The organism is Serratia sp. P2ACOL2, from assembly GCF_003691565.1.
GTDB lineage: Bacteria > Pseudomonadota > Gammaproteobacteria > Enterobacterales > Enterobacteriaceae > Serratia > Serratia liquefaciens.
Genome location: NZ_CP033162.1, coordinates 1,495,897 through 1,724,263, shown reverse-complemented (window position 1 = coordinate 1,724,263; position 228,367 = coordinate 1,495,897). Strand labels below are relative to the sequence as shown.

Annotated in this window: 224 protein-coding genes, 2 tRNA genes and 4 pseudogenes (2 of these 230 running past the window's edge); 70 read left to right on the top strand and 160 right to left on the bottom strand. The window is 54.3% G+C overall.

Annotated elements, in window-relative coordinates; genetic code table 11:
• Window positions 1-1,904, bottom strand: the 5' portion of a protein-coding gene (gene helD / locus EBA31_RS08245; protein WP_122078280.1) for a DNA helicase IV. It extends 151 nt beyond the left edge of the window; the window shows 1,904 of its 2,055 coding nt (coding positions 1-1,904); it begins with the start codon at window positions 1,902-1,904; its stop codon lies off the left edge, out of view.
• Window positions 1,905-2,070: 166 nt separating this feature from the next.
• On the opposite strand from helD, the gene EBA31_RS08240 reads away from it, so the two are divergent.
• Together EBA31_RS08240 and yccS are read left to right on the top strand one after the other, a co-directional pair.
• Window positions 2,071-2,523, top strand: coding sequence for a YccF domain-containing protein (locus EBA31_RS08240; protein ID WP_020826176.1), 453 nt, complete (start codon window positions 2,071-2,073; stop codon window positions 2,521-2,523).
• Between the two features lie 26 nt (window positions 2,524-2,549).
• Window positions 2,550-4,685 carry a YccS family putative transporter gene (gene yccS, locus EBA31_RS08235; protein WP_122078277.1) on the top strand — a complete coding sequence of 712 codons (2,136 nt, stop codon included), beginning with the start codon at window positions 2,550-2,552 and terminating at the stop codon, window positions 4,683-4,685.
• Here yccS and EBA31_RS08230 read toward each other — a convergent pair whose 3' ends face one another.
• A complete protein-coding gene (locus EBA31_RS08230) occupies window positions 4,686-5,345 on the bottom strand; it encodes a TfoX/Sxy family DNA transformation protein (protein WP_122078274.1) in 660 nt (219 codons plus the stop codon).
• 232 nt (window positions 5,346-5,577) lie between these two features.
• Between EBA31_RS08230 and sulA the strand changes: the two genes are divergently transcribed.
• Window positions 5,578-6,084 carry an SOS-induced cell division inhibitor SulA gene (gene sulA, locus EBA31_RS08225; protein ID WP_044549608.1) on the top strand — a complete coding sequence of 169 codons (507 nt, stop codon included), beginning with the start codon at window positions 5,578-5,580 and terminating at the stop codon, window positions 6,082-6,084.
• 358 nt (window positions 6,085-6,442) lie between these two features.
• Window positions 6,443-7,519 carry a porin OmpA gene (gene ompA, locus EBA31_RS08220; protein ID WP_020826172.1) on the top strand — a complete coding sequence of 359 codons (1,077 nt, stop codon included), beginning with the start codon at window positions 6,443-6,445 and terminating at the stop codon, window positions 7,517-7,519.
• A gap of 110 nt (window positions 7,520-7,629) precedes the next feature.
• On the opposite strand, the gene matP is transcribed toward ompA, so the two are convergent.
• Window positions 7,630-8,088: a macrodomain Ter protein MatP gene (gene matP / locus EBA31_RS08215; RefSeq protein ID WP_122080598.1), complete on the bottom strand. Its 459-nt coding sequence runs from the start codon at window positions 8,086-8,088 to the stop codon at window positions 7,630-7,632.
• 209 nt (window positions 8,089-8,297) lie between these two features.
• Between matP and EBA31_RS08210 the strand changes: the two genes are divergently transcribed.
• The 4 genes and pseudogenes from EBA31_RS08210 to fabF all read left to right on the top strand — a co-directional run bounded on the left by EBA31_RS08210 (window position 8,298) and on the right by fabF (window position 12,563).
• A complete protein-coding gene (locus tag EBA31_RS08210; RefSeq protein ID WP_170868509.1) occupies window positions 8,298-10,049 on the top strand; it encodes a Lon protease family protein in 1,752 nt (583 codons plus the stop codon).
• Window positions 10,050-10,117: 68 nt separating this feature from the next.
• Window positions 10,118-10,636 carry a bifunctional 3-hydroxydecanoyl-ACP dehydratase/trans-2-decenoyl-ACP isomerase gene (fabA, locus tag EBA31_RS08205; RefSeq protein WP_012006178.1) on the top strand — a complete coding sequence of 173 codons (519 nt, stop codon included), beginning with the start codon at window positions 10,118-10,120 and terminating at the stop codon, window positions 10,634-10,636.
• A gap of 129 nt (window positions 10,637-10,765) precedes the next feature.
• Window positions 10,766-11,296 (top strand): annotated as a pseudogene (locus EBA31_RS08200) (winged helix-turn-helix transcriptional regulator); the annotation flags it as partial.
• On the top strand, window positions 11,289-12,563 hold the full coding sequence (gene fabF / locus EBA31_RS08195) for a beta-ketoacyl-ACP synthase II (RefSeq protein ID WP_122078271.1): 1,275 nt from the start codon (window positions 11,289-11,291) through the stop codon (window positions 12,561-12,563). The pseudogene EBA31_RS08200 and the gene fabF, both read left to right, overlap by 8 nt.
• Before the next feature lie 64 nt (window positions 12,564-12,627).
• On the opposite strand, the gene rmf is transcribed toward fabF, so the two are convergent.
• The 6 genes from rmf to rlmKL all read right to left on the bottom strand — a co-directional run bounded on the left by rmf (window position 12,628) and on the right by rlmKL (window position 20,675).
• Window positions 12,628-12,798 carry a ribosome modulation factor gene (gene rmf, locus EBA31_RS08190; RefSeq protein ID WP_071827009.1) on the bottom strand — a complete coding sequence of 57 codons (171 nt, stop codon included), beginning with the start codon at window positions 12,796-12,798 and terminating at the stop codon, window positions 12,628-12,630.
• A gap of 271 nt (window positions 12,799-13,069) precedes the next feature.
• Entirely contained in the window at window positions 13,070-13,627 is a 558-nt protein-coding gene (gene pqiC / locus EBA31_RS08185; RefSeq protein ID WP_020826167.1) for a membrane integrity-associated transporter subunit PqiC, read from the bottom strand.
• Complete coding sequence (pqiB, locus tag EBA31_RS08180) at window positions 13,624-15,267, bottom strand: intermembrane transport protein PqiB (protein ID WP_116690804.1); 1,644 nt, start codon at window positions 15,265-15,267, stop codon at window positions 13,624-13,626. Before pqiB ends, pqiC begins: the two co-directional genes overlap by 4 nt.
• On the bottom strand, window positions 15,254-16,570 hold the full coding sequence (pqiA, locus tag EBA31_RS08175; protein ID WP_020826165.1) for a membrane integrity-associated transporter subunit PqiA: 1,317 nt from the start codon (window positions 16,568-16,570) through the stop codon (window positions 15,254-15,256). Before pqiA ends, pqiB begins: the two co-directional genes overlap by 14 nt.
• A gap of 74 nt (window positions 16,571-16,644) precedes the next feature.
• Window positions 16,645-18,549, bottom strand: a complete 1,905-nt coding sequence (locus tag EBA31_RS08170; protein ID WP_046373980.1) for an ABC transporter ATP-binding protein — start codon at window positions 18,547-18,549, stop codon at window positions 16,645-16,647.
• A 5-nt stretch (window positions 18,550-18,554) separates the two neighbouring features.
• A complete protein-coding gene (gene rlmKL, locus EBA31_RS08165; RefSeq protein ID WP_104410963.1) occupies window positions 18,555-20,675 on the bottom strand; it encodes a bifunctional 23S rRNA (guanine(2069)-N(7))-methyltransferase RlmK/23S rRNA (guanine(2445)-N(2))-methyltransferase RlmL in 2,121 nt (706 codons plus the stop codon).
• 103 nt (window positions 20,676-20,778) lie between these two features.
• On the opposite strand from rlmKL, the gene EBA31_RS08160 reads away from it, so the two are divergent.
• Window positions 20,779-21,882 (top strand): YcbX family protein, encoded by a 1,104-nt coding sequence (locus tag EBA31_RS08160; protein WP_020826162.1) that lies wholly within the window; start codon window positions 20,779-20,781, stop codon window positions 21,880-21,882.
• Window positions 21,883-21,888: 6 nt separating this feature from the next.
• Here EBA31_RS08160 and EBA31_RS08155 read toward each other — a convergent pair whose 3' ends face one another.
• Both EBA31_RS08155 and pyrD read right to left on the bottom strand, forming a co-directional pair.
• Window positions 21,889-22,437 carry a cell division protein ZapC gene (locus EBA31_RS08155; protein WP_020826161.1) on the bottom strand — a complete coding sequence of 183 codons (549 nt, stop codon included), beginning with the start codon at window positions 22,435-22,437 and terminating at the stop codon, window positions 21,889-21,891.
• A gap of 175 nt (window positions 22,438-22,612) precedes the next feature.
• Window positions 22,613-23,623, bottom strand: a complete 1,011-nt coding sequence (gene pyrD / locus EBA31_RS08150; RefSeq protein ID WP_122078269.1) for a quinone-dependent dihydroorotate dehydrogenase — start codon at window positions 23,621-23,623, stop codon at window positions 22,613-22,615.
• Window positions 23,624-23,882: 259 nt separating this feature from the next.
• Between pyrD and ssuE the strand changes: the two genes are divergently transcribed.
• Genes ssuE through ssuB form a run of 5 tightly spaced genes read left to right on the top strand, consistent with a single transcriptional unit; the run spans window position 23,883 to window position 28,197 of the window.
• On the top strand, window positions 23,883-24,461 hold the full coding sequence (gene ssuE / locus EBA31_RS08145) for an NADPH-dependent FMN reductase (protein ID WP_020826159.1): 579 nt from the start codon (window positions 23,883-23,885) through the stop codon (window positions 24,459-24,461).
• Window positions 24,462-24,487: 26 nt separating this feature from the next.
• Window positions 24,488-25,453, top strand: coding sequence for a sulfonate ABC transporter substrate-binding protein (locus EBA31_RS08140; RefSeq protein ID WP_020826158.1), 966 nt, complete (start codon window positions 24,488-24,490; stop codon window positions 25,451-25,453).
• 16 nt (window positions 25,454-25,469) lie between these two features.
• Window positions 25,470-26,618 (top strand): FMNH2-dependent alkanesulfonate monooxygenase, encoded by a 1,149-nt coding sequence (gene ssuD, locus EBA31_RS08135; RefSeq protein WP_020826157.1) that lies wholly within the window; start codon window positions 25,470-25,472, stop codon window positions 26,616-26,618.
• A gap of 11 nt (window positions 26,619-26,629) precedes the next feature.
• Window positions 26,630-27,424 (top strand): aliphatic sulfonate ABC transporter permease SsuC, encoded by a 795-nt coding sequence (gene ssuC / locus EBA31_RS08130; RefSeq protein WP_020826156.1) that lies wholly within the window; start codon window positions 26,630-26,632, stop codon window positions 27,422-27,424.
• A complete protein-coding gene (ssuB, locus tag EBA31_RS08125) occupies window positions 27,421-28,197 on the top strand; it encodes an aliphatic sulfonates ABC transporter ATP-binding protein (RefSeq protein ID WP_020826155.1) in 777 nt (258 codons plus the stop codon). Before ssuC ends, ssuB begins: the two co-directional genes overlap by 4 nt.
• Before the next feature lie 31 nt (window positions 28,198-28,228).
• Here ssuB and pepN read toward each other — a convergent pair whose 3' ends face one another.
• Window positions 28,229-30,844, bottom strand: coding sequence for an aminopeptidase N (pepN, locus tag EBA31_RS08120; protein WP_122078266.1), 2,616 nt, complete (start codon window positions 30,842-30,844; stop codon window positions 28,229-28,231).
• A gap of 447 nt (window positions 30,845-31,291) precedes the next feature.
• Here pepN and EBA31_RS08115 point away from each other — a divergent pair, with 447 nt between their 5' ends.
• The 5 genes from EBA31_RS08115 to EBA31_RS08095 all read left to right on the top strand — a co-directional run bounded on the left by EBA31_RS08115 (window position 31,292) and on the right by EBA31_RS08095 (window position 38,944).
• Window positions 31,292-32,992, top strand: coding sequence for a GGDEF domain-containing protein (locus EBA31_RS08115; protein WP_122078264.1), 1,701 nt, complete (start codon window positions 31,292-31,294; stop codon window positions 32,990-32,992).
• Between the two features lie 255 nt (window positions 32,993-33,247).
• Window positions 33,248-34,453: a nicotinate phosphoribosyltransferase gene (gene pncB / locus EBA31_RS08110; RefSeq protein WP_020826152.1), complete on the top strand. Its 1,206-nt coding sequence runs from the start codon at window positions 33,248-33,250 to the stop codon at window positions 34,451-34,453.
• Window positions 34,454-34,679: 226 nt separating this feature from the next.
• Window positions 34,680-36,080 (top strand): asparagine--tRNA ligase, encoded by a 1,401-nt coding sequence (gene asnS / locus EBA31_RS08105; RefSeq protein ID WP_020826151.1) that lies wholly within the window; start codon window positions 34,680-34,682, stop codon window positions 36,078-36,080.
• A 303-nt stretch (window positions 36,081-36,383) separates the two neighbouring features.
• Window positions 36,384-37,508: a porin OmpC gene (ompC, locus tag EBA31_RS08100; protein WP_044549566.1), complete on the top strand. Its 1,125-nt coding sequence runs from the start codon at window positions 36,384-36,386 to the stop codon at window positions 37,506-37,508.
• Between the two features lie 245 nt (window positions 37,509-37,753).
• A complete protein-coding gene (locus EBA31_RS08095; protein WP_122078261.1) occupies window positions 37,754-38,944 on the top strand; it encodes an amino acid aminotransferase in 1,191 nt (396 codons plus the stop codon).
• Window positions 38,945-39,014: 70 nt separating this feature from the next.
• On the opposite strand, the gene EBA31_RS08090 is transcribed toward EBA31_RS08095, so the two are convergent.
• The 7 genes from EBA31_RS08090 to cmoM all read right to left on the bottom strand — a co-directional run bounded on the left by EBA31_RS08090 (window position 39,015) and on the right by cmoM (window position 49,784).
• Window positions 39,015-39,662 (bottom strand): MBL fold metallo-hydrolase, encoded by a 648-nt coding sequence (locus EBA31_RS08090; protein ID WP_048761915.1) that lies wholly within the window; start codon window positions 39,660-39,662, stop codon window positions 39,015-39,017.
• Window positions 39,663-39,728: 66 nt separating this feature from the next.
• The gene (locus tag EBA31_RS08085) at window positions 39,729-40,277 is read right to left on the bottom strand and encodes a YcbK family protein (RefSeq protein WP_020826147.1); all 549 of its coding nucleotides are present in this window, start codon (window positions 40,275-40,277) and stop codon (window positions 39,729-39,731) included.
• A gap of 181 nt (window positions 40,278-40,458) precedes the next feature.
• Window positions 40,459-42,300, bottom strand: coding sequence for a L,D-transpeptidase (ldtD, locus tag EBA31_RS08080; RefSeq protein ID WP_122078259.1), 1,842 nt, complete (start codon window positions 42,298-42,300; stop codon window positions 40,459-40,461).
• Between the two features lie 222 nt (window positions 42,301-42,522).
• On the bottom strand, window positions 42,523-46,974 hold the full coding sequence (gene mukB / locus EBA31_RS08075) for a chromosome partition protein MukB (protein WP_020826145.1): 4,452 nt from the start codon (window positions 46,972-46,974) through the stop codon (window positions 42,523-42,525).
• Window positions 46,971-47,699, bottom strand: coding sequence for a chromosome partition protein MukE (gene mukE, locus EBA31_RS08070; RefSeq protein ID WP_041414390.1), 729 nt, complete (start codon window positions 47,697-47,699; stop codon window positions 46,971-46,973). Before mukE ends, mukB begins: the two co-directional genes overlap by 4 nt.
• Window positions 47,680-49,002, bottom strand: a complete 1,323-nt coding sequence (mukF, locus tag EBA31_RS08065) for a chromosome partition protein MukF (protein ID WP_020826143.1) — start codon at window positions 49,000-49,002, stop codon at window positions 47,680-47,682. The genes mukE and mukF overlap by 20 nt, the downstream gene beginning before the upstream one ends.
• Window positions 48,999-49,784 (bottom strand): tRNA uridine 5-oxyacetic acid(34) methyltransferase CmoM, encoded by a 786-nt coding sequence (gene cmoM / locus EBA31_RS08060; RefSeq protein ID WP_122078257.1) that lies wholly within the window; start codon window positions 49,782-49,784, stop codon window positions 48,999-49,001. The genes mukF and cmoM overlap by 4 nt, the downstream gene beginning before the upstream one ends.
• A gap of 151 nt (window positions 49,785-49,935) precedes the next feature.
• Between cmoM and elyC the strand changes: the two are divergent.
• A pseudogene (elyC, locus tag EBA31_RS08055) lies at window positions 49,936-50,708 on the top strand (envelope biogenesis factor ElyC).
• A 6-nt stretch (window positions 50,709-50,714) separates the two neighbouring features.
• Here elyC and EBA31_RS08050 read toward each other — a convergent pair.
• The 6 genes from EBA31_RS08050 to EBA31_RS08025 form a co-directional block, all read right to left on the bottom strand.
• Complete coding sequence (locus EBA31_RS08050) at window positions 50,715-51,611, bottom strand: YcbJ family phosphotransferase (RefSeq protein ID WP_122078254.1); 897 nt, start codon at window positions 51,609-51,611, stop codon at window positions 50,715-50,717.
• A gap of 149 nt (window positions 51,612-51,760) precedes the next feature.
• Entirely contained in the window at window positions 51,761-52,510 is a 750-nt protein-coding gene (gene kdsB, locus EBA31_RS08045) for a 3-deoxy-manno-octulosonate cytidylyltransferase (protein ID WP_020826139.1), read from the bottom strand.
• On the bottom strand, window positions 52,507-52,689 hold the full coding sequence (locus tag EBA31_RS08040) for a Trm112 family protein (RefSeq protein WP_006320791.1): 183 nt from the start codon (window positions 52,687-52,689) through the stop codon (window positions 52,507-52,509). Before EBA31_RS08040 ends, kdsB begins: the two co-directional genes overlap by 4 nt.
• A 290-nt stretch (window positions 52,690-52,979) precedes the next feature.
• Window positions 52,980-54,206 carry a winged helix-turn-helix domain-containing protein gene (locus EBA31_RS08035; RefSeq protein WP_122078251.1) on the bottom strand — a complete coding sequence of 409 codons (1,227 nt, stop codon included), beginning with the start codon at window positions 54,204-54,206 and terminating at the stop codon, window positions 52,980-52,982.
• A 109-nt stretch (window positions 54,207-54,315) separates the two neighbouring features.
• Complete coding sequence (locus tag EBA31_RS08030; RefSeq protein ID WP_006320799.1) at window positions 54,316-54,537, bottom strand: cold-shock protein; 222 nt, start codon at window positions 54,535-54,537, stop codon at window positions 54,316-54,318.
• A gap of 221 nt (window positions 54,538-54,758) precedes the next feature.
• A complete protein-coding gene (locus EBA31_RS08025) occupies window positions 54,759-54,968 on the bottom strand; it encodes a cold-shock protein (protein ID WP_020826136.1) in 210 nt (69 codons plus the stop codon).
• Window positions 54,969-55,495: 527 nt separating this feature from the next.
• On the opposite strand from EBA31_RS08025, the gene EBA31_RS08020 reads away from it, so the two are divergent.
• On the top strand, window positions 55,496-56,902 hold the full coding sequence (locus EBA31_RS08020; protein WP_122078248.1) for a VOC family protein: 1,407 nt from the start codon (window positions 55,496-55,498) through the stop codon (window positions 56,900-56,902).
• Between the two features lies 1 nt (window position 56,903).
• On the opposite strand, the gene lpxK is transcribed toward EBA31_RS08020, so the two are convergent.
• From lpxK to ansB, 10 genes are all read right to left on the bottom strand, one after another.
• Complete coding sequence (gene lpxK, locus EBA31_RS08015) at window positions 56,904-57,884, bottom strand: tetraacyldisaccharide 4'-kinase (protein ID WP_122078246.1); 981 nt, start codon at window positions 57,882-57,884, stop codon at window positions 56,904-56,906.
• The gene (msbA, locus tag EBA31_RS08010) at window positions 57,884-59,632 is read right to left on the bottom strand and encodes a lipid A ABC transporter ATP-binding protein/permease MsbA (protein WP_122078243.1); all 1,749 of its coding nucleotides are present in this window, start codon (window positions 59,630-59,632) and stop codon (window positions 57,884-57,886) included. The genes lpxK and msbA overlap by 1 nt, the downstream gene beginning before the upstream one ends.
• Window positions 59,633-59,667: 35 nt before the next feature.
• On the bottom strand, window positions 59,668-61,968 hold the full coding sequence (locus EBA31_RS08005) for a ComEC family protein (protein ID WP_162302930.1): 2,301 nt from the start codon (window positions 61,966-61,968) through the stop codon (window positions 59,668-59,670).
• A gap of 250 nt (window positions 61,969-62,218) precedes the next feature.
• The gene (gene ihfB, locus EBA31_RS08000; protein ID WP_004942652.1) at window positions 62,219-62,503 is read right to left on the bottom strand and encodes an integration host factor subunit beta; all 285 of its coding nucleotides are present in this window, start codon (window positions 62,501-62,503) and stop codon (window positions 62,219-62,221) included.
• 63 nt (window positions 62,504-62,566) lie between these two features.
• Window positions 62,567-64,240: a 30S ribosomal protein S1 gene (rpsA, locus tag EBA31_RS07995; RefSeq protein ID WP_020826130.1), complete on the bottom strand. Its 1,674-nt coding sequence runs from the start codon at window positions 64,238-64,240 to the stop codon at window positions 62,567-62,569.
• Between the two features lie 181 nt (window positions 64,241-64,421).
• Window positions 64,422-65,111 carry a (d)CMP kinase gene (gene cmk, locus EBA31_RS07990; RefSeq protein ID WP_020826129.1) on the bottom strand — a complete coding sequence of 230 codons (690 nt, stop codon included), beginning with the start codon at window positions 65,109-65,111 and terminating at the stop codon, window positions 64,422-64,424.
• A 277-nt stretch (window positions 65,112-65,388) separates the two neighbouring features.
• Window positions 65,389-66,675 (bottom strand): 3-phosphoshikimate 1-carboxyvinyltransferase, encoded by a 1,287-nt coding sequence (gene aroA / locus EBA31_RS07985; RefSeq protein WP_122078238.1) that lies wholly within the window; start codon window positions 66,673-66,675, stop codon window positions 65,389-65,391.
• A 113-nt stretch (window positions 66,676-66,788) separates the two neighbouring features.
• Entirely contained in the window at window positions 66,789-67,874 is a 1,086-nt protein-coding gene (gene serC / locus EBA31_RS07980; protein WP_020826127.1) for a 3-phosphoserine/phosphohydroxythreonine transaminase, read from the bottom strand.
• Window positions 67,875-67,975: 101 nt separating this feature from the next.
• Window positions 67,976-68,116, bottom strand: a complete 141-nt coding sequence (locus EBA31_RS26750; protein WP_162302872.1) for a hypothetical protein — start codon at window positions 68,114-68,116, stop codon at window positions 67,976-67,978.
• A gap of 40 nt (window positions 68,117-68,156) precedes the next feature.
• Window positions 68,157-69,203, bottom strand: a complete 1,047-nt coding sequence (gene ansB / locus EBA31_RS07975; RefSeq protein WP_046373997.1) for an L-asparaginase 2 — start codon at window positions 69,201-69,203, stop codon at window positions 68,157-68,159.
• A gap of 686 nt (window positions 69,204-69,889) precedes the next feature.
• Here ansB and EBA31_RS07970 point away from each other — a divergent pair.
• The gene (locus EBA31_RS07970) at window positions 69,890-70,243 is read left to right on the top strand and encodes a hypothetical protein (RefSeq protein ID WP_122078236.1); all 354 of its coding nucleotides are present in this window, start codon (window positions 69,890-69,892) and stop codon (window positions 70,241-70,243) included.
• A 780-nt stretch (window positions 70,244-71,023) separates the two neighbouring features.
• Here EBA31_RS07970 and EBA31_RS07965 read toward each other — a convergent pair.
• Entirely contained in the window at window positions 71,024-71,968 is a 945-nt protein-coding gene (locus EBA31_RS07965) for a DMT family transporter (RefSeq protein WP_122078234.1), read from the bottom strand.
• A gap of 116 nt (window positions 71,969-72,084) precedes the next feature.
• Here EBA31_RS07965 and EBA31_RS07960 point away from each other — a divergent pair, with 116 nt between their 5' ends.
• Window positions 72,085-72,546, top strand: coding sequence for an Lrp/AsnC family transcriptional regulator (locus EBA31_RS07960; protein ID WP_122078231.1), 462 nt, complete (start codon window positions 72,085-72,087; stop codon window positions 72,544-72,546).
• 86 nt (window positions 72,547-72,632) lie between these two features.
• Here EBA31_RS07960 and EBA31_RS07955 read toward each other — a convergent pair whose 3' ends face one another.
• The 24 genes from EBA31_RS07955 to EBA31_RS07840 all read right to left on the bottom strand — a co-directional run bounded on the left by EBA31_RS07955 (window position 72,633) and on the right by EBA31_RS07840 (window position 92,759).
• The gene (locus tag EBA31_RS07955) at window positions 72,633-73,754 is read right to left on the bottom strand and encodes a contractile injection system protein, VgrG/Pvc8 family (protein ID WP_122078228.1); all 1,122 of its coding nucleotides are present in this window, start codon (window positions 73,752-73,754) and stop codon (window positions 72,633-72,635) included.
• Between the two features lie 3 nt (window positions 73,755-73,757).
• On the bottom strand, window positions 73,758-73,967 hold the full coding sequence (locus tag EBA31_RS07950) for a tail protein X (RefSeq protein ID WP_369982328.1): 210 nt from the start codon (window positions 73,965-73,967) through the stop codon (window positions 73,758-73,760).
• Window positions 73,948-74,406, bottom strand: coding sequence for a phage tail protein (locus EBA31_RS07945; RefSeq protein ID WP_122078225.1), 459 nt, complete (start codon window positions 74,404-74,406; stop codon window positions 73,948-73,950). The genes EBA31_RS07950 and EBA31_RS07945 overlap by 20 nt, the downstream gene beginning before the upstream one ends.
• On the bottom strand, window positions 74,406-76,031 hold the full coding sequence (locus EBA31_RS07940) for a hypothetical protein (protein ID WP_122078223.1): 1,626 nt from the start codon (window positions 76,029-76,031) through the stop codon (window positions 74,406-74,408). The genes EBA31_RS07945 and EBA31_RS07940 overlap by 1 nt, the downstream gene beginning before the upstream one ends.
• Before the next feature lie 99 nt (window positions 76,032-76,130).
• Complete coding sequence (locus tag EBA31_RS07935) at window positions 76,131-76,430, bottom strand: phage tail assembly protein (protein ID WP_122078220.1); 300 nt, start codon at window positions 76,428-76,430, stop codon at window positions 76,131-76,133.
• Window positions 76,431-76,488: 58 nt separating this feature from the next.
• A complete protein-coding gene (locus EBA31_RS07930; RefSeq protein WP_017892548.1) occupies window positions 76,489-76,995 on the bottom strand; it encodes a phage major tail tube protein in 507 nt (168 codons plus the stop codon).
• Window positions 76,992-78,533, bottom strand: coding sequence for a phage tail sheath C-terminal domain-containing protein (locus EBA31_RS07925; protein ID WP_122078218.1), 1,542 nt, complete (start codon window positions 78,531-78,533; stop codon window positions 76,992-76,994). Before EBA31_RS07925 ends, EBA31_RS07930 begins: the two co-directional genes overlap by 4 nt.
• 52 nt (window positions 78,534-78,585) lie before the next feature.
• A complete protein-coding gene (locus EBA31_RS07920) occupies window positions 78,586-79,314 on the bottom strand; it encodes a tail fiber assembly protein (RefSeq protein ID WP_122078216.1) in 729 nt (242 codons plus the stop codon).
• Window positions 79,311-80,657 carry a phage tail protein gene (locus tag EBA31_RS07915; protein ID WP_122078213.1) on the bottom strand — a complete coding sequence of 449 codons (1,347 nt, stop codon included), beginning with the start codon at window positions 80,655-80,657 and terminating at the stop codon, window positions 79,311-79,313. The genes EBA31_RS07920 and EBA31_RS07915 overlap by 4 nt, the downstream gene beginning before the upstream one ends.
• The gene (locus tag EBA31_RS07910; RefSeq protein WP_122078211.1) at window positions 80,657-81,802 is read right to left on the bottom strand and encodes a phage tail protein I; all 1,146 of its coding nucleotides are present in this window, start codon (window positions 81,800-81,802) and stop codon (window positions 80,657-80,659) included. The genes EBA31_RS07915 and EBA31_RS07910 overlap by 1 nt, the downstream gene beginning before the upstream one ends.
• Window positions 81,792-82,706 carry a baseplate J/gp47 family protein gene (locus EBA31_RS07905; protein ID WP_122078208.1) on the bottom strand — a complete coding sequence of 305 codons (915 nt, stop codon included), beginning with the start codon at window positions 82,704-82,706 and terminating at the stop codon, window positions 81,792-81,794. The genes EBA31_RS07910 and EBA31_RS07905 overlap by 11 nt, the downstream gene beginning before the upstream one ends.
• Entirely contained in the window at window positions 82,681-83,040 is a 360-nt protein-coding gene (locus tag EBA31_RS07900; protein WP_122078206.1) for a GPW/gp25 family protein, read from the bottom strand. Before EBA31_RS07900 ends, EBA31_RS07905 begins: the two co-directional genes overlap by 26 nt.
• Before the next feature lie 32 nt (window positions 83,041-83,072).
• Entirely contained in the window at window positions 83,073-83,648 is a 576-nt protein-coding gene (locus EBA31_RS07895; RefSeq protein WP_238387499.1) for a phage baseplate assembly protein V, read from the bottom strand.
• Between the two features lie 37 nt (window positions 83,649-83,685).
• On the bottom strand, window positions 83,686-84,240 hold the full coding sequence (locus EBA31_RS07890; RefSeq protein WP_238387440.1) for a hypothetical protein: 555 nt from the start codon (window positions 84,238-84,240) through the stop codon (window positions 83,686-83,688).
• Between the two features lie 7 nt (window positions 84,241-84,247).
• On the bottom strand, window positions 84,248-84,910 hold the full coding sequence (locus EBA31_RS07885; RefSeq protein ID WP_122078200.1) for a hypothetical protein: 663 nt from the start codon (window positions 84,908-84,910) through the stop codon (window positions 84,248-84,250).
• A gap of 1 nt (window position 84,911) precedes the next feature.
• The gene (locus EBA31_RS07880; RefSeq protein WP_122078198.1) at window positions 84,912-85,280 is read right to left on the bottom strand and encodes a head-tail joining protein; all 369 of its coding nucleotides are present in this window, start codon (window positions 85,278-85,280) and stop codon (window positions 84,912-84,914) included.
• A gap of 9 nt (window positions 85,281-85,289) precedes the next feature.
• Window positions 85,290-85,700: a DNA-packaging protein FI gene (gpFI, locus tag EBA31_RS07875; RefSeq protein ID WP_122078196.1), complete on the bottom strand. Its 411-nt coding sequence runs from the start codon at window positions 85,698-85,700 to the stop codon at window positions 85,290-85,292.
• Between the two features lie 59 nt (window positions 85,701-85,759).
• Complete coding sequence (locus EBA31_RS07870) at window positions 85,760-86,788, bottom strand: major capsid protein (protein WP_122078194.1); 1,029 nt, start codon at window positions 86,786-86,788, stop codon at window positions 85,760-85,762.
• Window positions 86,789-86,854: 66 nt separating this feature from the next.
• Complete coding sequence (locus tag EBA31_RS07865; protein ID WP_122078191.1) at window positions 86,855-87,181, bottom strand: head decoration protein; 327 nt, start codon at window positions 87,179-87,181, stop codon at window positions 86,855-86,857.
• Entirely contained in the window at window positions 87,178-88,479 is a 1,302-nt protein-coding gene (locus EBA31_RS07860; protein WP_238387498.1) for a S49 family peptidase, read from the bottom strand. The genes EBA31_RS07865 and EBA31_RS07860 overlap by 4 nt, the downstream gene beginning before the upstream one ends.
• A gap of 19 nt (window positions 88,480-88,498) precedes the next feature.
• Window positions 88,499-90,100: a phage portal protein gene (locus tag EBA31_RS07855; protein ID WP_122078189.1), complete on the bottom strand. Its 1,602-nt coding sequence runs from the start codon at window positions 90,098-90,100 to the stop codon at window positions 88,499-88,501.
• Window positions 90,097-90,303, bottom strand: coding sequence for a phage head-tail joining protein (locus EBA31_RS07850; RefSeq protein ID WP_238387439.1), 207 nt, complete (start codon window positions 90,301-90,303; stop codon window positions 90,097-90,099). The genes EBA31_RS07855 and EBA31_RS07850 overlap by 4 nt, the downstream gene beginning before the upstream one ends.
• A gap of 1 nt (window position 90,304) precedes the next feature.
• Window positions 90,305-92,230 carry a phage terminase large subunit family protein gene (locus EBA31_RS07845; RefSeq protein ID WP_122078185.1) on the bottom strand — a complete coding sequence of 642 codons (1,926 nt, stop codon included), beginning with the start codon at window positions 92,228-92,230 and terminating at the stop codon, window positions 90,305-90,307.
• Entirely contained in the window at window positions 92,205-92,759 is a 555-nt protein-coding gene (locus EBA31_RS07840) for a terminase small subunit (RefSeq protein ID WP_122078183.1), read from the bottom strand. The genes EBA31_RS07845 and EBA31_RS07840 overlap by 26 nt, the downstream gene beginning before the upstream one ends.
• A 373-nt stretch (window positions 92,760-93,132) precedes the next feature.
• Between EBA31_RS07840 and EBA31_RS27240 the strand changes: the two genes are divergently transcribed.
• Complete coding sequence (locus EBA31_RS27240) at window positions 93,133-93,603, top strand: hypothetical protein (protein ID WP_122078181.1); 471 nt, start codon at window positions 93,133-93,135, stop codon at window positions 93,601-93,603.
• A gap of 381 nt (window positions 93,604-93,984) precedes the next feature.
• Here the strand turns inward: EBA31_RS27240 and EBA31_RS07830 are convergent, their stop codons facing one another.
• The 5 genes from EBA31_RS07830 to EBA31_RS07805 all read right to left on the bottom strand — a co-directional run bounded on the left by EBA31_RS07830 (window position 93,985) and on the right by EBA31_RS07805 (window position 96,723).
• On the bottom strand, window positions 93,985-94,686 hold the full coding sequence (locus tag EBA31_RS07830; protein WP_122078179.1) for a hypothetical protein: 702 nt from the start codon (window positions 94,684-94,686) through the stop codon (window positions 93,985-93,987).
• Window positions 94,687-95,129: 443 nt separating this feature from the next.
• Complete coding sequence (locus EBA31_RS07825; RefSeq protein ID WP_122078176.1) at window positions 95,130-95,384, bottom strand: hypothetical protein; 255 nt, start codon at window positions 95,382-95,384, stop codon at window positions 95,130-95,132.
• Window positions 95,385-95,601: 217 nt separating this feature from the next.
• Window positions 95,602-95,988 (bottom strand): DUF2570 family protein, encoded by a 387-nt coding sequence (locus EBA31_RS07815; RefSeq protein WP_122078172.1) that lies wholly within the window; start codon window positions 95,986-95,988, stop codon window positions 95,602-95,604.
• Window positions 95,985-96,377, bottom strand: coding sequence for a M15 family metallopeptidase (locus tag EBA31_RS07810; protein ID WP_122078170.1), 393 nt, complete (start codon window positions 96,375-96,377; stop codon window positions 95,985-95,987). The genes EBA31_RS07815 and EBA31_RS07810 overlap by 4 nt, the downstream gene beginning before the upstream one ends.
• Entirely contained in the window at window positions 96,367-96,723 is a 357-nt protein-coding gene (locus EBA31_RS07805) for a phage holin family protein (RefSeq protein ID WP_122078167.1), read from the bottom strand. Before EBA31_RS07805 ends, EBA31_RS07810 begins: the two co-directional genes overlap by 11 nt.
• Before the next feature lie 203 nt (window positions 96,724-96,926).
• Here EBA31_RS07805 and EBA31_RS27040 point away from each other — a divergent pair.
• Window positions 96,927-97,312 (top strand): annotated as a pseudogene (locus EBA31_RS27040) (helix-turn-helix domain-containing protein).
• Between the two features lie 944 nt (window positions 97,313-98,256).
• Here the strand turns inward: EBA31_RS27040 and EBA31_RS07795 are convergent.
• The 16 genes from EBA31_RS07795 to EBA31_RS26740 all read right to left on the bottom strand — a co-directional run bounded on the left by EBA31_RS07795 (window position 98,257) and on the right by EBA31_RS26740 (window position 106,334).
• Window positions 98,257-98,331 (bottom strand) — tRNA-Gly (locus EBA31_RS07795).
• A 1-nt stretch (window position 98,332) separates the two neighbouring features.
• A tRNA-Ile gene (locus tag EBA31_RS07790) sits at window positions 98,333-98,409 on the bottom strand.
• Window positions 98,410-98,734: 325 nt separating this feature from the next.
• Complete coding sequence (locus tag EBA31_RS07785; RefSeq protein ID WP_122078164.1) at window positions 98,735-99,517, bottom strand: antitermination protein; 783 nt, start codon at window positions 99,515-99,517, stop codon at window positions 98,735-98,737.
• A 101-nt stretch (window positions 99,518-99,618) separates the two neighbouring features.
• Window positions 99,619-100,539: a hypothetical protein gene (locus tag EBA31_RS07780; RefSeq protein WP_122078162.1), complete on the bottom strand. Its 921-nt coding sequence runs from the start codon at window positions 100,537-100,539 to the stop codon at window positions 99,619-99,621.
• A 56-nt stretch (window positions 100,540-100,595) separates the two neighbouring features.
• On the bottom strand, window positions 100,596-100,940 hold the full coding sequence (locus tag EBA31_RS07775) for a single-stranded DNA-binding protein (RefSeq protein WP_122078159.1): 345 nt from the start codon (window positions 100,938-100,940) through the stop codon (window positions 100,596-100,598).
• A complete protein-coding gene (locus EBA31_RS07770; RefSeq protein ID WP_122078156.1) occupies window positions 100,940-103,021 on the bottom strand; it encodes a DUF927 domain-containing protein in 2,082 nt (693 codons plus the stop codon). Before EBA31_RS07770 ends, EBA31_RS07775 begins: the two co-directional genes overlap by 1 nt.
• The gene (locus tag EBA31_RS07765; protein ID WP_122078153.1) at window positions 103,021-103,623 is read right to left on the bottom strand and encodes a hypothetical protein; all 603 of its coding nucleotides are present in this window, start codon (window positions 103,621-103,623) and stop codon (window positions 103,021-103,023) included. Before EBA31_RS07765 ends, EBA31_RS07770 begins: the two co-directional genes overlap by 1 nt.
• Window positions 103,623-103,991, bottom strand: coding sequence for a hypothetical protein (locus EBA31_RS07760; RefSeq protein WP_122078151.1), 369 nt, complete (start codon window positions 103,989-103,991; stop codon window positions 103,623-103,625). Before EBA31_RS07760 ends, EBA31_RS07765 begins: the two co-directional genes overlap by 1 nt.
• An 88-nt stretch (window positions 103,992-104,079) precedes the next feature.
• The gene (locus EBA31_RS07755) at window positions 104,080-104,385 is read right to left on the bottom strand and encodes a hypothetical protein (protein ID WP_122078149.1); all 306 of its coding nucleotides are present in this window, start codon (window positions 104,383-104,385) and stop codon (window positions 104,080-104,082) included.
• Window positions 104,382-105,170, bottom strand: coding sequence for an ORF6N domain-containing protein (locus tag EBA31_RS07750; RefSeq protein ID WP_122078147.1), 789 nt, complete (start codon window positions 105,168-105,170; stop codon window positions 104,382-104,384). The genes EBA31_RS07755 and EBA31_RS07750 overlap by 4 nt, the downstream gene beginning before the upstream one ends.
• Entirely contained in the window at window positions 105,163-105,396 is a 234-nt protein-coding gene (locus EBA31_RS07745) for a hypothetical protein (RefSeq protein ID WP_122078144.1), read from the bottom strand. Before EBA31_RS07745 ends, EBA31_RS07750 begins: the two co-directional genes overlap by 8 nt.
• Window positions 105,389-105,559, bottom strand: coding sequence for a hypothetical protein (locus EBA31_RS26900; RefSeq protein ID WP_202914194.1), 171 nt, complete (start codon window positions 105,557-105,559; stop codon window positions 105,389-105,391). The genes EBA31_RS07745 and EBA31_RS26900 overlap by 8 nt, the downstream gene beginning before the upstream one ends.
• On the bottom strand, window positions 105,552-105,695 hold the full coding sequence (locus EBA31_RS26745; RefSeq protein WP_162302871.1) for a hypothetical protein: 144 nt from the start codon (window positions 105,693-105,695) through the stop codon (window positions 105,552-105,554). The genes EBA31_RS26900 and EBA31_RS26745 overlap by 8 nt, the downstream gene beginning before the upstream one ends.
• A complete protein-coding gene (locus EBA31_RS07740; protein WP_122078142.1) occupies window positions 105,679-105,888 on the bottom strand; it encodes a hypothetical protein in 210 nt (69 codons plus the stop codon). The genes EBA31_RS26745 and EBA31_RS07740 overlap by 17 nt, the downstream gene beginning before the upstream one ends.
• Window positions 105,878-106,087, bottom strand: a complete 210-nt coding sequence (locus EBA31_RS07735) for a hypothetical protein (RefSeq protein ID WP_122078139.1) — start codon at window positions 106,085-106,087, stop codon at window positions 105,878-105,880. Before EBA31_RS07735 ends, EBA31_RS07740 begins: the two co-directional genes overlap by 11 nt.
• On the bottom strand, window positions 106,074-106,334 hold the full coding sequence (locus tag EBA31_RS26740; RefSeq protein WP_162302929.1) for a host cell division inhibitor Icd-like protein: 261 nt from the start codon (window positions 106,332-106,334) through the stop codon (window positions 106,074-106,076). The genes EBA31_RS07735 and EBA31_RS26740 overlap by 14 nt, the downstream gene beginning before the upstream one ends.
• 190 nt (window positions 106,335-106,524) lie before the next feature.
• Here EBA31_RS26740 and EBA31_RS27035 point away from each other — a divergent pair, with 190 nt between their 5' ends.
• Window positions 106,525-106,710 (top strand): YlcI/YnfO family protein, encoded by a 186-nt coding sequence (locus EBA31_RS27035; protein WP_238387437.1) that lies wholly within the window; start codon window positions 106,525-106,527, stop codon window positions 106,708-106,710.
• A gap of 157 nt (window positions 106,711-106,867) precedes the next feature.
• Here the strand turns inward: EBA31_RS27035 and EBA31_RS07725 are convergent, their stop codons facing one another.
• The 5 genes from EBA31_RS07725 to EBA31_RS07705 all read right to left on the bottom strand — a co-directional run bounded on the left by EBA31_RS07725 (window position 106,868) and on the right by EBA31_RS07705 (window position 110,395).
• Window positions 106,868-107,515, bottom strand: coding sequence for a BRO family protein (locus EBA31_RS07725; RefSeq protein ID WP_122078135.1), 648 nt, complete (start codon window positions 107,513-107,515; stop codon window positions 106,868-106,870).
• 13 nt (window positions 107,516-107,528) lie between these two features.
• Entirely contained in the window at window positions 107,529-107,813 is a 285-nt protein-coding gene (locus tag EBA31_RS07720) for an AlpA family transcriptional regulator (protein ID WP_122078133.1), read from the bottom strand.
• Window positions 107,814-107,940: 127 nt separating this feature from the next.
• Window positions 107,941-108,273, bottom strand: coding sequence for an AlpA family transcriptional regulator (locus EBA31_RS07715; protein WP_122078131.1), 333 nt, complete (start codon window positions 108,271-108,273; stop codon window positions 107,941-107,943).
• Between the two features lie 77 nt (window positions 108,274-108,350).
• On the bottom strand, window positions 108,351-109,172 hold the full coding sequence (locus EBA31_RS07710; protein ID WP_122078129.1) for a DUF6387 family protein: 822 nt from the start codon (window positions 109,170-109,172) through the stop codon (window positions 108,351-108,353).
• Window positions 109,169-110,395 carry a site-specific integrase gene (locus EBA31_RS07705; RefSeq protein WP_122078126.1) on the bottom strand — a complete coding sequence of 409 codons (1,227 nt, stop codon included), beginning with the start codon at window positions 110,393-110,395 and terminating at the stop codon, window positions 109,169-109,171. Before EBA31_RS07705 ends, EBA31_RS07710 begins: the two co-directional genes overlap by 4 nt.
• 398 nt (window positions 110,396-110,793) lie before the next feature.
• On the opposite strand from EBA31_RS07705, the gene ycaO reads away from it, so the two are divergent.
• The 4 genes from ycaO to pflA all read left to right on the top strand — a co-directional run bounded on the left by ycaO (window position 110,794) and on the right by pflA (window position 117,252).
• Window positions 110,794-112,557, top strand: coding sequence for a 30S ribosomal protein S12 methylthiotransferase accessory factor YcaO (gene ycaO, locus EBA31_RS07700; protein ID WP_122078124.1), 1,764 nt, complete (start codon window positions 110,794-110,796; stop codon window positions 112,555-112,557).
• Window positions 112,558-113,009: 452 nt separating this feature from the next.
• Complete coding sequence (gene focA, locus EBA31_RS07695; RefSeq protein ID WP_020826123.1) at window positions 113,010-113,870, top strand: formate transporter FocA; 861 nt, start codon at window positions 113,010-113,012, stop codon at window positions 113,868-113,870.
• Between the two features lie 54 nt (window positions 113,871-113,924).
• Window positions 113,925-116,207 carry a formate C-acetyltransferase gene (gene pflB, locus EBA31_RS07690; RefSeq protein ID WP_020826122.1) on the top strand — a complete coding sequence of 761 codons (2,283 nt, stop codon included), beginning with the start codon at window positions 113,925-113,927 and terminating at the stop codon, window positions 116,205-116,207.
• A 304-nt stretch (window positions 116,208-116,511) separates the two neighbouring features.
• Window positions 116,512-117,252, top strand: coding sequence for a pyruvate formate lyase 1-activating protein (gene pflA / locus EBA31_RS07685; RefSeq protein ID WP_020826121.1), 741 nt, complete (start codon window positions 116,512-116,514; stop codon window positions 117,250-117,252).
• Window positions 117,253-117,304: 52 nt separating this feature from the next.
• Here the strand turns inward: pflA and EBA31_RS07680 are convergent, their stop codons facing one another.
• The 10 genes from EBA31_RS07680 to lrp all read right to left on the bottom strand — a co-directional run bounded on the left by EBA31_RS07680 (window position 117,305) and on the right by lrp (window position 131,536).
• Window positions 117,305-118,450 carry an MFS transporter gene (locus tag EBA31_RS07680; protein ID WP_122078121.1) on the bottom strand — a complete coding sequence of 382 codons (1,146 nt, stop codon included), beginning with the start codon at window positions 118,448-118,450 and terminating at the stop codon, window positions 117,305-117,307.
• A 173-nt stretch (window positions 118,451-118,623) separates the two neighbouring features.
• Window positions 118,624-119,241: a Tat proofreading chaperone DmsD gene (gene dmsD / locus EBA31_RS07675; protein WP_116690817.1), complete on the bottom strand. Its 618-nt coding sequence runs from the start codon at window positions 119,239-119,241 to the stop codon at window positions 118,624-118,626.
• Window positions 119,242-119,293: 52 nt separating this feature from the next.
• Entirely contained in the window at window positions 119,294-120,154 is an 861-nt protein-coding gene (locus tag EBA31_RS07670; RefSeq protein ID WP_122078119.1) for a dimethyl sulfoxide reductase anchor subunit family protein, read from the bottom strand.
• 1 nt (window position 120,155) lies between these two features.
• Window positions 120,156-120,773, bottom strand: coding sequence for a DMSO/selenate family reductase complex B subunit (locus tag EBA31_RS07665; RefSeq protein WP_122078117.1), 618 nt, complete (start codon window positions 120,771-120,773; stop codon window positions 120,156-120,158).
• A gap of 137 nt (window positions 120,774-120,910) precedes the next feature.
• Window positions 120,911-123,364 (bottom strand): selenate/tellurate reductase subunit YnfE, encoded by a 2,454-nt coding sequence (ynfE, locus tag EBA31_RS07660; RefSeq protein WP_122078114.1) that lies wholly within the window; start codon window positions 123,362-123,364, stop codon window positions 120,911-120,913.
• 270 nt (window positions 123,365-123,634) lie between these two features.
• Entirely contained in the window at window positions 123,635-124,927 is a 1,293-nt protein-coding gene (serS, locus tag EBA31_RS07655; protein ID WP_122078112.1) for a serine--tRNA ligase, read from the bottom strand.
• Window positions 124,928-125,036: 109 nt separating this feature from the next.
• Window positions 125,037-126,380 (bottom strand): replication-associated recombination protein A, encoded by a 1,344-nt coding sequence (locus tag EBA31_RS07650; RefSeq protein WP_122078110.1) that lies wholly within the window; start codon window positions 126,378-126,380, stop codon window positions 125,037-125,039.
• A 7-nt stretch (window positions 126,381-126,387) separates the two neighbouring features.
• Entirely contained in the window at window positions 126,388-126,999 is a 612-nt protein-coding gene (gene lolA / locus EBA31_RS07645; RefSeq protein WP_020826114.1) for an outer membrane lipoprotein chaperone LolA, read from the bottom strand.
• Window positions 127,000-127,345: 346 nt separating this feature from the next.
• Window positions 127,346-130,921 carry a DNA translocase FtsK 4TM domain-containing protein gene (locus EBA31_RS07640; RefSeq protein ID WP_122078108.1) on the bottom strand — a complete coding sequence of 1,192 codons (3,576 nt, stop codon included), beginning with the start codon at window positions 130,919-130,921 and terminating at the stop codon, window positions 127,346-127,348.
• A gap of 120 nt (window positions 130,922-131,041) precedes the next feature.
• Window positions 131,042-131,536 (bottom strand): leucine-responsive transcriptional regulator Lrp, encoded by a 495-nt coding sequence (gene lrp, locus EBA31_RS07635; RefSeq protein ID WP_004928318.1) that lies wholly within the window; start codon window positions 131,534-131,536, stop codon window positions 131,042-131,044.
• Between the two features lie 660 nt (window positions 131,537-132,196).
• Here lrp and trxB point away from each other — a divergent pair.
• From trxB to infA, 7 genes are all read left to right on the top strand, one after another.
• On the top strand, window positions 132,197-133,168 hold the full coding sequence (trxB, locus tag EBA31_RS07630) for a thioredoxin-disulfide reductase (RefSeq protein ID WP_020826112.1): 972 nt from the start codon (window positions 132,197-132,199) through the stop codon (window positions 133,166-133,168).
• 80 nt (window positions 133,169-133,248) lie between these two features.
• Window positions 133,249-134,136: a LysR family transcriptional regulator gene (locus EBA31_RS07625; protein ID WP_122078106.1), complete on the top strand. Its 888-nt coding sequence runs from the start codon at window positions 133,249-133,251 to the stop codon at window positions 134,134-134,136.
• 98 nt (window positions 134,137-134,234) lie between these two features.
• Window positions 134,235-134,852: a glutathione transferase GstA gene (gene gstA, locus EBA31_RS07620; RefSeq protein ID WP_122078104.1), complete on the top strand. Its 618-nt coding sequence runs from the start codon at window positions 134,235-134,237 to the stop codon at window positions 134,850-134,852.
• A 176-nt stretch (window positions 134,853-135,028) separates the two neighbouring features.
• Entirely contained in the window at window positions 135,029-136,795 is a 1,767-nt protein-coding gene (gene cydD / locus EBA31_RS07615; protein ID WP_122080596.1) for a cysteine/glutathione ABC transporter permease/ATP-binding protein CydD, read from the top strand.
• A 2-nt stretch (window positions 136,796-136,797) separates the two neighbouring features.
• Window positions 136,798-138,534 carry a cysteine/glutathione ABC transporter ATP-binding protein/permease CydC gene (gene cydC, locus EBA31_RS07610; protein ID WP_122078102.1) on the top strand — a complete coding sequence of 579 codons (1,737 nt, stop codon included), beginning with the start codon at window positions 136,798-136,800 and terminating at the stop codon, window positions 138,532-138,534.
• 30 nt (window positions 138,535-138,564) lie between these two features.
• On the top strand, window positions 138,565-139,290 hold the full coding sequence (gene aat / locus EBA31_RS07605; RefSeq protein WP_122078100.1) for a leucyl/phenylalanyl-tRNA--protein transferase: 726 nt from the start codon (window positions 138,565-138,567) through the stop codon (window positions 139,288-139,290).
• A gap of 106 nt (window positions 139,291-139,396) precedes the next feature.
• Window positions 139,397-139,615, top strand: coding sequence for a translation initiation factor IF-1 (gene infA, locus EBA31_RS07600; RefSeq protein WP_002211347.1), 219 nt, complete (start codon window positions 139,397-139,399; stop codon window positions 139,613-139,615).
• Between the two features lie 202 nt (window positions 139,616-139,817).
• Here the strand turns inward: infA and clpA are convergent, their stop codons facing one another.
• Window positions 139,818-142,097, bottom strand: coding sequence for an ATP-dependent Clp protease ATP-binding subunit ClpA (clpA, locus tag EBA31_RS07595; protein WP_020826106.1), 2,280 nt, complete (start codon window positions 142,095-142,097; stop codon window positions 139,818-139,820).
• Between the two features lie 27 nt (window positions 142,098-142,124).
• Window positions 142,125-142,445 carry an ATP-dependent Clp protease adapter ClpS gene (gene clpS / locus EBA31_RS07590; RefSeq protein ID WP_020826105.1) on the bottom strand — a complete coding sequence of 107 codons (321 nt, stop codon included), beginning with the start codon at window positions 142,443-142,445 and terminating at the stop codon, window positions 142,125-142,127.
• A gap of 359 nt (window positions 142,446-142,804) precedes the next feature.
• On the opposite strand from clpS, the gene cspD reads away from it, so the two are divergent.
• A complete protein-coding gene (gene cspD, locus EBA31_RS07585) occupies window positions 142,805-143,026 on the top strand; it encodes a cold shock-like protein CspD (protein WP_004942590.1) in 222 nt (73 codons plus the stop codon).
• A gap of 79 nt (window positions 143,027-143,105) precedes the next feature.
• Here cspD and macB read toward each other — a convergent pair whose 3' ends face one another.
• Both macB and macA read right to left on the bottom strand, forming a co-directional pair.
• On the bottom strand, window positions 143,106-145,052 hold the full coding sequence (macB, locus tag EBA31_RS07580; RefSeq protein ID WP_122078097.1) for a macrolide ABC transporter ATP-binding protein/permease MacB: 1,947 nt from the start codon (window positions 145,050-145,052) through the stop codon (window positions 143,106-143,108).
• A complete protein-coding gene (gene macA / locus EBA31_RS07575) occupies window positions 145,052-146,167 on the bottom strand; it encodes a macrolide transporter subunit MacA (protein ID WP_232807774.1) in 1,116 nt (371 codons plus the stop codon). Before macA ends, macB begins: the two co-directional genes overlap by 1 nt.
• 192 nt (window positions 146,168-146,359) lie before the next feature.
• Here macA and EBA31_RS07570 point away from each other — a divergent pair, with 192 nt between their 5' ends.
• The gene (locus EBA31_RS07570; RefSeq protein WP_020826102.1) at window positions 146,360-147,328 is read left to right on the top strand and encodes a VirK/YbjX family protein; all 969 of its coding nucleotides are present in this window, start codon (window positions 146,360-146,362) and stop codon (window positions 147,326-147,328) included.
• On the opposite strand, the gene EBA31_RS07565 is transcribed toward EBA31_RS07570, so the two are convergent.
• Window positions 147,325-148,989 carry an ATP-dependent endonuclease gene (locus tag EBA31_RS07565; RefSeq protein WP_122078093.1) on the bottom strand — a complete coding sequence of 555 codons (1,665 nt, stop codon included), beginning with the start codon at window positions 148,987-148,989 and terminating at the stop codon, window positions 147,325-147,327. The two genes, EBA31_RS07570 and EBA31_RS07565, sit on opposite strands and share 4 nt — an antisense overlap.
• A gap of 191 nt (window positions 148,990-149,180) precedes the next feature.
• Here EBA31_RS07565 and EBA31_RS07560 point away from each other — a divergent pair, with 191 nt between their 5' ends.
• The 5 genes from EBA31_RS07560 (at window position 149,181) to ltaE (ending at window position 156,049) form a co-directional block, all read left to right on the top strand.
• A complete protein-coding gene (locus tag EBA31_RS07560) occupies window positions 149,181-150,077 on the top strand; it encodes a lysine exporter LysO family protein (protein WP_122078090.1) in 897 nt (298 codons plus the stop codon).
• A 174-nt stretch (window positions 150,078-150,251) separates the two neighbouring features.
• A complete protein-coding gene (hcp, locus tag EBA31_RS07555; RefSeq protein WP_116690829.1) occupies window positions 150,252-151,901 on the top strand; it encodes a hydroxylamine reductase in 1,650 nt (549 codons plus the stop codon).
• A gap of 51 nt (window positions 151,902-151,952) precedes the next feature.
• Entirely contained in the window at window positions 151,953-152,957 is a 1,005-nt protein-coding gene (gene hcr / locus EBA31_RS07550; RefSeq protein ID WP_122078088.1) for an NADH oxidoreductase, read from the top strand.
• Between the two features lie 180 nt (window positions 152,958-153,137).
• Window positions 153,138-154,859: a ubiquinone-dependent pyruvate dehydrogenase gene (gene poxB, locus EBA31_RS07545; protein ID WP_020826097.1), complete on the top strand. Its 1,722-nt coding sequence runs from the start codon at window positions 153,138-153,140 to the stop codon at window positions 154,857-154,859.
• Window positions 154,860-155,032: 173 nt separating this feature from the next.
• A complete protein-coding gene (gene ltaE / locus EBA31_RS07540) occupies window positions 155,033-156,049 on the top strand; it encodes a low-specificity L-threonine aldolase (protein ID WP_122078086.1) in 1,017 nt (338 codons plus the stop codon).
• Window positions 156,050-156,085: 36 nt separating this feature from the next.
• Here the strand turns inward: ltaE and EBA31_RS07535 are convergent, their stop codons facing one another.
• The gene (locus EBA31_RS07535; protein WP_122078084.1) at window positions 156,086-156,433 is read right to left on the bottom strand and encodes a DUF1294 domain-containing protein; all 348 of its coding nucleotides are present in this window, start codon (window positions 156,431-156,433) and stop codon (window positions 156,086-156,088) included.
• A 145-nt stretch (window positions 156,434-156,578) separates the two neighbouring features.
• Here EBA31_RS07535 and EBA31_RS07530 point away from each other — a divergent pair, with 145 nt between their 5' ends.
• Both EBA31_RS07530 and EBA31_RS07525 read left to right on the top strand, forming a co-directional pair.
• A complete protein-coding gene (locus tag EBA31_RS07530; RefSeq protein WP_122078082.1) occupies window positions 156,579-158,018 on the top strand; it encodes a DUF2867 domain-containing protein in 1,440 nt (479 codons plus the stop codon).
• A 157-nt stretch (window positions 158,019-158,175) separates the two neighbouring features.
• On the top strand, window positions 158,176-159,186 hold the full coding sequence (locus EBA31_RS07525; protein WP_020826093.1) for an NAD(P)-dependent oxidoreductase: 1,011 nt from the start codon (window positions 158,176-158,178) through the stop codon (window positions 159,184-159,186).
• Here EBA31_RS07525 and EBA31_RS07520 read toward each other — a convergent pair whose 3' ends face one another.
• Window positions 159,187-160,023 (bottom strand): N-acetylmuramoyl-L-alanine amidase, encoded by an 837-nt coding sequence (locus tag EBA31_RS07520; RefSeq protein WP_122078080.1) that lies wholly within the window; start codon window positions 160,021-160,023, stop codon window positions 159,187-159,189.
• A 189-nt stretch (window positions 160,024-160,212) separates the two neighbouring features.
• Between EBA31_RS07520 and EBA31_RS07515 the strand changes: the two genes are divergently transcribed.
• Window positions 160,213-161,730 (top strand): DUF3300 domain-containing protein, encoded by a 1,518-nt coding sequence (locus EBA31_RS07515; RefSeq protein WP_122078077.1) that lies wholly within the window; start codon window positions 160,213-160,215, stop codon window positions 161,728-161,730.
• A 38-nt stretch (window positions 161,731-161,768) separates the two neighbouring features.
• Here the strand turns inward: EBA31_RS07515 and EBA31_RS07510 are convergent, their stop codons facing one another.
• On the bottom strand, window positions 161,769-162,092 hold the full coding sequence (locus tag EBA31_RS07510; protein WP_020826090.1) for a heavy metal-binding domain-containing protein: 324 nt from the start codon (window positions 162,090-162,092) through the stop codon (window positions 161,769-161,771).
• A gap of 161 nt (window positions 162,093-162,253) precedes the next feature.
• On the opposite strand from EBA31_RS07510, the gene EBA31_RS07505 reads away from it, so the two are divergent.
• From EBA31_RS07505 to artJ (EBA31_RS07480), 6 genes are all read left to right on the top strand, one after another.
• Window positions 162,254-162,802 carry a lipoprotein gene (locus EBA31_RS07505; RefSeq protein WP_122078074.1) on the top strand — a complete coding sequence of 183 codons (549 nt, stop codon included), beginning with the start codon at window positions 162,254-162,256 and terminating at the stop codon, window positions 162,800-162,802.
• A gap of 262 nt (window positions 162,803-163,064) precedes the next feature.
• The gene (artP, locus tag EBA31_RS07500; RefSeq protein ID WP_020826088.1) at window positions 163,065-163,793 is read left to right on the top strand and encodes an arginine ABC transporter ATP-binding protein ArtP; all 729 of its coding nucleotides are present in this window, start codon (window positions 163,065-163,067) and stop codon (window positions 163,791-163,793) included.
• Between the two features lie 33 nt (window positions 163,794-163,826).
• On the top strand, window positions 163,827-164,558 hold the full coding sequence (artJ, locus tag EBA31_RS07495; protein WP_020826087.1) for an arginine ABC transporter substrate-binding protein: 732 nt from the start codon (window positions 163,827-163,829) through the stop codon (window positions 164,556-164,558).
• 9 nt (window positions 164,559-164,567) lie between these two features.
• Window positions 164,568-165,284 (top strand): arginine ABC transporter permease ArtQ, encoded by a 717-nt coding sequence (gene artQ, locus EBA31_RS07490; RefSeq protein ID WP_041414381.1) that lies wholly within the window; start codon window positions 164,568-164,570, stop codon window positions 165,282-165,284.
• A complete protein-coding gene (gene artM, locus EBA31_RS07485; RefSeq protein WP_020826085.1) occupies window positions 165,284-165,952 on the top strand; it encodes an arginine ABC transporter permease ArtM in 669 nt (222 codons plus the stop codon). Before artQ ends, artM begins: the two co-directional genes overlap by 1 nt.
• Window positions 165,953-166,159: 207 nt before the next feature.
• Window positions 166,160-166,894 carry an arginine ABC transporter substrate-binding protein gene (gene artJ / locus EBA31_RS07480; protein ID WP_115059312.1) on the top strand — a complete coding sequence of 245 codons (735 nt, stop codon included), beginning with the start codon at window positions 166,160-166,162 and terminating at the stop codon, window positions 166,892-166,894.
• Between the two features lie 63 nt (window positions 166,895-166,957).
• Here artJ (EBA31_RS07480) and rlmC read toward each other — a convergent pair whose 3' ends face one another.
• The 9 genes from rlmC to EBA31_RS07435 all read right to left on the bottom strand — a co-directional run bounded on the left by rlmC (window position 166,958) and on the right by EBA31_RS07435 (window position 175,383).
• The gene (gene rlmC, locus EBA31_RS07475; RefSeq protein WP_122078072.1) at window positions 166,958-168,085 is read right to left on the bottom strand and encodes a 23S rRNA (uracil(747)-C(5))-methyltransferase RlmC; all 1,128 of its coding nucleotides are present in this window, start codon (window positions 168,083-168,085) and stop codon (window positions 166,958-166,960) included.
• A gap of 68 nt (window positions 168,086-168,153) precedes the next feature.
• Window positions 168,154-168,633, bottom strand: coding sequence for a YbjO family protein (locus EBA31_RS07470; RefSeq protein ID WP_116691166.1), 480 nt, complete (start codon window positions 168,631-168,633; stop codon window positions 168,154-168,156).
• Window positions 168,634-168,855: 222 nt separating this feature from the next.
• Window positions 168,856-169,701 carry a putrescine ABC transporter permease PotI gene (potI, locus tag EBA31_RS07465; protein WP_020826081.1) on the bottom strand — a complete coding sequence of 282 codons (846 nt, stop codon included), beginning with the start codon at window positions 169,699-169,701 and terminating at the stop codon, window positions 168,856-168,858.
• Window positions 169,698-170,663, bottom strand: a complete 966-nt coding sequence (gene potH / locus EBA31_RS07460) for a putrescine ABC transporter permease PotH (protein WP_020826080.1) — start codon at window positions 170,661-170,663, stop codon at window positions 169,698-169,700. Before potH ends, potI begins: the two co-directional genes overlap by 4 nt.
• A gap of 25 nt (window positions 170,664-170,688) precedes the next feature.
• Window positions 170,689-171,822: a putrescine ABC transporter ATP-binding subunit PotG gene (gene potG / locus EBA31_RS07455; protein ID WP_020826079.1), complete on the bottom strand. Its 1,134-nt coding sequence runs from the start codon at window positions 171,820-171,822 to the stop codon at window positions 170,689-170,691.
• Between the two features lie 137 nt (window positions 171,823-171,959).
• Window positions 171,960-173,069, bottom strand: coding sequence for a spermidine/putrescine ABC transporter substrate-binding protein PotF (gene potF / locus EBA31_RS07450; protein WP_122078069.1), 1,110 nt, complete (start codon window positions 173,067-173,069; stop codon window positions 171,960-171,962).
• 408 nt (window positions 173,070-173,477) lie between these two features.
• Window positions 173,478-173,957 (bottom strand): YbjN domain-containing protein, encoded by a 480-nt coding sequence (locus tag EBA31_RS07445; protein ID WP_020826077.1) that lies wholly within the window; start codon window positions 173,955-173,957, stop codon window positions 173,478-173,480.
• Window positions 173,958-174,118: 161 nt separating this feature from the next.
• Window positions 174,119-175,021 (bottom strand): 30S ribosomal protein S6--L-glutamate ligase, encoded by a 903-nt coding sequence (gene rimK, locus EBA31_RS07440; protein ID WP_046374023.1) that lies wholly within the window; start codon window positions 175,019-175,021, stop codon window positions 174,119-174,121.
• A 56-nt stretch (window positions 175,022-175,077) separates the two neighbouring features.
• Window positions 175,078-175,383: a YbjC family protein gene (locus tag EBA31_RS07435; protein WP_020826075.1), complete on the bottom strand. Its 306-nt coding sequence runs from the start codon at window positions 175,381-175,383 to the stop codon at window positions 175,078-175,080.
• Between the two features lie 242 nt (window positions 175,384-175,625).
• On the opposite strand from EBA31_RS07435, the gene EBA31_RS07430 reads away from it, so the two are divergent.
• Window positions 175,626-175,889 carry a GrxA family glutaredoxin gene (locus EBA31_RS07430; RefSeq protein WP_012006074.1) on the top strand — a complete coding sequence of 88 codons (264 nt, stop codon included), beginning with the start codon at window positions 175,626-175,628 and terminating at the stop codon, window positions 175,887-175,889.
• A gap of 43 nt (window positions 175,890-175,932) precedes the next feature.
• Here the strand turns inward: EBA31_RS07430 and EBA31_RS07425 are convergent.
• Window positions 175,933-176,321, bottom strand: a pseudogene (locus EBA31_RS07425) (inner membrane protein YbjM).
• Between the two features lie 427 nt (window positions 176,322-176,748).
• Here EBA31_RS07425 and EBA31_RS07420 point away from each other — a divergent pair.
• On the top strand, window positions 176,749-178,437 hold the full coding sequence (locus tag EBA31_RS07420; protein ID WP_041414378.1) for an aspartate:alanine antiporter: 1,689 nt from the start codon (window positions 176,749-176,751) through the stop codon (window positions 178,435-178,437).
• A 294-nt stretch (window positions 178,438-178,731) separates the two neighbouring features.
• Here the strand turns inward: EBA31_RS07420 and EBA31_RS07415 are convergent, their stop codons facing one another.
• From EBA31_RS07415 to EBA31_RS07380, 8 genes are all read right to left on the bottom strand, one after another.
• Entirely contained in the window at window positions 178,732-178,950 is a 219-nt protein-coding gene (locus EBA31_RS07415; protein ID WP_072265518.1) for a DNA-binding transcriptional regulator, read from the bottom strand.
• 99 nt (window positions 178,951-179,049) lie between these two features.
• Window positions 179,050-180,198, bottom strand: a complete 1,149-nt coding sequence (locus tag EBA31_RS07410) for a phage late control D family protein (protein WP_122078067.1) — start codon at window positions 180,196-180,198, stop codon at window positions 179,050-179,052.
• A complete protein-coding gene (locus EBA31_RS07405) occupies window positions 180,195-180,680 on the bottom strand; it encodes a phage tail protein (RefSeq protein WP_015379102.1) in 486 nt (161 codons plus the stop codon). Before EBA31_RS07405 ends, EBA31_RS07410 begins: the two co-directional genes overlap by 4 nt.
• Before the next feature lie 4 nt (window positions 180,681-180,684).
• Window positions 180,685-183,531: a phage tail tape measure protein gene (locus EBA31_RS07400; protein WP_122078065.1), complete on the bottom strand. Its 2,847-nt coding sequence runs from the start codon at window positions 183,529-183,531 to the stop codon at window positions 180,685-180,687.
• The gene (locus EBA31_RS07395; protein ID WP_026142543.1) at window positions 183,524-183,646 is read right to left on the bottom strand and encodes a GpE family phage tail protein; all 123 of its coding nucleotides are present in this window, start codon (window positions 183,644-183,646) and stop codon (window positions 183,524-183,526) included. The genes EBA31_RS07400 and EBA31_RS07395 overlap by 8 nt, the downstream gene beginning before the upstream one ends.
• A 32-nt stretch (window positions 183,647-183,678) precedes the next feature.
• Window positions 183,679-183,960 carry a phage tail assembly protein gene (locus EBA31_RS07390; protein ID WP_046687834.1) on the bottom strand — a complete coding sequence of 94 codons (282 nt, stop codon included), beginning with the start codon at window positions 183,958-183,960 and terminating at the stop codon, window positions 183,679-183,681.
• 53 nt (window positions 183,961-184,013) lie between these two features.
• Entirely contained in the window at window positions 184,014-184,523 is a 510-nt protein-coding gene (locus EBA31_RS07385; RefSeq protein WP_023447563.1) for a phage major tail tube protein, read from the bottom strand.
• A 15-nt stretch (window positions 184,524-184,538) separates the two neighbouring features.
• On the bottom strand, window positions 184,539-185,708 hold the full coding sequence (locus tag EBA31_RS07380) for a phage tail sheath protein (protein ID WP_122078063.1): 1,170 nt from the start codon (window positions 185,706-185,708) through the stop codon (window positions 184,539-184,541).
• 728 nt (window positions 185,709-186,436) lie between these two features.
• Here EBA31_RS07380 and EBA31_RS07375 point away from each other — a divergent pair.
• Window positions 186,437-186,655, top strand: coding sequence for a biofilm development regulator YmgB/AriR family protein (locus EBA31_RS07375; protein ID WP_122078061.1), 219 nt, complete (start codon window positions 186,437-186,439; stop codon window positions 186,653-186,655).
• Window positions 186,656-186,823: 168 nt separating this feature from the next.
• Here EBA31_RS07375 and EBA31_RS07370 read toward each other — a convergent pair whose 3' ends face one another.
• From EBA31_RS07370 to EBA31_RS07345, 6 genes are read right to left on the bottom strand one after another with little or no spacing between them, the layout of a single operon-like run.
• Window positions 186,824-187,348 (bottom strand): tail fiber assembly protein, encoded by a 525-nt coding sequence (locus tag EBA31_RS07370; protein WP_122078059.1) that lies wholly within the window; start codon window positions 187,346-187,348, stop codon window positions 186,824-186,826.
• A gap of 1 nt (window position 187,349) precedes the next feature.
• The gene (locus tag EBA31_RS07365) at window positions 187,350-189,866 is read right to left on the bottom strand and encodes a phage tail protein (protein WP_238387436.1); all 2,517 of its coding nucleotides are present in this window, start codon (window positions 189,864-189,866) and stop codon (window positions 187,350-187,352) included.
• A gap of 9 nt (window positions 189,867-189,875) precedes the next feature.
• Window positions 189,876-190,409 (bottom strand): phage tail protein I, encoded by a 534-nt coding sequence (locus EBA31_RS07360; protein WP_015379109.1) that lies wholly within the window; start codon window positions 190,407-190,409, stop codon window positions 189,876-189,878.
• Window positions 190,402-191,310 (bottom strand): baseplate assembly protein, encoded by a 909-nt coding sequence (locus EBA31_RS07355; protein ID WP_122078054.1) that lies wholly within the window; start codon window positions 191,308-191,310, stop codon window positions 190,402-190,404. Before EBA31_RS07355 ends, EBA31_RS07360 begins: the two co-directional genes overlap by 8 nt.
• A gap of 4 nt (window positions 191,311-191,314) precedes the next feature.
• A complete protein-coding gene (locus EBA31_RS07350; protein WP_060457481.1) occupies window positions 191,315-191,665 on the bottom strand; it encodes a GPW/gp25 family protein in 351 nt (116 codons plus the stop codon).
• Entirely contained in the window at window positions 191,662-192,291 is a 630-nt protein-coding gene (locus EBA31_RS07345; protein ID WP_122078052.1) for a phage baseplate assembly protein V, read from the bottom strand. Before EBA31_RS07345 ends, EBA31_RS07350 begins: the two co-directional genes overlap by 4 nt.
• 114 nt (window positions 192,292-192,405) lie before the next feature.
• On the opposite strand from EBA31_RS07345, the gene EBA31_RS07340 reads away from it, so the two are divergent.
• The gene (locus tag EBA31_RS07340) at window positions 192,406-193,209 is read left to right on the top strand and encodes a hypothetical protein (protein WP_122078049.1); all 804 of its coding nucleotides are present in this window, start codon (window positions 192,406-192,408) and stop codon (window positions 193,207-193,209) included.
• Here the strand turns inward: EBA31_RS07340 and EBA31_RS07335 are convergent.
• From EBA31_RS07335 to EBA31_RS07290, 11 genes are all read right to left on the bottom strand, one after another.
• On the bottom strand, window positions 193,181-193,633 hold the full coding sequence (locus EBA31_RS07335) for a phage virion morphogenesis protein (RefSeq protein ID WP_122078047.1): 453 nt from the start codon (window positions 193,631-193,633) through the stop codon (window positions 193,181-193,183). The genes EBA31_RS07340 and EBA31_RS07335 overlap by 29 nt on opposite strands.
• The gene (locus tag EBA31_RS07330; RefSeq protein ID WP_122078044.1) at window positions 193,620-194,096 is read right to left on the bottom strand and encodes a phage tail protein; all 477 of its coding nucleotides are present in this window, start codon (window positions 194,094-194,096) and stop codon (window positions 193,620-193,622) included. Before EBA31_RS07330 ends, EBA31_RS07335 begins: the two co-directional genes overlap by 14 nt.
• Window positions 194,068-194,298, bottom strand: coding sequence for an Rz1-like lysis system protein LysC (gene lysC, locus EBA31_RS27030; protein WP_238387435.1), 231 nt, complete (start codon window positions 194,296-194,298; stop codon window positions 194,068-194,070). Before lysC ends, EBA31_RS07330 begins: the two co-directional genes overlap by 29 nt.
• Window positions 194,192-194,620 carry an Rz-like lysis system protein LysB gene (lysB, locus tag EBA31_RS07325; protein WP_122078042.1) on the bottom strand — a complete coding sequence of 143 codons (429 nt, stop codon included), beginning with the start codon at window positions 194,618-194,620 and terminating at the stop codon, window positions 194,192-194,194. Before lysB ends, lysC begins: the two co-directional genes overlap by 107 nt.
• Window positions 194,617-195,129: a lysozyme gene (locus EBA31_RS07320; protein ID WP_122078039.1), complete on the bottom strand. Its 513-nt coding sequence runs from the start codon at window positions 195,127-195,129 to the stop codon at window positions 194,617-194,619. The genes lysB and EBA31_RS07320 overlap by 4 nt, the downstream gene beginning before the upstream one ends.
• Window positions 195,113-195,322 carry an HP1 family phage holin gene (locus EBA31_RS07315; protein WP_031231709.1) on the bottom strand — a complete coding sequence of 70 codons (210 nt, stop codon included), beginning with the start codon at window positions 195,320-195,322 and terminating at the stop codon, window positions 195,113-195,115. Before EBA31_RS07315 ends, EBA31_RS07320 begins: the two co-directional genes overlap by 17 nt.
• Window positions 195,323-195,326: 4 nt before the next feature.
• On the bottom strand, window positions 195,327-195,530 hold the full coding sequence (locus EBA31_RS07310; protein ID WP_015379118.1) for a tail protein X: 204 nt from the start codon (window positions 195,528-195,530) through the stop codon (window positions 195,327-195,329).
• Entirely contained in the window at window positions 195,530-196,018 is a 489-nt protein-coding gene (locus EBA31_RS07305) for a head completion/stabilization protein (protein WP_023447568.1), read from the bottom strand. Before EBA31_RS07305 ends, EBA31_RS07310 begins: the two co-directional genes overlap by 1 nt.
• A gap of 93 nt (window positions 196,019-196,111) precedes the next feature.
• A complete protein-coding gene (locus tag EBA31_RS07300; protein ID WP_033649039.1) occupies window positions 196,112-196,771 on the bottom strand; it encodes a terminase endonuclease subunit in 660 nt (219 codons plus the stop codon).
• A gap of 2 nt (window positions 196,772-196,773) precedes the next feature.
• Window positions 196,774-197,958 (bottom strand): phage major capsid protein, P2 family, encoded by a 1,185-nt coding sequence (locus EBA31_RS07295; RefSeq protein ID WP_060453263.1) that lies wholly within the window; start codon window positions 197,956-197,958, stop codon window positions 196,774-196,776.
• A 42-nt stretch (window positions 197,959-198,000) separates the two neighbouring features.
• The gene (locus tag EBA31_RS07290) at window positions 198,001-198,816 is read right to left on the bottom strand and encodes a GPO family capsid scaffolding protein (RefSeq protein ID WP_122078038.1); all 816 of its coding nucleotides are present in this window, start codon (window positions 198,814-198,816) and stop codon (window positions 198,001-198,003) included.
• 142 nt (window positions 198,817-198,958) lie between these two features.
• On the opposite strand from EBA31_RS07290, the gene EBA31_RS07285 reads away from it, so the two are divergent.
• Together EBA31_RS07285 and EBA31_RS07280 are read left to right on the top strand one after the other, a co-directional pair.
• Entirely contained in the window at window positions 198,959-200,731 is a 1,773-nt protein-coding gene (locus EBA31_RS07285; protein WP_122078036.1) for a terminase ATPase subunit family protein, read from the top strand.
• The gene (locus EBA31_RS07280; RefSeq protein WP_122078033.1) at window positions 200,731-201,765 is read left to right on the top strand and encodes a phage portal protein; all 1,035 of its coding nucleotides are present in this window, start codon (window positions 200,731-200,733) and stop codon (window positions 201,763-201,765) included. Before EBA31_RS07285 ends, EBA31_RS07280 begins: the two co-directional genes overlap by 1 nt.
• Window positions 201,766-201,795: 30 nt before the next feature.
• Here EBA31_RS07280 and EBA31_RS07275 read toward each other — a convergent pair whose 3' ends face one another.
• The 15 genes from EBA31_RS07275 to EBA31_RS27025 all read right to left on the bottom strand — a co-directional run bounded on the left by EBA31_RS07275 (window position 201,796) and on the right by EBA31_RS27025 (window position 209,980).
• On the bottom strand, window positions 201,796-203,106 hold the full coding sequence (locus tag EBA31_RS07275) for a DUF3644 domain-containing protein (protein WP_122078031.1): 1,311 nt from the start codon (window positions 203,104-203,106) through the stop codon (window positions 201,796-201,798).
• A 165-nt stretch (window positions 203,107-203,271) separates the two neighbouring features.
• Entirely contained in the window at window positions 203,272-203,616 is a 345-nt protein-coding gene (locus EBA31_RS07270) for a type II toxin-antitoxin system HicB family antitoxin (RefSeq protein WP_233496209.1), read from the bottom strand.
• Window positions 203,613-203,867, bottom strand: coding sequence for a type II toxin-antitoxin system HicA family toxin (locus tag EBA31_RS07265; RefSeq protein WP_071605322.1), 255 nt, complete (start codon window positions 203,865-203,867; stop codon window positions 203,613-203,615). The genes EBA31_RS07270 and EBA31_RS07265 overlap by 4 nt, the downstream gene beginning before the upstream one ends.
• A 368-nt stretch (window positions 203,868-204,235) precedes the next feature.
• Window positions 204,236-204,433, bottom strand: coding sequence for a hypothetical protein (locus EBA31_RS07260; protein ID WP_162302870.1), 198 nt, complete (start codon window positions 204,431-204,433; stop codon window positions 204,236-204,238).
• 47 nt (window positions 204,434-204,480) lie between these two features.
• Window positions 204,481-204,663 carry a hypothetical protein gene (locus EBA31_RS07255; protein ID WP_102780101.1) on the bottom strand — a complete coding sequence of 61 codons (183 nt, stop codon included), beginning with the start codon at window positions 204,661-204,663 and terminating at the stop codon, window positions 204,481-204,483.
• Between the two features lie 80 nt (window positions 204,664-204,743).
• Window positions 204,744-206,960, bottom strand: a complete 2,217-nt coding sequence (locus EBA31_RS07250; RefSeq protein ID WP_122078026.1) for a replication endonuclease — start codon at window positions 206,958-206,960, stop codon at window positions 204,744-204,746.
• Window positions 206,957-207,472, bottom strand: a complete 516-nt coding sequence (locus tag EBA31_RS07245; protein ID WP_122078023.1) for a hypothetical protein — start codon at window positions 207,470-207,472, stop codon at window positions 206,957-206,959. The genes EBA31_RS07250 and EBA31_RS07245 overlap by 4 nt, the downstream gene beginning before the upstream one ends.
• Window positions 207,462-207,743 carry a DUF5405 family protein gene (locus EBA31_RS07240; protein WP_122078021.1) on the bottom strand — a complete coding sequence of 94 codons (282 nt, stop codon included), beginning with the start codon at window positions 207,741-207,743 and terminating at the stop codon, window positions 207,462-207,464. The genes EBA31_RS07245 and EBA31_RS07240 overlap by 11 nt, the downstream gene beginning before the upstream one ends.
• A 122-nt stretch (window positions 207,744-207,865) precedes the next feature.
• Entirely contained in the window at window positions 207,866-208,090 is a 225-nt protein-coding gene (locus EBA31_RS07235; RefSeq protein WP_122078018.1) for a TraR/DksA C4-type zinc finger protein, read from the bottom strand.
• A complete protein-coding gene (locus tag EBA31_RS07230) occupies window positions 208,090-208,401 on the bottom strand; it encodes a DUF5405 family protein (RefSeq protein WP_122078016.1) in 312 nt (103 codons plus the stop codon). The genes EBA31_RS07235 and EBA31_RS07230 overlap by 1 nt, the downstream gene beginning before the upstream one ends.
• Entirely contained in the window at window positions 208,401-208,643 is a 243-nt protein-coding gene (locus EBA31_RS07225) for a DUF2732 family protein (protein WP_122078013.1), read from the bottom strand. The genes EBA31_RS07230 and EBA31_RS07225 overlap by 1 nt, the downstream gene beginning before the upstream one ends.
• Before the next feature lie 63 nt (window positions 208,644-208,706).
• On the bottom strand, window positions 208,707-209,009 hold the full coding sequence (locus EBA31_RS07220) for a hypothetical protein (RefSeq protein WP_043148063.1): 303 nt from the start codon (window positions 209,007-209,009) through the stop codon (window positions 208,707-208,709).
• Window positions 209,010-209,020: 11 nt separating this feature from the next.
• Window positions 209,021-209,200, bottom strand: a complete 180-nt coding sequence (locus EBA31_RS07215; protein ID WP_072010285.1) for a phage filamentation protein Fil family protein — start codon at window positions 209,198-209,200, stop codon at window positions 209,021-209,023.
• Between the two features lie 10 nt (window positions 209,201-209,210).
• A complete protein-coding gene (locus tag EBA31_RS07210) occupies window positions 209,211-209,720 on the bottom strand; it encodes a phage regulatory CII family protein (RefSeq protein WP_122078010.1) in 510 nt (169 codons plus the stop codon).
• A gap of 29 nt (window positions 209,721-209,749) precedes the next feature.
• Window positions 209,750-209,980 carry a regulator gene (locus EBA31_RS27025; RefSeq protein WP_122078008.1) on the bottom strand — a complete coding sequence of 77 codons (231 nt, stop codon included), beginning with the start codon at window positions 209,978-209,980 and terminating at the stop codon, window positions 209,750-209,752.
• A 140-nt stretch (window positions 209,981-210,120) separates the two neighbouring features.
• Between EBA31_RS27025 and EBA31_RS07200 the strand changes: the two genes are divergently transcribed.
• The 3 genes from EBA31_RS07200 (at window position 210,121) to EBA31_RS07190 (ending at window position 212,821) form a co-directional block, all read left to right on the top strand.
• On the top strand, window positions 210,121-210,693 hold the full coding sequence (locus tag EBA31_RS07200; protein WP_122078005.1) for a phage repressor protein CI: 573 nt from the start codon (window positions 210,121-210,123) through the stop codon (window positions 210,691-210,693).
• A 30-nt stretch (window positions 210,694-210,723) separates the two neighbouring features.
• On the top strand, window positions 210,724-211,713 hold the full coding sequence (locus tag EBA31_RS07195) for a hypothetical protein (protein ID WP_122078002.1): 990 nt from the start codon (window positions 210,724-210,726) through the stop codon (window positions 211,711-211,713).
• 73 nt (window positions 211,714-211,786) lie between these two features.
• Window positions 211,787-212,821 carry a tyrosine-type recombinase/integrase gene (locus EBA31_RS07190; RefSeq protein WP_122077999.1) on the top strand — a complete coding sequence of 345 codons (1,035 nt, stop codon included), beginning with the start codon at window positions 211,787-211,789 and terminating at the stop codon, window positions 212,819-212,821.
• Window positions 212,822-213,035: 214 nt separating this feature from the next.
• Here EBA31_RS07190 and EBA31_RS07185 read toward each other — a convergent pair whose 3' ends face one another.
• The 3 genes from EBA31_RS07185 to EBA31_RS07175 all read right to left on the bottom strand — a co-directional run bounded on the left by EBA31_RS07185 (window position 213,036) and on the right by EBA31_RS07175 (window position 215,709).
• Window positions 213,036-214,004: a threonine/serine dehydratase gene (locus EBA31_RS07185; protein ID WP_122077997.1), complete on the bottom strand. Its 969-nt coding sequence runs from the start codon at window positions 214,002-214,004 to the stop codon at window positions 213,036-213,038.
• A gap of 203 nt (window positions 214,005-214,207) precedes the next feature.
• A complete protein-coding gene (gene eco, locus EBA31_RS07180; RefSeq protein WP_046374026.1) occupies window positions 214,208-214,720 on the bottom strand; it encodes a serine protease inhibitor ecotin in 513 nt (170 codons plus the stop codon).
• Window positions 214,721-214,860: 140 nt separating this feature from the next.
• Window positions 214,861-215,709: a 5'-methylthioadenosine/S-adenosylhomocysteine nucleosidase gene (locus EBA31_RS07175; RefSeq protein WP_122077995.1), complete on the bottom strand. Its 849-nt coding sequence runs from the start codon at window positions 215,707-215,709 to the stop codon at window positions 214,861-214,863.
• Between the two features lie 160 nt (window positions 215,710-215,869).
• On the opposite strand from EBA31_RS07175, the gene EBA31_RS07170 reads away from it, so the two are divergent.
• Both EBA31_RS07170 and ybjG read left to right on the top strand, forming a co-directional pair.
• Window positions 215,870-216,604, top strand: a complete 735-nt coding sequence (locus EBA31_RS07170; protein WP_046375060.1) for a phosphatase PAP2 family protein — start codon at window positions 215,870-215,872, stop codon at window positions 216,602-216,604.
• Between the two features lie 5 nt (window positions 216,605-216,609).
• The gene (gene ybjG / locus EBA31_RS07165) at window positions 216,610-217,215 is read left to right on the top strand and encodes an undecaprenyl-diphosphate phosphatase (protein WP_041415284.1); all 606 of its coding nucleotides are present in this window, start codon (window positions 216,610-216,612) and stop codon (window positions 217,213-217,215) included.
• Between the two features lie 34 nt (window positions 217,216-217,249).
• Here ybjG and EBA31_RS07160 read toward each other — a convergent pair whose 3' ends face one another.
• Window positions 217,250-218,089: a hypothetical protein gene (locus EBA31_RS07160; RefSeq protein ID WP_122077992.1), complete on the bottom strand. Its 840-nt coding sequence runs from the start codon at window positions 218,087-218,089 to the stop codon at window positions 217,250-217,252.
• 218 nt (window positions 218,090-218,307) lie between these two features.
• Here EBA31_RS07160 and deoC point away from each other — a divergent pair, with 218 nt between their 5' ends.
• The 4 genes from deoC (at window position 218,308) to EBA31_RS07140 (ending at window position 223,649) form a co-directional block, all read left to right on the top strand.
• The gene (deoC, locus tag EBA31_RS07155; protein WP_020826066.1) at window positions 218,308-218,988 is read left to right on the top strand and encodes a deoxyribose-phosphate aldolase; all 681 of its coding nucleotides are present in this window, start codon (window positions 218,308-218,310) and stop codon (window positions 218,986-218,988) included.
• A 141-nt stretch (window positions 218,989-219,129) separates the two neighbouring features.
• Window positions 219,130-219,894, top strand: a complete 765-nt coding sequence (deoR, locus tag EBA31_RS07150; protein WP_122077989.1) for a DNA-binding transcriptional repressor DeoR — start codon at window positions 219,130-219,132, stop codon at window positions 219,892-219,894.
• Window positions 219,895-220,895: 1,001 nt separating this feature from the next.
• Complete coding sequence (locus EBA31_RS07145) at window positions 220,896-222,191, top strand: HAAAP family serine/threonine permease (RefSeq protein WP_020826064.1); 1,296 nt, start codon at window positions 220,896-220,898, stop codon at window positions 222,189-222,191.
• Between the two features lie 90 nt (window positions 222,192-222,281).
• Complete coding sequence (locus EBA31_RS07140) at window positions 222,282-223,649, top strand: L-serine ammonia-lyase (protein WP_122077986.1); 1,368 nt, start codon at window positions 222,282-222,284, stop codon at window positions 223,647-223,649.
• A 68-nt stretch (window positions 223,650-223,717) separates the two neighbouring features.
• On the opposite strand, the gene EBA31_RS07135 is transcribed toward EBA31_RS07140, so the two are convergent.
• The gene (locus EBA31_RS07135) at window positions 223,718-224,923 is read right to left on the bottom strand and encodes a serine hydrolase (RefSeq protein WP_020826062.1); all 1,206 of its coding nucleotides are present in this window, start codon (window positions 224,921-224,923) and stop codon (window positions 223,718-223,720) included.
• A gap of 464 nt (window positions 224,924-225,387) precedes the next feature.
• Here EBA31_RS07135 and EBA31_RS07130 point away from each other — a divergent pair, with 464 nt between their 5' ends.
• Window positions 225,388-226,755, top strand: coding sequence for a cystathionine beta-synthase (locus EBA31_RS07130; RefSeq protein WP_122077983.1), 1,368 nt, complete (start codon window positions 225,388-225,390; stop codon window positions 226,753-226,755).
• Between the two features lie 14 nt (window positions 226,756-226,769).
• A complete protein-coding gene (locus tag EBA31_RS07125; RefSeq protein WP_046374031.1) occupies window positions 226,770-227,915 on the top strand; it encodes a PLP-dependent aspartate aminotransferase family protein in 1,146 nt (381 codons plus the stop codon).
• 69 nt (window positions 227,916-227,984) lie between these two features.
• Here the strand turns inward: EBA31_RS07125 and EBA31_RS07120 are convergent, their stop codons facing one another.
• Window positions 227,985-228,367, bottom strand: the final stretch of a protein-coding gene (locus EBA31_RS07120; protein WP_122077981.1) for an isopenicillin N synthase family oxygenase. Its footprint extends 637 nt past the window's final position; the window shows 383 of its 1,020 coding nt (coding positions 638-1,020); its start codon lies beyond the right edge, outside the window; the stop codon is at window positions 227,985-227,987.

Genomic DNA, 228,367 nt, shown 5'->3' with positions numbered 1-228,367 from the left:
TCCGGCTGCGGCAACAAAACATCCTCCAATACCGACTCACGCGCGACCGCCGGAAAACCGTCGCTGCCTTGGTGCAAACCGGCGATGATCACGTACTCCGCCTGCTGCCCTTTACTGGCGTGAATGGTCATAAACTCGAGGGTCAGTTTTGGCCAACGGGTCGCCGCTTTTGCCAGCGCCTGCGGTTTCAAATGGTGATAGCGTGCCAGCACCAGAATTCGCTCATCCGGCTTGGCATAACCGCTCAGCTTGTCCAACAGATTTTCAAGCTGCTCATTCGGTAATAAAATCACCGATTTCTTATTGCCCTTGCTCAGGCTGTTCAACGGTTTTTTCAGCTGATGCGGGTTCTGTTGCACAAAACGGTTCGCGATCTCGCCGATACGATCATTGAAACGGTAAGTGGTATCGAGCGCACACTGGGCACCTTCGCCAAAGTTCTCGGCAAAGGCGGTGGTCAACGTCAACTCGGCCCCGCTGAAGCGGTAAATGGCCTGCCAGTCGTCACCTACCGCAAACAGACAGGTTTGTTTATTTTGTTTACGCAACGCTGCCAGTAATTGCGCACGCTGGGGTGAAATGTCCTGGAACTCGTCCACCAGGATGTGTTTCCACGGGCTGACGAACCGACCTTTCTCCAAAATATTGACCGCCTGGTGGATCAGGCCTGAGAAGTCCACCGCCCCTTCCTCTTTCAACGCTCCTTTCCAGGCCTTGAGCAAAGGAGCCATTAAGCGAATGCGTTTTGAGAACAGGTCACGGACCTCTTCATCCGCCTGTTCGATCATTTCTGCCTGGCTACCGCCGTGCATGCGCATCAGGCCCAACCAGCGTTCGAGTCTGCCGGCCAACCGCTCCGCCAGGCGCTTGTCCTGCCAAAAATCGCCTTCGGGCACTTCCCATTCCAACTCTTCAATCAACCATTGGCGCCAGCCTTTAGCCTGGGCTTTTTTCTCTGCGCACTGCTGCTGCCAATGAGTAATCAGCAAAGCCCGGCGAGCCTTGCTGTCGGTTTCCAGCTTACTGATCGCCGGCACCTTGCGATTGCCCTGTTGGATAATCTGTAGTGCCAGTGCATGGAAGGTTTTGGCCTGGATAGCCACGCCGCCCAGCCGTTCCTGAATGCGTTCGTTCATCTCTTCCGCCGCCTGGCGACCGAATGCCAGCAGCAGTATTTGCCCGGGTTCGGCCTCCTGACGGCGCAATAGCCAGCCCGCGCGCGCCACCAATACCGAGGTTTTTCCGCTGCCTGCTCCGGCCAATACCAAGACCGAGTCTTCACCGTTAACTACGGCGCGACTTTGCGAGTCGTTCAGCGGTGAGCTTTCTATGCTCTGGAAGAAATCCTGGTGCGTCTCCAGCATCCGTTCGGTCCACTGCCGGTTACGCTGCTCCACGCTGTGCAACCCGTGCTGCAGCCATTGGCGGCAGAGTTGATAATCTTCCCGACAGTTGTCAAATTCCTCCAGCCGTGCAACCGGCATGGGCAAAGCACCGAAAGACTGGCGAATCTGTTGCTGCAACTTGCCCAGTTCGGATTTCTTAAACCACTTATCCTGCTGCTCAATTCGCTGAATATGTTCGACCTGTTGCTGCAAAACGCCGGCGCTGACCTCGCTCATCTCAGCGCTCCATTGCTGCCAGGCCTGCTGGAGGTAATGATAGAAACGCTGAGTTTCCTGCCATTCAGTCCCGTGCAGGCGCACCACTTTTTCATCCGGCAGCTCAAACTCCAGCTCGCCCCAGACGATGCCGCGCTTGCATCTAACCTGAATCAACTGATTGAAAGGAATAAGGTATTCATGCTTTTCACCGCTCACCTCGACCCCGGCGTGCAGCAACCGCACGCGGTTATAAGGATGCTGAGCCAGGTGTTTCCCCAGCGATGTCGCTTTAAGTTCCATATCTTCGCGCCATGACTATGTTGAGATTAAATAACGGATATCTGCCAGTTTACCTGCGATAAGCAGTGGCACTCTAGCGCTAAAAAAAGGGTAGAATAGATTTTGCGTTTTGATAGCAAACGCAACCGCATCGCGGTTTGGCCATCATTAGAGCAGAATGACGACTATGCGTACTGTACTGAATATTCTTAATTTTGTGTTGGGCGGTTTTGTCACTACCCTGGGCTGGCTGATCGCCACGGTATTTAGCGTGCTGTTGATCATCACCCTGCCACTGACTCGCTCCTGCTGGGAGATCACCAAGCTGTCGTTACTGCCGTTCGGTAATGAAGCTATTCACGTTAATGAGCTTTACCCGGAAAAAAGTAATGCGCTGCTTTCCGCCAGCGGCTCGCTGCTGAATATTGTCTGGCTGATCCTGTTCGGCTGGTGGCTCTGCCTGTCGCATATCGCCGCCGGTATTGTGCAGTGCGTAACTATTATTGGCATTCCGGTGGGCATTGCCAATTTCAAAATCGCCGCCATTGCCCTGTGGCCGGTTGGGCGTCGCGTGGTCTCAGTAGAAATGGCGCAACAGGCCAGAACTGAAAATGCCCGTCGTCAGTATCAGCAGCGTTAATTTTTTCTCCGCCCGAGGAGTTTTTTGTGCTCTCTTTTGCACCAGCAATACGCCGTTATGCCTACAACAGCAACCTGCTTTATGACCTGCGTATTTTTATTGCGCTGGCCGGCGCAGCCGCCGTCCCCTGGTGGCTCGGTATTCCGAAACTCACTATTCCCCTGACTCTGGGGGTGGTGGCGGCGGCGTTGACCGATTTGGACGACCGCCTGACCGGCAGACTACGCAACTTGCTGATTACGCTGGTGTGTTTCTTTGTTGCCTCCGCCTCCATTGAACTGCTGTTTCCCTACCCCTGGCTGTTCGCGCTTGGCCTGACGACCTCCACCTGCGGCTTTATTCTGTTAGGTGCTCTGGGACAACGTTACGCCACCATTGCATTTGGTGCCTTGCTGATCGCGGTTTACACCATGCTCGGCACTTCGATGTATGACGCCTGGTATCAACAGCCTATGCTGCTGATCATTGGTGCCCTGTGGTACAACCTGCTGACGCTGATAGGTCATCTGATCTTCCCTATCCGTCCTCTACAGGAAAATCTGGCGCGTTGTTACGACCAGTTGGCGAATTATCTGGACGCCAAAGCCAACCTGTTTGATCCCGATGCCGAACAGGATGCAGACCTGCCCTGGATGGATGTTGCCATGGCCAACAGCACGCTGGTGACTATCCTCAACCAAACCAAGGCTTCATTGCTGACGCGGTTAAAAGGCGATCGCGGCCAACGAGGCACCCGCCGCACACTGCATTACTACTTCGTTGCGCAGGACATCCATGAACGCGCCAGCTCCGCGCACGTTCAATACCAGGCGCTAAGCCGACAATTCCGTCATAGCGATATCCTGTTCCGCTTTCAGCGCTTGCTCAGCATGCAGGCTCGTGCCTGCCAGCAGTTGGCCCAGTCGATTTTGATGCGGCAAAAGTATCAGCATAACGTTCGCTTCGAACCGGCCTTTGGCCGCATTGATGAAGCTTTAGCGCGCGTTACCCTTACCCCGGAAAATCGCGAGTTGACCAAGGCGCTGTCGCACCTGTTGAAAAATTTTCGCGCGATTGACGCACAGCTGGCAAATATTGAATCCGAACAGGCATTGGCCAACGGCCAGGTGGAAGAGAACAGCCTGTCGGATGACCGGCTCACCGGCTGGAGCGATATTCGCTTGCGCATCAGCCGCCATCTGACGCCGCAATCGGCCTTGTTCCGCCATGCCATTCGCATGTCTGTGGTGCTGTGTATTGGTTATGCCTTTATTCAATTTACTGGGATGCAGCATGGCTATTGGATCCTGTTAACCAGCCTGTTTGTCTGCCAACCCAACTACAACGCCACTCGCCGCAGGCTGGCATTGAGGATAATCGGCACACTGGCAGGTATTCTTGTCGGGCTGCCAATCCTCTATTTTGTGCCCTCGGTGGAAGGCCAACTCGTGCTGATTGTGATTAGCGGCGTTTTGTTTTTTGCTTTTCGCACCGTGCAGTACGCACATGCCACCATGTTTATCACCCTGTTGGTATTGCTGTGCTTTAACCTGCTGGGCGAAGGTTTCGAAGTCGCCGCGCCGCGCGTTTACGACACGCTGCTGGGTTGCGCCATCGCTTGGGCCGCAGTCAGCTTTATCTGGCCTGACTGGAAGTTCCGGCAATTACCCACGGTGGTCAGTAAGACGCTGAACGCCAACTGCCGTTATCTGGATGCCATTTTGGTGCAATACCATCAGGGAAAAGACAACGGACTGTCCTACCGTATCGCTCGGCGGGATGCGCACAACAGTGACGCGGAGCTGGCATCGGTGATTTCAAATATGTCTGCCGATCCCAAAGCCAATAAAGACGTTCAGGATGCGGCCTTCCGTCTGCTGTGTTTGAACCACACCTTATTGAGTTATATCTCGGCGTTGGGGGCACACCGTGAACGCCTGAATAATCCTGCGACCCTGGATCTGCTGAATGATGCTGTCTGTTATGTCGATGGCGCCCTGCATCAAGAAGAGCAGGACAGTGGGCGCATCACTCAGGCGTTGGAAAGCCTGGCTGAACGAATTCAACACGCGGCGCCGGAACCGGAAAGCAAAGATCAATTGGTGTTGCAGCAGATTGGGCTGGTGATTGAGCTCTTGCCGGAACTCACGATGCTGAATGCGCAAATAGGTAAGTCGGCATAATCATTCAGGGCCTTTCATAAGGCCCTGGACTCTTGGGTTATGGCCGTGGCTAAGCAGCATCATGGTGCGGTCAAACCAGTGCGTCAGCTCGCTGCGTAATTCCGAAGGCAAAGCGGCGTGATGATAGCCGGCGATGGCCCCGCCTAATGAAAGCAGCACCCGCAACCCCAAATTTTTTTGCTGCTGCAGTAGCCGAAGATAACTGCGCTTGGCCCCGTTTAACCGCAAATCATAAACATTACGAATACCGGCTCGCCACAGCAAACGTTCCATATTGATGTCGATATTCGGTAAGGTTTTTAACCGACTCTGGTTGTCCGCTTTAATCTCTTGCTCCCGACGCGCTTCGCGAATGGCCTGCCAGGCTAACCCAACCAGTTCATCCCTATCACGCCACAAGGTCTCATCTACCCAGTAATAGCGCATAGTGATAGGCACACCGCGTTTGGAGTAAACCATATTGACCATACCGCGTGAGCGAAAGACCGATTCCAGCCCCTCCGTAGCGCGAAGATAAAGCTCTCCTTCAGCGATAACCGCGAACATGATGCCGTCGGCCAGTACCCCGTAGCCCCCGAACTGCGAGCGAGTAGTGATAGTGCCCAATGCGCAAAAACAGGCCTTGGCCTGTGCGATCCTTCCCGTTGATTTCCCTTTCATAACGTCCTCCTGGTGTGGGTTAGCGTTCTATCATTTCCCGTATCAATGAAATAAAACTAACGTGAACAAGTAATTAGAAAAATACGCACTATCCATGGGCATGCCAATCACAAAACTCTGCCGTATAAAAAATGATCGCAATTATGCGAGGTGCTACGAAGATTTGGGTTGATCTTACTGACAACTGGATGTACTGTATAAACATACAGTGACACTACGGGCGGGATACTTTATGCGTACTCAATCACTCTACAAAACCCATTTCAGCCACACCTCTTTTGCGGTGAACAATGCTGCAGAAAACACAGATGCCGGCAACAAAAATGGCCTTATCAGTGAACTTGTTTACAACGAGCATCAGCCCGCAGTGGCGCAATTGTTGCTGCCTTTGCTACAGCAGTTGGGCATGCAGTCGCGCTGGTTGTTATGGCTGACTCCACAGCAAAAGCTGAGTAAAAGGTGGCTACAGCAGTCCGGCCTGCCGGTTGGGAAAGTGGTGCAGCTGAGCCAAATCAGTCCGCTGGACACGGTCGAAGCGATGGAAAAAGCGTTACTGACGGGAAATTACAGTGTCGTACTCGGCTGGTTACCCGATCTTACGGAAGAAGATCGTCTAAAATTAAGACGCGCGGCAGAATTAGGTAACGCTTATGGCTTCATTATGCGTCCTCAACGTGACATAAACCCGATTCACGGACAGTGTTCCACCCTAAAAATTCACTCTTCTTTGTATCATTAAGTAAATTTAGGATTTTTCCCATCATTTTCATCGTTCTTCAAGGGAACCTTTATGGGATCAGGGGAAAAGCGAGTGCGGCTGCGGTTCCGCGGCCCAAAACGAAGGCTGAATTGCTCGTTTTTTTGCCGGTTAATGTTAGTAAATATGTACGATTCCGCGTTTTTTTTTAGAGCTTTATCACATCACACTTGTAACTTTCGCGCCACGTTGTAGACTTTACATCGCCAAGGTTGCTCTATAACGCCAGATAAACTGGCCGAGTAACAAACGAGGGCTCAAACCTTGGCGAAGGAATTTAACCAAGGGCTTAAAACAGCTTTAAAGCTCATTGCCTATTTGGATGATAACGAGGCGCAAAATGAAAAAGACAGCTATCGCATTAGCAGTGGCACTGGCTGGTTTCGCTACCGTAGCGCAAGCCGCCCCAAAAGATAATACCTGGTACACCGGTGCTAAACTGGGCTGGTCCCAGTACCATGACACTGGTTTCTACGGCAACGGTTACCAGAATGGTATCGGCAATGGTCCGACCCATAAAGATCAACTGGGTGCTGGCGCGTTCCTGGGTTACCAGGCGAACCAATACCTGGGCTTCGAGCTGGGCTATGACTGGCTTGGCCGTATGCCTTACAAAGGCAGCGTGAACAACGGTGCTTTCAAAGCACAGGGCGTTCAACTGGCAGCTAAACTGAGCTACCCAATCATCGACGATCTGGACATCTACACTCGTCTGGGTGGTATGGTATGGCGTGCTGATTCCAAAGCTAACTACGGCAATGGCACTCGTCTGAGCGACCACGACACTGGCGTTTCTCCGCTGGCTGCAGTGGGTGTTGAGTACGCACTGACCAAAAACTGGGCTACTCGCCTGGACTACCAATTCGTTAGCAACATCGGTGATGCAGGTACTGTCGGCGCACGTCCAGACAACACCATGCTGAGCCTGGGTGTTTCTTACCGTTTCGGTCAGGATGATGTTGTTGCTCCAGCACCAGCTCCGGCTCCAGCTCCAGTTGTTGAAACCAAGCGTTTCACTCTGAAGTCTGACGTGCTGTTCAACTTCAACAAATCCACTCTGAAAGCAGAAGGCCAACAGGCTCTGGACCAGCTGTACACTCAGCTGAGCTCCATGGATCCTAAAGATGGTTCTGTTGTAGTTCTGGGTTACACCGACGCCGTTGGTTCTGACCAGTACAACCAGAAACTGTCTGAAAAACGCGCTCAAAGCGTTGTTGACTACCTGGTATCTAAAGGTATTCCTTCAGACAAAATCTCTGCACGTGGTATGGGCGAAGCTGATTCCGTCACTGGTAACACCTGTGGCTACAAAGCTGGTCGTGCTACCAAAGCACAGATCGATTGCCTGGCACCAGATCGTCGCGTAGAGATCGAAGTTAAAGGTATCAAAGACGTTGTAACTCAGCCACAAGGCTAAGCTACCACTCTTAGTAAAAAACCCCGCTATGCGGGGTTTTTTTTCGCTCAAAATCAGCGGAACTGGCTACGTGCACCCTTTCACGGAATCACGGAATCACGGAACGGGACTTACTGTTCGTCTTTACCGAGAATGGCTTTTAAATCCTGTTTCAGCGATGACATCTGACTGGCATACTTCTCTTTACGTTCCGCATCTTCAATCAGCTGGACCACGGTTTCTGACAAAGTCACGCCGCGGCGACGAGCCAGGCCGGCCAAACGCTGCCAAACCAAAAACTCCAGATCGATAGATTTTTTACGCGTATGTTGGTGTTCTGCGTTAAAATGACGTTTACGCCGTGCGCGGATCGTCTGCTTCATCCGGTTATCCAGTTCCGGATTCATATGGTGGCTAATCCACGTCAGCACTTTTACCGGCTCATTTTCCAGCTTCAGCAGCTCTTCAATGGCTTCCTGAGCAAGGCTGTTTTCAATGTGGCGGGTAATAGCTTCCCCTTCCCGATGCTTCTTCACCAGGTACTTCCATTTCCAACCGCTCTCCAGATTTTCCAGTTGCTGATATTTCATCATGAGCTCTTCAGTGACCGCGTAACTTTAATTAAGCATAACAGCTTTACGCCGAATTTCCCCGGCAATTACCCCTCTTTTAGACTGTTTTTTGCACAGTCATCGCGCGATGTCAAACTCCCTGACACCAACTACGACTCTGCATGTATCAAGCTGTCGTTATTCTTGTATAATCGCCCTTTCCCTTTTTGACGATTGCATCTAACACTTTGACCAATAACCGACTTGAATGGCAATCACTGTTGCCGGACGTTACGCCTTATCAAGCGATATTTGATACCGCCGCGCAGTTGGCGCCCGTGTCCTTTGCTTCCATTCAGCCTCGGCTGGAAAATGCACTGACGCTGTTTTGCCATCCACAGTCGCCACCGCGTTTCATGCTGTTGAAAGCGCAGGAAACGCGTGAGTATCTGGCATTGATAGCCCAGGCAGTTGAGCAACTGCAACCGCAGAATACCGCGTTTAAGGGCAGTCACTATGTGATCCAGGGCAGCAAAGTCAGCGTTGAACCCGCAAGCCAGGGTGATGAAGCCTTTGCGGCCGGTGGCGCCTGTGTGTTTCAGGAGTGGATCGAGCCGGAGCAGCTGTTTGGCTGCGTCAGGATCCACAACAATGAAATCAGCTTGCAACCTGGTCTGGTGCATAAAGCCAACGGTGGCGTGCTGATCCTGTCGGCACGTTCCCTGCTGGCTCAGCCGTTACTGTGGCTGCGCTTGAAGCAAATGATCACCCAGCGCCAATTCCATTGGGTTTCCCCGGATGAAACGCGACCGCTGCCGATTGCCATTCCCCCGATGCCGTTGGAATTACGGCTAATCGTTGTGGGCGATCGCCACGGCCTGGCCGATTTCCATGATATCGAGCCGGAGCTGAGCGAGCAGGCGGTCTACGGCGAATACGAAGAAGATCTGCAACTCACCGAAATCGATGACATGGTGCAATGGTGTGGCTACGTCAATGCCCTTATCGACGAGAAGCAGTTACCACCGCTGGCCGCCGATGCCTGGTATCCGTTAATGGTTCAAGCCGTGCGTCACAGCGGCGATCAGGGCAATCTGCCGCTCTCCCCACTGTGGATCAGCCAACAACTTTCTGAAGCGGCGCTGTATGCCGAGGAAGAGAGCATCACCGCCAAAGCATTCGAAGCCGCATTGAATGCCCGCGAATGGCGTGAAAGCTACCTCGCAGAGCGGATGCAGGATGAAATTGAGCTGGGCCAAATCCTGATTGAAACCGAGGGGGAAGTCGTCGGCCAGATCAACGGCCTGTCGGTGTTGGAATATCCTGGCCACCCACGCAGCTTTGGCGAACCATCTCGCATCAGCTGTGTGGTGCATCTTGGCGATGGCGAATTTACCGACGTCGAGCGCAAAGCCGAACTTGGCGGTAATCTGCATGCTAAAGGCATGATGATTATGCAGGCGTTCCTGATTTCCGAACTGGAACTGGACCAGCCGCTGCCCTTCTCGGCTTCAATCGTGTTTGAGCAATCTTACGGCGAAGTGGATGGCGACAGCGCCTCACTGGCCGAGTTATGTGCGCTTATCAGTGCACTCTCGTCGCAGCCAATTACCCAGCAGATTGCGGTAACCGGCTCCGTCGACCAATTCGGCAATGTTCAGCCCATTGGCGGCGTCAACGAGAAGATCGAAGGCTTTTTCGAAGTTTGCCAACGTCGCGGTTTGACAGGCAAACAGGGCATCATCATGCCCGCTACCAACGTGCGCCACCTGTGTCTACGCCAGGACGTAGTCGATGCGGTGCGCGAGGGGCAATTCCATCTGTGGGCCGTCGACAGCGCCGCAGAGGCCTTGCCATTACTCACCGGTTATCCTTACTCTGATGAACAGCAACCTAATCTGTTGGCTGCGATTCAGGAACGGATTGCACAGGTGAATCCGCAGGAACGCCGGCGCTGGCCGTGGCCACTTCGTTGGCTCAACTGGTTCAACCACGGCTGATCGGACTTGTTCAGCGTACACGTGTAAGCTAATCTGCGCCCTTCATTAAAATAAGGTTTACTGAGAACATGGTAGAAAAACGCGACTCCTATACGAAAGAAGACCTCGAAGCATCCGGCCGTGGCGAGCTGTTTGGCGCCGGCGGCCCGCCGTTGCCGGCAGGTAATATGTTGATGATGGACCGCGTGGTCAAAATGACCGAAGACGGTGGTACCCACAACAAAGGCTATGTGGAAGCGGAACTGGATATCAATCCTGACCTATGGTTCTTCGGTTGCCACTTTATCGGCGATCCAGTGATGCCAGGCTGCCTGGGTCTGGATGCCATGTGGCAGTTGGTAGGCTTCTACCTCGGCTGGCTGGGTGGCGAAGGCAAAGGTCGTGCGCTGGGCGTGGGTGAAGTTAAATTCACCGGCCAGGTATTGCCGACCGCGAAGAAAGTCACCTACCGCATCAACTTCAAACGCGTGATCATCCGTAAGCTGATTATGGGTGTGGCTGATGGTGAAGTTCTGGTCGACGGCCAGGTGATTTACACCGCCAGCGATCTTAAAGTGGGCCTGTTCAAGGACACTGCTGCGTTCTAATCGCAGTCACGGCGGCCCTTCCCGGTCGCCGTTTTATTTCCCCGCCGCTATTATGCCCTGTGCTTTAAACCTCAGGTTCATGGCGGCTAAATAGTAACTACAATTATTGTAGTTACCAGGAGGTATGCCATGCAGAAAACCCGTTTTGACAACATGCCATGCCCAGTAGCCCGCTCACTGGACCGCGTGGGAGAATGGTGGAGCATCCTGATACTTCGCGATGCGTTCCATGGCCTATCGCGGTTTGATGAATTCCAGCAAAGCCTGGGGCTTTCGCCCACCATATTGACCCGCCGCCTGAGATACCTGGTGGAAAGCGGTATCCTGCATAAGCAGCGATATCAAACCCGGCCAGTACGGTATGAGTATCTGCTCACCGAACGCGGCAAAGATTTCTTCCCAGTGCTCGCGGCCCTGTTCCATTGGGGAAATACCCATTTGGCCGATGACGGCATTAGCGCGGAACTGGTCGACCGCCGTACCGGGCAGCCAATACGCGTAGAACTGATCGACAGCATTACCCGGCAGCCTATCGCGCTGCATAATATTACCTTAGCGCCAGGGCCGGCAGCGACCGACGGTATGCGCCAACGCGCGGCCCTGATGCAGCAGAACCTTTCTGCATTCCCCCCGAATCATCCAAGGAGTCACTATGAACAGTCGTCGTATAGTCATTACCGGCATGGGCGCCGTTTCGCCACTGGGATGCGGCGTAGAGGCTATCTGGCAGCGTCTGCTGAATGGCCAGTCCGGTATTCGCCCTCTCCCGGAAGAGATCGTTGCCGACCTGCAGGTTAAAATCGGCGGGCAGGTGCCTTCGTTGGAACAGGATGCCGAGGCAGGTTTTGACCCCGACAGCTCCGTAGCGCCAAAAGACCAAAAGAAAATGGACCGCTTTATTCTGCTGGCGATGGCGGCGGCCGATGAGGCCATTCGTCAGGCCGGCTGGACAGCGGATACGGAAGATAAGCAGGAACGCACCGCGACCGTGATTGCCTCCGGTATCGGTGGTTTTCCGGCGATTGCTCACGCGGTGCGCACCACCGACAGCCGGGGAGCCAAACGCCTTTCGCCATTTACCATTCCTTCGTTCCTGGTCAATCTGGCGGCCGGTCATGTGTCGATTAAGCACCAGTTCAAGGGCCCGATCGGCGCCCCCGTTACCGCTTGTGCAGCAGGCGTCCAGGCTATTGGCGACGCGGTACGCATGATTCGTAACGATGAGGCCGATATCGCGCTATGTGGCGGTACAGAAGCCGCAATCGACACCGTCAGCCTCGGGGGCTTTGCCGCAGCGCGCGCCATGTCCACGACATCACCTGAAGAGGCAGAAAAAGCCTCCCGGCCATTCGACAGTGCCCGCAACGGTTTTGTCATGGGGGAAGGTGCCGGCATGTTGGTTATTGAAACGCTGGAACATGCGCTGGCGCGTGGTGCCACACCACTGGCAGAAATTGTCGGCTACGGTACCAGTGCCGATGCCTACCACATGACCTCCGGTGCTGAAGACGGTGACGGCGCCTATCGCGCAATGAAAATTGCGCTGAAACAGGCCGGTGTCACACCGGAGCAAATTCAGCACCTGAATGCCCACGCGACCTCAACACCCGTCGGTGATTTGGGTGAGATCAACGCCATTAAACACCTGTTCGGTACCGGGGGCAGCATAGCCATCACTTCGACCAAATCTGCTACGGGACATTTACTCGGGGCTGCAGGCGGGCTAGAAACCATATTTACGGCGCTGGCACTGCGCGATCAGATCGCACCAGCCACGCTGAATCTGGATAATCCAGACCCGGCGGCCGAGGGATTGCATTTGGTGGCCAATAAAGCGCAACCAATGACCATCAACTACGCGCTGTCGAACGGCTTTGGCTTTGGCGGCGTGAATGCGAGTATCTTGCTGAAACGCTGGCAGGAATAAGACGGTTTAAACAAAAACCTCCGCCCGGAGCGGAGGTTATTCCTTTTTTTTGACAGAGAGCCGCTTAAGCGGTCACAGCCCTGTCTTCCATGGCTTCTCGCCAACCTCCCAGCCATTGAGACCGGGCGTCCACAGATGATTGGTAGGGACAATATTCCCTAGAACGCCCTAAGATACCTGCCTGATAACCTCGTGAATGCGCCCTTTCCAGACGATCGCGTTTCTGTCTCTTCATGCCTCGTTTCCCTCATATTTGGTCTGGTGGAAAGAAAACAATGGCTGCTTTTTGTGCAGCCACGTATAAGCAATAGCGCTAAATGAAGGGAAGATCAATGCGCAAAATTCACGCCAATGTCATATTTGTGAGCTACACACGCAGAATTGGCTAAGTGGCTGATATGCCGAGGAAGAGGTTAACTGATTGAAATCAAATAAAAATCCCTCCCGACGAAAAGTTTTAATATTTTTCATCGGAAGGGATTAGACCTTTTTAGTCCAAATTATGACTAAAAACGACCGGCCTGCGAGGCGATGGACTGCGCCTCTTGCTGCCAGCCTTGCGCCAGGGTACGAACTAACGCATCGTAACCATCCTCGCCCTGTTTCAGCTCCAGGCTGAATGGCCGTTTGGTCAGCTTGCCTTGATGACTCAGCACCCATTCGCCACGAATAATCGCCTTGCCATCAAAACGACCGTGGAAACCGCTGACCGTCACGTTCAACACATCCTGATCGCTGCTCATCGGCTGGGAGGAGACCACCCAGCCCGGCAATGCGCTGCTCAGGTTAGTGACCAGCGTTTGCTGCAGCTGCTGGTCGAGCGGGCTGGCCCACAGGTTATTCTGAGCAATAACGTACTGCACATCATTGGTTTGATAAACCACGCCGTTCTGCGCCAGATAATCCGCCACGGTGACGTGTTCCAACCACAGTTGGCGAGAAGTCTCACCGCCGCTCACCTGTGTCGGCACACCCAGCGCCGGCAGTTGGTAGTAGGTTTTCTGTGGTGTGCTGCTACAGGCGCTGAGTACCAGCGCCAGGGCTACAGGAATCCATTTCATCATTTATTGGCCTTCTTCGGCTGAGGATCGTTACTGCCCGCGGCTTCAAATACCAGCGCGTTGCTCTTTTCATTCAGGGTGCGCAGCACTGGCTGCAACTCACGCAGCACCTGATCGAGACGTTGCATATCGCCGACCATCTTGTTGTAGGCCGGTGAACCTGGCTGGAAGCCTTTCATGCTGCGATTCAGCTCCTGCAGCGTTTTTTGCATATCCTGCGGCAGTGCCTTCATCTCTTTACTGGCGATGATGTCGTTCAACGATTTCATGGTCTGTTGCGTCGACTTCATGGTTTTCTGACTTTCCGCCAGGGTCTTGGTCGCTTCGTTGATCATCGGATTCAATGGCATCGCGTTGATCTTATCCAAGGTCTGCATCAGTTTCTGTTGGATCTGCGCCAGACCGCCGCTGGTAGTCGGCATCAACGGATAACCAAACAGCTCACGCGGCCCTTTCCACGGTTTCTCCTGCGGATAGAAATCCAGATCGATGTACAGTGAACCGGTTAGCAGGTTGGCAGATTTGAGCGCAGCACGCATACCGCGAGATTCAGCATCTTTCAGATGGCCTTCAATATCGAAATTGCCGCCCAACTGTTTTTGGAAACGATCGGGTTCGATGCGGATCAGCACCGGGATCCGGTAATCGTTATCCAGACGCTGCATCATACCTTCTTTATAGAATGGCACTTGCGCCACGGTCCCCAAACGGATGCCGCGGAACTCAACTGGCGCACCCGGCTGCAGGCCACGGATCGAGTCGGAGAAGAACATCAGGTAATCTTTGTGTACGGTGTACAACGAATCCTGGATGCTGCGTTGGTTATCGAACAGCTGATATTCGGTTTTCTCTTTTACCTGCTCACCGCGATCCCAACCGTCCGGCACGTCAAAGCTGACGCCACCGCTGAACAGCGTAGCCAGGGATCCCATTTCTACCCGCATCCCCTGCGCAGACATGTCGAAGGCCACGCCGCTGTCTTTCCAGAAGCGAACGTTGCTGGTCACCAGTTGGTCGTAAGGTGCGGAGATGAACAGCTGATAACGCATGGCGCGCATTTTCGGATCAAAATAGCTGGTCTCTACCGAGCCGACACGGTAGCCGCGGAACAATACCGGATCGCCGGCATTCAACTGCCCCGATTTCTCACTGTCCAGTATGATGCGCAAACCTTTGGCGTCCGGAGAAGCCAACGGTGGTGCATCCAGCAGTTGATAATCGTTTTTCTCTTTACCTTTTTTGCCCGGCTGCAGCTCGATGTAAGCACCAGACAGCAACGTACCCAGACCGGAAATGCCTTCACGGCCAATCTGCGGTTTCACCACCCAGAAGGCGGTATCCTCGCGCAGCAATTTCTCCATGCCGGAGTTTAACCGAGCCTGCACCACCACCTTGCTCAGGTCATCGCTCAGGGTCACGGTTTCCACTACACCGACGTCAACGCTACGGCTGGTGATTTTGGTTTTACCCGCCTCCAAACCTTCAGCGGTTGTGGTGACCAGCGTCACCTGAGGCCCCTGGTGGCTGAAATGGTAAAACAGGATCCAGGCGCCGATCAGCGCAGTGACGATGGGGATAATCCACACCGGCGACCAGCGCTTGATCTTTTCAACGTCCGCGACGCTATGATTATTTTCCGTCACCTTGCGGCTCCTTTTTTATTGTTTCATTTACGCGATCCCAGGTCAGCCGGGGGTCAAACGTCATGGCAGCAAACATAGTGAGGATCACCACCATGGCGAACAGCAGTGCGCCAGTAGCAGGATAAATACTCATCAATTGTCCCATCCGTACCAATGCCGAAAGCACGGCAATCACAAACACGTCGATCATTGACCAGCGGCCAACGAATTCAACCACTTCATAAATCAGGTGCATCCGTTCGCTGTCAGCCCGGGGTTTATGCCTGCCGTTAGCATCCCAGCACAACCAGCCAATCGCCAACATTTTCAACGACGGCACCATGATGCTGGCGATGAAGATCACCATCGCCACCGGATAAGATCCCTCGCCCCACAGCAGGATCACCCCGGCCATGATGGTAGAGGTGATTTTGTTGCCCAGGGCTTCGGTAACCATAATAGGCAGCAGATTAGCCGGAATATACAGCATGATAGAGGTGACAAGCAGTGCCAATGTCCATTGCAAACTGTGGCGGCGACGGACATAACCTTTGGTGTGGCAGCGTGGGCAACGGGTCATCTCGGCCGGCAGAATCGCCGTACAGCATTGGCAAGAGCGCAGGCCCTGGCGCAACCCGATGTGCCCAACCTGCATTGGACGATCGAGCCGCGGTGCAGGTTCAATGTCATTCCATAACCAGCGGCGATCGACACATTGGAAGGCGCGCACCTGCAGCAGACAGAACAGGCAATAAGGCACAAAGCTGCTGCCGATACCGATATCGCCATAGGCCATCAGCTTGACGAAGCTGACCAACACCCCTGCGAGGAAAATCTCCACCATGCACCAGGTTTTAAACTGGAACAGCATCTTGGCCATCCACTCTTTCAGGCCAAGGGGGATACGCACTCGGGCACACAGCACAATGATCGCCACCATGCAGAACGCAGGGATCAACTGTACGAACACCATAAACAACGTGGCCATGCTGGCGTAGTCTTCCGCCACCATCACCTGCGGGATCTGGATCAGTTTGATTTCGTTACCGAGGCCGGCAACGCGCATATTGATAAACGGGAAAATATTCGCCAGCAGCAGCATGAACAATGCGCTGAGGGCATAGCCAATTGGCCGCTTGCGCGGTTCCTGCCAGCGGGAGCTGAGGGTCGTTTTACAACGCGGGCATACCGCTTTTGAACCATATGCCAGCGGCGGCAACGCCACCAACATGTCGCATTGTGGACACAGCATCAGATTGTCCTGTTGCTGTTTTGCGTGTGTTGCGTGACTGTGCTGCTCGTGATTCTCGTGGGAACACACCATAATCCTCCTTAACAACGTCGCTCACCGGTACGGCAATACCGTCCGCAGCAGCGCGCGGACGGTATTCTCAACGGTTAGCCGTTTTTCATCGCTTCCAACTCTTCCCAACGGGCGAAGGCTTCTTCCAACGCTCCTTCGGCGGCGGCCAGCGCCGTCAACACCTGTTGTGTTTCGCTGTGAGGGCGCGTGAAGAAATCAGCATCGCTCATTTGCGCCTGCAGTGCTTCAATTTCCGCTTCCAGCTGTTCAAGGCGTTGCGGCAACTGTTCCAGTTCGCGTAACAAGTTATAGCTCAGTTTAGCCGCCGGTTTCTTGGGCTGTTCAGCCTTTTTCTCCGCCGCCGGTTTATTCTGTTCAGCCGCGACCTGGCGAATAGGTTTTGCCGTTGCGCGCTGGTGGTGCGCATCGTAATAGCCGCCGACAAAGGTGCTGATCTCGCCGTTGCCTTCAAAGATCCAGCACTCGGTCACGGAGTTGTCGACGAATTGACGATCGTGGCTCACCAGCAGCACGGTGCCCTGATAGCCATCGATCAACTCTTCCAGCAGCTCCAGCGTTTCGACGTCAAGATCGTTGGTTGGTTCATCGAGAATCAATAAGTTGCTTGGCTTCAGGAACAGCTTGGCCAGCAACAGACGGTTACGCTCGCCTCCTGACAATGCTTTCACCGGCGTCATGGCGCGTTTCGGATGGAACAGGAAGTCCTGCAGATAGCCCAGTACGTGGCGGGAACGGCCATTGACCATCACCTCCTGCTTGCCTTCTGCCAGGTTGTCCATCACCGTACGTTCCGGATCCAGTTCGGCGCGGTGCTGGTCGAAGTAGGCCACTTCAAGCTTGGTGCCGCAATGTACGCGACCGCTGTCGGCCTTCAACTGGCCAAGCATCAGCTTCAGCAAGGTCGTCTTGCCGCAGCCGTTCGGACCGACCAGGGCAATCTTGTCGCCGCGCTGCACCTGAGCGGAGAAATTGCGCACCAGCACTTTGCCGCCGACCTGATAGTTGACGTCTTCCATCTCGAACACGATCTTGCCGGAGCGTACCGCTTCTTCAACCTGCATTTTGGCGGTGCCCATCACTTCACGACGTTCTGAACGCTCATTACGTAACGCCTTCAGCGCACGTACGCGGCCTTCGTTACGGGTACGACGCGCCTTGATGCCCTGACGGATCCACACTTCTTCCTGCGCCAGCTTGCGATCGAATTCGGCGTTTTGCAGCTCTTCTACGCGCAGCGCTTCTTCTTTGCTCAGCAGATACAGATCATAATTGCCCGGCCAGGACACCAGCTTGCCACGGTCGAGATCGACAATGCGCGTCGCCATGTTGCGGATAAAGGAACGGTCGTGGGAAATGAACACGATGCTGCCCTGGAACTCTTTCAGGAAGCCTTCCAGCCAGTCGATGGTGGTAATGTCCAGGTGGTTGGTCGGTTCGTCCAGCAGCAATACGCGTGGAGAGCTGACCAGCGCACGCCCCAGCGCCGCTTTACGCAGCCAACCGCCGGACAGCGAGGAAAGCTCCGCGTCCCCGTTCAGGCCCAGCTGCAGCAACACTTCGCTGATGCGGCTGTCGAGTTGCCAAAGCCCCTGGTGATCGAGGATTTCCATAATCTGCGCCATACGCGTCAGGTTTTTTTCGCTCGGATCGGTTTCCACCAGGTGCGAAATCGCGTGATAGGCCTTCAGGTGTTCCGCCTGCTCGGCCACGCCTTCGGCCACGAAATCGAATACTGTCCCGCCGATATTGCGCGGGGGATCCTGTTGCAGACGCGCAACGATCAGATCTTGCTCGTAAATCACCCGGCCATCGTCCAGCGGAATTTCTTTACCGAGGATCTTCAACAGCGTGGATTTACCTGCGCCGTTGCGCCCAACCAGACAAACGCGTTCGTTGTCTTCAATATGAATTTCGGTGTTATCTAAAAGCGGCGCATCGCTGAAGGACAGCCAGGCACCGGACATGCTGATTAACGACATAGTAATTATTTTCCTTCGCCGGCGTGGGTAACCAGCCAGCAGTTATGAATTTGACGGTTACGGGCAAAGTCCTGCGACTGCGTCTGGGCGGTAATTTCTTTCGCCTCCAGACCCAGGGCGCTCAGGCCGGCCATATCCATCTGGAAACCGCGCTTGTTGTTCGAGAACATGATGGTCCCGTTACGACGCAGTAACCGTTTCAAATCTTGCATCAGCACCAGGTGATCACGCTGAACGTCAAAAGTGTTCTCCATCCGCTTGGAGTTGGAGAAGGTCGGCGGATCGATAAAGATCACATCGAATTGTTCGTCGGCATTTTGCAGCCATGACAGGCAATCCGCATGGATCAATCTGTGCTGTTTGCCGGTCAGACCGTTAACGCGCAGGTTTTTCTCTGCCCATTCGAGATAGGTACGCGACATATCCACCGTGGTGGTACTGCGCGCACCACCCAATCCGGCGTGTACGCTGGCGGTGCCGGTATAGGCGAACAGGTTGAGGAAGTCTTTGCCCTTGCTCATCTCACCCAGCATACGGCGAGCAATGCGGTGGTCGAGGAACAGGCCGGTATCGAGATAGTCAGTCAGGTTAACCCACAGCTTGGCGTTAAACTCTTCCACCAGCAGGAACTCGCCCTTCTGTGCCAGTTTTTCATACTGGTTTTTGCCTTTCTGGCGCTCACGGGTTTTCAGGATCAGCTGATTGGACGGCAATTCCAGCACCGCCAGCGTGGCATTGATCACATCGAACAGACGTTGACGCGCTTTCTGCGCATCGATGGTTTTCGGCGGCGCATACTCTTGTACCACCACCTTGCTGCCGTAGCGGTCTACCGCCACGTTGTATTCCGGCAGGTCAGCATCATACAGGCGATAGCATTCAATGCCCTGCTGTTTGGCCCACTTGTCGAGCTTCTTCAGGTTCTTGCGCAGGCGGTTGGCAAAATCTTCCGCGACCTGAATGCCGCCGGAGCCCTGTGGGTTCTCCGCCAGTTGGTAATTTTTCTGCACGCAGTCCAGCGGGCCATTTTTGGCCTTGAACTGGCGTTCGGCACGCAGCTGCAGGCAGCTCAGCAGTTCCGGCGATGCGCTAAACAATGACAACTGCCAACCGCCGAATGCGCTCTTCATGATGCGGCCCAGCATATTATGCAAGGCGATCAGCGCCGGCTCACTTTCCAGACGCTCACCGTACGGCGGGTTGCACACTACGGTGCCCGTCGGGCCTTCCGGCAGTGGATTGGTCAGTTTGGCTACGTCGTTGACGTTAAAGGTAATCAGTTCGGCAACGCCTGCACGACGGGCATTGCCGCGCGCCATTTCAATCACCCGACGATCGATATCAGAACCGAAGAAACGTGAGGTGGTTTCTTGCAAGCCACGGCGTGCACGCACCTGTGCTTCGGTGATCACTTCGCGCCACAGATCGACGTTATGGCCATTCCAGGCGGTAAAGCCCCAATGTTGACGGTGCAGACCCGGAGCGCGATCGGAAGCTATCATCGCCGCCTCGATCAATAGCGTCCCCGAGCCACACATAGGATCAAGCATCGGAGTCCCCGGCTGCCAGCCGGAGCGTTGCACAATCGCCGCCGCCAGGCTCTCTTTCAGCGGTGCCTGGCCGGTCAGATCACGGTAACCACGTTGATGCAGGCCTTCACCGCTCAGATCGAGCGCTACGCTGGCCATATCGCGCTGCAGGAACACATTTACGCGAATATCCGGCTGCTGCTTCGCAACCGTCGGACGCTGGTCGAGTTTGCGAGTAAAGCTGTCGACGATGGCGTCCTTAACCTTCAGCGCACCATATTGGCTGTTGCGGATCTCTTCGTTCACGCCGCTGAAATGCACGGCGAAGGTTTTATCCACGCCGAAAATGTTGGTCCAGTCGATCGCCTGCACGCCCAGATACAGATCCAGATCGCTGTGCACGCGGAATTCATTCAGCGGCAGCAAAATACGTGAGGCCAGACGGCTCCACAGCAAGCTTTGGTACAGAAGACGATCGTCACCCTGAAAATGTACCCCACCCTGCACTACTTTACAGGCGTGAGCGCCCAGCGCTTCCAGTTCGCTTTTTAACAGTTCTTCCAGTCCACGCGCCGTGCTGGCAAACAGAGAGTTCATATCGTACTTATCACCAAAAAGAAAATTGTTGCGCATTATAGCTAATCCAGACCGCTTGTCATAAAGTTGCTCCCTTCTATTTAATAATCGCACGGGGATAAGGGTGATTACGCTTTCGAAAATTTACGTTCATCCGGTGAAATCGCTTCGTGGTTTGCAGCTTTCGCACGCGCAGGCTTCCAGCAGTGGATTGGCTTTCGACCGTACCTTTATGATCACCGAACCGGATGGCACCTTTATTACCGCGCGCCAATATCCGCAAATGGTGATGTTCACCCCGGCTCTGCTGCCCGATGGGCTATTCCTGACCGCGCCGGACGGAGAAAGCGCCGCCATCCGCTTCAGCGATTTCGCCCCTGAGGCGCAACCGACCGAAGTTTGGGGCAATCATTTCACCGCCCTGATTGCGCCGGCAGCGATTAACAGCTGGCTGAGCGGTTATTTCCAGCGTGAAGTGCAGCTGCGTTGGCTTGGCCCCGAGCTGACCCGCCGCGTGAAAAAACACCCGGAAATCCCCCTTTCTTTCGCCGACGGCTATCCTTATTTGCTGATCAACGAAGCCTCATTCAACGATTTGCAGCAGCGTTGCCCCGGCAGCATCAAGCTTGAGCAGTTCCGCCCCAATCTGGTGGTCACCGGCGCGAATGCCTGGGCCGAGGATGGTTGGCAGGTGATCCGCGTCGGTGACGTGATGTTTGATCTGGTCAAACCCTGTAGCCGCTGCGTGTTGACCACCGTCAGCACCGAACGTGGGCGCAAGCACCCAAGCGGCGAACCCCTGAGCACTCTGCAGAAATTCCGCACGGCTGATAACGGCGATATCGATTTTGGCCAGAATATGGTGGCGCGCAGCAGCGGTATTATCCGCGTCGGCGATAGAGTAGAAGTGTTATCCACCAAGCCACCACGCCCGTATGGCGCTGGAAAAGTGGTTGAGAGCGTGCAGGCACCGCAGGACAGTGAACATAGCGTCACTATCGAATACGCGGGAACGGTGTTTACCGGCAATAATCAGCAGATCTTACTGGAGCAGTTGGAACAGCAAGGGCTCCGCGTGCCTTATTCATGCCGTGCGGGAATTTGCGGAAGTTGTCGCATCACTTTGGTCAGTGGCGAAGTGGCGCCGCTGAAGAAAAGTGCGGTAGCCAACAATGGCACCATCCTTTGCTGCAGCTGTATTCCAAAAAGCGATTTGACGCTGGCGTAATCGCCGTTATACCGCCCTGTCGTAAGCCGGGGCGGAGGTTTCATCTTGCGCGCAGGGTTTAAGGCGATCGTGCATCACTTTGATGGCGTCACCCAGAACCATAGTGCGACCAGCGACGGAGAGTTGGTTTTGCGCCAGCAGGCACAGGCTGGCGTTATCACCGGCTTCCACCACCAGCAGACGCGCTTCAACGCCGCTCTCCATCACCTTCACCGCCGCTAATTCGCCATTTTTCGGCTGCAACGGGTAATGCTGCTGCGAGAAATGCCAGCTTTTCGGCATCAGCGGTTTCAGGAAGCGATAGGCCACCAGGGCATTTAATACCAGTTCGGCGCGTTGTTCATGGCTGAGCTTTATCTGTTTGCACTGCTCTTCATAATTAAAATAAAGCGCCGCGTCATCCACACAGAAAGAACACTCATCAAAGGCATCCGGGGTTAACATTTTGGCAGGAAAACGCGAGCGGAAGATCATCCCATTGGCTAAATCCAGCATTAGCCGATCGTGTTCGGCGTCAAAATACCAACGCCAATTATCGTCAGGTTTTATCTTCATGTCTTATCCTTCTCGCTGCCCATGCCACGCCGTATTTACCCTAAAAGGTGATTTTATCACCACTCAAGTCGCTTAAACATCGGATAATTCCGCGAACGATATTTATGCTAGTGGACAAAATATAGACGAGCCGGGGGAAGAAATAAACCCCCGGCTGAAAATGAAAGGAAAAATATTAGATGTAGTTAACGATATCTTTAATCAGGCGCGGACCTTTGAAGATAAATCCGGAATAAATTTGTACCAGCGAAGCACCGGCCGCCATTTTTTCCCGTGCGGCCATCAGGGAATCAATTCCGCCAACGCCGATAATCGGTAAACGCCCTTGCAGCTCTTGCGACAAACGACGGATCACTTCGGTGCTGCTCGCCTGCAGCGGACGACCACTCAGGCCCCCCATTTGTTCGCAATAATTCAGCCCCTGGATCAATTTACGATCCAGCGTGGTATTGGTCGCGATCACACCATCAATATTATGGCGCACCAAACTGTCGGCTATTTGGATCAATTCTTCTTCTGAAAGATCCGGCGCGATCTTTACCGCCATCGGCACATATTTGTGATGGCGCGCATGCAATTCCTGCTGCTTATTTTTAATGGCGGCCAAAAGATCGTCTAACGCTTCGCCGTACTGTAAGGATCGTAACCCCGGCGTATTGGGTGACGAAATGTTAATCGCGATATAACCGGCATACGGATAAACTTTATCCATACAGATCAGATAATCGTCTTTTCCTTGCTCGACCGGGGTATCTTTATTCTTACCGATATTAATCCCCAGAATACCGCCGAAATGGGATTTCTTAACGTTTTCAACCAGATTATCCACGCCCTGGTTATTAAAGCCCATTCGGTTGATCAGGCCTTCCGCTTCCACGATGCGGAACAGACGCGGTTTATCATTGCCCGACTGCGGGCGTGGCGTCACGGTGCCAACTTCGACAAAGCCAAAGCCCATGGCACCAAATGCGTCGATGCACTCGCCGTCTTTATCCAGGCCGGCGGCCAAACCCAAAGGATTTTTAAAAGAGAGCCCCATGCAGCTTACTGGCTTGGTCGGCACAGACTGGCGAATAACAAATTCTAACGGGGTGCCGGTGACGCGGCGGAGCTGATGAAAAGTCAATTCATGCGCACGCTCGGGATCGAGCTGGAACAACGCTTTTCTGATGAGGGGGTAGTACATGTACTCTCCTGATTTCCCGGTTGCAAACCGGGGGCGTATTATCCGGTATCCCTTGGCCAATTGGAATTGATTAAAAGCAAAAAAAGCGTTTTTAACGCAATCGTTTCCCCTGACGGGGAGCCAATGCCCCGCCAATCCGCATTTACGCATATCAAAATCAAAAAATGAGATTTAAGTAACCCGCCTCTTTGCTGATAGGTTTAAAACACTTCTCGACGATTTTTTAATTAAACCTAACTTTTAGTTATAAGGAGTGGTAATGCGCGTTATATCACTGTCCGGCAGCCCTCGCATCCCATCACGTTCAGCGGCCCTGCTTTCCTTGAGTAAGAATTGGTTGCAGCAGCAAGGCGTAGAAGTGATCTCCTACACCCTGCACGACTTTGACGCAGAAGACTTGCTGTACGCCAATTTCAATAGCCCGGCGATAAAAGCCTTTACCGAGCAACTGGCTTTGGCCGACGGCCTGTTGGTCTCTACGCCGGTGTATAAGGCCTCGTTTTCCGGTGCGCTGAAAACCCTGCTGGATCTGCTGCCTGAGCGAGCGCTTGACCATAAGGTGGTGTTACCCCTGGCTACCGGCGGTTCTATTGGTCATATGTTGGCAGTGGACTATGCCCTCAAACCGGTGTTGGCGGCATTGAAAGCTCAGGAAGTGCTGCACGGGGTGTTCGCCGACGACAGCCAGGTGGTGTTGAGCGGTGAAGATATCACGCTGTCCGACGGGCTGGCATCGCGGTTGGAAGAAGCTCTGGAAAGCTTCTACCTGGCACTCGGTCGCCGTAAACCGCCCCAGGCAAAACTCTCCCCGTCTCTGTTTGCGCGTCAAACCGCCTGACAGCACGCTCTATATAAGGAAAGAGAATGACGCGACTTTCATCACTTGGCCGTTGGCTTGGCACTGGCGCTTTGGCCGGCATCATCTCACTGGCGTGGATCAATTCCGCCAGCGCACAGGATCCGGCGCAGTTTCGTATCGGTTATCAAAAAGGATCGGTCAGTCTGGTATTGGCAAAATCCCACCGCCTGCTGGAACAGCGTTTCCCCACTACCAAAATCAGTTGGATCGAATTCCCTGCAGGCCCGCAGATGCTTGAGGCGTTGAACGTCGGCAGTATCGATCTGGGCAGCACCGGCGATATTCCGCCGATCTTTGCCCAGGCCGCCGGGGCGGATCTGCTGTATGTCGGCGTAGAGCCACCTAAACCCAAGGCGGAAGTGATCCTGGTGCCGGAAAATAGCCCGATCAAAACCGTCGCTGATTTGAAAGGCCACAAAGTCGCCTTCCAGAAAGGCTCCAGTTCCCACAACCTGCTGCTGCGTTCGCTGCAAAAAGCCGGACTGAAATTCACCGATATCCAACCGGTTTACCTGACGCCGGCAGATGCCCGCGCCGCATTCCAGCAGGGCAACGTCGATGCCTGGACCATTTGGGACCCGTACTATTCCGCAGCCTTGTTGCAGGGCGGCGTGCGGGTGCTGGGTGATGGCACCGATTTGAATCAAACCGGCTCCTTCTATCTGGCGGTGCGCACTTATACCGAAGCTAACGGGCCGTTTATTCAGCAGGTGCTCGATGAGTTGACCAAAGCGGATGCACTGACCCAAAGCGACCGGGCGCAAAGCGTCACGCTGCTGGCGAACGCCATGGGGCTGCCGGAAAAAGTGATCTCGTCTTATTTGGATCACCGCCCACCGACCGCCATCAAACCGCTGGACGCACGCACCATTGCCGCCCAGCAGCAAACCGCCGATCTGTTTTACGCCAACCGTCTGGTGCCCGTGAAGGTCGATATCTCGCAACGCATCTGGCGCCCGAGCGCACAATAATTTTGGAGAATAGACGATGAGCCTGAACGTATTCTGGTTTTTACCAACCCATGGCGACGGCCACTATCTCGGCAGCACCGAAGGCGCGCGCAGCGTCGATTACGGCTATTTGCAGCAAATTGCCCAAGCGGCCGATCGGCTGGGGTTCGGCGGCGTGTTGATCCCCACCGGCCGTTCTTGTGAAGACTCCTGGCTCGTGGCCGCCTCGCTGATCCCGGTCACTCAGCGGCTGAAGTTCCTGGTGGCTTTACGCCCCGGCATAATTTCGCCCACCCTGGCGGCTCGCCAGGCGGCGACGCTGGATCGTCTTTCCAATGGTCGAGCGTTGTTCAACCTGGTTACCGGCGGCGATCCCGAGGAGCTGGCGGCGGAAGGGCTGCATCTGAATCACGAAGAACGTTACGAGGCATCGGCAGAGTTCACCCACGTTTGGCGAAAGGTGCTGGAAGGGGAAACCGTCGATTTCGATGGCAAGCATATTCAGGTGAAGGGGGCAAAGCTGCTGTACCCGCCGGTGCAACAACCGCGTCCGCCGCTGTATTTCGGCGGATCCTCTGCCGCTGCGCAGGATCTGGCCGCCGAACAGGTTGAAATGTACCTCACCTGGGGAGAACCCCCGGCGCAGGTGAAAGAAAAAATTGCCGAGGTCCGCGCCAAAGCGGCGGCCAAAGGTCGCAAGGTGCGCTTCGGCATTCGCCTGCACGTGATCGTGCGTGAAACTACCGAAGAAGCCTGGCGTGCAGCAGACCGACTGATTGCCAATCTGGATGAAAAAACCATCGCCGATGCACAAAAGGCATTTGCCCGCTTTGACTCTGTAGGGCAACGACGCATGGCAGCCCTGCACGGCGGCAAAAAAGACAATCTGGAGATCAGCCCCAATCTGTGGGCCGGGGTGGGCTTGGTCCGTGGCGGGGCCGGTACTGCCCTGGTCGGCGACGGCCCGACGGTGGCGGCGCGCATGCAGGAATATGCCGATCTGGGCATCGATACCTTTATCCTGTCCGGCTACCCGCATCTGGAAGAAGCCTATCGCGTCGGCGAACTGCTGTTCCCCCATCTTGACCTGGTGGAAAACCAAATCCCCACGCAGCGCAAACCGGTCAAGGCCCAGGGAGAAGTGGTGGCCAATATCTATATTCCGCAAAAAGCGTCGCAAAGCTGAGGAGCCCCCTTATGGCTAAGGGTACACAACGCATATTGCACCGGCTGGCCCCCTGGGCATTGCCGGTAGCGCTGGTGGTTATCTGGCAAATCTCCGTCGAGGCGGGGTGGCTGTCGAACCGTATTCTGCCGGCACCGAGCGCGGTCGTCACCGCCTTCTGGACGCTAACCAAAAGCGGCGAGTTGTGGCAACACCTGACGATCAGCAGTTGGCGCGCACTGATCGGTTTTAGCATCGGCGGCAGCATTGGGCTGGTGCTGGGCTTTATCACCGGTCTGTCGCGTTGGGGCGAGCGCCTGTTGGACAGCTCCGTGCAGATGATCCGCAACGTGCCGCATCTGGCGCTGATCCCGCTGGTGATCCTGTGGTTCGGCATCGATGAATCCGCCAAGATTTTTCTGGTGGCGTTAGGCACGCTGTTCCCCATTTATTTGAATACCTATCACGGTATCAAGAATATCGATCACGGCCTGCTTGAAATGGCGCGCAGCTACGGCCTGAGCGGTTTCCAGCTCTTTGCTCAGGTGGTTTTGCCGGGCGCTCTGCCGTCGATTATGGTCGGCGTTCGTTTCGCGTTGGGCTTTATGTGGCTGACGCTGATCGTGGCCGAAACCATTTCCGCCAATTCGGGTATCGGTTATCTGGCGATGAACGCACGTGAATTCTTGCAGACCGACGTGGTGGTGGTGGCGATTGTGCTTTATGCCCTGCTCGGCAAGCTGGCGGACGTCAGCGCACAGTTGCTGGAACGCGTCTGGTTGCGCTGGCACCCGGCCTATCAACTGAAACAAGGAGAAGCGCTATGACGACTCCCGCTCGAATTCCCCAAGGGACGCCGGTCACGCTCGAGTCCATTGCCAAGCGCTACGGTAACCGCACCGTGCTGGACAATATTCAATTGCGCATCAGCGCGGGACAGTTTGTCGCCGTGGTCGGCCGCAGTGGCTGCGGTAAAAGCACGCTGCTGCGTCTAATGGCAGGACTGGAAAAAGCCACCAGCGGCGCCTTGCTGAGCGGGAATGCGCCCCTTGCCAGCGCCAGAGACGATACCCGCTTAATGTTTCAGGACGCCCGCCTGCTACCGTGGAAAAAGGTGATCGACAATGTGGGCCTTGGCCTGCGCGGTAACTGGCGTGCCGATGCGTTGCAAGCGCTGGAAGCCGTCGGGCTGGCCGACCGCGCCAACGAGTGGCCAGCGGCCTTGTCCGGAGGACAAAAACAACGAGTGGCTCTGGCACGTGCGCTGATCCACCGTCCACGCCTGTTGCTGTTGGACGAACCTTTGGGGGCGCTCGACGCCTTGACGCGGATTGAAATGCAGGGATTGATTGAAGGGTTGTGGCAACAGCACGGTTTCACCGTATTGCTGGTGACGCATGACGTCAGTGAAGCCATTGCGTTGGCGGATCGCGTCATTTTGATTGAGGAAGGCCGTATCGGCCTGGATCTGACCGTCGACCTGCCGCGCCCACGACGCAAAGGGTCAGTCAAACTGGCAGAGTTGGAGGCCGAGGTGCTGGACAGAGTATTGTCTCCGCCCTCCCCCTTAAGCCAGGCCACACGCCGCGCAGCAAATTAAAAAAGGGACGGCATGCCGTCCCTTCCTAGACTTACGCGTCGAGCGCCTTGGTGATTTTCTCGAACAGGTCGCCGGACAAATTCTCCAGCCCTTTCAACTGTTCAAGCGCTTTGCGCATTAATGCCTGACGTGAAGCATCGTAGCGTTTCAAGCGGATCAAAGGTTCGATCAGGCGAGCAGCAATCTGCGGGTTGCGCTGGTTCAAATCACTGAGGATTTCCACCAGGAACTGATAGCCACTGCCGTCCGCCGCATGGAACGCCGCCGGGTTGGCAGAAGCAAAGCCCCCAATCAATGAGCGTGTGCGGTTTGGATTGCTCAGGCTGAATGAACGGTGTTTCAGCAACCCACGCACTTTGGTCAGCACGTCCGCCGCCGGGCTGGTCGCCTGCAGCACAAACCACTTGTCCATCACCAGACCATCCTGGTGCCAGCGTTCGTCAAAGGCCGCCAACAGCGCGTCGCGGCAAGGCAATTGCGCCGCCACCGCAGCGGCCAGAGCCGCCAGCGAATCGGTCATATTATCCGCCTGGCGATACTGCTCCGTCACCAATCGGTCGGCCAGCGCTTCATCGCCAAAGGCCAGGTAACCCAGGCACACGTTGCGCAGCGCACGTTTCGCGATGTCAGCATGTTCAACCCGGTAGCCGTCGGTCTTGTTAGCGTGATAAACCGCCAGCCACTCATCGGCCATTTCCTTCGCCAGACAGCGGACGATCGCTTCGTGCACCACGGCGATCGCTTCAGGATCGATAGTGGCAAATAGCTCGGCAATTTCACTTTCTGAAGGCAACGTCAGGATCTGTGCAGCCAACGCCGGATCCAACTTCTCGTCCAACAATACGGCGCGGAACGCATCAACAACGTGCAGCGGCAGCGACAACGGCTGTTGTTGCTGATGTTTGGCCACGTTCAGTTTGATGTAGGTCGCCAGCAGGCTCTGTGCCGCATCCCAACGGGCAAACTCATTGCGAGCATGCTGCATCAGGAAGGTCAATTGCTGATCGCTGTACGGATAATCCAGTTTAACCGGTGCAGAGAACTCACGTAGCAGGGACGGTACCGGCTTGTGCGCCACGCCATCAAACACGAAGGTCTGTTCCGCTTCGGTGACGTTAAGCACGTTATTGATCGGCGAGCCGTTTCTCTGCAGGGCAATCACGTTACCTTGTGCATCGTACAGTTCAATATCCAACGGGATGTGCAGCGGCAGTTTTTCCGGCTGATCGGCGGTCGGCGCGGTTTTCTGGCTGACGTGCAGGCGGTACTGGTGGTGCTCGGCGTCATATTCGTCACGAACCGTCAGTAATGGCGTACCGGACTGGCTGTACCAGCGGCGGAACAGCGACAGGTCAACGTTGGACGCATCTTCCATCGCCTGAACGAAATCGTCACAGGTTGCCGCACTGCCATCATGACGCTCGAAATACAGCTGAATCCCCTTCTGGAACTGTTCTTCTCCCAGCAGCGTATGCATCATGCGGATCACTTCAGAACCTTTCTCGTACACCGTCAGGGTGTAAAAGTTGTTCATTTCAATCACTTTGTCCGGACGAATAGCATGCGCCATTGGGCTGGCATCTTCGGCGAACTGCGCACCGCGCATAACGCGCACATTATCGATACGGTTGACCGGACGTGAGCCCAAATCGGAGCTGAACTCCTGATCGCGGAATACCGTCAGCCCTTCCTTCAGGCTGAGCTGGAACCAGTCACGACAGGTCACGCGGTTGCCGGTCCAGTTGTGGAAATATTCGTGGCCGATCACCGCCTCGATATTCAGGTAATCCTTGTCGGTGGCGGTTTCGGCTTTCGCCAGCACGTATTTGGAGTTAAAAATATTTAACCCTTTGTTCTCCATCGCGCCCATATTGAAGAAGTCGACCGCGACGATCATATAAATGTCGAGATCGTACTCCAGGCCAAAACGGGTTTCGTCCCATTTCATCGAGTTCTTCAGCGAGGTCATTGCCCAATCGGCGCGATCCAGGTTGCCGCGGTCAACGAACAGCTCCAGCGCCACTTCGCGACCGGAACGGGTGGTAAAGCTGTCGCGCAGCACGTCGAAATCACCCGCCACCAGCGCAAACAGATAACAGGGTTTTGGGAAAGGATCTTGCCACTGCACCCAGTGACGCCCATCTTCCAGTTCGCCCTGCCCCACGCGGTTGCCGTTTGACAACAGGAACGGGTAACGCGCCTTGTCGGCCACGATGCGAGTGGTAAACCGCGCCAGCACGTCCGGGCGGTCGAGATAATAAGTAATGTGGCGGAAGCCTTCAGCTTCACATTGGGTACACAGCGCTTCGCCGGACAGATACAGTCCTTCCAGCGCGGTGTTTTTGGCCGGGTGGATATCATTGACAATAGTCATGGTAAATTGTGCTGGCAATTGCTCGATAACCAGTTTGTTATCCTGCAACTGATAGGCTGTCCACGGCTGACCGTCGATCTCAATACTCACCAGCGTCAGGTCTTCACCGTTCAGCACCAGCGCCGCATCGGCAGCGCCCTGGCGTTTGATTTTGCTGACGGCAGTGACGCGAGTGCTCTCTGCATCCAACTCAAAATTCAGGTCAATATCAGTGATGGTGTAATCTGGCGCGCGATAATCGTGGCGATACTTCGCCTGTGGCTGTTGTGTCATAAAAACCCTTTGACGTCTCAGTGAGTTACAGGTGCCAGGCTTTCATCATTCGCCTATTTCGCCGTCGGAAAAGAGCAGAAATTTCGATGAGCCTGATTGTAAATAAACTGTATCACAGCTACAAAAAAAACCCAGAGAGACCAGGCCACAGGAGCGGAGAAATCGGAGGTGGATCGTAATCCTGTCGAAGAATTGCCCACGCCATCAGGCTCCTTCACCTGATGCGGCATCAAAATCAGCATTAAATGCTAAAGATGCCCTGCGGAGTTGTACGTTTTCCAGATGAGAACATCGGCGTCAAAAGTGCGAACTTACCCTATCTCACGGGGCAGCCTTCCCTGCTCAACGGCACTTTGCAGGCAATCTTCCCTTATTGGGTATAGCCAAGACAGGCCGGGAGACTCAGTGATATAATTAGCGGATCGGGCTCAAGGACGCGTAGTGCATATGAAAGTAAAATATCTGATCTATTTTTTTACCTTTGCCCTGATGTCCTCATTTGCCCTGTTTATTTCCGATGAGTTGTCGGAAGCTGACACCGAGTATCGCGACAACCAACTCAATCTATACAAAATTACCCGAGCCAAAGAGATTTCAGAGGCTTTTCAGGCCACACTATTGGCACATCGCCTTAAACGTTTAAGCCTGATCGACCCACGTATCACTCCACATCAGTGGCAAGACGCCGATCGCGTAGCGCGGGAGAAAATCGCCCACTTTCGACCGCACATCGACAGCGAAATCTCGCAACGGCTCGGCATCAGGCAAAAAATTGCCGCGCTTTCCATGCTCAGTCTGATGGAACAATTGCTCAATAATGACAACCTGCAGCTTTCGCAGGTGACCGAAGCCAATGCCAATCTGTTCAATATCAATAGCGCTTACTATATTTCCCAGGCCAGTAAAAGTTACTACCGCTATAGCTACGATAACCGCATGGTCGATGGCGATTCATTTATGTTTCTTGAGGCAGTGCGATTAAATAACCGGCTGAACATGTCGGTGACCGAACTCATCGATCAGATTATTGACGTCAATACCAATCGACTGGCGCGCAAAGACGCTTATCTGAAAGCAATTCAGCTCACCGGCGTATTGAATTCGTTGAGTACTCGGCTGATTTTTATGAAACTTACCTATAACGACGTGAAAACTACTGCACTGGTGAATGAGATCCTGGGGCAGCTGTCAGCTCAGCAGATCAAGATCATTACCGAGGGATTATATACCGCCGTAAACACGCATACCGCCTACCCTACAGACGCTATTTATCCCTATGTTAAAAACCTGAGTGAGCTCTCACAACGGCTCTATCAGCGCAGTTTCGAAATGGAGACCGCCGCCTCGCAGAGCAAGATTTATGACAGCCAAACCGCCATTGACGGCATGATTTCGCTGGCGGGTCTGATTGCGCTATTTATCTTCCTGCCTACGCTGGTTTACTGTTCAAATATCAGCCGCTGGCTGACGAAAACGCATAATAATATTTTGCGCTTGTCCCACGGCGATATGAATATCGCTCGCAACGAAGTGTTCTACGGCCAGGAGTTGATAGCCATCAGCGACGCTATCAAACAGCTTAAACAGTACCAGTTGGAAAAGGTAACGCTGGAAAATGAGAAACACCTGCTGATTAAAGAGTTGGAAGCCTCCTCCTATCTCGATCCTCTCACCAATATCTATAACCGGCGCAAATTCTTCCTGGAGTGCGAATCGCTGGCTGCCGGCAGCTACCCACTCGCTTTTTGTCTGATCGACATTGATAATTTCAAAAGCCTCAATGACACCTACGGCCATCACGTAGGCGACCTGGTGCTGGTGGCATTTGGCAAGCTGCTGCAAAGCACCTTCCGCTCCAGCGACATTTTCTGTCGCTACGGTGGTGAAGAATTTGCCGTGATCCTCGGTAACTGTACGCTGGAAAATGCGCAGGAAGTGATGTCCAAGCTACGCGAGCGTACGCACCAGTTCAGCCTGACACTAACCGATGGGCAAAACGTCCGCTTCACCACCAGTTGCGGCATTGCCCAGGTCCGCGATATCCGCTTGTTGCCAGCAGCAATCAAACAGGCGGATGAAGCGCTCTATTTTTGCAAGAAAAACGGCAAAGACCGGATAGGCATTCACACCCAGAACGGTTTTATCTGAATTGTTGTTTAAAATAATTAACATTATAATTTTTATGACTAATTAGGCTAAGTCATTCACCTTACAGACTTATCTGACTTTTCTGTCGGCATCCTGATGGCAAGCAGAGATAAAGGCACGTTTAATCCTCGACCGGCTCCGATGAATTGTGGTGTGATGCAGCTTCAATAACAGGATAATCCGGGTATACTCCCCCCACTTTTTTATGATTATCCGGATTTGGACACGCGCCTGACGAGGATGCAGTAACGCGATATGACTCAATACGCCTCCCCGATTTTGACATCACTGCTTGATACTGATGCTTATAAGCTTCATATGCAGCAAGCAGTGTTCCATCGCTATCCTGCTATCAGCGTGGCGGCGGAATTCCGCTGCCGCGGTGACGAGCTGCTTGGCGAATATGCCGACGAGATCCGTGCCCAGATCGCACTGATGAGCCAATTGGCGCTAACAGACGCTGAGTTCAACTATCTTTCCGGGCTGCCTTTCTTCCGCGAGGATTACCTGAACTGGCTGCGCGAGTTTCGTTACGATCCGCAACAGGTCCAGATCGAAGATCATGCGGGCAAGTTGCACATCCGCATTGCCGGTCCCTGGCGTGAAGTGATCATGTGGGAAGTCCCACTGCTGGCAGTGATCAGTGAGGTGGTGCACCGTCACCGCTCCCCGGAAGTCACGCCTGAGATGGCCGTCGCTCATCTGCGCAGCAAACTCGAGCATTTTAAAGCCATGAGCGCTGACGTGGACATTTCTCGCTTCAAACTGATGGACTTTGGCACCCGCCGTCGTTTCTCGCAGAGTGTGCAGCAGGCGATTGTCAGCACCTTGAAAGACGAATTTCCTTATCTGGTCGGCACCAGCAACTACGATCTGGCCCACCAGCTTGCTCTGGCGCCCGTGGGTACTCAGGCTCATGAATGGTTCCAGGCGCATCAGCAAATCAGCCCGGTATTGGCCAACAGCCAACGTGCAGCTTTGCAAGCCTGGCTGGATGAATATCCGGACCAGCTCGGCATCGCGCTGACTGACTGCATCACCATGGACGCCTTCCTGCGTGATTTCGGTCCGCAGTTCGCCCAGCGTTATCAGGGCCTGCGCCATGATTCGGGTGATCCGTTCGAATGGGGCGAGAAAGCCATTGCGCATTATCAGAAGCTGGGCATCGACCCGATGAGCAAAACGCTGGTGTTCTCCGACAATCTGGATCTGGATAAGGCGATGGCGCTGTATCGCCGTTTCTACCAACGCGTCAATCTGGTGTTCGGCATAGGTACGCGTCTGACCTGCGATATCCCGGGGGTTAAACCGCTGAACATCGTGATCAAGCTGGTCGAATGCAAAGGCAAGCCGGTGGCTAAACTGTCCGACAGCCCGGGCAAGACCATCTGCCAGGATCAGGCCTTTGTGAAAGCGTTGCGCAAGGCCTTCGATTTACCGCTGGTGAAGAAAGCCAGCTAAGCCACACCGCCCTGCCAACGCGAAAAAGCCGGCTGAAGACCTCACGCCGGCTTTTTTCTTCTTTATAAGAGACTTCGCCGTGCTCCCTTTTCGCCCAGAGCCAAGAAATGTTGCTCCAATCCGGCGATTTCTGCTTGTGCTCTGCACCGCGGCAAGTAACATAGCAACATCCCCATATTCTTGGGTTGTAAGCTATTTCTAAACCAAATTATTAAGAGAGAAATCTATGAGCGTAGTGCCTGTAGTCGACGTACTGCAAGGCCGTGCTGCGGTTGACAGTGAAGTCACCGTGCGCGGTTGGGTGCGTACCCGGAGAGATTCTAAAGCTGGTATCTCCTTCCTGGCCGTCTATGACGGTTCCTGCTTTGATCCGTTACAGGCCGTCGTTAATAATTCTCTGCCGAATTATCAGGATGAAGTGTTACATCTGACCACCGGTTGCTCGATTGAAGTGACAGGTAAAGTGGTCGCCTCTCCAGGCGAAGGTCAGAGTTTCGAACTACAAGCGACTGAGATTAAAGTGGTCGGTTGGGTTGACGATCCGGACACGTACCCGATGGCGGCCAAACGCCACAGCATCGAATATCTGCGCGAAGTGGCGCACCTGCGCCCACGTACCAACCTGATCGGTGCCGTTGCCCGTGTTCGCCATACCCTGGCGCAGGCTATTCACCGCTTCTATCACGAGAATGGTTTCTTCTGGGTTTCCACCCCGCTGATCACCGCTTCCGATACCGAAGGCGCCGGCGAAATGTTCCGCGTTTCCACGCTGGATCTGGAAAACCTGCCACGTACCGATAAAGGCGCTGTCGATTTCAGCCAGGACTTTTTCGGTAAAGAAGCGTTCCTGACCGTTTCCGGCCAGTTGAACGGCGAAACCTACGCCTGTGCGTTGTCGAAAATTTACACCTTCGGCCCGACTTTCCGCGCCGAAAACTCCAACACCAGCCGTCACCTGGCCGAGTTTTGGATGATCGAACCGGAAGTCGCCTTTGCTGACCTCGAGGATATCGCGGAACTGGCAGAGAAAATGCTGAAGTATGTGTTCCAGGCCGTCTTGAACGAGCGTATGGATGACATGCAGTTCTTCGCAGAACGCGTAGACAAAGATGCGATTGACCGCCTGAAGCGTTTTGTTTCTTCCGACTTCGCTCAGGTTGATTACACCGAAGCGGTGGAAATTCTGATCGCCTCTGGCCAGACTTTCGAGAACCCGGTTTCCTGGGGTATCGATCTGTCTTCCGAGCATGAGCGTTATCTGGCCGAGAAACACTTCAAAGCGCCGGTGGTGGTGAAAAACTATCCGAAAGACATCAAAGCTTTCTATATGCGTATGAACGACGACGGCAAAACCGTTGCGGCGATGGACGTGTTGGCTCCGGGCATCGGCGAGATCATCGGCGGTGCTCAGCGTGAAGAACGTCTGGACGTGCTGGATCAGCGTCTGGATGCCATGGGCCTGAATAAAGAAGATTATTGGTGGTATCGTGACCTGCGTCGTTACGGCACCGTGCCACACGCCGGCTTCGGTTTAGGTTTTGAGCGTTTAATCGCCTATGTCACCGGTGTGCAAAACGTGCGCGACGTAATTCCGTTCCCTCGCACACCACGTAATGCAACCTTTTAATTAATCAGATAATACATTTTCTAATTAATTTAGTTACAAAACCAAGGCCAGCTTAGCTGGCCTTTCGCATTTTTTAATATTGACGAGCGTCACAAAGTTCCGTGAATATTACATTTAGTTACAAATACTTTCTTTTTGAAACCTCATTAGGACATTGGTAGCATTTTCGTTCTAGATTAACCTGCCCGTGAATGGAACACTGCGTGCAGACACAGGACGACACCAATCTATCAACAATAGTTCCAAAAGAATTATTGGCGGCAGTGGCAAAGGTGTCCGAATAACACCAATGAGGGTAATATAATGATGAAGCGCAATATTCTTGCAGTGGTAATCCCAGCTCTGTTAGCCGCTGGTGCAGCTAACGCTGCTGAAATCTACAACAAAGACGGCAACAAACTGGATCTGTACGGTAAAGTTGACGGTCTGCACTACTTCTCAGACGACAAAGGCAATGATGGCGATCAGACCTATGTTCGTTTCGGCTTCAAAGGTGAAACCCAGATTACTGACCAACTGACCGGTTACGGCCAGTGGGAATACAACGTTCAGGCTAACCACTCTGAATCTCAAGGCACCGAAGGCACCAAGACTCGTCTGGGCTTCGCTGGTCTGAAATTTGCTGACTACGGTTCATTCGATTACGGCCGTAACTACGGCGTACTGTACGACGTAGAAGGCTGGACAGATATGCTGCCAGAGTTCGGTGGCGATACTTATACCTACACCGACAACTTCATGACTGGCCGTACCAACGGCGTTGCGACTTACCGTAACAACAACTTCTTCGGTCTGGTTGACGGTCTGAACTTCGCTGTTCAGTACCAAGGTAAAAACCAGAACGACGGCCGTGACGTTAAGAAACAAAACGGCGACGGCTGGGGCCTGTCTTCTACTTATGACATCGGCGAAGGCATCAGCGTAGGTGCAGCATACGCTTCTTCCAACCGTACCGATGATCAAAAACTGCGTTCTAACGAACGTGGCGACAAAGCTGATGCATGGACCGTTGGCGCGAAATACGACGCTAACAACGTTTACCTGGCAGCTATGTACGCAGAAACTCGTAACATGACTCCATTCGGCGGCGGCAACTTCAGCTCAACCTGTAATGCTTCTACCGATTGCGGCGGCTTCGCCAGCAAAACTCAGAACTTCGAAGTGACTGCACAGTACCAGTTCGACTTCGGTCTGCGTCCAGAAGTGTCTTACCTGCAGTCTAAAGGTAAAAACCTGAACGTCCCAGGCGTGGGTTCTGACCAGGATCTGGTTAAATATGTTTCTGTTGGTACCACTTACTACTTCAACAAAAACATGTCTACCTACGTTGATTATAAAATCAACCTGCTGGACGACAACGAGTTCACCAAAGCTACTGGCACCGCTACCGATGATATCGTAGGTGTTGGTCTGGTTTACCAGTTCTAAGTTGTCTCACTTAACGGCGGTTCACCGTCGGCTAAGTTAAAAAACAGGGCTTCGGCCCTGTTTTTGTTTTTGCGCTACGCGTAAATTTTTATCCTGCCAATGTCCCCTTCTTCCTCATTTTTTATGCTGAATCTGCGCCCTTCACAAGATCGCTGTGTTTTTCTCGCAAACGGTTGGCAAAGCGCATAACTGGCGCTACCCTGATGCTTCTGTCTGCTTAACTCCGAGCCATGGAAGCACCTGACATGTTTGAAAAAATCACTGCTGCACCTGCCGATCCGATTCTGGGTCTGACCGACATTTTCCGCGCCGACGCGCGCCCGAACAAAATCAATTTGGGCATTGGCGTCTACAAAGACGAAACCGGCAAAACGCCGGTGCTGACCAGCGTGAAAAAAGCTGAGCAGTATCTGCTGGAAAATGAAGCCACCAAAAACTATCTCGGCATTGAGGGCATCCCCGCTTTCGCCAACTGCACGCAAGAGCTGCTGTTCGGCAAACAAAGTCCAATCATTGCCGACAAGCGTGCGCGCACCGCGCAAACGCCTGGTGGCACCGGCGGCCTGCGTGTGGCAGCTGACTTCATCGCCAACCAGACCAGCGCTAAACGCATCTGGATCAGCAACCCAAGCTGGCCGAACCATAAAAATGTGTTTGGCGCCGTCGGCCTGGAAGTGCTGGAATATGCCTACTACGATGCGGCCAATCATGCGCTGGACTTCGATGGCCTGCTGAACAGCCTGAAACAGGCTCAGGCAGGCGATGTGGTCCTGTTCCATGGTTGCTGCCATAACCCAACCGGCATTGACCCTACGCCTGAGCAGTGGGCTCAGTTAGCCGAGCTGTCTGTGGCTAACGGCTGGCTGCCGCTGTTCGACTTTGCTTATCAGGGCTTCGCGAAAGGTCTGGAAGAAGATGCGCAGGGCCTGCGTATTTTCGCCGCCAAGCATCAGGAACTGATCGTAGCCAGCTCGTACTCGAAGAATTTCGGCCTATACAACGAACGCGTCGGCGCCTGTACTCTGGTGGCTGCAGATGCGGATACCGCTGACCGCGCCTTCAGCCAGGTGAAAGCCGCCATTCGCGCCAACTACTCCAACCCGCCGTCCCACGGTGCTGCGGTGGTTGCGACCATCCTGGGTGATAATGCGCTGCGCGCCCTGTGGGAGCAGGAGCTGACCGATATGCGTCAACGTATTCACCGCATGCGTCAGCTGTTCGTGAATACTCTGCAGGAGAAAGGCGCAGAGCAGGACTTCAGCTTTATCATTAATCAGAACGGCATGTTCTCGTTCAGCGGATTGACCAAAGAACAGGTGCTGCGCCTGCGTGACGAATTTGGCGTTTACGCCGTTAACTCCGGCCGGGTTAACGTCGCAGGCATGACGCCAGACAATATGGCGCCTCTGTGCGAAGCCATCGTCGCCGTGCTGTAAAGGTTACGGTTTCAAATAAGCAAAAGGGGCGCTTAATGCGCCCCTTAGTTATTTCTGCCGGGAAATAACCTTACCAGATGGCCGGTTCTTCTCGCAGGAACGGATTGGTTTCACGCTCTTGACCGAAGGTAGACATCGGTCCGTGCCCCGGGATAAACGCCATGTCATCCCCCTGTGGCAGGAGCTTGGTGCGGATCGAGTTGATTAATGCCTGGTGATCGCCGCGTGGGAAGTCGCTGCGACCCACGCCACCGTTAAACAATACGTCACCCACCAGCGCCAACCGCGCCTGCTCATTAATAAACACGATATGGCCAGGAGTATGACCCGGGCAATGCAGCACCTTGAGCGTCATTTCACCCACCTGCACGCTGTCCCCTTCTTCCAGCCAGCGAGTTGGCGTCAGAGGCGCACACTCTTCCAGACCAAACATCCGGCTCTGTGCAGGCAAACCATCCAACCAGAAAGCATCTTCCTTGTCCGGACCGTAGATCGGTACCTGATAGTGTTCCGCCAGCTCAGCCGCTGCCCCTACGTGATCGAGATGGCCGTGCGTCAGCAGGATCTGCGTGACCGTCACGCCCTGCCTGGCAATTTCGGCCTTTAATTTCTCCGCTTCGCCGCCGGGATCGACCAACGCCGCCTGTTGGGTACTTTCACACCAGATCAGGCTGCAATTCTGACTAAAAGCGGTAACGGGAATAATTTGGTATTTCATAAGGCTCCAACGACAACAGCGCCATACCCTGACGGGCTGGCGCTACTCACTTATGGTGCACAGCGATTACCAGGTCCGCACCGGGCCGGTATCGATGTGTACAAAGTTGCTACGTGGGTAATATCCTACACCACCGGCGCTCATTTTTAACGCCGCTTTGCGGATATTGCTCAACTGGATGCCTTCGATATGGAAGTCCATCGCCTGGCCCTTGGTATGATAGCTGTGCTTGGCCACACCGCGGCTGCGCTCACGCAGCTCATTGTTGGTATCCAGGGAACGATAACCTGAAACCAGCTGTACCGGTTTGTTGGTGCCCAACAGACCCTGCAGGCGATAGAGGTGATCAAATAGACGAGGATCGATCGACTTGACTTTATTGGCTCGATAATCACGGAAGAGATGATTAAGACGAACTAATTCGTCTTTATTATATCCCTTGCCATCGAAGAATTCGGCTTTCAAGGATTCGCCCGTATGCATATTATTAACGACAAGAATACGCGGGCGCGAAGTAGAAAGACTGGCAAAGGCTTGCCCAGGGAGCAGCGCTATGCCCACAGCGGCGCTACCTAACGCCAGCCACTTACGGCGATGATGATCAATTTTGTCCATGTTTCTGTTAAACCCGGCAAGAATATCAAAATATATGCACAAAACAGCGCACTGCCTGAACCATAACCGCCCACACTGATTGAGTCAACCCGTGATATCCCGCGGTTTGCAGGCACTCACGGAATGAGTGCCTGCACCATGGCCCGATATTCTGACCGTTATTTATTTATAATTACTGCATTTATTGCATTAATTTTTCGGCCTGAGCCAAAATTTGTGCACCCGATCTCACCGTATCATCGTAATTGTAAATATCTGTACGGAATTGTGGCTTTCCATCATCAGAGACCCAGGCGGTTAAATAATACAATTTAACCGGAATATGCTGGCGGATATTTACGTAGGTGGTATTTCCCTGTTTTAGGGTGGAGGAAACACGGGTATTGTTCCAGCCCGCATCCTGCAACAGCATATTCGCCAAATCCGAAGCCTTGTTGACCCGCACGCAACCCGAGCTCAGGGCACGAATGTCTTTCTGGAACAGGTTATGGTTCGGCGTGTCGTGCAAATAGATGGCGTCCGAACTCGGCATGTTGAATTTAAAACGCCCCAGCGAGTTGGTCGCTCCCGGAGCCTGGCGGATCCGGTACGGGAAGTTACGGGCCGACACCATATTCCAGTCGATCATTGCCGGGTTGATCACCTCAGCATCGTTGCTCCAGCCGGAAAGCACGGTATAACCGTGTTTTTGGAAGTAGCTGCCGTCACGCATCGCCTTCGGCACAATGTCTTCGCGCACCAGCGTGGTCGGCACGTTCCACGGCGGGTTAACTACCACATTGTTCAGTGCACTGTTCATCAACGGCGTCTTGCGGCTGGGCCGCCCTACGATCACCCGTGACGAAAGTACCTCATTGCCGTTCAGGTAATAGGTCAACGAGTAGTTAGGAATGTTGACCATAATTCCGGTGTCAACGCGGCCGGGAAGAATGCGTAAACGCTGGATGTTCAGGGCCAGCAGCGAAGCTCGCATTTGTGGCGTTACGTTAAGCCATTCGCGGGTGCGTACGCCAATCACGCCATCAGCGCTCAACCCTTGCCATTTCTGGAAGCGTTTAACGCCCTCAACCAAATCGGCAGTATAGCGATTGTCCGTGACCGTGACCGGACTCTCCTGCTGCTGACTGAACGGCGATTGCGGTGACGGCGCCAAGTCTTTTACCGGCGCGGCGGCCGGGCTGACTACCGCACTCTGGGCCTCGCGATTTTTCTCTTCATCTACCGATAAGCCACCATCGTCTGGCTCATTGCGCGAACCGGTCAATACCGCAGGCGGCTCCTGCGCCTCTGCCGGCGCGGCAGAAGTGGTCAGCATACCGTTGCGCGCCAGGATCTCGCGCAAGGCAGGAATATCATCGCTCAGTTGATCGGGGCGCAAACTCGGGCCATTGGCCATCTGCGGCCATGGGCGTCCATCAGCCAGCATGTCGCGTAATGCCTGATGCATCTTGGCGTATTGCGGGTGCTGTGGTGCCAGCGAGTTGACATACGGCACCGTTTTACCCTGACGCACCGCCAACTGCCACTGGTTAATCACCGTATTCGGCGGCAAACCGAGCTTGTAGGGAATGTTGCTATACAGCCAGCTGTTGCCATTGGCGCCGATCGATGAAACGAACTGCAAATAGCCCAACATCGCATCAGACAGTACGATATCGCGGGCCACACCGGTAATGGCTGGATTGGTCAGCAATTTCACCCATTGGGTGAACTGCGGCTGAACGCCAGACATCGCCAACTCGGCCAACTGCTGCTGAAATTGCTGTACCGCTTCGCGATCCTGCCACATCAGTTGCATCCGGTTCGCTGCGTACAAAGGAGCAAGCGTTGAAAGATAATGTGGCGTAATGCCCGTCGGCAACGCTGCGAGCAATTCCGAACGACTTTGCGCAACTGACATGCCGGAAGACGCCACCGGGAATGCAGGAACGGTTGCCCATACGGGTAGCGACGACGCAAGACCACATGCCATTGCACAACTCAACGCCAAACGTCGTACCTTGTTTCCATTTCTAAGCAACATCCATTGCCCCCTGTATGCTCACAAAAAATACAACCAAGACAGCTTATTAGTTTCAGTATACGAACAGAAAAGCCATTTTGCCCTTTGGCACTAATGAATAACTGTAATTGATTAAGCTACCCGTTTAAAAGCGGATAAAAAAGCAGGACTATCATCCATGCGTACAAAAAAATAGCCACCCCAGGGCGGCTATTTTCAGATTATTAGCGGGCTTTTTTGCGCTTACGGCGTTTCAGCCGCGGTGACACCCAGTGCCGCAGGCGGTTCGTTAGCGAAACCGCGCAGCCCCACAACGTGTACGTGTTCATGGTTCTGGAACACCTTACGCACCAGCTTATACGTGGTCCCTTTTTCCGGGCTGATGTTTTCCGGTGCGGCGATGATCAGCTGCATTTCCAGGCGGTCGCACAGCTCAAACAGGGTCGCGATGGATTTGGCATCCAGTCGAGCCGCTTCATCGAGGAACAGCAGACGGCATGGGGAGATATCTTTACCGCGCAGGCGGCGAGATTCCTCTTCCCAACTCTGTACCACCATCACCAGAATCGACATCCCGGTACCGATCGCTTCACCGGTAGACAACGCGCCGCTCTCGGCACGCAACCAGCCGTCGGAGCCGCGGAATACTTCTACTTCCAGCTCGAGGTAGTTACGGTAATCCAGCAGCTCTTCACCGATGGTCTGCGGCGTGCGCTGGCCCATATCAATCTGCGGATTCAGGCGCTGGTACAGCTTGGCCAGCGCTTCTGAGAAGGTCAGGCGGTTGCTGTTAAACAGATCCTGATGCTGTTCCTGCTGCTCAGAGAGCACGTCCAACAGGGTCGCATGCGCTTCACGCACGTTGACGTTCAATCGCACGCTTTTCACCTGGCCGAAGGAAACCGCCTGCAAGCCCTGGTTGAGCATGCGGATACGGTTCTGTTCGCGCTGGATGGTTTTGCGAATGATGTTCGCCACGCTCTTGGAACTGATCGCCAGCTTCTGCTCACGGGCGGTCAGTTCTTCGGTCAGACGGCCCAGCTCGATTTCCATCTGCTCGATAGCCTCAACCGGGTCATCAGTACGAATGATGTCCTGACGAATACGCTCGCGCAAATGCTGGTACACCGCGATATAGAACTGGATCTTGCGTTCAGGACGCTTAGGATCTTCCGACAGACGCAGCACGTCGCGCAGATGTTCGTTATCCGATACCGCCAGACGCAGCGCACCGAGCGCCTTATCCGACATCGAGCGCAGTTCGTCGCCGTCCATATAGGCCAATTCGCGACGGTGCAGACGACGTTCAACCCCGTTGTCTTTCACCATGCGCATCACTGCGCACCAGCCCGCCTTGGCGGTCACCACCTGCTCACGCAACTGATGGTAATCACGCTCAAGCTTACGCAGTTTCTTCTGCAGACCGTCCATTTCCGCTTCGCAGAAGGTCAGCTGTTTTTCCAACTGGTTGCGGCGCGCGCGGTTGTTGCTCAGGCCGGCGTGCAGTTCATCACGACGTGCGCGGGCACGGGCTTCAGCATTGGCATCCGCCTGTACGCCAATGTCGACCAGCTCCTGGCTCAGTTCTTTCAGCATGTCGCGCTTGGCGTCATACGAGCTTTTCAGCGACGCCAACACTTGGCTGTACTGAGTAAACTGGGTCTGGTACTGACGTAACTGCTCGCGGGCACGGGTACGTTCCGCTTCCGCGTGTTCAAGACGTTGGCGCAGCTTGTCGTTCAAATCGTTGTTGGCGTTTTGCATACCGGCAGAGTCGGTATAACCGAAGTGCGCGCGGCGCTGCACCACTTCGATCAAGGCAAACGCCTGCTGTTTAGCCTGACGCTGTACGCTTTGCGCCTGAATGTAATCCTGCTGTAACTGCTCATGTTGCTGCGGATCGCTCTGCAGCACCGACAGCAACGGCTCCAGCTTGGTCAGGGAAACGCCGTGCTGCTGAATATGACGCGCGGCATCCTGCGCCTCTTCCAGCTCTTCACGGATTTCTTCTACGCGATCCTGCAGGGTTTCATCGTTTAACAATGAGACCAACGGCATCAGGCGGTTCAGCGCGGAGATGCCTTCTTTCGCCTGCTCATATTGCTGGCGTTGCTGCTGGTTCTGCGCTTCATGGTTGTTCAGCGCACGCTCTACTTCACCGCGACGGGATGTGAGGCTGCGGATTTCCGCTTCCGGATCGGCGTCAAACGCCACCGCCAGATGAGAGCCGATGAAGCGGCTGAAGGCCTGATGCGAACGCTGGGTCTTTTGCACGTCGAATGACAGCGTGGCGTAACGCTCGGCCAGCGTTTCACGCTCGGCGTGCAGCACTTCAAGGCGGTTTTCGCGGGCAGCGCGACCAAACAGCGGCACTTCCGGATAACGGGAGTAACGCCATTGACGATCGGCGGTTTTCACCAACACCGCGCGGTCCTGCTCTTCAACGGCGAACACGCTGTCATCGAATGACTGCGGATCCCCTTCGATCAGATAGAGATCTTCCGGGCAATCTTCCAACCCTTCCAGCATTTCGCGAACCAGCGACAGATCCGGCACCACGATCGCGTGACGCGACGGGCCATACAATGCGGAGAAGTAAGGCGCATCGTCGATAGTGACATCGTCGTAAATTTCGGAGAGCAGCACGCCGCCAAAACGTTCGGCCAGCGTAACCAGGCGTTGGTCTTCGGCCCCGCCCGGCTGGCTGAGACGTTCGATCTGCGCTTCAACCGCACGCTTGCTGGCAGCCACTTCGTCACGCTCAACGGTGGTTTCACGTTCGCGCTCCAGCAGTTGCTGCATGTACTCAGTCACCTGCTGGCTGCTTTCCAGCGGTTCGCCGCTCTGCTCGCTGAGCTGGCTCAGAGCATCCTGCGCCGCTAACCAGACAGGGGCGCGGGTGGTGAGCTCACGAATGCGTTGCTGAATTTGCTCCAGTTCCTGGCGCATTTCCATCCGACGTTCGCCGGCCTCGCTGACGCTTTGCGACAGCGACTCCAGACGCTCTTCCAGCTCTTGTTGCAGAGCATCGAGTTCATCCGGCTGATACTGCTGACCATGGCGCTTGCAGAATTCCTGCAGCAGGCGCTCGGCATCCTGCTGGGAGCGCAGACGTTGTTCCAGCTCGCTCAGGCGCATGCGCAATGGCTGTACGCGTTCGGCAAGGTGTTGTTGCGATGGCCAGTCGCGCAGCAATTCGCGCGCGCACTGCCAGGCTTCGCTGCGGCTGACCTGACCGGCGATTTTCCCCACCAGCTGATAAGCCTGTTCAAACTGACCGTGCGCGGCATCGGCCACGCTCAGTTTCTGCTCGAGCATCAGCAAGGCTTCCGTCGCCTCTTGCTCGCGCGCCTGGAAAGTATCCAGCCACTGTTCGGCATTTTCGGCGGTCAGCTCCGGCAGTTGGCACAGTGCTCGCGCACGTTCCAACGCCTGCAACGCTTGCTGATATTGAATGGCGCGGGTCTGCTGCACGTCCAGCGCCTGCTGGTAGTCGGCGAGTTGGCTTTTCAGCTCATCCACTTCCAGTTCGGCCGCCTCGGCGCGCGCTTCGTTTTCGGCCTGCTGTTCGCTGGCCTCCGCCACCACTTCGTTCTGTTCTTCCAGACGGTAGGTCAGTTCTTCCAGATCGCCTTCATAGCGCTCGATCTTTTCCTGCTGACGCATCGCCGTCTGCACCAGGTTAAGGTGATCGCTGGCGGCCTGATAATCCGTTTCCAGATCGGATTCTGCGCCACTCTGCTCCGCCAGTTCGCGCGCCATTTCCACATGGCGATACTGCTCAGCAGCCAGCTGTTTGCGGCTGCCCAACAGATCGCTGCGCAATGCCAGCGCGCCGTCCAGATGAATACGCCGCTCATTGGCATGGCGCATATAGTCCGCTGCCACGTAGGAGGTGGCTTCTGAAATCAGGTGTTTGAACAGATCGCGATCGCTTTGGGTCACGCGGATCGCTTCCAGCGTCATGCGGTTTTCACGCAGCGCCGCTTCCATGTCCTGGAAGGCCTTGCGCACACCGCTGTTTTCCGGCAACAGATAGTCGCGCAATGAGCGGGTGATGGCGCTGGAAATACCGCCGTACAGTGAAGCTTCGATCAGGCGATAGAACTTGCTGCGATCGGACGATGAACGCAAGCGTTTCGGGATCACGCCCAGATCGAACATTAGTGAGTGGTAGTCGGTGATGGAGTTGAATTGCTTGAACTGCACGCCTTCCATCTCTTCAACGCGCTCTTTCAACTCCTGCAGTGTCAGCACGCGCGCCTGGCGCTCGCCCACCGTTTGGGTCAAAAGTTCTGTCGGCTGTACTGCCGTTGGCAGGCCCTGGATGGTGAATGGCTTGATGTCCACTTTACGGTCACGACCGGCCACCTGTTGCAGGCGCACGCCCACCACGACACGCTGGTGGCGTGAGTTGATCACGTCGAGAGTGGAATAACACACCCCGGCACGCAGCTTACCGTGCAGGCCCTTGTCGCGCGAGCCGCTGGTGGCGCCGGCTTCGGTGGTGTTACGAAAGTGCAACAGCGTCAAGTCGGGGATAAGCGCAGTGACGAAAGCCGCCATGGTGGTGGATTTCCCTGCCCCGTTACCGCCGGACAGCGTGGTCACCAACTCATCGAGATCAAAGGTGCGGGCGAAGAAGCCGTTCCAGTTGACCAGCGTCAGCGAGCGAAATTTACCGCGTTCAATCATTCCTGTTCATCCTCTGCACTGTCCGGTGTGGTATCAAGCTGCGAATCTTCAGCATCGCTTTCATCAGTCAGCGACAGGCTGTTTTCAACCGGCATCGCTTCGCCGTCACGGATCATTCGTAACTGCGCTTCACGCGGATCGTCTCCGCTGCGCACATCGGCGCCAAAGCGGAACACCGCTTCAGTGATGCGGAACTTGCTGCTGTCATTGCCCATGAAGTAGATCATGCCCAGACGACGCAGGCGGTTCAGTGAAGTGCGCACTTTTTCGTGCAGCTTCTGGCGATCGAGATCCGAACCGGTAGAGCGCTGATTAACGAACTTCAGCAATTTGGTTTCGTCCGCCAGGCTCAGCAACTCGTCGTACAGCTCCTGATGGCTGAAGATCCCCTCATGCGCCAGACGCTCCGGGCTGAGGTAGAGATAGCACAGGATTTTCCCCACCATCATGTCCAGTTCGGATAAAACCGAACGCGGGATCAGGGTAGTGGACCGTGGACGCAGATAGAAGAACCCTTCTGGCGCGCGGATCAACTCCACGCTGTAGCGGGCGTAAAACTCTTCCAGTTCATCCTGGAAATCCATTAAAAAGGCGTGGTTGTCCAGCTCATCGATACCGATGTGACGACCTGCGCGCAGATGGCTGTCCAGCGCAGGGAACAGCGCGTTAGACAATGCCTTGGCCAGCTTGACTGGCATTACTTGTTCAATATTTGTCGATGACATGGGCCTGGACCTTGGCTCCGTAATCATTGATTGCCTGCCATTGTGCCGGCAACCCTGAAAAATCTGCTTCAGCCACACCAAGGCGCACTGCCTGGTCGACCACTATACGTGCCACATCGAAATGACGGGCACGCGGATATTGCGCCAGATAATCGCGCATCACCGCCCCTAAATTGAGCGGCATCTGTTGTTCCTGATAAATCTTCAACGCCTGTTCGATCATGGCCGCCAGTTGCTCGCGAATTTCGCTGAACTCCTCGAATTCCAGATCCGGCGGCAATTCCCCGGTCACTTCCTCGCTGCGCAAGGCCAGCTCTTCGTCACGCATATCCAGCAGGCGATCGGCGTTGGCATGGGTCAGTGTCCATGGATTGTCGAAATAGTTCTGCACCGACTGGCGCAAACGCTGGGCGAACACCCGGTTCTTGTCCATGTCGATCGCGGTACGGATAAATTTGTGCACGTGGCGGTCGTAGCCAATCCACAGGTCGATAGCCTGCTGGCCCCAACTGATGATGCGGTCGAGCTTGCTTTGCAAGTCGAACACCAGCTTATCGACGAAGCCCAGCTCCGCGCCACCCAGTGTAGCATCCTGAATGCGCAGCAGGTTGGCCTGCAGCTTGTCGCCTGCCGCCTCCAGAGTATCCTGCAGTTCACGCAGGGTGCCTGAGGTTTCGGACAGCAGCATCTCACAGCTGGAAATGGCTGCCCGCCAGTCCTGGTTCAGCAGCGCGGCGATATCATCTTTTACGCCCTGCTGCTGTTCATCCATCACCCGTTGGGTCATGTCGATGCTGTCGAAGATTTCCGCTACCGAATATTTCAGCGGGGCAAATACGTTGCGGTGCCAGTGGAAATCGTCACCGCCCTCTTCGGCGGCGTCGGCGGCGCGTTTCAGCTCCTGCGCCACGATCGACAGCTGCATCGACAGACGCAGCGTGGAGAATTCGCGCTGACGAATATAGTAATCGGTAATGCCGATCCCCAGCGGCGTCAAACGGTAAATTGCGTTACCGTCCGCCAGTTCGCTGGTGAAGCGGTTTAACAGGCGCTGGCGCACCATGTCGTTAATCGCATTGTTGGCGCGGACCGCCACCGTTTCATGCGTCTGTTCGAAACCCTTGCTGACATGGCGAAATGCATCAACCAGCTCACCTTCGCTCATCTCGCCGTCCAGCCGCTCGCCGTTCAATGTGGCGATAGCAAGCAAAAACGCGAGACGCTCCGTAGGGAGCGAAATAGAGAAATCATTTTTCCGTGCCCAGGCGACCAGTTCGGGTACTGTCTGGGAAAATTCACTCATAGTTCGTCCTTCAGGTTTGGTTTATGCGCCATGACGTGAATATAGCGCCCCAAACTCACGTACGGCTCCTGCCGGCAATAGTGCTGTTCAAGCGCCAGTAACTCTTCAAATTTTTGCGTCTGTAACTGCCTGCTTTGCAGGTAATCGTGGAACACCCGCACGCCGGTTTTCCCGCTGATGTGCATGCCCAATTGTTCCAGCCAGCCGTATACCTGTGGCGGACTATGTGGATATTGCGGTGACAACGAACGCTTTCTGCGTCTTCTGACCTCGGGGTTCACCAGTTGGAAATTACCCAACACCACGTTACGCATCAAGAGGCCATTGGCATTAAAGAACATCAATGACAGCGCGCCACCTGGCAGCAGGCAGTCGAACAACGCCCGCAGTGCCGCTTCAGGTTCGGCAATCCATTCAAGCACAGCATGAAACAATACCAGATCAACCGGCTGTTCCAAATGTTGGCCAATATCCTGTGCTGAACTTTGTATGAATTGCATGTTCTGGCTCACACCTTTCTGCTCAGCCAGTAATGCGGCGCGTTGGATCATCTCACCAGAAAGATCGCACAACAACACCTGATGTCCTAATTCTGCCAATTGGCAGGCCATATGGCCTTCGCCGCCGCCGGCATCCAGAATGCGCAGCGGCCGCTGCGGCAACTGGGCCAACAGCGTGGTCAGATCCTGCCAGACTACCGCCTGACGGATTTTCCCTTTGGTGGTGCCGTAAATATTACGCGCAAACTTTTCAGCAATATCGTCAAAATTGCGATCCTGCATGGACAACGGCTCCGCTGATCTTATTCTGTTGGGGGCAAAGCGCCAGCCCATTCAAACCTGCTATTTTGGCACAGACTGGCTTAGAATGAATCTTCTTGCGGCCTGAATGTGCCCGGATGTCGTTTTTTCGCCCAAAAGGACCTGATTTTTGATGCTGTTTAACCTGAAAAAGTTCATTGGCGCCATTTTAATGCCGTTACCTGCGCTGCTGCTGTTAATGGGACTGGCGCTGTTGCTGCTGTGGTTCACCCGTTGGCAAAAAAGCGGCAGGGTCATTTTGACGGTGAGCTGGCTGTTTTTACTGCTTTTCAGCCTGCAGCCGGTGGCCGACAGGCTGCTACGCCCAATCGAATCGGAGTATGTCACCTATCGCGGCACTGACCCGGTAAAGTATATCGTGGTGCTGGGGGGCGGCTATACCTTTAATCCCGATTGGGCCCCCAGTTCCAACCTGATCGGTAACAGCCTGCCACGCGTCACGGAAGGCGTGCGCCTGTATCTCGCGCATCCCGGCGCAAAAATGGTGTTCACCGGAGCCGGGGGGCCAATACTCTGAGTAACGCGGCGACGGCGGCGAAGGTAGCGGAAAGCCTGGGAGTGCCAGGCAGCGACATGGTGCTGTTGGATCGCCCGATGGATACCGAGCAAGAGGCGTTGCAGGTGTCGAAGCTGGTCGGGCAACAGCCCTTTATTCTGGTGACCTCGGCTAACCATTTGCCACGGGCGATGCGCTTCTTTGAAGCCAAGGGGCTGCACCCTATCCCGGCACCGGCCAACCAATTGGCCATCAGCTCACGTTTGAATATCTGGGATCGCGTGGTGCCATCGGCTATGTTCCTTGGCCACAGCGAACGCGCCTGGTATGAAACGCTCGGCAGCCTGTGGCAATGGCTTAAAGGGGCCGATGAGGTTTCTGTCGACTAAACAAGCTTAACCGGCAAGCCAGGGCAGCAGCTGTTTGGAAGCATAATCAAACGGTTGCCGATCCAGCTTGCCGGTATGAATCAACCGCCCCACCGCCTCCCACACCACATACAACCAGCGCCGCACCAGGAAAGATTCCGCCACCGGCGCACGTTGCAAATAATAAAACAGCAACTGACTGGGCATTCCTGCCTCACACAGCCTGAAAAGCTCATATTCCCGTGGCGCCCACAGCATCATTCCAGGGTTCAACATCGCCAGTAATTGATCGCTTTTGGGGTCTTTTAACATACTGCGTAGCGACAAGTTGCCGTGCACCAGCACGCAGGGATCGTCGAATCCGACAAAAAAATGGGTCAATGCTTCACGTGTGCGATACAGCACGCGACGGTCTGCCATCGTCAGCTGCGGCGAATTAAGGTTGCTGACCGTTGACCACAGCACTTCCACCCGCTGTTGATACCAGCAGAACCAGTCGTTTTCCTGAGTGCTGTCGACCGTGCCGACGCAGCCGTGGCTGTCGATGCGGTGCCAGGCTAATATGCCGTCGACCACCTGTTCCATCAACGAATTCCAGCGATCCGGTGTGCGCGTCGGCGCTTCTGCGGATACGCCCCGCAAACGTTCTATCAGCAAGATCTCTTTATAGGGTGATTGCTGGGTATAGACCACGCCATACACCGTCGGCAAACGAATATCGCCTTCGCGCGCCAGCATCGACAGCTTATAGGCCTCCTGCTGGGCAATCCCTTGGCAGACAAAGCTTTTCGCCATCAGCGGAATAGCGTACCCCTGTTGGTCGTACAGTGAATACATGTGTGCATAAGGCTGCTCGCTGACGCGTTCCAGTCGGCTGATAGACTCACCCAGCACAATACTCAGTTCAGCGCGTAACTGCTCCATAAGGAAATAGCCTCAAGAGATAGGAAGAGACGCAGCTATCATCGAACGCTAAGCAGATAAATTCTTCAACGCAGATCAACAAAATGGGGATATAAGAAGGGAAATGATAATGCCGCCGGTGCGCCGTGTGGCGCACCGGCGTTCAATGATCAGCTTTTCATGCTGTCACGGACACGCTGCAAGTCTTCCGGCGTATCAACCCCCACGCTCGGCATTGCCTTGGCAACCGCCACGTGGATTTTTTCGCCGTACCACAGCACCCGCAACTGCTCCAGCAGCTCAATTTGTTCCAGTTGGCTTGGTGCCCAGGTGACATAACGGCGCACAAAGCCGGCGCGATAGGCGTAAATGCCGATATGCCGCAACAGGCTGTCGCCGATGCTCTCTTTGGATTGGGCGAAACGTTCACGATCCCACGGAATGGTGGCGCGTGAAAAGTAGAGCGCATAGCCCTGCGCATCCATCACCACTTTGACCGCATTGGGGTTGAAAGCTTCTTCCGCACTGTCGATCGGCACTGCCAAGGTAGCCATACCAGCCTGGCTGCCCGCCAGGTTTTCAGCCACCTGCCGCACAATGACCGGAGGAATAAGAGGCTCATCACCCTGAACGTTAACGATGATTTCGTCATCATTAAAGCCATAATGCTCGATCACTTCAGCCAAACGTTCGGTGCCCGAATTGTGATCGGCCCGGGTCATGCAAACTTCACCACCGGCCGCTTTCACCGCTTCGGCGACGGCTGGGTGGTCGGTCGCCACAATAACGCGGCTGGCACCGGACTCGCGCGCACGTTCCATGACGTGCACCACCATCGGCTTACCGTGAATATCGGCCAGTGGTTTCCCAGGCAAACGGGTTGAAGCATAACGAGCTGGAATAATAGCAATGAAACTCATGCGTGTTTCTCATCCAATGACAGCGCCCGCGCCTCATTTTCCAGCAGAACCGGAATGCCATCACGCAGCGGGTAGGCCAGGCCATCCACTTTACACACCAGTTCCTGGTTTTCTTTGTTGAAATAGAGCTTGCCGTTGCAGACCGGACAGGCAACGATTTCGAGTAAACGGTGGTCCATGCATCCTCCAGGGTGGAGATCTTACGTAAGGAAAGTGGGTGAGGATAGCATAACGCTATGCGCCAGGTTAATCACCGGCTGCCTTGCTGTTGCGTTTTAATCTGCTGCAGGGATTGAACTGGCATTGGCGCAGGCGTAGAATTTTGTGATTCAGATCACAAAAAGATATTTCTCATGATCAAACGTATTCATAAGATCATCGCCATGTTTGCCAACTTCAGCAACTGAGGCCACCCCCTTGTAACGAGCGGCGCTGGAATTCGTTTTACCCACGCCGACAACGCCGTTCGTTATTCCACTTCCCAACCCTCGCGCCATTCGGTCGCCAGCGGTGCCGGAATATCACCCAAAATAACCTGATTTGCACCGTGCCATTTTGCACTGCGGGTGATGGCTTGCCGAATATCCTGCATACGCTGTTTGCCAAAACGAACTTTGGTTTGCGGATGAAAACTGATGATTTCAAAGATCCCCTGTCGACGATGCATTTTTGCATCAATGCGACCAATCAGTTCTCCACGTTGCAACACGGGAAGGGTGAAATAGCCATACTGCCGTTTTTCTTTTGGCGTGTAACACTCCAACCGGTAATCGAAATCGAACAACTCCAGGGCGCGGCGGCGATCCCAAACCACTGGATCGAAGGGAGAAAGCAGAGTGGTTACGCTTGATTTCAGCTTTCCTTGCTCCGCCAGGTGCAGTTCTGCGGCCAGCGAATGGTGTACGTAAAACTCCCCGTCCAATCCGTCGATCAACACCGGCAGCACTTCTCCCTGCTGCTGTAACCCGGCCAGGAGTGCCTTCGGCGCCACTCGCTTCAGTCGGTAGTAATCTGCCAGCCATTCAGCCTTGAATATCCCAAGGAAGCGACAGGTACGCTTCAGCATCTCATGCCGCGCATGATCGGCCGCCAATACGTGCCTGTTATCATCCCAATGGGGCATTAGCCTTTCAGTAAGATCATAAACGCGGTGGAAGTTGCGTCGCTCGGCCACCATAAGTTTGCCGGCGGTAAACAGGATCTCGAGATGCCGCTTTTCCGGCTTCCAATCCCACCAACCGCTGTTACCTTTCTTCTCGGCGCTAAAATCCGCCGAACGTACGGGGCCAGTGGCTTCAATATGTTGCAGCAGTGCATCAATTGCGGTGCGATGGTCCTGCATCCACTCTTCGGAATACTTCCAGCCCATACCCTGCGGCTGCAGCATACGATGTCGCAGCAGGCCAAAATCTTCAATGGGTAAAAAGCAGGCTTCATGTGCCCAGTACTCGAACACCTGTCTACCGGCCAGCGCCTGCTCCAGCCATTCGGGCTGATAATCACCCAAGCGGCTGAACAGCACCAAATAGGGGCTGCGCGCGACAACGCTGATGGTATCGATTTGCAGGAGGCCCATACGCTGAATGGCGGCAACCACATCGTCGGGCTTGGCTTTACGTTTTATCGGGGTTAACAACCCCTGTGCGGCAAGGTGGAGCGCACGGGCGGCAGTAAGAGAAATAACGGGGGTGTTCATCCTGATATCCGAAGTGATTGAGCAATCGCTTGATAATAGTGGATATCGGGGAATTTATCTTCGCCAGTGCTTGGGGTGGCGGCACCGGCACTGGCGAGGAAGGGATGGGTCAGAACGCGATAACGTCTGCCGCTGACAGCCCATGAGAGCTGCGATAGATCGAGAACTCAACGTTCTGACCTTCGTTCAATGATTTATTTTTAGTATTGGCGATAGAACGACGGCTTACATAAATTTCGTCGCTACCATCTACCGGTGAAATAAAACCATAGCCTGCGGCTTGATCAAACCATTTCACACGGCCCATTTGTAACACAGTATTTTTAAACATAACTTATATCCTTTTACTTGAGCATCCATAACAACGTCTTTTTTATTATTGTTGGACGCTACCAGCCCATCCTAAAGTTTTTCGTTACAAACCTCTCGTGAGCAAAAAATAAAAAACCCGCACTATGGCGGGCTTGTTGAACTTAATATCTTCCGCAATGAATCAGCATTAACGCATCATCATGGTTGTATTAAGATCGTTTTACGCTATTCCCTGTTTTCTTACAGAGCAACAACGTTGGCGGCAGCCGGCCCGCGCGGGCTGTCCTGGATGGTATACTCAACACGCTGGCCTTCAGCCAGGGTTTTGAAACCGTCGGTCGCGATTGCAGAGAAATGTACGAATACATCTTTTCCACCGTCGTTCTGTTCAATAAAACCAAAACCTTTGCTTTCGTTGAACCACTTCACCTGACCAGTCTTCTTAGACATTACACATTTACCTTTTAAATATATATACAAAACCTGCCATAAGGCAATTTAGGCCGTTTTTAGAAACATTACTTATGGGAGGTACTTAGAAGGTTCGTCTTTGAAGCGGAATCAGATGATAACGTTTTTGGAGGAACTGCTTAACTCTATACTCGAACATAAATAGGTCTGTATCACAGGCCGACTTGCATTTACTCATAAATCTATTCTTTGCACAAGAGGTTTATTGCCTTATTTTTATCATTACTTCGAATTTGTTTTTATGTCTATGATTGTGCATGAGTTAATTTATCTTTTTTTATGTAAAAATCTTGGCGTTATTGCCTTCTGGACGGCCAATGTTACCGCCCTGTGCTGTTCAAATGAGAGCTAACGCATAAAAATCTAATATGCTTGCTCAAGCTATAACAAAACCCAATCGACATGGCTAAACTTGAGGTGAAAACAAGGCAGATGGCCTTTCAGCCAGCACTTATGCCGTCAAAAAAATAATTTTTCAGATTATACTGAATCAAGGAGCTATGCGCATGACCGCCCAGCAGTTCGTCTCACCGAATGAAATCCGCGCCAGATTCTCCCACGCCATGTCAGAGATGTACCAAAAAGAGGTACCTCTGTACGGCGATTTGCTCGAACTGGTAGCGGAAACTAACAGACAGGTCCTGCGCGAAGATGCCGCATTGGCTCATCAATTACAAATTACCGGCGAAATCGAACGGCTGGCCATGGAGCGTCACGGCGCTATCCGGGTGGGAACTGAGCAAGAACTGGCGACCCTGCGGCGGCTATTTAACGTTATGGGCATGTTCCCGGTCGGTTATTACGATCTGGCCGTGGCAGGCGTTCCGGTCCACTCCACCGCATTTCGTGCGGTGCATGAAGACGCGCTGCAGATCAGCCCCTTTCGCGTGTTCACTTCGCTCTTGCGACTCGAGCTGATTGATAATCCGGAACTACGTCAACTGGCGCAACAACTGTTGGCACGTCGTAGAATATTTACCGAGCGCGCACTAGAGCTGATCGCCTTGCAGGAAGCCCAGGGTGGGTTGGACGAGAACCAGGCCGACGAATTTGTCGAGCAAGCGCTGGAAACCTTCCGTTGGCACAGCCGGGCGACGGTCAGCGCAGCCGAATATCAGCAGTTGCACGACCAACACCGTTTGATTGCTGACGTGGTCGCGTTCAAAGGCCCGCACATTAACCACCTGACGCCGCGCACCCTTAATATCGACCTGGTTCAACAGGCAATGCCTGGCCGAGGCATCACTCCCAAAGCGGTGATTGAAGGGCCACCGCCGCGTCGCCGCCCTATCCTGCTGCGCCAAACCAGCTTTAAAGCGCTGGAGGAAAACGTCGATTTCGTTGAGCATGACGGCAGCGCCGTTCACGGGCACCATACTGCCCGCTTCGGTGAAATAGAACAGCGCGGCGTTGCGTTGACGACGAAAGGCCGCGCACTCTACGATCGTCTGCTGCAGGCTACCAACGATGCACTGCAGGCACCACCCAACGAGAAAAACGCAGATCGCTACAATCAACTGCTGGCGCAAAATTTTCAGGCGTTTCCGGATGATTATGCCACCCTGCGAGAGCAGCAGTTGGCCTGGTTCCGCTATTTCCCGACCGAATGCGGGCTGGCAGCCAAAGACTCATTGGATCAGCACAGCACGCTGGAACAGTTGATTGCCAAGGAATATATCCGCTTCCAGCCATTAGTGTATGAAGATTTCTTGCCGGTCAGTGCCGCGGGTATTTTCCAGTCGAATCTCGGCGATACCAGCCATGCGCAATACAACGCAACGTCCAGCAAAGCGGCGTTTGAACTGGCTTTGGGAGCCGAGGTGATCGATGAGCTATCGCTGTATCAGCAAACACAGCAACGCTCGATAGACGCCTGCGCGCAAGCCTTGGGGCTGCACGCGCTAGCGGTTTGAATTATTGCTTCAGCAGGGCTTCGATGTTTTGCAGCAGTTGCTCAGCCTGCTCGGAGGGAAGTACCGCATCAACCGGTAAATACCACCAGTTAGGCTGGGCAAAGGCCCGGCATTTGACCGCATCTTTTTCAGTCATCAGCAGCGTTTGTCCAGGGGTTACCAGCGCCGCCAGCGGGTCATGTTGGTATTCCTGATGATCGGCAAACGCCACTTCTCTTTCAACATCCACACCCAGCTTTTCCAGCGTAGCGAAGAAGCGCGGCGGATGGCCAATGCCGGCCATCGCCACCACATGCGGCAATTCAACCGCGGGCCGGCGTTCGCCAGTGGCAACATTCACCGCTTCGCGCGCCTGCAATCGCATGGCAATTTCACCCGGTTGCGCCACGCCACCGTTGCTAATCAATGCATCAACGCTGTTCAAACGCGAAACGCGTTCGCGCATCGGGCCCGCAGGCAACCACCAACCGTTCCCGAAGCGGCGTACACCATCGATCACGACCAATTCAAAATCGCGCTGTAAGGCGTAATGCTGCAAACCGTCATCGGTAATCACGACATCAAGTCGGTGCTGCTTAAGCAGCGCCTGAACCGCTTCCGCACGGTTCGGCGAGATGGCAACCGGCGCGGCGGTACGTTGATATATCAGAACCGGCTCATCCCCGGCCTGCCGGGTAGTAGTACTCGCATTGAGTAACAGCGGATACGCCTCTGCTTTACCGCCATAACCGCGCGAAACGACACCCACCCGGTAGCCACGCTGCTGCAACTGCTCCACCAGCCAGATCACCATCGGGGTTTTGCCATTGCCGCCGGCGGTGAGATTTCCCACCACCACTACCGGTACCGGCGCACGCCAGCTTTTACGCAGGCCGCAACGGTAGCTAAGCCGAATCAGTCCGCTGACCAGGCCATACAGCCAGGACAGCGGTAACAACAGCAAATAAACCTGCGAACTTCCTGACCAGATGCGTTCGATCATTATTGACCAAACTGCATACGGTGCAGCTGGGCATAGGCGCCCTGCTTTTCGATCAATACGGTATGCTCGCCACGCTCGACGATACGGCCATCCTCAACCACCAGGATTTCATCGGCTTTCTCAATCGTCGACAGACGGTGCGCAATCACCAGCGAAGTGCGGTTTTTCTGCAATTCATCCAATGCGGCCTGAATAGCACGCTCTGATTCGGTGTCCAGTGCCGAGGTGGCTTCATCGAGGATCAGAATCGGGCAATCGCGCAGCAAGGCACGGGCGATGGCGATACGCTGGCGCTGACCGCCGGAAAGCATTACGCCATTCTCGCCAATTACCGTATCCAGACCATTTTCCATTTTCTCAATGAAATCCATGGCGTAAGCCATGCGCGCTGCCTTCTCTATCTCTTCGCGGGTATAGCGTTCCTCACGCGCGTAAGCGATGTTGTTGGCGATCGTGTCATTGAACAAATGCACATTTTGCGAAACCAAGGCTACCTGATCGCGCAACGATGCAAGCGTGTATTCGCGCAGATCGTGACCATCCATCAGGATCTCGCCTTCCTGAACGTCATAGAACCGGGTCAGCAAATTGGCGATGGTCGACTTGCCCGATCCTGAACGGCCCACCAACGCCACCGTTTTACCTTCTGAAATGCTCAGATTGATATCACGCAGCGCTGGGGTTTCTTTGCCTGGATAGTAAAAAGTAACATTGCGGAATTCGATGTCGCCTTTCGCACGCGTTACTTCGCGGGTACCGGTGTCTTTTTCCTGCTCCATGTCCAGAATCGAGAACAAGGTCTGGCACGCGGCCATCCCACGCTGGAACTGCGCGTTGACGTTAGTCAGTGACTTCAGCGGACGCATCAGAGCGATCATCGAAGAGAACACCACGGTGATGGTACCGGCAGTCAGGGTTTCCATCACGCTTGGGAAGCTGGCCGCGTACAGAACAAAAGCCAGAGCCAGTGAAGCGATCAACTGAATGATAGGGTCAGAGATAGAGGAAGCGGAAACTAACTTCATTCCCTGTTGACGCATGCGGTTGCTGACCGAGTTGAAGCGATCGGTTTCAACCTGCTGGCCACCAAAAATCAGAACTTCCTTGTGGCCCTTCAGCATCTGCTCGGCGCTGGTAGTCACCTGCCCCATGGTGTTCTGCATATTTTTACTGATATTACGGAAGCGCTTGGAAACGATGCGGATCGCAATAGAGACAATCGGGGCCAGGACGATCAGGATCACCGAAAGCTGCCAGCTGTAATAGAACATCATGGTGAACAGCGCGATGATCGACGCCCCTTCACGCACCACGGTCACCAGTGCACTGGACGAGGATGAAGCGACCTGCTCGGAATCATAAGTGATGCGAGACAGTAATGTACCGGTAGATTGTTGGTCGAAGAAGGACACCGGCATTCTCATCATGTGGCCAAACAGACGACGACGCATGTGCATCACCACCATGCCGGAAACCCATGAAATGCAATAGCTGGAAACAAAGCCCGTCGCCCCGCGCACCACCATCAGGCCAATAACGGCCAATGGCATCCACAGCAGGATAGTGCTTTCCGTTTTCCCAAAACCGTCATCCAATAAAGGTTTAAGCAAAGACAGCATAAAGGCGTCGCTGGCTGCGTTCATTACCAACGCAATGGCGGCCACGATCAGCCCGGTCTTAAAAGGTGTGATCATCGGCCAGAGGCGACGGAAAGTCTGCCAGGTGGAGAGATCTTTATCATTCATCATGCAAATACCAGCATCGGAAGAAATAGCGGCCCATTTTACTCATTATCACCCTCTACGCCAAACCGCTGATGGTACCAACGGGGCATTATTTGTTCACGAAAGCCTTTAATTTGCCAATCGTTGTCGAAAAAAAGTACGGATAACTGACCGGAGCGCGATGTATCGCGCCATATGATGCCATTTTCCCGATATCTGGCGACCACTTTAACCGCAGGTAATCGCCATTTATTGTAACGCGATGCGGAAGCTATTGCCGCTTCCGGCGCTACAGCACGTAAAAATGGCGGAGTGGATGACGTTTTACTGCCATGATGGGGAACCTGTAATATCGTCGCGCGCAACAAATGGCGCTGATGCCGTACCAGCTGTGCTTCCGACCTTTTCTCTGCATCACCGGTCAGCAACAGGCTGTATTTGCCATCATCGATACGGATGACGCACGAGTCGTCATTTCCCGCGGTCTTTACTGCTTTCGGTGGCCACAGCACCTGGAATTGCAGCGATTGCCATTGCCAACTTTCCCCCGCGACGCAGGGTAAGTGGCCAGCGCCAAGCCGCGGACTTCTCACCGTCGCCAGCGGGAATGCCTGCTGCAATTCCTCAAGACCACCGATATGGTCCAAATGATCGTGGCTAATGACGATTTGATCCACCGGCAGCCCACGCCAGTTAAGAAAGGGGACGATATTGCGCGTGGCCGCGCTGCCCGTCCCCCAACGGGGCCCAGTATCGTACAATATCGCGCGGCCATTCTTTTCAACCACCATGGCCAAGCCATGACCAATATCGAGCATATCTACGCGCCAGCGATATGACGGGGCTTTCTCCCGCCACAGCAGGCAGCACACTGCCAGCGTTACCAGCACCGAGACATAGCGCAGCCACCAACGAAAGCGCCAGAAAATCACCATCAACCAGCCCATAATGCTGATAACCAGCGATACTGCGCCAAGGTCAAGCCACCCGTTTTTCAGGTAGTGTAATGGGGTGAAAACCCACGCTAGCGTGAGGTCTGCTGCCCACCACAACCCGGTACTCAACGGAGGGAAAATCCCCAGTACCACGGCGAGAAGGATCAGCGGAACCGTCACCAGGGAAACCAAGGGTACGGCCCAAAGATTAGCCGGTATAGAGGTCATACTTAGGCCAAGAAACAAGCCTGCTTGCATCGGCACCAGCAACAATGTGATACCAAACTGGATATGCAGCCAACGCAGCGGAGCCCAATACCATCCCACGCGAAAACGGGGACTGAGGGGGACCCATTCAAACCAAAATATCAGGCACAACACCGCCGTCGCCGAGAGCCAAAAGCTGTCGGACAACACCGCCAGCGGATCGCAAATCAGTATCAAGCCGATACACCACAACCAAACTTGCCAAGAAGAACAATGAATGCCCCGTATGCGCAACAGCATCCAGAGCGTCAACGCCAGGCCGGTTCTTACCGCCGGTGGGTGCGCGCCAGCCAACCAGATATAACCTAGCGCCCCGAGCCAACTGGCAATCAGAGGGAAACGGTAGCCGATTCGGTGGGCAGGTAACCAAAACTGAATTACCCGCAGCAAAGACCAAATCAAAATGGCCACCATCGCCACATGCAGCCCTGAAATGGCCATCAGGTGAGCAATACCGGTTTTTAACATCAGCGAACGCAGTGAAGGCTCTAGTGCCCCGCGCTCACCAAAGGCCAAAGCCAGTAAAACGGCCTGATAACGAACCGTACCAATATTGCTTTCGGCATGGCGGATAATTCGCTGTCGCCAGCTACAGGCGGGATCCTGAAGTATGGCGCTCTTTACCTGTGCCGTTAATGGTTGACGCTGCGAGATAGCCCAACGTTGGCTGTCGAAGCCCCCTTCATTTAAATTGCCATGCATCGGTCGCAGGCGCAGTTGCATCTGCCAACGCTGTCCGGCGCACAAAGGTTGCTCTTTGGGTTGCCACAGTGTGGAAAACGCAATGGATGGCACCAACCACCTGCCATTAATCTGTTCTATATGCATTACCGTCTGCTTGCGTGCCGTAGCCGCAAGCGCAATGCTGCTAACTTCGACCACGGCATGCACTACAGGCCCCTGGCTCAGGCGGTTGATTTGGTCGACCAGGTTTCCGGCAGTGAATACCGCCCACAGAAAGCCTAAAACCCCCCATGCCATAAATCGGCATAGGGAGCCCCTGCACCACAGGTAACAACAGATGGGCAAAATGACGCATAGCATTATTCGTGCGTCAGGCAGATGCGGCATGAAAAGCAGGGGCAGAGTGCCGCAGATAATCGCGATGATCGCCAAATCCAGCGAGGTCTTGATAGGGTGTCTCCCGGTTTGGGGCAGCTATTCAAGCCGCCAACATCACGGGATTGTTCACATCAAGACCAGGTTCCACCAGCCATAATCTAAAGACGTGCGCGAGGCGCCGCACAATAACTGTGACCGTTACCTTCAGGGGCAACATGTTGCGACGTAGTAAGCAGAAAAGTGCAGAATCAACCGGTCAATCTCAGCGTTCAGGCCAAAAAAAACGGCGCCCTAGGGGCGCCGTTTTATATTTCAGTACAAGCAACAACTCTATGGAAGTCAGTGACTAACCATAGATATTGGCGCGGTCACGCAGCTCTTTGCCTGGCTTGAAGTGAGGAACGTACTTGCCGTCCAACTCAACTTTATCACCAGTTTTCGGGTTGCGACCCACACGCGGAGCACGGTAGTGAAGAGAAAAACTGCCGAATCCGCGGATCTCAATGCGTTCACCATCGGCTAACGTAGCAGCCATATGTTCTAGCATCTCTTTCACTGCATCCTCAACGGCTTTCGCCGGTACATGAGATTGCTGGCCAGCAAGTCTTTCAATAAGTTCAGACTTGGTCATAGTTCCTCCAAGCTTTGCAGCTAAACTACCGTATCGGGGCGATTAAAAAACCGCCCCCCGTCATTACTCGCCTTTAGCCGCTTTGAAAGCTTCAGCCATAGCGTTAGAGAAGTTGCTCTCTTCCTGTTTGTTGTTAACAGTAGCGATTGCGTCTTTCTCGTCAGCTTCGTCCTTAGCACGTACGGACAGGCTTACTACGCGGTTCTTACGGTCAACGCCGGTGAATTTAGCTTCAACGTCGTCACCCACATTCAGAACCAGAGTTGCATCTTCAATGCGGTCGCGAGAGGCTTCAGATGCACGCAGGTAACCTTCTACGCCGCCTGCTAATTCAACTGTAGCACCTTTGGCGTCAACTGCAGTGACTTTACCAGTAACAATAGTACCTTTCTTGTTCATAGACAGGTAGTTATTGAACGGGTCTTCAGCCAGTTGCTTCACGCCCAGGGAGATACGCTCGCGCTCTGCATCAACTTGCAGAACAACCGCTGCGATTTCGTCGCCTTTCTTGTATTCACGAACTGCTTCTTCACCTGCAACGTTCCAGGAGATGTCAGACAGGTGAACCAGGCCGTCGATGCCGCCGTCCAGGCCGATGAAGATACCGAAGTCAGTGATAGACTTGATTTTACCTTCAACGCGGTCGCCCTTGTTGTGGGTTTCTGCAAACTGCTGCCATGGGTTGTTTTTGCACTGCTTCAGACCCAGGGAGATACGACGACGCTCTTCATCGATGTCCAGAACCATAACTTCCACTACATCGCCCACGTTAACAACTTTGGACGGATGGATGTTTTTGTTGGTCCAATCCATTTCAGAAACGTGTACCAGGCCTTCAACGCCTTCTTCGATTTCTACGAAGCAGCCGTAATCAGTCAGGTTGGTTACACGACCAGTCAGCTTGGTGCCTTCTGGGTAACGTTTCGCGATAGCGACCCATGGATCTTCGCCCAGTTGCTTCAGGCCCAGGGAAACACGAGTACGCTCGCGGTCGAACTTCAGCACTTTAACAGTGATTTCGTCGCCAACGTTGACGATTTCGCTCGGATGCTTAACGCGTTTCCAAGCCATATCAGTGATGTGCAGCAGGCCGTCTACGCCGCCCAGATCAACGAATGCACCGTAGTCAGTGAGGTTCTTAACGATACCTTTAACTTCCATGCCTTCCTGCAGGTTTTCCAGCAGTTGATCACGTTCTGCGCTGTTCTCTGATTCGATAACCGCACGGCGAGAAACTACAACGTTGTTGCGTTTCTGGTCCAGCTTGATGACTTTGAACTCAAGCTCTTTGCCTTCCAGGTGCAGAGTGTCACGTACTGGACGCACGTCGACCAGGGAACCTGGCAGGAACGCACGAATACCGTTCAGCTCTACAGTGAAGCCACCCTTAACTTTGCCGTTGATAACACCGACGACAGTTTCAGCTTCTTCGTAAGCTTTTTCCAGCGTGATCCAAGCTTCGTGACGCTTAGCTTTCTCACGGGACAGCAGAGTTTCACCGAAGCCATCTTCAACAGCGTCCAGCGCAACATCAACTTCGTCGCCTACCTGGATTTCCAGCTCGCCCTGTGCGTTTTTGAATTGCTCAGCCGGGATGGCAGACTCAGATTTCAGACCGGCGTCAACCAGTACTACGTCTTTGTCGATAGCAACTACAACGCCACGAACGATGGAACCCGGACGGGTTTCGATTGTTTTCAGGGATTCTTCAAAGAGTTGAGCGAAAGATTCAGTCATGTTTAATCTTCAGGGTTCTATAGTTTAACGTCCATTTAGCATCCCGCCGAATGGGGTTGTTTCACATACCCCGCCATTGGCTCCATGCCGACAGGGTTTAGGTTACAGGGGTAAAATTTTACCCGATATAGTTCGATACTGCCATGACAAATATGACAAAAAGCCAATAACGCCGCCGCGCTTACTGCTGAGGCAACGCTAAAACTTCATGTGCATATGTCAGCGCACGCTGGATGACTTCGTCGATCGACATGCTGGTTGAATCCAGCACGAGGGCGTCGGAGGCCGGCACCAGTGGCGCGATAGGCCGATTACGGTCACGGTCATCCCGTTCCTTTATCTCGGCTAAAAGACGTTCAAAGTTAACATTAAAGCCCTTTTCCTGCAACTGTAGCATGCGGCGGTGCGCACGCTCTTCAGAACTGGCATCCAGGAAAATTTTTACCGGCGCATCGGGGAATACCACGGTGCCCATGTCGCGTCCATCGGCAATCAGGCCCGGGGCCTCGCGGAATGCACGCTGGCGCCGCAACAAGGCTTCACGCACGCGCGGAAAAGCCGCTGCCTGCGAAGCGGTATTGCCGACGGTTTCAGTGCGGATCTCATTGCTGACATCCTCACCTTCCAAAATCACCTGCAGTTTGCCACCTTCGGCAACAAAGCGAACATCGAGATGTGCGGCCAGGGGAACCAGCGCCTCCTCAGAAGTGATATCAACCTGATGATGCAGTGCCGCCAGTGCCAGTACGCGATAGATCGCACCGGAATCCAGCAAACGCCAACCAAGGGATTCGGCCAGCGCCTTACACAAAGTACCTTTGCCTGCGCCACTTGGTCCATCAACGGTTATCACCGGAGCTGTAGCCGTCATTTCTCTCTCCTTCAGGTAGAAAACCTCACAGGGACATAACCTGCCGTCAGCACAATGCGAAAGCATAATTAAAAGCGTCCCTGCCGCCTGCCCAGTCGGGGCAGTCACGGTGGCGTATTATACGCTGCCAAACGACTAACTGTTACCCTGGAACTGTCTGGTTGTTGAAAATAAGCGTACGTCCGCGCAAAAGTATAGTGGACGCCCGTAGCCTGCGGGCGTTAAAAACGATAAAGGCCCAATTAAGGGCCTTAAAAAAAAGCATCTGACTGTGGAATTATGCCAATTGACTGATGCGCGCCAGCTGTTCGAAGTAATCCGGGAAGGTTTTCGCGGTACATTTCGGATCGAGAATGGTCACTGGGGTGTCCGATAACGCCACCAGCGAGAAGCACATCGCCATACGGTGATCATTATAGGTGCCGATATCGGCAAATTTCAGCTTGGCCGGTGGCACCACGTGAATGTAGTCTTCCCCTTCATCCACCTCAGCCCCCACTTTACGCAGCTCCGTCGCCATCGCCGCCAGGCGATCGGTCTCTTTAACCCGCCAGTTGTAGATATTGCGGATGGTGGTCGGGCCTTCGGCAAACAGGGCTGCGGTTGCGATGGTCATTGCCGCATCAGGAATATGGTTCATGTCCATGTCGATACCGCGCAGTTCACCGCGACAGCATTCAATATAGTCATCGCCCCAGGTAATACGTGCACCCATTTTTTCCAGCACGTCGGCAAACTTGGTGTCGCCCTGAACGCTTTTTCTACCAATGCCGGTAACGCGGACAGTACCGCCTTTAATCGCCGCCGCCGCCAGGAAATAAGACGCGGAAGAGGCATCCCCTTCCACCAGATAATCACCCGGTGAGCGATAGGTTTGGCTACCGCTAATGTGGAACACGCGATAGTTGTCGTGGCTGACTTCAACGCCGAAAGTGCGCATCAGATGCAGGGTGATATCAATGTACGGCTTGGAAACCAGCTCGCCCTTGATATGGATATGGGTGTCCTGTTTGGCCAGCGGTGCCGTCATCAGCAATGCGGTAAGAAACTGACTGGATACGCTGCCGTCCACGGTCACATCACCGCCCTGGAAGCCACCGCGCAGGCGCAATGGCGGGTAATCGGTCTGCTCCAGATAATCAATCTGCGCGCCACCCTGGCGCAGGGCATCCACCAGATGACCGATTGGGCGCTCTTTCATCCGCGGTTCGCCGGTCAACACCACATCATTGCTGCCCAGGCACAGCGCCGCCGCCAAAGGGCGCATCGCGGTGCCTGCATTGCCGAGGAACAGCTCAAGCGGTTGATTAGCCACCAGCGGGCCGGCAACACCTTCGACTGTACAGGTGGTACGATCGTCTGACAGTTGGTAACTCACCCCTAATGCCTGTAGCGCATTCAGCATATGGCGCACGTCATCGCTGTCCAGCAGATTGGTCAGCGTCGTCGTCCCCTCCGCAAGCGCAGCCAGCAGCAGAGCACGGTTGGACACGCTCTTGGAGCCAGGTAAGTTGACGGTGCCATTGACCAAGGCAACCGGTTGTAACGTCAGGGAATCCACCATGTGAACAAAAATCTCCAAAATCTGATAAACGAAACGGCCCCGGGATAATGCCGGAGCCGCTTTAACGCAAAAGGACAACAGCGAAGGCTACCTGCTCACGGCAGGCGCCGGACTTAACCGTGACGACGTTCGAAGTCGACCATAAAGTCGGTTAAGGTCTTCACCCCGGCCAACGGCATTGCATTGTAAATAGAAGCACGCATGCCGCCAACCACCCGGTGACCTTTTAACGCCTGCAGGCCAATAGCTTCTGCTTCGCTGAGGAAGACTTTATCCAGCGCAGAATCCGCCAGTTGGAACGGCACGTTCATCCAGGAGCGGTTGGCATGCGCCACCCGGCTACGGTAGAAGTCAGAGCTGTCGATTGTCGCGTACAGCAATTCGGCCTTGGCCTGGTTGCGTTTGTGCATCTCTACCAGGCCGCCCTGCTCTTTCAGCCATTTGAACACCAGGCCGGACAGGTACCAGGCAAAGGTCGGCGGCGTGTTGAACATGGAATCGTTTTCGGCCAGCACGGTGTAATCGAGGATGGACGGGACTTCGCGACGCGCTTTGCCCAGCAGATCTTCACGTACGATCACCAGGGTCAGGCCGGCCGGCCCAATGTTTTTCTGCGCACCGGCGTAAATTACGCCGAAACGGCTGACGTCCAGCGGACCCGACAGAATGGTGGAGGAGTAATCGCCAATCACCACTTTATCGCCAAAGTCAGGTAACTCATCGATCGCTACGCCGTCGATGGTTTCATTCGGGCAATAGTGGACATAGGCCGCGTCATCGCTTAACTGCCACTCTTTCATCGGTTTGATGCCGAGCAGGCCGTCGACGTTGGTTTTCACGTCAATGGTGTTTGGCGAGCAGTATTTTTGCGCTTCGGTGATGGCGCTGTGCGCCCAATAACCGCCGTCGATATAGTCCGCGGTGGTTTTGTCACCCAGCAGGTTCAACGGCAACGCAGCAAACTGTGCGCGAGCGCCACCGTGGCAGAACAGCACTTTATAATTGGAGGGGATCTTCAGCAGATCGCGCAGATCCTGCTCGGACTGCTGGGCAACTTCGATGAACTCTTTACTGCGATGGCTAATTTCCATCACCGAGGTACCGAGGCCGTGCCAGTTGCACAGCTCCTGTTCTGCACGACGCAACACTTCAACCGGCAGCATTGCCGGGCCAGAGCTAAAATTATAAACCTGAGTCATTTCCCCTCACCACATTCACTATTCGCCAATGATACTGGCCTACCGAAATACGCCCGAAGTAACCCATCGGTTTTATCACTCACGCCCCCCGCCTGCAATGGTTATTCGCCCGATGCCGGGAAAGCCTTGAACGTGACGATAACAGGCTCTGCCAAATCACCGGTATTTTCTGCAATAAAACGCTGTGAAGGTGGCCAATTCAGTGGGTTAACGCGGTTTTTTATGCTGTATTCAGCCAACATGGCTAGGGGGCTCCAGGGCCCCCGAATGAGGAAAATGCACTCAGTATTGATTGAACATCTGCTGGATCTGTTTGGCGTCCTTGGTCTGCGTCAACGCCAGTTGAAGCAGGATCCGCGCCTTCTGCGGGTTCAGCGTACCGGAGGCGACAAAGCCGAACTTCGCGTCATCCACTTCAGCGTCTTCGGTGGTGGAGCCAGTGGGCACTCTGGAAGAACGCACCACGGCGACACCGTTATGTGCGGCCGTCGCCAGCGTATCGAACACCGTTTTATACAGGTTGCCGTTACCGACCCCGGCACTGACGATGCCTTGATACCCTTCGGCGATCAAAGCCTTCGCAGGGGCATCGGAAGCATTGGCGTAATTGTAGATAATGCCTACCTTCGGCAACGCTGTCAGGCTGGACACGTCAAACGGGGTCTCGGTGGTGTGCTTGCGCTGCGGCGCACGCTGGTAATCAACCTTGCCGTTGTGGATGTAACCAAGCGGGCCGAAGTTAGGCGACTGGAAAGTCTGCACCGACGTAGTATTGGTTTTTGTCACATCGCGTGCATCCAACACGCTGTCGTTCATCGCCACCAACACCCCGCGTTTCGCCGATTGCGGATCTGCCGCCGTCACCACTGCGTTATACAGATTGAACGGACCATCAGCGCTCATCGCCGTTGCCGGGCGCATTGCCCCGACGATCACCACCGGTTTGTCACATTTGACCGTGAGATCCAGAAAATAGGCGGTCTCTTCCAGCGTATCTGTGCCGTGGGTAACGACAAAGCCGTCAGTTTTGGCGCAGTCGGCGTTGATTTTCTTCGCCAGCTTCAGCCACACCTCATCGTTCATGTCCTGCGACCCGATGTTCACCACCTGCTCGCCCTGCACGTTGGCGAGGTTTTTTAGCTCAGGCACAGCACTCACTAAAGCGTCAACGCCCAGTTTCCCCGCCGTATAGTTGGATTTCGTCGCCGATTCGCCACCGCCGGCAATGGTGCCGCCGGTCGCCAACAAGGTAATGGTAGGCAAAGCCAACGCCGAACCGCTCGCCCCCGCCAACAGTAGCGCCACGGCGCTGAGTTTCACTGATTTCATTGAGTTTCTCCATGATAGATAACCCGCTGAATTATGGCCCTTATCCCTAAAAAAACTGTGACTTTGCCACCGCTTTAGGAATACATGGAGCTTGAGCGTAAAACCCCGTATCATTGCGCGTTTTTAGTACGCTCAAAAAGTGAAGACAATGACGCAAACAAAACAAATAAATTTCAACAATTTGATTTATATGTAATTTTTACATTAAACTGACGTCATCATTTAGTTTTCGGCCCCACCACGTACCCCACGGTAAAATGTGAATGCATATCTTTGATCCTCACTGATAGTGAACCAGGTAATTATATTGAGCGTTTTTCAATCATCAATTTAACTCTTGATTATGGATTTATTTTCCCCGAAAAAATTCCCTATATATAACCAGAAGATGGTGGGTTCGGTAGGTTCAGTCGGTTCACGCAAGTAACCGGTTGAAATTAAAGGAATATATTTTTCATTTTGAACCGACCTATGGGTTGGTTCATGAGTCGATAAAGTCGGTTCAGCGGCGTCCTAAAGGTAGGTTAAATGGGGACATGACAAATGCAACTCATTGATTATAATGGGAGTGCCGGGAGTTCATCGCAAAGTCGAGTGCTGGTATCTCCGCAGCACCAGTGCAATTGTCTCTCCCAGAACGGCATAGAGTTGATGGCTAGCCAAGCATGTAAAGGATGGAATGTTGAATGAAAACCTCTGAACTGATTGACAAACTAAATAAAATTGCCAAAACAGTTCCGTTCGATGCGGAAATAGTTACTGGTGACGACTGGTTATGGCAGGGTGTTGATAAGGTCTACCATAACCCACCGCATACCTACATTCAGTTTGATTCCTACGAAGAGAATGAATGGGGTGAGGATGAGGAAAATCGGCGCCGTGCATCGATAACGGAACTCGCAACGCGAGCCCACATGATCGAACAGGTCATAGAAATGATTGAGGCGACCCCAGATCATTCGAAGGAAAAGATTATCAGCGAACTGGGTGGGTGGGCTGCAAAAATGCAGTCGATGGCCGATGCTTTGAAAAAACAATGAAGCCGGGATGCCCCGGCATTTAGCATTATGGTTCTGCAGCTTCGAATAGCTGTTCGTCTGGAGCTGGTTCCTCAGTAAGTTCCCCCCACTGGCATTTCAAGCCGTAGGTCAATCCAACGACCGTCTGGAATATCCATCCCCTCACTCTATCCCGCGACGACCATGAAAATCAGGATTCGCTATTTCACTCTGCCATGCCTATAAATTTAACACCCCAATAGTTACATCAGCTTCGGTAAACGATCGTTTTCAGCGATCAATTATGCGTAAATCGATCGGCAATACCCATTTGCAACTCCAAGAAAACACACGCAATATTAACAATGGTTTACATATGGAGGTGTATCATGTCTGCATGCAACATGACGTTTTGCAGAACGTGCGGGTTATGGATAGCAGAAACCACCAGTTGGGCTAACGCCGAACCGGCCTACTGTGAGAAGTGCAAACCAGCATCGATTTTAAAGCGAGCGGTAACAAGAATCGGAAACCTTATCCGAGCGGTATTTATTGGTATTGTGAAAAAACAACAGTAGAAACAGCAAGCCAGATTGATAAAAGAGGCGAATTAACCCGCCTATTTTATTATTAGTTATCACGATAACATTTACGCAATTAAGAATACGTCAGCGACAGAAGCTAAGTGTAAATACCTATGTAGATAATTGGTCAAACCTGCATTCATTATCTTCAACCAACAGAGGCACCATACCTACAAGATCTGAAAATGAACCTACATTTATCCATCATAACCTGCATTACCATCCCCCATTAACAGTTTCAGGAATGTTCTGTGTCATCAGGTATACGACCGTTTTTTGATAAACTTCCCCGCCAGCGGCCGCTTTCAGAAGCCCCTCTGGATACAAGCGTAAGAAATATCCCGATAGCTAACGGTATGATAAGAAGCATTGATTTTGTTGAAATTGCATACCCATAAATATAATTTTCCAGACTTACCGCAATTAAAGGAAAGATAAGGAAAACAAGTGAAGCTTGAAAGGCAGTAGCTTTTTGCTGAAGTGCAAAGTAACACAGAATTCCAAAAACACCGGCAAATGCCCCGAGATACACTGTGGCTAATATTGAATTAACTGAAAAACTCGAAAATTGCGGTCTTTCGAAAAGGTACCCTGCCATAGTCAGTATTAACCCAGCTAAAAAGCATGGAAGCGCGTTAAATGTTATAACAGAAACAGCAAAGCTTCTTTTCTTGCATTGAGTATATATTGTCGCATGTATAATCACGGCAAGAACAAGTGCAAGTATCCCCTGCCAGTGACTCTCTGAATTTGTATTCGTTTCATTTAGGAGAATCCCCATCAGTGCCACTATAGCAATAGCTAAGCCACCTATCTGTATAGTGTTTGTCTTTTCATTCAGGGACAATATAGATGCGATCAAAACTGCCACAGGCATATTCGCAAATATAATAGAGGCAAGTCCTGAGCTGACATAAGTTTCACCATAAATCATTAATGAGAAAGGAATTGCAAAATAGAAAATGCAGATCACCAACTGAAATAATCGCTGTCCGGGCGGAAATAATAGAGGTGTTTTCTTAAACCATGCAATACTGATTAAAAAAGGTGCCGCAAACATAAACCTCATCCCCGTTGCAAATACAGGGGGAATTGTTTCAGCGGCAATCCGCATCGCCAGCCACGTCGTACCCCAGGTCAATGCAACCAGTAAAAATAATATTGACACTGTTACTTTACGCATAATGCTCCCTCAGGCAAAGAAACTAATGTAACTTTTCAAAAGGAGAAAAATATTGTTTTCTTTATTGTTTTTTTATACGTTTAGAGAAGATTTTTCTATGTCACAAGGATGGACTTATGCTGGACAAGAAAGACAAAGAACTACTAAAACTGTTGCAATGCGACTGTACCCTGAGTCTGCAGGACCTGGCAGAGGCTGTCAATTTAACACCTAATCCATGTTGGAAACGCATAAAACGTCTTGAGGACGAAGGGTTCATTATTGGTCGGGTTGCCCTGCTGAGTAAGAGCAAGCTTAATTTATCACTTACAGCCTTTGTGATGATAAAAACCCGCAACCACAGCCATGAATGGTATAAGGACTTTGTTTCACAAGTCGATGATATGGTTGAAGTGATCTCCCTTTTTCGTACCACGGGAGAATATGATTATCTCCTACAGGTGGTAGTTTCAGATATGAAGGGTTACGATGATTTCTATAAAAAACTAGTAAGGTTAGTTAATGAATTAAGTGATGTCACATCCAGTTTCTCCATGGAGGAAATAAAATACACTACTCAAATTCCATTACCAGGTTAACTGTTTCGTTATTTATTTTTAATGTCAGTTGCCATAAACAAGCGTTTTATGGCAACCATCCTCTGACATTCGCGATCTGAATAGCGTTAATCGAAATAGCCAATGCCATCGGATTTCTTTTTCTTCTTCGCGCCTTTATTGCCGGTAGGCGGTTTAATATCAGTGGCCAGGTTAAACGCCATCGTCAGGCCCGAGCTACTCAAAGAGAACGCCAGGGACTCGATTAACCAGGTGCGATCCTCTTCCTCACCAAATCCCGCCGTTGTTATCCGGCTTTCAGCCGTCAACGGCACATACTGCGGCCGGCCCGGGCCGCTTAGCGTCATTCGCCTTTCGTTCCGGTTGGCCTGCGTCATTTTTGATTTGGCGCTGCTGTCCGCCTGGGCTTTGCTCGGCTGCGTGAAGGGGTTGGACTGGTCAGGCCCATCATGCTCCAGTGATTGCGTTTTCGTTCGACCATCAGCGGGGTCGAAATAGGCAACGCTCACTTTGCCCTTTTTGCCCTTACCGTCTGCAGTCTTCGCCGGCTTTCCCGTTGTGGCCCCGCGCTGGCCATCTGAATAGCTCCACGAGGATAGCGCCTCCCGGGTTATCGTTACGTTACTGAGGGCGCCACCGCTGGCGGTGGTCGCCTCCCCCTGCTCCAGGAACAACCAATAACCACCGGCGGCCTTGCTTACCGCGTTATGCGCACGCGCCAGGCGGGTCATAAGCGCCGCGTCGGACTCTCTCACCTGGTCAATGTGTTCTATCGCGATACTGGCCAGCTGCGTGGCTATTTTGGGGATGAGGCCGTTATCGGTGGCCACCGTTTTCACAATGTCCCCCAGCGTCACGCCGTCCCAGCTGCGGCTTTTCTGGCTCTGCACATCACCTGGCTGTTTTTGCGCGTTCATTGGGGCCGATGTGGCGTAAAGCTGGATCTTGCGCGGTGGCCCGCTACTGGCGCGGCCAGACACCACAAACCAACCCTTATCAACCAACTGGCCATTAAAGCCCAGGGCAACGCTCAGACGGGCGCCTTTTGACGGGAGTTTTAGCGTTTCCGACAGGAGGGTAATTTGCAGTTCATCAGTTTTGCCCGTGGCGCCGCCGTTGTCCGTTAAGCTGAGATCCACCAGGTTTTCACGAATGATCGCGGTTATATCCCGCCCCTCCGCAATAATGCGGAATTCTGGCCGGAATTCGGCCGGCTGTTTTTGTTGCATCGGTTAATCCCATAGCTGGATCGGTGATTCAGGCGTTGGCGTCTCTATGTCCGGCAAGGTAATGATTAACCCTGCCGGATAAACAGCCCCCAGCGCCGCCAGTTCGCGATTAGCGCCTAAAACCGTTACAACGGTCTGCGAAAGGTTCTCCGTGCCGTAGTGGGCCGCGCAGACGGCATCCAGCACGTCACCCTCACGGGTTAGATAGGTCATCGGCATAATGTTTTATCGTGATCGAGTAGGTTTTCTTGCGGGGGGCGCCACCCGGTAAAAACAGCGGCGTCGTGTCGGAAAATTCGGTAACAACCCACCAGCCCAGCACATCGCCGGCGCTGCTCACCAATTGCTGAGGCTCGGCTTTGTCGGCCAGATCATAAAGCGCATCGATGCCGGCCACACCGTTCCGAAACTGAGAATGCGCTTCCCCGTCCATTTTGACCGTCCTGGCGGATTTCCCTGTGTACTGCAGCAAGTCCTGTTTGCCGATCCGCTCCTGTTCACTCCAGCGCCAACTTGCCTCCCGCGTCAGCTGGTTATAGGTCGCCGTGTCGATAGAAAACTCAAAGTTGCCGAGCATCATCATAATGCTGGCGCTGTCCGCCGGCCGCCGTTCATCGTAGGCGCCCGTGATCGTGCCGATAATGTCCACCATTACCAGACCTCCGCAGGGTCATGCATTGCGTTGTTACCGTTAAATACATCCAGGTTTTTCATTGACGTTACGGCGCTATCCGCCACCGCCTGCGGGTCCTGGCCTGGCTGAGCGATCACCGTCATGTTGACCTGCTGCCGGCGATTGTCCGTAACCGGCGCTTTCTCACCGCTACCCGAGCCGCTAATACTCCCTATCATTTCTGAGAATTTACTGAGTACCGGATCACCTTCCTCTTTATTCACCGTTTTATTAAATATATCGTCAATATTTTTATCGTATGCTTTATTGTCTCTAAACATCCAACCTTTAGAGTCTGTATTAGCTTTTACAGCTTCTTTTACCAAATTAGGATTAGCTTTCAATTGTTCATCAAACCACGCGCCTAACCCATTCCTTTCTGCTGTATTCCTGGCTATTTCAGTTGAACCATTAAGACTTAGAGAGCGTAATACATCTTTTTTATCTTCATTTTCATCAGGGACGAATTTAGATAAAAATCGGGCAACACTCATGGCTACTTTGCTAAATGTGATTAAACCGTTACCAAATTCAATTAACGCAGGGATCCAGGATTCTCTAATGGTGGAGGCGATAACCTCAATGCCTCCATTTTTAAACCAGTCGGATAGCTCGTCCGCCAATTCTGTCACCATCGGCGCCAGGTCGTTACCTAACTTGCCGGCGATTTCTTCAACAGAGGATCCCCAGACCGTGCGCAAGTTATTGAAAGCAATGTTGCCACGAATGGCCCCATCAGCGCCCTCCTTCGTCACCAGGTTGTATCGTTTCTGCTGATCCATCATCTCCTTGTAACTTTTGCCGGTCAGGCGCATGTAGGTCAGGATTTTATTGGCTTCACCCCCCATCAGCATATCGACCGCGGACGCCGCCTCCTGCTCGTCTTTATGCGTCAGCGCACGCCCCATTATTTTTTCAAACATCTGCTCATTGTTCATGCCGGCCAAATCGCCGGCACCGAACCCCAGCATTTTAAAAGCATCATTGAGGGAGCTTTGTTCCCCGGTCGCTTTATACTCGCCGACCTTGTTTTTTAACTCTTCCAGCAAGTCGCCAAAATTTTCACCATTCAGCCCCATCTGCTGCGCATAACTATCCCAGGCGTTATAGGTTTCAACCCCCACCCCATAGGTGCGGGCCTTACCTACAGATTCAGCCGTTTTTGCATTCATACTGACAGGGGTCATTACGGCACCAATACCGGCACCAATTAAACCGCCTATTGCGGCAACCCCTAACCCCGTGCCGACCGTCCGGCCCAGACGCCCGCCGAGCTGCCCTACTTTTCCCCAGCGCTCGCGGCGCCGCTCCAGTCGCTCGGCCAGTTTTAAATTGCGATTCAGTTCCTCCTGCTCATCATTGGCCCGCTTGATGGCGCGGCCCACTTTGTCATATTGCAACTTTAATTCATTAATGTTTTTCCCTTCATTTTTCGCCTTTAAAATTGCTTCCCGCAATTTCTTTTGCTGCGCGGTCAATTTTCCCGATTGTTGGGTAACTGTTTTTAAGCCTTTATTTAATCCGGCTGTAGATTGTCCCCAGCTTGAGTCGATATTGCCGCCAAAATTAATGGAAGCATTCATTTTCTGGCTAATGCTTGTCATTTATATGCTCCAATTCAATTTCTATAAATTGACAAAACACTGAGAATGGCATGGTTAACCAGTCTGCCATTGTGTAATGCAATCGACGGCCCATAAGCCTTAACGCTTTTTGGATTTCGCTTTCTGTCGCTCGTCCGGTGGCAGCAAAAAACGGTTAAACGCTGCCTCAACCTGCGCATAGTCTGCGGCAGTCAATAAATACATATCCTCTATATTCATATCGCAAAGGTTCGCCATCATTCCCGCGTCTTTTTCGACTGCGTTCCCAGGGTTTTTAGAGTAATCGAGGCGGTCCCTTAGCAATGGCTCACGCATATAGACACTCGTTAATTGACTGCCATCCTTCAACGTAAGCGGGGTGTAAAATTTAATTTCTTCTTTCTGACCTGGGTAATTCATATAAAGCTCCAATAAAAAAGCGGCCCACGGGCCGCTTGATAGCAAGGGTGATTAAGGATTAAAGGCGGATTTTGGCGGCGATGCCGCGCAACTGATCCACGCCATTCACACGGCGAATAAAGCGCTCCGTGTCGATTTCGAACAGCTCGCGACCTTCAAACGTTTGTTTGTAGTAATTGATCGCGATTTCGACCGTGGTCGCCTTTTCTGACAGTGCCTGATTATCCCGGGCGTCAGGCGTAATTTTCGAAACAAATCCCTCTATCTCGTCAATCGCCCCCAGTGCGCGGCCGTTGCTGAGATAGCCCTCATAGGCCGCAAAGCGATTGCGATTGCCCGTCACAAAACCAAATCGGGTCAGCATGTCCGTATCGATGCCATAAAACTTGATCTGGCAGGTTAGCGCCTCCATGCCGTCATCCATCGGCGTGGGGGCATCCTGCGCGCCGGTGCGCAGGTCTGTTTTGACGATCGACAGTTCCGGCGGCGTGTACTCATGCGCGCCCTGGATACGGAAACCGCCGGCAAAAAATGTCCAAGCTCTTACCGTTGCTTTATCGCTCATACCGTCCCCAGCTCCTCTACTGCATATTGATTATTAATGCGAACCCGCATCGTGATCCGTTCTGTGGGTGATTTCGGCCCAAAGTCATAATCGATATAGACCTCACCGGCCGCTAGGGTTTCGGTGGTGTTCAGTTCCTCATCCAGCCAGGCCCGGCCGCCAAAAATGGCTTTGAGCTTGGTCAGCGTGCGCATATAGGAGTTAATCGTGCCCAGGATGTCATCGATATTCTCCAGGTCGAGCGGCCGATCGACGTACAGCAAAGCCGTCTCCTGGATACTGTCCTCGATAACGTCTGCAGTACGTCGCACTGATTCAAACTGCCATTGCGGATCCTGGATACACAGGCGGTTACCCCAATGCCGAAAACCATCACGGCGGATAATGGTCGTGACGTTTTCCATGTTCAGTAAGTTGGCCTGGCAGTTACGATCGCCGAGGATAAACTCGTCTACCTGTTCAACGCCGAGGATGTTCGCGATCGCCTGATTGGACTTGCTCCACCACCAGCCCTTTTCTAAATCAATCCGCGCGCGCAGGCCTGCCGCCAACGCGGAATAAGGGCGAAAGGTGATTTCACCGTTGGCTTTCACTTTCGAGACTCGCGGGCGTAACAGCTCCACCCGGGCGCCATACATTTGGCGGCGGCTGACAACCTCCTGAGCCGTGGCCATCGATTCACAATCAACATAGGCCACCGCGCGCAATTTGTTTGCGGCCGTTTCCAGCGCTTTCCCGATCACATCGTCTTCACTGAAACCCGGGGCAATCAAAATGCGCGGCCGGTAACTGGTGATCGATTCACTTAATGACCAGGCGCCCATAGCGGCGATAAGATTAGCCCGCATGTCCTGCTCTACGGCAAAGGTCTGCTCTGTGAGCAATTTCGCCCCGCCTTCGGTCGTTAACTTCACGCCCTTTTCCGTACTCAGCACGGCAGCGGCTTTACCTTCCGCTTTATCCGCCGCACGCACGACAATGATCAGCGCGTTCGTTTGGTCCGTGATGTCCGTAATCGCCTCGCCCAGCGTGCCGGCGGCGCCGAGGGCGCTTAGTTGGGTGCCGCCCATCACGGCCACCGGCGTATTCAGCGGAAACGGCTCATCGGTCCCGCCGGCTAACAGGGCCGTGAATGGCGCCACAATCCCCGGCGCCGTGGTTTCAACGGCAATGATTTTGCTATCAGCCACCGCCTTCACCGCTGCAGCCACCTCGGCCGCGGTCGCGATTATCACGCCCTCTGTATCTGCGCCCAGGATGATCGACAGCACCCCGGCCGCATAGCTGGCCGAGGTTTTCGCCTCTGCAGCGCCGGCGACTGCCTTAACACTGTACTGATTGCCCAGGCGCCCCGGCTCTGAGGCGTTAAACGTCAGCTCATTATCCAGCAACGGGGTGCCCGTGGTCCGGCTTGCTACCGTCCCTTTAGACGCGTTTGGCGCCGTACCCACCAGCCCGATAATCGCGGTCTGAATGGTTGTCACGGCTACCGAGCCGATATTCAGCTCTATTGTTTCCACACCATGTAAATCTGCCATTGTTATCTCCAGGCATAAAAAAACCGCCGGCGGCGGTCAGGGGGTTGTTTTATCAGGCTGGCAACGCGGGCCAGGGGATATCGGGGGCCTGGCCGATATCAACACGGCTTAACAGCACGCGGTATTTTTTCCAGTTGGCCAGGCGTTGATCATCGCCCTCTTCGCTCATTCCTGTCTCTGCAGCGTCGTTAAGCAATTCAATCTGCTGATCTGCCTGCTGCCGCAACTGCTGCCGGATTTGCGCGGCTTGCTCTACAGCGGCCCGCTGTTGGGCATCGGTATCTGTTACCCACTGCTCACCGTCCCACTGGTCCCAGGGCGTTGCTGGCGGCGTAAAGGTGCAGTCAGGGGGCAAGATAAAATAGGGGTCGGGCACTGCCTGGGGGCGACCGTCGGCGGTGTAGTAGGTCTGCCCTGATCGGTCTTCAATTTGCTGCCAGCCGTCGCCCGTATGCAAAACCGCATGGCCAGGTTCTGCAGCCGGCGGCGCGGCGGTTACGGCCCATTCAGGCAGCGCGGCCAGCTCCATCATGACAAACTGATTTCCACGCGGATCCCAATAGGTTGATCCGCGCACATCGGGAATATACGTCCAGCTTGTGCCATCCCATACGCCCGCCTGGCCCGCCTTCGGGTTACACTTCAACGGGGTGCAATTCGCCGGTAGTCCCGTGTGCGGCGCGACGTAAAAATTGAGGGAGCCGGTAAAAATGCCGGCATCGTCAAAGCGGTAAACCCATACCCAACGGGGAATATCCGAAAACTCAAAGCTCTCTGTCATGCCAGCCTCACAATGTAGTTAAATGCAATGTTATCAACGGTGTTTCTTGCTGCACCGAACGCATCGATACGCAGGCCGTGGCCGTGCCAGCCAATATCTACCCAGTGGGAGTGATTGGGTGTTGCCTCTACCAGAGGGAAGTCTGATAAATCTCGGCCTAATTCAAATGAAAACCGTTCACTCCAGCCGCCATCAATCGCAGTGTTTGAGTGATAACCGCGAATTTTTGGCTGAAATGCCCCGGCTTGCGTCGTTTCTTTACTGCCCAGGTCAGCACTGCCCACTTCACCGCCGTGGCCGTGACTCTTAACCTCACCATCAGCCAACGATAACGGGCCGCGATCATCCGGTTTCCCCAAAATAGTCCGGCCTCGCATGTCGGGGAAAACACCCGACGGGTACGCCTGCGCCGTGCGCGGATAGGCGTTTTTATCAAAGGCCTGTCCCAGCATTAAGGCATGGCCAGGCGGCGGGGAATCACCCGAGAAAGGCAGCGGCACAATCGGTTGCTGTTCTTCTATTGCAAACGTCCCGGCTTTACTTCTTAGGCCTCCGGTTTGGGTATCAAACTCCCAAATACACTCCATCCCGCTATCACCGATAGCATGGATGACAGGATGCGCGTGCATATCCGTTCCTGGCATAAGGTAGCCAAAGCTGACGGCCGTCGGCCACCCTTTGCCTTTTCGAGTGCCTCGCCCTTTAACGAGGGGGATATAAGTGCTTCCTGGCGTCACAGACCAGTGATAATCAGGTGAATAAAATGGGGCGTGGTTATCTAATTGCTCCTTGTACATGCCTGCGCCGGCCGGTATGCCGTTAGTGCCGTTTGCCTGGAACATTGGGGCGCCCAGGTCGCCCGTCGCCGTGTCGCCCTTCCTGAAAAGATAACGGGCGTCCGCTTCTTCAATCGTCAATACCGATACATTCGGATCAATCTCCAGTACCACGTTTTCCGCGTGTACCAGCGGCATGGCAAAGCTAATCACCAGCTCTTTTACGATGGAGTCGTTTTGCTCCGGTAGATAGCTGTCGGGATAGGCGCCATAGGCAATCAGAACGCCGGCGCTACTCATCAGCCCGAACTCACGGACCACTTTCCCTGGATAATCGCGGGCGTTTATGACTGCCTGGCCGGCAATCATGCCGCTACCCGAATCCCCCTGCGTAAAGGGCACATCCCCAAATTTATTAACCAGCTTGGTTACTGCAGGGTCAGGGGTAACAGAGGCCCCGCCACCATCACCAAACGCGACGATCGGGATAGTGACCACCTCACCGGCCTGATAAGCCGTCTCTATCGCCTCGGCGCCGACGGCGGTTAAAATTAATCCTGAGGCCATTATTTTTTCTCCAATTCAATCACTGCAGCCGTCGAGTATCTATTCGGATCCCACGGCGAAACACTGTTGGTAAGCCCGAATTTCAAACGCACATACAGTTTGTAATTTGAAGGATTCCCCTGAGAGGCTGTAACCCATCTGGATTCCTCCGATGTCGATATCCCCCAAAATTCGCGCCATCCATACACCGCCATATTCCCCCACTCTCCCCATAGGTGACCCATTTCACGCACTCTATTACCTACTGCGGGCCAGCGAATTAAATCCTCAACAAGACACATTCTGCCACCCTGCTTTTCAATAAAAGCAGGCATCTCCGCCTGCTCAATCTGAATATCTGCCGGCGTTGGGATAAGGTAACGAACAGGGTTGATTGCGTGGCTGATCGAGCGGTTACGGGCATCCGTCCCCGTGATAGCGACTGCCCCGGGACCGGTAATTGTTACCGTTCCATCACTGGCCACCGTCGCCGGGCCTGTTACGTGCCAGGTGATCGCGCCAAAGTTGCCTTGCGTTACCAGCGTGTAAACAGCCCCATCAAACGACGACGTAGGCGCAAACTCCGACGTCATCCAGCCGTTGATATGTACACCGATAAACTCAAACACAGGGATGATTGAGAATGACTCAGATGCAATCATGTAGCCGGCTAAAATCGCCTTACCGTCCAGGCTGCCTTTAAACGACACATCGAACCAGGAGCGCAGGTTTTTACCTTTCATTACCGCGCTTTTCAGGTCCTGCACGTCCGTTAACGTGATCGGCCGGTCGTCCTGGGTCACATCGAGAGAGAACGTGTAAGGCTCTCCCCGGGGCGTTTTTTCGAACCACTCGACTACATCGCTAGCGAACGGTGAAGAGGATAACGACATTTCGATCGCCGCCCGGGTCCCCCTGTGTCGATGGATATACGCCGCCCGGGCGATTGCCGCCCGTTTCTCCGCCTCTGTCCAGTCCGTGTTCCAGGTATCCACGCTGTACTCCCACGCCAGCCACGGCAGCAGCTCAACAGGGCACAACGCCGGATTTTTCACTATCCGGATCAGGTCAGGGATAGAGAGCACCTCCTCAATTGTCGCCTGCTCCAGGGCGCGCTCTGCCGGGATGGCATTGGGTGGGAGGAGGGTTTTAAATTTATTCGGCATTAATGATCACCTTACGCAGCGTCACTTTTGAGCATCGCGGCGCCTGCCCCATTGACATGCTGATATCTGCAGCGGGTGAAGTGAGTTTTACCGTCACTATTCCGGCTTGATGCAATGCGCGGTCAATGGCCGAGCACGACACCAGCCGGCCGAGACGGTTAACAATGACCAGGTACTTGGCCAGCTCATCCTCTGCCGCTTTCATCACCGTTTCAGTGTCTGGGCCGTAGGGGATTTGGATATCTGCAATGACTTCAAAATCCACCATTTCCGCCGGCTTCACCGTGACAAAATCGGTCAGCGGCCGGACCTCTTTTTTATTGACCGCTTCGGCAACCTTTTTCAGTACCTCCGCCGACGGGATCCCCCCATTGGTCCGGGACAACACATAGAGATAAACCTCGCCAAGCAGTTGATGATCTTCGGGGCCGTATGCCCGAACATCTAAAACGTCAGGGTCTGCAGACGCGGCAAAAAAGGTGTAGGTGTTTTCGGCGCCGGCGGTACTTAACCGGGACCAGGCCAGTTGTATCCGGGTTCTAAACGCCTCGTCGTCTTCATAGACCGCCGCCAATGGCGGGACGGCGTTCGGGTCGCCCGGTGTTATCAGCAAGCGCAACACATCAAAATTAGCGCCCAACTGGTCCAGGTCGTTCCCTTGGGCGCTGGCCAACAGCACCGCACGAATAGAGTCATTCATGCCCTGGCGGATCAGTGTTGAGTGATACGCCAGGACCTCCCCTTGTTTAAACACCGGGTCAGACTCCAGCAAGGCATCATAATCCGGGTCCAGCTCGCGGAGTCGCGCCAACCAGCCGGCAAAAATCAGCGCGGGGTCAGGGACTTTCACCGCGTCAGGAACGGGCAATTCTGAAAGGTTAATCGTCGCGGAATTGGTCGCCATTTATCGTTAACTCCTCCAAAGTGATCGGGTAGCCCGTTTCTGTGTTGATGCCGTAAATCGTCAAATCAAATTGCCCGGTGCCGGCAAACTGGACCGCCACCGCTTTCACCTGCAGACGCGGCTCCCACTTCGCCAGGGCGCTGGCCGTGGCGGCGATGATATGCACCCGCGTGCTTTCGTCCTGGGGGTTGTCCACCAGGTCCAGTAAATCGCTGCCGTAATCCCGGACCAGAACGCGGCTACCGATCGGCGTGGTCAGGATGTCAAAGACGGACTGGCGCAAGTGAGACGTATCCGCCAGGCGTTTACCGTTGGCTGCATTAACTCCCTGCATAGTGCCCCCATAAAAAAACCCGCCGGAGCGGGTTACATTTCGTTGTTCGGTTTGTCGGTGTTCCCGCCATGCGGATCGGGATGTGTGTGGGTGTTGAAAATTTCCCGGATCCGGTCCAGAGAGCTTTTGCCGTCGAAGATTTTCCCTGTGGCGGACAGGTCCCCGGTGACTGCAGTATCCGCCTGCAGCTCCGTTTTCCCTTTCACCGTCAGCGTGTCCGTTATCTCTACCGGCCCGCGTAACGTCCCTTTACCGATAATTTCATAGGTGCCGCCCTCCGGCAGTGCCAGCGTAAAGGCGTGGTCTTCGCGGTTGTAGCGAAACTCGCCGCCGTCGCTGTATCGGGTGATGTGCTCCGCCTCGCTGCCTTCTGGCGCCGGCATGGCGCCCGTATTCCAGCCAGGGAAAACCCGGCCGTTATTCAGTTCGCCAGCCTCAGATAACACGGTCACAGGGTCCCCAACTGCGCAGGGGTTGGAGTCGCTGCGATGGGCGCCGGCGAAACCCTGGCACATCGGGAGCCAGGTTGTGATGTTATCGCCTATATCCACTCGGCAAAACGGCTGCTTGCCATGCTTTACCGAATGAATAACCCCTCGGCGGACCATATTGGCAACCCGGCGCTGCAGGTCTGATAACGCGTCATCACTCATCGCCGGCGCCCTCTTTTTTCTCGTAGATCAGCCGATAGTCGTCAATGTGCGCGCTGCCGATATTCGGAGCCTTGCCCAAAAATACCTTTTTCAGCGGGCCGGCTTTCGACTCAAACGGATCTTCACCCATAGCGGCCACCTGGGTAAAAGAAACCCGCCAGACGATATAATCATCCAGCGCCAAATCAAAATCATCGGGTCCCACCCGGTCAAGTTGCGCAGGCTCCAACCCTTCAAGCCCAAACGTTTTGCCCTCTATCCATTGGCTAAGATCAGCGGCAGCCGTGCGGATATAAACCTGGGGTTTTGTGATTTCATTGGTGGCGGAGCGGTCAACAACAACAAAAAGATCGTGCTCAAACTCAACACGTAATTGGCCATCAGAGCCGTCAGTTTTTTCCCAGCCGGCAATAGACAGATACACCGCTGGCGTTTCCAGCTGCGTGACCACTTCCGGGTAATCATCGGCATAAACTACCCACTCAATTTCGCGCAGCGCAGACAATATCGCGTCGTGATAGCTGGCCATTAGAATCGGTTTTGGCATACATCCCTCACACGTTGATCCGTGCCTTAATACGGCCTTTTAAATCCGTTTCAAAGTGATGGAAAAAGATATCTGCGACGTCTGAAAACACATAATCTTCGATGTGATCCAGCACAGGGGCGTAAATATCAATTTCAGCCTCTTTTGCTCTCCGGGTTTGTGGGTCCCGAATTACGATTGTGCGCCGATTCTCACGCTTGCTACGGGCGATCTCACCATCTGTAAATGTTTTTGCCGATAGCAAAGCACCTTTAGGCTCAAATCCTACAGCGGCTGTACTTCTACGCTTCCGGGCTTCGATGAAACGCCCCGTATTTGGGTCCCTACGGTCATGGTGGCGACGCAAACGGCCTTTCACCTTCCCCTTTAAATCCTTCACTTTGATCGCATTAAGGCCAAACCATACCTTTGCCTCATCAAGGCCTCCATTTCTGGTTAACCGGAATGACAATAGACGACGGCGAATAATCGCCGCGCTACGAGGTTCAATCCCTGTTTTCATGACCTCAACGGCACGCTTTCTCACCGTCACCGCCGTTCGCTTTAATGCCCTGCTATATGCATTCCGGTATTGCTTATGATTGGCACGGGCAGCAACCGCTATTCGCTGCAGTACCTGCAGATCGATATCTATCGGTAAATTTCGACGCAATCGGCTTTCACGGGCCATATCATTTACTCCATTTGTCGATCGCCAGCGCGGGCTTCCCTGGCACTCCGCGCGCCAATGTAACAACACAGGTTCCTGTGTCGTCCGGGCCGACCTTCACCACCCAAAAGGACTCTGCGCCAATCCCCACCCGATCTTTCGGTTTCAGGCCTGCAATCAGCGCCGTTTTAACAAATAGCCGAGGGGCGACGTCCTGAACCGTTGCGGCGCCATAAGGCAGGGAGGTATCAGCGGCAGGCTCATCGAAAACGGCACGGACAGGCGTCGGCGCACCATTGATAGACACCACCATTTCCCGCCCCATCACCTCAATAATTCGGCTGTCAGCATCGAAAAGGGCCTCATCAAAAAGGTTATCGAACCCATCCATGCCGCCCCCTTAAAGCTCTGTCGCGTGGCCAGCGTCTTCCAGCTCGTCCACGTCCGAGGCCAGAACGCGGACCGTATCGCCGGCATACGCCATTTTCACCGGTTGATTTCGCGTTTCATGCAATGCGTTGATATGCAACGTCGTCAGCACGCGAACCGGTACCCACTCTATTTCGCCTTCTGATTTTGGCGCCATTGGCTGGCGTTGTTCGGTGGTCGTCTGCAGCAACGGACCGGAACCAGACGCCCCACCGGTGCCACCGTCTGTACCGTCGCCGTCTTCCTCCAGAGCCTCGATTTCCTCTTCGGCTTCACGGATCCGCAGTTGCAGATCTGCGATAGTCCCTTCTGTGCTCAGCTCACGGCCCAGCACCTTACCCAGCTCGTCCAACTTGGTGATCAACTCGTCTTTATTAGCCATTGTGTTCTCTCTCTAAAACAGGGGAAAAGGGGCCGTAGCCCCTGCCTGATTAATCGGCGTTATGCGATTGTGATGACAACGAAATTGTCAGGCTCTGGCAGCACCATGAGCGGGGCGGATTGAGTCATCGTGTATTCGCTGCTCACGTCGCCTTTTGTGATCCAGTTTTTCGGATAACGTTTAGCGACGGTGATCCCTTCTGCGACAAATTCCGCATCATGGATCATGCCGTAACAGCGGATACCATCAGCCAACGTATTCCCCAGCACAATGGTGTTATCCGGCATATAGCGCGCTGTTTTGCCGTCCTCTTTCGCGTATTGGCCTTTTGTCACAACAATAGCCAGGTCGCCGTAATAGCCCTTGAAGGAGACAATCGCCCCCAGGTCTTTCAACGCCGTTTCCAGCTGAGAATTAGACCCGCGACGGGTATCCATCTTTTCACGGAACAACTTGAACCCGTTCAAGGCGCGCCAGGACAACCCGTCCATCACGGCAATATTGATGGCCCCGTTACTTTGGTCAGCGTACATATCCAGATCAAACGTTGGGTCAAAGGTGTCCTGGTCCTGTTTTGACCAGGCCGCCGCGCCGCTCTGAATAATGTTGTTTGCAGGGTTTCGACCAAAATCGACTTCAACTTTCTCGAATTGCTCCCCCTCCATCAGGTACTTACCCTTTAATACCGCCTGAACAGCCTGCATTTCTTCAACCTGAACAATGGATTCCTCTTCCTGTTTCAGATTCTGCGCAATAACACGTTCACGCCTGTACGCCGGATCCGCCAACATTGCAGGGTCCTCGCCCGGCAAACGGTCAACGACCATATCCGGTGTAACCTGGTGTTTCGGTTTGACATACCCGGGCTTTAGCGTGCGTGTCATCCCCCCCAAATTACGTAAAACCTTGCCCTCTACCTGAGGAGAAACGTACATGGCTATCGGCGCCCGACCGGTAATTTTGTCCAGCATCACCTCTTTGGTATCGAAAGTGATTTCACGCTTAAAAAACAGATTCAGGAACAACGCATTAAACTTGAGTTTGTCCTGGGTTACGCCAATCAGTTGACGCGTGGTAAACAGGCCCATAGGCCCTCCTTCTGGTAATAAAAAGGCCGCCAATTGGCAGCCTTTAGTTATGAGGGGGAAACCGTCTTAAGCAACGCTGAGGGCGGTACCGATAAACGCATTTTGTTTTAACTGATCGGTCACACCGTCAGGCCAGGCGATCACCTCAATAGCAAACGTCCCCGACTTGTAATAGGTCAGCAAGGGTGCGATGCCATCATGTGGTAGCGCCAACACGGCGACAGCCGTTCCTGCCGCTGCGCCATCCCAGGCCACCAGTAAACCACCTTCGGCCGCAAGCATCAGAGGCGTCAGTGCCAGAGTTGCCTTGGTCAGCCCACTGCAGGCCTTTGCGGTGTGTGCCGTATCGCTGCCGGCAAAAACTCGATGATCATTACGCTGTTCTACGGTCATGCATTTTCCCCTTGCGTTAAGAATGACGCTAAACGCGATACCCCGTCTTGCGCCTTGTTTTCACCTCTCCCCTGGCCCAGCGCTTCGGGAGAATCAGCCATCAGGCGATCAAGTCCCGTTTCAGTCCGGGCCTGAGCGCTTTCCGGCATACTGGCAAGAATGCGCTGGGCATTTTCTACCGTCATGCCTGGCGTAGCTGCCAGGGCACGCGCAGAGACGCCCCGGCCTTTGGCCTCATCACAATCTAAAATCCCCATGATGCGGGCATTTTCGGCCTGAATGGCATTATTAACGGCCGCTGTTACACTTCCTGCGGGCTGAGCCGCTGCCGGATCCGCTGCCGTTTGTGCTGTGGCCACTTCCGACCCGGTTGGCGTATCCGCTACGGTTTGGGTTTGATTTACTGACATTTGGCCTCCTATAGACCGGGTTACTTTTGAGTTACTGATAGCCTCACGCATGACCGCTAACGCATCGGTGTTGATAACCAGTTCATCAGACAGACCTGCGTCTATCGATTCCTGGCCGGTATACACGGCCGCTTCGGTATCGAGCACCGCCTGAACAGAAATACCGGTATAGCCCGATACTTTGTCCGCAAAGGATTGCCGGATGGCGTTCATTTTTGCCTGAAATGTTGCCCGAACTTCTTTTGGCAAGGCTTCCCAGGGATTCCCGTCCACCTTGTGAGCACCGGCAAAAATAAGGGTGATATCGACACCGGCTTGCTTCAGATTGCCGGCGTAATTACTGTGGGCCATCAACACCCCGATAGAGCCGGCTTTAGCCGTTTGCGTGACCAGGCGCCGAGAGCACGCGCTGGCCAGCAACTGCCCGGCGCTGCAGTTCATATCGTTGGCCAATGACCAGATCGGTTTTTGATTACGCAGGCGGGCGATCATATCGGCCGCATCAAATCCGCCGGCGACCATTCCGCCCGGGGTATCCATATCAAGCAAAATCCCGTCAACGCCGGGATCGTTAATTGCCGCTGTTATCCTGGAAACAATCCCGTTGTAGCCGGTCATGCCAGAATACGGACGCAAAGCGGCGGACTTGCTGACCAACGTCCCCGATATCGGGACAATGGCGATCCGGTCCTGGATGTCATAGCCGTTATCCGAGACAGTCACGCGTCCGGGACCATAGGACGCGGCTAATTCAGTCATTTGCGGCGGTGATAAGACCGTATTTGTTGTGCCATCAATCAGGCGCCCCACACCCAGCTCGTTACCCAACGCGCAAAAGAAAACCCGCGCGTAGGCGGGTTCTAATAAAAGCGGCTCATTGAGTGCCATACTGGCGATATGGGGCAAGTTACGCGCTTGATCCACGCTGACCTCCCTCGTTTTGTGTAGAATTCTGCAGCTGAGCCTGGAAAGCTGCAGCCACCCACGCAGGCTGTGTTAAGCCGGCTGCCTTGCGTTCTTCTGCCTCCCGAACCTGCTGCCGGAAAATTTCCTGATAGTCTTCGCCCAGCTTGCCGCATTCCTTTTCAAAGGTACTTAAGCCCGCCTCTATCAGCATGACGGACTCCTGCACCTCTTTCAGGCCATCAATGGCCATGCGGCCGGCGCCGATCCATTCTGAATTACTCCAGGCACATCGCGCCTCACTGAATGAGAAACGTGCGCGGGATGGCATTTTTACCACCCCACGGATCAATGCTTCTTCCAGCCAACAGGAAAACATCATGCTCGCCTGGCGTGACGCAATAAACTTGCGGCGACCAAGGAAGTAACGCCAGGATTCATTAGCCGATGCCCGGGCACTGGAGTAACTCACCTGCGAATAATCACGGGAAAGCTGCTCATAGGACACCCCCAGGCCGGCTGCGATGTATCTCAGCAACGACTGTTCAAAGACTGAATAGCCGTTATCCGCGTTCTGCGCGGTTTTCAGTTCCAGTTTGTCCCCTGGGAACAGGTGCGGGACTTTGGCGCCGCCAAACTTCACTTGCGCGGCCTGGTAATAAATCAGGTATTGCTCCAGGAATTTATTCATCGGGGGTTCCTGGCCTTTCACGTTCCCTGCCCCCAGGATGTAATCAAACGCCTTTTCTGTATCCAGCTCAGATTCAATGGTTGCGGCATACATCGCCTTAACGATCGCACTCTGCAGCTGCGTGTTCTGCAGCGTATCGAGCATCTTCATTTGCTCCATCACGCTGTAAAACCGGTTGGCTCCACGCGTCTGGCCATCCTCCAGGGGTTCAAAAATGTGGATCATCGCCGGCCGACCATTTGCCAGCTCACGGGGCACGTAGGAAACGCGGCGGGTGCCCCAGCTCGGATAGCTGTCATCCACCACGTTGTAACCAATGGCGGCACCATATTTGTCCAGCGAAACACCGGCGCGCTGCGTTTTGCTGTCGAGCACTCCGGGCGCGTTTCGGATACGTTTGGGGCTGACCATTTTAAACTGTGTTCGAAACAGCCGATGCGGAGCACGATCCCAGCAAGGCTGGGTAAAGACCTCCCCGTTAAACGCGTGCATGGCCACGCCTTCACGGATCATCATCGTAAAGGTTCGTTTGCGCTCCACGTCCAGGCAACAATCAGGGTCCTCTGCGTACTCTCGCCAGGCCGCCTCTATCTCGTCAGAAAACGCCCGGGATTCTTCCTCTGCGATACCGAGATAGCGCCAGTTTGGTCGATAGCTAAGACGAAAGAAGGAGCCGACGATATGATCCTGGTGCAACTGCACGCCATTGGCCGCATAACCGTTATTTCGTACCAGGTCATCCGCCCGGGCGTTCCCCCGTTCAAATTGCGGCAGTAATGCGGCGTCTACGCTTTGTGAAGACGGTTGCCAGCCGGCAATTTGGCCACCAAAGCCCACACCGCCACCGGTATAACCGGCGTATTCACGCAGCGGCGTCGCGCCATCCGGGCCGAGTAAAGTTAGATTTTTAGTCATACCCCGAACCCCACCGGGCCACGGCGCCGACTGGCTAACCCCAGTTGAACCTCTAAATCAGAGATATAGGCGCGCAGCTCGTTTAACGTGGCGGAGGTGAATGTCACGGCGCGCCCGTCTTTTTGAATCGATGCCACACGTTTACCCGTCAGCAGTTCGTGCAAGGCTTTTCGGGCTTCTTCCAATTGTGCCAGTGTCGCCACGTTATCCTCCCAATTGAGCCGCCAGGGCGGCCAAGTCATTATTATTTCTGGCCTGCTGGCCGGACGGTGATTGTTGGCGGCTGGCCAGTAACACATCCAAATCCAGCTGCCAGCGCGAAACGCTGATACGCAAAGCCGCCAGGGCATAAACAAAACAGTCGAGGGCCTCGTTTCGGCGTTTTTTGGCGTCCCAGAGCAATTTAATTTTCCCTTTCTCATATTTTTCTATGAGTTCCTCTGCCGTCATCTGCTCGGCTTCGGTCAGGTCGAAAACTGCCGGATTATTCGGGTAGTGAATAAGCCCAGGAACGGGGGAGCCATCAGCGGAGCGTTCCAGTTTGTAGCGGCTGTAAATGACTTCTTTGGCGACGTCAGTGCCGATTTCTGTCAGAAAAACGCCGTGGCTGTTTTTCTTGCGCGGCATGTTGGCCACTGGCTTCCCATAAACGCTGGCGCCCTTGATCGGGATTACCCGGAAGAGGCCCAGCTTTTTCGAGCGGTTATAAACTATCGTCTGGTCGATACCGCCGGTGTCCCAACAAACGCGGCCAATGGTCATGATCGTGCCGTCGGCCAGCTGATACTGTTTGTTGATGGCCTCATCAACACGCAGCAACGTTTCCTCTTCATCGTGCCGCCCCATGATAATCACGCGGTCGATCAGGAATGCCTCTTCACCTGGCGCCCAGCCCCAAACACGCATTTCGTAACGGTCGAGCTGGGAGTCAATGCCGGCAGTGAGGTAAACCACACGTTCAGGCACTTCTGCCCGGTAGTGTTCGGCCAGCTCGAGCAGGGTTTCAGGTAACGGCCGCTCCCCCACTTCCTCGGCCCAGGTTTCGCCAAGCGTCGTGTTGGTGAACGTTTTCAGCTTGCCCGGGTCGCCCTTCGTCTTTCTAAAGTCCTTAACGATTTGCGCCCAGGTGGTAAACGAGCTGTAAGCGGTCCAGATGTGAAAGGATACTGATTCAGGGGGATCAACCTCCTGCCCCGTCGATTCGAACCAGCGGAGGCCATCAGACGTGTAAAGGCCCGTGTTTTCACAGATATAACGCGCACCACTAAAATTAAGTTCCTGCTGGCGTATCACGCAGGCGTTATGCTCACAGAGATAAAAAACCGTCTTCGGCTTCCCTGATTCCCACTTAAAACCGTATGGCGTTTCACGATCGCCGAACTTTAAAAACTGTTCCTCGCCGCAATGTGGGCATTTCACATGAAAACGCATCAAATGCCCGGATTCACTGGCAGCGCGTTCTATCTGGCATATGCCCCGGATTTTCGGTGTAGATCCGCGTATCGACTTTGGCCACACTGAGCCTTCTATGCGCTTATCGCCCAGGAACGTCGGCGAACCCTCTTTCTCCACATCCTCATCAAAGGCGGCCAGTTCGTCATAGCCAACATAATCGACCGATTTTTCACGGTAGTTTTTTGCCGCTTTACCTCCCAGGCACCAGAAACCCCGACCGTTCGAAAAACGCTTCATCGAAAGCGTGTTATCGCGGTGTTTTTTTCCGTACCAGGGCGCCATTGCCAAGAGACTGGGAACGTCGCGGATCGTCGGTTCGACGTGCGACTTCATAAAATTTTCAGCGTCGCCATCCGTCGGCTGCCACAACAGCCCGTTTCGCTGTTTGTGCTGGATAAAATACGCCACGACGGCCAGCAACATTTTTGAATAGCCGACGCGCGCCGACTTAATCAGGTTTACCTCCCGGATGTCATCGCTCCCCATTGCGTTCATGATCGCAACCTGAAACGGCATCGTTTCCCAGCGCCCCTCTTGATAGGAGGATTCTTTGGGGAGGTAATAAAATTCGTTAGCCCATTCGACCGCCGTCATAGGAACGGGGCGGAATAGCGAACGCAGACCGGCGGCAACCCAATAACGCAGCCGATCAATCCGTTTGTTCGATATACTCATTCAGCAACCCCGGAAGAATTTCATCCAGCGCAGCCGCTTTATTCATGGCTTTAACCACATCCCGCTTTAAAAATTCGATATGCCGATTTTCCAGGTCAGGAAAGCGCCGCTGCATTGAGAGAGGAATGCCGTCAAGAATGCCGGCAATCTCCCCCGCAACCTTTGACAGGACAAACATGCAGAAGCCGGTTTCCACTACCTCGGCGGAGTCTTTAGCATTCTTTAATTCCTGGCCGTCGGCCTGAGCGCGGGTTAAACGGTAGCGCTCATAATCGATAGTGCCGGGCTGCAAGGCCTCATCCCCGCTTTGCTGCAGGGCATCCAGCTCTTTACGCAATATCTCGTTTTCTAACGAGGCCTCGCGGTCGGCGTACCAGGTAATAACGTCCTTTGTCGAATAGGTGTTTTCCCCGCCTTTACCACCATTACCAGCGCCGGCCACTACCGGCATTCCTTGCGATTGCCATGTGGTGATCGTGCGCGTTGAAACTTCGAAGAGATCCGCCAGTTGTGCCTTTGTTACATTCATAAATCCCCCGAAACTCCTTTTCATTAACATTTTTTTAACCGGGAAGTGATTTCCCGAAAATCGAGAGGATCTCGATAGGATCACTTCCCGCTCTGGCTATAGGTGAATTAAGTAAAAACAATGCGTTAGGTGTTAAGTGAGAAGGAAGTAGGATCCGCGTCCAAAAAGCTCATAAATAGCGACTTTTCGCGCGTCTACCGCCCCTCGGTGTTTTGAACTCCAGGAAGGACCCGGAAAGCTTAAATGCATTTGGTTTTCGGCAAGTTACAAGTATAAAAAAGATCTAGCTCCAATTTCTCCGGCCATATTTGTAGCAAAATTCTCCTTGGTATATCCTTTCGCCCCCAACACCTAAGATCGAAGGAGGTTCGTCATGGACATTAACAAACTACAATCACTTTTTCGCAAACACGCAAATCACATTGCAAGAGTGAAAGGCTGGAGCTCCGAGGGCGAAGGTATCCCATACTATAAGGCTTGGCTTCATGCTGAAATTTTGCTGCGGCTTGACTTGCTCATCATTGAGCACCGTAATAAGTACTCCGCCGACTGGGAACCACTTCTTGGAGGTAGAGCTCTCAGTCACCTAATTTTTGTTCGTACCGGTTGGTCACCAACTCAGATAACTGCACTTTCTTTCTCAGAAACTCTTCTCGTGCTTCACCAAGAACTGATAGCTCTGAATATCCCAATGGAGGTATTGGTTTTACCTGATTCGGTGAGAGATGGCTTAGCCTTTGAAATTCACCACCAATATCCCGGTCAAACTGCACTACCTCCATGCTCAGAGGATGAATGGAATCCGTCATTTTCTGAGATAACCCAAGGCTTGCATAATCATTGAGCAGATGTTCCGAGGCTTGGAGCTCGATAAAAGACTCTCTGGCCTCATCCAAATGCTCACGGTGAAATTCAAGCGCCAAAATTGCGTTTGCCTTACCCAGAAGCCATAAAGCCAACCCCTTCCCTTCTAGCCCACCAGACCAAATGTGCGGACTGTTTTGATATACGGTAAGTTGAACGACATCTTCCATATATACTCCATTTATGTTGTTTTGGGTTTTAGATAAGAAAGCCATCAGCTTGCTCGTGCTCTCGGTGGATGCAAGATAATGGCTTTAGTTATCATGCGGTACGTAGCAGTCTCGGATAATTGCTCTGTGGTTAAAAAAAAGGTCGCCAGTAGCGACCAAAAGAAGTGTTTCGGATGTTAACGAAATGATATTTATTGCGTATTAATATTTTTTTGAGCAACCATCATCAATCTATTTGCCATATCATTTAAAACATATAAATCTCTACGGCGAGTCCAAGCTTGAGAAGATTGGTTATCATACCATACGGGAAGAGTTACCTCCTTCAGTGCATATCCTTTAACATTACGCATTTGACATGTCATCACGCAACGCTTCACATGATCGCCATGCCCGATAACAGCTGCTGTCCCAACCGCCGCTGGATTACCCCCGAAATATTTATTGATGATAGCTTGCAATACACCATCAGTACTAAGATAAGTTAGATTTCCTTGCCCATCCCATTCTGGCTCAATCGAAACAATGTCTTCCGCGGGGATATCAGGATACATTTCTTTTGAAGACAAGTAGCGTGCAATTTCCCACTGAACATACATACGCATTGGTTTCATGCGGTAGACCCTGGCACAGCAATCAGCAAGGTCATTGTTCATTGGTCCTGGTTGCGCCAACTCATTCTTTGACCCAGTAACATTTTCACGGTTACCAAATGCAAAAGCAATAATGATGCTCGTATCCCCTATAGAGCCATAGGGTGGATGATTATCAAAAATGGTAGCATCTAAATGCCCTGCCAATACAGAGGAAACACTCTTGTCCCCAAGATCCATTGTTAGCTTATTACACAGAACACCGTGAAAAATCTCATCTTTAATTTTTTTAGCCCACATATAGACTCCTTGTTAAAGTTATAACTTCATTTCTCGATTTATGATTAGCAAAAATCTCGCTAATCTGCTTTGTAAACTCGAGAGTTAAACATTAACTTTTATCTATGTTAACTTTCACTCCATCATAGTTGTGCCATCGCTAGCAAATAAACATCTCCGTGAAAACAAGTAGTAAACCCCTTGAAAATAATTTTAATACAATCATCTAGCCAAATCGTGGGGAAAATTATGTATCCCATTGAGTTAGGCATATCGAAACGCCTCATCATGGCTGGAAGAGCTCCGTTCGTTCTAGCCGAGAATGGGTTTCATACCTTTCCCGATATCTATGATGACCTTTTCAAAAGCAATGAAACCTGGCGGCCCCTTACTATAATTTTCATATAATCTTAAGGTATAAAAAAACCACCGTTAAGATGGTTTATGGTTGATGCGCCAAAAAATCATTCGCTGAGTATAATATCCTGTAATACAGGGTTAGATATTTTGGCCTCAGGTGAAATTCCTGCAATGGGAATTGATAATTTTGTCATTACGGGTACTTCCATTGTGCATCCGTCACGACTAAATATCAGAGTGTTTGTCTGCAGGAACATACCCTTGAACTCACCTATCGGCATGCCATAAAGCTGAAATTGCTTTCCTACAGCCGGACCAGTTCCATTACTTTCGTCCATAAAATCGGCGATACTCTTCATACATCCTCCTTTGATTGCGATCGCCTGAAGAATATACCTTAAGCTTGATAAGGATATGAAGAGTCAAAAAATCTCAGTGCTCTCTCGCCATTGGTTCAGAGTGGCCACCTGGCCGGTGCAGATTGATAAAGCTGTTTGTAATGCCAGCGTGTAGCTCAAGGCATCGCCCCAAGTGTCGCCCTGCAGGGTTGGCTGTTCGCAGGTTTTGAATACCGATTCAGGGGGCAACAGGACGATCGGTGCTGGCGGCGTTGGTATCCGTTCCGCGCAAGAGCTCAAGAACAGCATCAGGCATCCGCTGAGCAGCACACTTGTCGTTTTTGATCGCTTCACGGTATTTCCTCTGGTACAGGTCGCTTTGCTGGCGTAACTGCTGTTCCTGCTGTTGCTGGGCAGCCATCAGTGCACGGTTCTGAGCATCCTGTGTTTGCAGAGTGGCTATCAACCCGGCCTGCTGTGCCAAGGTCTTTTGCTGCTCGGCAGACTGTTGCCGTGCCAGATCCAATCGATGCGATAACAACGAGCTATAGCCACCAAGGCAAATAGCGGTAAGTAGCAGCGCCACTAATCCACCGTTCTTTACCACCGCCAACCAGCTATTCATGCCGGATAATCCCGATGTGGTAACTGGAAGTGCGGCCCGTCCTTCAGGGTTTTCCAATCACCGCCCCACTCGATCGGCGTGGCCAACTCCGCGCCTACCTGCTTAAAGGCTATGGCGATCTGCTCGTAGTATTTCCATTCCCAACTGATATTGCTGCCAAGATAGGCCACTACGTCTACAGCATGCCCGGTCAGATGGCGGCTGTTCATCGTCTGGCTGGCGCCGGCTGCAACCATCTGTTTTTGACGTTCTCGGCTACGAAGCCCTTCCGTGATACCGAAATCTACGGGTGATAGCTCAAGTGCCCGGCGTGCAACCGCTACCAACGCGGGGTTGACGCCAACGAGATTTTTCTCGCTGCGTTCGCTGAAACGATAATTAGCGGTCATTTTTCGGTTTATCCTTCTCTTCCATTGGCACATGCGTTTTCATCGTTGAGAAAGCGCGGAGGATTGCCAGGCAACGCTCGACACCTATTCCACCGATCACAACGCCAATCAGCAGCGCGTTGTCTTGGCTCATCCCGAATAGCTCAAGGGAATTAATAACGCCGAGAGAAATCAGCAAACAAATGGCCCCGGCGATAACGGCATCCAACCACGATTTGCCATCACGTAAGGTCAGTAAGGTAGCCATGCCGAACGCAGCGAATGAGCCGTAAAGCACTGGCGCATTGGTTTTCATCCACAGCAAAGTTGCCTCCAGGAATCCCGGCGGCAGGTGTTGATTATTCATTGCCCGGCTCCGGGTTTCAGAAAGTAAAAAGCCACGCTTATGCGTGGCAGGCGTGGCAGGCGTGGCATTCAGATATCACATGAATTTGACATTATTTGATTATCAACTAAATAAATAACTACCCCGTGTGGGTATGTTGTTAAAAACAGGAAAAAACCGTTTCTATAACTAGATTAACTCTTACCTATTTAGTGAACTCAACCATGTCAAAATTTCAATATCTCAGCAATACAGCGGATAAACTACAGTGTGCAGTTTTTCCCAACGCAGAATTTAACGACCTTCTCAACGATAAAGGCTGGGAGCCTGTACCATATCAGTTAGATAAACATAACGACCAACACCCCCCTCAGGACGTTGTTTCCATCATGAACTTTCGGGACGTTAGCCTAGTTGCAGCCTGGCGTATTTATCGTGGGCTATCACAGCATGCTGTAGCAAAAAACTAGACACGACTCAATCGGCTGTTTCGCAATGGGAATCAACGTTTTCAAAACCACAGAAGAAAACACGCATGAAGCTTGCGGCTATCTATGATTGTTCCCTTGAACAATTGACCACACAGACGGTGGAACCAATAGTGGGTTGAAATCTGTTCCAACCGTCAACACTAAAGAGACATCCTGTCTACCTCATCTATAGGGATACACCAATGGTAAGATTCCAGACCAAAGACCATCGATATTGCGACAATTAGATGTTTAAAAATTCTAATATTGCGATATAAAATCGTTTTTAATACTGACCATTAGACAGTAATTACCAAGCAGCTAAAATAATGACACTGGCCCAGAACCAGTCATGTAGATAGTTGTTCCTACCCCATTAGCCCTGAGTGACATCGCTGTCTCAGGGCTTTTTTTTAACAATGAAGGTAATTATGCGTGACTGGTTTGTCGTAATGGTGTTGGCTTTTAGTTCTGGAGTTATGTTTATTTTGTTTTTTATCGGCGAGATATGGAACTATTAAAAAGCCCCGGCAGATGCCAGGGCCTGTAGTCGGTCTTTCCCGGCTGTCAGCTATTAACCCTTGGTTTTTATTCGCAACAATATTTATTGCGGCGTCCCGAGGTTTTTGGTCTTTCCCAACGGTCACTCCACATCGAAGGACACAAGAGTATGAGCAAAGATTGCGCCCTTAGATGCTTTGGAACTACAGTGCCGGGTGCCTCCCGGTGAGCCTTTGTCCAGCATCCCTGACTCGCGTCCTTTTAAGCATTAACTCACATTGCTGATTCGCCCCACCGCTAGGGGGATTCACTGTAGAAAGAACACCTTAATCGAGATGTTTTAAAAAATACATAAGCAAGCCAATTTTTCAGAAAACACTTGGATAGCAAGTAAAGGGCCCATAGACCGGGCCATGGGTTCGAATGGTTGCCGGTCTTTCCCGGCGATCACTTCACATCGAGGGACGCATTCAGATAACCCAATATAGGGATCGATAGTGCGTATCAAAACCAAATGCGCCCTTCTGATGCGCTTTCCAGCCACTCCGGGTAATCCCATCATCGCAGGCTGAAAAGCTTTTTCTGGAGCGGGCAGTGGGAATCGAACCCACATCATCAGCTTGGAAGGCTGAGGTAATAGCCATTATACGATGACCGCTTGGTGGCCCTTGCTGGACTTGAACCAGCGACCGAGCGATTATGAGTCGCGCGCTCTAACCAACTGAGCTAAAGGGCCGAGGCGCGAATACTAAAGCAGCCAGCATAACCACACAATACCCATTGATATTTCTTTACAATCAACACGCCCTACCTGAGCGCGGCCTCTACTGAGGTCTTCAAGTCCCATCGGGAATTTGGCAGCCCCGGAAGGAGTCGAACCTTCTTCGCTCGGTTTTGGAGACCGGCGCTCGCCCGGCGGCGTGGCTATAAAACGCAAAAACCCCGCCATTGCTGGCAGGGTTTCGATGATATTTTTATCGTGATGTGCTTTGGATGCTTCCTTCCACAATTTGAAGGCTACACGCCAAGTTCGGACAAATCAAGCATTCGTTCAAAAAACATTATTGCGTCACCTTGGTGAATTCTGCGTCCGCCACCCCTTCCTCGATCTCGCATTTCGTTACTAACGCCTCGTAGAATGGCTTCCAGTTCCGCCGCCACGTCCTTTCATTCAGGTCGGGCAATAGCGCAGTGATCGCCCTGTAGGCCACGGATGACGGCATACGGCTGAAACCCTTCCCGCCGCACCGCTCGCAATCTTTAATCACCGGTGCGCCGCTGGCCTTGGTTGCCTCACGATCGAGCGCCTTTCCGGTTCCCTTGCAGTTTCGGCAGCGCTTATGGATCTTGCCCTTACCGTTGCAGGTCTGGCACATCTCACCCACCACCTGCCGTTTGGTCGTTGGCGCGATTTTCTCCTCACCGTCCATGCCGATGTATCCAGGGTAAGTCACAACATCACGCTCGATATCCACCAGCCCTTTTCCGTGGCAACCGTGACAGGTCACACTGGCACCTGCTGATTGTGAATAATCCTCATAGGCCAACGATGCCAAAATCTGCATACAGCGGGCCATGCGGCGACCGGCGACTTTACCGACGTGCTTCGGTGCCTTCTTCATCGCGTATAAAGTAAGCTCTGCGATAGCTCTCTCCCGGTCTTCGCTGCTGATGCCGGTTTTACCCAGAAATGCCGCCATGCCGAAACGAGCCTTTGATTCCGTCAGCCCCAGCGCAGCCATAACATCAGTGCCAGTAATACGGTCAGCCGAGGTACCCGATGAAGAATCCGTAATTGCCAAGCCCTGCGGGCTGAAGTGCTTTAACGACGCTTCCAGTCTCATTTTTGCCACCTTTCACGCAATGAAATCAATGCGTCAATTATTGCACAAATTGCAACATAACTCACTTCATTGCATTTTACGCAACAACACCACAACCAGCACTAAGCCACTTCATGCATGCCGATCAGATTCAGATACACCCCGTCGCTATCCGCGTTCATATCCTGATAGCGTGGGTGATCCAGATACCACTTCAGCACATCGAGCGCCTCAGCGCGGGTGATCGGCCTGATCGTATCCAGTAAATGGTCAAGAAATTGTTCCCTATCCCACAAGTGCGTGTCTTCATGGGCATATTCATCGGGGTAAAGTTCTTTGTGTGCTCCGCCACGCATTGATGATAGCCAATCCCAATACTGGATCTCCCTCACAACATCGCTCAACGTGTAGGGCTCGGGTAACACATCAGTAAAGGCGAACTCCCCCGGCCCTTTTGCCATATAATCGCAGTAAATCTCCCGACACGGCCCGTACACCTCCTCAATCCGGCACTCAGCCGCGACGGGTTCGAAGGCCGCCTCAAGATTGCCAAATACACCACGTACAGAGCCAGCCTTCTCATGTTGTGCTTTTGCCTGGTCGATATAATGCTGAGGATTGTCCATCCACATCGTGGAAAACACCGAGGTCCAGCCCGCGCCCTGAGCCTGCAAATGGTGCGTATAATTGGTCTGCGCCTGCTTCGGTGTGATCGTCAGTTTTTTCAACGCTTCTTCCGCTGCCGCAATGTGCGCAGGCTCTCCGGTCTTAATCACCTCCAGTACCCACAAATACGCATCGGTTTGCTTATCACCTGTGACAGCACGCTGAAGCGGCAACGGTTTGGGAATAGCTACTGCCGTGGAGTATTTTCGCTCAGGGATAGTGAAAAGCACCCGGTGTTCAGGATTATCGCGAAACAGCCCCGACCGGCGGCAGGTGGTCTTTACCGTGTTAAGGTTCACGCCGGTGAGGCGGGAAATGGTTTTATACCCCTTGCCCTCTCGCTTGAGGCGCAGGATTTCGGCTTTCTGGTCTTTCATGAATTGCACACCCCGTGTTCACCTTGGAATTGGCGGCCCGCTGACCGCCCTCCTCGTTAGTGGCCCTGACGCTTGCCACCACTGCGCACCGTGCGTGCACTGATAACCGAATCGGCCAGCACCTGATACCCGGTGTTCATCTGGCCATCACCGCCGGTCCATTGATTGATGTTCATCGTCCCGGATACGCTGATGAGGTCGCCTTTGCTGTGCTTTGCCAGAAAGTCCGCCTGCTTGCCAAACGCCGTGACCGCCAGCCAGAAGGTGGACTGTCCATCATCGGCACCATGACACGGCAACGACACTGCCATACGTCCAAGCGCCATCGAATGCCCGTTGCTGGTGGTCTTGATTTGCACGTCAGCCACCAGCCGGCCGTGTGCTGCGATATGTGCGGTCATTACACTTCCTCCTCGGTGTCGTCCGGCATCATCAGCACGACGAAGCGCGGCTGCTTGCCGTTAATTCTCAACGTTTTTTTGGTCATTCCTTTGGTGGGCTTATCCAACATGCCCGCATCGGCCAGGGCCTGAGCAAAGGCGACAGGGTTAGCACCAGCGGCGATCTCGTCACGAAACACCGCCGGATAGGTATGAAATATCAACGTTTCAAGTCCTGGCCGTTCTTCCCGATAGCCCGCCAAATCCCGAATCGGCAAGTCACGCGGATCGCTGTTGGGATGCGGCATATACCGGCTATAACCAAAGCGCTGCAAAAAGGCTTCCGCCTGTTCTACCCAGGCCTTGGCCTCACGGTTACCCATGCCGAATTCATTCACCCAAGCATTGAAACTGTGCTGCAGGGCATCGCGGCTTTCCTGCTCGCCCCACCCGGTCAGCGATTTCGACAGGATCAGGGCACCTTCCAACACAGCAAAGCGTGACGCCACCCGGCGAACCTGCTCACTGGCTTCCTCGGGCAGCAGCCCCAACCAACGGCGTTCGGCAGCACGCACAGCTTCAACCGCCGCCTTTTTCTGGCTGGCAAGCTGGTTGATCCACTCACGGCCCACAACACCATAGTTCTGCTTGCAGGCGTCGCGCATGGCATCAGCATGCGTCTTACCGTCGGCATAACCGTGATACTGCGTCGCTTTGGTGATCGGCACGTTAAGCAGGCGCACCAGTTGCCCGGCGTTAATTTTTCCGCCATCAGCCCGGATATAGCTTTCCATATCAATCTCACCGGTACTGAAGGCCATCGCCCGCCAGCGCTTGATATCCCGGTTGCCGCCATCCTTTGCCCCCTGGATCTTGCCCACCCCGTTGAAGAGCGCATAAGCCGCATCAGCCACCGCCTTGCGGTTACTGCCCTGGCCGATTTCATCCAATGGCATAAATCCATCGTTGTGTGCCGCCGCTTCGTTCACCAGCCCGAGCGCCGTTGAATACCAGGTCAGCTTTAACGCATCCGGTTCACCGTAAACCGTACTGGCCGCATTGCCGGTGGTCGTTTTACCCGCCGACGAACCACCGAACAGGTGAACACCAAAGCCATCAGCCCCCGCGATACCAATCAGCGGTGCAGCCAGTGCACAGGCAATGCCCAGCATCATTGACGGGTTCCCCTTCGCAAGCATGGCCACACGGCTACGCCAGCTCTCCGACGTTCCCTTGACGGTATAACCCCGTGCGGCGGCGGAACGTCCATTGAACAGTACCGGTTTTTCAGGTTTCCCCAACACCTCACCGTCGGGCATGATGTAAGCGCCACTCTGCCAGCCGCTGGCGCTGGCAATTGCCCACATGTCACGTTTGCCACTGCGCTGTAGGTGATCGGCAAGAATGGCCCTCAGACCGCTCTTTGAGGTGATCAGCATCCCGCCAGCCTTGAGTTTTGCCCAGCCGTCACGTTCACCAATATCACGCAGGGGTACGGCTTCCGTACGTCGCTCATCACTGCCTTCCGGTGTCCAGGCGAGGATCAGGTAACGCTCCGCATCATCCTCGCCAACGCCCACCACCTCCGCCAACGTTGATAGCCAGCTTTCCTTTTCATTGATCTCGCCAGTATCCCGATCGGTTTTAGGCTCCACCCAGTACAGCCCACCGTTCCGGGCATCAACATAAGGTTTGAGTCCAGAAGGTGCTGCCTGCTTTCGAGCCTGATCCGTCTTGTCTGTGACCTGATTGAACAAGCGATTTATCCGCTCACCGTCAGAAAGGGCAAGTGCCAAGGATTTGCGCTCGATATATTCAAGCACCAGCGTCTCACGTTTTTCCCTGGCAGCTTCTGGCGACCTGTGCGACTGGAAACCATTGTCCGCCAACCATTCTGGACTCACGGAATCACCAAGAACCATCGTGTTCAGCTTTCTCGCCAAATCGCCTTCCGGCGTTGCCTGTTTGGTCCGCTTTACCGCTGCTGCCGCTTCGTTCCGCATCACAGGCCTGCCCATCACCCAGCGATAAACGCTGGAGAACAGTGCATCCGGCCACTGCGCATGTGCGACGCCATCCGGTGTTTTGATTGAACTACTCATTAGTGCATCACCTCTTCAGGAAGTGGACCTTTGTCAATCAGCTCAATAGCCTCGAAAAACACCAGTTTCAGCCTTTCTACCGCTTCGATTCCCAACGGAGTCAGCCAATGGGGAGAATCTGGCGGTGCCACCATTTGTGCATACATGTTCAATGCCATCCGGGTACCTTCCTCTTCGCCCAGATGTTCAATCATGGTGCCTTCCATATGACTGGCTACGGCGAAACGCATGGCGCGGGGATACATCGGCAAAATATTCAGATTGCCATTAACTTCATGCGTGAAGGATGGCGCACCGGTTAACTCGGTTTGATAATTCCGCCAGCTGTCCACAAAACGCCAGCGCCAGAACAGCAACGAATCTGCGTCTGATGGGTTACCGGTGTAGAGGAGCCAAAACGTCATTAACTCAGACTCCAGCAGCCCACAACTGTGCTCGCGGTCATTGACCCACTGAGGAATATCTTTCACCAATACTTTTGCAACAAAAACCTTTCCATCCTGCTCATGAACAGTGATATCACCCAGCCCACCTTCAGACAGACCTGGAGTCAGAATAAACTCGCCAGAGCGAATAATTTCAGGGGTAGTTTCCGTTGCCATTAATACATCTCCAAACCAAGGGTGTTGCCCTTCGGATTTTTCAGTGCCATTTCCACCGCATTGCTCATCAATGACGCCATGAACGCAATACCTTCCGGCGTTAATTTGCTGTTGTCTTTATTCAACATGCCGGAATACGTAGACGCCAATAATTTGAGGCTGTTGGCCTGCCCGTATTTTTTGTAGCATTCCACTTCAAAGCAATCTGTCAGGCACCGGTGTACCGCGTCAGCGCTCAGCTCGCCAAGGATGACCTGCTGACGATTGACCGTCACCGTACACACCGGGTGTCCACCGCTGCGACGCTTGCAATAATCCACAAACGCCTCCGCAATGTGCTTGCGATTTAATTCAATTGAGTGAGTCATAGTATGTCCTTCCCGAATTCCGGCCGAGTGAAGCCCCCGACCGGCGTCGGTATTAAATTTGTTGATGGCAATTAATTAACGTTGGGTTTCAGCGTTTCTTTTTTTGCTCACGATCATTAATGGCAAAATCGGCCTCATCCGCATTAAATTTAAGTGCTGCTGTAATACCTGGGATATACATCAACATTTCGCCGAGTGCGTGAAGATCTGTTCGCGCCATATTGTCGGTATATTCTTTGTTGTCACATGCCCAGAAAGCGATATTGCCGATTGCTCCAAGCCCGGACAGTAAACCCACATAGGCACCTTCAGAGTGCATGCGGATGAATTTCAGCTGTTCGGTGTCTTCGTTGCTGATATCGGTGCGTGACAAAATCTGTTCGATATAGCTCACAGTTCACCCCCGAAGAGCTTGCGCAGATCAATGCCGTACACGTCCAGCCATGCACCCGCCGGCCAGGACTTGACGCTGCCATAACGCGGATCAGGCACATCGACCGCAGTGACCCCGTTCGCCTTACACCAACGGCGCAGATCCACGAATTTGTACTCACTGCCGGTCTTACCTCCCACCTTGGTGATGGTTGCATGCTTCACGCTTTCGCCCAGACGTTCTTCCAGATCCCGGCATTTACGGGTGGCCGCACTAAGTTTGCCAAGGGCAGAGGCTTCGCGCTTGCGACTAATCTGCGACTTGGTGCGCTCCGCATAGTTGGCCCGTTCTTCTGCTGCGAGGCGGCCCTTTTCGGACTCGAGAGCTATCTGGATGATTTCCAGCTTGGACAGTTCCACTGGCGCAGGTAATGCCTTGGCATCGCGGTGGGTAAAGTAGAACTCAGTCAGGTCGTTGTAGTATTCCCACGCCTGATCGGTTTCTAATATCTTCGCGTGGTTGGCAGCTCCGCGCTCAGTCCATAGCGTGAGAGATCGTGCTTTCGAGGAAATTTGCACACCGCTGAAAGAGTTGCGCAAAATTTCTACTTCTTCCCCCCTCAACTTGAAGTAATGCTTCCCCTCAACAAAGCGCGTTTTGTTGCGATTGAAATTATTCGTGATCATCTGCTCAGTCGCACCATACCCAGCCGCCAACTGCTCGGTAGTCGCCACACGCTGCCCGCGATACTCGATGACCTGCAGGTCTTTGGCCTCGACGGCCATCAGTTCGGTTTTCTTAGCCATTGCACACCCCCTGTTCATTTTCCACCGTGGACTGTTCGCCGAGATCCAGCGCGTTAGCTGCCCGTTGAGTGAAATCCTCGGCAACATCCACCAGCGACATGACGTATTTCTGCATATGCTTGTCCTGCGCGTTGATGATGAGCTGCGCACAGTTCAGCAAATCCAGCGATCGCTGCAAGTGCAACAGCACATCCTCATTCACCTGATAGGTGTAGGTTTTACTCATTTTCAGCCTCCGCACCACGCCGGGCGATTTCCTCAATCAAATCGACGAGTTCAAAACAAATCTGTTCCTCACGCTCACTCGACGTCAGATAGCCAGCAGCGGCGGCCAACGCCTGGATTTTGGCAAGGGCATTGATGGCATCAAGTACATTAACGCTACGCATCGTGGTCCCCCACCATCACTCCCAACAGATAAACAAATCCAACCAGACTACCGAGTGTGAAAAACAGAACACCGGTCACCACCAACAGCTCGGCCACAATTTCCGACAGCATTTTGTAATTACGAGGTCTGCGCATTTTTCTTCTCCCGACGATGTTGTTCTTCCAGTAACCAGCAGGCTGGCCCACCAGCCAAATCAAAGGCCAATGTGACCAACGTTTGCAGATCCGTCGTATCAAGCTCGTCCGACGCGAGGGTCATGGCCACCAGCAGCGCGTTCAGTTGGTCGGCCTGTTTGCACGCCTCGCTCAGTCCATTTTCATGCGACATGGGCAGCCTCCAGATCAGGGCGTTCAGGTGACACATGCCAGCCAGCACGCTGTGCCAGCTCGATGAAGGTGTCGAGGGTGGCGAGAATCTCTCCGTCGCCGATCATGCGTTCGCTGGTAACTTTGCCGTTCTCAATGGTCAGCATGATGCGAGCTGAATAGTTTCCGGCAATGCCGGGAATTTGATTAGGCTTGTGCATAGCGCACCTCCATAGAGGTTTTCTCTACGGTTGAAGGAGTGATCATTTCCATCACCCCTTGGATCGGCAGACGGGCAGCCAGTGAGAGGATAAAGTGCGGTGCCAGAATGCGGCGGGCGTCACGTTCGGTTGCTGCTTCCACAGACAGGCGGCACGGCACGGATTTCAAATCAATACGATTGAGGGCGATAAATCGCCAGAGGTATGTTTTCGCGGGCCGAGTTTGGGTATCATGTGAACATGCCATAATGTAAGTCTCAGTTACGTTGTGGTTAGAGGCCCAGAGCGGATTGCCGTCCTTCTGGGCTTCGTCATATACGCACCTTAAATAACTCAAGGTGGACTCCACTTTAAATCCAAGGTGGAGGCACGTCAATACTTTTTCTGCTTTATCTTTTGTGTATACTGTCCTCCACCAACAACAGGAGGTTTCAGCTTTGGCAACGAAAGCAATTAATGCAAAATCACAGAAGGTGCAGGCTCGCGCCCCGCATGAGGTAGTGGAGGCGATGGAGTCAGTCAAAGAAGACGGAGAAACTACAGGGCAATTCATTGTCACTGCCATGCAGGGCGAGATTAAACGCCGGCAGCGCAAGAAACCCAAGGAATCGCCAGAGAGCTGACCTACACTTTTTGTGCAGGTTGAGATATGACCTACGAAATTTTCGTAGTGCCTACCCCGTCGTTCTGCAATATACTGACAGTGCTTCTGATTGAGAAAGCCGTCATCCCAAAGGGCAGCATTTGCGGTGCTGCCTTTTTCTTTGTAGTAATCAGCCATCATTTGCACACCTCCCCATCAGCGAACTCAAGCCCCAGAGTGAAAAAGATGAATTGCTTTGCGGCCCGATCTGCATTCTCGATCGCTTTCTTCTCTTTTTTACGGCGGTGCATTTTCATGCTGCCCTTGGTGCCGTTTTCCCGCTTCGAATATTCCTCGGCCTTAACGAGAAAATCGGTGATCTGTTTTACCGAAAAATCCTTCAATGAGGCGAAGCTGAGGTTTGCCAGATCCAATGCCTGTGGCTGGGTTTCTTGCTCGGCAAGGTCCAGCAACCAAATACGCAGCTCCCTAGCGATCTTGGTACGCGAAAGCATGCCGATCAGGTGAGCGCCGCGAAGAGAGAACAGCCGGATTTGAACGTATTCTAACTGATTGTTTTTATTGCTGACCGTCACTTTGGTCACCATCGTCATGCTTTCAGTAAACTCTTCCTTGTGACGCTGGAAAATCTTGTTCACCTGCTTTACATCCGCATACCCGAGCAGCTTGGCCAGTTGCTCAGCCGTGAACCATATTTTCCCGTCACCATTGTCGAAGGGAATTACCACCTGGTTGTGGAATTTAAGCTCCGCGATATTGGCGCCGGAGGTGAATTCAGGGTGAGTTTGGCCCCGACCAAGAATGGCCGTACTTTTCAGTTTCATTGGTTATTCCTCGTTAAACGGAGCGGCGGCTATATGGGTTATTAACGTTTGTAACGGCTGGTGGATTTCGAACCCACCACAACACATCACTGAGAAGCCAGGCGCATGAATTACGGCCAAAGTGGCAGCGGGCCGGGAACTTACCTTCATTTTCAAACTGCCAGCGGGTGGTGCGGGATAGGCTGGTAATATCCAAGCACTCACGTTCGCGGATGCGTTTATCGTAGGTGAACCCATACTCCGCCAAAATGCTGCGGCGCTGTTCTGGTGTGGGTGGTGTAAAGGTGGCCTCTAACATACTGTCTCCTTTTGTTTGGAAGCTATGGAGAACAGTTTAGCGTTAAAATACTGGATAAAAACCCAGTAACAAGATTTGTTGTTGTATGAGAAACCATACAAATGTGACGCCCCAACAGTTCTAGTCATTAGTTCGCCTCCGCTGCTGCTTTGGCTTTGCGGCGTTCATGTGGATTATGTACACCACCGATAGCTGGAGGGTTACGAATCCACCAAAGAAGGTCGCTCAATAGCCAGGCGCACGTTCTGCGGCCAATGTGCCGGCGGGCAGGAAATAAGCCTTTCTGTTCCAGTACGTGAGCTGTGGAGCGACTAATACCTGTAATGTGCTCACGTTCTGGTTCTTTGGTATTACGGTCGGTTCGTTCGCCATATTCAGCAAGAATGGCTCGGCGCTGTTCAGAAGTTGGCGTGATAAAAATTGGTTGAACGTCTAATGGGTCAATCTGTTTGTTTGGCATATAAGCCTCCACTGTCTTAATGTTGCTTGGTGGAGGCTATTCTTTACCTAATCAAATACTCTCGCATTACATGAATTTTATAAATGTTTATCTACTTTCTTTAAAGGCAACAATTTTCTATCTAACAATTCTCGCCTGCATTTTTCTATAGAATAAAAATTGAAGATTTTTTCTAGATTTGGCTTAATGGTCTGAGTGATGTTTGTTGCATCATAGTCGCCTTGTGGGTACACAGACACAGCCAAGACACCATTGGTTATTTTATTATCGGTTTTACCTTCCCAAATAAGCAAATCTATCAAAGGGAAAAGCGAATAATCCAATATTTTCTTTTTCACCGAATCCCAACCATAGCCGTTATGCTCCATTTCCGGTTTGGCATTTAACGCTTCCCTCCATAGCGGCAATAGCTTAATCATATCTTTAAGAATGAGTTCATCCGGCCAACTCAAGTCAACTTTCAAATACATATTATTTTCATACTCTTCATCAATGAAAGAATTTACGCTTTTAGGGTGAAAGAGAAATTTATCTATAAATTTAGACGTTACACTTAATCCCTTTTCTCTTGCATACTCCTCAACATTTGTATGAATACGATAATGTTCATGCATAGAAAGAGGTTCAACGCCTCCTGATTTAGCCAGCATTCCAAAGGCTTCATTCCCACCCTCAAGATCTCTATGTAGCAATTCTGATTTAGCTTTAGCATCGGCAATCACACCAGTGCCGATAATTGATTCGATCTCAACTAACTCCATAAGAGCGCTAAAGGCATAGGTATCCCACCTCGCCGATAACTGGTAAAACAGCTCAGCATCATTCATAGAGCAAAAACTTTCATAATTTTTCAGATTGAACCATTTAGGCAAGCCTGCCTTTAATTTGATCCTTTTCATTTTTCACCGACCTTTAAAATAACAATATTTTCATGGTTGTCTGCAAATAAGTCCAACCGCTCAACCCACTTATTGAGGGCATCCAGTTTCTCCGGTAGGTACTGACTACGGTTGTAAACTGCCATTACGCCGCCCAGAGTGTGACCAAGTAGTAGCTCGACGATGTGAGGTGCAATCCCGAGATCGCTCATTCCTGTGGAAAAGGTTCGTCGCAGATCATGAAGTCGCCAGTGCTCAGAGTGCCCCAGCCGCTGGCACATTTTGCGCCCTGTCTGGCTAACAGCGGAGTCGGTTTTCACTTCCCCCAGCAGCAACCCGGATTTTTTGTTTTGCTGCTTTAGCTGCTCAATAAGCGGGCATAGGCGGTCTGGAATAGGCCTGATTATCTTCTCGCCGTTTTTGCTGTGTGCTTCAGGAACGGTCCATAGTTTGTCGCGCAGGTCCCACTCCTTGAGCTCCGAAAGCCTGACTTCACCGGTACGGGCACCAAACGAGATAAGAAGCGATACCAGGTTGGTATAATACGGCGAAAACGAATCGTTTTTTAAGCCTACGAGCAGGTCTGTCAGTTCCCTGCTAGTCAGGACCCTTTTCCGCTTACTGGTTTTGACCCCAATATCCTGCATCGTCAGCCCATCGAGAACATGGCAAACGGCATAACGGCGTATACGGCAAAACTTGAAGGCTTGCTGACCCATCTGTAAAACCATCCCAGCGACGCTAGGAGCGTTTTTCTTCGTTCTGGATAGGCAGGTAAGCCAATGGTGAGTTTCGCAGTCTGAGAGCGCCATATCGCCGATAAAGGGGTATATGTGATTAGCGAACCGCTCCCGATATCGAACATCGTTCACCAGGTTTCCATCAACATACTCTGTGAGCCAGTATTCGAGAGCCTCTTTCACCGTCACCGGCTTTAGCGTTTCTTCCCTGCCAAGTTTGAACATTCGCTGAGGGTCTCGCCCTTCTGCCAGCCAGGCGCGGCACTGGTCACGCTTTTCTCTGGCCTTTGCAAGGGTGAGATCAGGGTATTTTCCCAAAGCGAGCATCAAAGCAGGGGTATCACGCCCGCCAAGGCGATACTTGTAGAACCAACTGATAGAGCCGGCCTTACTGACCCGAACCATTAACCCTGCCCCGTCAGAGATCTTGGACTCTCGTTCGCTCTGCCTACCCAGCAAAGCCCTAAGTTTCTTGTCCGTGAGCTTGTTCATTCCATAAGCCATGCATAGCCTCTCGCGTGATTTTTCTGCATCTCGTTGCTGTAGGGTCGGTTCAATCAGCCTAAAGTCGGTTCAAGGTCGGTTCAATAATTCACAAAAAACACTTATATAACAGACAAATAAAATATTGAACCTACTGAACCGACTGAACCTACCCTTTTTTATCTCACGTGTGAGAAGATATCTTCCAAGGTTGAGGTAACCCTGAGGGTAACGCCATCTTCATGGCAGGCTGTTTTTAGTGTTCAGCTCGGCCCCACCACGTACCCCACATTTTGCTGCAAGAATGAGAAAACGTCAAAAAACACTGGAACAATATACAGCCTTAAATTTTGATAACACATTGAAAAACAAAGGCAAAATAAAAACACCTGTCAACATGAAAACATGAAGTGAAGACGATGACGCAAACTTTTATCCCTGGCAAAGACGCCGCGCTGGAAGACTCTATCGCCCGTTTCCAACAGAAATTAAGCGACCTGGGTTTTAATATCGAAGAGGCCTCCTGGCTGAATCCGGTACCTCATGTATGGTCGGTTCATATCCGCGATCGCGATTGCCCGCTGTGCTTCACCAACGGCAAAGGCGCCAGCAAAAAAGCTGCTCTGGCCTCCGCTTTGGGCGAATACTTCGAACGCCTTTCCACCAACTACTTCTTTGCCGACTTCTATCTGGGGAAACAGATTGCCGAAGGTGACTTCGTGCATTACCCGAACGAGAAGTGGTTCCCGATCCCAGCCGATGACTCGCTGCCGGCCGGTATTCTCGATGAGCGTCTGCATGCTTTCTACAATCCGGATCAGGAAGTCAACGCAAGCGATCTGATCGATCTGCAGTCCGGTAATGGTGATCGCGGCATTTGCGCCCTGCCGTTCTCTCGCCAGTCAGACCAGCAGACCGTTTACATTCCGATGAACATCATCGGTAACCTGTACGTGTCCAACGGCATGTCCGCGGGTAATACCGCCAACGAAGCGCGCGTACAAGGCCTGTCCGAAGTGTTTGAGCGTTATGTGAAAAATCGCATCATCGCCGAATCCATCAGCCTGCCAGAGATCCCGGCCGAGGTACTGAACCGCTATCCTGGCGTGGTAGAAGCCATCGCCAAGCTTGAAGAAGAAGGCTTCCCGATCCTGTCTTACGACGCGTCGCTGGGCGGTAATTATCCGGTGATCTGCGTGGTGCTGTTTAACCCGGCTAACGGCACCTGTTTTGCCTCGTTCGGTGCCCATCCTGATTTCGGCGTGGCGCTTGAGCGTACCGTCACTGAGCTGCTGCAGGGCCGTAGCCTGAAAGATCTGGACGTGTTCACCGCACCGACCTTCGACGACGAAGAAGTGGCGGAGCACACTAACCTGGAAACCCACTTTATCGACTCCAGCGGTTTGATCTCCTGGGATATGTTCAAACAGGACGCGGATTACCCGTTTGTCGACTGGAGCTTCAGCGGCAGCACGCAGGAAGAATTCGCGACGCTGATGAGCATCTTCGACAAAGAAGGCGCTGAAGTGTATATCGCCGACTATGAACATTTGGATGTCTACGCCTGTCGCATCATCGTGCCGGGCATGTCCGACATCTACCCGGCGGAAGACCTGCTGCTGGCCAACAACAGCATGGGGGCGCACCTGCGCGATACGTTGCTGGCGCTGCCGGGCAGCGAGTGGGAGCCGCAAGAGTATCTGGCGCTGTTAGAGCGCCTGGACGACGAAGGCCTGGACGACTTCACCCGCGTGCGCGAGCTGCTGGGGATTGCTTCCGGCAAAGACAACGCCTGGTCTACCCTGCGTATAGGCGAGTTGAAGTCAATGCTGGCGCTGGCCGGCGGCGATCTGGATCAGGCGCTGATCTGGGCCGAATGGACACAGGACTTCAACTCTTCCGTATTGAGCCCGGCGCGCAGCAACTACTACCGTTGTTTGCAAACCCTGCTGCTGCTGACACAGGAGCCTGAACGCGATCCGGCGCAATACTATTCCGCCTTCGTGAAGATGTACGGCCAGGAAACGGTGGATGCCGCCTCTGCGGCCATCAGCGGTGAAGAACGCTTTAACGGCCTGTTCACTGTCGATAGCGATCTGAAAGCCTTACCGGCACATCAGGCGCTGCTAGCGGCCTATGAAAAACTGCAGACCGCCAAGCGTCGCCATTGGGCGCAGGCATAATCTCAGTATCTGTGCGCCGGCGGCCTTCTGCCGGCGCAACACCAAGATAGAAAAAATAACAAAGAATTATTTGACGGTTAAATAGCCGTTTTTTTGTTTTATTTTTTTGCCTAATTACGCACTTAACGGTAAACAAGATAAATAAAACAGCAGTTGTTACGGACCGGTAAAATAATAATTAACCGATAATTAAACCTTGCCGCTCTGAAAGTGACAAAATGCGCTAAAATTTAACCTATTCAAGGTTGACGCGGTCGCAAATTCAAAATTATTTGCAAACATTAAAAAATTGTTTTTCTTTAAAAATCAATAAATTAACCAAATAAACCTTGCGATTTATCTGGTTTTTGGCCGTTTTAGTTTCCCGCCTTATGATCCAAATCAATTTTTACCCTATACTGCTTTGCTAGTATCTCATTGCGTTGTTTTAACCCTTAAAAGCGAGAGTTAGTGTGAAAGCTGACAACCCCTTCGATCTGATATTACCTGCAGCAACGGCGAAAATCGCTGAAGATGCAGGTGTGTATAAAGCCACCAAGCACCCGCTGAAAACGTTTTATTTGGCGATCACTGCCGGCGTCTTTATTTCAATCGCATTCGTATTTTATATCACTGCGACTACCGGCACTGCCGGTGTGCCTTTCGGCCTGGCAAAACTGGTCGGCGGCATCTGCTTCTCTCTGGGGTTAATGCTGGTCGTGGTTTCAGGCGCCGACCTGTTCACTTCCACCGTGCTGATTGTCATCGCCAAAGCCAGCGGCCGCATCAGCTGGTACCAGTTGGCTGCCAACTGGCTAAATGTCTATATCGGCAACCTGATCGGCGCCCTGTTCTTCGTCGCGCTCATCTGGTTCTCCGGCGAACACATGGTGGCCAACGGCCAATGGGGACTGAACGTCCTGCAAACCGCCGACCACAAGTTGCATCACACCTTTGTTGAGGCCGTCTGCCTCGGCATCCTGGCTAACCTGATGGTTTGCCTGGCCGTGTGGATGAGTTACTCAGGCCGCAGCCTGATGGACAAAATGTTCGCCATGATCCTGCCGGTCGGCATGTTCGTCGCCAGCGGTTTCGAACACAGCATCGCCAACATGTTTATGATCCCTATGGGTATCGTGGTTAAAAACTTCGCCACGCCGGAATTCTGGCAAGCCATAGGGGCAGCACCCGAGCAGTTTGCTCATCTGACCGTAAGCAACTTTATCATCGACAATCTGATCCCAGTCACCATTGGCAACATCATTGGCGGCGGTTTACTGGTTGGGTTGACTTACTGGGTAATTTATCTGCGCGGTGGTGAACAACAGCACTAAGCTGTTAGTTATCGCGCGCCGAGTTAGAACTCCACAATTAAAGGTAGGTGTATAATGACCGAACTTAACGAGAAGTTAGCCAAAGCTTGGGAAGGTTTCAGCAAAGGTGACTGGCAGAACGAAGTCAACGTTCGTGACTTCATCCAGAAAAACTACACTCCTTACGAGGGTGATGAATCCTTCCTGGCTGGCGCAACTCAGGCCACCTCCACCCTGTGGGAAAAGGTTATGGAAGGGATCAAACTGGAAAACCGCACCCATGCGCCAGTTGATTTCGACACCAACGTTGCCGCGACCATCACTTCCCATGACGCTGGCTACATCGCTAAAGAGCTGGAAACCATCGTAGGTCTGCAGACTGACGCCCCTCTGAAACGCGCGCTGATCCCATTCGGCGGCATCAAAATGGTCGAAGGTTCTTGTAAGGTCTATGGCCGCGAACTGGATCCACAGCTGAAAAAAGTGTTCACCGAATACCGCAAAACCCACAACCAGGGCGTATTCGATGTTTACACCAAAGACATCCTGAACTGCCGTAAATCCGGCGTGCTGACCGGTCTGCCAGATGCATACGGCCGTGGTCGTATCATCGGTGACTACCGCCGCGTAGCCCTGTACGGCATCGATTTCCTGATGGCCGACAAACTGAACCAGTTCAAGTCACTGCAGACCAAGCTGGAAAACGGCGAAGATCTGGAAATGACCATCCAGCTGCGTGAAGAAATTGCTGAACAGCATCGCGCTCTGGGTCAGATCAAAGAAATGGCTGCCAAATACGGCTGCGATATCTCTGGTCCTGCTACCACCGCACAAGAAGCTGTACAGTGGACTTACTTCGGCTACCTGGCCGCGGTGAAATCTCAGAACGGCGCAGCAATGTCCTTCGGCCGCGTGTCTACCTTCCTTGACGTGTTTATTCAACGCGACATCGATGCAGGCAAACTGACTGAAGAACAAGCGCAGGAACTGATTGACCACCTGGTAATGAAACTGCGTATGGTGCGCTTCCTGCGTACCCCTGAGTATGATGAGCTGTTCTCCGGTGACCCAATCTGGGCGACCGAGTCCCTGGCAGGTATGGGCGTTGACGGCCGTACTCTGGTAACCAAAAACAGCTTCCGCTTCCTGAACACCCTGTACACCATGGGGCCGTCTCCGGAACCGAACATGACCATCCTGTGGTCTGAAAAACTGCCTCTGAACTTCAAAAAATACGCGGCGAAAGTGTCTATCGACACCTCTTCCGTACAGTATGAAAATGACGACCTGATGCGCCCAGACTTCAACAACGATGACTATGCCATCGCCTGTTGCGTCAGCCCGATGATTGTCGGTAAACAAATGCAGTTCTTCGGTGCCCGTGCCAACCTGGCGAAAACCATGTTGTACGCAATCAACGGCGGCGTTGATGAAAAACTGAAAATGCAGGTAGGCCCGAAAGAAGCGCCAATGATGGACACCGTGCTGGACTATGACAAAGTCATGGAACGCATGGACCACTTTATGGATTGGCTGGCCAAACAGTACGTGACCGCGCTGAACATCATTCACTACATGCACGACAAGTACAGCTATGAAGCTGCGCTGATGGCACTGCACGACCGTGACGTTTATCGCACCATGGCCTGCGGCATCGCCGGTCTGTCGGTTGCGGCTGACTCCCTGTCCGCCATCAAGTACGCTAAAGTCTCCACCATCCGTGACGAAGACGGTCTGGCTATCGACTTCAAAATCGAAGGTGAATATCCGCAGTTCGGTAACAACGATGCTCGCGTTGATGACATCGCCTGTGACTTGGTAGAACGTTTCATGAAGAAAATTCAGAAACTGCGTACCTACCGTAATGCGGTACCGACTCAGTCCGTACTGACCATCACTTCTAACGTGGTCTACGGCAAGAAAACCGGTAACACTCCAGACGGTCGCCGCGCTGGTGCGCCATTCGGTCCAGGTGCTAACCCAATGCACGGTCGCGACCAGAAAGGTGCTGTAGCCTCCCTGACCTCCGTAGCCAAACTGCCGTTTGCTTACGCGAAAGACGGGATCTCCTACACCTTCTCCATCGTGCCAAACGCGCTGGGTAAAGACGACGACGTGCGTAAAGCCAACCTGGCGGGTCTGATGGACGGTTACTTCCACCACGAAGCGTCTATCGAAGGTGGTCAACACCTGAACGTTAACGTGATGAACCGTGAAATGCTGCTGGACGCGATGGAAAACCCTGAGAAATACCCTCAGCTGACCATCCGCGTATCTGGTTATGCCGTTCGCTTCAACTCGCTGACCAAAGAACAACAGCAAGACGTCATTACTCGTACTTTCACTCAGTCGATGTAATTGCCCCATCCGGGCGGGGTTTCCCGCCCGGTAGTCAAGCTGAAATTCGGGGCCGGATCTTTCCGGCCTTTTTAGCAAATGCACTACCCTGACTCACTCAGAGTCTGTTTTGCCAGATAGCTATACTGAATGGAATTGGTGGATATCCGGCAAAACAGTTATCCGGCGTAATAACCGGCCAACAGGCATCGTTTCACCCCAGTCGTCGGGCCTTGCCCGGTTGCTGCATCGCTGATCCCTGGCTGGCGGTTATGAGCCTACTTTTAGACTGCGTTTGACAGTCAATATTGGAGAAAACCCCGCAATGTCAGTGAAAGGTCGCATCCACTCCTTCGAATCCTGTGGCACCGTAGACGGTCCGGGGATCCGCTTTATCGTCTTCTTCCAGGGCTGCCTGATGCGCTGCCTGTATTGCCATAACCGTGACACCTGGGATACCCACGGCGGGAAAGAAGTGACCGTTGAAGAGTTGATGAAAGATGCCGTCTCTTATCGTCACTTTATGAATGCCTCCGGCGGTGGCGTAACGGCCTCCGGTGGTGAAGCCATACTGCAGGCAGAATTCGTCCGCGATTGGTTCCGCGCCTGCCATGAAGAAGGGATCAATACCTGTCTGGACACCAACGGCTTTGTACGCCGCTACGATCCGGTGATCGATGAGCTGCTGGATGCCACCGATTTGGTGATGCTGGATCTCAAACAGATGAACGACGACATTCATCAGAATCTGGTCGGCGTTTCCAACCACCGCACGCTGGATTTCGCCCGCTATCTGGCGAAACGTAATCAACGCACCTGGATCCGTTATGTGGTAGTGCCGGGCTGGTCCGATGATGACAAGTCAACGCATATGCTGGGTGAGTTCACTAAAGACATGACCAACATCGAGAAAATCGAACTACTGCCCTATCACGAACTGGGTAAGCACAAATGGGTGGCGATGGGTGAAGAGTACAAGCTGGACGGCGTCCATCCGCCGAAAGCGGAAACCATGGATCGCGTGAAAAGCATTCTGGAAAGCTACGGCCACAAAGTCATTTACTGAACCCGTTAGCGATAACAAAAAACCCGGCACACGATGGCCGGGTTTTTTATGCTCAGGCGGCAGCCAACGGAGTGTGGTGACGATCCGGCTTTCTCAGCAGCATCATCAGATAGACCAGGGCAACGGCGGCAATCATCACAAACAGCAGGCGGTCGGAATAATTTTGCATCAGCAGCGCCGTCATCGACGGGCCAAGCAGACTGCCGATGGTATAGCTCATCAACAATGCCTGGTTCATCGCCACCAGCTCATGCGGCAACGCTTTTTCACAAGCCCAGGACATCGCCACCGGATATAAGGTGAACCCGGCACAACCGAGAATAAACAACGCCGGTGCCATCGCATAGTTGCCAAGCATGGCGATGCTGGCAAGGATCACCACAAACACCTGAATGCGCAGCACCAGCAAACGACCATAGCGGTCTGCCAGACGCCCAACCGGCCATTGCCCGACAATGCCTGAGCTGACCAGCAATGCCATCCAGTAACCCACGTTGGCGTCACTCATGCCCTGATGGGACAGGTACAGCGGCATCAGGCCGTATAGCGAGCCGAGTACAATGCCGGAAATGACACAGCCATTAATCCCCAACCGCGCGCTACGGCGCTTCAACATTGGCCAAACCGCAGCCTGTTGGGGTTCGTCGTGCCGACTGTTAACCCGGGCAAACAGCATCGGCAGCGTGGCACTGAGCACGATGGCCGTGACCCATGGCACCACATTCAACAGTTCGGTCGATACCATGCTCAACAACAGTTGGCCGACAACCGTACCCAGGTAATAAACCATCATATAAGCCGCCAGCAATTGCCCACGGTTAGACAGATTACCGCTCCGCAGCAAGGCGCTTTCGACGATCACCCAGATCCAGGCGCAGCCGATGCCGGCAAAGAAACGCCAGCCCATCCAACTCCAAAAATCGAGCGACAATGCCATACCGGCAGTCGCCACGGCGAATACCACACAGGCAAGATGATAGCTGCGGGTAAAGCCAATGCGCTGGATGAGTTTGCCCGCAATCAGCGTGCCGACCAGATTGCCGGTAAAGTAAGAGGAGCTTACCATTCCTACCTGCCAGGTTGACAACTGAGCATGAGTCAACCAAAGAGGGACTAGCGTATTCAATACGGCGATAGAGACCGTGAGCAGCAACAAGCCACAGAGCAGCAGGAGCACTGGGCGGGAGTATGCGGACATAGTGAGATTGAAACCGAACGCGCAATGAGAGTGCGCGCATCATGCCACTGGCGATAAAAAAGTCAATCAGCTCTTATATGTATACCGCACAATTTGTATTACGCGGCCTATTTAATGGCGGAGTGACCGCCGGCGCCTGCAATTTTAGGCACCTGACGGCCATTCATTTTTTATCAGAAATACAGTTCTAAAGATTCAACTTCAGCCGTGCATTCCGCACCCCAGGCACCCAGGGTGATTTGCGCCAATTGCGCCAATCCCTGATAGAAAGGATGCTGCGCATTGGCTTCCAGCAGTTCCAGATAGCGTGGTGCCCATGGCAACAAATGTTTCGTCAGCAGTTGCTCGACCAACCCGCCCTGACGTTCTTCGGCCAGCCACGCCACCATCATCAGCAAAGTGCCAATATGATCTTCCGGCTCATTGCGATCGTGCTGAGCTTCAATGCCGTTGGCCCGTAACCACTTGCGCAACCGCAGGGTAGAATGACCAAACAGCACGTTCTCTTTGTCCAGATACACCGAACCCCATAATGGCGCCGGTAAGGTATCAGGCCCCACAAACAGACGTTGGTAAGCTTCCGCCAGGGATTCATCCTGTTGATCTTCAATACCGGTCGCAATCAGCGCAGCCGCCGTCTGTAACCGATCAGCATCGCCGTACGGCCACTCTTTGACCCACTCAGATTCAGACAGGGTTGCCAAGAGCTGTTGGCCGTCTTCACTTTCTGGCGGCGCGTACAGCAACACACCCAGTACCCGCCCCGTTAAAGCGATATTTTCAAGCGTCATAAATCAAGGATCCTTTTAAGGGCGCAGTTTATCACTGCGCCTCACTACAATATTAACCGGCCACCGCCATGCCGACGGTCATATGCAGGCCGTAGAACACGCCCCGCCCGACCAGCTCACCGGCGATAACCAGAATCAAACCTAAAGCCATTCCCATCACGCTAGCGTTACCACGGCGCAACAGCGGGCAGATCCAGCAGCCCAACCCCAGCACCACCAGCACCAAACGCCCAACCATTAATTGCCCGTACTGTGGGATAAGCGCTGATGCCCGCTGTACCGAACTGCTGATGCTGGCCAGTTCGTAGCCTTGCATCATAACGGTCCCCAGACTGACCAACAGCGCCACCACGCTCAGAGTAGCCAGTGAATGCCGGGTTGTAACATCCAGCCCCGCAAAACGCAGCAACAAAACGCCCAGCATCGGCCCCCCGATCGGTACCGTCAGGAAAAAGCTCAGCGTAGTGTAACCGTTATGCCAGGTTGGCACCGTATCGATTTGATATACCCGCGTCATCATGTAAACAAAGACCAGGCCCAGTGCCATGGTCACCCACAACCACACGCGCCCCAATAACGGCGGTATTTTGCCCAATACCGCCAGCAGCCAATAACAACCGCCGACGGCGAAGAACAAGGCGCCAGCGGCTATTTCGTTACTCAATGCCGAAGCGCCAATGCGGTTCAACGAGTTAAACGCCCGCCACGGCGAACCGAGGTGCAGCGTGGAAGCCATGAAAGCGATGCCCATCAACAACCACAGGAAGAACATCGCGCGGTGAACTGCCCTGCGCTGCTGTTCGTTCAGGTTACCGCCAATTATGGCGAGCCCCATGACGATAACCCCTCCTACCACACATTGTCCCAATACGGTAAACAACATCAGCGGCCATTCTTGCCATCCCATACCCATATCAAACCTCCCTTGGATTGGCCAAATAGCCAGTGGTGTCGCCACTTGGGCGGCTGTTGGCATTGGGTTTTACCACCAGGCACGGTCGGGTAAAATGCGCCGCCGGCAAGGGGGCCACCTGCGCCAGAGAGCCATGCTGCTGCCGCAGTTGCTCAATCGGGCCAAAATCCAGGGCCCGCAGTGGACAAGATTCCACGCAGATAGGTTTATGGCCTTCGGCTACCCGCTTATAACAGCCATCGCACTTGGTCATGTGGCCCTTGGTCGAATTGTACTGCGGTGCGCCGTATGGGCAGGCCATATGGCAGTAGCGACAGCCGATACACACCTCTTCATTCACCACCACAAAGCCGTCTTCCCGCTTGTGCATCGCGCCGGTCGGACACACTTTGGTGCAGGCGGGATCTTCACAGTGGTTGCAGGCAATCGACAAATAATAAGCGAATACATTTTGTTGCCAGCCGTCGCCATCCTGGAACCAATCTCCTCCGGCATATTCATAGATGCGGCGGAAACTGACGTTCGGCGTCAAATTTTTATAGTCTTTGCAGGCCAGTTCGCAGGTTTTGCAGCCAGTGCAACGACTTGAATCGATAAAGAATCCATATTGCTGAGTCATTTGGTCCTCCCTTACACCCGGGGTAGTTGGAGTTGCATCGCGGCGGCAACTAAGCGCATCCCCAGGATGCGTACAGGTAGTACGTGACTGGGGTAAGCGCAGGCGGCCAACAAAGATGCGGCTTCAAGTACGCAGGGTTATACCTTTTCGATTTGAATCAGGTTGGTATGCTGCGGATTACCCTTGGCCAACGGCGAAGGCCGGTGGGTGGTCAGGGTATTCATACAGGCACCATGGTCGACACGGTCACCGCGCATATCGGCCTGATGCCAGGCTCCCTGCCCCATCGCGACAACGCCAGGCATGATCCGCGGCGTCACTTTGGCTTCGACACGCACTTCGCCACGCCCATTAAATACCCGCACCTTGTCGCCGCCGATAATGCCGCGCGACTGGGCGTCCAGTGGGTTGATCCACACCTCCTGACGACAGGCCGCCTGCAACACATCGATGTTGCCGTAGGTCGAGTGGGTACGGGCCTTGTAATGGAAGCCAAACATTTGCAATGGGTAAGTGTTGCGCAGAGGATCGTCCCAACCTTCAAAAGTAGAGGCGTAAATTGGCAACGGGCTGATGGTTTCATCTTTTTCCAACTGCCAGCTGTCGGCGATCTCAGCCAGCCTGGAGGAATAGATTTCTATTTTGCCGGAAGGCGTTTTTAATGGATTCGCTTCGGGATCCTGGCGGAATTTTTTGTAGGCGACAAAATGCCCATTGGGATCTTTGCGCTTATAAATCCCCATACTGCGCAACTCTTCATAACCCGGCAACAGCGGATCCCTGTCCTGCATTTTGGCGTACAAATGTTGCAGCCATTGCGCCTGGGTACGCCCTTCGGTGAACTTCTGATGCACCTCTGGCCCCAGCCGACGCGCCACTTCACTCAGCACCTCATAGATGCCCTTGCGTTCAAATTTGGCGGGGGTTGCAGGCTGGATAAAGATCAGGTACCCCATGTTGCCGGCATAGTCGTTGGGAATAATGTCTTCCTGTTCGACGGTCATCAGATCCGGCAGTAAAATGTCGGCATATTTGGCCGACGAGGTCATAAAGTTTTCGAGCACCACGATCATTTCGCACTGGGATTCGTCCTGCAAAATATCGTGGGTTTTGTTGATGTCGGAATGCTGGTTGGTGATGGTGTTACCGGCATAGTTCCAGATGAACTTGATCGGCACATTCAGTTTGTCCTGCCCACGAACCCCGTCGCGTTTGGCGGTCATCTCCGGACCGCGCACTATGGCATCGGTCCAGCTAAAACAGGAGATTTGCGCTTTGACCGGGTTTGCCAATACCGGCATCCGCTCAATGGTAATGGTGTAGGTTGATTCACGCGCCCCGCTGTTGCCGCCATTGATGCCAACATTGCCGGTCAGGATAGGCAGCATGGCGATTGCACGCGAGGTCAGTTCGCCATTGGCCTGTCGCTGTGGCCCCCAGCCCTGGCAGATGTAGGCTGGTTTCGCCGTGCCTATTTCCCGCGCCAGTTTGATAATACGTTCGGCCGGAATGCCGGTAATTTTCGCCGCCCACTGCGGCGTTTTTTCAACGCCGTCTTCACCTTGCCCAAGAATGTAAGCCTTATAATGCCCATTTACCGGCGCATCGGCTGGCAAGGTTTTTTCGTCATAGCCGATGCAATACCGATCCAGAAACGGTTGGTCGACCAACTGTTCGCTGATCAATACATGCGCCAGCCCGGCAACCAATGCCGCATCCGTGCCGGGACGAATAGGGATCCATTCGTCCTCACGTCCGGCGGCCGTATCGGTATAACGCGGATCGATAACGATCATGCGCGCATGAGAACGTTCACGCGCCTGCTCCAGATAATAGGTAATGCCGCCGCCGCTCATCCGCGTTTCCGCCGGGTTGTTACCGAACATCACCACCAGCTTGCTGTTTTCGATGTCAGACGTGCTGTTGCCTTCGTTGCTGCCATAGGTATAGGGCATGGCGCAGGCGATTTGCGCTGTGCTGTAGGTGCCATACTGGCTGAGGTAACCGCCATAGCAGTTCATCAGCCGAGCGACCAGCGACGCATTCGGTGACGAACGGGTAATGTTGCCGCCGACGATGCCCGAGGTGTAATTGATATATACTGCTTCGTTACCGTACTGTTCGACGATGCGTTTTAGGTTGTCGGCAATGCTATCAAAAGCTTCTTCCCAACTGATGCGTTTGAACTTGCCTTCACCCCGCTTGCCAACGCGTTTCATCGGGTAATTCAGACGATCGGGATGATTCATGCGGCGGCGAATAGAACGGCCACGCAAACAGGCCCGAACCTGGTGGTCGCCATATGCGTCCAACCCGGTGTTATCGGTTTCGACCCAATAGACTTCGTTATCACGCACGTGCAAACGCAAGGCGCAGCGGCTGCCGCAGTTGACCGAGCAAGCCCCCCAAACCACTTTATCCTGCGCGTTTTTTTGCACACTTTCGCTGATTGAATCCGCCAATGCGCGGCGACTAAACGGTAAGGCTATACCCCCCACGGCCATAGCCAGCCCGACGATACCGCCGGACTTTACCAAGGTGCGACGGCTAACGCCTGCAGACACTTGGCTGTTTTCTTTGTTTTCCGACATAACTCACTCCACGTTTTACCCTGGTATTGATAAACGTCATGCCTTTGACTCAAGGCGGCGAGCAGAGGAGACAGAACTGATGTCTGCTGATGAGCTTGAGTAAAAACCCTCCTCTATACAGGGATATTACTCAGAAGTGGGTAGTGAACTTTGTCTGCTATCAATAAAGCGGGGGAAGGAGATGAAAGAAAAAGACCTTTCGAACAAAAGGATAATAATTTTCTTATAAAAAAAGCGCCCGCAGGCGCTTTTCATAGAACTGGCAATAAGTTAGCCGATATATTCCAGGCCGCCCATATACGGACGTAATACTTCCGGCACCTGAACACGGCCATCGGCCAGCTGGTAGTTTTCCAGCACGGCAACCAGCGTACGACCGACTGCCAGACCAGAACCGTTCAGCGTATGCACCAGGCGCGGCTTCTTCTCGGTTTTGCTACGGCAGCGAGCCTGCATGCGGCGTGCCTGGTAATCCCACATGTTGGAACAAGATGAGATTTCACGGTAAGTGTTCTGCGCCGGCAGCCACACTTCAAGATCGTAGGTTTTGCATGAGCCTGCCCCCATGTCGCCGGTACACAGCAACATTTTACGGTACGGCAGGTTCAGCAGCTGCAGCACTTTCTCCGCATGACCGGTCAGCTCTTCCAGCGTAGCCATGGAGTCTTCCGGACGGACGATTTGCACCATCTCGACCTTGTCGAACTGGTGCATGCGGATCAGACCGCGGGTATCGCGACCATAAGAACCGGCTTCGGCACGGAAACATGGCGTATGCGCGGTCATCTTCAGCGGCAGTGATTCTTCTTCCAGGATTTCGTCGCGTACCAGGTTGGTCAACGGCACTTCTGCAGTTGGGATCAGCGCGTAGTTGCTGCTGTCGGATTCCTCTTCCAGCGGTTTGGTGTGGAACAGATCTTCACCAAACTTCGGCAACTGGCCGGTACCGTACAACGTGGCGTGGTTAACCAGGTAAGGCACGTAGGTTTCCTGGTAGCCGTGCTGTTCGGTATGCAGATCCAGCATGAACTGGGATAACGCACGGTGCATGCGGGCGATTTGCCCTTTCATCACCACAAAGCGTGAACCGGTCAGTTTTACGGCGGCGGCGAAGTCCAGACCACCGGCGATTTCGCCCAGATCCACGTGATCGCGTACCTGGAAATCATACTGGCGCGGCTCGCCCCAGCGGCTGACTTCCTGGTTATCGCTGTCGTCTTTGCCATCCGGCACTGCATCATCCGGCAGGTTCGGGATCGCCAACGCATAATCGCGGATTTCAGTCTGCAGCTGATCCAGAGCGGCCTTGGCAATATCCAGCTTGTCACCCAGCTCGTTGACTTCGCGACGCAGCGGCTCAATGTCTTCCCCGCGCGCTTTAGCCGCGCCGATGGATTTCGATCGGGAGTTACGTTCTGCCTGCAGCATTTCAGTTTCTACCTGCAGAACTTTACGACGCTCTTCTTGAGAACGCAGCAGATCCAGATCGAGTTTAAAGCCTCGGCGAGCCAGTTTGACGGCGACTGCGTCTAGCTCATTACGCAGCAGATTGGGATCGAGCATGCTAATCCTGTGCTTATTGTTATTGAAAGAAAATTTGTTGTTTTATGCGGCTGTTTAAAAGCCGCATAAAGGAAGAGTGGTACCCGCTAACCTTACCGCAACGGCAACGCTAGCGGTAGCGTTTTGTCTGGCTATTTTGATCCTGCTCAGCCAGCCATGCCAGCTTTTCGCCGATTTTACCTTCCAGCCCGCGTGAGGTTGGATGATAGTAACGCGTCCTGGCCATTTCAGCTGGGAAATAGTCCTCGCCGGCGGCATAGGCATTGGGTTCGTCGTGAGCGTAACGGTACTCTGCACCCAGCCCCATTTCCTTCATCAGCTTGGTTGGCGCATTGCGCAGATGTTCGGGCACATCATAATCCGCCCGCTCTTTAGCATCGCGCAGCGCCGCTTTGAAGGCGGTATAAACGGCATTACTTTTTGGCGCGCAGGCCAGGTAAACGATCGCTTGAGCAATCGCACGTTCACCTTCGGCCGGACCAACGCGGGTAAAGCAGTCCCAGGCGGCGATCGCCACCTGCATACCGCGCGGATCGGCATTGCCGACATCTTCCGAAGCAATGGCCAGCAGCCGGCGCGCCACATACAGCGGATCGCCTCCGGCGGTAATAATACGCGCATACCAGTACAGCGCAGCATCCGGGGCGGAACCTCGCACCGATTTATGCAGCGCCGAAATAAGATCGTAAAAACGGTCGCCTTTATTGTCGAAGCGCGCGCTGCGTTCGCCGGAGACTTCTTTCAGTAATTCCGGCGTCAGCACGCGAATGCCTTTGGCGTCGATCTCCGCCATGTCCGCCATCATCTCCAGGCTGTTCAACGCCCGGCGCGCATCGCCGCCCACCAGTTCCGACAGCATGCGGCGGGTCTCTTCCGGCAGCTCGATATTCTGGCCGCCAAACCCCCGGCTGTTGTCCTGCATCGCCTGATCAAGCACCTGGCTGATATCTTCTGCCGTCAACGCTTTCAGCAAATACACGCGGGCGCGGGACAACAGCGCCGAGTTAAGCTCAAAGGACGGGTTTTCGGTTGTCGCGCCAATAAAGGTAATGGTGCCGTCTTCAATGTGCGGCAGAAAGGCATCCTGCTGGCTTTTGTTGAAACGGTGTACTTCATCGACAAACAAAATGGTGCGACGACCGGCGTCACGATTCTGTCGTGCCCGCTCAATCGCCTCACGGATTTCTTTGATGCCCGATGTCACGGCGGAAATTCGCTCGACGTCCGCCTGGCCGTAGCGGCCGATCAGCTCCGCCAGCGTCGTTTTCCCGGTGCCCGGCGGCCCCCATAGAATCATCGAATGCAGTTGCCCCGCCTCGATGGCGCGCGGCAAAGGCTTACCGGCAGCCAGCAGGTGTTGCTGGCCGATGTATTGCGCCAGCGTGGTTGGCCGCATCCGCGCGGCCAATGGCTGGAACTCATTCTGGGAAAAATCGAGCGACATGTTACTCACGCGGACCTCACTGGCGCTGGTCGTCCAGCGTCACCCCCTTCGGCGGGGTAAATTTGAATTTGCTGGCATCAGCCGCAACGTTCTGCTGACTTTTCAGCGCGTAAGAACTGCGCTGACCATCCTGCTCAACCGCAGCAAAACTGCGGATAGTGCCGCTGTTGGTCACGGTAATGGCGAACTGCTTCAGGTTGCCGCTGCTGGATTTTGGCGTCAGCTCAAAATCATCGCCTTTCTGCTTAACGTTGTACTGTTTCCAGTCGTTGGCGTTATTGCGGGTAATCAGCATAAATGGCGTATTGCCGGTCGCATTTTTCAACCAGGTCGCGGTGACTTGCTCAACAAAAGGATTGTAGAACCATAAGGTTTGGCCATCCGACACCAGCACGCTCTCGTCCGGCGAGGTCATATGCCAATTAAACAGGTTCGGACGTTTCACCCAGAGTTCACCTTCCCCCTGCTGTACCGCAGCACCATCGCTGCTGGTCACGGTCTGGGCGAAGCTGGCGTGGAAACTGTTCACTTTCGCCAGGCGACTTTGCAAATCCTGCGCAGCGTCGGCCAGCACAGAGGTGGAAGCGAATCCCGAAAGCAGACAACAGGCAACTAACAGTTTTTTCATTATTCCAGATACCTTATGAAATGCGTTTACCGCAAGGCGGTGCCGTGCGGGTCAAATTAACCCTTAACACCCTTACTCTACCCGAAGCTATCCGCAGGCAGATAGGCCAATGTTCTGAGAAGCCGAGGGTTTACGCTTCTTTGCACAAGGGCCGCCAAGCGGCCCTTCAGAGTGCTGACAAAGTCCTCTGTACTCAAAAGTTAGGTTTTATGCACTAATAAAACAAAGGATTATGTCTTCAGGTTTATCCCAAACATCCGAAAACCACGTTTTTCGGGTGTTTGTCATCAGTCTAAAGGGCCGCTAAGCGGCCCTTTATTATTAAATAACAACGACTAAAGATTCATCAGTCATGCCGTGGCGGTGCCAGCACCTCGCGGTTGCCGTTGTGCCCCTGCTCGCTGACAATGCCCTGCGCTTCCATCTGTTCGATGATGCGCGCGGCACGGTTATAGCCGATACGGAACTGACGCTGTACGCCGGAAATGGAGGCGCGGCGTTTATCCACCACAAACTCCACCGCCTGGTCAAACAGCGGATCCAGCTCTTCATCACCTTCCAGACCGCCGCCAGCACCACCCTCACCGTCGTCACCACCGTTGAGGATACCCTCTTTATATTGAGGTCGCTCACGCGCTTTCCAATCCTTAACTACCGCATGCACTTCCTGATCGCGCACAAATGCACCATGTACACGGACCGGAATGGAGGAGTTAGGAGCCAGATACAACATGTCGCCCATCCCCAGCAGCGATTCAGCACCGCCCTGATCGAGGATAGTGCGCGAGTCAATCTTGCTCGACACGGTAAAGGCGATACGGGTCGGGATGTTGGCCTTGATCAGGCCGGTGATCACATCCACCGAAGGACGCTGTGTTGCCAGCACCAGGTGGATACCCGCCGCACGCGCTTTCTGCGCCAGACGAGCAATCAGCTCCTCAACCTTTTTACCAACCGTCATGATCAGGTCAGCGAACTCGTCGACCATCACCACGATGTAAGGCTCTTTCTCCAGAACCGGCGGTGTGATGTCCATGCTGTCGGTCGGTTTCCAGAACGGATCCGGGATTGGACGTCCCATCGCCTCGGCCTGATCGACACGTTCGTTGTAACCTGCCAGGTTACGCACGCCGAGCGCAGACATCAGCTTGTAGCGACGCTCCATCTCGGCGACGCACCAACGCAAGGCATTGGCGGCGTCTTTCATGTCGGTAACCACGTCCGTCAGCAGGTGTGGAATACCTTCATAGACCGACAGCTCCAGCATTTTCGGGTCAATCATGATAAAGCGCACTTCTTTCGGCGTGGCCTTATACAGAATGCTCAGGATCATGGCATTGACCCCAACCGATTTACCGGAGCCGGTGGTCCCCGCCACCAGCAGGTGCGGCATTTTTGCCAAATCGGCCACCACCGGCTCGCCGGAGATGTCTTTACCCAGAACGATCGCCAACGGCGATGGATTATCGCGGAATGCCGGGCAATCCAGCACTTCTCGGAGATAGACCGTCTGACGTTTAACGTTAGGCAACTCCAGGCCGACGTAGGGCTTGCCGGGGATCACTTCAACCACACGCACCGCGGAAGTTGACAGTGAACGCGCCAGGTCACGCGACAGGTTGGAAATACGCGCTGCTTTAACGCCCGGCGCCAGATCCAGTTCGAAACGGGTAATGACCGGGCCTGGTAAAATGTCTACCACATCGGCTTTTACCCGATAATCGGCCAGGCTGGCTTCGACCAAACGCGCCTTCTGTTCCAACGCGAAGGAATCCACCGGCTCAACCTCTTTCGGCGCTTCGGTCAGCAGATCAAGCGTCGGTAGAGGCGTGGTCGGTTTTTGCAACGGCATATCGTTGCGCATCAGGAACGGGTGGATCAGGCTGTCCATTGCCGGCTGCTGCGGGGCCGTCGGCGCAGGTTGCGCTACAGGCTGCTGATAGGCCGGTGGTTGCTGTTGCGCTGCCGGTTGCTGATAGGCAGGTTGAGCAGGCTGATATGCTTGTGCCGGCGGAGTCTGAGGTTGCGTTGGCGGCACATAAGCCGGCGCGGCTGGCTCAAACTGGCCGAAAGGCACATCATCCTCGCGTTCGCTTTGTTGCTCAATGCGATCTTCAAGCTGTGGCGACAGGGTGAACAATGGCTCAACCGGGCCATCGTCAACCAAATCATCCATCGGCGAGAAGCCGAACGCATTACGAGTATCTACTGGCGTAGTTGGCTGTACCGAAGGCGCAGCCTCTTGCTGCCCATAGCGCTGATTCTGCTGTTCGGCAAACGCCTGACGCAGTTCGGCCTCTTGCAGAGCAGCCTCATCATCCTGGTTATCCTGCGCGTACTCCTCGCCATAACGTTGGTTTTGCTGCTCGGCAAACGCCTGACGCAGCGCCGCTTCCTGCAAAGCTTCATCGTCTTGATCTGACGGAAGAGCATTGGCATTCGGCAATGGCTCGTCGTCCCCACGGTTACGCTGTTCCTGTTCGGCCATGCGCTGCGAAGGCAGCTTGATGCCGTAAGAAGCCAGTTCACGTCGGGTTGGGATGCGCACCGGATTCGGACGCGGCAACTCAGGCCCCAGGCCTTGTTTGACCTGCGAGTTAGCGTCGCTGGTGGCCGTAAAGGCCGGCATAAAGGTATTGGCGGCAACAGCGCCGGCAACTGCCGTTGCTGCAGCCTGCGCCTGAGGTTTCACGCTGCCGAACGATGGCACTGCAGGCTCACCGGCACTGAAACCGGCCGGAGCAGTGATGTCAGCGCTATCGCGTTGAGCGGCGGAGAAATCAAACGGAGAACGATCGTGCGACGGTGATGCTGCCGGCGCGTCCCAGTTCCCCATACGCGGTTCGTCATCGTCCTGGTAAGGATCGGCCGGACGCGTTACCTTCGGCGTCGGCGTCTCTTCAGGAATTTCAAATGAATACAGCGGTGGAGCACTGTTTTCCGCTGGCGTACTCATCGGACTCTGGTTCACCGAGGCCGGAGCCGTTGGAGCTACCGTAACCGACGGCGCCTGTGCCACAACCGGGGCTGCGGTAACAGGTTCACGAGCCACCGCTGGCGCGACAGGCGCGACATCGGCATCTTCGTCGTCATTCGCCCGCAGGCCGCTGAGCAATGGATCCTCAGCCTCTTCCGCCGCAATTTTGGCGGTTTCCGTCACCGAAGGCGCTGAGAACAAGACGTCGTCTTCCGCCGCGTTGGCCACAGCCGCCGTCGAGGCCGCAGCAAGCGCTGCTCCTTTCTCTGCCGATTCTGGCTGATCTTCGACGTAACGGTCGTCATCGTCGTGATAACGATCGTCACGGCGCGAACGGTTGGTCATAAAGGTGGCCGTCCCCAGCACCACGCCGCCGATCCTCTCGGCAATCACCAGCCATGACCAGCCGGTAAACAGCGTAAGGCCCGCCGCCCAAACGCAAAGCAGCGCCAAGGTTGCGCCGATGCCGTTGAACCAGGGGAGCATGGCGTTGCTCAGCAAACTGCCGATAACGCCGCCGGAGGCAAAGTAATAGAGATCGTCGACGTTCAGTGCCGCCAGGCCACACGAAGTGAGCACCAGCGCCAATGTGCCGATCAGGCGCAGTGAAAGCGCAAAGTAATCGATGTATTCGCCGCTGCCGCGCTGACGATAAGCCGCCCAGCACAACACCAGCATGATCGGCGGTATCGCATAGGCGAGTACCCCGAAGGTGAAGAACAGCGTGTCGGCCAACCAGGCCCCGACGCCACCGCCCAGATTATGAATAGGCTCATGCCACGCGGTCTGCGACCAGCTTGGGTCAGAGGGATTGAAACTGACCAAGGCAGCCATGAGGTAAATGGCAAATATGGCTACCACAATCAACACAGCTTCGAGCAAACGGCGACCGCTGCTGAGTTTTCTCAAGGTAACTTCTTTATCTTCTGTATATTCCTGGCTCAAGAAAGGCTCTCCAGGTTCCTGTTAGCTGACATAGCAACAGCGCCGAGAAGCTTCCCCGGCGCTGAAACTGTATGGATAAACAGGAGTGTAACCAATTTAATCAGGTTTTGCACCTGCACCCTACCGTGTTTTGATAACCAGACGGTTGCTCTGTTTCACTTCTTCCATTACCACGTACGTACGGGTGTCGTTAACCCCCGGCAGACGCAGCAAGGTTTCGCCAAGCAACTTACGGTAAGCGGACATATCCGGCACGCGGGTTTTCAACAGATAGTCGAAATCACCGGACACCAGATGACACTCCTGAATTTCTTCAAGCTTCTGAACTGCTGAGTTGAATTGCTCAAACACATCCGGCGCACCGCGGTTCAGCGTGATTTCCACGAAGACCAACAGGGACGCATCCAGATAATGCGGGTTGAGCAACGCGGTATAACCATGAATAAAACCCTGGCGCTCGAGGCGGCGCACGCGTTCTAAACATGGGGTTGGGGATAACCCCACGCGCTTCGAAAGTTCAACGTTCGAAATACGCCCATCCTTTTGCAGTTCGTTGAGGATGTTGCGGTCGATACGATCGAGATCTTTACCCGGGCGTTTCTTATTGTCTGCCATTATTATTGTCTCTCTTATTTTCTTCCCTGCACTTGCCACACCCTAGCCAACGTCAATGTGTAAGGGCTCGTTCCAAGCGAAGACCCGATGCCTGTCATATGCTTCACTACCATCATTCACCGCTGTGCAGCCTGTCTGTCAAACTCTGCACAAGGTGTTTTAAGCAAGAAGAAAGGTGCCATCCGCTTGCGCGATGTTCCTCCCCTGCCGCACGCAGATCCGGCAACGGCGCAAAATCCTGCGCCAACGCCGCAAATACGTACGATTTACTGCAGGTGGGAGGATAATTTCTTCTTCCTATGATGTTTTCGCAAATGCGCAGCGGATTGTCAAAGTAAAAGAAGCAAAATCAGAAGAACGTACCGTCATGAAAAGTTAGCACCCCGTTTTTAGTTATGAATCGCTGGCTTAAAAACGCCGTGGGCAAGGCACTTAAACCCGCTTGATGTGCTGTTTCCGGCCGTTTGAGTACCAAACGCCCGCAAGCGGCTTCCATAAGTTAAATTGCTGCGTTTTGCGCTCGCTTAAGCAGCAAAACAATAATTAATAGGCAATGACTATCAAACAAATCGTTAACAACATCCCCTGACGCTTTTTTTAATGCCGCATTTTCCCTACAATCGAATCCATTGTCCGCCATTGTGGGAAAAGAGGTTATTCATGGGCACGGCTAAACACAGCAAATTATTGATTCTGGGCTCCGGCCCGGCTGGCTACACCGCCGCGGTTTACGCAGCGCGCGCCAACCTGAGCCCGGTGCTGATTACCGGCATGGAACAAGGGGGTCAGCTGACCACCACCACCGAAGTGGAGAACTGGCCGGGTGATGCCGAAGACCTGACCGGTCCGGCGCTGATGGAGCGTATGCGTGAGCATGCAGAAAAATTCCAGACCGAGATCGTGTTTGACCATATCACCAGCGTTGATCTGCAGAACCGTCCATTCCGCCTGTTTGGCGACAGTGGCGAATACACCTGTGATGCGCTGATTATCGCCACCGGCGCATCAGCCCGCTATCTTGGCCTGCCGACAGAAGAAGCCTTCAAAGGCAAAGGCGTTTCCGCCTGCGCTACCTGCGACGGTTTCTTCTACCGTAATCAGAAAGTCGCCGTTGTAGGCGGTGGTAATACGGCGGTAGAAGAAGCGCTGTATCTGTCCAACATCGCGGCCGAAGTTCACCTGATCCACCGTCGCGACAGCTTCCGTTCAGAGAAGATCCTGATCAACCGGCTGATGGAGAAAGTGAAAAACGGCAATATCGTGCTGCACACCGACCACACTCTGGACGAAGTTCTGGGTGACGAAATGGGCGTTACCGGCGTACGCATTCGCAGCACTAAAGCGGAAAATGAAACGCGTGAACTGGCGCTGGCCGGCGTATTTATTGCCATCGGCCACAGCCCGAACACCAGCATTTTCGGTGGCCAACTGGAGCTGGAAAACGGCTATATCAAGGTGCAGTCCGGCATTCACGGCAATGCCACCCAAACCACCATTCCGGGCGTATTCGCCGCTGGCGACGTGATGGACCACATCTACCGCCAGGCGATCACTTCCGCCGGAACCGGTTGTATGGCTGCGCTGGACGCAGAGCGTTATCTGGACGGTATTGCCGACGCAGAAGTTCTGTAACGGCACAGACTGTCACCCTGAAAAGCGGCTATTTATTAGCCGCTTTTTTTGTATCTCAAACATCATCAGGCGGGTCTTCGATGCAGAATCTTCTCCACTGGCGTCTGTTGGTTGCCGTAGCCGACAGCGGCAAGATCACCCTGGCGGCAAGTCAATGCGGCATGACACAGTCTGGCGCCAGTCAGGCTATCGCTCAGTTGGAAGAGGCGTTGAACACTTCGTTGTTGGTTCGGCTACCGCACAGCGTTACGCTAACGCAAAGTGGTGAACAGATTGTCAGCCATGCCCGCACCATGCTGGCCGAACTCAATGCAATCCAACATTGCGCGCAGCAGGCGCAAAGTTCACACGCCGGCAAAATACGCCTGGCCAGTTTCCCTTCAGCATTTGCGCTGTTGTTACCCCCGTTGCTACGCAAATTTCACCGCCGCTTTCCCGCCATTGAACTGGTGCAGTTGGAAGGTACCGATCTGGAGGTCGAAAACTGGCTGGCATTGGAAGCTGCCGACGTGGGCATAGTGTTGAATCCGAAACCGGAACGGCAAAGCCACCCGCTGGGAAAAGACCTATGGCTTGCCGTGACGGCCACTGCTCATAAGCTTGCCAGAAACCGCCAGCCGATAGATTTCAATGAACTGGTCAAACAGCCGTTTGTCTTGGCTACCGGAGGTTGCCAGCTCAATGCTCAGTTGCTGGCGCAGCAGGCAGGTTTGGCGCTGACGGATGTCCGCGTCACCGTCAGTGACTGGAACACCGCGCTGACGCTGGTACGTGAAGAGATCGGCGTATCGCTGGTGCCCGCATCGGTGATACCGGCCGATACGCCAGGCATTTGCGCCCTGCCGCTGAGCGCGCCACTTTATCGCCATTTTGGCCTGGTTTGTTCATTCGCCGGTGCAAGCTCCGCACCAGTGCAAACTCTGTTGCACTTTCTACAGGATCATTTGCCGTTGCCCGTCAGTAGCTGAGCTGATACCGGGTTTCTGAGATTCTAATTTTTCTGCCGGCGGCGCCGACGGCATTCTGACGGCCAAGCGATGTCGCTTTTTGCCTCAGGAATATGCCGATGAAACTCTATTTTGCGCCCGATACCTGCTCCCTCTCGCCACATATCGTGCTGCGGGAATTGGATTTGCCGTTCGAACTGATCCGCGTCAATAACCGCACCAAGCGCAGCGCCGACGGCGGAGACTTTTATCGGGTTAATCCCAAAGGTTACGTCGCCGCGCTGATGCTGGACGACGGGCAGGTGATCACCGAAGGCACTGCCATCGTGCAGTATCTGGCGGATTTGCGCCCTGAGGCCGGGCTGGCCCCACCAAACTCGACCTTCGAACGGGTGCGCTTGCAGGAGTGGCTGAACTTCATTACCTGCGAGATCCACGCGGGATCCAGCCCGCTGTTCAACTCAACCCTGCCGGAAGAGGTCAAAACGCTGTTTCGCGACAAGCTGCGACGCCGCCTCGATTTTGTTGCTCAGACGCTGGACGAACCGGCGTTTCTACTGGGAGAAACTTTCAGCGTCGCGGATGCCTATCTGTTTACCGTACTGCGCTGGATGGATCAGTTTTCCATCGACCTAAAATACTGGCCATCGATAACCCGTTATATGTCGCTGATTAGCCAGCGCAGATCCGTGCAAACCGCCCTGGCGGCGGAAGCAGCCAGTCAAGCGGTGCCCTAATCATGCTGTCGCGGTCTGTTATAGCGATATTTGACCGCTTTATTATTTTCAGTCTGCCGGGTGAAGAGGTAACATTGGCCTTCACTTGTTCGCTTCAGGTTGGGGCAAACACTTTTTTTAACAGTACGTTAACCTTGCCTGTAACAATAGGCACCGGCGACGCAGACTCATATCTGATGAAAAAAACCAGACAGCAGCAATTAACCCGTTGGCTCAAAACTCAGAGCACCCTGGCGCAGCGTTGGTTGCGCCTTTCCATGTTGTTGGGGCTAATCAGCGGCATGCTTATTGTCGCTCAGGCATGGCTGTTGGCCGCCCTGCTCCACGCCCTGATTATCGAACAGGCGCCACGTGAACAGTTGATTGCGTCGTTTATCTGGTTGGCAGCTACCTTCGCACTGCGGGCCGTGCTGAGTTGGCTGCGTGAACGCGTCGGCTTTATCTGCGGACAAGTGATCCGCCAGCGCATGCGTCAGCAGGTGCTGGATAAACTGCAACAACTCGGCCCCGCCTGGATCCAGGGAAAACCGGCCGGCAGTTGGGCCAGCATCATCGTCGAACAGATCGAGGATATGCAGGACTACTATTCCCGTTATTTACCGCAGATGTATCTGGCGGTGTTTATCCCCCTGCTGATCCTGATCACCGTATTCCCGATCAACTGGGCCGCCGGTCTGATTCTGTTGACCACCGCGCCGCTGATCCCCATGTTTATGGCGCTGGTCGGCATGGGTGCCGCCGATGCCAACCGACGCAACTTCGTGGCGCTGGCACGCCTGAGTGGTAACTTCCTCGACCGCCTGCGTGGGTTAGACACGCTGCGCTTATTCAATCGGGCGCAGGCGGAAACCGAGCAGATTGCCAAATCGTCTGAAGACTTCCGTAGCCGCACCATGGAGGTGCTCCGTCTGGCTTTCCTGTCATCGGCGGTGCTGGAGTTCTTTGCCTCCATTTCTATCGCCGTGGTGGCGGTCTATTTTGGCTTCTCGTTCCTTGGCGAACTTAATTTCGGCAGTTATGGCACCGGCGTCACGCTGTTTGCCGGCTTCCTGGTGCTGATCCTGTCACCGGAGTTCTTCCAGCCGTTGCGCGACCTGGGGACTTTCTACCACGCCAAGGCGCAAGCCGTGGGTGCCGCCGAAGCGCTGGAAACCTTTCTCAGCGCCGAGGGCGAACAAATGGGCAATGGCACACAAATCCTGGATGCCGATGCGCCGCTTGAGCTGCAAGCGCAGGATCTGGAGATCCTGTCGCCCAATGGCGTGCTGCTGGCCGGGCCGCTGAGCTTCACTCTGCCCGCCAACCAGCGCATTGCCTTGGTCGGGTTAAGTGGTGCCGGGAAAAGTTCGTTGCTGAACCTGCTGCTCGGGTTTTTACCCTATCGCGGTTCTCTGCGGATTAATGGTATCGAACTGCGCGAACTGGCCGCCGAAGGCTGGCGCCAGCAACTCGGCTGGGTAGGACAAAATCCGCATCTACCGGCGCAAACGCTGCGTGCCAACATACTGTTGGGCAATCCGCAGGCCAGCGAAGCCCAACTGCAACAGGCCGTGGAGGACGCCTATGTCGGCGAGATCCTGCCGTATCTGCCGCTGGGGCTGGATACCGAAGTCGGCGATAACGCCGCGCGCCTGTCCGTCGGGCAAGCGCAACGTGTGGCAGTCGCCCGGGCGTTGATCAGCCCGCGCCGTTTGCTGCTGTTGGATGAACCGGCCGCAAGTCTCGACGCCCACAGCGAGCGGCAAGTCATGCAGGCGCTGAATGCGGCTTCGCATCAACAAACCACGCTGCTGGTGACTCACCAGTTGGAAGATACCGAAGATTACGACCAGATTTGGGTAATGGAAGGCGGACACATCGTCCAGCAAGGTGATTACGTCACGCTGAGCGCCCAACCGGGCCTGTTTGCCAACCTGATCGCTCACCGCCGCGGGGATCTATAATCATGCGCGTTTTGCTGCCGTTCCTGGCGCTGTACCGTCGTCACAGCCTGCTGATTTGTCTGGGCATTCTGCTGGCCATCATCACGCTGCTGGCCAGTATCGGCCTGCTGGCTCTGTCCGGTTGGTTCCTCGCCGCCTCCGCCCTGGCCGGGCTGGCGGGCCTGTTTACCTTCAACTACATGCTGCCGGCGGCCGGCGTGCGTGGTGCCGCCATTTTCCGCACCGCCGGGCGCTATGCCGAACGGGTCGTCAGCCACGACGCCACCTTCCGCGTGCTGTCTCATCTGCGGGTCTTCACCTTTAAAAAGATCCTGCCGCTGTCGCCGGGAGGCATTGCCCGCTTCCGACAGGCCGATCTGCTGAATCGACTGGTGGCGGATGTCGATACGCTGGATCATCTGTATCTGCGGGTAATTTCACCGCTGGTCAGCGCCGCCGTGGTGATTGTCGTGGTGACTTACGGCCTGAGCTGGCTGGACGTTTCACTGGCCCTGACGCTGGGCGGCATCCTGCTGTTGCTGTTGCTGCTGGTGCCGCCGGTATTTTACGGTGCCGGCAAGCCGATTGGCGGCCAGTTGACCGCCCTGCGCGGCCAGTACCGTACCGATCTGACCGCCTGGCTTCAGGGCCAGGCTGAGCTGGTGGTATTCGGTGCCGTGGATCAGTTCCGCGCGGCTCTGGATGCCACTGAAAAACAGTGGCAGCGCCGTCAGTGGCAGCAAGCTTCGTTGGGCGGCATGGCACAGGCTTTGATGATCCTGGCCAGCGGCCTGACCGTGACGTTGATGTTGTGGCTCACCGCTGCCGGTATCGGTGGCGACAGCCAACCCGGCGCGCTGATTGCGTTGTTCGTGTTTGCCGCACTGGCTTCGTTTGAAGCCTTGATGCCGGTAGCCGGCGCCTTCCAGCATATGGGTCAGGTGATCGCTTCCGCCACGCGGGTGAAGCAGGTCATCGATCGACAACCGGAAGTGATCTTCCCTGCCGATGGCCCAACTGCCGAAAACGGTGCCATGCTAAGTCTGCAACAGGTCACCTTTACCTATCCCGGCCAGCCGCAGCCGGTGTTGCAGGACGTCACGCTGGAGATTGCCGCCGGTGAACACATTGCATTGCTCGGCCGCACCGGGTGCGGCAAATCGACCCTGTTGCAATTGCTCACCCGCGCCTGGAACGCCGACAGCGGGCAGATGCTGCTCAACGGCCATCCCCTGGCCGCTTACGATGAAACCACGCTGCGTCAGATGACCACCGTCGTCAGCCAGCGAGTGCATATCTTTAGCGATACGCTGCGCGAAAACTTGCGTATCGCCGCGCCAACGGCGACCGATGAACAACTGCGCGAAGTGTTGCAGCAGGTCGGTTTAGACAAGCTGCTGGAAAACGAAGGTCTCAACGCCTGGCTGGGAGACGGCGGCCGGCAGCTTTCCGGCGGCGAACAGCGCCGTCTGGGCATTGCTCGTGCATTGCTGCATCAGGCACCGCTGCTGTTACTCGATGAGCCGACCGAAGGCCTGGACGCCGAAACCGAACAGCAGATCCTGGCGCTGCTGCGCCGACATTGCCGGGGAAAAACGCTGATCCTGGTGACCCACCGCCTGTATGGGTTGGAACACCTTGACCGGATTTGCGTGATGGACGGTGGGCACATCGTTGAGCAAGGCGACCACCTCTCCCTGATGCGCCAGCAGGGGCGTTATGCCCAGTTCCGTCAACGTATCAGCGGGATACCGCTGTAAAAGAGCCTGTAGAGGACGCTGAGACCTTATATGCGCATTGTTAAGCTGTCATCGCAGTCGCTGGCGTTCCCCTCTCCTGAGGGCGCGCTGCGCGATCCTAACGGTTTGCTGGCTATCGGCGGTGATTTGACAGCGCCTCGTCTCTTGGCTGCCTATGAGCGCGGCATTTTTCCCTGGTTTTCCCCCGGGGAGGCCATTTTGTGGTGGTCGCCCGACCCACGGGCGGTGCTGTTTCCTGCCGAACGCCATATCAGCCGCAGTCTGAAACGCTTTTTGCGCAGCAACCCCTTCCGCGTCACGCTAAATCACGACTTTGCGGCGGTGATCGCCGCCTGTGCCGATCGGCCGGAGGAAGGCACCTGGATTGGCCCGGAGGTGCAGCGCGCTTATCTGCACCTGCACCGCCTCGGTTTCGCCCATTCGATAGAGGTGTGGCAGGATGACAAGCTGGTGGGGGGCATGTACGGCGTGGCCCAGGGCGCCCTGTTCTGCGGCGAATCCATGTTTAGCCGTACCCCCAACGCGTCCAAATGCGCTTTGATGGCTTTTTGCCGTCATTTTGCCGCTTATGGCGGAGAATTGATTGACTGTCAGGTGCTTAACGCTCACACTGCCACGCTGGGAGCGAAAGAGATCCCCCGAAGACAATTTTTGCAGCAGCTCAGCCAACTTCAGCGCAAGCCATTAGCGCCAGAGTGTTGGGCACCGCAAGTGTTACCCCCACAGCAGGTTGAACCACCCTCCCCAACAAACTAATTTTGCGGAAACGGTGCAATGTTCGCCGACACTTCTTTACATAATGTGGGTTTTTCGGCATTATCTTGCCGGTTAAAAACTAAGGTAGTTAGACCTAGAGGATTCGATGGCCAAAGAAGACAATATTGAAATGCAGGGCACCGTTCTTGATACGCTGCCGAACACCATGTTCCGCGTTGAATTGGAAAACGGGCACGTGGTAACCGCACATATCTCCGGTAAAATGCGTAAGAACTACATCCGCATCCTGACGGGCGACAAAGTCACTGTAGAGCTGACCCCGTACGACCTGAGCAAAGGCCGCATTGTCTTCCGTAGCCGTTAATCGGCTCACTCGTCGCCAGCCGATGGCGGCACCGAGGATGTAATGCCTCCGGAGCCCTTTCCGTTTACCCCCGTAGCAACGTTCAACATCGAGTTGCGAGAGCGCAGGTAAACTGAGAGGGCTCAATCATTTCTGTTGTGGTGAAATTCACCCATAAAAAAAGCGATGCCGAAGCATCGCTTTTTCTTTATCTGACCCGGCCTTAGTGCACCGCACCTTCATCCGCTTTACGCATCGACGCGCTGAGGAAGTGGTAAGTCAGTTTCTGATTGTCCTTGTCCAGCTCGACTTTCACCGAACCGCCGTCCACCAGTGAACCAAACAGCAATTCGTTGGCCAGCGGTTTCTTCAGGTTTTCCTGCATCACACGCGCCATCGGACGAGCGCCCATTGCACGGTCATAGCCTTTCACTGACAGCCAGTCACGCGCTTCATCGCTCACTTCCAACGACACGCCCTTCGCATCCAGCTGCGCCTGCAGTTCGACGATAAACTTATCGACAACCTGCTGGATCACCTCGGTCGACAGATGGTTGAACCAAAGAATGTTGTCCAGACGGTTACGGAATTCCGGCGTGAACACTTTCTTGATCTCTTCCATCGCATCGGTGCTGTTGTCCTGCTGCACCAGACCAATCGATTTACGTTCGGTTTCACGTACCCCGGCGTTAGTAGTCATCACCAGGATCACGTTGCGGAAGTCCGCTTTGCGGCCGTTGTTATCGGTCAGGGTACCGTTGTCCATAACCTGCAACAACAGGTTGAACACGTCCGGATGCGCCTTCTCGATTTCATCCAGCAGCACCACCGAGTGCGGATGCTTGAGCACCGCGTCGGTCAGCAGACCGCCCTGATCGTAACCGACGTAGCCCGGAGGCGCGCCAATCAGACGGCTGACGGTATGACGTTCCATATACTCGGACATATCAAAACGCAGCAGCTGAATATCCATCGCCTTCGCCAGCTGCACCGTCACCTCGGTTTTCCCGACGCCGGTTGGCCCGGCAAACAGGAAGGAACCGACCGGCTTGCGATCGTGCCCCAAACCAGCACGGCTCATCTTGATCGCTTCAGTCAGCGCTTCAATCGCCTGATCCTGCCCGAATACCAGCATTTTCAGACGATCGCCCAGACTTCTCAGTACGTCGCGATCGCTCGCCGACACGGTTTTCTCCGGGATACGCGCAATACGCGCCACCACAGATTCGATGTCGGCCACGTTGACGGTTTTCTTGCGTTTGCTTACCGGCATTAACCGGCTGCGGGCGCCCGCCTCGTCAATCACGTCGATAGCCTTGTCCGGCAAATGACGGTCGTTGATGTATTTCACCGACAGCTCGACCGCCGCACGCACCGCTTTGGCGGTATAACGCACGTCGTGGTGCGCTTCGTACTTGGTCTTCAGACCGTTGATGATCTGAATGGTCTCTTCCGGCGTCGGCTCGGTAATGTCGATTTTCTGGAAGCGACGAGCCAGCGCGCGGTCTTTTTCAAAAATGTTACTGAATTCCTGGTAAGTAGTGGAACCGATAACCCGGATCTTGCCGCTGGAGAGCAGCGGTTTAATCAGGTTGGCGGCGTCTACCTGCCCACCGGAAGCCGCACCGGCGCCGATGATGGTGTGGATCTCATCGATAAACAGAATGCTGTTTTTATCCTGTTCCAACTGTTTCAGCAACGCTTTAAAACGTTTTTCGAAGTCGCCACGGTATTTGGTACCGGCCAGCAATGAACCGATATCCAATGAATACAGCGTGCAGTCCGCCATCACTTCCGGAACGTCGCCCTGCACAATGCGCCAGGCCAGGCCTTCGGCAATCGCCGTTTTACCGACGCCGGATTCCCCCACCAGCAGCGGGTTGTTTTTGCGACGACGGCACAGTACCTGAATAGCACGCTCCAGTTCAGGGTCACGGCCAATCAAAGGATCGATGCCGCCTACCCGTGCCAACTGGTTGAGGTTGGTGGTGAAGTTTTCCATACGGTCTTCCCCTCCGGACTGCTCTTCATTCACCGGGTTTTCCGCATTCGGCGCTTGGCCCGGCTCGTCTTTACGTGTGCCATGTGAAATGAAGTTCACTACGTCGAGACGGCTGACGTCGTGTTTGCGCAGCAGGTAAGCCGCCTGCGACTCCTGCTCGCTGAAAATCGCCACCAGCACGTTGGCGCCGCTGACTTCGCTGCGGCCGGAAGATTGCACATGGAATACCGCACGCTGCAGTACGCGCTGGAAGCTGAGCGTCGGCTGAGTGTCGCGCTCTTCTTCGCTGGCGGGCAGCGTCGGCGTGGTTTGTTCAATAAAGGCTTCCAGCTCCTGGCGTAACGCGGCCAGATCCACCGTACATGCCTCTAGCGCTTCTCGCGCGGCAGGGTTGCTGAGTAACGCCAGCAACAGGTGCTCCACGGTCATAAACTCGTGTCTGTGCTCACGCGCTCTGGCGAAAGCCATGTTGAGACTGAGTTCCAGTTCTTGATTGAGCATAAGCACCTCCCCAATAGTTGCCTAAATCTAGGCTTTTTCTAGCGTACAAAGCAACGGATGCTCGTTCTCCCTCGCATAACGGTTCACATGGACGACCTTGGTTTCCGCCACCTCGGCGGTAAAGACACCGCAGATCGCCTTGCCTTGATAGTGGACCGTGAGCATCAGTTGCGTTGCGCGTTCAATATCATAAGAAAAGAACTTTTGCAGAACGTCAATCACAAATTCCATCGGTGTGTAATCGTCGTTGTTAAGTATAACTTTATACATAGACGGCGGTTTTACCGCATCGATTTGTTTTTCCTCGGCCAAATGTTCGAAATTTAGCCAACCGTTGTTATTGCCCATCGCTGCTCATCTTCTCTGCTCTGTCCTTTAATATGGGGACAGGTTCCGGTTATTCAAAGTGGGGTATCATTACTATTTTATCATCTTCGCCATCATCCCGCCGCACTGGAACGTGCGCAAAAATCTCTGACGAATTGTTACCAAACAATGTCAAGATCGTTACCTGCTTCAAACTTTGATGAACTGCTCCCTGCCGACAAAAGCCGATCCCTTGACGTGATGATCATTTGCTCTAGAGTGTAAATTCGTGAGCTGGTGGTGTTTTAACCACTTTCAGGCTCATCTGCTACCTGCTTCTGGCGGGTGCGAATTCAGTTATTCATCTCACCTAAAAATAGCGTTGCGAGGGATGTAAAAGCATGGAGACGGGTACTGTTAAATGGTTCAACAACGCCAAAGGGTTTGGGTTTATCTGTCCTGAAGGCGGCGGCGAAGACATATTCGCCCATTATTCTACGATTAAGATGGATGGGTACCGGACACTCAAAGCCGGCCAGCAGGTCAGTTTTGATGTGCACCAAGGGCCAAAAGGGAACCATGCGAGTCTTATTGTGCCACTGGAAAGCGAGGCCCTGGCCTAACGCGCATCCACAGAGTCAGTTTGAAACACCCCGCTAAAAAATGCCAGCCGCCGTGTGACTGGCATTTTTTATTCGCTGATTATTCGCGTGCCAGCGCGTCAATCGGGTTAAGCCGCGCCGCGCTGCGGGCCGGAAGATAACCGAACACCACGCCGATAGCGGTGGAACAGACAAACGCACTCAACAGGGCCGCCGGAGGGAAGCTGATTTGCCAACCCGGCAACACCAACTGCACCAACAGGCCGATGGCAAAGGACAGCGTAATCCCCAAAGCACCGCCGACCAGACACACCAGCACCGCTTCAATCAGAAACTGCTGTAGTACGTCGCCGGAGCGTGCCCCCACCGCCATGCGGATGCCGATCTCACGCGTGCGCTCCGTCACCGATACCAACATGATGTTCATCACGCCGATACCGCCGACCACCAGTGATATCACCGCCACCAGCGTCAAAAACAGCTGCAGCGTACGCGTGGTTTTCTCTGCGGTCTGCACCAGGCTGTCCATGTTATAGGTGAAGACGTCTTTCTTGCCGTGGAGCAGCGTCAGCAAGCGCGTCAGCTGTTGCTCCGCCTCCTGGCTGTTGTAACCATCACGAATGCGCACGGTAATCGAATCAAAATAGGCGTTCCCCATCAGCCGATTGGCCATGGTGCTGTAGGGCACCCAGACGTTCAGCGTCTTGCTGCTGCCGAACATAGATTGCTTTTCCTTCGCTACCCCCACTACCGTCGCCGGCATATTGCCCACCAGGATCACCCGGCCTACCACCTCTTTCTGATTCGGGAACAGGCGGCGCTGGGTGTTGGCGTCGATCACCACCGTCTGCGACTGTGATTGCACCTGCAGTTGATCAATGCCGACGCCCTCAGTAAAGGTCATGCCGTACACGCGGAAAAACTGTTCGCTGACGCCGTTAACGTTGGCTGCAACATCAACGTTACCCAGCCGCAGCCGCATACTGCTGGCGATGCTGGGCGACAATGCGCTGACGTAAGGCTGCTCGCGCAACGCGGCAAGATCGTCGTACTTCAATGCCTGGCGGAAAGTCGGATCGTCGTCACCAAAGTCCTTGCCGGGATAGATATCTACCGTATTGGTGCCGATGGATTTGATATCTGCCAGCACCATCTGTTTGGCTGCATCGCCGATCACCAGGATCGAAACCACCGAGGCGATGCCGATAATAATACCGAGCATGGTCAGCGCAGTGCGCATCTTACTTGCCGCCATTGCCCGCCAGGCCATCACCAAGGCTTCGCGGAAACGTCCGATAGTCTGCTGCCAGGACGGCGCCGGCGTAACCATCTCCAGCGGTTTGGCGTTCGGGTTGCTCTGCCCATCAGGGCGTGAATCGGCAATGATTTCGCCGTCGCGGATTTCAATGATCCGCTCAGCCTGCTTGGCCACGGCCGGATCGTGGGTCACGATAATCACCGTATGCCCCTGCTCGCGCAGCTGCTTGAGGATGGTCATCACCTCTTCACCGGAATGGCTGTCGAGGGCACCCGTCGGTTCATCCGCCAGGATCACCTGACCGCCATTCATCAGCGCACGAGCAATACTGACCCGCTGCTGCTGACCTCCGGAAAGCTGGCTAGGTCGGTAACTGACGCGCTCGCTTAGCCCCAGGCGCTGTAACAGCGCCACCGCACGCTCACGTCGTGCCGCCTTGCCCAGCCCGGCATATACCGCAGGCACTTCGACGTTATGCGCCGCGCTCAAATGCGGCAACAAATGATACCGCTGGAAAATAAAACCGAAATGTTCACGCCGAAGCCGAGCCAACGCGTCGCTATCGAGCGTCGCCACGTCCTGCCCTGCCACCCGATACACGCCGGCGCTGGGCTTATCCAGGCAGCCGAGAATATTCATCAGCGTCGATTTACCGGAGCCGGAGGCGCCCATAATGGCCACCATTTCGCCGGCCTCGATGCTCAGGCTCACGTTCTTCAGCACCGCCACCGTCTGATCGCCCGACTGATAGCTACGGCTGATGCCGCTCAGTTCCAACAATGCGGCCATCAGAGAGGCTCCGCGCCGCCGCGGCTGACGATCACTTCGTCGCCGATATTCAGTCCGCTGAGGATTTGCACGTCAATATTATTACGCAGGCCAATCGCCACTTCGCGCTTTTCCTCCTTGCCCTGCTTGAGGATCGAAACCTGATAGCGGTTATCCGCAATTTGATCGCCCAAGGCCGCCAAAGGGATAATTTGCGCCTGATTGACCCCCGCCAGTTGAATATGCACCTGCGCCGTCATTTGCAAACGCAGTAACCCCTCGGGGTTCGGCACTTCAAAGCGCGCGTAGTAGAAGATAGCGTTATTGACCTTTTCCGGCGTTGGTTGGATATCTTTCAACACGCCATCAAAGCGTCGATTAGGATCGCCCAGCACGGTAAACCAGGCTTTTTGCCCCGGCTTCAGGCTGATGACGTCCGCTTCCGACACCTGGGCTTTTACCAACATGGTGCTGAGATCTGCCAGCGTCAAAATGTTCGGCGCCTGTTGCGCCGCGATCACCGTCTGGCCTTGAAGCGTGGTGATTTGCACCACGTCGCCATCCATCGGCGCTTCAATGCGGGTAAAAGCCAGATTGATTTTTGCCGTGTCCAGGCTGGCCTGGTTTTTGGCGATTTGCGCATGAATGGTGCCTACCTGCGCCTTCTTCACTGCCAGCTGTGTGGCGGCCTGATCCAGATCCTGACGCGAGACGGCCTGCAGTTTGGCCAAGGCCTGATTGCGCTGCAGCGTAACCGCCGCCAGCTGTTGTTCCGCTTGCGCCTGCTGTAACTGGGCATGGAGCTCGCGCAGCGTCGCCTCGCCCTCGCGGATGCTGTTTTTCGCCTGCTGCGGATCAATCACGCCGAGCAACTGGCCTTTCTTCACCCGGTCGCCAATTTCGACGTACAGGCTTTCCAACTGCCCGCTGACCTGCGCACCCACGTCCACCTTGCGAACCGCGTCGAGCTGACCGGTCGCCAGTACGTTTTGCTGCAGACTGCCCAGGGTGACCTTCACCGTTTTAAACTGGGTTGGCGTCGGGTGCCCAAAGTGCCAGACCGCCGGCACAGCGATTACCGCCGCTACGATCAGCGCGATTATCCAGCGTCGTTTGTGTCCTTTAAACCACGTCAAAATAGGTTCCTGCCTGTTGCAATTCATACTGCCAATAGCGGCAGCGGGGCTAAATTATCACGCACGGTGCGGAATAACTAAACCTTAGCTCAACACAATGTGGAGACACGCTTGGTTACAGTTGGGCATTGACCTCTCGTTTAGTGAAGCCTTGATGAAATAGCACCATTCAATACAGTCAAGGATTTCATCATGTCACAGCTCAGCTACCCACTCGTATCTGCACGTCCGCTTAACAGCTGGCAACTGATGACGGCGCTGATCAATGGCGAAAAGACGCCGAGTAAAGCCTGGAAAAAAACGTCATTCCGCTTGAAGTTTATCGGCCGTTCGTTATTTTGCTGGCGCACCACCAGCGGCCTGCTCAGCACGCTGGCGTCCAATCCCCTGCTGGATGAGATCCTGAACGCGCAACCCAATCTGCCGTGCAAACTGCATCGTCCGTATCTGGCAGCCAACATGAGTAAAATCGAGTGCTTATTTGCCCTGCGCGACCACTACGATCTCAGCACCCAACGCATGCCAATGAAAATGCTGCTCGGTCATCTGAAAAAGCCTTTTGTGCTCGCCAGTGCCGAAGGCAAGAGTGGCGCCGCGGTGTCACTCGAACTGGCGGCCATCGACAACCTGAACAAGGAAGGCGAAGCCACCCTGCTGCTGCGCAACGCCAACGGTATTATGTTAGCGGAAATCACCTTTTCGCTGATGCACTATCAGCAGAAACCGACGCTGTTTATCGGCGGGTTACAGGGAGCTAATCATCAGGTACCGCATGCTGAAATCCAGCAGGCCACCAAGGAGTGTCACGGATTGTTCCCGAAACGCCTGGCACTGGAAGGGATTTGCGCTCTGGCCCACCATTTGGGCATTCAGCAAATCGTGGCGGTCGGCAACGCCACCCATATCTACCAGAACTGGCGTTATCACAGTAAAAAGAAAGACAAGCTGCATGCCGACTACGATCAGTTTTGGGTATCCATGGGCGGCCAGATGCTTGAAAGCGGCTATTTTTTATTGCCGAAGAACATCACCCGCAAACCGATCGAAGAAGTGGCCAGCAAGAAACGCGCTGAATACCGCCGTCGCTATCAACTGCTGGACGAGTTGGAACTGGGAATGGCAGAGCACTTTCGTGCCCAGCCCCGTTTTACTTCGGTCTAATCGGCGCGGCCACGCGCCAGCCAGGTCACACGCGAAAACATTTTCTTCAGCAGTGGCGGCACCGAGTCCGTGCCCCACTGGCCGGCTTGCACCGCTACTTCGATCGCCAAATCGGGTTTCGAGGAGTGATGCACCGCCTTGAGGATCACCTTACGCACCGGCATCTGCGTATTCTTCGGCACCGAGGCCACCCGGTAGTAGACCGGGCTGAAGCCTTCGCGGAACATAAAATGCTCCATATCCGGTGCCGGTAACGCGGTCAGTCGGTCACGCTCGTTATCGTCGTGGTTATCCAACATGCTGCGTACGGTATTGGCGTACTTTTTCCCCGCTTCATCACCGTCCACCAAAGCATGCCATTCAATGCCCATGCGACGGGCGAACTTCAGCAAAGGTTTTAATCCGCATTGGGCGAACTCGATCACGCGTACGCCCTCTGCCTCAAAGTGATATCCGCACTGACGCGCCAGCTCGCTCAACAGCCAGACCTCGGTCTCGCCTTCCACCAGCAACCAGCAGCGGGCAAACAGCGAAGATGGCCGATTAAAACGAATATGAAAAGCAATGCGGCGCCCATCCTCCGGGCTCAGCCCACGCGGTCCCAGGCGGTAAGTGGCGACGCGCCCGGACTCACGCACCAACCGACAAACATGCTCTACCGGCACCAGCGACACCAGTTCACTGGAGTTGGTGGTGGTGATCCGTTGCAACGGCAACTGGTTAAGCAGCCCCCAGGCCACCGACAGCATAATCGGATGCAGACGGGTTTCCGGGTCTTCCACCAGCAGCAGCGGCCGGGCGTGCGGATCCAGCTTGATGCTGCCCTTGGCCTGCAGCAGCGTAGAAAACATTCCCAGCAAGATAAGCCGCATGCTACGGCTGTTAGGTTCTGCCACCATACGGTTGATGCTGTCCAGGGAGCGCCATGCCTGCTGATCCTGATCTTGATCCAACCTTTGCCGGCGCGGCCGGGAGACCTGCGAACCCTGCTCGGCAAAGTAATGCTCCAGCAGTTGCTGCATTGCTGCCAACCCCTGCCGCAGCTCGGCGTTAGTCAGCTTTTGCGGGTTGCGTACCAACTCTCGCGTCAATTGATCCAACTGCTGGGACAGGGCCTTATTGTCAGCCGGGTTTTCATCGTTCAACGTGCTGGGCCGCAGACGGCGGATGAAACGCGCATCGCGCAGGCGCAATACCGGATGGATGCGAATAATGGCATGTGCCAGTTGCTCAATATGATGCAACTGCATCGCGTTACCGTCGGCATCCAGGAAGCCGCGCCAGGTACAAACCGTGCCGTCATCGGCCAGTTCGCCTTCACAGCGGTAATAAATTCGGTTGAGGTTATCCTCGCCTTTGACCCACAGCGGCGAAAGGTGGCGGTAACGGGGGAGATGAGCATGGCCGATGTCTTTCTCACAGAAGGTAAAGACCACCTGTAAATGCCGTTCTTTGGCCTCTTCCTCGCCAGGGGGGAAATGAAAGTCATGCCCTTCAAAACGGTACAGCTTTTGCTCCGGCGCCAGCAGCAGGGTCAAGGCGTCCAACAAGCTGGATTTACCCCAGGCGTTTTCACCCAGCAGCAGCGTGTTGTCGTCCAACATCAGCGACAGCCGGTTAATGCCGCGAAAACCTGCAATCTCGATACGCTCTAAGAACATCTGTCGCCTCCCGTGCGCGCTGCCACCGTCCTTAATGGGGTGACCTCTCTGAGCATGGTCAAAAAACCCCTTGCAGGTCAAGAGGACGACGTCAAATCTGCCGCTTTACTCCAGTCGCCGTTTTGGTTAGCGTGTGGTGCCTCGCCGGTCATCCTGGCGCCATCTGCCGAACAAAGGACGTAAGCTTCACCATGTATTCAGGACTGCTGATTATTCTCTTACCGCTGTTTGCCGGTTACCTGGTTCCATTACGCAGCAGAACGTTACTGCAAACCATTAACCGTCTGCTGAGCTGGATGGTTTACGTGATCCTGTTTTTCATGGGTATCAGCCTGGCGTTTTTGGAAGATCTGAGCAGTAATCTGGTGCTGATTTTCCAGTATGCCTCGATGTTCTTCCTGTGCATTCTCGCTGCCAGCCTGCTGATGCTGGCGCTGCTGGAACATAAAATGCCGTGGCGGAACAGCCATAAACAGGAAAAGCTGCCCTCGCGCCTGCATATGGCGCTGGAATCGCTCAAACTCTGCGGTGTGGTACTCGGCGGCTTCCTGCTCGGCCTGACCCAGTGGCAATGGTTGCAGTTTGCCAATAAAGGCAGCGAATACGCGTTAATTTTCCTGCTGTTGCTGGTCGGCATCCAATTGCGCAACAGCGGCATGACCCTGCGCCAAATCGTACTTAACCGACGCGGCATGATGGTGGCCGTGGTGGTGACGGTCAGTGCACTGGCCGGCGGGGCGCTGGCAGCGCAGCTGCTGGGGTTGCCGATCAAAGCCGGGCTGGCCATGGCCTCCGGTTTTGGCTGGTATTCGCTTTCCGGCATTCTGATCACCGATGCCTACGGTCCGGTATTGGGCAGCGCAGCCTTCTTTAACGATCTGGCACGCGAGCTGGTGGCGATTATGCTGATCCCAAGCCTGGTAAGACGCAGCCGTTCCTCTGCGTTGGGCCTGTGCGGTGCCACCTCCATGGACTTTACCCTGCCGGTATTGCAACGCAGCGGCGGGTTGGAAATGGTGCCACCGGCGATTGTGCATGGCTTCCTGCTAAGCCTGCTGGCACCGGTACTGATCGCCCTGTTCTCCTGACCTCTTTTCCGGGGGCACCGCCCCCGGAAAGCGTAATAATTCCCATCCGCACAGCGAAATTGCGCTAAATCAAACTTCCCTTTGGTTACGCCATAAAAACCTTTTTAAGCCTCGGTTGCCGATCTATGCTCTTAAACAAGCATTTAAAATGCAACTTTAAAAAAGGAAGCGATTATGTTCTGTGTGCAATGTGAACAAACCATTCGTACCCCGGCAGGCAACGGCTGCTCTTATGCCCAAGGCATGTGTGGTAAAACGGCGGAAACTTCGGACCTGCAGGATCTGCTGGTAGCGGCATTACAAGGGCTGTCAGCCTGGGCTCTGCAGGCACGGGCTCTCGGGATCGTCGATCATGATATCGACAGTTTTGCCCCGCGCGCCTTCTTCTCCACCCTGACCAACGTCAACTTCGATTCTGACCGCATCATCGGTTATGCACGCGAAACTATCACCCTGCGCGAATCACTGGCGGCACGTTGCCGCCTGCTGGATGCCGGCGTAAGCGTCGATCATCCACTAGCCACGTTGCAGTTGGCCGGTGACGATATGCCTACTCTGCTGCAACAGGCGGCTCAGTTCGCTCTGAATACCGATAAAGCCGAGGTCGGCGACGACGTGCACGGCCTGCGCATGCTCTGCCTGTACGGCCTGAAAGGCGCGGCGGCCTATATGGAGCACGCCCACGTATTGGGTCAATATGACGACCAGATTTACGCCGACTATCACGCCTTTATGGCCTGGCTCGGCACCCAGCCGCGTGATGTGGATACCCTGCTCAACAACGCGATGGGCATCGGCAAGATGAACTTCAACGTGATGGCCATTCTCGATCACGGCGAGACACAGGCCTATGGCGATCCGCTGCCAAGCGCGGTTAACGTCCGTCCGGTGGCGGGTAAAGCCATTTTGATCTCCGGTCACGATCTGAAAGATCTGCGCATGCTGCTCGAGCAAACCGAAGGGCAGGACGTGAATGTCTATACCCACGGCGAAATGTTGCCGGCACACGGCTACCCGGAGCTGAAAAAATTCAAACATCTGGTGGGGAACTACGGCAGCGGCTGGCAGAACCAGCAGACCGAGTTTGCCAAATTCCCCGGTCCTATCGTGATGACCTCCAACTGCATTATCGATCCTAACGTCGGCAACTACGGCGATCGCATCTGGACGCGCAGCATCGTCGGCTGGCCTGGCGTCAACCATCTGGAAGGAGATGACTTCACCCAAGTGATCGCCCAGGCTCAAGGCATGAAGGGGTTCCCGTATACCGAAATCGAACATATGATCACCGTCGGCTTTGGCCGTCAGACGCTGCTCAACGCTGCCGATACGGTGATCGATTTGGTGGCGCAAAAGAAACTGCGTCACGTCTTCCTGGTGGGAGGCTGTGACGGCAGCCGCGATGAACGCAGCTATTTCACCGATTTTGCCCGCAGCGTCCCGCAAGACTGCCTGATCATGACGTTGGCCTGCGGCAAATACCGCTTCAACAAGCTGGATTTCGGCACCCTGGAAGGCTTGCCGCGCCTGCTGGATGTCGGCCAGTGCAACGACGCCTATTCTGCCATCATGCTGGCGGTCAAACTCGCCGATACGCTCGGTTGTACCGTCAACGAACTGCCACTCAGCCTGGTCCTGTCTTGGTTTGAACAGAAAGCGATCGTCATCCTGCTGACGCTGCTGTCGTTAGGGGTGAAAAATATTGTCACCGGCCCGACGGCACCGGGTTTCCTGACCGAGAACCTGATGGCGATCCTCAACGACAAGTTCGGCATGCGTCCGATTACTACCGTTGAGCAGGACCTGCACGCCCTGCTTGGTTGATCCCGTTTTTTGGGGCCGCAGATGCCGGCCCCTTTGCTTTTGAGGTGCCCTATGACCCAGCCCAGCCCACTTTGTCCTAACCGTATGCAGGTCCATTCGATCCAACAGGAAACCGCCGACGTCTGGACGTTAAACCTGATCTGCGACGTTTTTTACCCTTATCAAGCCGGCCAGTTTGCGCTGGTCAGCATTCGCAATAGCGAAGAGACGCTGCGCGCCTATACCTTGTCCTCTTCCCCCGGCCAAAGCCGTTTTCTCAGCATCAGCGTACGTTGCCTGCCGGACGGCATCGGCTCCCGTTGGCTGACGTGTGAGGTTAAACCCGGCAACACCCTGTGGCTGTCTGACGCCCAAGGCGAGTTCAGCTGTGAACAACACCCGGCCGACAGCTACCTGATGTTGGCTGCCGGCTGTGGCGTCACGCCAATCATCTCCATGTGTCGCTGGCTGGTGGCCAATCGTCCGACCTGTGATGTCGCGGTGATTTTTAACGTACGCACCCCTGCCGATACCATTTTCGCCGAGCAGTGGCGCGAGCTTTGTGCCGCTCATCCGCAACTGCGGCTGACGCTGATGGCCGAACAAGATATCCGGCCAGGGTATCTCAGCGGGCGGATCAGTGCCGAAGTGCTGCGCCAGGTCGCGCCGGATATCACCGAACGCAGGGTGATGACCTGCGGTCCTGCGCCTTATATGACCCAGGCGGAGCAACTGTGCCTGCAGCTTGGCGTGCCGGCTTCCCGTTTTCACAAAGAACAGTTTCATACCCCGGCGGAAACCGATAGCGGGCAAGGTGCAACTTTAATGCTGCGCTCCGCCCGGCCGTTGGGTGAATACCACGTCCCGGTAGGCAGCACGCTGCTGGCAGCGATGGAAGCCAACGCATTGCCGGTCAACGCGGCCTGTCGCGCCGGGGTATGCGGCTCGTGCAAAACGCGCATTCTCGAAGGCGACTACACCACCACCAGCAGCATGACGCTCACACCGGCTGAAATCGCCCAGGGCTATGTGCTGGCCTGCAGTTGCCAACTGCAGGGCGACGTTACCCTCGCCTGACGCTTACCGCCCCATCGCCAATGATGGGGCATTTATCGGCAAGCAGGCTTGGCACTCCCCTTCTACACTTTCCCGGTTGCGCGCTTTTATTACGTTCATCTGCTCAATAATCAATAAGCCATACCCGAGGAATTCAGACGATTGAAAATCAAGGGTATTTCTATCATGTTTGGGGGAAGTATGAAGCAAACCGTAGCCACGCTGATCGCCAAAACTCTGGAACAGGCCGGTGTGAAACGCATTTGGGGCGTCACCGGCGATTCACTTAACGGCCTCAGCGACAGCCTGCACCGTATGGGCACCATCGAATGGCTGGGTACGCGCCACGAAGAAGTCGCTGCCTTTGCCGCCGGTGCGGAAGCCCAGCTTACCGGCCAACTGGCGGTCTGCGCCGGATCTTGTGGGCCAGGTAACCTGCATCTGATCAACGGTCTGTTCGACTGTCACCGCAACCACGTACCGGTACTGGCCATTGCCGCCCATATTCCCTCCAGCGAGATTGGCAGCGGTTATTTCCAGGAAACTCACCCACAAGAACTGTTCCGCGAATGCAGCCACTACTGCGAGCTGGTTTCCAACCCGGAACAGCTGCCGCGGGTGCTGGAGATTGCCATGCGCAAAGCGATCCTCAATCGCGGGGTGTCGGTGATTGTGCTGCCGGGGGACGTGGCGCTGCGCATGGCACCGGAAGACGCCAGCATGGTATGGCACACTCCGGCATTGCCGCTGGTGCAGCCGCCCATGAGCGAGTTGAACAAGCTGGCCGCAACCCTTAACAAGGCAAAAAATATTACGCTGATGTGCGGCAGCGGCTGTGCCGGTTCTCATGATGAAGTGGTCAAGCTGGCCGAACTGTTGCAGGCACCGGTGGTGCATGCTTTGCGCGGTAAAGAGCATATCGAGTGGGACAACCCCTATAGCGTCGGCATGACCGGTCTGATCGGTTTCTCTTCCGGCTATCACGCCATGATGAACGCCGATACCCTGGTGCTGCTCGGCACCCAGTTCCCGTACCGCGCCTTCTATCCTACCAACGCCAATATCATTCAGATCGACATCAACCCAGGCAGTATCGGGGCGCACTGCCCGGTCAATATGGCGCTGGTGGGCGACATCAACACCACCCTGACCGCCCTGCTGCCGCAGTTGGAACCCAAGAGCGACAGTGCCTTTCTTGACAAGGCCCTGGAGCATTACCGCAACGCGCGCAAAGATCTGGACGGCCTGGCCACCGCCAATGACGATCAGCCTATTCACCCGCAGTATCTGGCGCAACAGCTCAGCCAGTACGCCAGCGACGACGCCATCTTCACCTGTGACGTCGGCACGCCGACGGTATGGGCGGCCCGCTATCTGAAAATGAACGGCAAGCGCCGCCTGCTCGGTTCGTTCAACCACGGTTCGATGGCCAACGCCATGCCGCAGGCGATTGGCGCACAGGCAACCGAACCCAACAAGCAGGTGATCGCCATGTGCGGCGACGGCGGTTTCACTATGCTGATGGGCGACTTCCTGTCGTTGGCCCAGCTAAAACTGCCGGTCAAGATTGTGATCTTCAACAACAGCGTTTTGGGCTTCGTAGCCATGGAAATGAAGGCCGGGGGCTACCTGACTGACGGCACTGACCTGCATAACCCTGATTTTGCGGCGATAGCCAATGCCGCCGGCATCAAGGGCATTCGCGTGGAGAAAGCGTCGGATCTGGACGGCGCACTGCAGGAAATGCTGGCGCACCCCGGCCCGGCATTGCTCGATGTCGTCACCGCCAAGCAGGAACTGGCGATGCCGCCGCAGATCAAATTCGAGCAGGCCAAGGGCTTTAGCCTGTATATGCTGCGGGCGATCATCAACGGCCGCGGCGACGAAGTGGTCGAACTGGCGAAAACCAACTGGTTGCGTTAATTGACCCATCCCGGGAACAACGATCGCTGTTCCCGGTATTTTTTCTCTTTAGTCATCAGAAAATCTGGCTATGATGAAAACCGCATTCCCTTTCACATTAGCTATCCCCAATAGATTTCAAGTTGCAGCCAACAACGCTGCGGCTTGAAAGATCAAGGGGATAAGGAATTTTTATGCTTATTGATCTACGCAGCGACACAGTAACCCGCCCCAGCGCCGCTATGCGTGAAGCCATGGCCCAGGCCGAAGTCGGTGATGACGTTTATGGCGATGACCCTACGGTCAACGCACTGGAGGCGGAAGCGGTTCGCCTGTCCGGTAAAGAGGCGGCGCTGTTCTTGCCGAGCGGCACCCAGGCAAACCTGGTAGCGCTGCTGAGCCATTGCCAGCGCGGTGACGAATACATCGTCGGCCAGCAGGCGCATAACTATAAATACGAAGCCGGCGGTGCCGCGGTACTGGGTAGCATCCAACCGCAGCCGATTGAAGCCACCCCGGACGGTACCCTGCCGCTGGACAAGGTCGCGGCGGCAATTAAACCCGATGATATTCACTTTGCCAGAACCCGTCTGCTGAGCCTGGAAAACACCATCAGCGGCCGCGTGTTACCGCTGGCGTACCTACAACAGGCCTGGCAATTCAGCCGTGAACACAAGCTGGCACTGCATATCGACGGGGCGCGCATCTTCAACGCCGCAGTTGCGCTGAATGTGCCGCTGAAAGAGATCGTGCAGTATTGCGACACCTTCACCATTTGCCTGTCGAAAGGGCTGGGCGCACCGGTAGGCTCGTTGTTGTGCGGCAGCGAAGCCTTTATTCAGCAGGCGATACGCTGGCGCAAAATGACCGGCGGCGGCCTGCGTCAGGCCGGTATTCTGGCCGCCGCGGGACTCTATGCGCTGGAGCATAATGTCGAACGGTTGCGGGAAGATCACGATAACGCCAAGTGGCTGGAACAGCAGTTGCAAAACATTGGCGTGGAGATCGCCGAGCCGGGCGCGCAAACCAACGTACTGTACCTGCGTCAGTCCCCTGAATTGGCGGCAAAACTGGGCCCCTGGATGCGCGAGCGCGGCGTGCTGATCAGCAGCGGTCCGCTGACGCGTATTTTGACCCACCTCGACGTCAGCCGTCAGGATTTACAGCACGTGGTCGATTTGTGGCAACAATTCCTCAAGCAGCATGCCTGATGCATGCCTCAACGGGGCGCTAACACGCCCCGTGTTTTAGAGGATCCAGCGGCCGTAAACCCAATACCAGATCGCCAACGTTGCCACGACGTTCAACACCACGCTGAAGATAAACCAACTTTTGAACGGCTGTTTTTGGGTTTTGTGACGGAACAATTGCTGCGCAACGATCGCCCCAATCCAGCCCCCCACCAGCCCGAACACCCATAGCGTGCTTTCAGGCACCCGACGCCAACCCTTGCGCGCGGCCAGTTTATCGACACCGTACACCAATAACGTCAGCAGGTTAGCCAACAGCCACCACATCCAAATCGGATGCAGGAAAAATAAACTGGCGATCAGCGCCAGACCTAACAGGGCATAACAAACGGCATTGAGTTTCATATTTTTTCGGCTTAGCACAGACAAACGGTGCGTAGTGTGACGCTGCCTTAAGGTGGATGCAATGTCCGCATAACCACACAAAAAGTGCATTTAAACCCTGAGTTTGGCATGCTGTCATCGACTTCCACTGCATAAGGCAGCGCTAATGACACCTCAACGCGTATTGGTTCTTGGAGCCAGCGGCTATATTGGCCAGAACCTGATCCCCCACCTGATCGAACAGGGACACAGCATTACCGCCGCCGCGCGCCGCCTTGAATGGCTTCAGGAGCAGCATTGGCCGCAGGTCAACTGCCAGTACGTGGATGTCTACCAACCAGAAACCCTGACCGCCGCGCTGTGGGAGATCGACGCCGTTTATTATCTGATCCACGGTATGGGCGACGGTGATGACTTTATCGAAAAAGAACGCCAGGCGGCGGAGAATCTGCGCGATGCGCTACGCAACGCCAGCGTAAAACAGGTCATTTTTCTCGGTGCACTGCAGCCGGAAGGCGAGAGTTCACCGCACCTGGTGGCACGCAAGCTGACCGGGGAGATCTTGCGCCAGAGCGGCGTACCGGTCACCGAGCTGCGCGCCAGCATCATTGTCGGCCCCGGTTCGGCGGCCTTCGAAATTATGCGCGATATGGTCTACAACCTGCCGGTGCTAACCCCGCCGCGCTGGGTGCGTTCCAAATCTTCGCCGGTCGCGTTGGAAAATCTGCTGGTGTATCTGGCCGATCTGCTGGCGCACCCGGCGGAAGAAAACCGCATTTTTGACGTCGCCGGCCCGGAGTACATCAGTTATCAAACAATGTTTGAACGCTTCATTGCCATCAGCGGCAAAAAACGCTGGCTGATCCCCATCCCCTTGCCCACCCGGTTTATCTCGGTATGGTTCATCAGCATGATCACCTCGGTGCCCACCTCGATCGCCAATGCGTTGATCCAGGGGTTGAACCACGATCTTCCCGCCGACGGTAAACCGCTACAGGCTCTGATTCCACAGACGCTGCAAACCTTCGATCAGGCGGTGGCGGCTACCCTGCGGCGCGAGGAAGAAGTGGTCGACTCCGCCGACTGGGGCTACGATCCGGAAGCGCGAGCCCGCTGGCGACCAGGCTATGGCTTCTACCCGAAACAGGCGGGCTGTTCGCTGGAAACCCAGGCCTCCAGCCAGGCGCTGTGGCATACGGTGCAGCAACTGGGCGGGAAAGAGGGCTATTTTTACGCCAATATCCTGTGGAAAATCCGTGCCCGCATGGACGATATGATCGGCAATCGCGTGGTTTATGGCCGCCCCCAGCGTGAGACGTTGGCCATTGGCGACCTGGTCGATGGCTGGAAGGTCATCACCATTAAACCGCTGCGGCAGTTGGCGTTGCTGTTCGGCATGAAAGCGCCGGGGCTGGGCCGGCTGGTTTTCACCATCAAAGATCATGGCGACCACCGCACCCTGGATGTGCGTGCCTGGTGGCACCCTGCCGGTTTTAGCGGACTGCTGTATTGGTTCGCCATGATGCCCGCTCACCTGTTCATTTTTCGCGGTATGGCGCGCCGTATCGCCAGGCTGGCCGAAGAGAACCCGCGCAATATGTCCTGACCATCGCTTATTTGTCGATCAACCGCACAGTTTACTGCTGCGGTTAGGGCCTTTCCGATTGCATAGCGCACGAAATAACGGAAGAATGGCATCTTATTTGCTGGAACGCCGCTGAAGGCCGTCAGCATTCTGATTTTTGGTGAGAATAGAGTTCGTTATGAAGGTATTGGTCACCGGTGCAACCAGTGGGTTAGGCCGTAACGCCGTTGAATATCTCCGCCGCCAGGGCATTAAAGTGCGTGCCACCGGCCGCAACCAAGCCATGGGCAGTCTGCTGGAAAAAATGGGCGCGGAATTCATTCATGCCGATCTCACCAACCTGATCTCATCGCAGGCCAAAGCCATGCTGGCCGACGTGGACGTGCTGTGGCACTGTTCCAGCTTCACCTCGCCATGGGGCACCGAAGAAGCCTTCGAACTGGCCAACGTGCGCGCTACCCGTCGCTTGGGCGAGTGGGCAGCGGCCTACGGCGTTTCACAGTTTATCCATATCTCTTCGCCGGCGATCTACTTCGATTACCATCACCATCGCAACATTACCGAAGACTTCCGCCCCGCACGCTATGCCAACGAGTTTGCGCGCAGCAAAGCCGCCGGTGAACAGGTGATCCAGCAGTTGGCGATGTCCAACCCGCAAACCCACTTCACCATCCTCCGCCCTCAGGGGTTGTTCGGGCCGCATGACAAAGTGATGCTGCCGCGCCTGTTGCAGATGATCAAACGCTACGGCAACCTGCTGCTGCCACGCGGCGGCGCGGCACTGGTGGACATGACCTATCTGGAAAACGCGGTGCACGCCATGTGGCTGGCCACCCAGAAAGAAAATACCCCGTCCGGCCGCGCTTATAACATCACCAATCAGCAGCCACGTCAGTTGCACAGCGTGGTGCAGCAGTTAATTGACGAGTTGGGGATGAAGTGCCGGATCCGCTCTGTGCCCTATCCCATGCTCGATATGATGGCGCGCGGCATGGAGAAACTCGGCAGCAAAAGCGAGAAAGAGCCGGTACTGACCCACTATGGGGTCGCCAAGCTCAATTTTGATCTGACGCTGGACACCACTCGTGCCCAGCAGGAGCTGGATTACCGGCCGATAGTTTCGCTCGATGAAGGCATTTCCCGCACCGCTCGCTGGCTAAAAGAACACGGTAAACTGCACGGCCTTTAATTAGCGAGCTGCCCCGTACTTCAACAGCAAGGCATCAACGATCGCCTCCGTCTCCGCATCCGGCTCACCGCGATAATCGCTGGGCCGGAAATGCATCTGAAACGCCGCCAGCACGTTCTTCTGCTGCCTGACATCCCACCGAGCGTCAATACCATAACCGTAACGCGCCAGCTTTTCGATCAAGGGGGCCAGGGGCACGGCCGCCTGCTTGTCGCGGCCGGCCAGTAGCTTCTGCACCTGCTGCTCGTCCGGCCAGGCGCCAATACCGGCCTGCGCCAGTTGCCGCCAGGGGAATAACGGACCCGGGTCCTGTTTGCGTTGGGGCGCTATATCGCTGTGCCCCACTACGTCTGTCGGCTGAATGCCATAGCGTTGGATGATATCGCGGCTCAGCGGGATCAACAGGGCTATTTGCTGTGGCGTATAGGGCTGCCAATGGGTAAACAACAGGGTCCGGTTGAACCCGCGATTGACTATTTCAATCCCTATCGAGGTATCGTTCAGGTTGGTTCTGCCGCGCCAGGTGCTGGCCCCGGCATGCCATGCGCGCAGGGCTTCAGGCACCAGTTGAAACGCCACCGGTTTGCCCTGAACCAATGGCGGGTGCGCGGGCAGCAGATAGTGCGCGCTGACGTGTTCATCCGTCAGGGTTTTAAGCGAGGAATGGAAATCTTCTGCGGTGTAATGCATCACCAGAAAACGAATGCGCTGGTCTGCTCCCTGCGCCTGATGCAGGGTTTCCAACTGATAGTCGCCCCGGTCTATGGTGGTGCTTTGCGGTGCGCTTTGGCAGCCGGCAAGCAATGCGGCAACAAATATCCCTGGCCAAATTTTCACGAATCCCTCCTGCCGTCGAGCGGCTCAAATTTGTAACTTAAATTGATTAATCTGTATCCAATAATCAAGTTAATCAATAAATGATGACAGAGAGGCCAGATGTGCAAGTGAGTGTTGCGCCGCGCTGGCGGACTCCATGGCAGATGATAGCTTCATAGTATTACCTGCGCTGATAAAAGTGAGTCGCTCATGTTCAAGCTCAACCCTGTCGCCTGGCTGATCTGCATCGCCATGCTGCCGCTCAGCGGCTGTGACCAAAAAACGGTAGCCAATACCATGGGGGGAACCGCGCCTGCTGTGGCCACGCCCGCGGCAGCATCAACCTATACGCCACTGAGTGCCGATCAATTGTATCAACTGGTCAGCCCGGTGGCGCTTTTTCCTGACAAACTGTTGGCGCAGGTGCTGGCCGGTGCGGGTTATCCCGATCAAATCAGCGCGGCGGATAACTGGCTGGCGCAAAACCGGGGGTTGCAACCGGCCGCGCTCACCGCAGCCGCTGGCGCTCAACCCTGGGACCCCAGCGTACGCGGTTTGGTACAATTTCCTGACGTGCTGGATCAGATGGCTAAAAATATTCCCTGGACCACCGCGCTGGGCAGCGCTTATCTCAACGACCCTACCGACGTGATGAACGCCATTCAGGTCATGCGCCAACGTGCCGCCGCCAAAGGCACGCTGAAAACGTCGCCGCAGCAAAGGGTGGTCATCACGCCTGCAACCCGTTACGTTGAACCGCAACCCTATCCGCAAAGCGTCGTGGTTGCGCCGGCGCAAACCATTGTCATCGAGCCCAGCCAACCGGATGTGGTTTACGTGCCGCGTTACGATCCCTGGGTGGCCTATGGCGAACCTGTCCCGGCCTACCCGAGCTATCACTATCAGAGTGCTTCAGGCTATAGCAGTGGCGATATGCTGGCGGCAGGCGTGATCAGTTTTGGCGTGGGCATCGCGGTCGGGGCATTGATCAATCAGCATCATGACAACTGGCATAGCTGGGACGTGCGCTGGAATGATCGGCGTCAACCGGTGGTCTATAACAATGCGCCTTATATCTCGCACTCCACCACGGTGATTAACCGTGTCACCAATATCAACCAATACAATAATGTGAATCGCAGCACCACGGTGAATAACTACCACAATGCGCCAGTCAATCAGGTGCCGCATTTTGCCGCACCAACGCCTTATGCAGCCCCTAAGGTTGCCAACCTGCAACAGCCACATTTTACGCCGCCCGTCGCAGCCAATGAACGCCAGCCGATGACGGCGCCGAACTTTACCCATGCAGCTACGCCAGCGCCCCATGCGATGACACCGGTCGCCCATGTTCAGCAGCCAATGACCCTGCCGAGTTTCGCTCATTCAACACCGGCAGCCGTGCGCCCGCACCCAGCGACAGTCACGGCCCCCGTTCATCAGGCCGAGATCCGACCGGCTCGTACGCCTGAACAACATCTACCGACACCTGTCAGCGTACAGCAAAGGGCGCAGTTGCCGGCCGTTAAACCTGTCGAACACGTCGCGCCCAAGGCTAACGTTATTCGCCCGCAGCCGGTTCAACCACGGCCAAATGCCATGATGTCGCATAGCGCACCAACGCCGTTCCATCAGCCACAGATTCAACAGGCACAGCATCACCCTGCCCCAGCGGCCAAACCGCAGGAACATCGCCCGCTAAAAGTGGAAGAACACAAGGTAGGATAAACGAATGCCCCCGGTCATGGCCGGGGGCAAAGAAAGGATTAGCGGCTGACTTTCACCGCGGTACCGCTGACGGTCACCATTAACATGCTGCTGTCTTTACCCACGGTTTCGTAATCGATATCAATGCCGACCACCGCATTGGCGCCCAATTCTTTCGCTTGCTCCTCCAACTCCCGGAAGGCAATCAGGCGCGCTTTACGCAGCTCTTTCTCATAAGCGCCCGAACGGCCGCCCACGATGTCGCGCACGCCGGCAAAAAAATCGCGGAAAATATTCGCGCCCAAAATGGCCTCGCCGGTGACAACGCCGCAGTACTCGGTAATAGTAAACCCTTCCAGGGTCGGGGTAGTGGAAAGCTGCATGAAAACTCCTTGCTTGATTGATTCATCGCACTTATCTGACCATTGATTTGGCATTATGTTCTGTATTGAAATGGCACGCAGTACGAATGCAAGGCCAGAAATCGCATTTATACTGTAGGCTAATGGTCTTCATGGTAGAGACTTTCACATAAGGTAATGAGATGAAAACAAAAACGATTGCGGCTGTTTTGCCCTTAGCGCTGTTACTGAGTGCCTGCACCACCGTCGAACCGGCATTCAAGGATATCGGCTCCCGTACCGGCGGTTGTGTGGAAGGCGGCCCGGATACGGTCGCACAGAAATTTTACGATCTGCGCCTGCAACAGGGCGCCGCTACCACCCTGCCCGACAGCAACCGTCTGGCGCAGTTGCAACCTTACCTGAGTAAAGTGCTGTATCAGGATCTGGTGACCGCCAACCAGAACCCGGACAAACATCAGGTCACTGGCGATCTGTTTACCGGCAACGCGCAGGGACCGACCAGCGCCACCGTCGCCAGCGCTTCTACCATCCCGAATACCGACGCAAGAAATATTCCATTGCGCGTACAGCTCAGCTACCAGAAGGACGGCGGCAGCGCGGTCAACTGGCAGGATGAGGTGCTGATGGTGCGTGAAGGCACCTGTTGGGTGGTGGATGATATCCGCTATCTGAACGTGCCGCCGCATGCCGCCAGCGGCACGCTGCGTCAGGTATTGGAAAACCAGTAAGCTCACACGCCCCACCGTCATCTGCTTGATGCCGGTGGGTAAAAAAATGCCTTGATTCCGCTCAACATTCGTTCACTTTGAGAATTTTCGCTACATACCTCACAGCGTGCACGACAAATCCCCCTTCGAACCTGACTCGCGGTATCTTGTGCTATTCTTTTACTATCCTGCCGCGCAGTAATAAATTTTAACGCACAAAGATTGCATAAGTATTCTGTGGAAGTTAACATTCGCGGCATCAATATCTATTCAATTCTGGCGCATGAGCATTCAACTTAACGGTATCAACTGCTATTACGGCGCACATCAGGCGCTGTTTGACATCACGCTGGATTGCCCAGCAGGGGAAACTTTAGTGCTGCTGGGTCCAAGCGGCGCGGGGAAAAGTTCATTGCTGCGGGTGCTGAACCTGCTGGAAATGCCGCGCTCGGGTCAGTTGCAGATCGCCGGCAATCAATTCGACTTCAAGCAGGCTCCTGGCGAGAAAGCCATTCGTGAGCTGCGTCAGAACGTCGGCATGGTATTCCAACAATATAATCTCTGGCCTCACCTTACCGTGGTGCAAAACCTGATCGAAGCGCCGTGTCGTGTGCTTGGCCTGACCAAAGCTCAGGCGATGGAGCGTGCCGACAAGTTGCTGAAGCGTTTGCGCCTGACCGATTTTGCCGACCGTTTCCCGCTGCACCTTTCCGGCGGCCAGCAGCAACGCGTGGCCATTGCCCGTGCGCTGATGATGGAGCCGCAGGTGCTGCTGTTCGACGAACCGACCGCCGCGCTGGATCCTGAAATCACCGCCCAAATCGTCAGCATCATTCGCGAGCTGGCCGGCACCGGGATCACCCAGGTGATCGTCACCCACGAAGTGGAAGTGGCGCGCAAAACCGCCAGCCGCGTGGTCTACATGGAAAACGGCCACGTAGTGGAACAAGGCGATGCCAGCCACTTTGCGCAGCCGCAGACCACCGAGTTTGCCAATTACTTATCACACTAACAATTTTACTTGCTGTAATTTGGGGAGTTTGCGATGAAAAAACTAATAATCGCCGCCGTTCTGGCTGGTATCAGCGTTTCCGCCTCTGCAGCCGAAACGATCCGTTTCGCTACCGAAGCTTCTTATCCTCCGTTTGAATTTATTGACGCCGGCAACAAGATCCAGGGGTTTGACGTCGATCTGGCCAATGCCCTGTGCAAAGAAATGCAGGCCGAGTGCAGCTTCACCAATCAGGCTTTTGACAGCCTGATCCCGAGCCTGAAGTTCAAGCGCTTTGACGCGGTCATGGCCGGTATGGACATCACGCCTGAACGTGAAAAACAGGTGCTGTTTACCAAACCGTATTACGACAACTCCGCGCTGTTTGTCGCCCAGAAGGGCAAAGTTGCCGACGTAGCGGCGCTGAAAGGCAAAAAAGTGGGCGTGCAGAACGGTACGACACACCAGAAATACCTGACCGATAAGCACCCTGAAATCACCACCGTGCCTTACGACAGCTATCAGAACGCCATTTTGGATCTGAAGAATGGTCGCGTTGACGCGGTATTTGGTGACACCGCAGTGGTCAACGAATGGCTGAAACAGAATGCCGCTCTGGCCGCGGTAGGCGATAAGGTGACCGACAAAGACTACTTCGGTACCGGGCTGGGCATTGCCGTTCGCCAGAAAAATACCGATCTGCAGGGCAAGTTCAATGCCGCCCTCGACAAGATCAAACAGGATGGGACTTACGAAACCATCTACAAAAAATGGTTCCAGCAGTAATCTATCCCCATGAATGAAATTCAACCTCTAGCAAGCGCCGCCGGGATGACCGTCGGCCTTGCCGTTTGTGCCCTTATCCTCGGGTTGATCCTGGCGATGCTGTTTGCCGTCTGGGAGTCATCGCGCTGGAAAGTGGTCAGCTGGCTCGGCACCGCCTGGGTTACGCTGTTGCGCGGCCTGCCGGAAATTCTGGTGGTGCTGTTCATCTATTTCGGCTCATCACAGCTGCTGTTGATGCTGTCCGACGGCTTCACCCTGAACTTTGGCCTGTTCCAGCTGCCCGTCCAGCTGGCGATTGATAATTTTGAAGTCAGCCCATTCCTGTGTGGCGTAATTGCCCTCGCCCTGCTCTATTCCGCCTATGCGTCACAAACATTGCGCGGGGCGCTCAAAGCGGTGCCACAGGGGCAATGGGAATCCGGCCAGGCTCTGGGGATGAGCACTGCAGCGATTTTCTTTCGCCTGATCATGCCGCAGATGTGGCGCCACGCCCTGCCAGGGCTGGGCAACCAGTGGCTGGTTTTACTGAAGGATACCGCGCTGGTGTCGCTGATCAGCGTTAACGATCTGATGCTGCAGACCAAGAGCATCGCCACTCGCACCCAGGAGCCTTTTACCTGGTATGTGATCGCGGCGGCCATCTATTTGGTGGTGACCCTGTTTAGCCAGTACATCATCAAACGCATTGAACTGCGCACCACGCGTTTTGAGCGGGGGCCAGCCTGATGTTTGAGTTCTTGCCGGAAATTATCAAAGGGCTGCACACAAGTCTGACGCTGACCGTTACCGCGCTGATCGTGGCACTGCTGCTGTCATTGGTGCTGACGGTGATCCTGACGCTGAAAACGCCGATCCTGACGCCGCTGGTGAAAATCTATATCACCCTGTTCACCGGTACGCCGCTGCTGGTGCAGATCTTCCTGATCTACTACGGCCCCGGCCAGTTCCCGGCGATCCGCGAATATCCGTGGTTGTGGGATCTGCTGTCGCAGCCGTGGCTGTGTGCGATGATCGCATTGGCGCTGAACAGCGCGGCCTACACTACCCAGCTGTTTTACGGTGCGGTGCGGGCGATCCCCGCCGGTCAGTGGCAATCTTGCGAAGCGCTTGGCATGTCGCGTGCCCAGTCGTTGCGTATCCTGCTGCCCTTTGCCTTCAAGCGTGCGCTGTCGTCTTACTCCAACGAAGTGGTGTTGGTGTTCAAGAGCACCTCGCTGGCCTACACCATTACCCTGATGGAAGTGATGGGATACAGCCAGCTGATGTATGGCCGTACCTACGACGTGATGGTGTTTGGCGCTGCCGGGTTGGTCTATCTGTGCGTCAACGGCCTGCTGACGTTGTTGATGCGCGTGGTCGAACGTCGGGCGCTGGCATTCGAGCGCCGCAACTGAGCCCGCCCCCTCAGGTTTCGGAGCCCTGCCATCGTGCAGGGCTTTTTTATTTTCGTCGTAATTTTTTAATCATTTATATTGCATATTAATGCATTAAATGTCAGGGTAAACGTCGATAAACAGCCGCCAAAACCTTTGGGTTATTGTCAGTAAAATCAAGCGGTGAAGAGATAAAAACACGCAGACTTGCAGACAGGAGCTTTACGCATGAAAAAACTATTACTTGCCGCTACGGTATTGGCGGGCATCGCCTTCAACGCCAGTGCAGCTGAGACCATTCGCTTCGCCTCTTCCGCCACCTATCCCCCCTTCGAATCGCTGGATGCCAGCAACAAGATTGTCGGGTTTGATATCGATCTGGCTACCGCGCTGTGCAAGCAAATGAAAGCCGAATGCACCTTTACCAATCAGGCGTTCGACAGCCTGATCGCCGCCCTGAAATTCAAAAAATACGACGCGGTGATTTCCGGTATGGACATCACGCCAGAGCGCAGCAAGCAGGTTTCCTTTACCCAGCCTTACTACGCCAACTCGGCAATCGTCATCGCGCAGAAAGGCAAATTCAGCTCGCTGGCGGATCTGAAAGGCAAAAAGATTGGCATGGAGAACGGCACCACCCATCAAAAATACATGCAGGATAAGCACCCGGAGATTAACACCGTCTCTTACGACAGCTACCAGAACGCCATTCTCGAACTGAAAAATGGCCGTATTGACGGCGTGTTCGGTGATACCGCGGTGGTCAACGAGTGGCTGAAGAATAACCCGCAATTGGCGCCGGTCGGCGAGCACGTTACCGATGCTCAATACTTCGGCACCGGCCTGGGCATTGCTGTGCGTCCGGACAACCAGGCGCTGCTGGCCAAGCTGAATGCCGCTCTGGACGCCATCAAGGCCGACGGCACCTACAAAGCCATCAACGACAAGTGGTTCCCGCAGTAAGATCTCTCCAGGGCGTGTTATGCACGCCCTATTTCAAACTGTATGCTTATTGCCGAAACGCCTTTAGTGGCGCACCAGCAGAGTCAGCACTTCGTAATGGGCGGTATGAGGGAACATATCGAACAGTTGCACGCGTTCAATGCGGTAATCCGGTAACATCTCAATGTCTTTCGCCATCGTCTCGGCGTTACAACTCGAATAGAGAATATAGCCGGGCGCCATCTGATTCAGATAGTCGCACAAATCCTTGCCGATGCCGCGCCGTGGCGGATTAACCAGCACTAATTGGGGGACGCTACCCTCAGCGGTGGCAAATTTCGTGGAATCCAGCGCCTGGAAGTTAACCTGTTGCAGACCGAGCGTTTTCGCTGACTGACGCGCACAGGCAATCGCCTCGGCGCTGATCTCAATACCGGTCAGGCGGGTATCCGTCTGCGCACAGTGCAGGCCAAATCCCCCCACACCGCAGAACAGATCCCACATGCTTTCAATACCCAATGCACGAACCCAGTCACGAGCGGTAGCGTACAGTTCAGCCGCCACCTTTGGGTTGGTCTGGAAAAAACTTTGTGGGCGGATATACAACGGCACCTGATTGAATTGCTCTTCCAGCGCCTGCTGTTCGGTCAGCGGGATCTCCAGCTCTCCTTCCATAATCGCCATATGCACCGGCTGAATATTGGCGGAGATCACCCTGAGTTGTGGCAATTGCTGCTGTAACCACGGCAACGCCGCTCGCAGCTGTGCCAATTTACTCTCCGAGCGCAGTACAAAGCGCAGCATCACGCCGCCGCTGTGGGTGCTTTCGGTCAACAGCAGATACTTCAGTTCCCCGCGCTTACGCGCCACGTTATAGGGCGTCAAACCGGCGCGGGCGATAAAACTTTTCAACACCGCGAACATGGGCGCAAAACTGGCGGGGTACAGTGGACAGCCACTCAGATCAACCGGCGTGCCATCGCGGTGCAGCATGCCGAGCAACGGGCGCTCTACGCTGCCGCTGACCACCATTTTGGCCTTATTGCGAAATGCGCTCTGCTCGCCGGCAATCGGCGCCAGCCAATGCGCGACGTCGCGTTCGGCCAGCAGGGATTGCAGGTGATGCTGTTTGTCTGTCAGCTGCTGCGGGTAAGGCTTTTCCAGCCACTGACAAGAACGGCAGGTGCCCGCCGTATACAAGGCGCAATGCATTAAGTTGACTCTGAGTTCGGGGTGAATAATTAAGGGCGCAGAGTTTATCACTCTACGCCCTTAAAATCTCAATTGCGCGCGGCGAAATAGCGGCGGCTAGTGGCAGGAACGAACAATAAGGCTAGGATGACGACATCGGGGATTTTCTGCAGGATTAACACGTGCAGAATTTGGCCGCTGGTCTCGCCCTCCACGGTGAAGACTTCGGGCAAAAAGCTGCCGATGGTCGCCAACAGCAAATAACCGACCACCGCACACTGACAGGCCACATAGACCCAACGCCCCCAATTGCGACCGCGCATTACCGCAAAACCGCAGCTGATTTGCAGGCACAGCAGCACCAGACCAGCCAAAAATATCAGGGTGGAATCCCAGGCCTGGGCGCTGGTGCTGACAAACTCCTGAGCGCCATCGACGCCCAGTTCACCCAACAGCAACAGCACGCTGATGCATTTGATAGCCACCATCGCCGTACCGGCCACCATCACCGGTACTGGCGCATCTGAAGTCGTTCTCATTCCCTGCCTGCTGTTCAGCATGTCTGCCATGTCCATGTTCCGCAACGAAAACGCCGTCTATACCCTCATCTTTCAAGTTGCAGCGTGGTTACCTGCGCTCACACCCCAGTTACTTAAGTAAGCGCCTGGGGAAGAGCGAGCTGGCCGCCTGGCTGTAACTCTAAAGCTGTAGGGTATATTCAAACGAGATATATAAAGTCAGGTAATCAATTGCAATACCAATAATTGCAAAAATAGCAGGTTTAATCAGACTCAGCTACGGGCGGCCTTTTGTAATTCGCGCGATCGCTGTTTTTCCGAGCGAGCCATAAACCACCAGGCGATCAGACCGATAATCCCCACCACCAGCAGGATCAAACTGGCCAGGGCGTTGATTTCCGGATTAACCCCCATACGCACGCTGGAGAACACCAGCATCGGCAAGGTGGTCGCGCCCGGCCCGGCGACAAAGCTGGCAATCACCAGGTCATCCAGCGACAGTGTGAATGCCAACATCCAGCCGGCAACCAGCGCCGGTGCAATCATTGGCAGCGTGATCACGAAAAACACCTTCAACGGCGTCGCGCCCAAATCCATCGCGGCCTCTTCGATCGAGCGATCCAATTCACGCAGGCGCGAACTGATCACTACTGAAACGTAGGCAGTACAGAAGGTGACGTGCGCCAGCCAGATGGTGAACATGCCGCGTTCCGACGGCCAACCCAACGTATGCCCCATCGCCACAAACAGCAGCAGCAGCGACAGACCGGTAATCACATCCGGCATAACCAGCGGTGCGGTTAACATAAAGGCAAAGCCGGTTGAACCACGAAAACGGCCAAAACGCACCATCACCACCGCAGCAATCGCGCCAAGCACTACGGCGGCGGTCGCTGAAGCGGCAGCAATGGTCAGGCTGAGCCCGACGGCGCTGATCATCGCCGAATCATGGAATAACGCGGTATACCAACGCGTCGACCAGCCCGCCCACACCGTCACCAGTTTTGAACTGTTGAACGAGTAAATCACCAGCATCAGCATCGGCGCATACAGGAAAGTGAAACCAAGCACCAAAATAGCGATACGCCACGGTGAGCGCACTACCGGCAAGTTGTTCATCCCTGCCCCCCCATTTCCTTGTTCTGGTGCTTGTGGAACCAGATAATCGGCAAAATCAACAGCAGCAGCATCACGGTGGCAACCGCCGAAGCTACCGGCCAATCGCGGTTATTAAAGAATTCCTGCCACAGTACCCGGCCAATCATAATACTGTCAGGCCCGCCCAGCAGTTCCGGGATCACGAACTCGCCGACCGCTGGAATAAACACCAGCATCGAACCGGCAATGATACCGCCGCGGGTCAGCGGCACAATCACGCTGAAGAAGGTTTTCAGCGGTTTGGCGCCCAGATCCAGCGAGGCCTCCACCAGCGAATAATCCAGCCGCGTCAAGGCGGTATAAATCGGCAGCACCATAAACGGCAGGTAGGAGTAAACCACGCCGATATAGACCGCCAGATTGGTATGCAGGATCACCAGCGGCTGATCGATAACCCCAAGCCACAGCAAGAAATTGTTAAGGATACCGTTGTTTTTCAATATGCCCATCCAGGCATAAACGCGGATCAAAAATGAGGTCCACGACGGCAGGATCACCAACAGCAGCAAAATATTGCGGGTTGATGCTTTGCTGTGCGCCACTGCCCAGGCCAACGGATAACCAATGATCAGGCAACATACTGTTGACACCGCCGCCACCTGCAGCGACTGCAGATAGGCGTCCAGATACAGCGGATCGTCGGTCAGTTGCAGGTAATTGGCGAAGTTGAGCGCGATGTCCAACTTGCCGTCAGCCCAACTCATCAGGTCAGTGTAGGGCGGGACCGCCAGCGCCAGCTCCGCCAGGCTGATCTTGAACACAATCAGGAACGGTAGCAGGAACAGCAACGTCAGCCACAGCAGCGGCACCGCAATCACCAATTTGCGGCCGTGGGCCATTTGCAGGCGCTGGAAAAAGGCTTTCAGCGGGCCGGGTCCGTTGGCCGGCGGTTCCGGCGGCGTGCGTTCAGCAAGCATTGTCATAATGATTATTCCTCACCTTCGCCATTCACACCGTTAACACGACACAGCTGTCGGCTTCCCAACACAGCCGCACTTCGTCGCCCCAGGTCGGCATCCCTTTGCGGAAACGGTGACCGTTTTGCAATTGGGCGCTGAGCATCTGGCCGCTGAGCAGCTTCACGTGGTAGATCGACAAATCGCCAAGGTAGGCAATGTGCACCACCTCCCCCACGGCAAAGTTGCAGCCATCTTCCGGGATCTCTTCGCACAGCATGATTTTTTCCGGTCGCAACGCAACCTGGATCGGCACCCCGTCCACCACCGAGGCGTCGGAGTCTACCTTGATCGCATGACGCAAACCGGGGCTTTGCAGGATCAGGGCATCGTCCTGACGCTCTTGCAGCACGCAGTCAAATACGTTCACCGAACCGATAAACTCGGCGCTGAAACGGCTGTTCGGGTGTTCGTAGATCTCTTCCGGCTCGCCGATCTGCACAAACTTGCCGCGATTCATGATGGCGATACGGCCTGCCATGGTCATCGCCTCTTCCTGATCGTGGGTGACCATCACGCAGGTCACGCCGACGCGCTCAAGAATGTCCGTCACTTCCAGTTGCATGCGGTCACGCAGTTTTTTATCCAGCGCGCCCATCGGTTCATCCAGCAGCAGCAGCTTTGGCCGCTTGGCAAGGCTGCGCGCCAGCGCCACACGCTGGCGTTGGCCGCCGGAAAGCTGGTGTGGCTTGCGTTTGGCAAACTCCTGCATATGGACCAGCGACAGCATTTCCGCTACCCGCTCGGTGATTTCCCCACGCGGCATCTTGTCCTGTTTCAGGCCGAAGGCGATGTTTTGCTCCACCGTCATGTGCGGGAACAGGGCGTAGGACTGGAACATCATGTTAATCGGCCGCTGGTATGGCGGCACGTGCGACATGTCTTGCCCATCGAGCACGATTTGCCCTTCCGTCGGCTGTTCAAAACCGGCCAGCATGCGCAACAGCGTCGACTTGCCGCAGCCGGAGGGGCCCAGCAGGGCAAATATTTCGCCTTTGTAGATGGTCAGGCTAACGTCTTCGACCGCATTTTGGCCGTCAAAGGTTTTGGTGAGGTTACGGATTTCCAGCAGAGGGGTGAAGACCTTCTGCGACTTGGCTTGAGGACGAGGGATAGCGTCGTTCAATCGGGGTGCTCTCCGGTGCAAACAGTACAAAAAACCACGGCGATTGCCATGGCCCAAAATGGCAATGCAGGCGGGTAGCCCCGCCTGCTGGTCAAGACAACACTGAAAGCCGGGCCCGGCATTTTGGGCCCTGAGTACTAGCGTCCGCTTTTAACTTTAGTCCAGGCGCGGGTAATCACACGATCCAACTTCGGCGACTGCACGTTCAGCGTGAACAGCTTGGCACGCAGATCGGCCGGCGGGTAGACGTTCGGATTATCACGCACTTCCGCTTTCACCAGCGGAGTGGAGTCCTTCACCGCGTTGGCGTAATAGACGTAGTTGCTGATGCCGGCCATCACATCGGGCTTCATCAGGAAGTTCAGGAACTGGTAGGCGGCGTCCTTGTTTTTGGCATCTGCCGGCATGGCAAACATGTCAAAATAGGTCAGGGCCCCTTCTTTAGGAATGGCATAGGCCACGTTCACGCCGTTCTTCGCCTCTTTGGCGCGGTTGGCCGCCTGCATCACATCACCGGACCAGCCTATCGCTACGCAGATATCGCCGTTCGCCAGGTCATTGATGTATTGGGAAGAGTGGAAGTAACGGATGTTCGGCCGCAGCTTAAGCAGCAGATCGTTGGCCGCACCGGTGTAATCCGCTGCGTTGGTGCTGTTGGGATCCTTGCCCAGGTAGTGCAATACGGTAGCGTAAACTTCGCTCGGCGCATCCAGGAAGGAAACACCACAGCTTTTAAGCTTCTCGAGGTTCTCTGGCTTGAGGATCAGATCCCAGCTGTCGACCGGCGCATCTTTGCCCAGTACCGCCTTCACCTTGTCGACGTTATAGCCGATGCCGGTGGTCACCATCAGGTAAGGGATACCGTACTTGTTGTCCTTGTCATTGTGTGCCACCAACTGCAGCATTTCGGGATCAAGGTTTTTGTAGTTCGGCATCTTGCTCTTGTCGAGGGGCTCGAAAATACCGGCCTTCGACTGGCGCTCAAGGAAGTTGGATGAAGGCACTACCAGATCATAACCGGTGCTGCCCGCCATCAGTTTGCCTTCCAACACTTCATTGGAGTCAAAGACGTCGTACACCACTTTAATGCCGGTTTCTTTCTGGAATTTGGCTAAGGTGTCCGGCGCAATATAGTCGGACCAGTTATAGACGTGCAGCGTTTTTTCCTCGGCTGACGCCGTGACGGACGCGACCATCAGCAGGCCGGCAACAACACCCGATAACCACTTTTTACGTTGGGTGACCATCCGTAACTTCCTCCAAAACAGGGGTGAATCATAGAATTGAACTTGTATCGCAAACTGATACAAAACCTTTCCTGATCGAGCGCAATCGTTGCAACCGCGGATTGAATAGCTATGCAGTTGATTGCAGACACCTTTTTCAACTGCCCAGCCCGCATGGTCACCTGGGGAATCGCAAGCCCTTAGCAGAATCAGCAGCATAACCGCTGTTGCCAAAACGCACCAGCCTCCGGGGGCAAAAACGGCTTTTATCGATTTTTTATGCAGTTTCTCTCTATGTGATACGCCATTAATGGCATAAACGGCGAGAAATATCGGGCAAAAGAGGGTAAAACGCAGAATATATTATCGTGGAAGGGAATAACGGCAGCATGCCGCCAGAAGGGCGACATGCATAATCTACAGCAGGGATCAGTGCAACATTGGCAGGCGTTCGGCGCTAGCCGGGTTCTCTTCTTCGTCACCCATAAACAGCAGATCGTTCGCCCGCGCCTCGAGGATCACCATGGAGATCTGCTCTTCGCCCTGCTGCATAAAGTGCGTGAACTGTTCCAGCGTGACGCCCACGGCGATACTTAGCGACTGACAGACGATCAGCTTCGGCAGGTTATCATCCTGGATATCGACAAAGGCTTTGATGGTCAGCGAACTGGCGTTGATCTGGCTGAGATCGGCCACCAGAGGGATCAGCGCGGTCGGCTTCACCTCGGCCAGGGCGGAAAACAGAATAACGTTGTCCACCAGATCGAGTTTGGCGTCAAATACGCCGTCGAAGTTTTGCATGTGCGGCAGGTGCAGCGCCTGACAGGAATCGCACTCAAAGAATGAAATGCCCGATTGATCCAGCCAGCGTCGCAACAACGCCAAATCAGGGACAATGAGTGAATCCATAATACCAGCCTCACAATATTCAAAACGCGAAAAGGCGCATAGCTTACGGAATATTCCCCCGCGATGCCACGACCAATACGGCTTAATTCGCTATTTGGGCAAATATCGCCGGGAAAAAACCGCAAAGCTGTCGATTGCAAAGCCGATTTTGGTCGGCAACATCAGCCGCCCGACTTGAGACGAAATCCCGCTCTGGCGCGCGGCTCGATATACTCGATCATCATGCCGGCAATATCCAATCCCGTGGTGGTTTCCACCCCTTCAAGCCCCGGTGAGGCGTTCACTTCCATCACCAGCGGGCCGCGAGTCGCTCGCAAAATATCTACCCCGGCGACGTCCAGTCCCAGCGTGGTGGCCGCCTTAACCGCAACAGCTCGCTCTTTGGCGGTGATGCTTACTTTGCGGGCGGTACCGCCACGGTGCAGATTGGACCGGAACTCTCCGGGCTTGGCCTGACGCTCAATCGCGGCCACTACCTTGCCGCCGACCACCAGACAACGCACGTCACTGCCCTGTGCCTCGCGAATATATTCCTGCACCAGGATATGGGCGTTAAGGCCGCGAAAGGCGTCAATCACGCTTTCCGCCGCCTGGCGGGTTTCCGCCAGCACCACGCCGATACCCTGCGTCCCCTCCACCAGTTTGACCACCAGTGGCGCACCGCCGACCAGCTCAATCAAATCACCGGTATCGTCCGGCGAATGGGCAAAACCGGTGATTGGCAGATCGATCCCCTGGCGTGCCAGCAACTGCAGCGAACGCAGTTTGTCACGTGCACGGGTGATCGCCACCGACTCATTCAGCGGGTAACTGCCCAGCAGCTCAAACTGGCGCAGTACGGCGGTACCATAAAAGGTGATGGCGGAGCCGATGCGCGGGATCACCGCATCGTAGCGTTCCAACTGACGGCCGCGATAATGAATGGTCGGCGCGGCTGGGTTAATGTTCATATAGCAAGAAAGCGGATCGATAATATCCACGCTGTGGCCGCGCTGCTCTGCCGCCTCCACCAAACGCTTGCATGAGTACAGCGTTCCATCGCGCGAAAGAATGGCAATTTTCACTCGTCACCCCAAAAAGGCAATCACCTGCCAGGCAGGCCTGCACCGACGGCCGTCACTCAGGCGCGCGGCTCACTGTCGTTTTTATCGACCGGCGAATGAGGCTTATGCCGATCGTTCTGCGGCGGCTGACCGCCGCGCATTAGCGGGCCGAATCCTTGCACCACGCGCCAAACCAAAAAAGCCGCCGCCGGGACCATCAGCGCCACGCCGAGGAAAATCATGCCCACCGCTGCCTGCTGGGAAGCCAACCAGCCCGGCAATTGAACGTGACCGTGAATGCTCAGATAAGCCAGCACTAATGACAGCATGCCCAGGCCTTCCAAAACCAACACCGTACGGGGTAAGTCACCGAATGAACGCATATTTTTCTTCTCCAGAAGCTCTGCCTCCAGTGTAGTGAATTCCCCCCGATGGCGACAGCCCCGGCGGCTTAATCGGTTAGATGAATCAGATTAACAGGTAATTCCTGCTTTTTTTTCGCTGACCCAACGGGCATAGTAGGCGCCATCAATGCGGGTAATGCTCAACCTTAAGTCTTTTTTGACTGACAGAATGTCATTGCAGTTGCGATTAAATTATTGAATATCAATCTAAGGAGTGTTGCATGTTTGCAGTTATCTTCGGGCGCCCAGGCTGTCCTTATTGTGTCCGTGCGAAAGAGTTGGCGGAAAAACTGACTGAAGAACGTGACGATTTCAACTTCCGTTATGTTGATATCCACGCTGAAGGCATCACCAAAGCCGATCTGGAAAAAACCGTTGGCAAACCGGTAGAAACCGTTCCGCAGATCTTCCTCGATGAGAAACACATCGGCGGCTGCACCGATTTCGAAGCTTATGCCAAAGAAAACCTGAACCTGTTCCAGTAAGTTTCAGGCAAGAACGACAAAAAGGCGCTCAGAGCGCCTTTTTTTATTGCCGTTCGCGGCGGTGACATTGCAGATAAGCCTGCAACAAGCCGCCGATAAACAGCGCCAGCAGCGCGCCAAACATGCACCAGAATACCGCGCTGGTGGCGTAAGCCAATTCCTGCCAGAACGAATAAGAGGGTGTTAACCAAAAGTGGCGGATGATCAGGCACAGCGGCAGTGCATAGAGCGCACCCAGTAACGGGCAGAGAATGCGTTTTTTACTCGACAGATAACTGGCAACCACGCCGGGTATCACGAACAGCAACAGGCCGGTCTCCCCCGATGCTCATGATCGGTACTGCCAAAGACTCCGCTCTGCTGGCCGAGATACACCAGGCTGAACAGCAGGAAACAGCTCAAAATACCCCACCAATACCGTTCGCTCGCCATACCCTACTCCCCCTTAATCTGTTACCACACCGTAGAAATCAGCCGTGTCACAAAGCCGGTGACGCCTTGCCGAAGAACGGCAACGCTGAACTGAACTTTTTCCTTGGCTACTAAAAGAGAGCTATCCCGCTAAATTTCAGGCTGCGTATCCTCGGCCCCGGCGGCTATGCCGTTGGGCAGAGCACGTCTCTGGCTGCAGACGACGGCGTTGCGGCTTGAAATACAACGAGTAAAAATGCGTTCGGCGGCGCAGGAACTCAGCTTTATGCTGGCTGTCATGCGCCATAGCGACTAGAATAAACGCCGCCGATCGATGGTTCGAATCGCCTTCCGCTGGTTAGTTATTTATGACGTCGATTTTTGACTGAATTTATATCTTATAGTTATCTATATCAAGCACTTACTGGTAAACAATAAGTTATCCTCCGTGAACATAAACGTCGCTAGTTTGTTAAACGGTAACTACATCCTGTTACTGTTCGTGGTACTCGCACTGGGGCTGTGCCTCGGTAAAGTCCGTCTGGGCTCCGTTCAACTCGGTAATTCCATTGGCGTTTTGGTGGTTTCGCTGCTGCTTGGCCAACAACATTTCGCCATTAACACCGAAGCGCTAAATCTCGGCTTTATGCTGTTTATTTTCTGCGTTGGCGTGGAAGCCGGGCCCAACTTTTTCTCGATATTTTTCCGCGACGGTAAAAATTACCTGATGCTGGCGCTGGTAATGGTCGGTTCCGCGATGGTGATCGCCATCGGTCTCGGCAAACTTTTCCATTGGGATATTGGCCTGACCGCCGGCATGCTCGCCGGATCCATGACCTCAACCCCAGTCCTGGTAGGCGCCGGCGATACGCTGCGCAATACCATCACCAACGGCCCGGCGCTGCTGGCGGCACAGGATCATCTGAGCCTCGGCTATGCCCTGACCTACCTGATTGGCCTGGTGAGTCTGATTTTCGGCGCACGTTACCTGCCTAAGCTGCAACACCAGGACCTTTCCACCTCCGCTCAGCAAATTGCCCGCGAACGTGGCCTGGACACGGACAGCCAACGCAAGGTTTATTTGCCGGTTATCCGCGCTTACCGCGTGGGACCAGAGCTGGTGGCCTGGGCCGATGGCAAAAACCTGCGCGAACTGGGCATCTATCGCCAGACCGGCTGCTATATCGAACGCATTCGTCGTAACGGTATTTTGGCGAACCCGGACGGTGACGCGGTGCTACAGGTAGGCGATGAAATCTCGCTGGTTGGCTACCCCGATGCCCATGCACGGCTGGATCCCAGCTTCCGCAACGGCAAAGAGGTCTTCGACCGCGATCTGCTGGACATGCGCATCGTCACCGAAGAGATTGTGGTCAAGAACAGCAATGCGGTGAACAAGCGCCTGAGCCAGCTGAAGCTGACCGATCATGGCTGCTTCCTCAACCGGGTGATCCGTAGCCAGATTGAAATGCCAATCGACGACAGTATCGTGCTCAACAAGGGCGATGTACTGCAGGTCAGCGGCGACGCTCGCCGGGTGAAAAGCGTGGCGGAGAAGATTGGCTTTATCTCGATCCACAGTCAGGTCACCGACCTGTTGGCATTCTGCGCCTTCTTTATCATCGGGCTATTGATTGGCCAGATCACCATCCAGTTCAGCAACTTCTCGTTCGGCATCGGTAACGCCGCCGGCTTGCTGATGTCCGGCATCATGCTCGGCTTCCTGCGTGCCAACCACCCGACCTTTGGCTACATTCCGCAGGGCGCGCTCAATATGGTGAAAGAGTTCGGCCTGATGGTGTTTATGGCCGGTGTTGGCCTGAGCGCCGGTGCCGGTATTGGCCACAGCCTGGGTGCCGTTGGCGGCCAGATGCTGATTGCCGGACTGATCGTAAGCCTGGTGCCGGTGGTGATCTGCTTCCTGTTCGGCGCTTACGTGCTGCGCATGAACCGTGCCCTGCTGTTTGGCGCCATTATGGGGGCCCGCACCTGTGCGCCGGCGATGGAGATTATCAGCGACACCGCACGCAGCAATATCCCTGCCCTGGGCTATGCCGGTACCTATGCTATCGCTAACGTATTGTTAACCCTGGCCGGTTCGCTGATTGTGGTGCTGTGGCCGGGGATCCTCGGCTAAACGATAAGCAATGAAGATGAATCAGTGGCAAAAATATTTTGAAATTTTTATCCCCGGTGAGAACTTTCCTTGCCGGGGGTAGTCTGAATTAGTGCCACTGCTTTTCTTTGATGTCCCCATTTTGTGGAGCCCGTTAGTCCCGCCTTTTTAGGTTCAAGACTATCGGGTTTTTTGTTGCCTTGAAAAAATATCCTTATAAAACAATGCCACACAAAGCACATAACTCCCCTGTGGCGACAAAGTGGCGACAGCCATTTTACGGGCATAAAAAAACCTGCTTTCGCAGGCTTCTTGTTAAATCCAAAGTGTTCCCTGATTGCTTCGGGTTGGGTGTGGCGGAGCGATATCAACTTTGCCCGGTGATACGATCTGCCGCTGAATAGATTCCAACGTCACAAAAGTACAACTGCAATTTATGTTTTGGCATTGATGATAACGCTCTTTAGTATTCTCACTTAGATAGCGGCTTGTGCGGGCATGGGCGGCAGTTCGGCAAAGCGGGCAATGCATCATGTTGATATTCCCTTCTCAATCTCTCATTTGTCGCGATAATACTCCGCCCGATCGAGAACAAAACCACCTTTAAGTGAATTTACAAAACATCAATTCACATTACGAGACTTCATAAATCACATCCGACAGCAAAACTTCAAACTCCAGTGCCGTCGTAAAACCGCCGTTACTCAAATTGTGCGTGACTTTGCTCACTATCCAGTCTTGCGCATCGATCGCCGCTTTAAACCCGCTGACGCGTACCGGCGTTTCCGGCGTGATGTTAGCCCGCCCCATCGCCAGCGACAGTGAGAACTCAGCCACACCGCGCTGAAGCTTTTCCCACTTTGCCTGTGCTGCCCGCATCGCGGCGGCCTTGGTGGCGTAAATTTTGGTGATCGCAAACACGTTATCGTCAGCCCCCACCAGATAATCGCCTTTCGCTGCCTCCGCCGGTTTCCCCGGTTTTTTACTGCTGCCCGGTTTCGCCTTCGGGTGTTGCAGCGCGCGCAAATGCTGCTCTTTTGGCTTGCGCTGCAGCTTCACTTTCTTCGGTTTCGGCTGTTTTGTGTTGAGCCAGCTCGCCGTAACGCCGGTATAGGCATCCCGATCGGCAATGCTGAAACTGTGCTGATCGCCATCCTGCCGGGTGATGGTATACACCGGCAATGGCTTCCCGCCTACCGTGGCGCCGTTCCCCGGTCGCAACAACAGCAGAACGCCATTTTTCACCGCCGCCACCGCGCCGTTGAGCGTTGCCAGCCGGGTAATAAATGCCGCATCCGTCTCCTGCGTCTGGTCGATATGGCTGATTTTGATGGTGCCCAGACCGGCGGCCAGCAAGGCTTTCAGCTTATTACGCGCAGCCACCTTCTGCACAATGTCGCCCAGGGTGGTGTCGTGGTAGGACTCATCGCGCCGGGTGTTCAGCGAGCCGCGAAAATCCGCACTACGCGCGCGAATAGTCAACGTGTCCGGCGCGCCCCGGTGTTCGACCTCATCGACCGTAAACTGGCCTTTTGGCGTCAATGGCGAGCCTTGCCAGCCGAGCGCCAGCGACAGCACCGCATTGCGCTGAGGCATCGCCATCAGTCCGTCGCTGTCATCCAGTTCGATGTCGAGCTGGTCGGCCTCAAAGCCCCGGTTATCCGTCAGCGATAACGAAATCAGCCGCTTGCGGATGTTCTGCGTGATGTCGTTATCCTGCAGCAACAGCGAAAAATCCGGGGCAACTCGCGCCCCGGCTGGCAGGCTTACGCCGCTTTTCATGATAACAACCCTCCCATAGCACCGGCGGCCTTCCCGGCCATCTCTCCGGCTTTATCGTACAGCTCCCCGGCCTGCTGGCGCAGATCGCCAAACATCGCCGACAGGGATTCATCGACCCGCTTCAGGTTGAGCGTGAACTCTGTGCGGCGCGGGCTGCCGTCGGCGAAAAACTCGGAGTGCGTTTCAGAAATCGACTCGATCACAAACATGCCGTAAATCGTGCCGGTGCCTTCAATCAGCGGCCACGCCCGGCCCTGCTCGGCCATCAGTTGCAGCGTCAGCAGTGACCAGCGGCCGCCGGTGATCTCCGGCAGCAGCACCCCGGACAGCGTGATTTTTTCCTCATCCATCCCCAGAAATTGCGCCGCCGGGCGCAGGCCAACGCGGGCGTTGCTCGGCCAGCGATATTCCGCGTTGCGGCTCATGGACTGATACGGCAGCGTCTGCAGCATAAAAACAAACAGGCCCAGCGTTAACATCATGGTTTTACCCTTCGTAGTTCATGCGGCTGCGCGCGGCGGCCGCGTGTTTGCGTCGTTCGGCCTCAAGCTGGCGCGAGACTTCGCGCGCAATAGATGCCGCGTCTTGGCCGGGGGCGCCGTACACCTGAATGGTGATCGGGGCTGGCGCCGTAGCGGGTGCGGCAGCCGGGGCCGACGCCATCACCGGCGTTGACAGCGATAACATCGCCGCCGACAGCGCCGCCGTTTTCCGGCGCCCGGTGACGTTCGCCGGGCCGTTGACAATCTCCGGGCCTCGCTCGCCGACGATGCCGAACTGGCCGCGCGGGATGATGCCGCCCTTGTCGAATGCCCCCGCATAGCCCGGCCCCGGCATCAGCTCAGGCGCCGGGCGGTTGTATGAAATCGCCGGGTTAACCTCCGCCTCATCGTCGCCAAACTTCATCCAGTCAGGCAGCATATCCGTGAGGCCGGAAAACTTGTCTTTCAGCGCCTGCCAGCGCTCGCTAATGCCGTCAATGACCCCGTTAATCATGTTCATCCCGACTTCTTTGAACTGCCCCGGCAGCGCTTTAGCCCCGTTTACCAGCCCCTCCCATTTGCCATTAAGCCAGCCGGTCAGCCGATCCCATGCCTGAACCGTGGCGGCGCTCAGCGCCAGCCATGCCGCGTTAACACGCTCGCCGATGGTGTCCCAGACGGCGGCGGCACGCTCCGCAATGCCGCTCGCAACGCCCCAGATGCCGGTCAGCAGGCCGGGCAATCCGCCCAACAGCTGCAGCGGCAGGCTCAATCCGACCGCGATCCACTCACCGAACATGCGCCCATAGCGCGCGGCAGTCTGGAGTTCGGCCTGTGAAGATTTCACCGGCTCGATCAGCTTGCCGAACCACTGCCAGACGTTGCGTACCATGCTCAGCAGCGGCGTAAATGCGCCTGCCAGCGGGACAAGCGCGGCGCGCATCGGCGCGAAAGCGGCGCTGAAGCCTTCGCCGATACCCGTTAAAAAGGCGCTGAGAGGTTCCCAATATTTACGGATAGTCAACGCCACACCGGCAATCACCGCCGCCGCCGCGACCACCGGCAGGGTGATCACACTGAATGCGGCCGCAATCCCGGCGCCGACGGTGGTAAAGACCGTTCCCAGCAGCCCGGCCCCGGCGATCAACATATTGACCCCGGCCATTACCGGCCATGCGATAAGGCCCAGCGCAGCGAGGCCGCCGATCAGGGCCGTGACGCCCGCCGTGACTTTCACCAGTGTGCCGACCAGCTCAGGATTGGCCTTCACCCATGCTCCCGCCTTGGTGAGCCATTCGGTGGCGGAAACCGTGAGTTTGCGCAGCGCTGAATTCTGGCCGTCGAACACCTCAATGCGAACATCTTCCCACGCCGAAAACAGGTTTTTCAGGTCGCCGTCGAGGTTGTCCACCTTCACTCTGGCAATCTGGGCCGTAGCCCCTTTTGACTGGGTGACTGTGCTGTGTTTTTCGCTCAGCTTGCCGTTACCGGCGGCGTCAATCAGCTTGATAGCGCCTTTCATCGCCTCTTCGCCGAAAATGACTTTCAGGTATTCGGCCTGCTGCGCGGTGCCGAGCTTGTTGGTTTTAAACGAGCCGTTAATTTTCTTGAGGATGTTCGCGATCGGGAGCATGTTCCCTTTGCCGTCCTTGGTTTTTACGCCCAATTCTGACAACGCATCAGCCGCCTGCCCGACGGGCGCCTGTAACCGCGTAAACATCGCACTGGCCGCCGTACCGGCCATAGACCCCTTGATGCCGTTATCGGCCAACACGCCCAGCAAGGCGGTGGTGTCCTCGATACTGGCCCCGGCCGCCTCGGCGATCGGCGCGACGTACTTCATCGCCTCGCCAAAATCCATCAGGTTGCTGTTCGAGCTGGTGAAGCCTTTGGTCATCACATCCGCGACGCGCTGGATCTCGTCTATCGGCATGTTAAACGCCGATTGCATGTTGGTGATGATGTCGGCCGCGTCGGCGATGTCCAGATCGGAGGCCAGCGCCAGATTGACCGTTGATTCGGTCGATTTCAGAATGGCATCGCCGTTAAAGCCGGATTTCGCCAATACGGATTGCGTGCGCGCGACGTCCGTCGGCGAAAACGCGGTCGTGGCGCCAATATCCCGCGCCTGCTGACGAATGGCGGCCAGTTGCTGGTCATTCTTCGATAGTCCGAGCGTGGCTTGCGTGTCTGACATCTGCCTGTCGAACTGCACCCCCGGCGCAATAAACGCCCCTTCAGCGACCAGCCCGGCGGTAGCGATACCCAGCCCGGCCGCGCTGGTATTACGGACAGCCGCGGTTGCCGATTGCCCGGCACGGTAACGCGCGCCGACGCGCTTAACCTGCTCTTGTTTCTTGCTCAGGCGATCCAGCTCGCCGCGCTGGCGGCCCAGCGCTGTCGTGGCTTCGCTGGCGCTGGCCTTCAACCGGCGCTGTTCGGCGCTCAGGTTCCGGGTGGCAATACCGTCGGCGTTGAGCGCGTCACGCTGGCGCTGCACCGACTGGCGCAGGCCGTTGTATTTCGTCTGCAGCTCGGCGGCGGCGCGCGTTGATGCCGCCAGCAAGCGCGCTTGCTGCGCCGTGGGCTTTTCCGTCGCCTTGAACTGGACGGCCAGCGCGGCCGCCTCTTCCTTGGCTTTCTTCAGTGCCTTGCCGGTAACGGCAAGCTGTCCCTGCGCCTTGCGAAATCCCTCAATCCGGGCGCTTTGCGCGTCCAGAGCCTTGAGGGTTTGTTGCGTGGTTTTGATGTCACCGGCAAGCTGTTTGCTTGCCTGTTGGATACTCTTTAGCGGGCGGGTGGCTTGGTCTACGGCCTTCAGCAAGACCTGAAGCTGCAGGCTTTTACTCATCGTGATTAACTCCGCTGCGTTGCAGTGCCTTGTGGCGCCAGTTCAACAGCTCCGTGAGCGTCATTCCGGCCATTTCAGACGGCGGCCAGTGGAAGATCACCGCGATGTCCGCCATCAGGTCATCAACGCCCAGCCGGGCGTCGGGGATTACGCTGCCGAGTTCGGCGACAAAAAACCGACCACTTTCCCGGCCAGCGCCACCAAATCCGGCAGCTCAAGGCGCGCGCATTCTTCTTTTGTCAGGTTCGGCACGGTCACACGCGGCAGCACAACCAGCAGCGCGTCAACGTCGGCGTTGGCGATCGCCGCCAGCCCGACGCCGCGCAGCGCGCCCGCGTTCGGTTTAATCACCTGCACATTGGTGATGGTTGTTTCACCGCGCTGGATCGGGGTGTCGAGGGTAACGGTATTTTCGTTTACGTCTTTCATGATGTTCTCTCAAATCAGGGGGAAAGGGCCAGCCCAGCGGGCTGGCGCAAAAATTACAGGCCGATCGCCTTGCGATGCTCGGCCAGCCGGTCAACGCCGTTGACCTTTTCGACCATGTTCACGGTATCGACCTCGATCAGCTCTTTGCCGTCCACGGTCAGCTTGAAGTAAGTACACTCGGTGGAAACCTTGGTTTCGGTATCCTCGCCCTGCTTGTACTCGCCAAAGTCAATTTCTTTGTGGCGGCCACGCATCACCACTTCCACAGCAGACACCTCGCCGGTGTCGTCACGCTGGAAGGAACCGGCAAAGCGCAGCGGCACGGCATCGACGGCGCCCCACTGTTTCAGCACCAGCTCATCAATGCCGCCCATCGACCACTCAACGGCCAGCGCGTCATCGTCCAGCCCCATATCGATGGAGGCCGCGCCGTTCATGCCGCCGCCCCGGTATTTCTCCAGCTTGCGGGTGAGCTTCGGCAGCGTCAGCGAGGACACCACGCCCATATAGCTGTAGCCGTCGTTGAACAGGTTCAGGTATTTCAGTTTTTTCGGCAGTGCCATGTTCTAACGTCTCCTTTAGCGGTTCACGGATGCCGCAAACGTCGCAAGATAGCGATCGGTGATGCGCTGGCGCAGGGTTAAATCTTCCAGCGGCGGCACCGGCGTGTAGTCGTAATCGATAAACAGCTTGCCCGCCTTCAGGGTTTCCTTGGTGTTGGCGCTTTCGTCGTACCAACAAGTGCCGTCGATAATCAGCCCGGCGGATTTCAGCTCGCGGAATTTCGCGTTGATACCGTCAATCATGTCGCGCACCAGCGTAGGCGTTACCGGGCGGTCAACGGCCCATAGATGCGCCTCGGCCATGGTATCGGCCAGCACCTGCGCGGTGCGGGTGTAGTTCTCGAACAGGAACAACGGATCATCGGAACAGGTGCGGGAACCCCAGAATTTAAAGCCGTCTTTACGAATAAGGGTGGTGACGCACGCTTGGTTTAGCAGGTCGGCATCGGTGCCGGGCGCCTGCAAATCCCAGAACACGCTGGCGGTGATGCCGGTCACGCCGTTAACACCGACGTTTGAAAGCGTCTTATGCCAGCCGGTTTCCGTGTCGATTTTGGCACGCAGGCCCAGCGCGCGGGCGGTGGCGTAGGCGATGTCGCTCTGGTTGGCGGTGGTGTTCCAGCTGACAAAATCCGGCCAGATCAGCATCAGCTCGCGCTGACTGAAATTGTCGCGGTACTTGGTAGCCTCCTGCACGGTTTTGCAGCCGTGGGCGCTGATATAGCCGAACGCGCGCAATTGCTGGCAAATCCCGGCCAGCGCCGTCGCCACCTCCAGCGAATCCAGCCCCGGCACGCCGAGGATGCGCGGCTTAACGCCCAGCTCAGCCTGTGCAGATAACAGCGCTTTCATGCCGGTGTAACGGCCTTCAGCGTTCGCGCCGCCGATGATGTTGGAGGTGGTTTCCGCCGCGTCTTTGCCGGTGGCAACGCGAACAACCACCGTGACCGGCTTCGCCTGTTCGGCGATCGCCCGCAGCGACGCCGCCAGTGTGCCTTTTTTACCGGCCTTGCCGGAGGCGGCCAGCACGTCGGTGATCAGTACCGGGGTATCGAGCGGGAAAACCGACGCGTCGGCATCCTCCGCCGTGCAGACCATGCCGACGATTGCCGTCGATACGGTGGAAATAACGCGGGTGCCGTCGTTGATTTCGACGACGCGCACGCCGTGATGATAATCGCCCATTAATTTGCTCCGGGTGGTGAGTAGGTGCAGGCATGATGACGCCCGGCGCGCCGGGCCGCACGCGATGGGCGCTGGAAGGCCGACCAGACAACAGGCCGGGCCGGATTGGGGAAATTTTTGGGTTACAACGATCGTTCGCGCCGATCAATAGCGTTGCATTGATCTACGCAATCAATTGGACGCCGGAGAGCCGGGCGGGGTAAGGTCTGGAGGTCAAGCGCGGCAACATCAGGGAAAGCCGCAAACACAAAGCCCGCATCGCTGCGGGCTTTTTTCATGGCGCTAAGGGCATCAGTTCGAAAGCACGGACTTTCGAATGGCACTTTTCCTAAGATTTCTCACTTCAGCACTTTTTGCTTGTTCACCCCTCCAAAGTGGTATACTGTCGCCAATAGACGACACACGCCTCTCATCGTCACATGCAAATAGTTCATGTAGCTATCATCACGAAATTTCGCCCCGCCGTGGGGCATTTTTTTAAGTCTTTGTCCTAAATTCGTTCCTTACCTTTCGTAATCACTTGCCATGATTTTAGAATATTCCTAACCTGAAAGTGTTATTTAGGGTTCGCAATCCCTTATAACAACCTTTGTAACGTTTGGTACACCAGAGACGAATCTTTGCCCGCTTCGGTGGGCTTTTTCAACAAAACTAAGGATGAGAATGTTTGCTCTAAAAAATGACACCTAGATTAAAGGCCCCCTATCGGCTTTTTACTTGGAGGTTGTATGAGTATTCATCACCTTACTGAAAGCGATACACAGCGTTTAGACGATATGAGCAAGGCTTTGGGGAGATGTGTTATTGCTATCCTCGTTCGAAAAAAAATAGTCAACACCGATAATATTCTTTCTCAAATAGTCGCAGAAATGGAAAAAGCATCTGATAACGATGAATTCCAGTTATATCGCAACACATTAGAGTTTGTAGGTACTCTTTCAAAATAACCGGGGAAACGTAACGATGAAAAATGAAATTGCAACCGCAATTACAATAGGAAGCATACTGCTGTTCGTCATCTTGATTGGCGCTCCCAATGTTGTAACAACCATGGTGCCATGACCATTTTCTGTTAACTACCACAATAAAAGCCCCGCATCGCTGCGGGCTTTTTATTAGACGTTGGGTGCAACAGGCCAATCAATATTCGGCGCATTTTGCGGATTGATGCGGTTCAACTGCACCCGGTAAGTTTTCCAGAGCCTGAGCTGCACGATTTCGTCTTCCATCGCTATCCCTAAATCGACCGCATCCTGAAGCGGCGCAACAGCCTTACCCGCAATCGCCAGCAATTCATTTTTTCTTGCCTCGACCTTCGCCATCATTTCTTCAGCGGAATAGGCGCGCGGGCTCACCTTCTTACCGTCAAACACCCACTCACCATTCGCCAGACAGCGCTTTGGCAGCTTCGTCGGGTTCAGCTCAATAACCGATAAGCCAATCGGCCACAGCATCGACACATCACTGTTAATCGCGCAGATAATGCCGCTTTCGTCATAAGCCAATTTTACGCTGTCCGGCGAAAACAATTTTTGCGCGGCGTACCAGTCAATACCGTTTTCATCCTGAAGATAAATCACGTTCTCGCCGAGGAATAATTCTTCCGGCGTGTATCTCTTCAAATTCTTAATATGTTGCATTTTACACCGTTCCAATTGTTGCCCATGTGCCGTTAATCAGCACCTGAACCGCTGAATAAGCGCCCCAGATTGAGGGGTTGTAGTTTGAGCCGGACATACCCGTATAAACACAGCCCGACGGTAAATCGATGCGCCCGCCGGTATCCGCAATAACCGTGCGCCCGGCCATGCGCACACCCTGAACCAGATTCTGATAGGCCCAGTTCTGCGCATTGTTCTGCGCAGCCGAGATATTTTGATTAAGCCAGTTGCTGAGGTAGCCGCCCCAGCAACTGCCTTGAACGTTGCCGTCTGGGTGCCACGTCGTCCCGCTGGAGGTGGTGATCGCAGGCCATTTACCGCCGAGATGAATACCCGACTCAAAAGCGGCGGCGCCGGTTCTGACATCCACAGAGAACGGACGCAGGGCGTTGAATGTGCCGTATTGGTCATTTTCGTTTGTCAGCAGCAGATAAAGCCGATTGCCGTCATTGCGCCAGAAGGAACCGAACCCGCCGCCGACCATGCGATAATTATCAATATGGGTAGATTGGATCTCCGCGCTGGTCTTTAGCGTCCCGGTTAACTGCCCGCCGGTCTTCGCCAGATAGCGGCCATCTGCTTCGGTTTTATTCCAGGCGTTAACGTCACCGGCCAACAAATTCACATCAGCGGACAGTGGCTTACCGTTCACCTTGATGGATCGGAGTGCGTATTTTTGGACGGCCTGCGCGTCAGTCAGGGCGCCAACATCGGCCGCCGTTGGTTTGTAGTCCGTCGTATAAACTCGCGCCCAGCGGAGCGAAGCCGTGCTGTCTTTTCGCATCGAGCGCAAATAAAACGCCATATCGCCGGAGCCTACGGCAAATTGCACATTGCGGAACTCGTTCACTTTCCCGGTAAACAACACCCCCATGCCGCCCGGCACGGGATACCCCTTATTGGTAGTGGCAACCAATGACTCAACGGTAAAGCCATTTTCGCGATTTAAGTCATCGTCAGCATTGGCGGTATTTTCGTTCGGGAATACGATACGCGGCAGAGTTAACGCCCCTTTCATCGTGTCGCCGGTCTGTTTTACATAGCGGCCATCCGCTTCGGTTTTGTTCCATGCGTTGACATCACCGGCCAACAGATTGACATCGCCGCTCAGCGGCTTACCGTTGACTTTGATAGAGCGCAGCGCATATTTCTGCACGGCCTGCGCATCCGTCAACGCCCCTGTTTCTTGGGCTGTAGGTGGCTTCGCCGTCGTATAAATGCGCGGGTTCGACGCCTGATTAGCTTCAGCCCCCCAATGCAACTCGTCATCAGCCCCAACACCAAGGCGCATTAACGCCTTTCCGGCGACTTGGAATCCGATTGAGAGATTTCCCTGAGCAGAGAGACGGCTCATCACCAATGGCGTATGCTGATTTCCCTCAATATTGAGTGTGCTACCCTCTGTTTCTGCGTTGCCGGTCTTAATCGCCAGTTTTTTTACTGTGCCGCCGGAAAGCATCAGAAAACGGCCATCGGCTTCTGTTATGCTCCATGCCCCGACGTCTGCCGCAGTCGGCTTAAATTTGGTGGTGTAAGCCTGAAACCAAGTCACACCGTTTTCCGCGATATTTGAACGGCCAAAGAATGCGTTTCCGTTGTTTTGTACCGCCATATACGCGCCCGACGGGCCACCGTCGCAGGGCAAACTCAGCACGCCATAAACATCGCCGCCCGGTGCATTCTTTGATGAGCCATTAACCCGATAGATTTCCCCCTGATTGCAATACGCATCTTCCCGGTGACGTGAGCCGCTTCCCAATCCAAAGGCTCCGACCTCCATCAGTTGCCCGCCATCTACCCCGACGTTTTTCGTCGCGGCCGTACCTAACGCCAGATTGCCACGCGCGGCGGCCTTGTCGGGCAAGTCGGACAGATTGGCGGCCTTCTTCATGCTGGCATCGCTGACCGTTTTAAGCGCCTTCGGCGTGCTGGCTTTCGTTTCGTCGGTGCTGGTCGTTGCGCTGCTCAGCTGTACCAGCCCTTTCGCCGTGGTGCTGGCGTCCGGGTGGTTTCGGGTTTTCTCATGCGCGGCGATCGCGTCGGCCACAAAATCCTTGGTCGCCAGCACGGTGTCGCCACCGGCGATCACCTGAATCGCCTCGGTGCTGCTGACAATCAGGATCATGCGCAGCGTCTGCGTGCGGCCGCTGCCTTCTTCCAGCTTCGGCTTGTAACTCTCCGCCATGTTGCTGACGGCAATCAGCGTCCCGGCCTCATCATAGAGGCCCATCTCACGCAGCCAGAAGCCGCCGACGTTTGCCGGAATAATCATCTCGGCCAGAATGTGATTTTTCAGCGCCTTATCGATAGTCAGCCCGTTGAGTGCGGCGCGGTATTTCTCGTTGACCAGCTTGGTCTGGGCCGGGTTGGGTGTCGGCAGCGTGCCGTTCCCGTCACCGACGGCCATACGGACAATTTTCAACTGCGTGCCGCCCGCGCTGGCGGCGGCAATCTTGGCCGCCCCGGCGGTGGTAATAATCGCTTTGTATTTGCTCATGATTTTCTCTTATCCGGGGTAAACGGTAATGACATCGCCATCAATGGCGGCCGCGCCGGTGTAAATCCGGCCGGGGATGTCCTGCAAAATGTTGAGGCCGATCAGGTGGCGGCTCAGGGGCTTGGCGTCGGCGATCAGGCGCTCCATTTCCTGATACATTTCCTCGGTGATGCCGGTTTCCAGCACGCCAATATCCAGCCGGAAGGTGCCGGGCGGATCGGCGCCATCGGTATGGAACCACTCAATGACATTAATCAGGTAGCCGAGCGGCTCAACCACGCGGCGCACGGCGCCGATGGTGCCCTTGTGCCGGTGTATGTAGAACGCGGCCGAAACCACGCCCCGCTTCACGTCCTCCGGCCACGCCTCATCCCAGCGATCGACAGAGAACGCCCACGCCAGATAGGGCAGCAGATGCACCGGGCAGGTTTTCGGGTTCCACAAATCACGTAGGGGAACCGGCACGCGCTCCAACTCGGCGCACGCGGCAGCGGCGGCAACTTCCAGCGGTGAGGAGCCGACAGGCAATAGACGGTTAGTCATCGGCGCGCCCTGGGGTAATGTTCACACCGGTGCAGTAACCCGCCTGCGTTTTATCCAGCACGATGTCGGCGGCCGGTTGAGCAACTTCAACACGTTCAACACCTTCCACGGTCAGCGCCGCGATGATGCCGGAACGCCGGATACTGCGGCCTAAGCGGCGCATGGTCAGTACATAATTTTGCAAACGTTGTTTCGCCTCCGTGAGGATCGGCGCAACCTCCGGGCCGGGATAGAGAAACAGCGTGGCATCAATGCCATAGCGGGTTATTTTGGCCGCTTGCACGATGACGCGATCGGCGACCGGGCGCACGTCCTCATCATTCAGCGCATCGCGGACAACCTGCAGCAGTTCGGGGCTGGCGGTGCCGTCGCCGTCCCGTGACAACACGGTGACGGTCACATTAGCCGGTGATGGGCTGATTGCCGTCACATCAGCCACCCGGCCATCGGCCGAGCGAGCGTGAAAACGGTAGGAACCGGCCGATCCCGCCGTGCTCATCCCTTCGAAAGCATCCTGCAGACGCAGGCGGTAATCTTCATCCGCTTCCATGATTGCCGGTGTCGGCGGGATAGTACTTTCATCCGCCGGGGCGATCACCAGTCGCGGCGTGTTGAAGTTGGCGCCGAGCTGGTCGAGGTCTTCGCCGGTGGAATACGCCAGCATCACCGCTTTCGCGGCATCGTTGACGCGCTGGCGTAGAATCACCTCGCGGTAGGCGTTTTCCTGCAACAGCTTAACGATCGGCTCCGACTCCAGCGCCAGCGTGCGCGCGACGGCCTCCCGCTGTTCCTCCGGGTAAAGCGAAATCAGCGTCGCCTTACGCTCTGCCAAAATGTCTTCATAATCCAGCACCTCAACGACGATCGGCGCGGGCAGCTGTGAAAGGTCAATCGTTGCCATGGTTTCAGCTCACAGGAACAGACAGCGACAGCGCGCCGGGGGCATCGGTGCGGGTGCCGGTGATGTCGATCACCATCTTGCCGTCAAAAGTGGTATTAAAGGCGATGCCGGTCAGCTTAACGCGCGGCTCCCACGCCAAAATCGCGCTGTAACAGGCGGCCATGATCTGCAGGCGCAGCGCGTCGTTCTGCGGCTGGTCGAGCAGCTCAGAGAGCAACGAGCCATAAGCCCGGCGCATCGGGCGCGAACCCTGCGGCGTGATCAGGATGTCCGCCACGGACTGGCGAATATGCTCGATGTCCGTCAGCGTGCGGCCGGTGCCTCGGTTCATGCCGATATATTTGGCGCTGTTCATGTTGGTTCCCCCGTTTTCCCGCCGCCGGTCTGGACGCCGCCGTGGGTGTGCGTATCAACAACAATTCCATTCGACGAGAACGAGCCGCCGCTGTGCTCAATGTTCCCGCGCATCTCCCCGCCTTTTTGCACTTCCAGCGTGCCGGTGGTGAGTTTGTTGGTGCAGACCACCTCCGGCGCATCGAGCGTGATTTTGTCAGCCTTAACGATCACCACTTTAGTGCTGGCGGTGATGGACTCCAACGCCTGCACGTCAGCGGTTTTAATGCCTGACACACTCAGCGCGCCGGTTTCCGGTTCGTACTCGATGACCGCGCCATCCGGGAACGCGATATGCAGCGCATCCGCCGACGCAGACGGGGCCGGGAAGTCGTCAGAGAAAATGCCGCACAGCACAAACGCGGTATCGAGTTCGCCACCCAGCGCAAAGATCAGCACCTGCTCACCGACAGAAGGCGCCGACCAGCTGCGAGTACGCCCGGCGCGACAGGTTAGCCAGTTGAGCCAGTCGGTAAGATTGCCGCCGGTTTCGACGCGGCACAGGCCGTTATCAAGGTCAACGGTGCTCACGGTGCCGATGCGTATCAGGTTGCGCAGCAGGCGCAAAATGTCGTGTTGATTGTTCATGCTGGAAGGATGCCGCCCGGCGCGGGCGGCGACAATAAGGAGAGGTTGGAAGGCTAAAGACACAACAAGCTAAAAATTTGCTAATATCGTTTCGGATTTTTTAAGGAGAGAATAATGTTTGGAATAGAGCAGACGTTCCCAGAAACATTCAGATTTTTCTTTTCATTAATTTGCGCTGCAATTATCATTTGGCGCTGCGGTGGGATTTCCGCACTATTCCGAATTCTATTGAGAATTGCCGGATTGAACTTCAAAAAAGGAGTCTTAGGCAGGGCTGACGATGAGATATTCTACACTCAGAAGTTCATGTTATTAAATGGCGTTAAAGTTGCAAACACCAAGGATGCAAAATTATTATCTAATGGATTACTTACAGGCGAGATTTCAAAAAAGAATTTTTACTTCACCTCTTTCTTCGGAACCGTAGGAAAAAGCAAGTCATCTCCTCATGATACCGCCCTCTTAGTTGCCATAATCATCATCATAATAGCATTCTCTATATCACTATTAAGTAGCTTCCCAAAATCGGGTTATACAAACTTCAACTATAAAGACACATCACTTTTAGTTTCCCAAAATGATGTAATCATCCCTGCAGGGATATTCAAGGAAAACAAAACATTAAACATTAGTGCTTGCACGAGAATCATTAAAACACATCCATATGATGCATATCGCGCAGCATGCGAATACATTGCATTAAAGGATGAGAAAAAAAACCAAGAGTTAATTGATGCAATAAACTCTTGGGATGACATGAGAAAAATATCATTTGTTATATTCATGTCCATATTGATTTTTTCCGCATGCTTAATCTGGGGAATAACCAACCATAAAAAACTAAATGAACACATATTTAAATGTAGAGAACAAGAACATAGGTTTGGTATCAATTCAAATCAAGAAGGTGGTAAATAATTATTTCCTCTATAGCTTTAATGTCGCTGATTGAATACCCAAGTAACGGACGGGCCTCATATTTTACCGCCTCGCTGTGCTGCGTCGGCCGATCGCGCAGGCCGTAATGGTGAACGTTTACCATGCGTTTCACACGCCCGACAAACTCAACCACGGCCGCATCGCTGTTACCCTGGGCTTTCAGGTAACGGGCCGTGCGCAGCTTGGAGAACATCGCCCGATCGCGCAGGCGCTTTTTGCTGCGAAGCCGCGTTTTGCGCTGCGCGTAAGGTGTGCCGTCCGGCGCCTGCTGGCGTTTGATGTGTTGCTGTTGACCGGCGCGCAGTCGCTTTGACACGGCAACGGCCAGCGACTTACGCGACTGCGGCGACAGCTTGGCAATCAGCCCGGCCAGCCGGGTGTCAAAGGGGTTAAGCTCGCTCATGCCATTCACTCACTAATTCGCCGTGAACAAAGAGCTGCATCGGCCGCGTCACGTCCTCCGGTAACGGCGGCTCCGGCAGGTGCTCAACATGCAACGCGCCATCGCCTTGCTCTTTCACCAAAACACGTTCGGTCAGCTGCAGTGACACGCTGAAATCGTAAGAGCCGTTGTTGTTAAAGTCGCTCGCAAAGGTGATCCCGGTGCGGCGCTTTTCCTCCGTTGCCATAATGTCCGGCTGGTTCTCCCGTAGCCATGCCTGAATCGGCACCATGATTAAATCCAGATCGCCGGTATAGTCCAAAAACAGCAGGTTCAGCGTATAACGGTATTCATGTGACAGCGAGGTAGCAAGCGTAGCGGCCACATTGCCGCGCTCTACCCGCACTTGCAGATTTTCAGGGTTGCGCTGTAGCCACGGCAGGCAGCTTGTTAGCTCAGCGCGGAGCTGTTGCGGTTTTAACATCGTGTTGTTCCTGACAGTGTTTTATCGTTTCGACCTGCACCGCGCAGGCCGCCAAGGCGTTTTCAAGCTGGCGAATATCGGCGCTCAGATCGCCGTTAGTCGCCGGGCGGCTGGCCGGGATGTGGCACGGACTCACTTTCGGACAGCCAACGTAGATAATCCGCGGCGCCGGTGAAGCCGGGGCGCTGGTGCAGCCGGGCAACGTCAGCAGGCAAAGCAGTGTTAAACCAATCGCGTAATTGCTGATTTTCATTGAGTAACCTCTGTATTTTCTGCTCGCGCGTCAGCGCCAGCCGGTGCGCGGCGGTGAGATCGCCCCTTAACTTTTCCTCTTCCTGCGCCAGCACACCTACCGCCGCCTGCAACGTGTCGATCGCCGCGCGGGTATCGGTCAGCGCCGCCGCTATCCGGCCGTTCTCCTGCCGGGCGCTTTCCAGCCGTTCACCCAACGTGACAATCTGCCATTTCATCCAACCGGCGACGACCAGCGCCAGCACCAGAAACCACCCGATCGTGCGGCTCATGGCGCGGCCCCGATCAGGCAGTGTGCCAGCTCAGCCGCCCGGCGCCGTTCCAGTCCCGGCGATTTGACGCCGTTGACGAACACCCAGCGCGGCAACTGTTGGCAGGCGCTGCGCCAGTCCTGCCGCTTGATGAAACCGGCCAGCGTAGAGCCACAGGCTGCCGTGACGCCGACGTTAAAGGCAAAGGACACCACCGCGTCATAAACCGGCGGCGGCATCGTGACAGGCATACAGCGCCCTATGCCGCGCTCCACGCGATACACGTCGGCGATGAGGTTAACGGCAGCTTGGCGCTCGCTGATAACCTTGCCGGGCTTTACCCCGGCCGTGTGGCCAATGCCGCTTGTCCAGACGCCCGCCTGACACTGGTACGGCGATAAACGACAGCCCTCAAAATCGGCCAGCAGGCGCAACCCGGCCTCAGAGCTCTGCAGCGCGCTGAATTGCGGCAGCAGCACCGCCAGCGCCAGCACAGCGGCCACGCTGCAGCGTTTAGCGATTGAGTTCATCGTAAACCCTCCGGCTAACGCCTAGCTTGTTCAACAGCTGGTAGCTTTTGCGGCGGTAGTACCAGTTAACGAGGAACGTGCCGACGCCCACGGCGGCGCCAACCATAAAGGCGATGTCCTGCGGCGAATACTTGCCAATCCACGCGAGGAACATCGCCACCGCGTAGGCTAAAAATGAGGTGATGCGCTCCATGTTTTTAATCCCATAAATTGACGGTTTCACGCTGCGGCGCGGCGGTCACGTCCGGCAGCTCAACCGGGTGGCCGTGGGGCAAAATCGCCCCGGCAGCGGCCAGCCCTTCATTTAGCGAATAGACCTGCTCAACCACGCCCTGCGTGCGCCCGTAGTAGCGCCAGCAAATCGCGTCAACGGTGTCGCCCTGCAGGGCGTAGACTCTCATCAGAGCAGCCCGATGATGCAGTGGCTACGCTCGGCCACGTTACTGATCGCGTTGCGGGCGTTGCGCCACAGCTCGCCGATCGAGGCTTCGACCACATCAGCCTTGCGGCCGCCAGTGGCGGTAGTGTCGAAACTGCGGTATTGCTCCGAGAGCGTCGCCATGGTCATCGCGCTAACGGCATTGCGGTATTCGCTCACCCGCACGCTTTCGCCGTCGAGCTGTTCGCCCGGCACATCCTCAAGCCGCTGATAGCCGTCGGCCATCTGGTCGCGGCGGAAAGTGAACAGCTCGGCGTTCACCTCCGCGATCGCGCTTTTAATTGCCAGCCGCAGGCGCGGGGCGGTGATGGTGCCTTCAATGCGCATCACGTCGCGCACGTCCGCCGGGTCAATGTCCGGCCAGAAAAAGACGTTTTTAACGATCGGCTCATCCTCCGGGCGCGGGGCTGGCGCGTCCGGGCGTGGCCGCTTAATCACAACGGTGCTCATATGACCTCAGAAAGTTAGGGGGCGGTGGACGACGGCGTTGACGAGGTGAAACCTGTCGCGGCCGTCGTGCCGCCCGGCGCGGGGCGCGTTCTGTCAGCGGCTGGCGGCGGTGCGTATTGCCCGCTCCAGCCGTTCAATGTCTTTTTTCACGCCGCAGCCGTTATGCAACTGCAGCGCACGCTTAAGGTGGTTCAATGCCAGTTCAGCCCTGCCCGCCGCGCGCAAGACGTACCCGGTTATTTTGTGCAACTTGGCGCGCACTTGGTCGGGCATGTCTTCTGCGTCGGTGAGTTCCATCGTCTGCGTGAGGTGGTCAATGTTGACCGGCTCCCCGGCCTCAAAGGCGCGGGTGGCAGACTCGGCGACGTCTTCTGCGATGAGGTATGGCGTGGAGCGTGCGAAATTGCCCGGCGGCGCTAGCTGGTAGCGCAGCGCATAGCGGGCGATGTCCAGCGCGCCGGGAATATCCCCGGCATCCAGACGCCAGATCATGACCGTCATCAGAATGGCGTCCTGCGCGCCGCGACCTTCGGCAAGCACACCGGCAACCCAGGGGGCATAGTCCGGCAGCAGTTGGCGCTTGAGTTCGGCCTTACGCTCTTGTGAGCGCACCTGTTTGAGCTTTCGCTTATCTTCATTGAGTTTAAGCATCATCCGTTCATAGCCGTTGGCGTGGCGCAGCGGGTCATTCTCCCGCTGCGCGGCCTCGACCGCTGACTGGCGCATAAGGTGACGGCGGGCAGGGCTGGTCATGATTATTTACCGCCTTTCGCTTTGTCGTCTGCCGGTGCTTCCTCCGGGGCTTTCACCTCGGTATCAGCGGCAGGCTCCGCTGGTGCGGCGGCTACTTTGACAGCCTTAACAATGGCCTCGGCCAGCTCGGCGATTTCATCTTTTTTTGGTTCCGTCGGTAACAGCTTAATGTTCTCCACCAGACAGCCGCAGGCGTAATCCTCCACTACATAATCCTCATTGATGGATTCATAGTTTTCGATGCGGTCACGCTTCGAGTTTTCCACCATATGGCGTCGGTGCGTGTCCTCCTGCCAGTAGATCGACAGGTTATCCATGCGCGTAATCAGCAGCGCATCCGCCGGGAAGTACGGCACACGCACAGCAGGCAGGTTGCCGATGCGTTTCTGGCTGATAATCAGATCGGCGGCCAGCGCTTCGGTGTTGGGCTGTTCCTGATTGACCAGCGGAAAATACTTGTCGGCCAGCAGTTGGCGACCGCAGATCACCACCAGTTCCGGATCTTCCTGATACCATGGCGCGATAAGGGTGTTGGTGGCATCCATCACCAGTGCGTCGAGGTTGGCGTAATCGCCACCGGCGCCCACGCGGACTTTTTCAGACACCACGCTGCCGTCCTCCCCCACGACTTTATTCATCACGCGGCCCGGCGCATTCTCGCGGTACTTCTGCAACCAGCCCGGCCCGATGTCTTGCAACAGCGGGAATTTGACGCGGTTGGAGGTTTTAGCGCGATGAGTACCGTTAAAGCCGATCATGATGCGGTCAAGCGCCTGACGTTCAACAATTGCATCGCGTAAACGGGTCTGGAAATCCTGATAACGGGCCCACAGGTCAAGGGTGTTGTAGCGGATGTGGAAATCGTAATTCACCTGCTGGCAGAAATAGCCTTCTGCATCCAGCGAGGCAAAGTCGGCCGTTTCGCGTTCATCGCCGCCGGCGGTGTCGGTGGTGCTGGCGATGGAGCCGCTCACACCTAAACCGACTTTCTCTCCCTTCATTTCCTTAACCGGCACGATATTGATGCGGGTCAGGAACGTCGAGGAATCCTGTACGCGGGTCATGATGGTTTGCGTGACGGACGGCTCAACGCTGAATTTTTTATCCAGATCGCCGGTCGCTACGCCATTCAGTTCGGCGAGGCGAGACAGAAAAGCATTAAATTTAAAACGAGTTTGCTTGCGCATTTTTCTTCCTGTTTTTGTTCGGTTTTATCGGGTGTGACTGCCTTAGCAGTCGGTCAGCACGTCTTGCGCGCTGTTGCCGCCGGTGGCCTCTGGGCGGGCCTGCTGGCTGAAATCTTCCGAGGTGGAAAGCTGGGCTTGCAGCGCGCTGAACGCATCGCTGCCGGTTTTTACCTGTTGCTTGAGGTCGGCAACCTGCTTGCTCAGTGCAGCGAATTTCTCGGTAAAGCGGGTGTCCGCTTCCTGCAACTGCTCGGCCACGGTCATCACGGCGCCTTCCATCTCATCAAATCGCACATCGTCGGTGGCCTGCTTGCGGCTAAACATCGCTTTGATGCGGGCAGAGAATGAGGTTTCCGGGTCAGCGACCGGCTCAAAATCGAAATGGACTTCGAGCGGCGCGGAGAACTCGACATTCTCGTGGCGGCGGCAGAACTCCAGCATGTCAGTGCCGAGGCTGGCCGGATCATCGGTGACGGCCAACCCGACCAGATAAGACTTGCCGGTTTTGGCGAAATCGCGGCGGATCTCCATCGAGGTGAAAACTTTTTGGCCCGCGCCGACCATCGACACCAGATCTGCTGTCGGGGCCAGACTGGCGTACAACGCCCACTTGCCGTGCAACAGCGGTTCGTCCGGCTCGTCGATTTTCTCGGCCTTCAGCTCAACCACGCCGCCGTAACGACGAAAATAACCGTCCGGCAAAATCCCCTTGATGTGTTCCATGTTGATGCGGGCGCCGTACACCTTCGGGCTGTAGGTCGCGGCCATCTGCTGAATATCCGCAGCGCCGATCTCGCGGCCGTCAACGGTGTCGCCTTCAACGCCGATGCGGAAAAACTTAGTAACTTTCTTTGCCATGTAAACGGCTCCGGTTGTGGTGATTGGGTTCGGGGCTAGTTTCGGGGGAATGGCGCCGCGTCTCAACGCGTTGCGGTTGGAAGATCTTAGGCACAACAAGGGCTTAATGCGAGCCGCCCGGCGCTTTCGTAGCCTTGTCGGCATGAATACAACACCGGCAACAACCATCATCAGCGATCCGCGCCGCCAAGCTGCCTTGCTCTACTGGCAGGGCTTCTCTGTGCGCCAAATTGCGGAAACGCTGAACCTCAAGGGGCCGACCGTGCAGAGCTGGAAACTGCGCGATAAATGGGATGACATCGCGCCCATTTCCCGCGTGGAACAAAGCATGGAAGCGCGGTTGATTCAGCTCATCATGAAAGACGTCAAGGAGGGGAAAGACTTCAAAGAAATCGACCTGTTGGGCCGCCAGATTGAACGGCTGGCGCGGGTTAATCGCTATTCGGCGACCGGCAACGAGGCGGACTTAAACCCGAACGTCGCCAACCGCAACAAAGGCGAGCGCAAGCCCGCCGAGCGCAACGTGTTCAGCGAGGCCGCCGTGGAGAAGCTGCAAAGCATCTTCACAGAAACCACCTTCGAATATCAGATGGGATGGTATCGCGCCGGGCTGCAACACCGTATCCGCAACATCCTGAAATCGCGCCAGATCGGCGCCACGTTCTTCTTTGCCCGCGAAGCATTACTTGATGCGCTGACCACCGGCCGCAATCAGATTTTCTTGTCGGCCAGTAAGGCGCAGGCGCATGTATTCCGCAATTACATCATTGATTTTGCCCGGCTGGTCGAGGTTGACCTGAAAGGCGATCCGATGGTGCTGCCGAACGGCGCCCGCCTGATGTTCCTCGGCACCAACGTGCGCACCGCGCAGAGCTACACCGGCAATCTGTATCTGGATGAGTATTTCTGGATACCGAAGTTTCAGGAGCTGCGCAAAGTCGCCAGCGGGATGTCGCTGCACAAGCGGTGGCGCACCACCTACTTTTCCACGCCGTCGAGTCTGGCGCACTCCGCTTATCCGTTCTGGTCAGGGGAACTGTTCAACAAAGGCCGCCGCAGCAAAGCCGACCACGTTCAGCTCGACCTCAGCCACAGCCACCTGTCAAAAGGCGTGCTGTGCGGCGATGGGCAATGGCGCCAGATTGTCACGGTTGAGGATGCGCTGACCGGCGGCTGTAACCTGTTCGACCTCGATCAGCTGTCGCTCGAATACAGCCCGGCTGAGTATCAGAACCTGCTGATGTGTGAATTTGTGGACGATACCGCGTCGGTATTCCCGTTCGCCGAGCTGCAAGGCTGCATGGTCGATACGCTGGAAGAGTGGGAGGACTTCAACCCTTACGCCGTGCGACCGATCGGCTATCGCCCGGTGTGGATCGGCTACGACCCATCGGAAGCCAACGGCGGCGACAGCGCCGGGTGCGCGGTGATTGCACCGCCAATGGTGGCCGGGGGCAAGTTCCGCGTGCTCGAGCGCCACCAGTGGCAGGGCATGAACTTTGCCGCTCAGGCCCAGAAGATTAAAGGCCTTACCGAAAAATATTGCGTGGAGTACATCGGCATCGATGCGACCACCGTCGGCCAAGGTGTTTTCCAGCTGGTACGCGAGTTCTTCCCGGCCGCGCGGGAAATCAAATATACCCCGGAAATCAAAACCGCCATGGTGCTGAAGGCAAAAGACACTATCGGGCGCGGCTGTCTGGAATACGACACCAGCCACACCGACATCACCGCCGCCTTTATGGCGATCCGCAAAACCATGACCGCCAGCGGTGCGCGCTCCACCTACACCGCCAGCCGCAGCGAAGAAGCCAGCCACGCAGATGTCGCGTGGGCGATCATGCACGCCCTCTTAAACGAACCGCTGACCGCAGGCAGCGGCCACAGCAGCCCGAACATTTTGGAGTTTTACTGATGAGCAAGCGCAAAGGCCGCAAGGCATTTACCCCCCCGGCGCCAGCCCCGGCAGCAGAGCAGAAGCAGGATTTTGAGGCGTTCACCTTTGGCGAGCCGTCAGCTGTGCTGGATAAGCGGGAAATTCTGGATTACATCGAGTGCACCACTAATGGCAAGTGGTACGAGCCGCCGATCAGCTTCGATGGGCTGGCACGCAGCGTGCGCGCCGCCGTGCATCACAGCTCGCCGATGTACGTTAAGCGCAACATTTTGGCGTCTACGTTCATCCCGCACCGGCTGTTAAGTCAGCAGGAGTTTAGCCGCTATGCGCTGGATTATCTGGTGTTCGGCAACGCCTATTTAGAAGAGCGCCAAAACCGGCTCGGCGCGCCGCTGCAGCTGAGATCCTCCCCGGCCAAGTACACGCGGCGCGGCGTGGATCGCGGCTCGTACTGGTTTGTTCAGGACTGGAAAGAGGCGCACCGCTTCAAGACCGACAGTGTTTTTCACCTGATTGAGCCGGACATCAATCAGGAACTGTACGGCCTGCCGGAGTACCTCAGCGCGCTTAACTCCGCCTGGCTGAACGAGGCGGCGACGCTGTTCCGCCGTAAGTATTACCAGAACGGGGCGCACGCCGGTTACATCCTGTATATGACCGACGCCGCGCAAAGTACCAGCGACGTTGACAGAATGCGCCAAGCCATGCGCGACACCAAGGGCTTAGGGAACTTCCGCAATTTGTTCATGTACGCCCCTAACGGCAAGCCGGACGGCATTAAGATTTTGCCGCTATCCGAGGTCGCCACCAAGGACGACTTTTTTAACATCAAGAACGCCAGCCGCGACGACCTGCTGAGCGCACACCGCGTACCACCGCAGATGATGGGGATTATCCCGAACAATACCGGCGGTTTCGGGGACGTGAAAAAGGCCGCTCAGGTGTTTGTGCGCAACGAGTTAACGCCGCTGCAAGAGCGCATGAAGGAGGTAAACGACTGGATCGGGGAGGAGGTGATTCGTTTCAATAATTATGAGTTGCCCTCAGATTGACAATCTGGCCGCCAGATTGGCGGCCTAACATTATTTTTTCCTTTTATTGGCATTATAAGTTTTCTTTGCGTTAGCCAAATATTTTTCATTCATCATCACTTTCTTAATAAACTCATCCACTAACTCATGAGAGTAATAGTGAAGTTCTGGATTTTCATTCTTATGATGATACTTATTGTTGCTTGACTTCCACCCATTCTTACATACAACAGCATCAAAACAGTTTCTATTTATTGATTTCAAACCCGTTTTCTTATCCGTATTAACAAGGTGTTTATCAATAACTGCATAATCAAATCTTTCAAATAAAACCTTATTAATCTCTTCAATAATTCCACTTTGCAAGTATGGGTGGGTTCTCGCTCGATCTACTGGCTTTTCGATAATAAGAGCTTTTTTTAAGCCTTCGATACCTTCATCTGCTTTAGCAAGTGTAATCGTCCTCCCATCTTCGTCAGATGTTGCGAATACAAGTTTAACATTTAGTGGTACAGCAAACTCTATATCATTATTATCATCAACATCAGCCTGTAAAGTAGTCGCAAGTTCAAGGATATCATCTGCAATGTTTCCATAGGTTGACTTCAAAACGGAAATTGGTGGTGATTTGAAATCACCTACTAATGATATCATTCCTGTATGGTTGTTGTTTAAGAACGAAACCTCTGTGAACTTTTCAAAACAAGATGTATAGTTCAACACACCAGACTGAAATATCCTTGATGTTATCCCCTGTATTTCTGGCATGAGAAGGTGAGCAGCCTGATCTCTAAAATATGTTATCTGCTCAATGTTTTTTCTGATTTTAGACTGAGCTGAGAAATTTTTATCCAAACAATCTCTGAGAGAAATCGTTTCTTTAAATCCTTTTTTATTTCCTTTTTTAAAAATACTATCCTCACCATCTTTTTCTATCAGCATAGCTTTAAGTAATTGTTCCCATGCGGTACAGAAACACATCACGAACGCATCCATTCTATTTTCTATTGATGGTCTATTATATAACTCTAAAGCCAACAACATATTATCTCTTGATTTAGATAATAATGCCTTGGCTAACTTCGATTGGCAATTATGGCCAAGACCTCTTCGATGCTTGCTCTGCGAAAGTAACTTGGCAAACTCAACGGTAGTTATGTTTTGACAATTCGATGCTTCATATACATCAGTATCAATCTCACTTATAAAATCTGATAACTGCCCTTTCCCTAAATAGGTTTTAAATGTAGCATTTTTCCAGCCAGTTACTAATAAAACATCTTCCTTAGTAAAACTAGCACCTTCATTTTCTTTTTGTTTAAGGAATTCAAATAGTGCTTCTAACGACTTTGTTATTTTCATTATTTTATCCTATTGCTGTGTTAATCTAACATAAGGCTAACCACAAATATTTTTACTAATAGAATAATGCCTGAATCAAACAAAGATCAAGTATATAAAGAAACAATTCCGATGATAATTATTGCACATGATATGGAATGGGCTCTTTAAGAGCCCATTTACTTGTCATGAGTGTTTTTCGATAACTAAATCAACGCCTTCATTCAGCAGCTCGTTAATCGACTGCCCGGTGGCCTGTGCGGCAAGGGCTAGCGCCTGATGGCGTTCCGGCGACAGGCGGGTGGTTACTTTGCCGCTGTACGACTTGTAGGGCTCGATGCCGTCTTTTTGGCACTCATCGAGAAAGACCGCGAGTGAGATCGCGCCTTCTTTCTTCAGCTCGTCCACGCTGTAGGCGTAGAAGTCAGCACCACCGTTCAGCCCGACAAACTCGCCTCTGAACATTTCAATTTCAGGGTCGAAGTTGATGACGGCCGTATGACCGTCAATTTTCAGTGTATTGTTCATCATGGTTTTATTCCTAAGCTATCCAACCAGATCCGAATGGAGTTAACCGCCCCCTTGTCAGTGGTAGGTCTGGGGTGTGGCCGGTGAAAGACTCTTTTTTCACCTTTCAACAGCACCGCGATCCTGGAACCTTCCCTTTCGTGAATCTCCGCCCCTAATGCGGTAAAAAGCGCCTCAATATCAGACCACTTTATAGAACCGTTGACAGGCCGGGCAAACACATCTGACAGCGTTTTTTGGTGTCGTTTGTTCATAGGGTTTATAGTATCACTTTATGACACCATTGCAAAATATTATGGTGTCGTTTTTTGGTGTCACTGATTGGCGATGTTATGCAGTGCGCTGTAAGCGCCTGAGAGCGCCATCATGGCGCCACGACATCAAACCCCATTCTCATACAAGTATTGCGATAAATCGCCGTTACGGGACGCTGGCGGCTCTTTTGGGAGGGGTTCAACACGGCTTGCGCGCAATGCTATCCCCGCCTCGCCTGCCCGCTTCATGTGTCGCTTTTAATGCAGTTGCATGATCCGGCGCGATCCGCGCCAGTGCTGGCGCGGCGGGGGTAAAAATAACACCGGATCATCATGCGATTTCATGCACTCTATGCATGCATGGGCTATCAGCAGAGAAAAAGGTATGTATTGTGCTGATAACGCCCCTCGTCAATCAGCCTGAACACGTGGCCGGACTGGTGCTTGATGTAGTAATTAGCCTCTTCAGGCGTTAGGTGTGTGCCGAGCCGGTTTGCGGCGTGAATGAAATCAACGGTCTTTATGCGGCGGCCCTTACCGTTCTCGTTGAAGTTTAACGCCGCCATAAACGCCCCAGCTAAGTTTAAATCTCGTCTCATGCGTCACCTATGGATTAAGAGATCGCGGCGAGTTGCCTGATCACTTCTGCTTTTTCAGGGGCAATGCTGGTTTTCATCTCCCCCGCCAGTTCTGAAATCCATATCAGTGCAATGTCTTTGTCTTTCGCTTGGCTCTCATAACAAACCCCCAGACGGGCGATGAGTTCAATTCTTTCTAAAACAACTACTTCATCCACTGCTTGCACCCTTTCCCTCCGATGCTTAATTACTGTATGCATATACAGTATATGCTTATCAGATTTAATTGCGCAAGAAATTATTGGAAGCCCGCCCAATCGCTAACCGCTGGATAGTGCATTGAAATATCACCAAATTTGACTTTAGCGCCGCGTGCCAGTGCTTCCAGTTCCGAGCGTGTTGGCTCGATGCCGTGTAGTGCCAGCTCTGAGTAAATTCTGGGAACGCGATCGCGTTCAGCAGCGGTTAATCTTGCTGAAGGAGCTGGCTCCGGCCGGCTATATGGGTCAATGCTTATCTGTTGCCTGGTTATCTGCGGGGCATCTGCACGTAAACGCGCCATAACAGACCGTGCAACGGTCATGTCATCCCAGTCAATTGGAGTGTCTGGATGGTGTTCCATCACCGCCACAGCCTCTACAGGCTCGCCATCCTGCGTATTTTCGGTGCCACCGCTGCCGACCAACCCACAGTTATTGACAGGACTCCGAGGCGCGCCGGAGGCGCTTTTCAAAGTCAAAGGCTCAACGGCAGCGGCTTTAGCGACGATGCGCCATTGCGTGGTGCGGGTTTCATAAACGCGATCGGCGCCGATGTGCGGAGCAAAAATCCCCGCGATTTTCTGTACTTCTTCGTCATAGGCGTTGCGCTCGTCGGCAACCCGGCGGGCTACACGCACAGTCTGAACGTCGCGAGCAACGTTAGGGCCACCCTGCGCCAGAATGTAAGCGGCAAAGTCACCGGCATCAGCAGCAGCGCGCACCGCCTCAACGGTTTCGTCAAACTCATCAGCCAGACTGACAGAACGGATCTTACGGCACTCACGCCATGCGCCGCGCGACGGCAGGCCGATAAAGTGGAATTGAGGGATACGCCATGTTGACGCCCACGCGGTGACGGCGGCCGCCGTATCAGTCAACAGCTCGCCGGTTTCATGATCGCGCTCGCCGTCCAGCGCGTAGCCGTCAATGTTTTTTGCAATGTATTTGGCGATATAGCCCGCCGCTCCGCCTTTGTTCAGGTGCTTGCAGTCAAAACGGTTTTTGGCGGCGCCGCGTTCGTCCCCATCTTCAGCCATGGCATAACGGCGCATGATGTCGATCACCTGCTGGCGCTGTTTTTTGGAGGTAAACAGCATCATATGCCAGTGCGGCGTCGCATCATGGTGCGGTTCGACAACGCGCACGCCGTAGACCTGCAGGCCCGCATCTTTAAACGCCGTGCGGATCTTGCTAAACAGCTTCACAAGATAGCGCTGGCCGTCTTTTGGTGTGTACGCCTCTTCATCCCATTTGTGATTAAAATGCACCTTCGGGCTGTTCTTGCCGACGGCGCGCGTCGGGTGATATTTGGATGGGGTGGTGATGGTGATAAACATCCCTTTATCGCCACGGATAGCGGCGGCCTGCTCAACACCGGCGATCATCGCCATTAACTCCATACGACGAATTTCCGGGTTAGAGATACTTGCCATCACCTTGTCGATGAGGCTGAAGCGTTCGCCGGTTTCGACGTTCTCAAGCTCGCGGCTGTTCAGATAATCAAAATTGGACTGTCGGCGCGCTTTCACATCGCGGATTGCCTGCCGACTGGCGTAGGACGACGCCCCACGGTTCACATTGCCGACGGCGATCAGCAACGCCTCGCGCCATTGCGTCCGCAGGGCTTTCAACTGGCGCTCCCACCACTCGGAATTAACCAACCGTGACAGACTGGCAATCGCTGACCGGGCATCCAGTTTGCCTTTGCGGTATTTGCGCCAGTGCATCGGGGTGATGTTGAAGGCGCGCGCCATACCGGCAATGCGGCCATAAAATTCTGATTGGGTGGCATCTTCGAAAAGCCCGGCATTGTCGCCGCCGTTCTCCGCCACAAACTCATCGCAGTAATCTTCGTAATTCTGCAGAAGTTGACCGGCCACCCGATCGGCAAGGCGGCGTAACTCTTTGTCATCCATGCCGGGCAGAGCTGCGTAGTTATCGACCTCAGCAGAAAACCGTATTGAAGCTGCGAGGTTCATCGCGTTTTTGGCGCTCACCGTTTGCAGGCGCGGCCAGATGCGGCGATCGAACTGGAATACCAGCCATTTGTTGGCGTCGTGCAGCCCTTTGCTCTTGAGCAAGTTGGTGTAACGCGTCAGGAACATGGCGCTGAGGAAGCGCGGCAGGCGGCGGATATTGGTTAAAACAGCTTGCCCCTGAGCGAGTTCCTCACGGGTAAGCGGTCTTACCGGCCCGGCAACTGCCGGGCGCGGTTCGTTCCATGGGTAAGCGTAGGCGGGTGCCGCTTGGCTCATTGCACTTTCGCGCCGTTGGCGTGGGCACAGTTGCCGCAGTAACGCTCATTGCAAGCAGAGCACAGGCCAACAACGAAACCAGCGGCGCGAACATCTTTGGCATGCTGAGTGCGGCAACGAGGATGCGTTTCACAGGACAACAGTACCGGCGTAGCCAACTTGGCGCGCGCCTCATCACGCTCTTTTGTGAGGTCTGCGATCTCGTCTGTTGCCGCTATCAGCGTTGCCTCGATGTCTTTTACGTGACGCTCAAGCCCAGTGATGAGTTGCTCTGCTGCCTCGGCGCGTCGCTTCATCTTAATCAGGTCAAATTCGTAATCGACGCAATTCGAGATTAGTGACCGTTCTATCTCCCCAATTTCTGACAGCAGGGCGGAGACGTACTCTTGCGAGTAAAGCGGCTCACTTGTGAATCCCTTTGGTGCGGTATAGCTATTACTTTTTACCGACGCCACGGCACCATCTAGGGTGCGCACGACATACATAACCGGCTTGCTCAGCTTATTGTCCATTTGCAGCCTCACACACCGCAAAAGCCTCTTGGCACAGGTTGCCAATGCGACCTATTTCCGCGCCCAATGTTGCAATGCTATTAACACTGGAATTGCGGACGCTGTGATGAATAAGGCCGTTAACAAGCTGGTTAATCGTAGGGTAATAGCCAATAGCCTCGTAACGCTCTTGGCCTTCGCTTTTTCCTGTTTTCCCTACCTTCACCGTATTAAGAATGAATTGCAGATTATCGCTGGTGATAACAAACTCAGAGCCGATTTTAATTTCCATGTAATTTCCTTAATCGTAATTTTGGTTTTCTGGTCTGCGTGCAAATTCTGAATCGCTCAAATCAGCCGCAATAAAATGACCTGCCAGCAACGCCAGCAGGCCGAACAAAATAGAGAACTCCGTCATGCCTTCCCCGCGTATTGGTGACTTTGCGTCTCGCGGATCTGCTGACAGCTTACGCATGTATCAACGCCGGGAACGGCAGCGCGACGCGCGGCAGGAATCGGAGCATCACATTCTTCGCAAACAAAGGCAGAAGGCAGCGCGGAGGATTTGCGAGCATTGGTAATCTGCGCCTCCAATACCAGCGCTTGCCGCTCCTGTTCGTAGTCCATCAAGTCGGCCATTAGTGCAACTCCGATTTTGTATTCAGTTGAATTAGAGCCTGTCGCCCTAATTCCGCGACACGGTGCGATTCTTTAATGACATCGCTAATGCTTGTAATTGATTGATGAAATACGCCTCGATTAACGGATAAATTAATCAGGTCAGAGATCAGTTTTAACTCATTAGAGTAAACCGCTCTTGTTGGATAATGTTTCTCCTTGGTTTCTTTGTCTGTTTTTACATCCGCCAGAATTAAAGCTTCCGGGTTAGTCCCCTGCGCTTCAATTTTAATGATGGCGAAGGTGCCATTAACTTCAACCACGTTAGCCATTAGTGCAGCTCCTGCGCTTGATTCTCTATCGACTCGGCCTCTTGGCGGAGCAGCTCTACAGCCTCGGCAGCCGTTAAGCCGTTCTTAGAGATATGTGCAGCCAAACGTACCAAACGAGCAGCGGCGAGATCGGCTTGGTTCTTACGCTCATCAAGGCGGGCGTTATCAAGCAACACAGCCACCTGTGAAATATCGCTACCTTCCTTTGCTGGGTCTAACCCCATAAAAATCACATTCGACATATTTAACCCTTATTTCAGACAAAGCGATGCCCGGCGGGTTAACGCCAGAATTACGCAATGCGGTTAATTAACGTTTAATTCGCAATCATCATCACTGATAAATCGCGGCAAGGTTTTTGATAAATCAATCAGGTCATTCAGCGCCCACACAATTTGTTTACGCTCTGAATAACTCATTTCTGCAAACTTCATTTTTATATGCCGCTCTTTCAGCCCGGCATGAAAACAAACAGTTCTGCGGATATGTTCCGGCGACTTATCAAAAGCCTCTTGCGCCTGATTCTGCTTATGAGGGAACAGCTCACGCTTAATCTGTGAAATGCGCTTAATGCCGATCGCTTTTTGTGTTTCAGTAGCCAACAACATGACAGCCCCAATTAACGGCAGAAAAAACGGCGCAGCGGTGAAACAGGCTTAGCCGTTGACAGGCCACGCAGTAAGGCCGCCTGATCGTGACGTGGGCGCCAGCGCTTTCCGCCCGGCAGTTCAATAAAACCATGTTCAAAATGCCGCGATGGGCTTTGTTGTTTCAGCAGTGGGGCGATAGAAATAACCACGGTGATCACCTCAGCTTAAACCAGCAACAGCGCCCAAGCCGCTGATAACGTCAACGGTGGAGGCTAGCGCCGGGGTGGATTGGATGCGGTTCTGAACGGTCAAGCCGATCAGCGACAAATGGCGGATCGCCGTGTTGACGCTTTCAAGCAGTGCGCTTTTGCGTATCGGCGTTTTGTGGTCGCCATGCACGGCGGCGGCGGCAACGTTGCCGATTGCGGCAGTAGCGTGCAGCGCGTAGGCAGAGATGTTCCCGGTGCTGGCTTCGTTGACCGGTACAGATGGCATGCAGTTGATTTGTGCTAGCAAGGCATCGAGCAAGCCAGCGTCTTCAGTAGCATCAGTAAGCGCCAATAACTCCGCACAAGTGAGCTGGTGCGGCTGTTCCGGGTTCAGTTTGTTGCGTAATACCTGCGGCCTCATACCAATGCTATCGCCAAGCGTAACCAAGTTATGACGCACAGAGAACTGGCGGCAGGCCATATCAAAATGTGGATGTTTTGAAACCTCGTAATCAAACATTCCTCTCCCCTTTTGATGGTGGCAGTATCTCAAACCGAAACCGAAACTTCACATTTCGATAGTGCATCTAGTGTTAGCTTCACCATATTGATGAGTACTTTTTCACGTTTCCCATCCTTAGATAGACGGTGACGGTATGATGACAAGCGCCCATCAGCGAGCATGTCATCAACAGTGCTCTTAGATAACCCAGTGAGTTCACAGTATTTTTCTATGCTTACGTGAGGTGTAGGAACCGTGATTGAAATGTTTTTACGCATAGTGCAAGATCCTCCGATGACCTGTGGCGGGTCGCGATAAGTGGTGGTTATTGGCGCTGAAAGCCAAAATCTCCGTTTCGAGGTAAATTTATTACTCCGATTCGGATTAGTCAATTAAATTTACTTTGTTTTGGTGGTGTATGGAATTTAATCAGGGTGCTAAAGCAGCAATCGAAAGGATGGTTGAGGCCTACGGAGTCAAGACAAAACTGGCCCTATGTGAAGCATTAGGAGTAACTGCAAGTGCTCTTTCTAATCGACAAGTCCGTGATTCTTTCCCTGCTGAGTACGTACTGAAATGTGCTCTCGATACAGGTGCTTCATTGCGGTGGCTAACATATGGTCAAGGTGAGATGTTTGAGCAAAACGTTATCACGGCCCCTTCTGCACTCTCAGTCCCATCGAAGAAACTTCTAGGTCGTCAACTGCACGACGGAGATACCTTATTATTAGATAAGGAATTTCTCCCTGAAAATATAAAAGACCCAATAGTTATAACTGATGGAAACACTCATTACATTGGCACGCAAACATATAACGAAATTTATGACGGCACATGGCTTATAAATATAGATGGAAATATTAGCATAAGAGAGATCGTGCGTATTCCTGGAAACAAAGTGAATATATCTGATCTAAAGCACTCTTTTGACTGTGCTCTTAATGAACTCAATGCGATAGCTAAAATCCTTATGAAATGCACATTAGAATAATAATCATCTCTAAAAAAGGAGATAATAATTATGAAAAAAGCAATAAACTTCAAATTTTTACAGTTAAATGAGCGAAAGCTCTCAGAACAATGGATGTTTTGGTTGTCTATTTCAATCCCCTTGGCTTTGTCAATAACCTTATCCATTCCCCTATGGTTGCAAACAAAAATAAACATATCGGCAGAAGGTTATGACAATTTCTTGCGAATATTTAAACTACCAATTGGTGTGTTATCCTTATCTATTCCACTAGTAGCCATAGTTGCACATATTCATAGAACTATACAAACAGCAGAGCAGATACAAACAACTAGAAGAAAAAACGCTGCGGATAGTTTTTTCTCGCATCATAAATTTATGATTGAGGCACTTGGAAAAGTCGCAACTAAAGACATTGCGTTATCCAACTGCCCTGTAGAGTACAAAATAGGAGACCCTTATCAACTATATGATAATTTTTTCACACACTCGTCATATGAAAATGGAATAAATACATCATTTTTAGTTAAAGCCACATCATCAATTGAACGTGAAATAAATAAAATAGAAGGGTTTTTAATTAAATCACGAGATAATGAAGACAATAAAATTGAGAAGATATACTCATTAAGAGAAATTTCAGATTCAATTAAAACCATTGAGAACGATCTCACTATAGCTGTACCAAAGTTCAAAACAAACAACCTTGTCATGGATCGAGTTGACGGTGTAACGGTATTACATGTCATGGATTATCGCGACGAACCTGAGCTAAAGGAAAGGCTAAGGTCTTTAGTCTATATCACAAAAAAGATATTCCAAATAATAAACACACCTTATTTAGAACCTGATACAGTTTGTTTTTACTCAAATTTATCAACACCAAATTACTATTTTTTTAATGAGGTTTTTGATGATGTTGTTCTTACAAAAATGAGCATTCGCCACGGCATAACAGTGAACGGTGCAAGTAAATATGATAAGCACTACCAAGAGTACTCCAGCACTTTAGCGAAAAGAAAGGCTGCTAATGCTGTATAAAAGACAATAATCAAACATTGACCACTGTGATTGCATACAGTTAAATACCCTCCAAATTTCAAGAGGGACTACAATGGCAGTTCGGAAACAAACATCCGGTAAGTGGTTATGTGAGTGCTACCCTGCTGGTCGTGAAGGCCGCAGGGTACGTAAACAGTTCGCAACCAAGGGTGAGGCCTTGGCATTTGAACGCTTCACTATGGAACAAGTAGATAACAAGCCGTGGTTAGGCGAAGCGATTGATCGCCGTAAACTGAGTGAAGTCGCTAAACTATGGTACAACCTACATGGCCAATCCCTCACCGCTGGTGAACGTACCTACAAAAAACTATGCCTTGTGATTGAAGCTCTGGGCGATCCCCCTGCTACTACCTTCACCGCAAAAGACTTCGCGCATTATCGTGATAAACGTTTGTCCGGTGAAATCTACTTTTCCGAGAAGTGGAAGAACGGTGCAGAACCAGTCACCGTTAATCTTGAACAAAGCTATCTAAGCGGTATGTTCAGCGAGTTGGCCCGGCTTGGCGAATGGAACCAACCCAATCCGCTAGAGAACATGCGTAAGTTCACCGTAGCGGAAAAAGAAATGGCGTGGCTTACTCACGCACAAATCACAGAGCTATTAGCAGCCTGCAGCAAAGGCGATACTGATTTGCCGCTTGTGGTCGAGGTATGTCTAAGCACCGGCGCACGTTGGCGAGAAGCGGAAAACCTCACCCGGTCACAGATAACACCCCATAAGATCACCTTCATTCGAACCAAAGGCAAAAAGAACCGCAGCGTTCCGATCAGTAAAGCACTGTACAAGAAGTTGATAACGCTGGGCGATGATCGTCTATTCAGCGAATGCTATTTTCGCTTTATGGCGGCGCTCGAAAACACCAGCATTCAGTTGCCCAAAGGCCAACTGACCCATGTGTTACGCCATACCTTCGCGGCGCACTTTATGATGTCTGGCGGCAACATTCTGGTGTTGCAACGCATCCTCGGCCATCATGATATCAAAATGACGATGCGCTATGCTCACCTTGCACCGGAGCACCTCGAAACCGCTCTGCAATTCAACCCGCTAGCGACGATGCCAAGTGGCGACAAAGTGGCGGCATAGATTGACAATCCCCGTATTTCCTCATCCTTCACCGACATTAAAACTCTTTATAAAACAACTAACTTATTGATTTTACTATTGTGATGAGGAAATCGGGTTTTTTGTTGCCTGAAATAAAGTGAGCCGGTGGTTCGGCCCAACAAAACCATTAAATTCATTGATGCTCAGACGTGACTTATAAGCAGGCGTAACTCATCCGAAAATTGCGGTGAACTCAAAGATTGCGCGAATAACTCACCCATTTCGCCATGTCTTGATGGGATATATTCCCACCGCACACCACCATCCCGATCACCGCATTGACGGGCAGCTTGGGCACAATGGTCAGCACAGCGGGAATGAGCGTTCCGGAAGCCAATTCGACCCACTGCTTAGCCTCTTCGCCAAAAGCGATCATCCCTTCGATGGCAGCCTTATCTGAAACAACCACTATGTCTTCGACATAAGCTTGAGCATGCGCAAGCATCATTTCATCAATGACGGGCACCCCCAGCGTGGAAATAATGGACGTGACCTCAATCTCGACAGGTTTCCCGGCGCCAAGCGCCTGATGCATTGAATTGGCGCCCGCAGTTTCAACACCCCAAATTCTGATCTCCGGCTTGATGGTTTTCAGCGCCGTCGCCACACCGGCCAGCATGCCACCGCCACCTACAGCAACAAAAACATCGGTTAAATCAGGACAATCGGCGATAAACTCAAGTGCCAGAGTGCCATGCCCTTCGGCTATCAGCGAATCGTTACAGTCATCGATAACTATATAACCTTCGGCTGCCAAGGCCTTCGCTCGCTCAAACGCCGCATGAACATCCGTTTCTATCATGATGCTACTGCCCAACTGACGGACCCGGTCGATAGCGGTGGAGGGTGCGCTGGGTGGCATAATAATTGTGACGTCAGCGCCAAAGATTTTCGCAGCCTCGGCGATCGCAATACCAAAATTACCGCCGCTCACCGCAACAAACCGGTTATCTTTAAGCTCATCCGCCAGTTTCAAAAATTTGTTAAGCACCCCTCGGGCTTTAAAAGAACCGCCAAGCTGGGTGTTTTCCAGCTTCAGGAAGACGGGCCGCAGGATCTTTTCAGCCAGTTTCGAACCGGGAATGGCCGGCGTGCGAATCACTTTCCCAGATAAACGCTCCGCTGCTTCAATGATGGCGTTAAATTCAATTAATTTTGTCATGTTGGCCCAGTTAGGTAGATTGCGTTGCTGTGTATCGACACCAAACTACATACTTTTACTGCCGTTTTCTATTGCTATACCCCACTGTGCGACACACAAAAAAGCCCGTTTGGGGGGGTATGGCCAACGGCGCAATGCACTCCCCCAAACGGGCTTTTATCCGGTAATGACTTAGCCGTGCTAATGGTTAGCACGCATCGATATTATTTCTGCTCGGCCTTGTTCACCGTCTCTTCGGCTTTCCACACGCGGTATTTCACTTCCACGTCTTTCGGCACATAGACCACAATCGGCAAGCGGCTGTTGTAACGCTGCATGGACGCGTCACCCAAATTGGCAGCGATAAATTTCTGCTGTTTGCTATTGTCTGGGCACCCCATCAAGGTGGAGGCCGGATCGGACAGTTTTTCCAACACCAGATAGTCATAGCCCCAGCCGGAAAGGGTTTTGCTTTCCAGCGTGCCGCCGATCATGTGGTGGTTGCAGTCCACTTCCAGCGTTTTGCCGATCAGCAGTTCCACCTTGAAGTTCTCTTCGTGTTCCTGTTTTGGCAGGTAAATCACCTGACGGCTCATGCCTTTTTCCGCTTTAGGGTATGGCGCGACCTTTTCCAGCGGCTGTTTGCTGATATCGGTGTCTTCGGCAGAGGTGGCAGCAATGGCGCTGGCGGAAACGGCCATCAGCAGGCCGGAAAATACGACGGATGCCTTGTTCATGTTTTATCCCTACAATGATTAAATGCTTCGCCCATAAGCTAATACACTCCTGACAAGCTCGCCAGCAGTTTAATCTTCTTTACAATGGACAATGGTCAGCAACAACAACCATAATGCCGACCAAAAATCAGGATAAGCAATCAGCGAGATGCGTTTTCAGCGATATAAGCCTTCACCACCTGGTAGACATAATCCTGACACGCAAGCCCGGTCTGCGGATCGTATTTACCCTGGTTGGTAATATTGTTGGATAGGACGCGAATGCCGACAAAAGGAATATTGAAAGCCGCGGCTATCTGAGCGGCGGAAGCCGTTTCCATCTCTTCTACCAAGGTATGATATTTTTCGCGGAAGTCACGAATGCGATCCAGTTCGCTGTTCCAGACGTCGGCGGAGCCAATCACTCCTTCAACGACCTTGCCCTGCGCGTAGCTGCCCTTAACGCTCTCCGCTATCGCCAACAGTTTAGCGTCTGCCGGGAATTGACGGATCGTATGGGGATTTTTATCCTCACCGGCGCTGCCTTTCGAAGCCAGCAAATCCATAGGTTGCCACTGCCGTGAATCACTGCCTTCGCCCTGTGCTTTTTTCGGCGTTTTAAACGCGCCCAGGCTAACCGAATATTTTCCCAGCACGATGTCATACACTTTCAGCGCAGGATCGTGGCCGCCGGCAGTGCCCTGATTGATGATCGCCACCGGGCGGAACTCGGTCGCGGCGATCGCCGTAGCCGCCGCCGCGTTAGACATGCCTTTCAGCGTTTCCGACACCACGACCGGATAACCGTCCACGGTGCCGCGCCAGAAGCGCCAGCCGCCAATTTGTTCTTCATGCGGGTTGTCCAGACGTTGGGCGAAACGTTCCGCCTCCACCGGCATTGCGCCCTGAACCACAATCGGCCCGGGGACAACGCCCTGCTGCGCCACCGTCAGAGGAGAAATCAGCGCGCCACAGACCGCCAACAGCACAAGATTCAATTTTTTTGTCATCGCCACATCTTCCCAATAAAAAGCAAACGATTACCTTAACTGAAAGCCGATAGCTCGCCTATCCCTTTCTCGCAGCAGGCTTGCCCGGGCATTAAGGTTTTCTTAAGACAGAATTATTACAGTGGGGATCTCTATCTCTCTGATTGAATCTGAGCCCTGCGTGAATCCAAAACCTTCACTAAATCAATCCTCAACAACACCCCAAATTCAGACTAACGCCCTTTACTCGCTGCCGGCATCCTTTTACCGTTGGCAGGTTTTTGGGTTGATAGCCAGTGGGTTGCTGTTTCTTTGGCTGTCGCGCAATGAACAGCTGGACTGGGCCATCAGCAATTACTGGTTCGACGCCGCCAGCGGGCATTTTCCGTGGCAGAACAATCACTGGCTGGACTTGATTAACCACCGCCTGCTGAAAATCGGCGTGATTACCGGTGCGGTGCTGGCGCTGTTCTGGGGCATTTATCGCCGTAACCCGCGCATGATTGTCACTATGCTGCTGATCGGCATTGGTCCCTTGGTGGTCGGGATTCTTAAAGCCACCAGCGCACATTCCTGCCCTTGGGATTTAATCGAATACGGCGGCAAGGCGATGTCCTACCCTCTGTTCGGCGCAATACCGGCAGTACCTGGACCGGGGCGCTGCTTCCCTGGCGGTCATGCCTCCAGCGGCTTTGCCGTGATGGCGCTGTTTTTCCTGTTTTATCCGCAACGCCCACGCCTGGCTTACTGGTGTTGGTTCGGCGGCATTGTGCTCGGCATGCTGATGGGTTTTGGTCAGGTCATGCGCGGCGCACATTTTCTTACCCATAACCTGTGGGCGGGTTGGTGGGTCTGGCTCAGCCAACTGGCTGTTTATTGTATGGCGAGCGGGTTTGTCCGCCGCAAGACGAGGTAACTATGATAGAGCAGTTGAATTATCTTCTTTTCGCCTGGATCAACGCGACCCCGGCGTCCCCCGAAGGATCGATCGATGTCGCCACCTTTCTGGCGCGCGATCTGATCGCTATCGTGCCGATGCTGATTATCGGACTATGGCTGTGGGGGCCGCAGAACCAATTGGTGTCGCAACGTGAAGTGGTGGCCAAGACGACAATTGCTCTGCTGTTTGCCATGCTTTCTGCCGCCACTATCGGCATGCTGCTGCCACATGAACGGCCATTCGTCGCCGGTGTGGGGTATACCTTCCTGGCGCATGCGCCGGACAGTTCATTCCCCAGCGATCACGGTACCGCCATCTTTACTTTCGCACTGGCTTTCCTGTTCTGGCACCGTGTCTGGTCAGGGATATTATTGTTAATCGTGGCGGCTGGCATCGCCTGGTCCCGTGTCTATCTGGGTGTGCACTGGCCGTTGGACATGGTGGGTGGCTTCCTGCTCGGTCTGGTAGGCTGCCTGTTTGCCCAACTGGTGTGGAACCTGTTCGGCGACATCATTGCCGCCAAACTGACGCGCCTGTACCGTTTCCTGTTCGCCTTCCCGATCCGTAAAGGGTGGGTTAAAGAGTAATCTCTTTTCAGACAGGGGCGGCTCCGCCCCTGTTTCACACCACCCCGGTGGTGACACTGAAGGCTCTCATTTTCCCCGCCTCTATCACCATTGCAGGCAGTTTGTCGCCCTTACCGGTAGCCGGTTGGATAAACCTGAACAAACGCTGGCTGCCCTGTTGTGTGACGGGGCGCAGACCATAGTTAAATTGTGCGGTGGAAAAACGCGTGACGTATCGTCTGCCCTTTGAGGCCAACATAAAAAACTCGGCCTGATCGACATACAACGACAAATCGTCCGAACACAGCACGCCCCGATCGGCGATGCTCCCCGTTGGCATCAAGGCCGGTGCCGGTAAATTCTGCCGGAAAATGGCTGCTGGGATGCAGCCATAATTTAATTGGCAGACATAATTCAGCGGTAAAGGCGCTTCGGCGAGATTAGTGATTTGCATATCAATGGAAAATTGTGCGCTGTCCGCCGTCAAGCTCACCGCCGGGCGCAACCTGCACTGCCGATCGGCAAGTTCGCCACTGCCGTACAGCGTCAGGGTATTCCCCTCTAGCTGCAACGCTACACGCTGCATGTTTAATTCTGATGATGAACCATCCTCATACGGCCAGGGTGAATGGAAAGCAACGCCGCTATGAGGATGGCAACGGGCCGCCTTGACGCTACGACGGCCCGACTTCAGCGAATAGCCATCAAAATCGGCATCCCAAATCGTCATCCCACTGTAGGGCAATACCCGCAGCGAGCCGCGGCTATTTTCCAACGTCAGCATCGGTCCTGCCTGAGCACAATCAACAGCGGTAACCACGAAATCCGCATTGCGGAAAACTTCATCTGGTTGTGTCCCAAACCGCTGTGGCACCAGATTTATTAGCATATCCATAGTTTTTCCCCTGGGTGTTCTCGCAGGTCAAACCTGCATTCAGCACCAAAATGTTATTTAAATAACATATCATCACTGCCAATGTTATACACCACACAGCCTAAAAACGATGATCTGTCCTTCATTTTTAAAATCACGCTATCCTAACCGTCAGATGAATGTTATTATTCTAACATTATTCACATTGTGCTTTGATCAAACCTCAACAAGGAATCGAAATGACGACTGAAAACATTGATTACGCCCGCTATGTCGACCACACCCTGCTGGCGATGGATGCCACCGAAGAGCAAATCGCCAAACTCTGTGAAGAAGCGCAGCAGCACAACTTCTACGCCGTTTGCGTTAACTCCGGCTATGTGCCGCTGGCTGCGCATCTGCTGCAGGAAAGCGAAGTGAAAATCTGTTCGGTGATCGGCTTCCCTCTGGGTGCCGGCCTGACCGTAGCCAAAGCTTTCGAAGCCAAAGCGGCGATTGCAGCCGGCGCGCAGGAAATTGACATGGTGATCAACGTAGGCTGGCTGAAAAGCGGCCTGCTGGATGAAGTCAAAGCCGACATCGCCGCCGTGCGCGAGGTTTGCGCGGCGATCCCGTTGAAGGTAATATTGGAAACCTGCCTGCTCAGCGATGCGCAGATCGTTCAGGTTTGTGAAATGTGTCGCGAACTTGATGTGGCCTTCGTTAAAACCTCTACCGGCTTCAGCACCGGCGGTGCTCGTGAAGAACACGTCAAGCTGATGCGTGCGACGGTAGGCAGTGAGATGGGGGTTAAAGCATCCGGCGCCGTGCGCGATCGCGCAACCGCCGAGAAGATGATCAAAGCAGGCGCTACTCGTATCGGCACCAGCTCTGGCGTAGCAATCGTTTCCGGTGATCAGGCTGCCGCCGGCAGCTACTGATAAACTGAGGCGCCTCAGTACCGGGCGCGCGCCGTGATAATCTGATGCGGGGTAATGTGTCCAGCCTTAGGCTGGTCAACTATTACCCCGCATTTGTGTGTTCGGCCCTGGAGAATGGCTCTTAACCCTGTGGGAAGACAGATGGAAACTCGGCGCGAAGAACGAATCAATCGGTTAGTCCAGGCGTTAAAGCGCTCTGACAAGATCCACTTAAAAGATGCCGCCGTGCTGTTGGGCGTTTCAGAAATGACCATCCGCCGCGATCTCAGCGCGGAACCGGCCGCCGTGGTGCTGTTGGGTGGCTATGTGGTCGCCGATCCCCGCAGCAATGGCGTCACCAACTATTTTGTCTCCGATCAAAAGGCCAAACAGGTCACGGAAAAGCGTCGTATCGGCCTGCTGGCCGCAGCGTTGATCAACGAAAACGACACCGTATTTTTCGACTGCGGCACTACCACCCCGGCGATCATCGATGCCATTGCCGACGATCTGGTGTTCACCGCAGTATGCCACTCGCTAAATACCTTTCTGGCGCTCCAGGACAAACCGAACTGCAAAGTGATCCTGTGCGGCGGTGAATTCAAGCCGAACAACTACATTTTCACCGCCGTCGGCCAGCACAACGAGCTGGATCATATCTGCCCGAATATCGCCTTTATCTCCGCCGCCGGTCTGAGCCTGCAGCATGGCGCCACCTGCTTTAATTTTGACGAGCTGGAAATGAAGCACCGGGCAATGGCCATGGCACAGCAAAAAATCCTGGTGGCCGATCACAGCAAGTTCGGTAAAACCAAGCCCGCCTGCATTGGTCCGCTGACGCAGTTCGACCGGGTGATAACCGATCGTCAGCCCGAGCCGCAGTTTGCGGACTTTTTCAGTGAAAACGCGATCGCCATTCGTTTTTAAGCTGAATTTTACCGTCGGTTCCAGCCGACGGTGCCCTTTACTGGCTCCCTTCTCTTCTCTTCTCTTCTCTTCTCTTCTCTTCTCTTCTCTGCAAAAATTGAACAAATAATCTTCGATTGATGCGCAAATCTCTTTATCCACAGCCAATCTCAGGTTAATAAATTGCAACAGTTCTTCCTGCTTATTCCTTTAGCACGGATAAATCCCACACAATATTACTTTCATGCCCGGTATCTACGCGGTTTTATATGATAAATCGCAATAACATCTACAAGATAAATATCAACAATTACGCAACCAATCCGGTTTAAATATAACCAATTTGGTTTATTTATATGATGAATGGTTAAGCATTTTTATCCGCTATCCAGTTAAGTAGTTTACCTTCGTTATTAGCGGGATATTTTAAATAAAACCAGATAAAACAATTAATTAAAAGTTAATTCACTTAAAATCACAATGTGATCTACGTCACTAAAACCGCTTATTCCGGGTTTTTAGCTAGATCCAAACCCACGCTTAAAATATATTGCTCGGCTTGCTGACAACGGCAGCGTTTTATCTGGTTACAGATCGTCCACACCGGATAAATCCTGAAACATCCATGAGAGCGTTTTCAGCATGAAATCTTACACAAGTGCGCAACATATGCATGAAAAACCAATAAAAAAGCAATTAACCGCACATATTACGCATTTGAGAGCATGATCACGGTTGTTTCTACTGTAAATCGTTATCTTGCCGCCAACGAAAATCGGCAGGCCATGACCTTCCGGCAGCAGTATCGATGTGAGGCCCTTCGGGAGCGGAATATCATTTGATTAATTATCCGCCACACTGGCCAACGGTAATTAGCATAATAAACAACCAGGGGGACGCCAATTATCCCCGCAAGCAACACCTGATTCTTACCGATGCCGCCATCTGCTCTTGCGACATTCGGTTTTAACCTTAAGTTTTGCCTTTAATTTTAAATTAACGTGTTCACTTCGGAGATATTTATGGACACTACACAGACCGGCACCATTGCCTCTGCGGCTTCTGGCTCTACCAGTACCTGGCGTAAAACCGACACCATGTGGATGTTGGGCCTGTACGGCACCGCGATCGGCGCAGGCGTTTTGTTCCTGCCAATCAACGCCGGTATCGGTGGTTTGATTCCCCTGATCATCATGGCCATCATCGCTTTCCCGATGACCTTCTTCGCCCACCGTGGCCTGTGCCGTTTCGTGCTCTCCGGTAAAAATGCCGGTGAAGACATCACCGAAGTAGTTGAAGAACACTTTGGTATCGGCGCCGGTAAGCTGATCACCCTGCTCTACTTCTTCGCCATCTACCCAATCCTGCTGGTTTACAGCGTGGCGATCACCAACACCGTCGACAGCTTCATTACTCACCAGTTGGGCATGACGTCGCCACCGCGCGCCATTCTGTCGCTGATCCTGATCGTGGGCCTGATGACCATCGTTCGTTTCGGTGAGCAAGCTATCGTGAAGACCATGAGCATCCTGGTGTTCCCGTTTGTTGGCGTGCTGATGCTGCTGGCTCTGTACCTGATCCCTAACTGGTCCACCGCCATCTTCGACAACGTTTCCCTGTCCGGCGCCGGTACCGGTATGGGCCACGGACTGATCATCACCCTGTGGCTGGCGATCCCGGTCATGGTGTTCTCCTTCAACCATTCGCCGATCATCTCCGCCTTTGCGGTAGCCAAACGTGAAGAATACGGCCAGGAAGAAGCCGAGAAGAAATGTTCTCGCATTCTGGGCTTCGCTCACATCATGATGGTGTTGACCGTTATGTTCTTCGTGTTCAGCTGCGTGCTGAGCCTGTCGCCGGAAAACCTGGCTGAAGCCAAGGCACAGAACATCTCCATTCTGTCCTACCTGGCCAACCACTTTAACAACCCGATGATCGCCTACATCGCGCCGGTTATCGCCTTTATCGCCATCACCAAATCGTTCCTGGGCCACTACCTGGGCGCACGTGAAGGTTTTAACGGTCTGATCGCCAAATCGATGAAGAGCCGCGGTAAAACCATCAGCACCAACAAGCTGAACCGCATCACCGCCATCTTCATGCTGGTGACTACCTGGATTGTTGCGACCCTGAACCCAAGCATCCTCGGCATGATCGAGAACCTGGGTGGTCCAATCATCGCCATGCTGCTGTTCCTGATGCCGATGTACGCTATCCGTAAAGTGCCTGCCATGCGCAAGTACAGCGGCCACATCAGTAACGTGTTCGTGGTAGTGATGGGCCTGATCGCCATCTCCGCAATCCTGTACAGCCTCTAATCCAGCCCGGCCGGCGCCCTGTGCGCCGGCTTCTCTGCACGGCCCCCTTTCCTGCATTAACGCCTAACACCTGAAGAAGGAGGCGAAACCATGGTCAGCGTTTTCGATATTTTTAAAATTGGTATTGGCCCATCCAGCTCCCACACCGTCGGTCCGATGAAAGCCGGCAAGCTGTTCGCCGATGAGTTGATCGCCAGCCAGCAGTTGATGGATACCACCCGCGTCGTGGTGGACGTCTACGGTTCGCTGTCTCTGACCGGCAAAGGACACCACACCGATATCGCCATCATTATGGGCCTGGCGGGTAACCTGCCGCACGACGTGGATATCGACGGTATCGCCGGTTTTATCCGTGACGTTGAGCAACGCGGTCGCCTGCTGATGGCCAAGGGTCATCACGAAGTGGATTTTCCGCTGCAAACCAGCATGAACTTCCACAGCAATAATCTGCCGCTGCATGAAAACGGCATGCGCATCAGCGCCTTCGCCGACGAACGTCTGCTGCACGGCAAAACCTATTACTCTACCGGCGGCGGTTTTATCGTCGATGAGGAACATTTTGGCCTGTCGGAGGCGAATCCGGTTCAGGTGCCCTTCCCGTTCAATTCGGCGCGTGACTTACAACAGCACTGCAAGGACGCCGGCCTTTCGCTGTCCGGTCTGGTGATGCAAAACGAGCTGGCGTTGCACAGCAAGGCCGAGATCGACGCGCACTTCGCCGAAGTCTGGCAAGTGATGCGTGCCGGTATTGAACGCGGCATGAATACCGAAGGCCTGCTGCCCGGCCCAATGAAGGTTCAGCGCCGCGCTGCTGCTCTGCGCCGTATTCTGGTGACCGGCGACAAGAACAACATCGATCCGATGAACGTAGTTGATTGGATAAATATGTTCGCCTTCGCCGTGAATGAAGAAAACGCCGCCGGTGGCCGCGTGGTGACCGCTCCAACCAACGGTGCCTGCGGCATCATCCCGGCGGTACTGGCCTATTACGACCAGTTTATTCGCCCGGTGAACCCTAATTCCTATAGCCGTTACTTCCTGACCTCCGGCGTCATTGGCGCGCTGTACAAGATGAACGCCTCTATTTCGGGTGCAGAAGTGGGCTGTCAGGGGGAAGTGGGCGTCGCCTGCTCCATGGCGGCGGCCGGTCTGGCAGAATTGATGGGCGGCAGCCCAGCTCAGGTTTGCATCGCGGCGGAGATCGCCATGGAGCACCATCTGGGGCTGACCTGCGATCCATTGGCTGGCCAGGTTCAGGTGCCCTGTATCGAACGTAACGCGATTTCCGCGGTGAAAGCGGTCAATGCAGCACGTATGGCGCTGCGTCGTACCAGCGAGCCGCGGGTGTGCCTGGATAAGGTGATTGAAACCATGTATGAGACGGGCAAGGACATGAACGCCAAATACCGTGAGACGTCGCAGGGCGGTCTGGCGATCAAGGTGGTCGCCTGTAACTGATAAAAGCAGAGGGCGCCATCATGCGCCCTCTGTTTGATAACAACGTGGTCTTTGAACCCTCGTGATAACTAGCCGAACACGCTGCCGAACCACTGGGTCAGTTTCATCATCACCATATCCCAGATACGACTGAAGAAGTTCCCTTCTTTCACCTCTTGCATCGCCACCAGCGGATATTGCTCGATGGTTTTGCCGTCAAGCTGGAAATCGATGGTGCCAACCACCTGATTTTTTGCCAATGGCGCTTCCAGCGTCGGCTGGTTCAGCTTGTAACTGGCCTTCAGGTTTTTCATCTGCCCTTTCGGGATAGTAACCGCCGCATCTTTCGCTACGCCCAACGGCACCTCGCCAACGTCGCCAAACCACACTTTCTGGGTAACAAACGGCTTGTCGGTTTTGATAGGGGTGGCGGTTTCGTAGAAGCGGAAGCCCCAGGTCAGCAGCTTTTCACTTTCGCTAAAGCGGACGCGATCGCTCGGCGCGCCCAGCACTACCGAGATCAAACGCATCGGGCCGTCGGTGGCCGAGGCCACCAGGTTATGACCGGCGCCACCGGTGTAGCCGGTTTTAATGCCGTCAACGTTCAGGTTGGAGCTCCACAACAGACGGTTGCGGTTAACCTGGCGGATCTTGTTGAAGGTGAACTCTTTTTCTTTATGCAGCGCATATTCATCCGGCACGTCGCGGATCAGTGCCTGACTCAGCAGCGCCATATCACGCGCAGTGCTGTACTGTCCTTCCGCATCCAGACCGTGCACCGTCAGGAAATGGGTGTTCTGCAGGCCCAGCGATTTGGCGTAGTTGTTCATCAGGCCGACAAACGAATCCTGGCTACCCGCGACATAATCAGCCAGCGCGATGCTGGCGTCGTTGCCCGACTGAATGACGATGCCTTTGTTGAGCTCCATCACCGGCACCTGGTCGCCCGGCTTGATAAACATCAGCGAGGAGCCACGCAACGCCGGGTTACCGGTTGCCCAGGCATCTTTACCTACGGTGACCATGTCTTCCGGCTTGATCTTGCCGGCCTTGATCGCCTGGCCAATCACGTAGCTGGACATGATCTTGGTCAGGCTGGCGGGATCGAGCCGGGTATCGGCATTGCCCTCCGTCAGAATTTTGCCGCTGTTGTAATCCATCAGCACAAAAGCTTTGGCATCGACCTGCGGGGCAGCCGGCGCTTCCGCCGCCTGTACGACAGGCGCAGCCAACAACAGGATGCTGACGCTAAAGGTTAATTTTTTCAGGGTAGTGGAAAAGTTTTTTTTCATCATGACGTCGCCAGAGTATCCATTCAAATCATTGAAATAGCGTTAACTTTCAAACATATTCACGTTTTCAGCCAACCAGCGAGAGTGGCCCGATACGCGTTTTCCAACCGCAAACTCCCTGCGGCCCCATGACGGGTTGAGCGGCGTACCGAAAATGCCCTTGCTGTGAGTTTATTAGATTCATCTTATTTTTGCAGGGTTTAGCGCGAATTTTCAGCATTTTTACATAACTGTACGCTGTTACGCGTAAATTGGATGAAAAGCCGACGGCGCGTCGTTTTTTTAAACGGCCCACGGCCATACGGCTGAACATCTGCACCGCTGAACATCCATGCCTCCATACGTCCAAATTGAATTAATATATTCCAAAAAAGCATATTGAGTGGTTATTTGTTCTTTTTAATGGGCTTATTGACAGCGCTATCATCCAGATAACGGCTTTAAACCGAATTATTCTGGAGATCCTCATGGCAATACCGCATTCCGTCATCGATATGATCGGTAACACCCCGATGCTGGAACTGACTCAGTTTGATACCGGCCCCTGCCGCCTGTTCGTCAAGCTTGAGAACCAAAACCCCGGCGGCTCCATCAAAGACCGCGTAGCGCTGTCGATGATCGAGCAAGCGGAACGCGACGGCAGCCTGCAGCCCGGCGGCACCATCATTGAAGCCACCGCCGGCAACACCGGCTTGGGCCTGGCGCTGGTGGCGGCCCTGAAGGGGTATAAGCTGTTGTTGGTGGTACCGGACAAGATGAGCCGCGAGAAGATTTTCCATCTGCGCGCCCTGGGAGTAGAAGTGGTGCTGACCCGCTCCGACGTGGGCAAGGGGCACCCGGCTTACTATCAGGATTACGCCAAACGGCTGGCCGACGAAATCCCCGGTGCGTTTTATATCGATCAGTTTAACAACCCGGCCAACCCGGCGGCCCATACCCGTACCACCGCGCCGGAACTGTGGCAGCAGATGGAGCATCAGGTCGATGCCATCGTGGTTGGTGTCGGTTCCGGCGGCACACTCGGCGGCCTGAGCCACTATTTTGCCGAAGTCTCGCCACAAACCGAGTTCGTGTTGGCGGATCCGGCTGGCTCGATCCTGGCGGACTATCTTGATAACGGCCAGATCGGCGAGGCCGGCAGTTGGCTGGTGGAAGGGATCGGCGAAGATTTCATTCCGCCGCTGAGCGACTTTAACCAGGTGCGCAATGCCTATCGTATCGGCGATGCCGAAGCCTTCACCACCGCGCGCGATCTGCTGCGCAAAGAAGGCGTGTTGGCAGGCTCATCCACCGGCACCCTGTTGGCAGCAGCGCTGCGCTATTGCCAGGCACAAACAGAGCCGAAACGCGTGGTCACCTTCGTCTGCGACAGCGGCAACAAATACCTGTCTAAAATGTATAACGACCACTGGATGCTGGAACAAGGCCTGCTGAGCAAGCCGCAGCATCAGGATTTACGCGATTTGATCGCCTACCGTCATGACGAAGGGGCCGCCGTTTCGGTCGCACCGGAAGACACGCTGGCTATCGTTCATGCCCGCATGCGGCTGTATGACATCTCGCAGCTGCCGGTGCTGGAAGGCGATCGGGTTGTCGGCCTGATCGACGAGTGGGATCTGCTCAATGCCGTGCAGGCGGACGCCAGCCACTTCAGTCTGCCGGCCGCCCGCGCCATGACCCATTCGGTCAAGACGCTGCAAAAAGAAGCCAGCTATCAGGATTTACTGGCCACCTTCAATCACGGCCACGTAGCGGTCGTCCTCGACGGTGAGCGTTTCCTCGGTTTGATTACCCGCACAGACGTGCTTAACGCCTGGCGCCAAAAATTACGTTAATAAGGAATGATTGTATGGCCAAGTTTGATACGTTGACGGTTCATGCCGGTTACACGCCAGATGCCACCGGTGCGGTAATGCCGGCCATTTATGCGACCTCCACCTACGCCCAACCGGCGCCGGGGGAGCATACCGGTTATGAATATTCACGCAGCGCCAACCCAACGCGCACCGCATTGGAGAGCGCCATTGCCGAACTGGAAGGCGGCAGCCGTGGGTATGCCTTTGCCTCTGGCCTGGCCGCCTGTTCAACGGTGCTGGAGCTGCTCGATCAGGGTAGCCATCTGGTGGCGGTCGACGATCTGTACGGCGGCACCTATCGCCTGCTGGAGAAGGTCCGCAGCCGTACCGCAGGCCTGCGCGTCACCTATGTTTCCCCGGCGGACCTTGCCGGGCTGGAACAGGCAATCGAACCGGATACCAAAATGATCTGGGTTGAAACGCCGACCAACCCACTGCTGAAATTGGCTGATCTGAGCGCCATCGCCACCATCGCTAAAAAACACGGTTTGATCAGCGTAGCGGACAACACCTTTGCCTCGCCTTATATCCAGCGTCCGCTGGATCTCGGCTTTGATGTGGTAGTGCATTCCGCCACCAAATACCTCAACGGCCATTCCGACGTGGTCGCCGGTGTCGCTGCGGTGGGGAATAACCCAGAGTTGGCCGAGCAGCTCGGCTTCCTGCAAAACGCGGTGGGCGGCATTCTCGATCCGTTCAGCAGCTTCCTGACGCTGCGCGGCATCCGCACCCTGGCATTGCGTATGGAGCGTCACAGCAATAGCGCCTTGCGTATTGCCCAGTGGCTGGAAGGCCAACCTCAGGTAGAAGAAGTCTACTACCCTGGTCTGCCGAGCCACCCGCAGCACGCGTTGGCGGCCAGGCAGATGAGCAGCTTTGGCGGCATGATTTCCGTACGGCTGAAAGGCGATGATGCCTATGCGCGCCGGGTGATCAAACGTTCACAGCTGTTTACCCTGGCAGAGAGCCTCGGCGGCGTGGAAAGCCTGATCAGTCAGCCGTTCAGCATGACTCACGCTTCTATCCCGCTGGAACAGCGGATGAAAACCGGTATTACGCCGCAATTGCTGCGCCTGTCGGTAGGGATTGAGGATGCGGAAGATTTGATCGCCGATCTGCAGCAGGCACTGGCAGAGTAATTCAAAACAATCGGGTCGAACATGTTCGACCCGACTCACCCGGTTGGGCGCGGTATGCGGCCTCCTCCCTTAAGCAACCACATCCTGGTAATAACGCTGCGCCACATCCGGATGGGAACGGATGCGTCCTTTCAGGTAGTTAAAGCCTACGTCGCGCAACAGCGGATTATGCGGATCGCTGGTTGGGCCATGGGCTTCCGCGGCCAGATATTCAGGCAGCTGATACACAGGCACCACCGCGTCCAGTCGCGCCCCGAGGAAGAAAGCAATCGACAGTCGATCGCTCCCCGCCGGCGGCGTCTCCACCCGATGTACCGTGGCGCGCAGGTAGCCGTTGGTTGCCAGCTCCAGCAATTCGCCAATGTTGACCACAAAGGTATCCTCAAGCGGTTCGGCGTCAACCCAGCGCCCTTCATCCACTTCAACCTGCAGACCTTTCTGCCGGTCCTGCA

Excerpts from the sequence above, each read along its gene's own strand:
- EBA31_RS07240 (WP_122078021.1), bottom strand. The coding sequence starts at position 207,743 with ATGGAAATTAAAATCGGCTCTGAGTTTGTTATCACCAGCGATAATCTG.
- EBA31_RS07970 (WP_122078236.1), top strand. The coding sequence starts at position 69,890 with ATGAAAACCTCTGAACTGATTGACAAACTAAATAAAATTGCCAAAACA.
- EBA31_RS07910 (WP_122078211.1), bottom strand. The coding sequence starts at position 81,802 with ATGCCGAATAAATTTAAAACCCTCCTCCCACCCAATGCCATCCCGGCA.
- EBA31_RS07250 (WP_122078026.1), bottom strand. The coding sequence starts at position 206,960 with ATGAGCCAAGCGGCACCCGCCTACGCTTACCCATGGAACGAACCGCGC.
- EBA31_RS07825 (WP_122078176.1), bottom strand. The coding sequence starts at position 95,384 with ATGAAGAGTATCGCCGATTTTATGGACGAAAGTAATGGAACTGGTCCG.
- EBA31_RS07140 (WP_122077986.1), top strand. The coding sequence starts at position 222,282 with ATGGTCAGCGTTTTCGATATTTTTAAAATTGGTATTGGCCCATCCAGC.
- EBA31_RS08025 (WP_020826136.1), bottom strand. The coding sequence starts at position 54,968 with ATGTCTAAGAAGACTGGTCAGGTGAAGTGGTTCAACGAAAGCAAAGGT.
- EBA31_RS26750 (WP_162302872.1), bottom strand. The coding sequence starts at position 68,116 with ATGTTGGCTGAATACAGCATAAAAAACCGCGTTAACCCACTGAATTGG.
- sulA (WP_044549608.1), top strand. The coding sequence starts at position 5,578 with ATGCGTACTCAATCACTCTACAAAACCCATTTCAGCCACACCTCTTTT.
- EBA31_RS07840 (WP_122078183.1), bottom strand. The coding sequence starts at position 92,759 with ATGAATGTAACAAAGGCACAACTGGCGGATCTCTTCGAAGTTTCAACG.
- ssuD (WP_020826157.1), top strand. The coding sequence starts at position 25,470 with ATGAGCCTGAACGTATTCTGGTTTTTACCAACCCATGGCGACGGCCAC.
- EBA31_RS08050 (WP_122078254.1), bottom strand. The coding sequence starts at position 51,611 with ATGGAGCAGTTACGCGCTGAACTGAGTATTGTGCTGGGTGAGTCTATC.
- EBA31_RS07275 (WP_122078031.1), bottom strand. The coding sequence starts at position 203,106 with ATGAAAATAACAAAGTCGTTAGAAGCACTATTTGAATTCCTTAAACAA.
- EBA31_RS07740 (WP_122078142.1), bottom strand. The coding sequence starts at position 105,888 with ATGTCGCATGAAAATGGACTGAGCGAGGCGTGCAAACAGGCCGACCAA.
- EBA31_RS07185 (WP_122077997.1), bottom strand. The coding sequence starts at position 214,004 with ATGACAAAATTAATTGAATTTAACGCCATCATTGAAGCAGCGGAGCGT.
- ssuC (WP_020826156.1), top strand. The coding sequence starts at position 26,630 with ATGGCTAAGGGTACACAACGCATATTGCACCGGCTGGCCCCCTGGGCA.
- asnS (WP_020826151.1), top strand. The coding sequence starts at position 34,680 with ATGAGCGTAGTGCCTGTAGTCGACGTACTGCAAGGCCGTGCTGCGGTT.
- EBA31_RS07745 (WP_122078144.1), bottom strand. The coding sequence starts at position 105,396 with ATGAGTAAAACCTACACCTATCAGGTGAATGAGGATGTGCTGTTGCAC.
- EBA31_RS08240 (WP_020826176.1), top strand. The coding sequence starts at position 2,071 with ATGCGTACTGTACTGAATATTCTTAATTTTGTGTTGGGCGGTTTTGTC.
- artM (WP_020826085.1), top strand. The coding sequence starts at position 165,284 with ATGTTTGAGTTCTTGCCGGAAATTATCAAAGGGCTGCACACAAGTCTG.
- EBA31_RS07870 (WP_122078194.1), bottom strand. The coding sequence starts at position 86,788 with ATGGGCCTGTTTACCACGCGTCAACTGATTGGCGTAACCCAGGACAAA.
- EBA31_RS08030 (WP_006320799.1), bottom strand. The coding sequence starts at position 54,537 with ATGTTTAAAAATACTGTGTTACAAATGGGCCGTGTGAAATGGTTTGAT.
- serS (WP_122078112.1), bottom strand. The coding sequence starts at position 124,927 with ATGCTCGATCCCAATCTGCTGCGTAATGAGCTAGACGCAGTCGCCGTC.
- EBA31_RS26900 (WP_202914194.1), bottom strand. The coding sequence starts at position 105,559 with ATGCGTAGCGTTAATGTACTTGATGCCATCAATGCCCTTGCCAAAATC.
- EBA31_RS07260 (WP_162302870.1), bottom strand. The coding sequence starts at position 204,433 with ATGGCGGCGTTAAACTTCAACGAGAACGGTAAGGGCCGCCGCATAAAG.
- EBA31_RS07885 (WP_122078200.1), bottom strand. The coding sequence starts at position 84,910 with ATGGCCCGTGAAAGCCGATTGCGTCGAAATTTACCGATAGATATCGAT.
- deoC (WP_020826066.1), top strand. The coding sequence starts at position 218,308 with ATGACGACTGAAAACATTGATTACGCCCGCTATGTCGACCACACCCTG.
- EBA31_RS07625 (WP_122078106.1), top strand. The coding sequence starts at position 133,249 with ATGCAGAATCTTCTCCACTGGCGTCTGTTGGTTGCCGTAGCCGACAGC.
- EBA31_RS07715 (WP_122078131.1), bottom strand. The coding sequence starts at position 108,273 with ATGCCAAACAAACAGATTGACCCATTAGACGTTCAACCAATTTTTATC.
- EBA31_RS07810 (WP_122078170.1), bottom strand. The coding sequence starts at position 96,377 with ATGACCGCTAATTATCGTTTCAGCGAACGCAGCGAGAAAAATCTCGTT.
- EBA31_RS07880 (WP_122078198.1), bottom strand. The coding sequence starts at position 85,280 with ATGGATGGGTTCGATAACCTTTTTGATGAGGCCCTTTTCGATGCTGAC.
- EBA31_RS07225 (WP_122078013.1), bottom strand. The coding sequence starts at position 208,643 with ATGTCGAATGTGATTTTTATGGGGTTAGACCCAGCAAAGGAAGGTAGC.
- EBA31_RS07210 (WP_122078010.1), bottom strand. The coding sequence starts at position 209,720 with ATGTTTGATTACGAGGTTTCAAAACATCCACATTTTGATATGGCCTGC.
- EBA31_RS07295 (WP_060453263.1), bottom strand. The coding sequence starts at position 197,958 with ATGCGCAAGCAAACTCGTTTTAAATTTAATGCTTTTCTGTCTCGCCTC.
- EBA31_RS07400 (WP_122078065.1), bottom strand. The coding sequence starts at position 183,531 with ATGAGTAAAAGCCTGCAGCTTCAGGTCTTGCTGAAGGCCGTAGACCAA.
- EBA31_RS07515 (WP_122078077.1), top strand. The coding sequence starts at position 160,213 with ATGTTCAAGCTCAACCCTGTCGCCTGGCTGATCTGCATCGCCATGCTG.
- EBA31_RS07570 (WP_020826102.1), top strand. The coding sequence starts at position 146,360 with ATGTCACAGCTCAGCTACCCACTCGTATCTGCACGTCCGCTTAACAGC.
- EBA31_RS07385 (WP_023447563.1), bottom strand. The coding sequence starts at position 184,523 with ATGGCACTGCCGAAAAAACTGAAATACCTGAACCTGTTCAACGACGGC.
- EBA31_RS07135 (WP_020826062.1), bottom strand. The coding sequence starts at position 224,923 with ATGATGAAAAAAAACTTTTCCACTACCCTGAAAAAATTAACCTTTAGC.
- EBA31_RS07395 (WP_026142543.1), bottom strand. The coding sequence starts at position 183,646 with ATGGCGGACATCGCGGTGATCTTCCACTGGCCGCCGTCTGAAATGGCC.
- EBA31_RS07230 (WP_122078016.1), bottom strand. The coding sequence starts at position 208,401 with ATGGCTAACGTGGTTGAAGTTAATGGCACCTTCGCCATCATTAAAATT.
- EBA31_RS07920 (WP_122078216.1), bottom strand. The coding sequence starts at position 79,314 with ATGACAGAGAGCTTTGAGTTTTCGGATATTCCCCGTTGGGTATGGGTT.
- EBA31_RS07200 (WP_122078005.1), top strand. The coding sequence starts at position 210,121 with ATGGAATTTAATCAGGGTGCTAAAGCAGCAATCGAAAGGATGGTTGAG.
- EBA31_RS07930 (WP_017892548.1), bottom strand. The coding sequence starts at position 76,995 with ATGAGCGATAAAGCAACGGTAAGAGCTTGGACATTTTTTGCCGGCGGT.
- EBA31_RS07235 (WP_122078018.1), bottom strand. The coding sequence starts at position 208,090 with ATGGCCGACTTGATGGACTACGAACAGGAGCGGCAAGCGCTGGTATTG.
- rpsA (WP_020826130.1), bottom strand. The coding sequence starts at position 64,240 with ATGACTGAATCTTTCGCTCAACTCTTTGAAGAATCCCTGAAAACAATC.
- ansB (WP_046373997.1), bottom strand. The coding sequence starts at position 69,203 with ATGAAATCAGTGAAACTCAGCGCCGTGGCGCTACTGTTGGCGGGGGCG.
- rlmC (WP_122078072.1), bottom strand. The coding sequence starts at position 168,085 with ATGCATTGCGCCTTGTATACGGCGGGCACCTGCCGTTCTTGTCAGTGG.
- cydD (WP_122080596.1), top strand. The coding sequence starts at position 135,029 with ATGAAAAAAACCAGACAGCAGCAATTAACCCGTTGGCTCAAAACTCAG.
- EBA31_RS07565 (WP_122078093.1), bottom strand. The coding sequence starts at position 148,989 with ATGTTCTTAGAGCGTATCGAGATTGCAGGTTTTCGCGGCATTAACCGG.
- artJ (WP_020826087.1), top strand. The coding sequence starts at position 163,827 with ATGAAAAAACTAATAATCGCCGCCGTTCTGGCTGGTATCAGCGTTTCC.
- cspD (WP_004942590.1), top strand. The coding sequence starts at position 142,805 with ATGGAGACGGGTACTGTTAAATGGTTCAACAACGCCAAAGGGTTTGGG.
- deoR (WP_122077989.1), top strand. The coding sequence starts at position 219,130 with ATGGAAACTCGGCGCGAAGAACGAATCAATCGGTTAGTCCAGGCGTTA.
- pqiA (WP_020826165.1), bottom strand. The coding sequence starts at position 16,570 with ATGGTGTGTTCCCACGAGAATCACGAGCAGCACAGTCACGCAACACAC.
- artQ (WP_041414381.1), top strand. The coding sequence starts at position 164,568 with ATGAATGAAATTCAACCTCTAGCAAGCGCCGCCGGGATGACCGTCGGC.
- EBA31_RS08020 (WP_122078248.1), top strand. The coding sequence starts at position 55,496 with ATGACCGCCCAGCAGTTCGTCTCACCGAATGAAATCCGCGCCAGATTC.
- hcr (WP_122078088.1), top strand. The coding sequence starts at position 151,953 with ATGACCCAGCCCAGCCCACTTTGTCCTAACCGTATGCAGGTCCATTCG.
- mukB (WP_020826145.1), bottom strand. The coding sequence starts at position 46,974 with ATGATTGAACGCGGTAAATTTCGCTCGCTGACGCTGGTCAACTGGAAC.
- EBA31_RS07390 (WP_046687834.1), bottom strand. The coding sequence starts at position 183,960 with ATGAAAGACGTAAACGAAAATACCGTTACCCTCGACACCCCGATCCAG.
- potI (WP_020826081.1), bottom strand. The coding sequence starts at position 169,701 with ATGAACAACTTGCCGGTAGTGCGCTCACCGTGGCGTATCGCTATTTTG.
- lpxK (WP_122078246.1), bottom strand. The coding sequence starts at position 57,884 with ATGATCGAACGCATCTGGTCAGGAAGTTCGCAGGTTTATTTGCTGTTG.
- EBA31_RS08040 (WP_006320791.1), bottom strand. The coding sequence starts at position 52,689 with ATGGACCACCGTTTACTCGAAATCGTTGCCTGTCCGGTCTGCAACGGC.
- EBA31_RS08035 (WP_122078251.1), bottom strand. The coding sequence starts at position 54,206 with ATGAACACCCCCGTTATTTCTCTTACTGCCGCCCGTGCGCTCCACCTT.
- EBA31_RS07770 (WP_122078156.1), bottom strand. The coding sequence starts at position 103,021 with ATGAGTAGTTCAATCAAAACACCGGATGGCGTCGCACATGCGCAGTGG.
- matP (WP_122080598.1), bottom strand. The coding sequence starts at position 8,088 with ATGAAATATCAGCAACTGGAAAATCTGGAGAGCGGTTGGAAATGGAAG.
- EBA31_RS07525 (WP_020826093.1), top strand. The coding sequence starts at position 158,176 with ATGAAGGTATTGGTCACCGGTGCAACCAGTGGGTTAGGCCGTAACGCC.
- EBA31_RS07125 (WP_046374031.1), top strand. The coding sequence starts at position 226,770 with ATGGCCAAGTTTGATACGTTGACGGTTCATGCCGGTTACACGCCAGAT.
- lysB (WP_122078042.1), bottom strand. The coding sequence starts at position 194,620 with ATGAGCCGCACGATCGGGTGGTTTCTGGTGCTGGCGCTGGTCGTCGCC.
- EBA31_RS07780 (WP_122078162.1), bottom strand. The coding sequence starts at position 100,539 with ATGAAAGACCAGAAAGCCGAAATCCTGCGCCTCAAGCGAGAGGGCAAG.
- artJ (WP_115059312.1), top strand. The coding sequence starts at position 166,160 with ATGAAAAAACTATTACTTGCCGCTACGGTATTGGCGGGCATCGCCTTC.
- EBA31_RS07190 (WP_122077999.1), top strand. The coding sequence starts at position 211,787 with ATGGCAGTTCGGAAACAAACATCCGGTAAGTGGTTATGTGAGTGCTAC.
- EBA31_RS07680 (WP_122078121.1), bottom strand. The coding sequence starts at position 118,450 with ATGTCCGCATACTCCCGCCCAGTGCTCCTGCTGCTCTGTGGCTTGTTG.
- EBA31_RS07750 (WP_122078147.1), bottom strand. The coding sequence starts at position 105,170 with ATGGCTAAGAAAACCGAACTGATGGCCGTCGAGGCCAAAGACCTGCAG.
- EBA31_RS07720 (WP_122078133.1), bottom strand. The coding sequence starts at position 107,813 with ATGTTAGAGGCCACCTTTACACCACCCACACCAGAACAGCGCCGCAGC.
- EBA31_RS07345 (WP_122078052.1), bottom strand. The coding sequence starts at position 192,291 with ATGAACAATCAACACGACATTTTGCGCCTGCTGCGCAACCTGATACGC.
- EBA31_RS07535 (WP_122078084.1), bottom strand. The coding sequence starts at position 156,433 with ATGAAACTCAATGCCGTTTGTTATGCCCTGTTAGGTCTGGCGCTGATC.
- cydC (WP_122078102.1), top strand. The coding sequence starts at position 136,798 with ATGCGCGTTTTGCTGCCGTTCCTGGCGCTGTACCGTCGTCACAGCCTG.
- hcp (WP_116690829.1), top strand. The coding sequence starts at position 150,252 with ATGTTCTGTGTGCAATGTGAACAAACCATTCGTACCCCGGCAGGCAAC.
- trxB (WP_020826112.1), top strand. The coding sequence starts at position 132,197 with ATGGGCACGGCTAAACACAGCAAATTATTGATTCTGGGCTCCGGCCCG.
- EBA31_RS08230 (WP_122078274.1), bottom strand. The coding sequence starts at position 5,345 with ATGAAAGGGAAATCAACGGGAAGGATCGCACAGGCCAAGGCCTGTTTT.
- ltaE (WP_122078086.1), top strand. The coding sequence starts at position 155,033 with ATGCTTATTGATCTACGCAGCGACACAGTAACCCGCCCCAGCGCCGCT.
- EBA31_RS07175 (WP_122077995.1), bottom strand. The coding sequence starts at position 215,709 with ATGACAAAAAAATTGAATCTTGTGCTGTTGGCGGTCTGTGGCGCGCTG.
- clpA (WP_020826106.1), bottom strand. The coding sequence starts at position 142,097 with ATGCTCAATCAAGAACTGGAACTCAGTCTCAACATGGCTTTCGCCAGA.
- poxB (WP_020826097.1), top strand. The coding sequence starts at position 153,138 with ATGAAGCAAACCGTAGCCACGCTGATCGCCAAAACTCTGGAACAGGCC.
- EBA31_RS07470 (WP_116691166.1), bottom strand. The coding sequence starts at position 168,633 with ATGGCAGACATGCTGAACAGCAGGCAGGGAATGAGAACGACTTCAGAT.
- ompC (WP_044549566.1), top strand. The coding sequence starts at position 36,384 with ATGATGAAGCGCAATATTCTTGCAGTGGTAATCCCAGCTCTGTTAGCC.
- EBA31_RS07320 (WP_122078039.1), bottom strand. The coding sequence starts at position 195,129 with ATGAACTCAATCGCTAAACGCTGCAGCGTGGCCGCTGTGCTGGCGCTG.
- EBA31_RS07925 (WP_122078218.1), bottom strand. The coding sequence starts at position 78,533 with ATGGCAGATTTACATGGTGTGGAAACAATAGAGCTGAATATCGGCTCG.
- EBA31_RS07890 (WP_238387440.1), bottom strand. The coding sequence starts at position 84,240 with ATGCCAAAACCGATTCTAATGGCCAGCTATCACGACGCGATATTGTCT.
- rmf (WP_071827009.1), bottom strand. The coding sequence starts at position 12,798 with ATGAAGAGACAGAAACGCGATCGTCTGGAAAGGGCGCATTCACGAGGT.
- EBA31_RS07765 (WP_122078153.1), bottom strand. The coding sequence starts at position 103,623 with ATGGCAACGGAAACTACCCCTGAAATTATTCGCTCTGGCGAGTTTATT.
- pncB (WP_020826152.1), top strand. The coding sequence starts at position 33,248 with ATGACTCAATACGCCTCCCCGATTTTGACATCACTGCTTGATACTGAT.
- EBA31_RS07270 (WP_233496209.1), bottom strand. The coding sequence starts at position 203,616 with ATGATGAACAATACACTGAAAATTGACGGTCATACGGCCGTCATCAAC.
- eco (WP_046374026.1), bottom strand. The coding sequence starts at position 214,720 with ATGAACAAGGCATCCGTCGTATTTTCCGGCCTGCTGATGGCCGTTTCC.
- msbA (WP_122078243.1), bottom strand. The coding sequence starts at position 59,632 with ATGATGAATGATAAAGATCTCTCCACCTGGCAGACTTTCCGTCGCCTC.
- EBA31_RS07220 (WP_043148063.1), bottom strand. The coding sequence starts at position 209,009 with ATGTTGTTGGCTACTGAAACACAAAAAGCGATCGGCATTAAGCGCATT.
- lolA (WP_020826114.1), bottom strand. The coding sequence starts at position 126,999 with ATGAAAAAACTGTTAGTTGCCTGTTGTCTGCTTTCGGGATTCGCTTCC.
- EBA31_RS07435 (WP_020826075.1), bottom strand. The coding sequence starts at position 175,383 with ATGCGTTCATTCGGTGACTTACCCCGTACGGTGTTGGTTTTGGAAGGC.
- EBA31_RS07735 (WP_122078139.1), bottom strand. The coding sequence starts at position 106,087 with ATGCACAAGCCTAATCAAATTCCCGGCATTGCCGGAAACTATTCAGCT.
- ihfB (WP_004942652.1), bottom strand. The coding sequence starts at position 62,503 with ATGACCAAGTCTGAACTTATTGAAAGACTTGCTGGCCAGCAATCTCAT.
- EBA31_RS07530 (WP_122078082.1), top strand. The coding sequence starts at position 156,579 with ATGACACCTCAACGCGTATTGGTTCTTGGAGCCAGCGGCTATATTGGC.
- EBA31_RS07935 (WP_122078220.1), bottom strand. The coding sequence starts at position 76,430 with ATGAATTACCCAGGTCAGAAAGAAGAAATTAAATTTTACACCCCGCTT.
- EBA31_RS07195 (WP_122078002.1), top strand. The coding sequence starts at position 210,724 with ATGAAAAAAGCAATAAACTTCAAATTTTTACAGTTAAATGAGCGAAAG.
- EBA31_RS07310 (WP_015379118.1), bottom strand. The coding sequence starts at position 195,530 with ATGAGAGTCTACGCCCTGCAGGGCGACACCGTTGACGCGATTTGCTGG.
- EBA31_RS07290 (WP_122078038.1), bottom strand. The coding sequence starts at position 198,816 with ATGGCAAAGAAAGTTACTAAGTTTTTCCGCATCGGCGTTGAAGGCGAC.
- EBA31_RS07895 (WP_238387499.1), bottom strand. The coding sequence starts at position 83,648 with ATGGTCCGCCGAGGGGTTATTCATTCGGTAAAGCATGGCAAGCAGCCG.
- gpFI (WP_122078196.1), bottom strand. The coding sequence starts at position 85,700 with ATGGCTAATAAAGACGAGTTGATCACCAAGTTGGACGAGCTGGGTAAG.
- EBA31_RS07280 (WP_122078033.1), top strand. The coding sequence starts at position 200,731 with ATGAGCAAGCGCAAAGGCCGCAAGGCATTTACCCCCCCGGCGCCAGCC.
- pflB (WP_020826122.1), top strand. The coding sequence starts at position 113,925 with ATGACCGAACTTAACGAGAAGTTAGCCAAAGCTTGGGAAGGTTTCAGC.
- EBA31_RS07350 (WP_060457481.1), bottom strand. The coding sequence starts at position 191,665 with ATGAACAGCGCCAAATATATCGGCATGAACCGAGGCACCGGCCGCACG.
- rlmKL (WP_104410963.1), bottom strand. The coding sequence starts at position 20,675 with ATGAACTCTCTGTTTGCCAGCACGGCGCGTGGACTGGAAGAACTGTTA.
- serC (WP_020826127.1), bottom strand. The coding sequence starts at position 67,874 with ATGACTCAGGTTTATAATTTTAGCTCTGGCCCGGCAATGCTGCCGGTT.
- EBA31_RS07285 (WP_122078036.1), top strand. The coding sequence starts at position 198,959 with ATGAATACAACACCGGCAACAACCATCATCAGCGATCCGCGCCGCCAA.
- EBA31_RS07415 (WP_072265518.1), bottom strand. The coding sequence starts at position 178,950 with ATGATGCATTGCCCGCTTTGCCGAACTGCCGCCCATGCCCGCACAAGC.
- pyrD (WP_122078269.1), bottom strand. The coding sequence starts at position 23,623 with ATGTACTACCCCCTCATCAGAAAAGCGTTGTTCCAGCTCGATCCCGAG.
- EBA31_RS07130 (WP_122077983.1), top strand. The coding sequence starts at position 225,388 with ATGGCAATACCGCATTCCGTCATCGATATGATCGGTAACACCCCGATG.
- gstA (WP_122078104.1), top strand. The coding sequence starts at position 134,235 with ATGAAACTCTATTTTGCGCCCGATACCTGCTCCCTCTCGCCACATATC.
- EBA31_RS07670 (WP_122078119.1), bottom strand. The coding sequence starts at position 120,154 with ATGGGTATGGGATGGCAAGAATGGCCGCTGATGTTGTTTACCGTATTG.
- EBA31_RS07940 (WP_122078223.1), bottom strand. The coding sequence starts at position 76,031 with ATGACAAGCATTAGCCAGAAAATGAATGCTTCCATTAATTTTGGCGGC.
- infA (WP_002211347.1), top strand. The coding sequence starts at position 139,397 with ATGGCCAAAGAAGACAATATTGAAATGCAGGGCACCGTTCTTGATACG.
- EBA31_RS07365 (WP_238387436.1), bottom strand. The coding sequence starts at position 189,866 with ATGAGCAAATACAAAGCGATTATTACCACCGCCGGGGCGGCCAAGATT.
- EBA31_RS07725 (WP_122078135.1), bottom strand. The coding sequence starts at position 107,515 with ATGAAACTGAAAAGTACGGCCATTCTTGGTCGGGGCCAAACTCACCCT.
- EBA31_RS07315 (WP_031231709.1), bottom strand. The coding sequence starts at position 195,322 with ATGGAGCGCATCACCTCATTTTTAGCCTACGCGGTGGCGATGTTCCTC.
- EBA31_RS07785 (WP_122078164.1), bottom strand. The coding sequence starts at position 99,517 with ATGAGACTGGAAGCGTCGTTAAAGCACTTCAGCCCGCAGGGCTTGGCA.
- EBA31_RS07405 (WP_015379102.1), bottom strand. The coding sequence starts at position 180,680 with ATGATGTTAACGCTGGGCCTGTTTGTTTTTATGCTGCAGACGCTGCCG.
- EBA31_RS07945 (WP_122078225.1), bottom strand. The coding sequence starts at position 74,406 with ATGGTGGACATTATCGGCACGATCACGGGCGCCTACGATGAACGGCGG.
- EBA31_RS07860 (WP_238387498.1), bottom strand. The coding sequence starts at position 88,479 with ATGGCACTCAATGAGCCGCTTTTATTAGAACCCGCCTACGCGCGGGTT.
- potH (WP_020826080.1), bottom strand. The coding sequence starts at position 170,663 with ATGACAATGCTTGCTGAACGCACGCCGCCGGAACCGCCGGCCAACGGA.
- mukE (WP_041414390.1), bottom strand. The coding sequence starts at position 47,699 with ATGTCATCGACAAATATTGAACAAGTAATGCCAGTCAAGCTGGCCAAG.
- EBA31_RS08095 (WP_122078261.1), top strand. The coding sequence starts at position 37,754 with ATGTTTGAAAAAATCACTGCTGCACCTGCCGATCCGATTCTGGGTCTG.
- clpS (WP_020826105.1), bottom strand. The coding sequence starts at position 142,445 with ATGGGCAATAACAACGGTTGGCTAAATTTCGAACATTTGGCCGAGGAA.
- EBA31_RS07360 (WP_015379109.1), bottom strand. The coding sequence starts at position 190,409 with ATGACTAACCGTCTATTGCCTGTCGGCTCCTCACCGCTGGAAGTTGCC.
- EBA31_RS27025 (WP_122078008.1), bottom strand. The coding sequence starts at position 209,980 with ATGCGTAAAAACATTTCAATCACGGTTCCTACACCTCACGTAAGCATA.
- EBA31_RS07955 (WP_122078228.1), bottom strand. The coding sequence starts at position 73,754 with ATGCAACAAAAACAGCCGGCCGAATTCCGGCCAGAATTCCGCATTATT.
- EBA31_RS07355 (WP_122078054.1), bottom strand. The coding sequence starts at position 191,310 with ATGGCAACGATTGACCTTTCACAGCTGCCCGCGCCGATCGTCGTTGAG.
- EBA31_RS07305 (WP_023447568.1), bottom strand. The coding sequence starts at position 196,018 with ATGAGCACCGTTGTGATTAAGCGGCCACGCCCGGACGCGCCAGCCCCG.
- EBA31_RS07710 (WP_122078129.1), bottom strand. The coding sequence starts at position 109,172 with ATGAAAAGGATCAAATTAAAGGCAGGCTTGCCTAAATGGTTCAATCTG.
- EBA31_RS07865 (WP_122078191.1), bottom strand. The coding sequence starts at position 87,181 with ATGACCGTAGAACAGCGTAATGATCATCGAGTTTTTGCCGGCAGCGAT.
- EBA31_RS07775 (WP_122078159.1), bottom strand. The coding sequence starts at position 100,940 with ATGACCGCACATATCGCAGCACACGGCCGGCTGGTGGCTGACGTGCAA.
- EBA31_RS08085 (WP_020826147.1), bottom strand. The coding sequence starts at position 40,277 with ATGGACAAAATTGATCATCATCGCCGTAAGTGGCTGGCGTTAGGTAGC.
- aroA (WP_122078238.1), bottom strand. The coding sequence starts at position 66,675 with ATGGTGGATTCCCTGACGTTACAACCGGTTGCCTTGGTCAATGGCACC.
- aat (WP_122078100.1), top strand. The coding sequence starts at position 138,565 with ATGCGCATTGTTAAGCTGTCATCGCAGTCGCTGGCGTTCCCCTCTCCT.
- EBA31_RS08115 (WP_122078264.1), top strand. The coding sequence starts at position 31,292 with ATGAAAGTAAAATATCTGATCTATTTTTTTACCTTTGCCCTGATGTCC.
- EBA31_RS07410 (WP_122078067.1), bottom strand. The coding sequence starts at position 180,198 with ATGAAAAGCGGCGTAAGCCTGCCAGCCGGGGCGCGAGTTGCCCCGGAT.
- EBA31_RS08170 (WP_046373980.1), bottom strand. The coding sequence starts at position 18,549 with ATGTCGTTAATCAGCATGTCCGGTGCCTGGCTGTCCTTCAGCGATGCG.
- lrp (WP_004928318.1), bottom strand. The coding sequence starts at position 131,536 with ATGGCAGACAATAAGAAACGCCCGGGTAAAGATCTCGATCGTATCGAC.
- mukF (WP_020826143.1), bottom strand. The coding sequence starts at position 49,002 with ATGAGTGAATTTTCCCAGACAGTACCCGAACTGGTCGCCTGGGCACGG.
- ssuB (WP_020826155.1), top strand. The coding sequence starts at position 27,421 with ATGACGACTCCCGCTCGAATTCCCCAAGGGACGCCGGTCACGCTCGAG.
- EBA31_RS07855 (WP_122078189.1), bottom strand. The coding sequence starts at position 90,100 with ATGACTAAAAATCTAACTTTACTCGGCCCGGATGGCGCGACGCCGCTG.
- potF (WP_122078069.1), bottom strand. The coding sequence starts at position 173,069 with ATGGTCACCCAACGTAAAAAGTGGTTATCGGGTGTTGTTGCCGGCCTG.
- EBA31_RS07510 (WP_020826090.1), bottom strand. The coding sequence starts at position 162,092 with ATGCAGCTTTCCACTACCCCGACCCTGGAAGGGTTTACTATTACCGAG.
- EBA31_RS07340 (WP_122078049.1), top strand. The coding sequence starts at position 192,406 with ATGTTTGGAATAGAGCAGACGTTCCCAGAAACATTCAGATTTTTCTTT.
- ompA (WP_020826172.1), top strand. The coding sequence starts at position 6,443 with ATGAAAAAGACAGCTATCGCATTAGCAGTGGCACTGGCTGGTTTCGCT.
- pflA (WP_020826121.1), top strand. The coding sequence starts at position 116,512 with ATGTCAGTGAAAGGTCGCATCCACTCCTTCGAATCCTGTGGCACCGTA.
- EBA31_RS07760 (WP_122078151.1), bottom strand. The coding sequence starts at position 103,991 with ATGACTCACTCAATTGAATTAAATCGCAAGCACATTGCGGAGGCGTTT.
- EBA31_RS07960 (WP_122078231.1), top strand. The coding sequence starts at position 72,085 with ATGCTGGACAAGAAAGACAAAGAACTACTAAAACTGTTGCAATGCGAC.
- EBA31_RS07845 (WP_122078185.1), bottom strand. The coding sequence starts at position 92,230 with ATGAGTATATCGAACAAACGGATTGATCGGCTGCGTTATTGGGTTGCC.
- EBA31_RS07900 (WP_122078206.1), bottom strand. The coding sequence starts at position 83,040 with ATGCAGGGAGTTAATGCAGCCAACGGTAAACGCCTGGCGGATACGTCT.
- EBA31_RS26740 (WP_162302929.1), bottom strand. The coding sequence starts at position 106,334 with ATGGCATGTTCACATGATACCCAAACTCGGCCCGCGAAAACATACCTC.
- EBA31_RS07830 (WP_122078179.1), bottom strand. The coding sequence starts at position 94,686 with ATGTGGGCTAAAAAAATTAAAGATGAGATTTTTCACGGTGTTCTGTGT.
- EBA31_RS07245 (WP_122078023.1), bottom strand. The coding sequence starts at position 207,472 with ATGGACAATAAGCTGAGCAAGCCGGTTATGTATGTCGTGCGCACCCTA.
- EBA31_RS08140 (WP_020826158.1), top strand. The coding sequence starts at position 24,488 with ATGACGCGACTTTCATCACTTGGCCGTTGGCTTGGCACTGGCGCTTTG.
- EBA31_RS07145 (WP_020826064.1), top strand. The coding sequence starts at position 220,896 with ATGGACACTACACAGACCGGCACCATTGCCTCTGCGGCTTCTGGCTCT.
- dmsD (WP_116690817.1), bottom strand. The coding sequence starts at position 119,241 with ATGACGCTTGAAAATATCGCTTTAACGGGGCGGGTACTGGGTGTGTTG.
- pqiC (WP_020826167.1), bottom strand. The coding sequence starts at position 13,627 with ATGATGAAATGGATTCCTGTAGCCCTGGCGCTGGTACTCAGCGCCTGT.
- EBA31_RS07950 (WP_369982328.1), bottom strand. The coding sequence starts at position 73,967 with ATGACCTATCTAACCCGTGAGGGTGACGTGCTGGATGCCGTCTGCGCG.
- EBA31_RS07160 (WP_122077992.1), bottom strand. The coding sequence starts at position 218,089 with ATGGATATGCTAATAAATCTGGTGCCACAGCGGTTTGGGACACAACCA.
- EBA31_RS07330 (WP_122078044.1), bottom strand. The coding sequence starts at position 194,096 with ATGTTAAAACCGCAACAGCTCCGCGCTGAGCTAACAAGCTGCCTGCCG.
- EBA31_RS07265 (WP_071605322.1), bottom strand. The coding sequence starts at position 203,867 with ATGAACAAACGACACCAAAAAACGCTGTCAGATGTGTTTGCCCGGCCT.
- cmk (WP_020826129.1), bottom strand. The coding sequence starts at position 65,111 with ATGACGGCTACAGCTCCGGTGATAACCGTTGATGGACCAAGTGGCGCA.
- ycaO (WP_122078124.1), top strand. The coding sequence starts at position 110,794 with ATGACGCAAACTTTTATCCCTGGCAAAGACGCCGCGCTGGAAGACTCT.
- EBA31_RS07430 (WP_012006074.1), top strand. The coding sequence starts at position 175,626 with ATGTTTGCAGTTATCTTCGGGCGCCCAGGCTGTCCTTATTGTGTCCGT.
- cmoM (WP_122078257.1), bottom strand. The coding sequence starts at position 49,784 with ATGCAGGATCGCAATTTTGACGATATTGCTGAAAAGTTTGCGCGTAAT.
- EBA31_RS07805 (WP_122078167.1), bottom strand. The coding sequence starts at position 96,723 with ATGAATAATCAACACCTGCCGCCGGGATTCCTGGAGGCAACTTTGCTG.
- EBA31_RS07705 (WP_122078126.1), bottom strand. The coding sequence starts at position 110,395 with ATGGCTTATGGAATGAACAAGCTCACGGACAAGAAACTTAGGGCTTTG.
- fabF (WP_122078271.1), top strand. The coding sequence starts at position 11,289 with ATGAACAGTCGTCGTATAGTCATTACCGGCATGGGCGCCGTTTCGCCA.
- ssuE (WP_020826159.1), top strand. The coding sequence starts at position 23,883 with ATGCGCGTTATATCACTGTCCGGCAGCCCTCGCATCCCATCACGTTCA.
- EBA31_RS07375 (WP_122078061.1), top strand. The coding sequence starts at position 186,437 with ATGAGTATTCATCACCTTACTGAAAGCGATACACAGCGTTTAGACGAT.
- EBA31_RS07380 (WP_122078063.1), bottom strand. The coding sequence starts at position 185,708 with ATGGGCGATTATCATCACGGCGTGCGCGTCGTCGAAATCAACGACGGC.
- EBA31_RS07665 (WP_122078117.1), bottom strand. The coding sequence starts at position 120,773 with ATGACTCAGCAATATGGATTCTTTATCGATTCAAGTCGTTGCACTGGC.
- EBA31_RS07815 (WP_122078172.1), bottom strand. The coding sequence starts at position 95,988 with ATGAATAGCTGGTTGGCGGTGGTAAAGAACGGTGGATTAGTGGCGCTG.
- ldtD (WP_122078259.1), bottom strand. The coding sequence starts at position 42,300 with ATGTTGCTTAGAAATGGAAACAAGGTACGACGTTTGGCGTTGAGTTGT.
- EBA31_RS07505 (WP_122078074.1), top strand. The coding sequence starts at position 162,254 with ATGAAAACAAAAACGATTGCGGCTGTTTTGCCCTTAGCGCTGTTACTG.
- pepN (WP_122078266.1), bottom strand. The coding sequence starts at position 30,844 with ATGACACAACAGCCACAGGCGAAGTATCGCCACGATTATCGCGCGCCA.
- EBA31_RS07560 (WP_122078090.1), top strand. The coding sequence starts at position 149,181 with ATGTATTCAGGACTGCTGATTATTCTCTTACCGCTGTTTGCCGGTTAC.
- EBA31_RS08155 (WP_020826161.1), bottom strand. The coding sequence starts at position 22,437 with ATGAAGATAAAACCTGACGATAATTGGCGTTGGTATTTTGACGCCGAA.
- kdsB (WP_020826139.1), bottom strand. The coding sequence starts at position 52,510 with ATGAGTTTCATTGCTATTATTCCAGCTCGTTATGCTTCAACCCGTTTG.
- EBA31_RS07905 (WP_122078208.1), bottom strand. The coding sequence starts at position 82,706 with ATGGCGACCAATTCCGCGACGATTAACCTTTCAGAATTGCCCGTTCCT.
- macB (WP_122078097.1), bottom strand. The coding sequence starts at position 145,052 with ATGGCCGCATTGTTGGAACTGAGCGGCATCAGCCGTAGCTATCAGTCG.
- EBA31_RS07370 (WP_122078059.1), bottom strand. The coding sequence starts at position 187,348 with ATGCAACATATTAAGAATTTGAAGAGATACACGCCGGAAGAATTATTC.
- EBA31_RS07445 (WP_020826077.1), bottom strand. The coding sequence starts at position 173,957 with ATGGATTCACTCATTGTCCCTGATTTGGCGTTGTTGCGACGCTGGCTG.
- EBA31_RS07300 (WP_033649039.1), bottom strand. The coding sequence starts at position 196,771 with ATGACCAGCCCTGCCCGCCGTCACCTTATGCGCCAGTCAGCGGTCGAG.
- EBA31_RS07335 (WP_122078047.1), bottom strand. The coding sequence starts at position 193,633 with ATGAGCGAGCTTAACCCCTTTGACACCCGGCTGGCCGGGCTGATTGCC.
- fabA (WP_012006178.1), top strand. The coding sequence starts at position 10,118 with ATGGTAGAAAAACGCGACTCCTATACGAAAGAAGACCTCGAAGCATCC.
- EBA31_RS07915 (WP_122078213.1), bottom strand. The coding sequence starts at position 80,657 with ATGGCCTCAGGATTAATTTTAACCGCCGTCGGCGCCGAGGCGATAGAG.
- EBA31_RS08090 (WP_048761915.1), bottom strand. The coding sequence starts at position 39,662 with ATGAAATACCAAATTATTCCCGTTACCGCTTTTAGTCAGAATTGCAGC.
- EBA31_RS27240 (WP_122078181.1), top strand. The coding sequence starts at position 93,133 with ATGGACATTAACAAACTACAATCACTTTTTCGCAAACACGCAAATCAC.
- EBA31_RS26745 (WP_162302871.1), bottom strand. The coding sequence starts at position 105,695 with ATGCGCAGACCTCGTAATTACAAAATGCTGTCGGAAATTGTGGCCGAG.
- EBA31_RS07965 (WP_122078234.1), bottom strand. The coding sequence starts at position 71,968 with ATGCGTAAAGTAACAGTGTCAATATTATTTTTACTGGTTGCATTGACC.
- artP (WP_020826088.1), top strand. The coding sequence starts at position 163,065 with ATGAGCATTCAACTTAACGGTATCAACTGCTATTACGGCGCACATCAG.
- ynfE (WP_122078114.1), bottom strand. The coding sequence starts at position 123,364 with ATGTCGGAAAACAAAGAAAACAGCCAAGTGTCTGCAGGCGTTAGCCGT.